Source organism: Exiguobacterium sp. ZWU0009, assembly GCF_000798935.2.
Lineage (GTDB): Bacteria > Bacillota > Bacilli > Exiguobacteriales > Exiguobacteriaceae > Exiguobacterium_A > Exiguobacterium_A acetylicum.
In genome coordinates this window covers 2504374-2735059 of sequence record NZ_CP018057.1, presented here as the reverse complement: position 1 = coordinate 2735059, position 230686 = coordinate 2504374, and the positions used below count along the sequence as shown (strand labels likewise).

At 47.9% G+C, this 230686-nt stretch carries 213 protein-coding genes, 1 tRNA gene, 1 other RNA gene, 3 pseudogenes, 2 riboswitches and 1 other annotated feature (1 of these 221 cut by a window edge); of the genes and pseudogenes, 161 read left to right on the top strand and 57 right to left on the bottom strand.

Annotated features, from left to right (window positions below; genetic code table 11):
* Positions 1-1172 carry the 5' portion of an SH3 domain-containing protein gene (locus tag L985_RS14175; RefSeq protein ID WP_047392943.1) on the bottom strand. 82 nt of this gene lie to the left of the window's left edge, so the window shows 1172 of its 1254 coding nt (coding positions 1-1172); its start codon is at positions 1170-1172; the stop codon falls past the left edge of the window.
* Positions 1173-1344: 172 nt separating this feature from the next.
* Here L985_RS14175 and L985_RS14170 point away from each other — a divergent pair, with 172 nt between their 5' ends.
* Positions 1345-2256: a Gfo/Idh/MocA family protein gene (locus L985_RS14170; RefSeq protein ID WP_047392946.1), complete on the top strand. Its 912-nt coding sequence runs from the start codon at positions 1345-1347 to the stop codon at positions 2254-2256.
* Positions 2257-2323: 67 nt separating this feature from the next.
* On the opposite strand, the gene L985_RS14165 is transcribed toward L985_RS14170, so the two are convergent.
* Positions 2324-2944, bottom strand: coding sequence for a hypothetical protein (locus L985_RS14165; protein ID WP_047392949.1), 621 nt, complete (start codon positions 2942-2944; stop codon positions 2324-2326).
* Positions 2941-3630: a hypothetical protein gene (locus L985_RS14160; protein ID WP_047392952.1), complete on the bottom strand. Its 690-nt coding sequence runs from the start codon at positions 3628-3630 to the stop codon at positions 2941-2943. Before L985_RS14160 ends, L985_RS14165 begins: the two co-directional genes overlap by 4 nt.
* A 131-nt stretch (positions 3631-3761) precedes the next feature.
* On the opposite strand from L985_RS14160, the gene L985_RS14155 reads away from it, so the two are divergent.
* Entirely contained in the window at positions 3762-4835 is a 1074-nt protein-coding gene (locus tag L985_RS14155) for a glycerate kinase (protein ID WP_047392955.1), read from the top strand.
* Between the two features lie 63 nt (positions 4836-4898).
* Positions 4899-5468, top strand: a complete 570-nt coding sequence (locus tag L985_RS14150) for a hypothetical protein (protein ID WP_047392959.1) — start codon at positions 4899-4901, stop codon at positions 5466-5468.
* 47 nt (positions 5469-5515) lie between these two features.
* Here the strand turns inward: L985_RS14150 and L985_RS14145 are convergent, their stop codons facing one another.
* Positions 5516-5995 (bottom strand): glutathione peroxidase, encoded by a 480-nt coding sequence (locus tag L985_RS14145; protein WP_047392963.1) that lies wholly within the window; start codon positions 5993-5995, stop codon positions 5516-5518.
* 170 nt (positions 5996-6165) lie between these two features.
* On the opposite strand from L985_RS14145, the gene L985_RS14140 reads away from it, so the two are divergent.
* The 5 genes from L985_RS14140 (at position 6166) to L985_RS14115 (ending at position 12425) form a co-directional block, all read left to right on the top strand.
* On the top strand, positions 6166-6360 hold the full coding sequence (locus L985_RS14140) for a hypothetical protein (RefSeq protein ID WP_029342614.1): 195 nt from the start codon (positions 6166-6168) through the stop codon (positions 6358-6360).
* A 241-nt stretch (positions 6361-6601) separates the two neighbouring features.
* Positions 6602-6755: riboswitch (cyclic di-AMP (ydaO/yuaA leader) on the top strand.
* 324 nt (positions 6756-7079) lie between these two features.
* Positions 7080-8720 carry a potassium-transporting ATPase subunit KdpA gene (kdpA, locus tag L985_RS14130; RefSeq protein WP_047392968.1) on the top strand — a complete coding sequence of 547 codons (1641 nt, stop codon included), beginning with the start codon at positions 7080-7082 and terminating at the stop codon, positions 8718-8720.
* A 14-nt stretch (positions 8721-8734) separates the two neighbouring features.
* Positions 8735-10804, top strand: a complete 2070-nt coding sequence (kdpB, locus tag L985_RS14125) for a potassium-transporting ATPase subunit KdpB (protein WP_047392972.1) — start codon at positions 8735-8737, stop codon at positions 10802-10804.
* A 14-nt stretch (positions 10805-10818) separates the two neighbouring features.
* Positions 10819-11340: a K(+)-transporting ATPase subunit C gene (gene kdpC, locus L985_RS14120; RefSeq protein ID WP_047392976.1), complete on the top strand. Its 522-nt coding sequence runs from the start codon at positions 10819-10821 to the stop codon at positions 11338-11340.
* The gene (locus tag L985_RS14115) at positions 11337-12425 is read left to right on the top strand and encodes a universal stress protein (RefSeq protein ID WP_029342610.1); all 1089 of its coding nucleotides are present in this window, start codon (positions 11337-11339) and stop codon (positions 12423-12425) included. The genes kdpC and L985_RS14115 overlap by 4 nt, the downstream gene beginning before the upstream one ends.
* A gap of 425 nt (positions 12426-12850) precedes the next feature.
* Here the strand turns inward: L985_RS14115 and L985_RS14110 are convergent, their stop codons facing one another.
* Positions 12851-16435: an SH3 domain-containing protein gene (locus L985_RS14110; protein WP_047392979.1), complete on the bottom strand. Its 3585-nt coding sequence runs from the start codon at positions 16433-16435 to the stop codon at positions 12851-12853.
* Between the two features lie 201 nt (positions 16436-16636).
* On the bottom strand, positions 16637-18667 hold the full coding sequence (locus L985_RS14105; RefSeq protein ID WP_047392982.1) for a thioredoxin domain-containing protein: 2031 nt from the start codon (positions 18665-18667) through the stop codon (positions 16637-16639).
* A gap of 600 nt (positions 18668-19267) precedes the next feature.
* On the opposite strand from L985_RS14105, the gene L985_RS14100 reads away from it, so the two are divergent.
* Both L985_RS14100 and L985_RS14095 read left to right on the top strand, forming a co-directional pair.
* On the top strand, positions 19268-19447 hold the full coding sequence (locus L985_RS14100; protein ID WP_029342607.1) for a DUF2188 domain-containing protein: 180 nt from the start codon (positions 19268-19270) through the stop codon (positions 19445-19447).
* A 129-nt stretch (positions 19448-19576) separates the two neighbouring features.
* Positions 19577-22324 carry a chitobiase/beta-hexosaminidase C-terminal domain-containing protein gene (locus L985_RS14095; protein ID WP_047392987.1) on the top strand — a complete coding sequence of 916 codons (2748 nt, stop codon included), beginning with the start codon at positions 19577-19579 and terminating at the stop codon, positions 22322-22324.
* A 15-nt stretch (positions 22325-22339) separates the two neighbouring features.
* Here the strand turns inward: L985_RS14095 and L985_RS14090 are convergent, their stop codons facing one another.
* Positions 22340-22696 carry a hypothetical protein gene (locus tag L985_RS14090; protein WP_029342605.1) on the bottom strand — a complete coding sequence of 119 codons (357 nt, stop codon included), beginning with the start codon at positions 22694-22696 and terminating at the stop codon, positions 22340-22342.
* 348 nt (positions 22697-23044) lie between these two features.
* Here L985_RS14090 and L985_RS14080 point away from each other — a divergent pair, with 348 nt between their 5' ends.
* Both L985_RS14080 and L985_RS14075 read left to right on the top strand, forming a co-directional pair.
* Positions 23045-23923 (top strand): CAP domain-containing protein, encoded by an 879-nt coding sequence (locus L985_RS14080; RefSeq protein WP_047392992.1) that lies wholly within the window; start codon positions 23045-23047, stop codon positions 23921-23923.
* Positions 23924-24009: 86 nt separating this feature from the next.
* Positions 24010-24510, top strand: coding sequence for a GNAT family N-acetyltransferase (locus tag L985_RS14075; protein ID WP_047392995.1), 501 nt, complete (start codon positions 24010-24012; stop codon positions 24508-24510).
* A 59-nt stretch (positions 24511-24569) separates the two neighbouring features.
* Here the strand turns inward: L985_RS14075 and L985_RS14070 are convergent, their stop codons facing one another.
* From L985_RS14070 to L985_RS14055, 4 genes are all read right to left on the bottom strand, one after another.
* Positions 24570-25385 (bottom strand): MetQ/NlpA family ABC transporter substrate-binding protein, encoded by an 816-nt coding sequence (locus tag L985_RS14070; protein WP_029342601.1) that lies wholly within the window; start codon positions 25383-25385, stop codon positions 24570-24572.
* A gap of 27 nt (positions 25386-25412) precedes the next feature.
* Positions 25413-26078: a methionine ABC transporter permease gene (locus L985_RS14065; RefSeq protein ID WP_023469366.1), complete on the bottom strand. Its 666-nt coding sequence runs from the start codon at positions 26076-26078 to the stop codon at positions 25413-25415.
* Positions 26068-27081, bottom strand: coding sequence for a methionine ABC transporter ATP-binding protein (locus L985_RS14060; RefSeq protein ID WP_029342600.1), 1014 nt, complete (start codon positions 27079-27081; stop codon positions 26068-26070). The genes L985_RS14065 and L985_RS14060 overlap by 11 nt, the downstream gene beginning before the upstream one ends.
* Before the next feature lie 84 nt (positions 27082-27165).
* A riboswitch (SAM riboswitch) is annotated at positions 27166-27271 on the bottom strand.
* 62 nt (positions 27272-27333) lie between these two features.
* Positions 27334-28521, bottom strand: a complete 1188-nt coding sequence (locus L985_RS14055) for an aminotransferase class I/II-fold pyridoxal phosphate-dependent enzyme (protein WP_047392999.1) — start codon at positions 28519-28521, stop codon at positions 27334-27336.
* A gap of 148 nt (positions 28522-28669) precedes the next feature.
* Here L985_RS14055 and L985_RS14050 point away from each other — a divergent pair, with 148 nt between their 5' ends.
* Positions 28670-30280, top strand: coding sequence for an alpha-glucosidase (locus tag L985_RS14050; protein ID WP_047393002.1), 1611 nt, complete (start codon positions 28670-28672; stop codon positions 30278-30280).
* A gap of 72 nt (positions 30281-30352) precedes the next feature.
* Here the strand turns inward: L985_RS14050 and L985_RS14045 are convergent, their stop codons facing one another.
* The 3 genes from L985_RS14045 to L985_RS14035 all read right to left on the bottom strand — a co-directional run bounded on the left by L985_RS14045 (position 30353) and on the right by L985_RS14035 (position 32446).
* Entirely contained in the window at positions 30353-31081 is a 729-nt protein-coding gene (locus L985_RS14045) for an MBL fold metallo-hydrolase (RefSeq protein ID WP_029342598.1), read from the bottom strand.
* Positions 31082-31207: 126 nt separating this feature from the next.
* Positions 31208-32014: an SMP-30/gluconolactonase/LRE family protein gene (locus L985_RS14040; protein ID WP_029342597.1), complete on the bottom strand. Its 807-nt coding sequence runs from the start codon at positions 32012-32014 to the stop codon at positions 31208-31210.
* A 168-nt stretch (positions 32015-32182) separates the two neighbouring features.
* Positions 32183-32446: a metal-sensitive transcriptional regulator gene (locus L985_RS14035; protein WP_023469359.1), complete on the bottom strand. Its 264-nt coding sequence runs from the start codon at positions 32444-32446 to the stop codon at positions 32183-32185.
* Positions 32447-32672: 226 nt separating this feature from the next.
* On the opposite strand from L985_RS14035, the gene L985_RS14030 reads away from it, so the two are divergent.
* The 3 genes from L985_RS14030 (at position 32673) to L985_RS14020 (ending at position 36181) form a co-directional block, all read left to right on the top strand.
* Positions 32673-33236 (top strand): RNA polymerase sigma factor, encoded by a 564-nt coding sequence (locus tag L985_RS14030; RefSeq protein ID WP_029342596.1) that lies wholly within the window; start codon positions 32673-32675, stop codon positions 33234-33236.
* Positions 33217-33954, top strand: coding sequence for an anti-sigma factor (locus L985_RS14025; protein ID WP_029342595.1), 738 nt, complete (start codon positions 33217-33219; stop codon positions 33952-33954). The genes L985_RS14030 and L985_RS14025 overlap by 20 nt, the downstream gene beginning before the upstream one ends.
* A gap of 184 nt (positions 33955-34138) precedes the next feature.
* Entirely contained in the window at positions 34139-36181 is a 2043-nt protein-coding gene (locus tag L985_RS14020; RefSeq protein ID WP_047393006.1) for a bifunctional diguanylate cyclase/phosphodiesterase, read from the top strand.
* A 229-nt stretch (positions 36182-36410) separates the two neighbouring features.
* On the opposite strand, the gene L985_RS14015 is transcribed toward L985_RS14020, so the two are convergent.
* From L985_RS14015 to L985_RS14005, 3 genes are read right to left on the bottom strand one after another with little or no spacing between them, the layout of a single operon-like run.
* Positions 36411-36758 carry an iron-sulfur cluster biosynthesis family protein gene (locus L985_RS14015; protein WP_047393010.1) on the bottom strand — a complete coding sequence of 116 codons (348 nt, stop codon included), beginning with the start codon at positions 36756-36758 and terminating at the stop codon, positions 36411-36413.
* Between the two features lie 51 nt (positions 36759-36809).
* Positions 36810-37541 carry a hypothetical protein gene (locus tag L985_RS14010; RefSeq protein WP_029342592.1) on the bottom strand — a complete coding sequence of 244 codons (732 nt, stop codon included), beginning with the start codon at positions 37539-37541 and terminating at the stop codon, positions 36810-36812.
* Between the two features lie 59 nt (positions 37542-37600).
* A complete protein-coding gene (locus L985_RS14005; protein WP_047393014.1) occupies positions 37601-38446 on the bottom strand; it encodes a DegV family protein in 846 nt (281 codons plus the stop codon).
* Between the two features lie 187 nt (positions 38447-38633).
* Between L985_RS14005 and L985_RS14000 the strand changes: the two genes are divergently transcribed.
* From L985_RS14000 to L985_RS13975, 6 genes are all read left to right on the top strand, one after another.
* Positions 38634-39179, top strand: coding sequence for a helix-turn-helix domain-containing protein (locus L985_RS14000; protein WP_083254825.1), 546 nt, complete (start codon positions 38634-38636; stop codon positions 39177-39179).
* A gap of 13 nt (positions 39180-39192) precedes the next feature.
* The gene (locus L985_RS13995) at positions 39193-40287 is read left to right on the top strand and encodes an ABC transporter ATP-binding protein (protein ID WP_047393023.1); all 1095 of its coding nucleotides are present in this window, start codon (positions 39193-39195) and stop codon (positions 40285-40287) included.
* Positions 40284-41093, top strand: coding sequence for an ABC transporter permease (locus L985_RS13990; RefSeq protein ID WP_047393027.1), 810 nt, complete (start codon positions 40284-40286; stop codon positions 41091-41093). The genes L985_RS13995 and L985_RS13990 overlap by 4 nt, the downstream gene beginning before the upstream one ends.
* On the top strand, positions 41093-41893 hold the full coding sequence (locus L985_RS13985) for an ABC transporter permease (protein ID WP_029342587.1): 801 nt from the start codon (positions 41093-41095) through the stop codon (positions 41891-41893). Before L985_RS13990 ends, L985_RS13985 begins: the two co-directional genes overlap by 1 nt.
* A 3-nt stretch (positions 41894-41896) precedes the next feature.
* Positions 41897-42970 (top strand): ABC transporter substrate-binding protein, encoded by a 1074-nt coding sequence (locus L985_RS13980; RefSeq protein ID WP_047393031.1) that lies wholly within the window; start codon positions 41897-41899, stop codon positions 42968-42970.
* A gap of 161 nt (positions 42971-43131) precedes the next feature.
* A complete protein-coding gene (locus tag L985_RS13975; RefSeq protein ID WP_047393034.1) occupies positions 43132-43641 on the top strand; it encodes a hypothetical protein in 510 nt (169 codons plus the stop codon).
* 32 nt (positions 43642-43673) lie between these two features.
* Here L985_RS13975 and L985_RS13970 read toward each other — a convergent pair whose 3' ends face one another.
* Entirely contained in the window at positions 43674-44282 is a 609-nt protein-coding gene (locus tag L985_RS13970) for a YktB family protein (RefSeq protein WP_047393037.1), read from the bottom strand.
* Between the two features lie 132 nt (positions 44283-44414).
* Between L985_RS13970 and L985_RS13965 the strand changes: the two genes are divergently transcribed.
* A complete protein-coding gene (locus tag L985_RS13965) occupies positions 44415-46112 on the top strand; it encodes a GGDEF domain-containing protein (protein WP_047393041.1) in 1698 nt (565 codons plus the stop codon).
* Positions 46113-46208: 96 nt separating this feature from the next.
* On the opposite strand, the gene L985_RS13960 is transcribed toward L985_RS13965, so the two are convergent.
* The 4 genes from L985_RS13960 to L985_RS13945 form a co-directional block, all read right to left on the bottom strand.
* A complete protein-coding gene (locus tag L985_RS13960; RefSeq protein WP_047393045.1) occupies positions 46209-46859 on the bottom strand; it encodes a homing endonuclease associated repeat-containing protein in 651 nt (216 codons plus the stop codon).
* Between the two features lie 269 nt (positions 46860-47128).
* On the bottom strand, positions 47129-48778 hold the full coding sequence (locus L985_RS13955; protein ID WP_047393049.1) for a peptide ABC transporter substrate-binding protein: 1650 nt from the start codon (positions 48776-48778) through the stop codon (positions 47129-47131).
* Positions 48779-49109: 331 nt separating this feature from the next.
* Positions 49110-49559: a thioredoxin-dependent thiol peroxidase gene (bcp, locus tag L985_RS13950; RefSeq protein ID WP_047393053.1), complete on the bottom strand. Its 450-nt coding sequence runs from the start codon at positions 49557-49559 to the stop codon at positions 49110-49112.
* A 13-nt stretch (positions 49560-49572) separates the two neighbouring features.
* Positions 49573-50412: a hypothetical protein gene (locus L985_RS13945; RefSeq protein WP_047393056.1), complete on the bottom strand. Its 840-nt coding sequence runs from the start codon at positions 50410-50412 to the stop codon at positions 49573-49575.
* 122 nt (positions 50413-50534) lie between these two features.
* On the opposite strand from L985_RS13945, the gene L985_RS13940 reads away from it, so the two are divergent.
* From L985_RS13940 to avs4, 15 genes and pseudogenes are all read left to right on the top strand, one after another.
* Positions 50535-50822: a HesB/YadR/YfhF family protein gene (locus tag L985_RS13940; RefSeq protein ID WP_023469340.1), complete on the top strand. Its 288-nt coding sequence runs from the start codon at positions 50535-50537 to the stop codon at positions 50820-50822.
* 130 nt (positions 50823-50952) lie between these two features.
* Positions 50953-52497: an L-glutamate gamma-semialdehyde dehydrogenase gene (gene pruA / locus L985_RS13935; protein ID WP_029342578.1), complete on the top strand. Its 1545-nt coding sequence runs from the start codon at positions 50953-50955 to the stop codon at positions 52495-52497.
* Positions 52498-52575: 78 nt separating this feature from the next.
* The gene (gene putP / locus L985_RS13930; protein WP_047393061.1) at positions 52576-54087 is read left to right on the top strand and encodes a sodium/proline symporter PutP; all 1512 of its coding nucleotides are present in this window, start codon (positions 52576-52578) and stop codon (positions 54085-54087) included.
* 190 nt (positions 54088-54277) lie between these two features.
* Positions 54278-55756 carry a TIGR02677 family protein gene (locus L985_RS13925; RefSeq protein WP_335583353.1) on the top strand — a complete coding sequence of 493 codons (1479 nt, stop codon included), beginning with the start codon at positions 54278-54280 and terminating at the stop codon, positions 55754-55756.
* On the top strand, positions 55743-56852 hold the full coding sequence (locus L985_RS13920; RefSeq protein ID WP_052169442.1) for a TIGR02678 family protein: 1110 nt from the start codon (positions 55743-55745) through the stop codon (positions 56850-56852). Before L985_RS13925 ends, L985_RS13920 begins: the two co-directional genes overlap by 14 nt.
* Before the next feature lie 14 nt (positions 56853-56866).
* Positions 56867-60949: a TIGR02680 family protein gene (locus L985_RS13915; RefSeq protein ID WP_047393069.1), complete on the top strand. Its 4083-nt coding sequence runs from the start codon at positions 56867-56869 to the stop codon at positions 60947-60949.
* Entirely contained in the window at positions 60942-62210 is a 1269-nt protein-coding gene (locus L985_RS13910; RefSeq protein ID WP_047393072.1) for a TIGR02679 domain-containing protein, read from the top strand. The genes L985_RS13915 and L985_RS13910 overlap by 8 nt, the downstream gene beginning before the upstream one ends.
* A gap of 231 nt (positions 62211-62441) precedes the next feature.
* Positions 62442-63659: an Nramp family divalent metal transporter gene (locus L985_RS13905; RefSeq protein WP_047393076.1), complete on the top strand. Its 1218-nt coding sequence runs from the start codon at positions 62442-62444 to the stop codon at positions 63657-63659.
* Positions 63660-63859: 200 nt separating this feature from the next.
* Positions 63860-64150 (top strand): Asp-tRNA(Asn)/Glu-tRNA(Gln) amidotransferase subunit GatC, encoded by a 291-nt coding sequence (gene gatC, locus L985_RS13900; RefSeq protein WP_047393080.1) that lies wholly within the window; start codon positions 63860-63862, stop codon positions 64148-64150.
* Positions 64151-64165: 15 nt separating this feature from the next.
* Complete coding sequence (gatA, locus tag L985_RS13895; RefSeq protein ID WP_029342575.1) at positions 64166-65608, top strand: Asp-tRNA(Asn)/Glu-tRNA(Gln) amidotransferase subunit GatA; 1443 nt, start codon at positions 64166-64168, stop codon at positions 65606-65608.
* A 14-nt stretch (positions 65609-65622) separates the two neighbouring features.
* On the top strand, positions 65623-67056 hold the full coding sequence (gene gatB, locus L985_RS13890) for an Asp-tRNA(Asn)/Glu-tRNA(Gln) amidotransferase subunit GatB (protein WP_047393083.1): 1434 nt from the start codon (positions 65623-65625) through the stop codon (positions 67054-67056).
* Positions 67057-67203: 147 nt separating this feature from the next.
* Positions 67204-68166: a diacylglycerol kinase gene (locus tag L985_RS13885; protein WP_029342573.1), complete on the top strand. Its 963-nt coding sequence runs from the start codon at positions 67204-67206 to the stop codon at positions 68164-68166.
* A 25-nt stretch (positions 68167-68191) separates the two neighbouring features.
* Entirely contained in the window at positions 68192-69559 is a 1368-nt protein-coding gene (gene rlmD / locus L985_RS13880) for a 23S rRNA (uracil(1939)-C(5))-methyltransferase RlmD (RefSeq protein ID WP_047393087.1), read from the top strand.
* Between the two features lie 743 nt (positions 69560-70302).
* Positions 70303-70500: pseudogene (locus L985_RS17285) on the top strand (transposase); the annotation flags it as partial.
* Positions 70501-71279: 779 nt separating this feature from the next.
* Complete coding sequence (gene avs4 / locus L985_RS13865) at positions 71280-75986, top strand: AVAST type 4 anti-phage nuclease Avs4 (RefSeq protein ID WP_052169443.1); 4707 nt, start codon at positions 71280-71282, stop codon at positions 75984-75986.
* 218 nt (positions 75987-76204) lie between these two features.
* Here avs4 and L985_RS16810 read toward each other — a convergent pair whose 3' ends face one another.
* Positions 76205-78346 carry a bifunctional glycosyltransferase/CDP-glycerol:glycerophosphate glycerophosphotransferase gene (locus L985_RS16810; RefSeq protein WP_083254822.1) on the bottom strand — a complete coding sequence of 714 codons (2142 nt, stop codon included), beginning with the start codon at positions 78344-78346 and terminating at the stop codon, positions 76205-76207.
* Positions 78347-78447: 101 nt separating this feature from the next.
* Complete coding sequence (locus tag L985_RS13850; RefSeq protein WP_047393095.1) at positions 78448-79605, bottom strand: helix-turn-helix domain-containing protein; 1158 nt, start codon at positions 79603-79605, stop codon at positions 78448-78450.
* Positions 79606-80050: 445 nt separating this feature from the next.
* Here L985_RS13850 and L985_RS13845 point away from each other — a divergent pair, with 445 nt between their 5' ends.
* Together L985_RS13845 and L985_RS13840 are read left to right on the top strand one after the other, a co-directional pair.
* A complete protein-coding gene (locus L985_RS13845) occupies positions 80051-80473 on the top strand; it encodes a CBS domain-containing protein (RefSeq protein ID WP_029342568.1) in 423 nt (140 codons plus the stop codon).
* A gap of 138 nt (positions 80474-80611) precedes the next feature.
* Positions 80612-83398, top strand: a complete 2787-nt coding sequence (locus L985_RS13840; RefSeq protein WP_047393098.1) for a putative bifunctional diguanylate cyclase/phosphodiesterase — start codon at positions 80612-80614, stop codon at positions 83396-83398.
* A 296-nt stretch (positions 83399-83694) separates the two neighbouring features.
* Here L985_RS13840 and L985_RS13835 read toward each other — a convergent pair whose 3' ends face one another.
* Positions 83695-85401, bottom strand: coding sequence for a M3 family oligoendopeptidase (locus L985_RS13835; protein WP_047393102.1), 1707 nt, complete (start codon positions 85399-85401; stop codon positions 83695-83697).
* 175 nt (positions 85402-85576) lie between these two features.
* On the opposite strand from L985_RS13835, the gene L985_RS13830 reads away from it, so the two are divergent.
* The 8 genes from L985_RS13830 to L985_RS13795 all read left to right on the top strand — a co-directional run bounded on the left by L985_RS13830 (position 85577) and on the right by L985_RS13795 (position 93989).
* Positions 85577-86080, top strand: coding sequence for a PTS sugar transporter subunit IIA (locus L985_RS13830; protein WP_035396161.1), 504 nt, complete (start codon positions 85577-85579; stop codon positions 86078-86080).
* 157 nt (positions 86081-86237) lie between these two features.
* On the top strand, positions 86238-86999 hold the full coding sequence (locus L985_RS13825; protein WP_047393111.1) for an ABC transporter ATP-binding protein: 762 nt from the start codon (positions 86238-86240) through the stop codon (positions 86997-86999).
* Positions 86986-88902 carry an ABC transporter permease gene (locus L985_RS13820; RefSeq protein ID WP_047393114.1) on the top strand — a complete coding sequence of 639 codons (1917 nt, stop codon included), beginning with the start codon at positions 86986-86988 and terminating at the stop codon, positions 88900-88902. Before L985_RS13825 ends, L985_RS13820 begins: the two co-directional genes overlap by 14 nt.
* A gap of 97 nt (positions 88903-88999) precedes the next feature.
* Entirely contained in the window at positions 89000-89686 is a 687-nt protein-coding gene (locus tag L985_RS13815; protein ID WP_047393119.1) for a response regulator transcription factor, read from the top strand.
* Positions 89683-90675, top strand: a complete 993-nt coding sequence (locus L985_RS13810) for a sensor histidine kinase (RefSeq protein WP_029342561.1) — start codon at positions 89683-89685, stop codon at positions 90673-90675. The genes L985_RS13815 and L985_RS13810 overlap by 4 nt, the downstream gene beginning before the upstream one ends.
* Positions 90668-91432 (top strand): ABC transporter ATP-binding protein, encoded by a 765-nt coding sequence (locus L985_RS13805; RefSeq protein ID WP_029342560.1) that lies wholly within the window; start codon positions 90668-90670, stop codon positions 91430-91432. Before L985_RS13810 ends, L985_RS13805 begins: the two co-directional genes overlap by 8 nt.
* The gene (locus L985_RS13800; RefSeq protein WP_084642246.1) at positions 91398-93329 is read left to right on the top strand and encodes an ABC transporter permease; all 1932 of its coding nucleotides are present in this window, start codon (positions 91398-91400) and stop codon (positions 93327-93329) included. Before L985_RS13805 ends, L985_RS13800 begins: the two co-directional genes overlap by 35 nt.
* Positions 93330-93359: 30 nt before the next feature.
* Entirely contained in the window at positions 93360-93989 is a 630-nt protein-coding gene (locus L985_RS13795) for a helix-turn-helix domain-containing protein (protein ID WP_029342558.1), read from the top strand.
* A gap of 48 nt (positions 93990-94037) precedes the next feature.
* Here L985_RS13795 and L985_RS13790 read toward each other — a convergent pair whose 3' ends face one another.
* The 3 genes from L985_RS13790 to L985_RS13780 all read right to left on the bottom strand — a co-directional run bounded on the left by L985_RS13790 (position 94038) and on the right by L985_RS13780 (position 96615).
* Positions 94038-94466, bottom strand: coding sequence for a hypothetical protein (locus L985_RS13790; protein ID WP_029342557.1), 429 nt, complete (start codon positions 94464-94466; stop codon positions 94038-94040).
* 66 nt (positions 94467-94532) lie between these two features.
* On the bottom strand, positions 94533-95732 hold the full coding sequence (locus L985_RS13785; RefSeq protein ID WP_047393124.1) for an ABC transporter permease: 1200 nt from the start codon (positions 95730-95732) through the stop codon (positions 94533-94535).
* Complete coding sequence (locus L985_RS13780) at positions 95722-96615, bottom strand: ABC transporter ATP-binding protein (RefSeq protein ID WP_047393127.1); 894 nt, start codon at positions 96613-96615, stop codon at positions 95722-95724. The genes L985_RS13785 and L985_RS13780 overlap by 11 nt, the downstream gene beginning before the upstream one ends.
* A gap of 178 nt (positions 96616-96793) precedes the next feature.
* On the opposite strand from L985_RS13780, the gene L985_RS13775 reads away from it, so the two are divergent.
* Both L985_RS13775 and L985_RS13770 read left to right on the top strand, forming a co-directional pair.
* The gene (locus L985_RS13775) at positions 96794-97732 is read left to right on the top strand and encodes a VOC family protein (protein WP_047393131.1); all 939 of its coding nucleotides are present in this window, start codon (positions 96794-96796) and stop codon (positions 97730-97732) included.
* Positions 97729-98325 carry an alpha/beta hydrolase gene (locus tag L985_RS13770; RefSeq protein WP_047393135.1) on the top strand — a complete coding sequence of 199 codons (597 nt, stop codon included), beginning with the start codon at positions 97729-97731 and terminating at the stop codon, positions 98323-98325. Before L985_RS13775 ends, L985_RS13770 begins: the two co-directional genes overlap by 4 nt.
* Positions 98326-98384: 59 nt before the next feature.
* Here the strand turns inward: L985_RS13770 and L985_RS13765 are convergent, their stop codons facing one another.
* Positions 98385-98852, bottom strand: a complete 468-nt coding sequence (locus L985_RS13765) for a hypothetical protein (protein ID WP_047393138.1) — start codon at positions 98850-98852, stop codon at positions 98385-98387.
* 333 nt (positions 98853-99185) lie between these two features.
* Positions 99186-99926 carry an SGNH/GDSL hydrolase family protein gene (locus tag L985_RS13760; RefSeq protein WP_047393140.1) on the bottom strand — a complete coding sequence of 247 codons (741 nt, stop codon included), beginning with the start codon at positions 99924-99926 and terminating at the stop codon, positions 99186-99188.
* Positions 99927-99968: 42 nt separating this feature from the next.
* Between L985_RS13760 and L985_RS13755 the strand changes: the two genes are divergently transcribed.
* Together L985_RS13755 and L985_RS13750 are read left to right on the top strand one after the other, a co-directional pair.
* Positions 99969-101030 carry an acyltransferase family protein gene (locus L985_RS13755; RefSeq protein WP_047393145.1) on the top strand — a complete coding sequence of 354 codons (1062 nt, stop codon included), beginning with the start codon at positions 99969-99971 and terminating at the stop codon, positions 101028-101030.
* Between the two features lie 57 nt (positions 101031-101087).
* Entirely contained in the window at positions 101088-101420 is a 333-nt protein-coding gene (locus L985_RS13750) for an Asp23/Gls24 family envelope stress response protein (protein ID WP_029342549.1), read from the top strand.
* A gap of 38 nt (positions 101421-101458) precedes the next feature.
* On the opposite strand, the gene L985_RS13745 is transcribed toward L985_RS13750, so the two are convergent.
* Both L985_RS13745 and secA2 read right to left on the bottom strand, forming a co-directional pair.
* Positions 101459-102220 carry an SLAP domain-containing protein gene (locus L985_RS13745; RefSeq protein WP_047393149.1) on the bottom strand — a complete coding sequence of 254 codons (762 nt, stop codon included), beginning with the start codon at positions 102218-102220 and terminating at the stop codon, positions 101459-101461.
* On the bottom strand, positions 102204-104567 hold the full coding sequence (secA2, locus tag L985_RS13740; RefSeq protein ID WP_071908829.1) for an accessory Sec system translocase SecA2: 2364 nt from the start codon (positions 104565-104567) through the stop codon (positions 102204-102206). Before secA2 ends, L985_RS13745 begins: the two co-directional genes overlap by 17 nt.
* A gap of 279 nt (positions 104568-104846) precedes the next feature.
* On the opposite strand from secA2, the gene pgmB reads away from it, so the two are divergent.
* Positions 104847-105518: a beta-phosphoglucomutase gene (pgmB, locus tag L985_RS13735; RefSeq protein WP_029342546.1), complete on the top strand. Its 672-nt coding sequence runs from the start codon at positions 104847-104849 to the stop codon at positions 105516-105518.
* 93 nt (positions 105519-105611) lie between these two features.
* Here pgmB and L985_RS13730 read toward each other — a convergent pair whose 3' ends face one another.
* Complete coding sequence (locus L985_RS13730; RefSeq protein ID WP_029342545.1) at positions 105612-107096, bottom strand: N-acetylmuramoyl-L-alanine amidase family protein; 1485 nt, start codon at positions 107094-107096, stop codon at positions 105612-105614.
* Positions 107097-107389: 293 nt separating this feature from the next.
* On the opposite strand from L985_RS13730, the gene L985_RS13725 reads away from it, so the two are divergent.
* The 4 genes from L985_RS13725 (at position 107390) to chrA (ending at position 111264) form a co-directional block, all read left to right on the top strand.
* The gene (locus L985_RS13725; protein ID WP_029342544.1) at positions 107390-107791 is read left to right on the top strand and encodes a Rok-like winged helix domain-containing protein; all 402 of its coding nucleotides are present in this window, start codon (positions 107390-107392) and stop codon (positions 107789-107791) included.
* A gap of 59 nt (positions 107792-107850) precedes the next feature.
* Positions 107851-108894 carry a glycosyltransferase family 4 protein gene (locus L985_RS13720; protein ID WP_029342543.1) on the top strand — a complete coding sequence of 348 codons (1044 nt, stop codon included), beginning with the start codon at positions 107851-107853 and terminating at the stop codon, positions 108892-108894.
* 62 nt (positions 108895-108956) lie between these two features.
* Complete coding sequence (locus L985_RS13715) at positions 108957-110060, top strand: DUF418 domain-containing protein (protein WP_047393160.1); 1104 nt, start codon at positions 108957-108959, stop codon at positions 110058-110060.
* 52 nt (positions 110061-110112) lie between these two features.
* The gene (chrA, locus tag L985_RS13710) at positions 110113-111264 is read left to right on the top strand and encodes a chromate efflux transporter (protein ID WP_047393163.1); all 1152 of its coding nucleotides are present in this window, start codon (positions 110113-110115) and stop codon (positions 111262-111264) included.
* A 56-nt stretch (positions 111265-111320) separates the two neighbouring features.
* Here the strand turns inward: chrA and L985_RS13705 are convergent, their stop codons facing one another.
* From L985_RS13705 to L985_RS13695, 3 genes are all read right to left on the bottom strand, one after another.
* Positions 111321-111737 (bottom strand): GNAT family N-acetyltransferase, encoded by a 417-nt coding sequence (locus tag L985_RS13705; protein ID WP_047393166.1) that lies wholly within the window; start codon positions 111735-111737, stop codon positions 111321-111323.
* The gene (locus L985_RS13700; RefSeq protein ID WP_235609837.1) at positions 111712-112677 is read right to left on the bottom strand and encodes an LCP family protein; all 966 of its coding nucleotides are present in this window, start codon (positions 112675-112677) and stop codon (positions 111712-111714) included. The genes L985_RS13705 and L985_RS13700 overlap by 26 nt, the downstream gene beginning before the upstream one ends.
* Positions 112678-112812: 135 nt before the next feature.
* Positions 112813-113454 carry a YigZ family protein gene (locus L985_RS13695; protein WP_047393173.1) on the bottom strand — a complete coding sequence of 214 codons (642 nt, stop codon included), beginning with the start codon at positions 113452-113454 and terminating at the stop codon, positions 112813-112815.
* Between the two features lie 99 nt (positions 113455-113553).
* Here L985_RS13695 and L985_RS13690 point away from each other — a divergent pair, with 99 nt between their 5' ends.
* The 14 genes from L985_RS13690 (at position 113554) to L985_RS13625 (ending at position 124452) form a co-directional block, all read left to right on the top strand.
* A complete protein-coding gene (locus L985_RS13690; RefSeq protein WP_029342538.1) occupies positions 113554-114726 on the top strand; it encodes a sensor histidine kinase in 1173 nt (390 codons plus the stop codon).
* On the top strand, positions 114723-115415 hold the full coding sequence (locus L985_RS13685) for a response regulator (RefSeq protein ID WP_029342537.1): 693 nt from the start codon (positions 114723-114725) through the stop codon (positions 115413-115415). The genes L985_RS13690 and L985_RS13685 overlap by 4 nt, the downstream gene beginning before the upstream one ends.
* Positions 115416-115549: 134 nt before the next feature.
* Positions 115550-116398 (top strand): DegV family protein, encoded by an 849-nt coding sequence (locus L985_RS13680; protein ID WP_047393177.1) that lies wholly within the window; start codon positions 115550-115552, stop codon positions 116396-116398.
* A gap of 230 nt (positions 116399-116628) precedes the next feature.
* A complete protein-coding gene (locus L985_RS13675; RefSeq protein WP_052169444.1) occupies positions 116629-117837 on the top strand; it encodes a helicase-related protein in 1209 nt (402 codons plus the stop codon).
* Between the two features lie 140 nt (positions 117838-117977).
* Positions 117978-118475 (top strand): ComF family protein, encoded by a 498-nt coding sequence (locus L985_RS13670; protein ID WP_235609836.1) that lies wholly within the window; start codon positions 117978-117980, stop codon positions 118473-118475.
* A gap of 42 nt (positions 118476-118517) precedes the next feature.
* Positions 118518-118898, top strand: a complete 381-nt coding sequence (locus tag L985_RS13665) for a hypothetical protein (RefSeq protein ID WP_029342533.1) — start codon at positions 118518-118520, stop codon at positions 118896-118898.
* A 36-nt stretch (positions 118899-118934) separates the two neighbouring features.
* Positions 118935-119183 carry a flagellar biosynthesis anti-sigma factor FlgM gene (gene flgM, locus L985_RS13660; protein ID WP_047393186.1) on the top strand — a complete coding sequence of 83 codons (249 nt, stop codon included), beginning with the start codon at positions 118935-118937 and terminating at the stop codon, positions 119181-119183.
* A 96-nt stretch (positions 119184-119279) separates the two neighbouring features.
* Positions 119280-119687 (top strand): flagellar protein FlgN, encoded by a 408-nt coding sequence (locus L985_RS13655; RefSeq protein ID WP_047393189.1) that lies wholly within the window; start codon positions 119280-119282, stop codon positions 119685-119687.
* 12 nt (positions 119688-119699) lie between these two features.
* Entirely contained in the window at positions 119700-121226 is a 1527-nt protein-coding gene (flgK, locus tag L985_RS13650) for a flagellar hook-associated protein FlgK (RefSeq protein WP_047393192.1), read from the top strand.
* A gap of 7 nt (positions 121227-121233) precedes the next feature.
* Positions 121234-122172, top strand: a complete 939-nt coding sequence (gene flgL, locus L985_RS13645) for a flagellar hook-associated protein FlgL (RefSeq protein ID WP_029342530.1) — start codon at positions 121234-121236, stop codon at positions 122170-122172.
* A 13-nt stretch (positions 122173-122185) separates the two neighbouring features.
* Positions 122186-122764, top strand: a complete 579-nt coding sequence (locus L985_RS13640; RefSeq protein ID WP_047393197.1) for a DUF6470 family protein — start codon at positions 122186-122188, stop codon at positions 122762-122764.
* 4 nt (positions 122765-122768) lie between these two features.
* Positions 122769-123209, top strand: coding sequence for a flagellar assembly protein FliW (gene fliW / locus L985_RS13635; protein ID WP_029342528.1), 441 nt, complete (start codon positions 122769-122771; stop codon positions 123207-123209).
* Positions 123209-123433, top strand: a complete 225-nt coding sequence (csrA, locus tag L985_RS13630; protein WP_029342527.1) for a carbon storage regulator CsrA — start codon at positions 123209-123211, stop codon at positions 123431-123433. The genes fliW and csrA overlap by 1 nt, the downstream gene beginning before the upstream one ends.
* A gap of 194 nt (positions 123434-123627) precedes the next feature.
* On the top strand, positions 123628-124452 hold the full coding sequence (locus L985_RS13625; RefSeq protein WP_029342526.1) for a squalene/phytoene synthase family protein: 825 nt from the start codon (positions 123628-123630) through the stop codon (positions 124450-124452).
* 50 nt (positions 124453-124502) lie between these two features.
* On the opposite strand, the gene L985_RS16990 is transcribed toward L985_RS13625, so the two are convergent.
* The 5 genes from L985_RS16990 to L985_RS13605 form a co-directional block, all read right to left on the bottom strand.
* Positions 124503-124670: a hypothetical protein gene (locus tag L985_RS16990; RefSeq protein ID WP_156772520.1), complete on the bottom strand. Its 168-nt coding sequence runs from the start codon at positions 124668-124670 to the stop codon at positions 124503-124505.
* Between the two features lie 15 nt (positions 124671-124685).
* The gene (locus L985_RS13620; protein WP_034786099.1) at positions 124686-125582 is read right to left on the bottom strand and encodes an alpha/beta hydrolase; all 897 of its coding nucleotides are present in this window, start codon (positions 125580-125582) and stop codon (positions 124686-124688) included.
* Positions 125583-125605: 23 nt separating this feature from the next.
* Complete coding sequence (locus tag L985_RS13615; RefSeq protein WP_029342524.1) at positions 125606-126487, bottom strand: YitT family protein; 882 nt, start codon at positions 126485-126487, stop codon at positions 125606-125608.
* An 86-nt stretch (positions 126488-126573) separates the two neighbouring features.
* Positions 126574-129399: a sensor domain-containing protein gene (locus tag L985_RS13610; protein WP_047393201.1), complete on the bottom strand. Its 2826-nt coding sequence runs from the start codon at positions 129397-129399 to the stop codon at positions 126574-126576.
* A 198-nt stretch (positions 129400-129597) separates the two neighbouring features.
* On the bottom strand, positions 129598-130749 hold the full coding sequence (locus tag L985_RS13605; RefSeq protein WP_047393205.1) for a hypothetical protein: 1152 nt from the start codon (positions 130747-130749) through the stop codon (positions 129598-129600).
* A 130-nt stretch (positions 130750-130879) separates the two neighbouring features.
* On the opposite strand from L985_RS13605, the gene L985_RS13600 reads away from it, so the two are divergent.
* The 3 genes from L985_RS13600 (at position 130880) to L985_RS13590 (ending at position 133697) form a co-directional block, all read left to right on the top strand.
* Positions 130880-131536, top strand: coding sequence for a response regulator transcription factor (locus L985_RS13600; protein ID WP_047393208.1), 657 nt, complete (start codon positions 130880-130882; stop codon positions 131534-131536).
* A complete protein-coding gene (locus tag L985_RS13595) occupies positions 131533-132798 on the top strand; it encodes a HAMP domain-containing sensor histidine kinase (RefSeq protein ID WP_047393210.1) in 1266 nt (421 codons plus the stop codon). The genes L985_RS13600 and L985_RS13595 overlap by 4 nt, the downstream gene beginning before the upstream one ends.
* A gap of 218 nt (positions 132799-133016) precedes the next feature.
* A complete protein-coding gene (locus L985_RS13590; RefSeq protein ID WP_047393213.1) occupies positions 133017-133697 on the top strand; it encodes a toll/interleukin-1 receptor domain-containing protein in 681 nt (226 codons plus the stop codon).
* 93 nt (positions 133698-133790) lie between these two features.
* On the opposite strand, the gene L985_RS13585 is transcribed toward L985_RS13590, so the two are convergent.
* Positions 133791-134294 (bottom strand): hypothetical protein, encoded by a 504-nt coding sequence (locus L985_RS13585; RefSeq protein WP_047393218.1) that lies wholly within the window; start codon positions 134292-134294, stop codon positions 133791-133793.
* Positions 134295-134430: 136 nt separating this feature from the next.
* Here L985_RS13585 and L985_RS13580 point away from each other — a divergent pair, with 136 nt between their 5' ends.
* The 11 genes from L985_RS13580 (at position 134431) to L985_RS17055 (ending at position 143923) form a co-directional block, all read left to right on the top strand.
* Positions 134431-134913 (top strand): hypothetical protein, encoded by a 483-nt coding sequence (locus L985_RS13580; RefSeq protein WP_047393221.1) that lies wholly within the window; start codon positions 134431-134433, stop codon positions 134911-134913.
* A 63-nt stretch (positions 134914-134976) separates the two neighbouring features.
* Positions 134977-135807: a GNAT family N-acetyltransferase gene (locus L985_RS13575; RefSeq protein ID WP_035396223.1), complete on the top strand. Its 831-nt coding sequence runs from the start codon at positions 134977-134979 to the stop codon at positions 135805-135807.
* A 280-nt stretch (positions 135808-136087) separates the two neighbouring features.
* On the top strand, positions 136088-136480 hold the full coding sequence (locus tag L985_RS13570) for a hypothetical protein (protein ID WP_047393224.1): 393 nt from the start codon (positions 136088-136090) through the stop codon (positions 136478-136480).
* A 62-nt stretch (positions 136481-136542) separates the two neighbouring features.
* Positions 136543-136780 (top strand) — a binding site (T-box leader).
* A gap of 98 nt (positions 136781-136878) precedes the next feature.
* Entirely contained in the window at positions 136879-138387 is a 1509-nt protein-coding gene (locus L985_RS13565; RefSeq protein ID WP_047393228.1) for a peptide ABC transporter substrate-binding protein, read from the top strand.
* Between the two features lie 164 nt (positions 138388-138551).
* Complete coding sequence (locus L985_RS13560; RefSeq protein WP_047393232.1) at positions 138552-139835, top strand: methyl-accepting chemotaxis protein; 1284 nt, start codon at positions 138552-138554, stop codon at positions 139833-139835.
* A 213-nt stretch (positions 139836-140048) separates the two neighbouring features.
* The gene (gene hag, locus L985_RS13555; protein WP_047393236.1) at positions 140049-140906 is read left to right on the top strand and encodes a flagellin Hag; all 858 of its coding nucleotides are present in this window, start codon (positions 140049-140051) and stop codon (positions 140904-140906) included.
* A 136-nt stretch (positions 140907-141042) separates the two neighbouring features.
* Positions 141043-141399 carry a flagellar protein FlaG gene (locus L985_RS13550; protein ID WP_047393240.1) on the top strand — a complete coding sequence of 119 codons (357 nt, stop codon included), beginning with the start codon at positions 141043-141045 and terminating at the stop codon, positions 141397-141399.
* 17 nt (positions 141400-141416) lie between these two features.
* A complete protein-coding gene (gene fliD / locus L985_RS13545) occupies positions 141417-142985 on the top strand; it encodes a flagellar filament capping protein FliD (protein WP_047393245.1) in 1569 nt (522 codons plus the stop codon).
* A 15-nt stretch (positions 142986-143000) separates the two neighbouring features.
* Positions 143001-143369 carry a flagellar export chaperone FliS gene (gene fliS / locus L985_RS13540; protein ID WP_047393249.1) on the top strand — a complete coding sequence of 123 codons (369 nt, stop codon included), beginning with the start codon at positions 143001-143003 and terminating at the stop codon, positions 143367-143369.
* On the top strand, positions 143366-143719 hold the full coding sequence (locus tag L985_RS13535; RefSeq protein ID WP_047393253.1) for a hypothetical protein: 354 nt from the start codon (positions 143366-143368) through the stop codon (positions 143717-143719). The genes fliS and L985_RS13535 overlap by 4 nt, the downstream gene beginning before the upstream one ends.
* Before the next feature lie 27 nt (positions 143720-143746).
* Complete coding sequence (locus L985_RS17055) at positions 143747-143923, top strand: hypothetical protein (protein ID WP_169738097.1); 177 nt, start codon at positions 143747-143749, stop codon at positions 143921-143923.
* Between the two features lie 49 nt (positions 143924-143972).
* Here L985_RS17055 and L985_RS13530 read toward each other — a convergent pair whose 3' ends face one another.
* The 8 genes from L985_RS13530 to L985_RS13495 all read right to left on the bottom strand — a co-directional run bounded on the left by L985_RS13530 (position 143973) and on the right by L985_RS13495 (position 150990).
* On the bottom strand, positions 143973-145712 hold the full coding sequence (locus L985_RS13530; RefSeq protein ID WP_047393257.1) for a sensor domain-containing diguanylate cyclase: 1740 nt from the start codon (positions 145710-145712) through the stop codon (positions 143973-143975).
* A gap of 86 nt (positions 145713-145798) precedes the next feature.
* On the bottom strand, positions 145799-146461 hold the full coding sequence (locus tag L985_RS13525) for a DUF2225 domain-containing protein (protein WP_047393261.1): 663 nt from the start codon (positions 146459-146461) through the stop codon (positions 145799-145801).
* A 24-nt stretch (positions 146462-146485) separates the two neighbouring features.
* Positions 146486-146926, bottom strand: a complete 441-nt coding sequence (locus L985_RS13520; RefSeq protein WP_047393264.1) for a YaaR family protein — start codon at positions 146924-146926, stop codon at positions 146486-146488.
* 13 nt (positions 146927-146939) lie between these two features.
* On the bottom strand, positions 146940-147830 hold the full coding sequence (locus L985_RS13515; protein ID WP_047393266.1) for a flagellin N-terminal helical domain-containing protein: 891 nt from the start codon (positions 147828-147830) through the stop codon (positions 146940-146942).
* A complete protein-coding gene (locus L985_RS13510) occupies positions 147827-148219 on the bottom strand; it encodes a flagellar export chaperone FliS (RefSeq protein WP_047393269.1) in 393 nt (130 codons plus the stop codon). The genes L985_RS13515 and L985_RS13510 overlap by 4 nt, the downstream gene beginning before the upstream one ends.
* The gene (locus tag L985_RS13505; protein ID WP_029342503.1) at positions 148216-148506 is read right to left on the bottom strand and encodes an EscU/YscU/HrcU family type III secretion system export apparatus switch protein; all 291 of its coding nucleotides are present in this window, start codon (positions 148504-148506) and stop codon (positions 148216-148218) included. Before L985_RS13505 ends, L985_RS13510 begins: the two co-directional genes overlap by 4 nt.
* A gap of 15 nt (positions 148507-148521) precedes the next feature.
* Positions 148522-150375, bottom strand: a complete 1854-nt coding sequence (locus L985_RS13500; RefSeq protein WP_047393273.1) for a hypothetical protein — start codon at positions 150373-150375, stop codon at positions 148522-148524.
* A 108-nt stretch (positions 150376-150483) separates the two neighbouring features.
* Positions 150484-150990: a competence protein ComK gene (locus L985_RS13495; protein WP_029342501.1), complete on the bottom strand. Its 507-nt coding sequence runs from the start codon at positions 150988-150990 to the stop codon at positions 150484-150486.
* A gap of 251 nt (positions 150991-151241) precedes the next feature.
* Between L985_RS13495 and L985_RS13490 the strand changes: the two genes are divergently transcribed.
* The 16 genes from L985_RS13490 (at position 151242) to L985_RS13415 (ending at position 171123) form a co-directional block, all read left to right on the top strand.
* On the top strand, positions 151242-151442 hold the full coding sequence (locus L985_RS13490; protein WP_023469248.1) for a cold shock domain-containing protein: 201 nt from the start codon (positions 151242-151244) through the stop codon (positions 151440-151442).
* A gap of 280 nt (positions 151443-151722) precedes the next feature.
* A complete protein-coding gene (hpf, locus tag L985_RS13485) occupies positions 151723-152286 on the top strand; it encodes a ribosome hibernation-promoting factor, HPF/YfiA family (RefSeq protein ID WP_023469247.1) in 564 nt (187 codons plus the stop codon).
* A gap of 216 nt (positions 152287-152502) precedes the next feature.
* Entirely contained in the window at positions 152503-155022 is a 2520-nt protein-coding gene (gene secA, locus L985_RS13480; protein ID WP_029342500.1) for a preprotein translocase subunit SecA, read from the top strand.
* Positions 155023-155090: 68 nt separating this feature from the next.
* Entirely contained in the window at positions 155091-156191 is a 1101-nt protein-coding gene (gene prfB, locus L985_RS13475; protein WP_023469245.1) for a peptide chain release factor 2, read from the top strand.
* Positions 156192-156251: 60 nt separating this feature from the next.
* Positions 156252-157019 carry a class I SAM-dependent methyltransferase gene (locus tag L985_RS13470; protein ID WP_047393281.1) on the top strand — a complete coding sequence of 256 codons (768 nt, stop codon included), beginning with the start codon at positions 156252-156254 and terminating at the stop codon, positions 157017-157019.
* Positions 157019-157522 carry a GNAT family N-acetyltransferase gene (locus tag L985_RS13465; RefSeq protein ID WP_047393284.1) on the top strand — a complete coding sequence of 168 codons (504 nt, stop codon included), beginning with the start codon at positions 157019-157021 and terminating at the stop codon, positions 157520-157522. The genes L985_RS13470 and L985_RS13465 overlap by 1 nt, the downstream gene beginning before the upstream one ends.
* 97 nt (positions 157523-157619) lie before the next feature.
* Positions 157620-158489, top strand: a complete 870-nt coding sequence (locus L985_RS13460) for a YitT family protein (protein ID WP_047393288.1) — start codon at positions 157620-157622, stop codon at positions 158487-158489.
* 114 nt (positions 158490-158603) lie between these two features.
* Positions 158604-158975 carry a cytochrome c551 gene (cccB, locus tag L985_RS13455; protein ID WP_201247400.1) on the top strand — a complete coding sequence of 124 codons (372 nt, stop codon included), beginning with the start codon at positions 158604-158606 and terminating at the stop codon, positions 158973-158975.
* 194 nt (positions 158976-159169) lie between these two features.
* Positions 159170-159856: a cell division ATP-binding protein FtsE gene (gene ftsE / locus L985_RS13450; protein WP_035410018.1), complete on the top strand. Its 687-nt coding sequence runs from the start codon at positions 159170-159172 to the stop codon at positions 159854-159856.
* Complete coding sequence (gene ftsX / locus L985_RS13445; protein ID WP_029342494.1) at positions 159846-160745, top strand: permease-like cell division protein FtsX; 900 nt, start codon at positions 159846-159848, stop codon at positions 160743-160745. The genes ftsE and ftsX overlap by 11 nt, the downstream gene beginning before the upstream one ends.
* A gap of 40 nt (positions 160746-160785) precedes the next feature.
* On the top strand, positions 160786-162177 hold the full coding sequence (locus L985_RS13440; RefSeq protein ID WP_047393295.1) for a M23 family metallopeptidase: 1392 nt from the start codon (positions 160786-160788) through the stop codon (positions 162175-162177).
* A 94-nt stretch (positions 162178-162271) separates the two neighbouring features.
* Positions 162272-163696 carry a S41 family peptidase gene (locus L985_RS13435; RefSeq protein ID WP_047393298.1) on the top strand — a complete coding sequence of 475 codons (1425 nt, stop codon included), beginning with the start codon at positions 162272-162274 and terminating at the stop codon, positions 163694-163696.
* A 22-nt stretch (positions 163697-163718) separates the two neighbouring features.
* Positions 163719-164882, top strand: a complete 1164-nt coding sequence (locus L985_RS13430) for a PDZ domain-containing protein (protein ID WP_047393302.1) — start codon at positions 163719-163721, stop codon at positions 164880-164882.
* Positions 164883-165088: 206 nt separating this feature from the next.
* Entirely contained in the window at positions 165089-167056 is a 1968-nt protein-coding gene (uvrB, locus tag L985_RS13425) for an excinuclease ABC subunit UvrB (protein WP_029342490.1), read from the top strand.
* A 1-nt stretch (position 167057) separates the two neighbouring features.
* On the top strand, positions 167058-169913 hold the full coding sequence (gene uvrA / locus L985_RS13420) for an excinuclease ABC subunit UvrA (RefSeq protein WP_047393306.1): 2856 nt from the start codon (positions 167058-167060) through the stop codon (positions 169911-169913).
* A gap of 100 nt (positions 169914-170013) precedes the next feature.
* The gene (locus L985_RS13415) at positions 170014-171123 is read left to right on the top strand and encodes a DUF4097 family beta strand repeat-containing protein (RefSeq protein WP_047393308.1); all 1110 of its coding nucleotides are present in this window, start codon (positions 170014-170016) and stop codon (positions 171121-171123) included.
* Positions 171124-171386: 263 nt separating this feature from the next.
* Here the strand turns inward: L985_RS13415 and L985_RS13410 are convergent, their stop codons facing one another.
* Positions 171387-171770, bottom strand: coding sequence for a hypothetical protein (locus tag L985_RS13410; protein WP_023469232.1), 384 nt, complete (start codon positions 171768-171770; stop codon positions 171387-171389).
* Between the two features lie 126 nt (positions 171771-171896).
* Between L985_RS13410 and hprK the strand changes: the two genes are divergently transcribed.
* The 11 genes from hprK to L985_RS13355 all read left to right on the top strand — a co-directional run bounded on the left by hprK (position 171897) and on the right by L985_RS13355 (position 181058).
* A complete protein-coding gene (gene hprK / locus L985_RS13405) occupies positions 171897-172832 on the top strand; it encodes an HPr(Ser) kinase/phosphatase (protein ID WP_035396292.1) in 936 nt (311 codons plus the stop codon).
* Entirely contained in the window at positions 172832-173665 is an 834-nt protein-coding gene (gene lgt, locus L985_RS13400; protein WP_029342487.1) for a prolipoprotein diacylglyceryl transferase, read from the top strand. Before hprK ends, lgt begins: the two co-directional genes overlap by 1 nt.
* Positions 173666-173668: 3 nt before the next feature.
* The gene (gene ppaX, locus L985_RS13395; RefSeq protein ID WP_029342486.1) at positions 173669-174325 is read left to right on the top strand and encodes a pyrophosphatase PpaX; all 657 of its coding nucleotides are present in this window, start codon (positions 173669-173671) and stop codon (positions 174323-174325) included.
* Complete coding sequence (locus L985_RS13390) at positions 174309-174791, top strand: acyltransferase (protein WP_029342485.1); 483 nt, start codon at positions 174309-174311, stop codon at positions 174789-174791. The genes ppaX and L985_RS13390 overlap by 17 nt, the downstream gene beginning before the upstream one ends.
* 30 nt (positions 174792-174821) lie before the next feature.
* Complete coding sequence (gene kapB, locus L985_RS13385) at positions 174822-175202, top strand: sporulation phosphorelay system protein KapB (protein ID WP_023469227.1); 381 nt, start codon at positions 174822-174824, stop codon at positions 175200-175202.
* Positions 175203-175298: 96 nt separating this feature from the next.
* A complete protein-coding gene (locus tag L985_RS13380; protein ID WP_047393317.1) occupies positions 175299-176783 on the top strand; it encodes a tetratricopeptide repeat protein in 1485 nt (494 codons plus the stop codon).
* Positions 176784-176844: 61 nt separating this feature from the next.
* Positions 176845-177807, top strand: a complete 963-nt coding sequence (gene trxB, locus L985_RS13375; protein WP_023469225.1) for a thioredoxin-disulfide reductase — start codon at positions 176845-176847, stop codon at positions 177805-177807.
* Between the two features lie 111 nt (positions 177808-177918).
* On the top strand, positions 177919-178788 hold the full coding sequence (gene rapZ / locus L985_RS13370) for an RNase adapter RapZ (RefSeq protein ID WP_029342483.1): 870 nt from the start codon (positions 177919-177921) through the stop codon (positions 178786-178788).
* On the top strand, positions 178788-179786 hold the full coding sequence (locus tag L985_RS13365; protein ID WP_029342482.1) for a gluconeogenesis factor YvcK family protein: 999 nt from the start codon (positions 178788-178790) through the stop codon (positions 179784-179786). The genes rapZ and L985_RS13365 overlap by 1 nt, the downstream gene beginning before the upstream one ends.
* A complete protein-coding gene (gene whiA, locus L985_RS13360) occupies positions 179783-180739 on the top strand; it encodes a DNA-binding protein WhiA (protein ID WP_023469222.1) in 957 nt (318 codons plus the stop codon). Before L985_RS13365 ends, whiA begins: the two co-directional genes overlap by 4 nt.
* 82 nt (positions 180740-180821) lie before the next feature.
* On the top strand, positions 180822-181058 hold the full coding sequence (locus tag L985_RS13355) for a hypothetical protein (protein ID WP_023469221.1): 237 nt from the start codon (positions 180822-180824) through the stop codon (positions 181056-181058).
* A gap of 120 nt (positions 181059-181178) precedes the next feature.
* Here L985_RS13355 and clpP read toward each other — a convergent pair.
* Both clpP and L985_RS13345 read right to left on the bottom strand, forming a co-directional pair.
* A pseudogene (gene clpP / locus L985_RS13350) lies at positions 181179-181763 on the bottom strand (ATP-dependent Clp endopeptidase proteolytic subunit ClpP); the annotation flags it as partial.
* A 182-nt stretch (positions 181764-181945) separates the two neighbouring features.
* Positions 181946-182021 (bottom strand) — tRNA-Arg (locus L985_RS13345).
* 154 nt (positions 182022-182175) lie between these two features.
* On the opposite strand from L985_RS13345, the gene L985_RS13340 reads away from it, so the two are divergent.
* From L985_RS13340 to L985_RS13295, 10 genes are all read left to right on the top strand, one after another.
* Positions 182176-183318, top strand: a complete 1143-nt coding sequence (locus L985_RS13340) for an RNA polymerase factor sigma-54 (RefSeq protein WP_047393326.1) — start codon at positions 182176-182178, stop codon at positions 183316-183318.
* Entirely contained in the window at positions 183309-183569 is a 261-nt protein-coding gene (locus L985_RS13335) for a glutaredoxin family protein (protein ID WP_029342480.1), read from the top strand. Before L985_RS13340 ends, L985_RS13335 begins: the two co-directional genes overlap by 10 nt.
* 118 nt (positions 183570-183687) lie before the next feature.
* Positions 183688-184713, top strand: coding sequence for a sugar-binding transcriptional regulator (locus L985_RS13330; protein ID WP_029342479.1), 1026 nt, complete (start codon positions 183688-183690; stop codon positions 184711-184713).
* Between the two features lie 53 nt (positions 184714-184766).
* Positions 184767-185774, top strand: coding sequence for a type I glyceraldehyde-3-phosphate dehydrogenase (gap, locus tag L985_RS13325; protein ID WP_023469217.1), 1008 nt, complete (start codon positions 184767-184769; stop codon positions 185772-185774).
* Positions 185775-185895: 121 nt separating this feature from the next.
* Positions 185896-187080: a phosphoglycerate kinase gene (locus tag L985_RS13320; protein ID WP_029342478.1), complete on the top strand. Its 1185-nt coding sequence runs from the start codon at positions 185896-185898 to the stop codon at positions 187078-187080.
* 27 nt (positions 187081-187107) lie between these two features.
* A complete protein-coding gene (gene tpiA / locus L985_RS13315; RefSeq protein ID WP_023469215.1) occupies positions 187108-187860 on the top strand; it encodes a triose-phosphate isomerase in 753 nt (250 codons plus the stop codon).
* Positions 187861-189408, top strand: a complete 1548-nt coding sequence (gene gpmI / locus L985_RS13310) for a 2,3-bisphosphoglycerate-independent phosphoglycerate mutase (protein WP_029342477.1) — start codon at positions 187861-187863, stop codon at positions 189406-189408. It begins immediately after the preceding gene.
* A gap of 59 nt (positions 189409-189467) precedes the next feature.
* The gene (gene eno, locus L985_RS13305; protein WP_023469213.1) at positions 189468-190760 is read left to right on the top strand and encodes a phosphopyruvate hydratase; all 1293 of its coding nucleotides are present in this window, start codon (positions 189468-189470) and stop codon (positions 190758-190760) included.
* A 269-nt stretch (positions 190761-191029) separates the two neighbouring features.
* Positions 191030-191941, top strand: coding sequence for an acyl-ACP desaturase (locus L985_RS13300; RefSeq protein WP_029342476.1), 912 nt, complete (start codon positions 191030-191032; stop codon positions 191939-191941).
* Between the two features lie 13 nt (positions 191942-191954).
* A complete protein-coding gene (locus L985_RS13295; protein ID WP_231925650.1) occupies positions 191955-192203 on the top strand; it encodes a hypothetical protein in 249 nt (82 codons plus the stop codon).
* A 136-nt stretch (positions 192204-192339) separates the two neighbouring features.
* Here the strand turns inward: L985_RS13295 and L985_RS13290 are convergent, their stop codons facing one another.
* The gene (locus L985_RS13290; RefSeq protein ID WP_235609834.1) at positions 192340-192642 is read right to left on the bottom strand and encodes a hypothetical protein; all 303 of its coding nucleotides are present in this window, start codon (positions 192640-192642) and stop codon (positions 192340-192342) included.
* 153 nt (positions 192643-192795) lie between these two features.
* On the opposite strand from L985_RS13290, the gene L985_RS13285 reads away from it, so the two are divergent.
* The 16 genes from L985_RS13285 to L985_RS13210 all read left to right on the top strand — a co-directional run bounded on the left by L985_RS13285 (position 192796) and on the right by L985_RS13210 (position 206631).
* Positions 192796-193140, top strand: a complete 345-nt coding sequence (locus L985_RS13285; protein ID WP_029342473.1) for a hypothetical protein — start codon at positions 192796-192798, stop codon at positions 193138-193140.
* 362 nt (positions 193141-193502) lie between these two features.
* Positions 193503-193742, top strand: coding sequence for a hypothetical protein (locus L985_RS13280; RefSeq protein WP_029342472.1), 240 nt, complete (start codon positions 193503-193505; stop codon positions 193740-193742).
* A gap of 187 nt (positions 193743-193929) precedes the next feature.
* Positions 193930-194910, top strand: coding sequence for a LacI family DNA-binding transcriptional regulator (locus L985_RS13275; RefSeq protein WP_029342471.1), 981 nt, complete (start codon positions 193930-193932; stop codon positions 194908-194910).
* Complete coding sequence (gene rbsK / locus L985_RS13270) at positions 194907-195785, top strand: ribokinase (RefSeq protein ID WP_047393332.1); 879 nt, start codon at positions 194907-194909, stop codon at positions 195783-195785. The genes L985_RS13275 and rbsK overlap by 4 nt, the downstream gene beginning before the upstream one ends.
* Positions 195782-196171 carry a D-ribose pyranase gene (gene rbsD, locus L985_RS13265; protein ID WP_029342469.1) on the top strand — a complete coding sequence of 130 codons (390 nt, stop codon included), beginning with the start codon at positions 195782-195784 and terminating at the stop codon, positions 196169-196171. The genes rbsK and rbsD overlap by 4 nt, the downstream gene beginning before the upstream one ends.
* Positions 196172-196183: 12 nt before the next feature.
* On the top strand, positions 196184-197662 hold the full coding sequence (locus tag L985_RS13260; RefSeq protein ID WP_029342468.1) for a sugar ABC transporter ATP-binding protein: 1479 nt from the start codon (positions 196184-196186) through the stop codon (positions 197660-197662).
* 1 nt (position 197663) lies between these two features.
* Positions 197664-198632, top strand: a complete 969-nt coding sequence (gene rbsC, locus L985_RS13255) for a ribose ABC transporter permease (RefSeq protein ID WP_050678685.1) — start codon at positions 197664-197666, stop codon at positions 198630-198632.
* A gap of 27 nt (positions 198633-198659) precedes the next feature.
* Positions 198660-199577, top strand: coding sequence for a ribose ABC transporter substrate-binding protein RbsB (gene rbsB, locus L985_RS13250; RefSeq protein ID WP_029342466.1), 918 nt, complete (start codon positions 198660-198662; stop codon positions 199575-199577).
* A gap of 146 nt (positions 199578-199723) precedes the next feature.
* Positions 199724-199957 (top strand): preprotein translocase subunit SecG, encoded by a 234-nt coding sequence (gene secG / locus L985_RS13245; protein ID WP_023469201.1) that lies wholly within the window; start codon positions 199724-199726, stop codon positions 199955-199957.
* Positions 199958-200058: 101 nt separating this feature from the next.
* Positions 200059-200799 carry an alpha/beta hydrolase gene (locus L985_RS13240; protein ID WP_023469200.1) on the top strand — a complete coding sequence of 247 codons (741 nt, stop codon included), beginning with the start codon at positions 200059-200061 and terminating at the stop codon, positions 200797-200799.
* A gap of 14 nt (positions 200800-200813) precedes the next feature.
* Positions 200814-203174, top strand: a complete 2361-nt coding sequence (rnr, locus tag L985_RS13235) for a ribonuclease R (protein ID WP_047393336.1) — start codon at positions 200814-200816, stop codon at positions 203172-203174.
* 32 nt (positions 203175-203206) lie between these two features.
* A complete protein-coding gene (smpB, locus tag L985_RS13230) occupies positions 203207-203677 on the top strand; it encodes an SsrA-binding protein SmpB (protein ID WP_029342464.1) in 471 nt (156 codons plus the stop codon).
* A 58-nt stretch (positions 203678-203735) separates the two neighbouring features.
* Positions 203736-204094: a transfer-messenger RNA gene (ssrA, locus tag L985_RS13225) on the top strand.
* Positions 204095-204611: 517 nt separating this feature from the next.
* Positions 204612-205091, top strand: coding sequence for a hypothetical protein (locus L985_RS13220; RefSeq protein ID WP_052169445.1), 480 nt, complete (start codon positions 204612-204614; stop codon positions 205089-205091).
* A gap of 3 nt (positions 205092-205094) precedes the next feature.
* Positions 205095-206072, top strand: coding sequence for a reverse transcriptase domain-containing protein (locus L985_RS13215; RefSeq protein ID WP_335583435.1), 978 nt, complete (start codon positions 205095-205097; stop codon positions 206070-206072).
* A gap of 49 nt (positions 206073-206121) precedes the next feature.
* Positions 206122-206631, top strand: a complete 510-nt coding sequence (locus tag L985_RS13210) for a GNAT family N-acetyltransferase (RefSeq protein ID WP_047393340.1) — start codon at positions 206122-206124, stop codon at positions 206629-206631.
* A gap of 55 nt (positions 206632-206686) precedes the next feature.
* Here the strand turns inward: L985_RS13210 and L985_RS13205 are convergent, their stop codons facing one another.
* Positions 206687-207052: a transcriptional activator HxlR gene (locus L985_RS13205; RefSeq protein ID WP_047393344.1), complete on the bottom strand. Its 366-nt coding sequence runs from the start codon at positions 207050-207052 to the stop codon at positions 206687-206689.
* Between the two features lie 204 nt (positions 207053-207256).
* On the opposite strand from L985_RS13205, the gene hxlA reads away from it, so the two are divergent.
* From hxlA to L985_RS13190, 3 genes are all read left to right on the top strand, one after another.
* Positions 207257-207892 carry a 3-hexulose-6-phosphate synthase gene (gene hxlA, locus L985_RS13200; protein ID WP_047393348.1) on the top strand — a complete coding sequence of 212 codons (636 nt, stop codon included), beginning with the start codon at positions 207257-207259 and terminating at the stop codon, positions 207890-207892.
* Positions 207893-208441 carry a 6-phospho-3-hexuloisomerase gene (gene hxlB, locus L985_RS13195; RefSeq protein WP_047393350.1) on the top strand — a complete coding sequence of 183 codons (549 nt, stop codon included), beginning with the start codon at positions 207893-207895 and terminating at the stop codon, positions 208439-208441.
* 156 nt (positions 208442-208597) lie between these two features.
* The gene (locus L985_RS13190; RefSeq protein ID WP_052169447.1) at positions 208598-210439 is read left to right on the top strand and encodes a nuclease-related domain-containing DEAD/DEAH box helicase; all 1842 of its coding nucleotides are present in this window, start codon (positions 208598-208600) and stop codon (positions 210437-210439) included.
* A 76-nt stretch (positions 210440-210515) separates the two neighbouring features.
* Here the strand turns inward: L985_RS13190 and hisJ are convergent, their stop codons facing one another.
* On the bottom strand, positions 210516-211310 hold the full coding sequence (hisJ, locus tag L985_RS13185) for a histidinol-phosphatase HisJ (protein WP_047393353.1): 795 nt from the start codon (positions 211308-211310) through the stop codon (positions 210516-210518).
* A 121-nt stretch (positions 211311-211431) separates the two neighbouring features.
* On the opposite strand from hisJ, the gene L985_RS13180 reads away from it, so the two are divergent.
* The 14 genes and pseudogenes from L985_RS13180 to L985_RS13110 all read left to right on the top strand — a co-directional run bounded on the left by L985_RS13180 (position 211432) and on the right by L985_RS13110 (position 222424).
* The gene (locus L985_RS13180; protein ID WP_047393357.1) at positions 211432-212253 is read left to right on the top strand and encodes an ATP phosphoribosyltransferase regulatory subunit; all 822 of its coding nucleotides are present in this window, start codon (positions 211432-211434) and stop codon (positions 212251-212253) included.
* Entirely contained in the window at positions 212254-212865 is a 612-nt protein-coding gene (hisG, locus tag L985_RS13175; protein ID WP_023469189.1) for an ATP phosphoribosyltransferase, read from the top strand.
* A complete protein-coding gene (gene hisD / locus L985_RS13170; protein WP_035405944.1) occupies positions 212862-214079 on the top strand; it encodes a histidinol dehydrogenase in 1218 nt (405 codons plus the stop codon). The genes hisG and hisD overlap by 4 nt, the downstream gene beginning before the upstream one ends.
* Positions 214079-215050: a pyridoxal phosphate-dependent aminotransferase gene (locus L985_RS13165; protein WP_047393367.1), complete on the top strand. Its 972-nt coding sequence runs from the start codon at positions 214079-214081 to the stop codon at positions 215048-215050. Before hisD ends, L985_RS13165 begins: the two co-directional genes overlap by 1 nt.
* Positions 215023-215604 (top strand): imidazoleglycerol-phosphate dehydratase HisB, encoded by a 582-nt coding sequence (gene hisB, locus L985_RS13160; RefSeq protein ID WP_047393370.1) that lies wholly within the window; start codon positions 215023-215025, stop codon positions 215602-215604. The genes L985_RS13165 and hisB overlap by 28 nt, the downstream gene beginning before the upstream one ends.
* On the top strand, positions 215601-216188 hold the full coding sequence (gene hisH / locus L985_RS13155; protein ID WP_047393374.1) for an imidazole glycerol phosphate synthase subunit HisH: 588 nt from the start codon (positions 215601-215603) through the stop codon (positions 216186-216188). Before hisB ends, hisH begins: the two co-directional genes overlap by 4 nt.
* On the top strand, positions 216161-216865 hold the full coding sequence (gene hisA, locus L985_RS13150; RefSeq protein WP_029342450.1) for a 1-(5-phosphoribosyl)-5-[(5-phosphoribosylamino)methylideneamino]imidazole-4-carboxamide isomerase: 705 nt from the start codon (positions 216161-216163) through the stop codon (positions 216863-216865). The genes hisH and hisA overlap by 28 nt, the downstream gene beginning before the upstream one ends.
* Positions 216859-217608, top strand: coding sequence for an imidazole glycerol phosphate synthase subunit HisF (hisF, locus tag L985_RS13145; RefSeq protein WP_023469183.1), 750 nt, complete (start codon positions 216859-216861; stop codon positions 217606-217608). Before hisA ends, hisF begins: the two co-directional genes overlap by 7 nt.
* Positions 217605-218220 (top strand): annotated as a pseudogene (hisIE, locus tag L985_RS17180) (bifunctional phosphoribosyl-AMP cyclohydrolase/phosphoribosyl-ATP diphosphatase HisIE). Before hisF ends, hisIE begins: the two are co-directional and overlap by 4 nt.
* A 228-nt stretch (positions 218221-218448) precedes the next feature.
* On the top strand, positions 218449-219108 hold the full coding sequence (trhA, locus tag L985_RS13130; protein WP_047393972.1) for a PAQR family membrane homeostasis protein TrhA: 660 nt from the start codon (positions 218449-218451) through the stop codon (positions 219106-219108).
* Positions 219105-219779 carry a TVP38/TMEM64 family protein gene (locus L985_RS13125; RefSeq protein WP_047393377.1) on the top strand — a complete coding sequence of 225 codons (675 nt, stop codon included), beginning with the start codon at positions 219105-219107 and terminating at the stop codon, positions 219777-219779. The genes trhA and L985_RS13125 overlap by 4 nt, the downstream gene beginning before the upstream one ends.
* Positions 219780-219863: 84 nt before the next feature.
* Positions 219864-220781, top strand: coding sequence for a proline dehydrogenase family protein (locus L985_RS13120; protein ID WP_029342446.1), 918 nt, complete (start codon positions 219864-219866; stop codon positions 220779-220781).
* 59 nt (positions 220782-220840) lie between these two features.
* Positions 220841-221656 (top strand): DUF2785 domain-containing protein, encoded by an 816-nt coding sequence (locus L985_RS13115; protein WP_029342445.1) that lies wholly within the window; start codon positions 220841-220843, stop codon positions 221654-221656.
* 87 nt (positions 221657-221743) lie between these two features.
* Entirely contained in the window at positions 221744-222424 is a 681-nt protein-coding gene (locus tag L985_RS13110) for a hypothetical protein (RefSeq protein WP_047393381.1), read from the top strand.
* 623 nt (positions 222425-223047) lie between these two features.
* Here the strand turns inward: L985_RS13110 and L985_RS13100 are convergent.
* Positions 223048-223695, bottom strand: coding sequence for a class I SAM-dependent methyltransferase (locus tag L985_RS13100; RefSeq protein ID WP_029342442.1), 648 nt, complete (start codon positions 223693-223695; stop codon positions 223048-223050).
* 183 nt (positions 223696-223878) lie between these two features.
* Between L985_RS13100 and L985_RS13095 the strand changes: the two genes are divergently transcribed.
* The 6 genes from L985_RS13095 (at position 223879) to gcvH (ending at position 230658) form a co-directional block, all read left to right on the top strand.
* Positions 223879-226296, top strand: a complete 2418-nt coding sequence (locus L985_RS13095) for a 3-hydroxyacyl-CoA dehydrogenase/enoyl-CoA hydratase family protein (RefSeq protein ID WP_047393388.1) — start codon at positions 223879-223881, stop codon at positions 226294-226296.
* A 17-nt stretch (positions 226297-226313) separates the two neighbouring features.
* Positions 226314-227504: an acetyl-CoA C-acetyltransferase gene (locus L985_RS13090; protein ID WP_047393392.1), complete on the top strand. Its 1191-nt coding sequence runs from the start codon at positions 226314-226316 to the stop codon at positions 227502-227504.
* Positions 227501-229285: an acyl-CoA dehydrogenase family protein gene (locus tag L985_RS13085; protein WP_047393397.1), complete on the top strand. Its 1785-nt coding sequence runs from the start codon at positions 227501-227503 to the stop codon at positions 229283-229285. The genes L985_RS13090 and L985_RS13085 overlap by 4 nt, the downstream gene beginning before the upstream one ends.
* A gap of 75 nt (positions 229286-229360) precedes the next feature.
* Positions 229361-229813 carry a DinB family protein gene (locus tag L985_RS13080; RefSeq protein WP_047393402.1) on the top strand — a complete coding sequence of 151 codons (453 nt, stop codon included), beginning with the start codon at positions 229361-229363 and terminating at the stop codon, positions 229811-229813.
* A 34-nt stretch (positions 229814-229847) separates the two neighbouring features.
* On the top strand, positions 229848-230210 hold the full coding sequence (locus L985_RS13075) for an arsenate reductase family protein (RefSeq protein ID WP_029342438.1): 363 nt from the start codon (positions 229848-229850) through the stop codon (positions 230208-230210).
* Between the two features lie 64 nt (positions 230211-230274).
* Positions 230275-230658 carry a glycine cleavage system protein GcvH gene (gene gcvH / locus L985_RS13070; protein WP_029342437.1) on the top strand — a complete coding sequence of 128 codons (384 nt, stop codon included), beginning with the start codon at positions 230275-230277 and terminating at the stop codon, positions 230656-230658.
* Positions 230659-230686: the final 28 nt, after the last annotated feature.

Below are 230686 nucleotides of genomic sequence, written 5' to 3'. Positions count from 1 at the left end.
CCTTTTTTGATGAAGAAGACACGTGTGTAACCAGATTCCGGTGTGTAACCGGTCTTGCTCGCATAAACACGCGTATCACCTGGAAGTGACGTGTTCGTGTGATACCACGTCAATGTCCGTGCGTACGGTCCTTTGACAGTCGTCTGGTATGATTTTCGTCCACTGATCGTCATGAGCGCGCTGTACTTCGCATATGTATTCGCGAGTTTTTGCATATCAGCAGCCGTCGTGTAATGACTTGGATGATAGAAGCCATGTGGGTTCATGAAATGGCTCGCACTCATCCCGATTGAACGGGCGCGACTGTTCATGTACGAGACGAACTTCGATTCAGAACCTGCTGTCCGGACAGCGATCGCTTTTGCTGCATCATTACCAGAGCGGATCAGCATCCCGTTCAACAGTTGACGCATCGTGACTTTATCGCCAGCCCGGAAGCCAGCGACACTGCTACCTGCCGGAACGGATAACATCGAAGACGTCAGAGTGAACGTTTGATCGAGCGTACCTTTACGTGCTGCTTCATCATACGCGACGATTCCCGTCAACAGTTTCGTCGTACTCGCTGGGTAACGACGGACGAAGCTTTCCTTCGTCAATTGATAACTTGACGATCCAAGCTTGAAATACCGCATCGATGCAACCGGATAACTGCCACTCGATGGTTTAGGGCTGCTCGTCGTCACTTTTCGGGCAACTTGGCTAGAGACGTAATAATAATTGACTTTCCCTTTGACCTTATACCAACCGTTCGAGTACGAGACTGCATTGAACTTCGAATTGTAGGATGCGAGTCGTTTGATATTTTTTGATGAGGCCGTGCTTGGTGATGTCCGGACGTTCGCTCCAGCTTTCGAGTAGACGACGATTTTGTACGTCTTCACGGAACTACTCGTTACTTTTTTAGCGACTTGGTTCGATAGATAACGATATGTACCTCCGTCCTTGATCTTATACCAGCCATTCGTATACGAGACGGCTGTGAATTTTGCCTTGTACGCGGCACGTCGGACGATTGTCGCAGACGAGGCTGTACTCGGCTTTGAGCGGATGTTCGCCCCAATCGTCGAAGTGACGACGACTTGGTAACTGGCTGCCTTTGCAGGTATGGCAGGAAGACATAAAGCGAACAATAATAAGAGCGTAAGACTAGTACGGAGCAAGCGCTTCATAAAAACTCATTCCCTCCTTGTTCAAATATGGTTTTATCATAAAACAAAAAAAGGAAATTCACTTCTTTTCAAAAAAAGGAATTCGAATCCTGTAACGAGCTGATTTCCATCTTTTCGTGTCAATTGACGTATCATAGGGAATGTAAGCAACAGAGGAAAAGGAGGAGTTCACATGAAATTAGCAGTCATTGGTCTAGGGGACATCGCACAAAAAGCCTACTTACCCGTCTATGCCGAACGATCCGATATCGAGGTGTATCTGATCTCGCGAGATGAAGAGAAAGCAAAACGATTGCAAGCGGCCTATCGCTTTGCAGGAACATACGCGACGTTTGCTGACGCCGTACAGGAGGGAATCGATGCGGTCATGATTCATTCAGCGACGATCGTCCATGCGGAGCAAGCAAGGCAAGCGCTAGAAGCAGGAATCGCCGTCTACGTTGATAAGCCGGTCTCGATGGAAATCGAAGAGATTCGTGAACTGACACGTCTGTCAGAGGAGAAACAGTTACCGTTCATCACGGGATTCAATCGACGCTTCGCTTCAGCGCATCAGCGCTTGCTTGAGGTGAACGATCCAAATCTCGTCCTCATGCAAAAGAATCGAACGTCGTTCATCGAAGACGCTAAGCCGTTTCTGTTCGACGACTTCATCCATGTCGCAGATACGCTTCGTTTCTTGACAGGATGCGGTGAGATTGAAGACCTACACGTCAAGAGTAAGCAGGACGCAAGCGGTCTACATCACGTGACGATTCAATTCGTCTCAAACGGAATCACGGCAATCGGTGTCATGAACCGCAATAACGGCATCACGGAAGAACGCGTCGAAATGATGGGACCGGAAGAAAAACGAATCGCAACGGACGTGACGACACTCGATCAATTGACGAAACAAGGCACGCTTCGATATCCGCTCGATAACTGGGAAGCGACATTAAAGCGCCGTGGATTCGTCGGTATGCTGGACGCGTTTCTTCGGACGGTCAAAGGGGAACCGTCCGAATCGGTCGTAGCTTCTGACAGCCTCGCGACACATGAATTATGCCAACAGGTGTATGAGCACGTCCAAGCTGCGCGCTGAGTAAGAATCGTAAAAAATGCCGCTTTACTCGAGGGTATTCTCTCAGAGTGAAGCGGCATTTTAGCTATTACTTCTTTGATAGTTGTTTGAGTTGATAGATCCGCTTACCGCCGGGTCCTTCGAACGTCACGCGGAGTGTCGAACGGACGAAACGGTAACTGACTTGTCCTCCGGATAAACTGACACGAGCAGAGAAATCCGGTTCAAAACGAATGATTTCTTCGTCGTTTCGGAGTGCGTCGGGGAGACCGAACTGATCAAAGCGAAGTGTCGCGATCAAGGTATCTTGCTCATCAAAAGAGACATCGATGCGCCCGGTTCCATCGAACGGCTCGTCTTCGAGCGTGCTTCGTTCAACTTCATATGTTCCTTCAAACTGTTTGACTTGTTGCAACGTCTCTCTTGCACTGAGGGCAATGGCTTCTGCTCGTTTTCGGACAGGATGATCGGTTGCGAGTTGAAGACGTTCGATCGCCTCCGCGGTTTTTAAGACATCACGCAGTTGATAGCCAGCAAGCTGTCGCTCAAGCTGAACCATCAGTCGAGCAGCCGGTTCATCGATGTCTTGTTTCGATTGTTCAACGGCGCGGGTGTAGGTTTGCTGTTCGAGCTGTTCTTGAATCTTGGATGTTTCGGGCGAACACGCCATCAGGAGACAAAGGGGCAGACAGAGGAGTACACGTTTCATGAGTTCACCTCCGTCCGGTTGACATCAATGATTTGGAGATGATCCGTATGCACTTTCAAACGATAATGGACACGGTAGGTCACGGGTCTCGACCCTTTTGCCGTCTCGATTTGATACGTTTCCTGTGTACGTAAACGATACGTAGCACCCTTTGACGTGAATTTTTGGAATGTCACGGCAAGAACACTTGGAGCGACAGGGGCATCAACGGCATTCGTCAATCGCTCGAGATGGTCGAACTCGGATTCGAACACCTTCAAGGTCGTAAACTGGATCGCGGAAAATGTCTCGATGGAATCGTGTTTCTTCGAATACATCGCAAGCTCTGGGATCGTTCGTGTGTATTGGCGGACGAAACGAAGAACATCATAGGACGTCGGAGGCCGATCTTTCGAATACGTTTGATTGTAAGCCGTTTGTTCATCGGACCATTCAGAAAGAGCGAGTGCTTCGACGCTAGGCGTCTGACCGGCTTCCGGCGAAACGGGATCTTTTAACGAATACCACAGGAAACCGCCTCCTCCGACGAGAAAGAGCAAAAGACAGGTGCTGATGAACCAAGTCCGTGAAGAGGACGGAGCAGGTGGTTCAGCTGGTCGTTCTTTCTTGATGACAGGATGTTGGCAATGAGAACAAGTCGTATCGTGTTGACGAAGTGGTGTACCACATAACGAACAGCGTTCCATGAAATAAGACCTCCTGTGTATGTAAAATGAAATGTCAGATAAGGTAATGGTAATTTGAAATTAGTATCATCGTAACATTAATTGGAAACGCAATCAAAACTTGATACGAGTTTTTTAGGGGGAATGTACAGATGGGACGTCACTTGATTTTGATGGATGCATTCAAAGGGAGTATTTCTTCGAAAGAGGCAGCAGAAGCTGTCGCCTCCGGGATCCGAGCGTATGATCCGACAGCGATCATCGATTCTTCGCCTGTTGCGGACGGCGGGGAGGGAACGCTCGATGTCTATCTCGCACTCGGATATGACGTGAAGACGGCGATGACGATGGATTTGGCAGGTCGTCCGTGTGAAGTAGAGTACGCTGTCAAGGGTACAGATGCCGTCATCGAAGTCGCGCGTATTTGTGGATTGCCGATGCGGCGAAGCGAGGATGATCCCGTCCGAATGAATACGCGCGGTGTCGGTCGTTTGATTGCTCAGTTACGTGATCAAGGAATCACGCATATCCGACTGGCTTTAGGCGGGACTGGTACGACGGATGGAGGACTTGGTTTGCTCGCAGAAGTCGGCTGTCGGTTACAGGATGCCTTGGGTGACCCGATTTCATTTCAAACGAATCCGTTACTTGAGACGCATACTATTCAATGCCCGGCGTATCCTGTTCAACTGGAAGCGCTCGTCGATGTGACAGCCCTTTATCATGGTCCAGATGGTCCAGCTTATCTGTTCGGTCCCCAAAAAGGACTGCTTTTAGAAAACATCGTAAAGCTTGATCAACAACTTGAACGGATCGGGAGGTTACTTGGACTAGAAAATGTTAAAGGAACTGGAGCAGCCGGTGGACTCGGGGGAGCGATCTATGCGCTTGGTGACACAATCGTTCCAGGAGCCAAGACGATCCTGCAACATCTTCGCGTAGCAGAGCGGATGGAGCAAGCAGATTATGTCTGGACGGGAGAAGGACGTGTCGACCGTCAAAGTCAAATCGGTAAGTTACCGGGTGAGGTCACGCGGATGGCACAAGCAGCTGACGTCCCTTGTCTGATCCTTGCTGGAATCGTCGAAGAAAACATGCCGCACGCACTCGATAGTCGCTCGATCCATGCCGGACAAGCAATCACGCTCGAGCGAGAACAGACAATGGCTCGTATGAGCGAACAAGCACGTAAGTGGCTCGAGGAACTTTCACTGAAACAGGGATGAAGTCGGAAAAGTTTGGGTAAATAACTGTATATTGCCATACTTTTAGAGAAGGTAGGTCATCGTATGATCAATCAATCGATTCAATTATCGTTTCGACAAGTCCGTGCACTGGTCGAACATACCCTGCTATTATTCAAAGAGCTCGATCAACAATTAGCAAACCGTGGATACGAACCGGTCCTCCCGGAAGTCGTCCAAACGGAACATGGTCTGAGCATCCATCAGACGAAGGAGAGTGCGGAGTCACTCGTGCCGCACTTTTTAACACGGACGTATGTCCGGCAACAAGAAAAAACGAACCAACATGGATTGCTGATCTCTGTTCAATACACGCATCCGCTCCATGAACGATTCGATCCGGTCGTGCTCGTCGGTGATGTTGCGTTCAAGCAGGCGAAACATGCGCAAAAAATTTTAAGTGAAAAGCCGTGGCTCCTGAAGTATGCTGCCTTTGAATCAACGATTGCGCAAGAGTTCGTTGCCGATGGTACACGCTACACGACGCAACCGATTGAAGAAATCGAAGAGCTGATTGTCTGGGGACATCCGTTCACGGAAATGCGTGATATCGATGACGTGAAACGATTGGCGGAAGAGATGATCAGTCGTCATCTCGAGCCGGGAACAACATAAAAATAAGCTTCCGTTCCTTCAAGAGAGAAGGAGGGAAGCTTATTTTTTTAGACTTGAACGAGCAATCGTTCGATCGCTGCCGTCAAATCAGTTGGATTCGTTTTTGGAGAGAACCGCGTCACTTCTCCATCACGGGTCACGAGGAATTTCGTGAAATTCCACTCGACATCTGTTGTACCGTCCGTCGTTGGTGCTTGTGCTTTCAGTTCCTCAAATAGCGGATGTGCTTGCTCACCGTTGACATCGATTTTTGAGAAGACGGGGAATGTCACGCCGTAGTTGACTTGGCAGAACGACTGAATCTCCTCGTCCGTTCCCGGATCTTGATTCGCGAACTGATTACATGGGAAACCAAGTACGGTCAATCCTTGCGAACGATAGTCTTGATGCAATTGCTCGAGTCCTTCGAACTGTGGCGTTAAGCCACATTTGCTGGCTGTATTGACGATCAGCCATGCTTGAGCTGGGTAGTCACTTAAGGATGCCGACATTCCGTCGACGCGTTGAAATGAATGATCTTGTAACATATCGATTCCCCCTTTTTAAGTACTTCTCCAGTGTAACAAATCCGTTTTCTCGTCGTCTTCTATCGCTACTTGCGAGATGACAGAAACATCACAATCGGGTGTCAGCGGCGCTTTTTCGACGAATCTTTGTTACGATGAAAAGGAATATGGAAGGAAAGGAGAGATGCCACATGAGAAAAATGTTGAAACAATCGCGGTTCGTCATGATCGCGACGCTTTGTCTCGTCCTGGTCAGTAGTTGTATTACATTGCTGACGCTTGGGTTCGAACGCGATATTGTGATTCTTGTTTCTGGAGTGGTTGCCCTATGGGTGACGATGCTAGCTCCTTTGACGGTCCATGCCAAAATGAATCAGCAATCATAATCATTGTTCGTTCATGAAACCGCGGAACGATTCTCCCTAAAATGGAGCTCCTCCATTTTAGATGAAGGAATCGATTTCTGTGGTTTTTTTTCTTCTATAGCATAGGGCGGAAAAACGCTATTTTTCGAAAGTAAGTCATTAAAAAATCAGACTATTTTTTTTTCAACTTTTCTATTTACAACCTCAAACAATCGGAGTAATATCCATCTCATCAACGAACACTAACATGTTAATGCTTCGATCTCAAAGTACGCCGAATTCATGATTGAAGCGGGGGACCCAACCGTCACGACACGTGACACGGGGTGAATCCTTTCCGAACGGGAAAGGTAGGGCGAATTCCTAGGTATGCCCGAATCCGACAGCTAACCTCGCAGGCGTTTTAGGAGGGAACGACTCTTTTTCAGTATGCCAAAGTATAAAGGCGATGCTGGGGCCGTTTATTGCCTCACATCGTCTTTTTGTCGTGTTTAATTGTAAAAATATTGAATAATATGGGGGTATTTTCATAATGGGAGAGCTGTGGAGTATCGTATTGCTTGCCTTCTTCTTCGGTACGACGTTCGGAATGATTCATCTGATCGAGCGTGTCCAGTGGAGAGCAGGTGACCGCAAATGACGTGGTTTTTACTGGCGACGGGCTGCCTCGTCTTCTTGTATCTCGGTTATTGTCTGATGTATCCAGAAAAATTCTAATCGCATAGGGAGAACAGAAAAACATGTGGACTCAATTCATGATCCAATTTTGGATCCTACTCGTCATCGCACTTTGCGCGGCGGTCTTGCTTGGTCGCTACATCGGGATATACTTCGCACCTGTCGCAGAGCGTCGGGTCGATAAAATCGGTAAGGTCGAACGACGACTCCTGTTGTTACTCGGCGTCGATGAAAAGAAACACGATCAATCGTGGGTCGGCTATTCGAAAAGTTTGTTGCTTGTAAATGTGTTCTTCTTCATCGGTGGTTATTTGCTACTTCGTTTCCAAGGCAGTCTACCGCTCAATCCGAACGGTGCTGTGAATCTCGATTGGTCGACAGCGCTGCATACGACGATCAGTTTCATGACGAACACCGATCAACAACACTATTCAGGCGAGGCACTCTCATATCTCTCGCAAACGTTCGTTCTCGGAACGATGTTGTTCGTCGCTCCGACGATGGCATTCACGGTCTGTATCGCTGTCATTCGTGGTCTTGCGAACAAACCGCTCGGTAACTTCTATGCCGACTTCGTTCGCTTCATCTTTCGGATCCTGATTCCGATTTCACTCGTCTTCGGGATGCTGATGATCGTCTTCGGTGTACCACAGACGTTTGGTGGGGCGGTCAGCGTCACGACGCTCGAAGGAGCGAAGCAGTTGATTTACCGTGGACCGGTTGCTGCATTCGAAGTCATTAAACAGCTCGGGAACAACGGTGGTGGTTTCTTTGGTGTCAATGGTGCCCATCCATTCGAGAACCCGAACCAATTCGTCAACTTCATCCAGATGTTCTTGATGCTACTGATTCCGATGTCACTTCCAATCGCGTACGGCAAAATCATCGGTTCAGCGAAACAAGGACGACTGTTCCTCGGCGTGATGACGCTTCTCTTCATCATGATGACGGTCGGGATGGCAGGGAGCTTACTTGCGAATCCAACGGCACATGGTCAGGAATTACGGTTCGGTCAAATCGGAACGGCGCTCTACAGTTCGATTACGACGGCAGCTGAAACCGGAGCGGTCAATGCGATGCATGACTCACTCCATCCGCTCGCTGGATTGATACAGCTCGGCAACATGATGCTCAACATCGTTTACGGTGGAGCAGGTGCAGGATTCCTGAACGTCTTGCTGTACGCCTTCGTCGCAGTCTTCCTAACAGGTCTCTTGATCGGTCGGACACCGACGTTCCTCGGAAAGAAAATCGAGACGTTCGAAGTGAAGATGATCGCGATCGCGCTACTCGTACCGCCATTCCTAATTCTCGTCGGAACGGCAATCTCGATGTATGTTGCACCAGGCGTTGCCGGCATCTCGAACCCAGGTTATCACGGACTGTCGCAAGTCTTGTACGAGTTCACGTCCGCGACGGCGAATAACGGGTCCGGGTTTGAAGGGCTTGGCGACGCCAATGTCTACTGGAACGTCTCGACATCATTCGCGCTATTCTTCGGACGCTACATCCCATTGATCTTGATGCTTACAATCGTGGGTTCGCTTAAAGCGAAGCCATCGGTTCCGCAAGATGAATTTTCGTTTAAGACAGATACACCACTCTTCGGAACAGTCTTCCTCGGTACGGTCGTACTCGTCGGTGCATTGACATTCTTGCCAGTGCTCGTACTTGGACCGGTCGCGGATTGGCTGACGATGTGAACAGGTAAAAGCATATGATGGAACGAATCATGCATCCGACGCCCGAGGAACACCAACCGAACGGGGAGCCGGAACACCAATCCAAATCAGCAATCAATGGCTCGATCGCGCGTCAAGCGACGATCGATGCCTTTAAAAAATTAAATCCCGTCAACATGATCAAACAACCAATCATGTTCGTCGTTTGGATCGGTTGCTTGCTCGCAATCGGCTATACGATCTTCATTGACGAGATGCGTGGCTTTAACTTAACGGTCAGCATCATCCTCTTTTTGACGGTCTTATTCGCGAACTTCGCGGAGTCGATCGCGGAAGGACGTGGGAAAGCACAAGCGGACTCACTGAAAGCGTCGAAAGCAGACGTCATGGCCCGTAAACGTGTCGGACAACTGATTCAAAGCGTCTCGTCGGCGACACTTCGGAAGGGCGATATTGTCTTCGTCCGAGCAGGGGAGTATGTACCGGGTGACGGTGAAATCATCAAAGGACTTGCTTCGATTGATGAATCAGCGATCACCGGTGAATCCGCACCCGTCATCAAGGAAGCAGGCGGTGATTTCTCATCGGTCATCGGCGGAACACTCGTCGTCAGTGACGAGATCGAAGTCCGGATCACAAGTAATCCAGGTGAGTCATTCCTCGATCAGATGATTGCCCTCGTTGAAGGCGCAAGTCGTCAGAAGACACCGAACGAACTCGCGTTATCAACGCTCTTGACGAGCTTGACATTGATTTTCTTACTTGTCGTCATGACATTACCTGTCTTTACGAACTACCTTGGATTTGATCTGTCAGGTCCAATCTTGATCGCCTTACTCGTCTGTTTGATCCCGACGACGATCGGTGGCTTGCTGTCCGCAATCGGAATCGCCGGGATGGACCGAGTCACCCGCTTCAACGTCATCGCGATGAGCGGGAAGGCGGTCGAAGCAGCAGGCGATATCCAGACGATCATCCTGGACAAAACAGGAACGATCACGTTCGGTAACCGGATGGCGTCGGAGATCACGCCAGTCGGTGAGCGTACTGCTGAGCAGGCGTTCGAGGGGACAATCCTCGCCTCGCTCGCTGATGAGACACCAGAAGGACGTTCCGTTCTTGAACTCGCTGAACTTCGCGCAATGCCGGTGGAACAACACTGGTTAGATGGCGCAGAGATTGTACCGTTTCGAGCAGAGACACGAATGTCCGGACTCGACTTAAGAGATGGACGCCGTGTACGGAAAGGGGCGGGACAAGCGATTCAAGATTGGGTGACAGAACAAGGCGGAACGATTCCGAATGATTTGCAAGAGAAAGTAGATGCGGTCTCTCGTCTCGGTGGCACACCACTTGTCGTCGCGATCGACGCAACGATCCTTGGCGTCATCTATTTAAAAGATACGGTCAAACCGGGCATGCGGGAACGATTCGATCGTTTACGTGAAATGGGCATCAAGACGGTCATGTGTACCGGAGATAACCCGTTGACGGCAGCAACGATCGCCCGCGAAGCAGGCGTCGATGATTTCGTCGCGGAATGTAAGCCGGAAGACAAGATTCGTGTCATCCAGCAGGAACAAGCAGCCGGTCACCTCGTCGCGATGACGGGAGACGGTACGAATGACGCACCAGCACTCGCTCAAGCCGATGTCGGTCTCGCGATGAACAGCGGAACACAAGCGGCGAAAGAAGCAGCGAACATGATTGATCTTGATTCAAACCCGACGAAAATCATCGAAGTCGTCGAAATCGGGAAGCAGCTCTTGATGACACGGGGAGCGTTGACGACGTTCTCGATCGCAAACGATGTCGCGAAATATTTTGCGATCATCCCGGCAATGTTCATGGTCGCCATTCCACAGATGGAAGTACTCAATATCATGCGTCTTGATTCCCCGACGACAGCGATTTTGTCTGCCTTGATCTTCAATGCGATCATCATTCCGATGTTGATTCCGCTTGCGATGCGAGGAGTCACTTACAAACCGATGACGGCGGATCAATTACTCGGTCGTAACTTACTGATCTACGGTCTTGGCGGTGTCGTCGTACCGTTCATCGGGATTAAAATCATCGATGTCTTGCTTGCAAGCATCCTCTAAGGAGAAAACGAATCATGAAACAAGCCATTCGTGTGACGGTCTTCGTCGCAGCGTTATGCGGGATCGTCTTTCCCGCTTTGTTGACCTTATTCGGTCAATTGCTCGTACCAGATAAAGCAGAAGGTTCTTTAGTGCAAGAAAACGGAAAATTCATCGGATCGGAATTGATTGCCCAGCCGTTCACGTCGAAACAGTATTTTCACGGACGTCCATCAGCAGTCGATCAATTAGCGGGAGCGTCTGCTGGGGATAACCTAGCAGCATCGAACCCGGAGCTTGGCACGAAGATGGCGGAATTACAGAAACAGAACCAAGAGGACGGCGCTTCGCTTCCGGACGATGCCCTCGTGACATCCGGTTCTGGCTTCGATCCGCACATCTCAGTCGATTATGCTTTGGTTCAGGCGAAGCGTATCGCAACCGCGCGCGACCTGTCGCGTGAAGAAGTGCGGAAGTTGATCACGAAGGAAGCCGGAACCCATGATTACGTCAACGTCTTGCGTTTGAACTTAGCGCTTGATCGGAGTAAGTCATGACACGAGGAAAGCTGAAGCTGTACATCGGCTCAGCTCCTGGTGTCGGAAAAACGTATAAGATGCTTGCCGATGCACGAACATTGACGCTTGAGGGTAAGGATGTCGTCATCGGTCTGATTGAGACGCATGGTCGAAAAGAGACGGCAGAGATGGTCGGGCAACTCGAACAAGTCCCGCTACTTGAAGTCGTCTATAAGGACAAGACATTCCCCGAGGTGAACGTGGACGCGATCATTGCCCGTCGCCCCGATATCGTACTGATCGATGAACTGGCGCATACGAATGCGCCAGGATCGGTACGAAAGAAACGCTATCAAGATGTCGCAGCATTGCTTGAAGCGGGAATCAATGTCTATTCGGCCGTCAACATCCAGCATTTCGAAAGCTTGCTCTTTAAAGTCAAAGAAGTGACGGGCGTCGAAGTCCGGGAACGTATCCCGGATCCGTTTCTCGGTGAAGCCGATGAGATTCTACTCGTCGATGTCACGCCACAGACGTTACGGGAACGACTCGAGCAAGGAAAGATCTATAAGAAGGAAAAGATTGAACAGAGCTTGAATTCGTTTTTTTCGCTTCAGAATCTTGCGAGCTTACGTGAGTTATCGCTACGTCAGGTCGCGGACGAAGTCGACGATCAAGTCTATCAATCACGCTTGTTGATTGAAAAGGATCCGGCGTCGCTACAAGAACGGATTCTCGTCTGTATCCAGCTCAACGATAATGCGCGGAAGTTGATCTATCGTGGCTTTCGGATGGCGAGTCGGCTAAAAGCAGATTTATATGTACTGACGATTTTACCGACGGTTGAGAATCAATTGAATGCAAAACAAAAAGAAGTTTTAGCGATGGTCCGCGAGAGTGGCTCTTTGTTCGGGGCAGAAGTGCTGATCCGAATCCAAGGGGAGCGCTCGATTGCCCAAGCGATCACGGCAGCTGCCAAGCATCATCGCATCACTCAAATCGTCCTCGGTCAATCTGCACGGACCCGTTGGCAGGAAGTCCGGCGTGGATCGATCATCAATGAAATCATGCGTCATGTCCGCGGGATCGATATTCAAATCGTTGCCGATGACATGGAACGCTAGGGGAGCCCTTCCGCGTAAATGCAGGGGTTCTCTTCGTATCATTCAAAGGTAACAGTGTTTCGTAGTATTATGGAGTACCATTCATATGAAGGCAGAGTGTAGTTTTTCTCTTAGCGAGAAAGATTGCACTTTTTTTGTTCACCTCGCATCGTTTTCCTGGGACAAGCATCGCGCCGCTTCACTTCGTTGCAGGGTCGCTCCTGCTTGTTTTTCCCTAGGAAGCGATTTCGAGTGAACAAATCGCATGGAGTGCGAGATGTCGCGGCTTATCTCCCGCCTGTGGAAAGCGAGGATGTCGGAAACGTCCGCCATAAAAACGAGAGTGACGTCATTTACTTTTCAATTTATAAATATTACGAAAAAGGAGTAGTCTTTCTCTATCAAGAGAAGAACTACTCCTTTGCGTGTATGCTTTTAACTATCCCTCAACGAGCGAAGACTGGAATATCGAAGGTTGCCGTATAGCTATCCATCTGTTGATAGAGTGAATAGATCCGTGATGTCTGTTTGACGGCCCATCCCATGTCTGTTGCGTACTGATGGCTACCAGGGCGCATCGGACTCCAACGCATTTTGTAAAGCGTATTTTGTCCATAGGCATTGTGGATGTACTTCGTGCTGATGAATTCAGCACCACCGACAATCGCGGCTTCCGGAGTGAACCAACCTTGGCTATACGCATAAGCAGCACCGGTGTTGATTGCATCGTAATCATACGCACCAATGCCGTACATGTTGTAGACTTTGCGTCCATTCCATGTCACACCCATTGCGAGTGTCGATTTTCCGTTACCTGTCTCAAGCAAAGCGTGGGAGATCAAGTAAGCTTCGTTGACGCTGTACTTTTGACCAGCATCGATAAACGCTTGACCACAACTACCGTTGCTACACTTGTTGAAGATTCCTTCGCCCTTCGTGACGTTCGCTAACATCTTATCGAGTGTCGCAGGTGTCGCACCTGTTGTTTTCGATAGATCAAGGAACTGATAGAAGTCTGAAGAATTCCGGTCGACCTTCAGTGGATCAGCAGCGTTACGGACGTCTGTTTCGAGTGCATTCAGCCACTGGATCGTCGAGTAATTCGTTGCGTTCGAATAGACACGTGGGTACGTCGTATAGAAGCCGCTGACGGATTGATAGACGCGAATCATCCGACCAGGCTGGAATTGACCATAGACGTGACTTGCTGTCGAAGCGCCTGAACGAATGTTGAGCGGTGTCGTCGCTGTGACAGTCGCAATCGTTCCATTGACTGGATCGAGTGCACCACCGAGACGGACGTAACCCGTGCTGACGTACATCAATTTGTTTTTGTAGATATCCGTTTGCGGAGGTGGATTTAGTTTCATCTGTGCGCTGATGAAACTATCGAACGTATACGGTGTCGCGACGGAGTTATAGACGTTTAATTTAGAAGAAGTCGTCACGAACGCCCCCTTATATGCATATCCACTTTTGCCATCGTAGGAAATCTTATACCAATCACCGATTTGACCAGAGACAGTGACGACGAGATTTTGAGGAATCGTCTTGATGACATTGTATGAGCTACCGACGTAAGAGCGTAAAGCAACGTTTGATGTAGCCCGTACGTACAATTTTTGTTTTGCTTCGTATTTGATTGATGACGTGTTTTGTCCGGTGCGGATATAACCCGTTTTGCCATCAATCGTTACTTTATGCCACGAGGTGTTCGTGTAGGACGTGATCAAAGAAGATGTGTAATAGACATTTCCGAACGAGAGTGTCGTGACAGTTGCTGCTTGATCGTCCGGTGCTTGTTTGACGACAAGTGATTGATTCGCCAAGAAACGTGCACCCGTAATCTTTTTCGTTTCCGTGTACGGTGTCAGTGTTGATTTTAAAACATAGCCGTTTTTACCAGCGTAGCTGATTTTTAACCACTGATCGAGACTACCTGTTACTTGAACGACGGCTGCTTTTGGCAGCTTCGTCACCGTCGCATAAGCTGAACCGGCATCCGACTGGAGTGTCGTATCCGTCGTTGCTTGATAGCGGTGGTTATTGACACTTTCGTATGTGACAGGTGAACCTTGATTGATTTGAATGTAACCGGTTTTCCCGTCAACCGTCAGACGATGCCATTGCTCCGAACGACCAGTCGTGACGACTTGATTTGTCGTGTAGACGTCTCCAGAAGAGAGGCGAACGAGAGTGTCAGCTGTGGCTTGGTGCGACGTTTTTACTTCGACGGTACGTCCAAGGCGATAAGAAGAAGATGGAATCGATTGCGCCATGACTTTTTCCTTAGCGTAACGTGAAGCGATATAACCTGTTTTCCCGTTGTACGTCACACGATACCAATCATTGATCATTCCAGTGACCGTGATGCTCGTACCAGAAGGAATCGTTTTGACGGTCGCGTAAGTGTTTCCAGCATATGAACGGAGGGGAGTCGAAGTCGTCGTCTGCATGACGATCCGGTCCGATTGATAACGAACGCTCTTCCCTTGACCGACAGGAATGTAGCCTGTCTTTCCATCCTTGCTCACACGATGCCATTGCTGACCGTTTGACGTCACGAGTTGTGTCGTGTAGTAGATGTCACCGCTCTGCAGTGTTGTCAGCGTGGATGCTTTTACATCTGGTGAAGATTTGATCGAAACTGCTTTTTCAAGTTCAAAGCGTGCGCCTGCAATTTTCTGCTTCGTTGCAAGCGTCGTAAAGGTGCTGGAAGCAGCATATCCCGTTTTACCGTTATAACTGACCCGGTACCAATTGCCGATCCGTCCAGAAATTTTGATGATCGTATTGCTCGGGATCGTTTGCACTGCAGCATACGATGGACCTGCATACGAGCGGATCGTTGTCGCGGCTGTCGTTTTCAATGAAAGGTTTGATTGTGATTCGTAAGCGATTGGTGTTGCCTGATTCGCTAATACGAAGCCGGTTTTACCTTCCTTCGATACTTGATACCATGTTTCACCGAGTGGATTCGTCACACGTGTCTTCGTGTAGTAGACGTTTCCAGCACTTAGTGTCGCAAGTGTTTTTCCATTGGTTGCAGGTGTCGTCTTGATGGCAAGTGATGCTGTCAACAGGAAGCGTGAAGACGGAAGCTTCGTCTTTTCTGTGTACTCTGCCAATGTAGCGGATAAGACGTAACCCGTTTTACCAGCGTATGTGACTTGATGATACGTTGCCGTCTTAGCGCTTGATGTGACAATCGTGTCTTTCGGAAGACTGGCTAAGCTATTCTTCGCTTCCGCTTGACTGTAAAGGGGTGTCACACTTTTCGTCTGATACCGTGTTTGTGGAATCAATGTCACACTTTGCTTTTCAGAAGAGGCGAACGCATCTTGATGCATGTAGCCTTTTTTCCCATCGTACTGAACGCTGACCCAGTCCTCGATCCGACCGACGATTTTGACGTCTTTTCCAGATGGAATGGTCTGAACTTTTGGATAACCTGTTCCAGCGTATTGGCGCAAGATATAAGCGTCGACCGTTCTTGACGTCGTGTTCGTCACCTTTTTATAGGCAACTGCTTTTGCGCCGGCAGCTACATAGCCCGTCTTCCCGTCATATTTGACGCGGTACCATGTTTCGCCATATGGATTCGTCACACGTTGTGACGTGTAGTACACATCCTCTTCGTTCAACGTACCGATCGTCGTTGCAGTATCCACTGCGGTCTTTTTGATCGGTGTTTTTTTGAGGACGAGGTAGCGCTGTCCAGAAACGGTTTGTTTCTTTTCATACAGCGTGAGGTATTTCGACGCGACATATCCCGTTTTTCCAGCGTATGTCACTCTTCTGAATGCTCCAGAAGCATACGTGGATGAAACGACAGTTCCGGTCTTGATCGTCAACAAGCGTTTCCGAGAAGATGCCGTCTTGTCGTACAGATAACTATCGGTAGACAGACGGTAGGTCGTCGCTTTCGTCGTCGCTGCTTCAGCTACTGGTAAAGATGTTAAAACGATGCTGAAAACGATGAGAAAGCTCGCGAACACCTTCAAGGTCTTCGAGAATGATGTCGTGTTCAAAGTATCTTTCCTCCTAGTAGATATTCGTCCGGATGGACGGAATCGGCTTCTAGGATGTCTAAGTCTAAGTTGTGAAATCTATTGCCTATCCTTACTATCGACAATATCGGATTTTTATGAACAAAATATTGAATTTTTTTGAAAAAAGGGGTCTGGTTTTTTGAAAAACCCTCCTGTTTTTTTAAACAAGAGGGAATATGGTCAGATGTTGAGACGAGCGAGGAGTTCCGTCAGATTCGTCGTTGGTCGTTCACACGAAAAATCATGACAGAGATAAGCAGTAGGTACGTTTGGTTCAGGATAATCTGCGAGCAGTGGTACAAGCGGTAGAAGGTCACGCTTCGTCCCAATCAACAAAGCGACTTCTGGCAAGCGCATCCGTTGCAGTTGATCGATTTCGATTGGAATCTCCGACTCTTCAGGAATCAAGATGATCAATTCCTTCGGTTCCATCTGCCGGTAGGTGAAAGTACTGACAAGTGAGGCAAAGCCTGTTGGTTGTTGCTCGACTTCCTCTACTAATGCCGAAAGAGCCCGTTCAGCACTTTCTTGATAGACGAGACGCCCGGTGAGGCGACTGAGCGTGAAGAAGACATGTAAGGCAACGCTGTTTCCGGCGGGTGTGACCCCATCATACAGATCAAGTGGACGAACGAGTAGTTCGTCGGAGTGTGAAGACGTCAGATAAAAATAACCATCCGCTGTTTGGAACTGTTCTTGTAGCACATCTGCAAGTGCTAAAGCCTCCTTTAGATGAAGTGCCCGTCGTGTTGATTGGAACAGTTCAAGATGTGCGTCGATCAAATACGCATAGTCATCGAGGAATCCGTGTCCGATTGCTTGTCCTTCGCGGTAATGAACGGCAAGTTGATTCTCCGTACGGACGAATCGTTCAAGCGACGTCATCGCACGCGTTGCGACATGAGTATAGTACGGTTCACCGAAGACGCGACCGGCTTTAGCGAATGTCGAGATCATCATCGCATTCCACGATGTCAACCGTTTATCATCACGAAACGGGCGCGGACGTTCATTTCGCGCATTGAGGAGAAGCTGGCGCTCGCGTTCGAGTTGCGCCGCTGTTTCAGCAGGCGACAAGTGAGCAGAACATGCGAATGCCTCAAGTGTTCGTCCTGTTCGATAAAAGACGTTCCGTCCTTCGAAGTTCCCCGATGGTGAAGCATGGTAGAAGCGCGGGAACAGTGCGTCTGGTCCGAGTAAGTCCGTCAGTTCAGCTACCGTGAACGTATAAAAATGTCCTTCGCCTCCTTCACTATCCGCATCTAGTGCAGCGTAGAAGGTGCCGTCCGGTGCAGACAACTCACGCTCTACGAATGTAAGTATTTCTTCTGTGTAGCGACGGAATCGAATTTGTCCGGTCACTTGGTACGTCTCGATGCATAAGGTCGCGAACCAAGCATTGTCGTACAGCATCTTCTCGAAATGAGGAATCTGCCACTCGGCATCGACCGTGTAACGGAACAGACCGTAGCCGACTTGATCCGTCATCCCGCCGTCACGCATCGCGATCAGCGATCGCATGACCATATGGAGCGCCGTCTCGTCTTCCGCGTATTGATAATAATCAAGCAAGAAACGAAGTAGGGCAGGCGACGGAAACTTCGGTGCCTCTCCGAATCCACCGTGTTGACGGTCGAATTGACGCATCGCCTGATCGAAGGTGTCATGAATGATCGATTCATTCCAATTATGGGTAGAAGTCGCAGGCTGCAATACATCGCGAAGCGTCTGCGACATGTTCTGACCGACTTGGGCGATTTTATCTGGTGAACGGCGGAATTGTTCGCTGAGCTGAAGCGTCACCTGACGAAAACTCGGACGATTGAACTGAGGTGTCTTCGGAAAATACGTGCCGATATAAAACGGTTGCTGGTCCGCTGTCATGAAGACGCTCAGTGGCCAGCCGCCTTGTCCGTTCATGACTTGAGCCGCCGTCATGTATACATGGTCGATGTCAGGACGTTCTTCCCGGTCGACCTTGATTGCGATGTAGCGTTCGTTCAAGAGTCGTGCCGTTTCTTCATCCTCAAAGCTCTCATGAGACAGCACATGGCACCAATGGCACGTCGAATAACCAATCGATAAAAAGATCGGCTTGCCGCTTTCTCGAGCGGCAGTGAAGGCGTCTTCGCCCCATGGGTACCAATCGACAGGCTGGTGAGCGTGTTGCAATAGGTAGGGACTCGTTTCATGGATAAGTCGATTCGGCATGATGGATTTCCCTCGTTTCTTCTATAGTAATGATTCCTCTTCACGATACTCGGCTTTTACGGCAGGTGCAACTCCAATTCTGAGACAGGAGAAAACGGTTTTTTAAAAGAAAAATTGACTTTATAAAAGAAAGTGTGATAGATTAATATAAGTCATGAATCGGGGATGATCACTCATGTGAGAATCTTCAATCCATATCATACAATTAAATCGACAGGTCAGGATTTTTAGACCGCTACTGACAAATGAGTCAGACATAAGTCATCGCTTTTATTTTGTCCTTCTTCATACTACGAGGAGAAGTTGACCCAGCAAGATAAACCTTCCAATCGATACTTTTCCGCTCATTCCCGAGCTATTTCTAAAAATCCCAGTATCATGCGTCCGTTGCAGACGCATCACGATTCTTGCTAAAATGCTTGATTCAGCTGGCGCGGCCAAGGAGCCGTAACAACGAAAGAGAGGTAGGGCTTTCGTCGTTTCAGGTGTTTTGATCACCTGTAATCCTCGATTCTCATGACAACCAAAAACAACGACACGCTGATGAGGCGTTTTTTTTGTGCCTTTTTTTGGGTAATGCTGAAAGAAGGGGGTGACGACATGCCATGGAACGAAAAGGATTATCCAGAGTCATTCAAGAATTTTGATCCGCCACTTCGGAAAAAAGCGATTGAGATTGCGAACGCTCTGTTAGAAGAAGGGTATGAAGAAGGACGCGCGATCCCGATTGCGACGTCGCAAGCTGAAAAATGGTACGAAAGTCACAAAGACGAACAATAAAAAGTTGTAAGCGATACCATTCCTTTCATTTACGAAGGATGGTATCTTTTTTTACGAAAAATATACACTATTGAGAATATAATCTGATATTATAAAGAAGTGTCAGAAAATTCAATAGGGGGTCTCATCATGAAATACGGCAGTACGTTTGGAAAGTGGGCATTGGCCGGAGTATTAACAGCAGGAATCCTTCCACAAGCGGGTCTTGTCGGGGCAGAAGGCGAAGGCGTCATCTTGTCTGAATACATAGAAGGAACAAGCAACAACAAGGCAATCGAGCTATACAATGGATCGGGGCAAATCATTGATTTAGCAGACTATACACTCGTTCAGTATACGAATGGTGGACCGTCAGAAGCGAAAATCACACTATCGGGGAAAGTGGATCCAGGGAAGACGTTCGTCATCGCGAACTCGAGTGCGAATGCAGATATCAAAGCAAGGGCACAATTGACGACGGGATCATTGAACTTCAACGGGAATGATCCGATTGCATTGAAAAAGGGTGATGTCGTTCTTGATATCATCGGGCCACTCGGTTCATCGACGGATTTCGCAAAAGATACGACACTTGTCCGGAAATCAGGCGTCACATCGGGTGCTAAAACGTACGAACCATCACAGTGGACGAGCTTCCCGGTTGATACACTGACGAATCTCGGCAGTCATCAGACAGAAGCGGGCGACGTTCTCGCGGCACCTACAGCTTCTCCGGTTGGTGAAGTCGAACGTGGAGATCAAGTAACGTTGTCAGGCGAAGGAACGATCCATTATACGGTTGATGGCACGACACCGACTGTCGACAGTCCAGTGTACACATCACCCATTACGATCAACGATGAAGTGACGATTCAAGCAGTTGCCGTCAAGGACGGTAAAACGTCAGCTGTTTCGACGTTTAAGTATTACATCGCACCACCGATCACGAAAATCAACAGCATCCAAGGTATTGCGCATACATCACCATATGCCGACCAGCTCGTCCGGACGACAGGTGTCGTCACGTATGTCGTTGATGCGAATAACTTCTACATGCAGGATCCGAATCCGGATAACGACAGCCGGACATCAGAAGGGATTCTCGTCTATGCAAAAAACCACGGTGCTGCTGTTGGACAAAAAGTCGCGACGACAGGATATGTCAAAGAGTGGTTGCTTGGCGGCTACAGCGATAAGTTCGATACAGACTTAGCAGTCACGGAAATCAGTACGGTCAATCTTGTGAAGGGTGCACTCAACGAAGGGTTACCAGCGAGTATTGTTCTCGGTGATGAAGGTGTCTTGATTCCGACACAAGTCGTTGATAACGACTCGTTCGCTCAGTTTGACCCAGAAGAAGATGCGATTGATTTGTATGAAAGCTTAGAAGGCATGCGTGTCGCTTTACCGAATGCAATCGTCACAGGTCCGCAAGCAAACCGGACGATTCCAGTTCGGACGCAGACTGCGGATAAGGTCTATACGAAACGCGGAACTCCAATCTTGACGAAGGACAACGTCAACCCGGAACGTCTCTTCGTTGAGATGGGTAGCTCGTCGTTCCGTGCAAAAGCTGGTGATACGTTCGACGGAACAATTGAAGGGGTCATGAGCTACAACTATTCGGCGTATAAAGTACTTTCAAAAGCAGCGGACCTTCCGAAACTCGTTGCGCGTGAAGCAGATCGTCAGCCGACGAACATCGAAACGGGTGAATCACGCCTGACTGTCGCTTCGTACAACGTCGAGAACTTCGCCTCAACAGCAGACGCTGGAAAAGTCGATCGTGTCTCAGAAGGTATTGCGACATTCCTCAAGACACCGGACATCGTCGGTTTGACAGAGATGCAGGATAACGATGGTGCGACGGATAGCGGTACAGTTGATGCTTCGAAATCATTTGAGACATTAATTGCAGCGATCGAAGCGAAAACAGGTGTCCGGTATGCGTACACAGACATCGCACCAGAAGATAAGAAAGACGGTGGACAGCCAGGCGGAAACATCCGTGTCGGATTCCTCTACAATCCAGCACGTGTATCGCTCGCACCAGGTGAAAAAGGTAGCGCGACAGAAGCCGTTGCGGTGGAAGAAGGTAAGTTAACGAAAAACCCAGGTCGTATCCAGCCGACGGATCCGAACTTCGCGAGTTCACGGAAACCACTCGTCGCAGAATTCCTCTTTAACGGTGATTCGTACCATGTCATCGTCAACCACTTCAACTCAAAAGGTGGCGACGAAGCTGACTTCGGTAAAAACCAACCGGTCGTGCGTAAAAGTGAAGTCCAGCGTCATGCGATTGCGAACATCGTTCAGGACTTCGTCTCTGAATTGAAGACGGAAGTCAAAGACTCGAACGTCGTCGTTCTCGGTGACTTGAACGACTTCCAGTTCTCGAAAACACTTGATATCTTAAAAGGTGATAACTTGTGGAACACAGTCGACGATCTGCCGGAATCAGAGCGGTACTCGTATGTCTATAACGGAAACGCTCAAGTGCTCGACCATATCTTGATCTCGAATAACTTGAAATCGTATACGTCGTCGGATATCGTCAACATCAACTCAGAGTATATGGAAGCAGACGGTAGCGCGAGTGATCACGATCCAGCGATCATCTCGATTCAAGGTGCAGAGACGGCCGTACCTGTCAAAGGAAAAGCAGAAGTCGGCATCTGGCGTGCTGTTCAAAAAGGAAAACATATCTTCATTGAACGGAAACTAGGGCGCAACTGGGATAAAGCAAGTGAAACACATGCAGACCAACAAGGTGAGTTGCTTGCACTCCGTGTTTCGCAAGGGCGTCCATACATTCAAGTCAAAACGATCAAAGGAAAAACGGTTTGGCTTGAACTGTCGAACAAGTATAAGTTGAAAGAAACAACAAAATATCAATAAAATTAAAAAGCGGACTTAGCGGTCCGCTTTTTTGCGTGCTGGAATTAAAAGCGAAAGAAGTGAGAGGGTGCTGATAGAGAGCGTCGAAATTAAAGCAATCGGTAGAGGAATGACGCGGAACATATACGTGAAGTGGATCAAGATTAAAAAAAGGATGATAGCAAGACCAGGAATGAATTTCTTAGAGAGAAGCATACCTGATCCGGGTACGAGCAACTCGAAACCGAGCCGTTGATTCAGGCGGACATCTTCGTGTGCATTCGCTAAACTAAACGATACGGTCAAGACGACAAGAATCATCCAGCCGGAAAATAAGTATTGTTGAATCGGTAAAAAAGCAATGGATTCATAAATGAAATACAGTAAAACCATAGGTCAACTCCTTCATATCATCTTGTTATTTGGAAAAGCATTGAAAGTTTGGCTTACGAATTCTAATGATACCGAGTCGATAATCGGAGAGCAATCAAAATTCGCTGAGAATGAAATAAAAGAATGTTCGCACATTTCAACAATAGGGGAAGATAGTTTAGAATGTATATTAAATTCTTTCAAGAATCGTTTAAACAAAAGCTTTTTTGAAATGGGAGCGTTCTCACGAAATATGTCGGATTTGTGGACGAAAGATGTGATTTAGACAAATGAGAGCCGATGACTGTTCGAAGGAATGATTTTCTTTTAAAATAAAGGTAATGAAGTAGAAGGAGGCGAAACGAGGACATGAAAAAATGGTTGATCATCGGAGTAGCAGCAGTAGCCTTTTTCGGCTACGAAAACATTCCAATGGAACAAGCAGAAGCCGATTACCCGAAAAGCGGCGGCAAGCTGATTGATCGATATAGCAGTGAGTACCCGGGATACGACTGGGAAGTCAGACGGACATCAACGGAGGAATTCGTCGCCTTGACGAAAGATGGTAAGGACTACGGGAAGTATCGTTTCAAGAACGGGGTGACGACGCAAGGTGCCGTTCTTAATAAAGATACGGAATCGTCGCTGAAGAAAAAGGGTTGGACCGCAGTGAAGTCCTACCGTAAAGGCAACACAAACTACATGTTGAACCTGGATCATGCCGCGGTCTATGAGAAGAAAGGCAATTACGTGACGTACTTCTTCGATCAGCATGACGGCAATAAGGTCAAAGCGACGCTTGCGATTCCAAAAGACGTCGAAGCGAAGAAAAAAGGCTTCTATGGTACGGCTTCGAATGCGTTACGAACGACAGATGAGAAACTGATGCTTCGGTTGATGAACTGGGAACGGGTTGACTATAAGTTGAATCCGTTAGCACCGTACACGGCACTGAAGCCGGTCACACGCGGTCACAGCGAGAACATGGCGAAGAATAATTTCTTCTCGCATACAGATCCACAAGGTCGCGATCCGTTCGATCGAATGGAACAAGGCGGTATCAAGTTCATGGGAGCCGGTGAGAATCTCTCGATGGGTTATCCGAATGTCTTTGCGGCGCATTGGGGCTTGATGAACTCAAAAGGACACCGCGATAACATCCTTCAAAAGAGCTTCAAGCAGGCGGATGTCGGTGTAGCATTCCGAGATGATTCACCGTACTTCACGATTAATTTCCGAACACCTTAATAGAAGAATGGAGGACGATATCGCTCGATGTCGTCCTCTTTTTTATGAGTTAGTTCATTCTATAATACAGGTAGGAGGTGGAACAGTTGGAAATACGTCAATTGACGGCAGAAGATGCAGTACTGTATAAGGCGTTACGATTAGAGGCGTTGCAGAATCATCCGGAAGCATTCGGTTCTGATTATGAAGCAGAAAAAGATCGACCGGTCGAACAGTACGCAACGCGTCTCAAAAGTGAACAGGTATCGACGTTCGGTGCGTTTCATGAAGGAGAACTCGTCGGTGTCGTCACCATCGTCTGTTTAGAGCCAGTGAAGATGAAACATCGGGCGAATCTATTTGCGATGTACGTCACGCCACGCACTCGAAAGCAACAGGTCGGACGACAACTCGTACAAGAGGCATTACGTCGTACATTAAAGCAGCGTCCTGTGATTGAGCAAGTCCATCTCTCGGTCGTCCGGACGAATGAAGCTGCTAAAGCGTTATATCGCTCACTTGGTTTTGAATCATACGCGATTGAACCACGGGCGCTGAAAATCGATGATATGTATCATGATGAAGAACAGATGTGGTATCGGTTTTAACACAAAACGACCGACATTCAAGGAGAGGTAATCTCATTGAATGTCGGTCGTTTTTTGAATCAATTTGCCCATTCAGGCTTGCTGAAGCCTTTAAATGATTTTTCGATGACTGTATTGAAGGCGTCCGATTCGACGGCTGCTTTTAAGTCTTTTGCGACTTGTTTGTCCGCATCTTTCGTTTGGACAGCGACGAGGTTACGGTATTGTTCGTCCATCGTCTCAAGCGCTAACGCATCGAGTAAGTCGAATTTCGCAGCAAGCGCGAAGTTCCCTGGAACAGCTGAGATATCGACACTTTCGACAGCACGTGGCAATTGAGCCGCTTCGAGTGGTTTGATGACGAGTTTCTTCGGATTCTTGACGATATCTTTCTCGGAAACGGTCAGTGGATCGACATCCGGCTTAAGTTCAATCCAGCCTTGTTCTGCCAAGAGGTTCAGTGCTCGTGCTTGGTTCGTCGGATCATTCGGCGTCGCGACTTCAGCACCGGTCTTGACGTCGTCGAGTGTCTTCGCTGTCTTGCTGTATAGTCCCATCGGTGCTGTCGGGACCGTGATGAGTCCTTTTAAATCGAGGTTCTTTTCTTTAGAAAACGTCTTGAGATAGATCGAGTGTTGGAACAAGTTGGCGTCGATGTTTCCGCTACCGAGGGCGATGTTCGGTTGGATGTAATCGCTGAACTCGACGATTTCGACTTTATAGCCTTTCTTTTCGAGTTGTGGCTGGATCGCTTGTTTGACCATGTCGCTATACGGACCACTCGTCGCACCAATCTTGATCGTCTTGTCTTTTTCATCAGCACTGCTGTCTCCACATCCCGCGAGGACTCCTGCACCGAGTAAGGCTGTTGCTAAAAAGGCATATCGTTTTTTCATGATTCCACTCTCCCTTTGTATGTATGATTAGCGTTTATCTGTTTTTCGCGCCAGTTGATTGCCAAGTGCTTGAATACTTTGAACGATAACGATGAGCACGACGATCGTCACGATCATGATGAGATTATCGTAGCGATAGTAACCGAAACGGATCGCGAGGTCACCAACACCACCGCCGCCGACGATACCAGCCATCGCCGAGAAGCCGATCAGACTGATCGTCGTTAATGTGATGCCTTGAATGATGCCGGGAAGTGCTTCCGGTAAAAGGACGCTGACGATGATTCGTAATGGTTTTGCCCCGCACGCTTCCGCTGCTTCAATCAAACCGGGCGGAATCTCACGTAGTGATGTTTCGACGAGTCGCGCGAGAAACGGAATCGCTGCGACACTGAGGCTGACGGATGCTGCCGTCGGACCAATCGTATTGTCGAGCAAGAACTTCGTTAACGGAATGAGGGCAACTAGCAAGATGATGAACGGTAGCGACCGGACGATGTTGACGACGAAATCAAGAACACGTCGGACGGCAAGGTTTTGAAAAAATAATCCGCGGTCGGTGACGAACAAGAGAATCCCGAGCGGAATCCCGACGACCAATGCGAAGGCGAGTGAAATTCCGACCATCCATGCTGTCTCGCCGAGTGCCTTCAAGAGCTCAGGTAACATCGTTTGAATACGATCAAGCCACATCCTGAATCACCTCGAGTGCGTGAAGTTCCGTCGCGAGCCAGTCGAGGGCAGGAGCGATTTGGTCGGATGATCCCGTCAAGCTGACAATCAGGACACCGAAGGCGACGTCTTGAATGTAGTCGACCTTGCCGTGCAAGATGCTGACTGAGATATCGTAACGGCGGATTGCTTCTGATAACGTACTCTCGCCGGTCTTCTCGCCTGTGAACTGCAAGCGGATGATTTTTCCCGGTGTCGCTTGTAAGATGCGTTCCGGTAGCTCGATTTGTAACGCCGTGTCGACATAATGTTGCGTCACCGGATGTTTGGCTTGGCTGAACAAGTCATAGGTAGAGGCGACTTCGACGACTTCCCCTTGCGACATGACGGCGACACGATGACAAATCTGTTTGACGACATCGATTTCATGCGTGATGAGGACGATCGTCAATCCGAGTCGTTCATTCAAATCTTTTAACAAATCAAGAATCTGAAGCGTCGTGACCGGGTCAAGAGCTGATGTCGCTTCATCACATAACAAAACGGTCGGATTGTTTGCGAGTGCCCGGGCAATCCCAACGCGCTGTTTCTGCCCACCGCTTAATTGACTCGGGAAGTTCGTCTCAAATCCTTCAAGTCCGACGAGCGAGACGAGTTCGCGAATGCGCTCCGGGAAATCTGCTCGTTTGACGCCAGCAGCCTTGAGTGCAAAAGCGATGTTATCCGCGACGTTGCGCGACTGGATCAATTGGAAATGTTGAAAAATCATCCCTGTCCGCAAACGAAGTTGACGTAAGTCCGCTTTTGACATCCCGCCGAGCGAGACACCGTCGACCTTGACGGTTCCTTGTGTCGGGTGCTCGAGCCCGTTGATCAGGCGAAGCAATGTACTTTTACCGGCACCGGATTCACCGATGATCCCGAAGATTTCTCCTTTTTGAATCGTCAAATCAACATCTCGTAATGCGAAAATCGGAGTCCGGTCTCGGACGAACCGTTTTGTAATCTGTTTGAATTCAATCATCCGCTCATCTCCTTGTACAAAAAAAGTCGCTTTTTCCTAGTAGCAGAGCAACCAGAAAAAAGCGACGAAAGTGTAAGATTTCGTAACTTATCTCTCAGAATGAAATCCATTCTGTAGGATGTGGCACCGTTCCTGATAGGTGGTTGCCGGACGTCGTTGGGCCTAATCCCTCGGTCGCTCTCGATAAGTAGTTATGCTGTTGGGATTTACTTTAACGGAAATGATTCCCATCTGTCAAATATTTTTTTTGAATTATTCCGCAACAGGTGTCCGGAATAGGTTGAGCGTTCCGATTCGGTCGACGGCCTCTTCCAATCGTTCGACATCAGCAATCAGACTGATCCGGACGTAGCCTTCACCGTATTCGCCGAAGAATGATCCAGGCGTCACGGCGACATGTGCTTCGTCAAGCAGATGATCGGTGAAGCTCTGGGACGTGTAACCTTCAGGAACAGGCAGCCAGACGAAGAAGGAACCGCCCGGACGTGGTCCACTCCAACCGATCGCATCAAGTTTTGCGAACAATGCATCACGTCGTGTTTCATACAAGCTACTTAACTCACGGACACATGTCTGGTCACTCGTCAGAGCGACGGTCGCAGCATGTTGAATCGGTGTGAAGGCACTGACGTAAAGATGTTCCTGATACGTCTCGATGCTTGAGATGACGGACGGATTTCCGATTGCGAAGGCAATCCGGAAGCCTGACATGTTGAAGCGTTTTGAGAGTGAGAATAGCTCGATCCCGACGTCTTTTGCACCTTCCGTTTGCAGGAAACTTCGCGTCGGACCATCGAAACTGATGCCGCCGTATGCTAAGTCATGGACGACACAGATATCATGGGCATCGGCGAAAGCGACTGTCTGTTCGAAGGCTTCTGCCGTCGCCGTAGCGCCTGTCGGATTACTCGGGTAGTTGAGGAACAACATCCGGGCACGCTCGACATCCGTCGTATCAAGTAAGTCGTAATCGGGTAAGAAACCGTTTTTCTCGAGCAACGGAAGCGTAATCGGGAATGCGCCAGCAAGTGCGGCGCCAGACAGGTAATCCGGGTATCCTGGATCGGGGACGATGACACCTTCTCCAGGGTTGACGATCGTCTGCGGTAAGGCGACGATTCCGGCTTTACTGCCGAGGAGAATCGCGACTTCCGTTGCCGGATCGATCGTGACGCCGAATTCAGTCGCATAAAAGCTGGCGACGGCTTGTTTTAGAAAATCATGGCCACGAAACGGTGGATATTGAAGGTTCGTTGGCTCGTCGATGGCTTGTTTTAACGCATCGAGAATATGTACGGGCGTCGTTTGATCGGGTGTTCCTTGACCAAGTGTGATGACATCGTGTCCGGCAGCTTTTACAGCACCGATTCGGTTTGCGAGCTCAGCGAAAACGGGAGCAGGAAGCCGATCAATGGCGATGGATGGAGCGAAATGTTTCATGGATGAATGCCTCCTTCGTGGTATTGTCGTCAAGGATAACGAATATTCAGTCAAAAGAAAAGAACTTTTTCGAAATTCAAAAAAATTGTCGGATAAACAGGTACAGATAAGTGGAGCGGGAATAAAGAGTAGGGAGAGGAGTGAGGAGATGAAGCGAGCTAACTGGAAAGAGGCGGTCGTCTATCAAGTCTACTGGCGTAGCTTTAAAGATTCGAACGGGGATGGGATCGGTGATTTGCGAGGTGTCATCGACAAGCTTGATTACATCGCTTCACTAGGTGTCGATGTCGTCTGGTTGAATCCATGTTATCGTTCACCGGACGTCGATAACGGTTATGATATTGCCGATTATTACGGGATCATGGAAAAAGCCGGAACGATGGGAGATCTACAGGAGTTGATCACGACCGCTCATGCCCGTGGATTGAAGGTCATTCTCGATTTAGTCGTGAACCATACAAGTGACCAGCATGACTGGTTCCGTCAGTCGCGGGAGCGGATCAACGATAAGGAAGACTGGTATATCTGGCAGGATGGCACGAAAGATACGCCTCCAAACAATTGGCGCTCCTACTTTGCGCCAAGCCCGTGGACGTGGAGTGAAGAGCGCGGGCAGTATTATTTTCATTCCTTCGCAAAAGAACAGCCAGACTTAAACTGGGAGCACCCAGCTGTGAGGCAAGCGATCTACGATATGATGAACTGGTGGATCGCTCAAGGGATTGACGGCTTCCGGATGGATGTCATCAACTTGATCAAAAAACGGTCGTTCGAGGATGTCGCCAATCCGTTTGATCTATCGTACCTTGGAAATCAGCCAGGCGTGCATGACTTCCTGCAGGAGATGCATGCGAACGTCCTTGCGGGAAAAGATTTATTCACAGTCGGTGAGATTCCGTTCGTTGGTCCGGAAGACGGTCTGTTATATGTCAGTGAAGAACGAGAAGAACTTCGGACGCTGTTTCACTTCGAAATCGCGGACGACATGGAGGCAATGGATCTCTTACGATTCAAGGAAATTCAGAAACGCTGGTACGACGTCTTATACCCACTAGGTGTCAATTCACAGTTCCTCAACAACCATGATCATACGCGACAAGTGACGCGATTCGGCAGTGAACGGTACCGGGTCGAGAGTGCGAAATTACTCGGTTTGATGTTGCATACGTTACCTGGCATTCCGTACGTGTACCAAGGAGAAGAAATCGGCATGACGGGGATTCGTTTCTCAGATCCATCGCTCTATCAAGACGTCGCCTTTCGCAATCGATACGAAGAACGCGTTGCTGGTGGAGAGGACCCGGAGGTCGTACTCTCATCGATGCAGTTACTCGCCCGCGATAACTCCCGCACGCCGATGCAGTGGAACGACACGCATGAAGCCGGTTTTACGAGTGGGAAACCATGGTTAGCGGTCAATCCGAATTATACAGACATCAATGTCGCGCAGGCAGAAGCCGATCCATCGTCCGTGCTTGCTTTTTACCGATCGTTGATTCAGATGCGAAAGGATCATCCGATTATGGTCTACGGTACGTACCGAGACTTAGCACTCCATGATCCATATCTCTATATCTATGAGCGGGAACTAGAGGGAGAGGTCTGGCGGATCGTCCTCAACGTGCATGATGAACCGATGCAGACTGCCCTCGTTTTACCACATGAAAAATTGCTCGTATCAAACTATCCGGATAGCCCGGATATCTTGCGTCCCTATGAAGCACGCGTCTACCGTTATACTGTTACAGAACAGAAGTGAGTCGTCTGTTGAACGAAAAAACATCCGCGACATATCAGGAACACGTTCGCGGATGTTTTTCATATGCGTATATTATTTGAAAGGTGATGATTTTTTCGTCTGTAAGACCTGAGTGAATCGATCGACGGCTTGTCGCATCTCGTAACTCGGTCCGAGAATGAGGGGACCGTGTCCGACGGCAAGAATATCTGGAGACAGTTCCGTCAGTTGATCAGCTGAGCGAAGGGCAACGTCCGGATCCCATGTCGCGAGTGCGGGGAACGGGAATTGCCAACGGACATCACCGGAGACGGCAAGTCCACCTTGCGTCTGAAAAGCATCTCCAGCGATCAAGGTCCGGCTTCCTTCATGCCAAAGCGAGATTGAGCCAGGTGTATGGCCGGGTGAGGCGATGACACTGAGACTACCGACTTGTTGACCACTCTCGAGTAATCGATCCGGTCGCGTTTTGATGTTTTTCGGAATGCCCCCTTTTAAGGGTGTCGTTTCACCTTCTCGTAGCGTCTCATCCCCGCTGAGCAATGCAGCATCTCGGTAACTGATACAGACTTCAGCGAGTGGGAAGGCGTTCGCCAGGAAATCAAGTGAGCCGACATGATCGGCGTGCGCATGAGTCAGGATGATTGCACCGAGTGGTTTCTCTTGCTGTCGAATGTAGTGATAGAGCGCCTTTGCGTTGATTCCGAGTCCGGCATCAATCAATGTTAAACTGTCTACTTCTTCAAACAGGTAGCAGTTGACCGGGAAAAAGGATGGGGTCGTCTGCAATTGGTGTAAACGTTCGATTGTCGTGACACGCATCGGCTTCACTCCTTCAAAAAATGAATAGTCTTCTTCTTTAGTATCGTCTGTTTTTTTAGATGCGTCTAGACGAATTGTGTGGAAAAAGAGGCATCACCTCTAAAAAGATGATCCCTCCTCTACGAATTATTCAAATGTTACGGCGAAGACGGCACCAGCGTGTGGTGCATCATCTCCATTAGCAGCGGTCGTGACGAGCAATCGATCTTCATAGAAAATCGGACACGTCGGATTTGCGACTGGGAAGTCGACATGATCCAATTTTTCGCCTGTCGCAAGATCCCACCGGGTGATGCATGATCCAGCATAATGTGCGATCCAAGCGTGACCTTCCGCGTCCTTCGTCATACCATCCGGGAACCCTTCTTCCTCTTCAAGGTCAACGGCGACACGCTTATTCGAAAGTGGTGCGTCTGGAGCGTAGTCAAAGGCATAGACTTTTTTCGTCGGTGTATCGATGTGATAGAGCGTCTTGCCATCTTCTGACCAGACGAGTCCATTCGAGTTCGTTAAGTCTTCGTGCAAGACATCGATGGAACCATCGTGACGCAGACGGAACAATCCAGCGGTCTTGCCGTCTTCTTCATTAATGCTACCGGCAACATATTGTCCGGTCGGATCAAGCTTTCCGTCGTTCATTCGGTCGGAATCGGGTAACGACAGTTGATGCTCAAGAGACAAGTGTCCTTCTTTGAGATCAAACGTTCCGAATCCGTGTTCAGCCGTGACACGTAATAAATCCGGTGCATCGGTCAAGGCAATCGATGTGATGGCGCTTGGTAACGTATACGGTTTGAGCGCTTCTGTGACGAGGTCATATGAAAAAAGAAGTTGATTCGGAATATCAACGAAATAAAAGCGCTTTGTTTTTGCGTCGTAAACAGGAGATTCGCCTGTCTTACATGCGACATCAATGAATAGGGAAACGGTCATAAGTACTCTTCCTCCTAAGTGGACACCTTTTACGAGCAGTCCAGATAATAACAATTTAGTATACCTGTTTTGACGCGCAATCAAACCTGGATCAAACAGCTGGTATACTAAATAAACGTCTAAAAAAAATAGCCTGCTATCAAAGCAGACTATCCTACGAGCGTTATATCAGCGGCTCTTAACGAGCAAGTTGACCGCTTCCTTGACGAGTTCCTCGGTTTGTCCATCGCCATTTTGTTCGGCGTCCTTGACGCACTCAATTAGATTCGAACTGACGACGACGCCGATCGTCCGGTCAATCGCGGAACGGGCAGCGGAAAGCTGGGTGATGACATCGCGGCAATCTTGCCCTTCTTCCATCATCCGTAAAATGCCTCGTAGCTGTCCTTCGATCCGACTAACACGGTTCTTCATCTTCCGATCATAATCCATTATTATTCCTCCGATTCCCGTTGACCTGACGTCATGTAGTATCTTTATGCTATGCCCATTACGGTATCGCTGTCAATTCAACAGAATTTTAAGCTATATTTTTGATAGAATGAGGGAATATGGATGTGGTGAAGTTTTTTACTTAGAAATTTGATAAAATCGAAAACGATTTGGTGTCAGCTTGCGTATACTATATGATAAGGCTGACATCAGAAGGAGGAGAAGGATGCACACTCAATCCGATGAATCGCTTTATCATCTGATGCGTAGCGGTGATGAGCAAGCTCTCGAGACATTGTACGATAAGTACGAGAGGCTGTTGTTCTCATTCGCCCATCGCTTTACGAATAATGACCGGTTGTCCGAAGAAGTCATACAAGAAGTATGGATGAAGATTTGGAATGGTCGTGTTGATTTTGATACACAAAAAGGAAAGTTTTCATCGTGGATTTTAACGATTACACGTAACGCGGCACTTGATTGTCTCCGTCGCGAAAAACGACAACCGACAATCGAAGTCGAGGAGCGCGATGGTGGATATGACGAGCCGGTCGAGCGGACGGTCATGCAGCGGGAAACGGCTGCTGAAGTGCGCGGGGCGGTTAGTGAACTGAAACCCGAACAGCAAGAGCTGATTGAACTCGTTTACTTCCAGGGTATGACGCAGCAACAGATTTCAGAGCAGCTCGATTTACCTCTTGGAACGGTCAAGACGCGAATCAGGAGCGCGATTCAAGCATTACGAAAACGAATGGATGGGAGGGAACGAGATGGAAGAACGTTGTCATGACTTAATCGATTATTTCAATGGAACATTATCCGCAGCAGATCGCGACGCGTTCGAAGCGCATCTTGCGACGTGCGAAGAATGTCGTGAAGCGCTTTTAGAAATGGAAGAACTCATGCTTCCCATCGCTGAATCGCTTCCGGAGCGACCCGTTCCTGCAGGTATGAAAGCACGGATTCTTGGAGAAGTCCTTGGTTCAGCAGAGACAGCATCTCCGAAGGAAGCACCGATGACTACTCCGGTAGACATCAAACAAGCACGTCAGCAACAAACGAAGAAAAAGAGTGTCCCACTCGGCTGGTTGATGAGTATCGCCGCCGCCTTGATTCTCTCACTTGGTGCGAATGCCTACTTCCTCTCACAGGAAGAAAGTACGGATACACCTGAGACGTTAGCGATGGATGAAATCAAAGGGATGGGGAACTTCGAAAGCACAGAGTCCATCAAAGGATCGAGCATGATTTTCACACAAAACGATAAATCGTACATGCTGGTTCAGTTAAAAGATTTACCACCCCTTCAAGAAGGGCAACTTTATCAGTTATGGACGATCGAAGGCGAAACACCTACTGCGAACGGTGTCATCGAAAAAGATGGAGAAGCAGCAGCTGTCTTCCCACTTAAAGGAGACGGCAAAGTGGACGCGGTCGCCATTACGGTTGAACCCGAACCGGATTTAGAAAAACCGACAGGCGAAATCGTCGCATCGGTTGCGTTATAAGAATGAAGTTTAGCGGATCCGTCTCGTACGGATTCGCTTTTTTTTGTGCAAGGTGCTGAATGGAATAAGTAAATACGCGTTGAAATGATAAGAAATCGAATGAATTTCTAATTTTTACTGAAGAAATGAGACCGAGCAGACGATAGTTAGGAGAATGACAATCCACAAAGAGAGGCCTCATACAATGAATGAATGGATTATCTTAACGAAACATTACGAAGTGACATTGGTCGTGTTGTCGGTGCTTGTTGCCATCATTGGATCATACGGCTCACTAGAGTTAAATCGGCGTCTGGCGAAGGCCACTGCCTTAAAGAAGCGTGCTTTGTTTCTATCGTCGTTAACGATGGGATTATCGATCTGGGGAATGCATTTCGTCGGGATGGGCGCGTTCGCGCTGTCGGTTACGGTTCGCTATGATTGGTTTTTAATGTTCTTGTCCGTCATTCCCGCCATTTTGGCTGCTTTCATTGCCTTCCATCTGTTGTATTCGTCGGTGATTACACGCAAGAAAGTCATTTTAGCGGGAGGACTGATGGGGGGCGGAATCGCCATGATGCATTATCTCGGGATGATGGCAATGGAGTTCGGCGGAACCGTCCGGTATGAGACAAGCTTATTTCTCTTATCGGTCTTGATTGCTGTCACGGTCGCCTATATCGCCTTGCTACTGCTTCATCGTTTGCGACATGTCGATAAGAAACGCATTCTGATTCCCATCGCGATCGTGATGGGGTTTGCCATCTCGTCGATGCATTATGTCGGGATGCTTGGCACCTCGTTTTGTATTCCATCTACTAATGCCGGAATCATCGGGGATACTCCGATCACGTCGAATATCTTGAGCGAAGTCGCGATTCCCGTCTTCTTGATCGTCATCTTGATTGCAGGTCTTTATATTCATCTTGAACGTCGAGCACTGCAAATGATGGCGTATACCGATCATTTGACGGGGCTGCATAATCGCCGGTGGCTCGATCATCATATGGCGAAGGTCGATACCCATTATGGTCGATCGAAACAGGAAATGGCGATGGCATTACTTGATCTGGATGGATACAAATGGGTCAATGATACATTCGGTTTTGATAAGGGTGATGCCGTCATCCGCCAGTTCGCGGAGCGGATGCTACGGACGCTAAAGGAAGATGAAGCATGTATCCGTTACAATGGTACGCAGTTCTTCCTGATCAAACGTGTCTCGCAGGAAGATATGACAGAGGTATTCGAACAGATTTTAGAGGACGTGCGTCAACCGATCGACCTCGAAGATCAGGCAGTCCATCTGACAGCGACGATGGGCGTCATCTTACCAAATACGAAGGAATCGCTTGAGATGCGGATTGGTCAGATGGAGAGTGCGTTACGTGCTGGAAAAAACGAGGGGCGCGACCGCTTCATCGTGTATGATGAAACGCTACACTCGGATCGCAGAGAGCAATTGATCGTCGGTTCGTTACGCCGAGCGATGACGGACTTCAAGGAGTTCGCCCTCGTTTACCAACCGAAAATCGCACTCGCTACAGGAAAGGTCGATCAAGCAGAAGTCTTGATTCGCTGGAATCATCCGAAGTTCGGTTTCATCTCACCGGCAGAGTTCATCCCGCTGGCTGAGAAATATAGTCTGATTCATCGTTTAACGGAGTGGGTACTAAAAGAGACCGTCGCACAGATGGAAATTTGGAAGAAGGAAGATTATTTCATTCGCCAAGTCTCTGTCAACTTATCCGCGATGCACTTCCGGTCCGAGTCGCACAACGTAATGATCAAAGAAATCGTTCACCATTCCTTAAAGAATGGAAGTGAATTGCAACTACAGCTCGAAATCACGGAAACGTCCGTCATGGAGAACCTCGACCGAGCGATGACGATGCTTGGTGAATTGAAACAACTTAGTTTGACGATTGCACTTGACGACTTTGGAACCGGTCTATCGTCGCTAACGCACCTGAAGCATCTTCCGATTGATATCCTGAAGATCGACAAGTCGTTCATCGATGAAGTACCGCATGATGAACGAGGAACGGCGATTACGGAAATGATCATCCAACTCGCGAAAAGTCTTGGGATCGAAGTCGTCGCGGAAGGTGTCGAGACACTTGAGCAGCATCTTTTCTTGAAACGCCTCGGTTGCGATTATGGTCAAGGCTACTATTACAGTAGACCGATGCACGTCAAGGATCTAAACCAGCGGACGATTGAAGAAACGGTTCTAAATGTCGGATGAGGCAATCCAAACACGACTTTCGTTCGTATACTAGATAAGCATGCGAGGACGATGCATGCGACGTCTGGGGGGACGCAAAGCGCTGGGTTTCACCAGCTCGTGCACGATGCAGACAGACATCCAGTACATTTAACTATACTCAGGCAATCCAGCTTTCAACGCAGCAACTGTCTGTTCGAACACAAACAAAGGCAACTTCCACGACGGAAGTTGCCTTTTTCATCTGTGCTTATGAACGAACCGTCAGCACACAGCCTGTCTGATCCGTCACGAGCACATTCGTATTGAAGTATTGTCCATCACTTTTTAAGATGAGGGATTTTTTCTCTGCGTTGTAATCGAGTTTCATTTCTTGATCGAGGAAATGGCTCGACCACCGTTTGACGAGAACGGGACCAACGTTCGAGTCGATCGTCATGTCTTCCGGTGTCGCTTCATCGACGATACGAATACTGAAAATACCAGAGTTTCCGCAACCGCAACCCTCTGTATCGTAATAGAGGTGCAGTTGACCGGATACTTCACCGCGTAATTGGCGGATCCGCTCCTGAGCAGATGGTGTAAATGTGATGTTCATGGTCATTCACTCCTTTACCTTAGTATACGCCGTTTGTAGCGGAAAAGAACGTCACTTGCTCACGCTGACCTGGCGGCGCATCCGGACGAGAAGGAAGATGTAACCGGCTAATAATAAGACGACACTACCGAGAACCGTCGTATCGACGAGACCGTTATCGGACTCGAAATTGATCGCGATGTATGCCCAGACGAAGACGAGCGGATAAATCGGATCACGGTTAGCGAACATGAAGAGAAGCGCGATGATGACTCCGACGACAAGTATGATCATCGTCCAACCCGCATCTCCGATTCCGAGCCAAGATGTCACACCTTCTGCGTTAATCGTCAGGAAGATATCAGCAATCGTTGCGACCGATACCCAGCCGAGATACAGCGAGAAGGGTAACTTGAAGCGTAACCCTTTCGTCTCACGATCAATTTTTGAGTAGATGACGATCAATGATAGCAATAGACCGACGATGACGACGACCGAGACAACGAACAGTTCAAACGTGAACGAGACGATCCAACCCGCGTTGAACAGACAGCTGATTAAGAACCATGGTCCGATTTTTTTCGCGAGTTCGTGTTCCTTGAATTTCGGAATCGATTGTAAAATCAACCAGATGAGTAATACCGCATAAATCAATCCCCAAATCGAGAATGCATATCCAGCAGGTTTGAACAATGTGATGATCGAGTCGGAAATCCGTCCCGTCTTTCCTCCATCGAGAGCGTTCACGGCAATCGTGAAGATGAAGCCGACCCAGTTGAGCCAAATCCATTTATTATTTTTCAAACAAAAAACCTCCTTTATTCTCTAAAGAAGGTTTACCCAAAAATCATTTTCATTAGTCATCAAGGTCGGCGCGTCGGGTTCAAAAAGGACATACCAATAGCTGGATTCCCCGTATGCGAACCGAGAACCGGTGTTAAGTCATCAATGCGGACACGCACATCGTACTTCGATTCGAGGCGTTGTTTCCATTCGAGTGCCAGTTCATACGCTGTCGCATGGAATAAAGAAATATCGGTCACTTGCCCCTGTTCAATAATCGCGACGAGATGATCAAAAATTTTCGAATGGGCTTTCTTGAATGTCCGGACGGTTTGATAAGGAACGATCTTTCCTTCTTCAAAGTGGAATAACGGGCGAAGCTGCAACAAGTTACCGACGAATGCCTTCGTCGAAGAAATGCGTCCACCTGCTTGTAATTGATCGAGGTTCGCAACCGTGAATTCAATGTGGTGATCGAAACGACGCTCGAGAATGATCTGTTCGACGGATTCGATCGAGTGCCCCGCTTCGACGAGTTCAATTGCTTCTGTCAGAAGTTGACCGGCTGGGTAAATGCCACAGCGGGAATCGATTGCAATCAGACGAAAACCAGCAATCTCTGCCCCTTGAACGGAAGCGCTGTACGTTCCGCTCAGTTCACTCGATAAGTGAACAGCAAAACCGACATCATATTCTTCTTTCAACCGTTCATAATGCTCGGTGAAACTTCCGATCGAAGGTTGGCTCGTTGTTACCTTATGTTTTGCATCAATCCAGCTGTAGACAGTCTCCGCATCAACATCGACACCATCGATGAAACTTTCTCCATCCTTCATGACGAGTAAAGGGACAACCGAAAGATCATCGCGCCGAGCAATCGTATCCGGTAAAATCGTTGTACTATCAGTGATCCAAGCGATCCGCATAACAAGTTCCTCCTTAAATTAGTACCTGATATTAATTGTAGGTGTAAGCGTTCTCGCTGTCAAATGAACATTAAAAAATATTGAACGTTTTAGTTGATTAAATAATGAAATACGCTATAATCGGTACGTGATTAGTAAACTTTTAGTCATCTTATACTAAACTAAGCCGATGAGAGGAGGACGTCGATTGTACTCAATCGGACAAAAAATCAAGAACCTCCGTCTTCAAAAGGGATTGACGCAAGAGGAACTAGGGGAAAGAACAGACCTGAGTAAAGGATATATCTCGCAACTCGAACGGGAAATCAGTTCCCCGTCGATCGAGACGTTGTTTCATCTCCTTGAGGTCCTTGGCATCTCCCCGAAGGATTTCTTTGATGAGGACACACTCAATCAAAAAGTCGTCTATGGGGAAGAGGATGTCACGACGTATGCCGATGAGGAGCAAGGGTATCATGTCACATGGCTCATTCCAGAATCGAACGAAAAAGAGATGGAACCGGTCTTGCTGACACTCGCACCAGATGGAGCATTTAAGACATATGAACCGTCGGGTGCTGAAACATTCGTCTACGTGTTGGCAGGAAGCGTCACGCTGACGCTTGGTCATCAGTCTTTTGTAGCGAATCAAGGGGAGACACTTTACTATAAGGCTTCAGAAATTCATCAATTACGCAATGAGTCGACACAAGAGGCGAAGGTCCTCGTGACTGCGACTGACTCATACTTATAAAGGAGGAACTAGATTGGCAGATACTACGATCATTCAATTCAAGGACGTTACGAAACGATACGACGATCAGACCGTCCTCGACCAAGTTAGCTTTGAAATCGAACGCGGGAAGTTCTATACGTTACTCGGACCATCGGGTTGTGGGAAAACGACGATCTTACGACTGATTGCTGGCTTTTCGGAAGCGACAGAAGGAGACATCATCTTCAATGGAAAACGGATCAACGATGTACCGGCGAACAAACGTCAAGTCAACACTGTTTTCCAAGACTATGCACTCTTCCCGCACTTGAACGTTTTCGAGAACATCGCCTTTGGTCTTCGGATCAAGAAGGTGAAAGAAGCAGAAATCGCTAAACGTGTGACGGATGCATTGAAGTTCGTCAACTTGTCTGGTTATGAGAAACGAGAAATCACCGAGATGTCAGGTGGACAGCGGCAACGTGTCGCGATTGCCCGGGCGATCGTCAATGAGCCGGAAGTCATCCTGCTTGATGAACCACTCTCAGCACTCGATTTAAAACTACGGACGGAGATGCAGTATGAGCTCCGCGACTTACAACGTCGCCTAGGGATCACGTTCATCTTCGTCACGCACGACCAGGAAGAAGCACTCGCGATGTCGGATGAGATTTTCGTCCTCAACCACGGTGTCATCCAACAATCGGGTACGCCGACAGATATCTATGACGAACCGATCAACCGCTTCGTCGCTGATTTCATCGGTGAGTCGAACATCATTCCAGGCCGAATGGTGGAAGATTGCCGAGTCTGGTTCGCAGAAAAGGAATTCGAATGTGTCGACCGTGGTCTTGAACTAAACGAACCGGTCGAGATCGTCATCCGTCCGGAGGATCTTGAAATCACGAACGTGACACAAGGGAAACTACAAGTCACCGTCGATTCGCAACTCTTCCGTGGCGTGCACTATGAGATCGCTTGTATGGATGAAGTCGGTAACGAATGGCTCGTCCACAGTACGAAAAAAGCGACGGTGGGTGAGCAAATCGGACTGACATTTGATCCAGAAGCGATTCACGTCATGCGACTGAATGAGACAGAGGAAGAATTTGATAAGCGTCTGGAATCTTACGACGGGGTGTTATGATGCAAAAAACACGTAACTGGTATCTCATTCCGTATCTATTCTGGATTGCCTTGTTTGTCATTGCACCAATCGTACTCGTCGTCTACTATTCGTTCCTTGATTTGGATGGCAACTTCTCATTTGAGAACTACCAGAACTTCTTTACGTCGACATATTTGACGATGACACTCAGCTCGTTCTGGTATGCGTTTTTGATCACGGTGTTTTCGCTCTTGATCGGTTATCCAACCGCTTACTTGTTGACGAAAACGAAGCATAAACAGCTGTGGCTATTGCTGATCATCTTGCCGACGTGGATCAACTTGTTGCTGAAAGCTTATGCCTTCATCGGATTGTTCAGTACGTATGGTCTCGCGAACCAAACGCTTGAAGCGATTGGGATCGGGCGACAACAGATTCTCTTTACCGACTTCAGTTTTGTTTTCGTATCGGTCTATATCTTCATTCCGTTCATGATCCTACCGATCTTCAACGCGATCGAAAAATTGAGTCCGTCACTCGTCTTCGCTGCACGTGACCTTGGGGCATCGAACTTCACGACGTTCCGCCGTGTCGTCTTCCCGTTGACGCTTGATGGTGTGAAATCGGGCTGTCAGCTCGTCTTCATTCCGGCATTATCGCTGTTCATGATTACGCGTCTGATTGCCGGGAACCGCGTCATCACGCTCGGTACAGCGATTGAACAGCAGTTCCTCGTAACGCAAAACTGGGGTATGGGAGCGACGATTGCCGTCTTCCTCATCATCGCGATGGCAATCATCCTTGCGTTAACGAGCACGAAACGGAAGAAAGGAGCGACGACTTGATGAAACGTCTGAAACTAGCAAATCTTTATTTAATCGGTGTCTTCATCATTTTGTATGCTCCGATTTTCTACTTGGCATTCTATTCGTTTAATAGTGCTGATAACATGACGAACTTCGATTCGTTCACGTGGGATTGGTACAAGGAAGTCTTCCAAGACTCACGCTTGTTGATCATCGTCTTGAACACACTCGTCATCGCCTTGTTATCCGCAGCGATCTCGACGATTCTTGGCGTGTTCGGAGCGATCGGAATTCAAGCCGTGCGCAAGAAGCGAGTCGAGACGTCATTACTAACACTGAACAGCATCTTGATCGTCAGTCCGGATGTCATCATCGGGGCATCGTTCTTGATTTTCTTCACGCTACTTGGCATCCAGCTCGGGTTTACGTCGGTCTTACTGTCACACATCGCATTTTCGGTACCGATCGTCGTCATTCTCGTCCTGCCGAAGTTGCAGGAGATGAGTCCGACGCTCGTTGATGCAGCGCGTGACTTAGGTGCAAGCCGTTGGGACGTTCTGACGAAAGTCATCCTGCCGTACATTACACCAGGTATCTTTGCCGGCTTCTTCACGGCATTGACGTACTCACTTGATGATTTTGCGGTGACGTTCTTTGTGACAGGAAATGGCTTTACGACATTATCTGTAGAAATCTACTCTCTTGCCCGTCAAGGAATTTCGATGAAGATCAACGCCTTGTCGACTGTCATCTTCTTGTTTACGTTCTTACTCGTCATCGGCTACTACTTCTTGAACCAACGAGCTGCTACGAAGCTTTCGCGACCGGAGGTGAAATGACCGTTGAAAAAATTGATTCAATTGTTCGCCGCGATTTTCTTGATTTCAGGTGTCATCCTATTCACCTTGAATCAGTTGAACGAGACACAAGGGTATTCGGGTAAAAATGTCCTGAACATCTACAACTGGGGCGATTACATCGACCCAGCATTGATCAAACAGTTTGAAAAAGAGAGCGGCATCAAGGTCGTCTATCAAACATTCGATTCAAACGAAGCAATGCTGACGAAGATCGAACAAGGCGGAACGACATACGATATCGCCGTTCCGTCCGACTATGCGATTGCGAAGATGATCGATGAGAAGCTCGTCGTTCCAATCGATCATCAAAAGATTCCGAATCTCAAAAACATCGATTCACGCTTTCTAGATTTATCGTTCGATCCGAACAACAAGTACTCGATTCCGTATTTCTGGGGAACGGTCGGTATCGTTTATAATAAAGACTTAATTGGTGGGAAAAAACCGACGAGCTGGAAGGACCTTTGGGATCCGAAGCTAAAGAATCAGATTCTACTCGCTGACGGTGCCCGTGAAGTCATGGGGATGAGCCTGAATAGTCTAGGTTATTCGTTGAATGAAACGGATGAGTCGAAACTACAGGAAGCCAAAGCGAACTTGATGCGCCTGACACCAAACGTCAAGGCAATCGTCGGGGACGAGATCAAGTTATTGCTCGCGAATGAAGAAGCAGGACTTGGTGTCGTCTGGTCTGGTGACGCAAACGAGATCATGAGTGAAAACGAGAATCTCGACTATGTCATTCCAAAAGAAGGATCAAACGTCTGGTTCGACAACATCGTCATTCCGAAGACAGCGAAAAACGTCGAGGGGGCACATGAGTTCATCAACTTCATGTTGCGTCCTGATATTTCAGCGAAGAACGCAGACTACGTCGGCTATTCGACACCAAACAAAGAAGGCTTGAAACTGCTCGATAAATCGGTTCGGACCGATGAGCGATTCTATCCTGATAAACAAGTTACTGATACGCTTGAAGTCTATGAGAACCTCGGAAAGAAAATGCTCGCGCATTACAATGAGTTGTTCTTGGAGTTTAAGATGCATAAGAAATGAGGCAGAACCTAGTGTCATGCGACACTAGGTTCTTTTTTATTTCTCATCAAAAAAATAAATATAAGTTCCCAGAAAAAAACTATAAAAACTGAATAATTTTTTGAAATAGGGGAATCAGTTTATTATCAACGCCTTTCATAGGCGCCGAGGAGGACATCATCATGAAACAAGTCTTAGGAATCATCTTAACTGCCGCTCTCACTGTCAGCATCGTGTCAGGCACTTCATATAACCAACCGGTCGAAGCAACAAAACAGATAGACGTCAAATGGTTGCAAGAAATTCAAACACAAGCGAAACAAGCGCGTTCACTCGATGGAAAAGTCGTACTTGAAAAAACGACACTTGCACAAGTACATAAAGCGTACAAGGGGGAAAAGAACTCGAATTGGTGTCAAAGCGGAAATGGTCTCGCCTCAGCGGATCGTGCCCTCCATTACTGTTCTACGTATGGTGTGAAAGATTCAAAAGCGAAAGTCAGTGCTATCGTCTATGATCCGAAGCAGGTTAAACGGACTATGACGGTCAAGGAAGTTAAAAAAGCGTATCCGACAGCGAAACTCGATAAAACATTCAACGTCATGACGGTTTCCTCAAAACAGGTCAACATTTATCTAAATTTGAATTCCGACCGTACACAAGTCATGTCAATTCTAGTAAAATATAACTAATGTAAAAAGGATGACCGATTCGGCCATCCTTTTTATTTAATCGTTTTGTAGAGTGGTACGAGATACGAATAGGTATTTCGAATCATTTCCAGTAATTCTTCGCGTGATAATTGATGCACTTGTTCTGCCGAAATATGGCGGCCGACAAGGAATTCTGCCTTTTTGACGTCGTGGAAACGTTGTAATCCTTTTTCAATATCCGTCTCATGAACGGAAACAGCGTCTTTTTTCATGTGGTCGTATGAGACGACGAAATCATCAGGAAGGGATGTCAGCAGTTCGGTATGCTGCAACAGTTTTGACGCATATTGTTGTTTGTTCGGCAACTCATAGATATAAGCGAGCCAAATGAACAGATGATCATCAAACAGACCGACTTGGAAATGGGGATGCTTTTTGTATCCACGTTTATCGGGGGAGAATGCCATCCAAGTATCTTTTGGAGGATTGACCTTCCGGCGAGCGTGTTGCGCGATATGGACATGGACATCTTCTGCTGTTGCGACCGTTAAGTCAGGTGCGACTTCCTGACCGATGTCCCGAAAGACCGGCTGGATGCGTTCGCGAATCGCTTCCATCCGTGGTTCTAATCCATCAATTTGAAATGTATCAAATGCGTGTTGCGTGAATGTTTTTGTCATGAAAAATCACCTCGCGTCAATTGTATCAAAGGATACCAACGAAGTTCGACTTTTTGCTTGAAAAGTAGAATAATGGACATATCGATTTCCAGTAATATACAACTACATAATTTAAAGGAAGGGGAATGTTTTGTGCGTCGTTTTCAACAATATCTCCTTCGAAGCTGGGTTGTTTTTTTCGTAATCGTCATTGGCATCGATCTTTTTGCGAAGTCGAAGGATTATAATCTCAGCATCGATTTGTTTACATTCTTATTGATTGCCGCCTTATCGACGATTTTTGTCGTCGATCCTGTACGCCGTCGCCATATGAGTTTTACTTTCCATTTTGGATTCGTTCTCTTCACATTCTTAACGTATGGATTGTTATCAGCGATTTTTGTCGGGCAATTGACGATGCTTATCTATCAGTTGCGAACGATTCATACACCAATCGGACGTCGACGGATGTTACATAACTATCCGTTCAACGTTTCCCTCGAATTGTTTTTGATCGTTCCAGCAGGTCTTGCTTATAATGCACTCGGTGGAACGCATGGCAAAGCGTTCGTATTGACAGAAAACGTCGTGCCGTTACTGGCGATGGTCGCGATTCTTTGGATCGTCCTCTTATTGCAATATCAGTTATCTCGATTTCTTCTTGGAGAAAACATTCCAAGTGACGTCATGTTCCAGCTGCTACGTTTTGAAGCGGTCGTCATCACGGCAGAATTGTTATACGGGATTTTCAGTACGCTCGTCGTTCAAGGAAACGGAAATAGTGGACTTGTCATGGCGGCGTTTGCCTTATTCATCATCAAACGCGCACTGGGGAGTTCGGTCGAAGCGACGGATCGGATCGAACATTGGGAACAGATTGAGCGTTTGAAAGAGGCTGCTTGGAAGGACGGCGATGCCCAGTTCATCATTGAACGATATCTACGACAGCTTAATCAATTCGTCAAACCGGATATCGCTTGGATTAAGTTTGATTTCAAAGAAGGAAAGCAAAGCGTGTACTATTCGTTGAAGGATGGACGAAAGTTAAAAGCCGATCATGTCGAAGGGCGAATCATTGAAGACATCATCGAAAAAGAAGAAGTTCTTCTTTACGGGATGCAACAGGAGTGGGATATCCGTCTTTACGATAGTTTGCCGGAAGAGACACAGTCCGTCCTCTTCATTCAACCGGAAGCGACAGAGACGATCAACTGCTCGTTGCTCCTTGCCTCGAACGCAAGTGGTGAATTCACACAGGATTTCGGATATGAGCTATACCGCGCTTTACGTGTTCTGTCGTGGGCAGTGGAACGAGCACACGAACGAGAGCGCTTGTTGACAGACAGTCGGACGGATGCGATGACAAAACTACCGAACTATCGTGCCTTGCAAGAGTGGGGCGATCGTCGTATTAAACAACGCGATCTTTATCCGTTTTCAGCCTTAATGATCGATCTAGATCATTTTAAACAAATTAATGATACGTACGGGCATGAAGTCGGAGACGTCGTCCTATTTGAAGTTGCGAAGTTATTGATGCAGGCAACACGTATCACGGATCTTGTCGCGCGTTACGGGGGAGAGGAATTCGTCATTTTACTACCGAATACGGATCTTGATTCTGCCCAAATCGTCGCAGAACGAATTCGCGAGACGTTGCATGCAAATCCAATCTTAGTCGAAGGACATACGCTCCGGATTACGGCTAGTATCGGAATCGATACATTAAAGGAACTTGGTGATCTTGCGAGTTTGATTCGAAATGCCGACCGCGCGATGTACGTCGGAGCGAAGTTCCAAGGACGCGACCGTGTCGCATCGTATCAGGAGTGGAAAGAGAAGGTTATTTAAATCAAGTAGAAGAAGGTGGCAGAGACGCTATCTTCTTTTTTGATATAAAAAATCCTCCCAGTTCAGATGAACGAGAAGGATCGAAAAAGAATAAGTTCATTGTGCTTGTTGTTTGCTGAGACGAATCTCGTTTTCAATCGCATGGATTGCAGCTGACCAAGAACCATAACGATGAAGTAAAGCTTTCGTCGACGGTTTGTTGTTCCGTTTTGCCCATTCCCGATACGCTTCAAAAGAGAGGGCAAAGCCGACTTCCTCGATTGCTTGACGCAGAGAAGCAGCAAGTTCAGCTTTCGAATAAGTGACGCTCGCTTCAAGTCCTGCAGCGGTACACGCATCGTGCCACGAACCGAACATCTTGACGATGTGATAGTGACTCGGTGCATGATGGACGGATTTACGCCACATCTGGTACTTCTTGAGTGTGATCGTAGAGCCGACGTCTTGTGCGTACCGTTCGAACGACTTTAAGATTTCGTCTTTCGTATATTTTGGTGCCCGCTCGAGCTCCTCCGGCTGTTGATCGACATTCCACTCGTATCCAGCAGCAGACAAAGCTTCCGGCCACGATCCGAATTGACGAATGATATTTTCCGGCTGAGGCCAGTCATTAACTAAAGCATAACGGCGATAGACAGTACGGCGTGGACGGTCCTGGATGAGTTCACCGACCGCACGGATGGCTTCAATCATCTCAAGTTGCTCTTCTGTATAACTCTGTTGACTCGTAAGTACACGTTGCTTCATGAGTGAGTCCTCCTTCCTAGTTCGATGTAGTATTGAGGCAAAAGTCCTCTGTATTAGATATATCGGTACATTTCCATTAATTATGAATAATTCCCGCAAAATATTGTAAATAAAGTGAATCGGATTCTTTGCTTAGTATAAATGGAAGTCATGGAAATGAAAACAGAATGACACGAAATTTTAATTCTATTCAGAAAAATAGGACAAACGACTCAGATGGAAAAAAAGACCAGACACGCTCGTCAGCGAATCTGGTCTTTTGATATAACTTATTTTCCTTCGATGTAAGCCCATTTGTACGAAGTATCGGCACCGACTTTGTGGTTGACGATTCCTTTGACGTACGGTTTACGAAGAAGCGAAACACCTTTTTGGTACATAACTGAGATCGCTTGATCCTCTTCAAGGAGTGTTTTCTCAGCATCCTTGAGAGCCTGCCAGCGTTTCTCAGCATCTACTTCTTTTTGAGCTGACTTGATGAGTGAATCATACTTATCGCTTGTGTACTTACCACGGTTGTATGGTCCACCAGTTACCCACATATCGAGGAATGTCATCGGATCCTGATAGTCAGGTCCCCATCCTGCGAACGATAGCTCGAACTCACCTTTAGACTCGAGATCCAACTTGTTCTTGAATGGTTGTTGTTTGATCGTGACTTCAAGACCTGGAAGGTTTTTCTCCCACTCGCCTTTGAGGTACTCCGAGATTTTTTTCGAGTTGTCATCATCGTATGAAAGAAGTTCGAGTTTGAGAGACTTCTTGCCGACGGCTTTCAGTCCTTTTTCGAATGATGCTTTTGCAGATGATGCGTCATATGAACCGAAACCTTCGTTGCCATCACGGAAATCTTTACCGTCTGGACCTTTCGCGAAGTCTTTTGGTACGTAGTAGTAAGCAGGGATCGAACCGTTGTTCAAGAGAACATCAGCCATCTGCTTCTTATCGTATCCTGAGTCGATCGCTTTACGGATATCCTTGTTTTTCAAGAGGTCATTCTTGAAGTTCATTTGGATATAGTACATTGCTGCATCAAGACGTGTATCAAAGTCTTCTTTGTCTTTGTATTGATCAACGAACTCACTCGTTAAACCAGCTAGATCGATGTCACCTTTTTCGTACAAGTTGACGCCTGTAGAGACTTCTTTAACGATTTTCGTGTTGATTTCTTCAAGTTTGACATTATCTTTATCCCAGTACTGATCGTTTTTCTTATAGCTCCAGCCAACATCCGTTTTCCAATCTGAGAGGACGAATGGTCCGTTGTAAAGGAATGTGTCCGGCTTCGAAGCAAAGTTTTTACCTTGTTTCTCAACGAATTCTTGTTTTAGTGGCATGAATGAACCGAAACCAGTCAACGATTTGAAGTATTCAGCTGGTTGAGTCAACTTGACTTCAAGTGTTTTGTCATCAACCGCTTTGACCGCGACATCGTCTGCTTTTCCTTTACTTGTGTTGTAAGCTTCTGCACCATCGATGATATACATGATGTATGCATACTGCGAACCACTCTTCGGATCAAGGACGCGTTTCCATGCGTATTCGAAGTCTTTTGCTGTGACATCGCTGCCATCCGACCATTTCGAATCACGAAGTTTGAACGTGTATGTAAGTCCATCTTCAGAAACATCAACACTCTCCGCAACACCTGGTGTTGCTTCTTGATTCTCGTCTAGACGGAACAGACCTTCTTGAACGTTGTTCAAGACTGTGAAGGATACAGAGTCTGTTGCGACTGTCGGGCTAAGTGCTGGAATATCCGAACCGCTGATGATATTCAAGACTTGTTTGTCTGAAGATTTTTCTCCCGATGTCGAACCGCCTTCTTTTTTACCTTCATCTGTCGTCGAACATGCCGCAAGACTTGATCCAGCGATTGTCAGTGCTCCGACGAGTGCAAGTGCCTTTTTCTTTTCCATAAAGTAAATCCCTCCCAAAAGAAATAGATATATCTGGTGAAACGATAAGAACCGAATAGGATAGCGATCCGGTGTCCGACTAAAAATAAGAGGGGTCATCGCCTTTTATTCTTAAGCTGTGGAAAGCACCGGATCAACTTGTTATCAATAATAAATACAATATTCAGAAAAATCAATAGAATATTTTCAGATTATTTCAAAATTATTAAATTTATGTGTGATACCAACGTTTTTTCACGAAAAATTATTTTTATGTAAGGATAAAATTAGGAGTATTTAAAAGGATTTAATACAAAAAGAACCAGTTGTATAAAACAACTGGTTCTTGAGCTTATTTCTGCTCTTGGACGTACTGGAGTGCTTCTGCGACGTGATCCTTTACTTTTACGCTGCGCCATTCCTTGACGATTTCACCGGACTCATCAATCAGGAAAGTCGAACGAACAATTCCAAAATATTCCTTCCCGTAATTCTTTTTCAGTTGCCAGACGCCATATTGCTCACACACTTCGTGCTCGACATCTGATAACAATTGGAACGGTAATTCGTATTTTGCAATAAAGTTTTGATGCCGTTTCTGACTATCAGCAGAAACACCGAGAATGACGGTGTTATTTTCTTCGAACGCTTGCGACGCATCACGGAAATCACACGCCTCGGTCGTACAACCAGGCGTTGAATCCTTCGGATAGAAATAGAGTACGACTTTTTTTCCACGATAATCCTCGAGGGAAATCGGTTCTCCTTGTGCGTTCGGAAGGGTAAATGTAGGTGCTTGCATGAAAAACTCCTCCTTATCCTAATTCCATGTTTAATTGATCCGCATATTTCTCAAGCTTCTTTTGAAGACTTTCTTTTAAAGGATCGAGGGCAATCAAGTACTTCTCATAATCCGTTCCGGCTTTCGCCGTCTTCATGAGGAGTGGTTGTTCTTCTTCATACCAGTCTGCATAGTCTTGATAGTAATCAACGAGCGTCTCAGGATTTCCTTCGTTCTTCAATGCCTCACCGTAAATCATCAGGATATTACTGTTCATCTCGAGTGCCATATAATCCGTTTGGGCATTGACGCGAGAGAAGACAGCATCCTGCTCTTTTTCATCCGTTTTTCCGATCTCGTCGGCCGCCTTCGCATTGACACCATACTCGTCAGCGTTAAATCCAGTGAACATGTCGCCAAGCGTCGAGAAGACGGACGGATCGAATGTCGTCGGTGTCAGGACGATCTTCCATTCATCGTCTTTCTTCAATAACAGCTTCGATCCTCGGTTCGGGAGAATCGATCCTTTCGCATCCTTGAATTCGTGGATGATGTAGGCGACATCGCCTTTTTGGAACGACTTGACGACCTTACCGGGAACGACATTCAAGTTCTTCGCACCGACGGCGAGCGGCTCAAGTAGTTTTTCGTCACCCGTATATTCAATCGATGCAAGGTCTTTTGCATCTGCTCGTCCTGATTGACCGAGCGTTTTTTCGTATGTTTGATAGACGTCAATAACGGCTTGTTCAGCCTTCTGTTGTTTCGTTTCCGTCGTCTTCGGGGATTTGGTATCTGTAGAAGACGAGGAGTCGTTTCCGCAACCGACGAGTACGAGACTGGTCGCAAGCAGCACTACGAGCGATCGTTTCATTCGAATTCCTCCTAAGATGAATGTTTCATGGTGATTCCTTAGCTAATCTTGTCTCTACCATACAGGAAATTCGCTTTTTTGAGTAGGATATCGGTACACTAAACGAAAGGGGAGTGATAGATATGAAAATTCATATTACAGATGAGGCATTACAATACTTTAAAGATGAGATGGAAGCAAAATCAGGAGATACGATTCGCTTCTTTGCAAAATATGGTGGCTCAACGGATTTAACACAAGGTTTCTCGGTTGGTGTTCATATGGAAGAAGTCGAACGGGCAGCGGTCGAAGAAGTTGTCGACGGCATCCACTTCGTCGTCTCGGATCAAGATGACTGGTTATTCCAAGGACAAGACGTCAAAGTTTCAATTGAACATGAAGAGATCGTCTTCTCACAAGCAAAGGAATAATCGAGAACTGAGGAGAGACCAAATCGGTCTCTCCTCTATTTTTTTGACTAGAATAATTGTAAGCGGACTCATGCTTCTGTACAATGGAGAATGTAAGCGATTTAAAGTAGAGATTAAAGGGGGAATAGAGATGATTCCGTACAAACACGAACCATTCACGGACTTCTCACAAGAAGCAAACAAGAAAGCGTTCGAAGAGGCACTTGCACTCGTCACGCAAGAACTCGGCAAAGATTATCCGCTCGTCATCGGTGGAAAACATGTGACGACGGAAGATAAAATCGTCTCCGTCAATCCGGCTAACAAAGAAGAGATCGTCGGACGTGTCTCGAAAGCGACACAGGAACATGCAGAAGAAGCGATGCAAGCAGCAGTCACAGCTTTCGAAACATGGAAATTCGTCAATCCGTCTGTACGTGCGGACGTCCTATTCAAAGCAGCGAACATCATCCGTAAGCGGAAGCATGAGTTCTCTGCCTACCTCGTAAAAGAAGCAGGGAAACCTTGGAACGAAGCTGATGCCGATACAGCAGAAGCGATCGACTTCCTCGAGTACTACGCACGTCAGATGCTCGTCTTAAAAGACGGCAAAAAAGTCGAGAGTCGTCCAGGCGAATACAACCGTTATGATTACATTCCACTCGGTGTTGGTGTCATCATCTCACCATGGAACTTCCCACTCGCGATCATGGCTGGAACAGCTGTCGCAGCAATCGTGGCAGGGAACCCGATCCTCTTGAAACCCGCATCGACGACACCGGTCGTCGCAGCGAAATTCGTCGAAGTGATGGAGCAGGCTGGTCTTCCGGCTGGCGTCTTGAACTTCGTACCCGGTTCAGGAGCAGAAGTCGGTGACTACCTCGTCGATCACCCGAAAACACGTTTCATCAGCTTCACGGGATCACGCGATGTCGGTCTTCGCATCAACGAGCGGGCATCGAAACTAAACGAAGGTCAAATCTGGCTCAAACGCGTCATCGCGGAAATGGGCGGAAAAGATACGATGGTCATCGATGAGTCGGCTGACCTCGATTACGCAGCGGACATGATCACGAAAGCAGCATTTGGATTCTCGGGTCAAAAATGTTCAGCTTGTTCACGTGTCGTCGCACTCGACTCTGTCTATGACGAGTTGCTCGAAAAAGTCGTCGCGAACACGAACAAACTTAGCATCGGTAACCCGACGGATGTCTCAAATAATGTCGGACCAGTCATCGACGCAGCAGCATTCAAGAAAATCACGTCATACTTCGACGTCGCAAAAGAAGAAGGACGTATCGTCGCAGGTGGTACGGCAGATGATTCAACAGGATTCTTCGTCTCACCGACAGTCGTCGCGGACGTTCAACCAACGGATCGTTTGATGCAAGAAGAGATCTTCGGACCAGTCGTCGCCTTCACGAAAGCGAAAGATTTCAAAGAAGCGATCGACATCGCGAACAACACGGAATACGGTTTGACAGGTGCTGTCATCACACAAGACCGGACGAACCAAGAGTACGCGCGTGCGAACTTCCACGTCGGTAACCTCTACTTCAACCGTGGATGCACAGGAGCAATCGTTGGCTACCAACCATTCGGTGGATTCAACATGTCAGGTACGGATTCAAAAGCAGGCGGACCGGATTACTTGACTTTACATCTTCAAGCAAAAACAACTTCAGAAATGTTCTGAAATGGTGTTTAATAGATGAAACGGGTGTGCGACCTGCATGCCCGTTTTTCTTATATCACGGAAAAAGGGGGAGCAAGGATGAACGGAATGTGGTTTGCGATTTTGTTGTATCTCGGACTGATGGTCGCACTTGGCGTCATTGCGTATTATCGGACAAAGAACATGAATGACTACATGCTTGGGGGACGTACGATCGGTCCCGTCGTCACGGCGCTCTCTGCAGGAGCAAGTGACATGAGTGGCTGGCTGTTGATGGGATTGCCGGGTGCGATGTATGCAACTGGTCTGTCCAGTGGATGGATCGTCATCGGATTATTGCTTGGCGCTTATGCCAACTGGTTACTCGTCGCGCCGCGTCTGCGTGCGTATACGGCACATGCAGGGGATGCGATCACGATTCCCGATTACTTTGAAAAACGATTCCACGATAAAAGTGGTGTATTGCGTACGGTTTCAGCTGGAGTTATCTTAATATTCTTTATAATGTACGCATCAAGTGGTTTTGTCGCAGGTGGTCGTTTGTTCGAAGCCGTCTTTGGTCTCGAGTACACGACAGGTCTTTGGATTCTAGCAGGTGTCGTCATTGCGTATGTCTTCCTCGGTGGTTTCCTTGCCGTCAGTTGGACGGACGTCGTGCAAGGGATGATCATGGTCATCGCGTTGCTGATCGTACCAGCTGTCGCGCTGACTTTAAGTGGCGGGATCAATGAGACGCTCGAGACGATCCGGTCGACGGACGGCTCGAAACTGGAGCTCTTCAAAGGGACGACGACGATCGGTATCGTCTCGCTCCTGGCGTGGGGACTCGGGTATTTCGGTCAACCGCATATCATCGTTCGTTTCATGGCGATCCGTAACTTACATGAGATGAAGTCAGCACGTCGCGTCGGAATGATCTGGATGACGTTCTCGATCGTTGGTGCGATGGTGACAGGTTTAATCGGTTATGCCTATTTCACACAACAAAGTGCTGGACTAAAAAATCCAGAGAATGTCTTCATTCAGTTATCACGAGATCTCTTCCCTGGGTTCATTACGGGACTGTTGTTAGCAGCATTACTTGCTGCGATCATGTCGACGATCTCGACACAGCTACTCGTCTCTTCGAGTGCGGCAACAAATGATTTCTATCACCGTTTCTTTAAACGCAGTGCTTCAGACCGTGAACTGATGATCATGGGTCGCGTCATGGTTCTAGTCGTAGCGGTTCTTGCGATTCTCTTATCGTTTGGCGCGCAGAAGTCGATCCTGACGCTCGTCGGATACGCATGGGCTGGCTTTGGTTCAGCGTTCGGACCAGTCGTTCTGTTCAGCCTGCTTTGGCGCCGGATGAACAAGACGGGAGCACTTGCTTCAATGATTACGGGATCCGTCGTCGTCATCGCTTGGATTCTCATTAACCAAAATGTTGATGGATTACCATCCTACATTTCGGAAATGTATGAGATGATTCCAGCTTTCATCGCTTCGACGATCGCGCTCGTCATCGGTAGTCTCGTGACGAAGGAACCAAGTCAAGCGATTTATGATGAATTCGATCAAGTACAAGCACAACTAAAAGGTGCGGAACCTGAGCGGAAGATTGTTTAATTCAAACGAAAAACGATACGAACTAATGATAGCGGTTGTTCTCGATGAGGAGCAGCCGCTATTTTTTGTCGAATAATTTTAGAAGAGACGCAAATCATTGATATCTGATTTATTTTTTCATGGAAAATATATTAATTATATTGGGATAAAGTTACAATTAAAGAGAAGGGAGGCGGAATAGTTGGATCCAGTGATCAAAAGAAAAATCAAGGAAGCGACATACTTAACAGCAGAGAAGGCTTGGATTTATCGTCCAATCCTACGTTATTTCTACATACAGCATGAACGGATGCGGGAGTTCTTATTCCCGGAAGAAATCTTCGATTATTTGAAACAGTATGAGGAGTTCGAAGATTATACGCTTGAAATGGTGCAACAGGATTTAGAATCACTTACGAAGTGGGGAAACCTCATCGCGAGTCAGGATCATAGGAAAGCGAAAACGATTGATGAGTATAAAAAGAAAAATGCACGGTATCAATGCACACCGTATACGGTTGAATTCGAACGGATGATGGTTCAGCTAGAACAGATGGGTGATACGTTCGGGGGCTCACTCGAGAAGACACAGTTCGAGCGCCTGTATCAGGTTCTCTTGAAAATCGAGAAGTCAAATCATCAATCAGCTGAGGAATCTGCTCAATTATGGGCTGATGCCATGACGTACTTCCGGCAAATCACGCGGAATACATCAGACTATATCGCCTATATTCATAGTGAAAAAGTCGCGGAAAAAATGAAGACGGAAGCCTTTCTCGTCTATAAGGATCGTTTTACGATCTATTTACGTGATTTCATCGTTGGTCTGCAACGAACATCCAATCAAATTCAGGAATTACTGACGGAGTTTTCGGACGAATCGTTGCGATTGTTTTTCGAAAAGGTCGTCTTGCATCAACAACAGACTTTTCGAATTGAAGAAGAGCAGCGAGATACCTTAACAGAGCAGCTTGAAAAGTGGAAAAGTCTCAAAGAATGGTTTTTAGGATCAGCTTACGGCGAAAGTGAATTCGAACGCCTTCAGGAGCGGACGAACGAGGCAATCCGGCGCATTACGCGTGTCGTGCAACGAATGAGTGAGCGTCATCAACAATTCAGAAGTCGGCGGCGCGATTACGAACATTTAGCGAAATGGTTCGAACGATTGGACTCGATCGAAGAAGCGCATGAATTATCGTCCGTCGTATTCGGGATTTTTCATACGAAACACTTCGTTGGTGACGCGAGGCCAACCGATGATCTCTATACGGATATTTGGGAAGAGCAACCGATTGAACACGTCGTGAATGAGCGAGCGGAACCGACACGGAATGCGAATAAGACAATAGCCATCATCGATCGAAAAGCAGAAATTGAAGCCGTTCAACGCGAGTATCTGTCACGACTTAATCAGCAACGACAGATCATCGAACAGTACATGGATGAGCGCTGGTTGCGTATCAAGCAGTTACCGGTCATTGAGCCTTTCGTTCGAAAGTTATTGTTGAACTGGGTCGGAAAAGCGATGTTACATGAAGATCAATTAGTACAGACGGAATTTGGAACGACGGTTCGCGTGACGATTCAACAAGAACGTGTCATCCTGCGTTCGACTGATGGGGATTTGGAAATGCCGGATGTGCATTATGAGTTTTTAGAGAAAAGAGGTGAAGCGGATGCAACAAGATGAACGGATGGAGGAAGCGCTCGGAATTTTATTTGAACAGTTTTGGGTGTTGCGTGCCGATGAACCACTTGTCTATCACCGTTTACGCGAACAAGAGCACCAGCTGAAGCGATATGTGTCGGAAAAATTCGGCTTCGATTTGATCGTGCATCAGCACTTCATCAAACTGGAGAAGATTCCTGTCGATCCTAAAGCCTGGATGGGCATCCAATCATTCGTTGAACCAATGGATTACGCGATCTTTTGTTGTGCGTTAGCCTTCACGGAAGGAAAATCAACAGATGAACAATTTCTACTAACACATCTGACAGAAGAGATCGAAGAAATGTATCCTGGTGAACTTCCAATCGATTGGACGAATTATCAGCATCGAAAATCGCTCGTCCGAGCATTGAAGCAGCTGGATGCGTTAAAGCTGATTCGAACAGTGGATGGCGAAATCGATGCATTTGCGATGAACGATACGGAGGAAGTGTTGTATGAAGTCAGTGTGCACGCCCGTTACTTCATGCGTTCGTATCCAGAAGATTTGTTTCAGTATGATTCGATCGAATCGGTTCTATCAAGTGAATGGTCACGACAAAAAGACGATGAACGGCGAAAACGTGTATACCGGAAGTTGATGTTATCACCGATCGTCTATCGTGAATCGAAGGACGACTTGGACTTCGCGTATATCCGCAATTTCCGTAATCGTCTCGTCGATGAGTTCGAACGGTATACACCGTTTCGATTAGAAGTGTTTAAGAATGCGGCACTTCTCGTTTTACCTGAAGCGAAACAACGCTTTACCTTGTTCCCGGATAAGAAAGGAATTTCGACGGTCGCGCTGCACGTCGCGACGAAGCTGCGGCAAGAAGCACCTGTGCCGGATGAGATGGGAGGGATCCGGATGACGTTATTCGAATTTCATGCTTTGATTGAACAAACAAAACAGACGTATGAAGCGAAATGGTCTAAACAGTACCGGGAGAGTACAGCGCGTGTGATCGCGAAGGAGTTAATTCCGTTACTGCGAAACTGGGAGCTTATAGAAGTCGAAGAAGAGTCAGAAATGATTGTTCTGCATTCGGGATTTGGTCGGATGATCGGAACATGAAGGAGAGAACAGAGATGAGAGCGACGAACCGCTGGCAAATGAACCGAGCTGGATTGTTGAATTTTTGGTACTACACTGAACAGATTTTTGACTTGTCGGACGGAAAGATGCTACTTCGCGGAAGTAATGGATCAGGAAAGTCGGTCACGATGCAAAGCTTCCTCCCAATCTTACTAGACGGAAAAAAATCACCAGATCGTCTCGATCCATTCGGGTCACGTGCGCGGAAGATGGAAGACTACCTATTAGGTGAAAAGGAAATCTCGAATCGAGAAGAACGGACCGGTTATCTATTCCTTGAGTACAAGCGAACGGATTCGGAACAATACGTCACGACAGGAATCGGCTTACAGGCAAAACGGGGAAAACCGATGAAATTCTGGGGTTTCGTCATCACGGATCATCGCCGGATTGGCAAAGATATCACACTGTACAAGAAGAGTCGTCAAGGCGAGACGGAACAAAAAATTCCATATTCGAGAATCGAACTCGAACGGATGATCGGAGATGGCGGTCGAGTCGTTCAGACACAAGGGGAATATATGCAACTCGTCAACAAACACGTATTTGGTTTTGAGACGATGGAAGCGTATGAGGAATTGATCAAGCTATTGATTCAATTGAGAAGTCCGAAGCTATCAAAGGACTTTCGTCCGACGGTCATCTACGAGATTCTAGAGGCGTCCTTACCAGCGTTATCGGATGAGGATTTACGTCATTTATCGGATACGATCGAACATATGGACCAGACGAAACAGCAGCTCGAACAGCTCAGTCGTGAAAAAGAGGCGCTCGCACGATTAAGTAAGGGCTATGACGCTTATTCTGAACGACAGCTGGCAGATATGGCTCAAGAATACGAATTGGTGGCTACGAAGGCACAGGAAGAGATGGAAAAACAGACTCATCTTCTTGCACGAATCGCACAGCATGAACAGCAGGTCGCGCAAGCGTCTGCTGAAAAAAATCGATTCCATCTTAAAAAAGAGACGCTAGAGCGTCAGCAACAACGCTTGCAAGCACACAAGGTATGGAGTCTCGAAGATGAGAAAAAACGAGAACAGGATAAGAAACTGAAACTCGAACGGAAAATCGAGTCTCAAGAGCAAAAACAGGACCGTACGCGTGATAAGATGCGGACGTTCAAAAGTCGAATCGATGAACAACAGATCATGCTTCGTCAGACGGCAAGTGATATTGAGGACGGTTTGTCTCAATTAGAAGAAGAGGCAGAAATGGCTTCATTTCAGCGACATGCAATAAATGTGGCGGATTTCGAGCGTCAAAGAGAAACGTTCGATTTTACCGTTTGGCACACTGAAGTGGCGGCGCATCTTACGCGATTAAACAATGATGTAGAACAGGTCCGTCATTTTGAAGAAACGAAAGAACGATTGCAACTTCAACAAAAAGAGTTGGCGCATGAAGAACAATTGTTTGATCAAACGAAGCGGGAGCATGATGATTGGCAAAAAACATTTGATCAAGAACTAGAGACGTACATAGCAGATATTCATATGTGGTTACAACGTCATCAGGAATTTTCCGTTGATGAGAAAAGCGTCCAGTTTACGGAACGGATATTACGAAACGAATATGGCATCGACACGATGGAGAGCATCCGTCGTCAGATTCGACCATCGATCTCGCGTTTTCAAGATCATATTCGCGAGGATATTGCACTTCATAAATCAAGACAAGAAACACTGGTTCAGCAACTGACCGTAAAAGAACAGGAGCTTCAAAGCTGGAAGCAACAAATCGATCCGGAGCCACCGTTACATCCCGAAACAAGACATGCGCGGGAGATGATGCAGGAAGAAGGCGTTCCCGTCGTACCGTTTTATTCCGTGATTGATTTCCAGTCGGGAGTACCTGAAGAAGTGAAGTGTCGGATCGAGGCCGCCCTAAGCGATAGCGGCATGTTGAACGCGTTGATCACGGATTTACCGGTCATACACGACCGTACTTTGATAGCTGATCCGCATGAAATGACGCACACGTTAGCAGATTATCTGCAACCGACTGAAAACGAGCATGTCACGGTCGAACGAATTGACGAACTCCTTCGAAGTGTTCAAATTGATGCTGGCGAGACGAGAATCATGGAGGACGGAACATACCGAATCGGTCTCTTAGCAGGTCATGCCGTTGAAGTAGAATATGTTCGTTATATCGGACGTGAGGCGCGAAAGAACTATCGGGAGAAATTGATTGATGCATTACGCGGCGAAATCGATGAACTATCGACTATGCGATCTTTCGCCGGACAAGAGATTGAACGTTTACTGCAACGCCTTCAGGATGCAGAGGAAGCATGGAACGCATTTCCGCTCGATCGTGAGTTGCGAACGATCCAGGAATCCATCTGGGAGAAGAAAAAAGAGATGGAAGGACTGAGACGCCAAGCAGAACGGATGAACGCGACCCTTAGAGTATTGAACGAACGTTTCAGTCAGCTACGACATACCGTTTCAGAAGAAGCGCGATTCTTTGGAATCGATACGACCGCTCAAGCGTTCCGATACGCACTCGAGCATGCGTATACGTATAAAGACGATCTGCGTGAAATCGAACAACTTCAACGACACCTGCTACAGGTAAAGCGCACGTCGCAACAACTTCAACTCGATATCAGCGAGATCGAGCACGATCTTGATGAACAGTCGGGGGAGTTGTATCAACTCGAGTCGGAGCGCGAACAAATCGAGGAATTGATTCAACACATCGAACAGCAACTGCAACAAGAAAAGGCAGAGGATATTCGTCAGCAAATTCAAGACATCCAAGAACAGTTACGAGTCGTGGAAAAAGAGTTGGAGACGATCACGATTCTAGCGACGACACATGCGACACAACTCGAGGTCGACCAAAAAGAACGATTGCGCCAAGAACCGATCCAAGCCTTTTATCAACAGTTGCAGCAAATATGGGAAGACGTATTGCGTGAACGTTTTCAACAAACGGAGACGGAAAGTGAACCAGCTGAGATGCCATTCGCGGAATGGGTAAGAAATCAATCGACACACTATGCGCATCGATTGAACATGACGCGATCAAAAGCAGATGAACTCTTATCGAAGACATTTTATGAGTTACAGAGTGATTTGATGGAATACCGTATGCGTGACTACACGGAAGAGCGGTCTCTACCAGAATGGATGCAGGAAAACGAAGAGCATTTCCGGCATGAAGTGGAGACGTTCCAACAAAAGACGACGCAACGGATGATCACGCTCGATTTGAGAGGACAGCAGGTCAATCCACGTCTCGTCAAACAGACGGTCGAAGAAGAATATGCACGACAGCAACAGATTCTAAACGAGGATGACCGGGAACTCTACGAGGAAATTCTCTTCAAGTCTGTCGGATCTAAGTTACGTAGTCGGATTCGTCGGGCTGAGAAGTGGACGACACAAATGAATCAAATCATGGAAAACCGAAATATCTCATCTGGCATCACCTTCTCGATCAAGTGGAAGCCACGGACTGCTGATGTAGAGGATGAACTGGATACGAAAGACCTCGTCGCGATTCTGAAACAAGACGTTCGATTGATGAAGGATGAGGACTATGAACGCATCACGAATCACTTCCGCTCCCGGATCGATCGTGCGCAACGTTTGATGAAAGAAGAAGGAGCAGGACAAACGCTGTTACAAGTATTGAAAGAGGTCCTCGATTACCGGAAATGGTTCTCATTCATCTTGTATCATGAGCGGACGAATGAGCCGAAGACGGAACTGACGAATAATAAATTTGATAAGTTCAGTGGTGGTGAAAAAGCACTCGCCATGTATATTCCATTGTTCACGGCTTGTTATTCGCGCTATCAAGAGGCGACTGATACGGCACCTTATATCATTTCGCTAGATGAGGCATTCGCGGGTGTCGATGAAAATAACATTCGTGAAATGTTCGATGTCGTCAAACAACTCGATTTCGATTTCATCATGAATTCGCAAATTCTTTGGGGTGACTATGACACGATTGATCATTTATCGGTGTACGAATTGCTCCGTCCGCAAAACGCCGATTACGTCGGCGTGTTGAAATACTACTGGAACGGAAAGCAGCGAGTCTTAGTCTATGAGTGAGCAGGTTCTCGAAGAAGCATTATGTTACTTTCGCGAGGGGAAGCGTTTCGAACAGCTTTTTCAACAATTTCGTAAAAAGTATGCATCGTACGGTCGCGTCGGGGGAAGTGTGTCGATTCGAACCTTTCGACGGGAGGATCAACAAGCGATCGCACTTTTCTTGAGCGAGGACGTCGAGGACTTACGACGACGGGGTACTGTGACATTGATACGTTTTGAACGAAGACTGCGACAGTCACGGTTCGAGAGCATCACGTTGCAGCAATTATTAGAAGCCTATTTCGACTCACCGCTTCAGACGAATCAAGAACGTCGTCTGCTGGTGAAGCAGCAGGAGATTCAGAAATGGGAAAGCTTAAAAGAGACGTTCCCGGGATTACTAGATTGGTTCGACCATCTTGCACAAAAAACACCGGATACGTTGTTCGTTCATCGAACGAGTGAACTGCCTCACTTTGAACACTTGTGTGTGCAACTCGAGAAAATGAATCAATCACTCCCTGTTGAATACGAACGAATCCCACTTTACGCACAACGGATGACAGGAGATCCGCATGCGCTCGACCGCGATACGGAGCTCGGAAAATTGTTCATTCATCTGCTGCACGTAAAAGCACAACGACTAGGTGCACCTTCGATGGATTCCGAAAGTCTCAATGAGTTGTATCTTCGTTTTCATTTGTTACGAGATGACGTGTTGAATTTCGTAACCTGTGTGAACCTCGTGGCTGAGAAGCACGGCATCCTCCATGAAATGTGGAGCGGAGCGTCAAAGCGTAACAGCGTTTTGAATGTTCCGCTTCGCGAATTATTACAGGTCGACCGGATTTATGGTGAAAAACGACCGGTTTGGATCGTTGAAAATTCAGGTGTCTTTTCGGAGATGCTTGATTTCTTACCTGGTATGCAGCTCGTGTGTACGCACGGTCAATTCAAACTAGCAGCGTATCAGTTGCTCGATCAGCTCGTCGTATCGGGTCATCACTTACGATATGCAGGAGATTTAGATCCGGAAGGGCTTCAGATGGCAGCAAGACTTAAAGCGCGATATGCTGATCGTTTGACATACTGGTGTTTAGACGAAGAAGCGTATCTTCAGTCGAAGTCAGATGTCATCTTATCGGACGAACGGCTTGCGAAATTGAACGGTATACAGGACGAGTCACTGCGTCGTGTGATTGAGATCATGCGTCAGGAAAAACGAGCTGGTTATCAAGAAGCGTTGATTCGACGGATGGTTGAAGAATATCAGAATGGATGAATCGAGTGTCTGTTTCCGAGTAACGTATCGGAAACGGACACTCCTTTTTAGTGGAGCAGAACATGAAAATTCAGCATCCCGTCTTCGGAAAGCGAGAGTGACTGAAACGTTCATCGTTGAATTTAGAAGTCATAATTGATTCACTTCATACGTTGTTATTTACCATAAACATATTTGTTGCGCTTGCGCAAAATGAGCGTATAATGAAAAACAAAAAGTGAGGTGAACGAGATGGCGACACAGCCACTTACACAAGATCTACCCAAAAAACGGACATATATCGGACCGGCATTCGTTGCTGCCGTCGCGTATCTCGATCCGGGAAACTTCGCGACGAACATGACGGCAGGTGCTCAGTATGGCTACTTGTTGCTCTGGGTCATCGTTGCCTCGAACTTGATGGCCGTCGTCATTCAGTTCCTGTCAGCCAAACTTGGAATCGTCAGCAATCTCAGTTTAGCGGAGGTGATCCGGGAAGAGTTATCGCCGGTCTATCGCTTCTTCTACTGGGTCCAGGCGGAGCTCGTCGCGATGGCGACCGATCTCGCTGAATTCGTCGGAGCCGCACTTGGATTTCATTTACTGTTTGCGATCGATTTACGAATGGCAGCATTGTTGACGGCAGTCCTATCATTCGTCATCCTCGGATTCGAGCAAAAAGGACTCCGTCATTTCGAAGCTGTCATCGCCGTTCTTGTTTTAATCATCGCAGCGGCTTTTGCGATTGAAGTCTTTGAAGTCCATCCCGTGTTCCGTGATTTATCGACAGGATTGTTACCGGGATTCGAAGGCACGTCGAGTATCGTCCTTGCTGCCGGCATGCTTGGTGCGACCGTCATGCCACACGCCATCTATCTCCATTCCGATTTAACGAAACGACGGATGGGGCACGTTGCGAATAAAGTGTCGATGTTACGGATCCAGCGCTTCGACATCTGGGGAGCGATGTTGATTGCCGGAGCGGTCAACGGAGCGATGCTCGTCATCGCAGCCAGTGTCTTTTATGGTACGAAGTATCAAGCGGGTTCGCTAGAAGAAATCTATGAAGGATTGCACGTCACGCTTGGCGGCATTGCACCGTATCTGTTTGCGATTGCTTTACTCGTTTCAGGTCTTGCTTCATCAAGCGTCGGGACGATGTCAGGTGACGCGATCATGCGTGGATTCCTCCATCTTCAATTACCACTGTTCGTTCGCCGGACCGTGACGATGTTACCGGCTATCTTGTTGCTGTTCTCCGGTTTTGATCCGACACGGGCACTTGTCCTCAGTCAGGTCGCCTTATCGTTCGGGATTCCGTTCGCCTTGATTCCCTTGATTCGGGCAACAGCAAGTGAGCGATACATGGGGGAACACCGGAACAGTCGGTTCATGAACGCGTTGGCCTGGGTGATCGTCTCGATTGTCATCGTCTTCAATGTCTATCTGCTCGTCGATGTCTTAGTATGAATATTCAGTATTTTTGTTTCGTCTGATTTAAAGCGGGTATTTCATAACTAGAAGCTTTCCGCCCGGAAGCTTTGCTACCCCTATAAGGACGATGGTGCGGACCTCCCCCCGATGCACCATCGTCTTTTTTGTCTGGACGAAAAGTGCTATGATTAGAAATAGTGTAAAATATATCGCAAAAGTTCCGGAGGTGGAATGACATGGCAAAGATTAATGAGGAGCAAGTCCGCCACGTGGCGCATTTGGCACGCCTTGCCGTGACAGATGAAGAAGTAGCACAATTCACAGTACAACTCGAGAAAATTCTTGGGTTCGCTGAACAATTAAATGAACTCGATACGACGGGCGTTGAACCAACGACACATGTCCTCGATTTAAAAAACGTCCTACGTAAGGACGAAGTACGTCCATCGCTTCCGCGTACGGAAGTAGAACGACTCGCACCCGATTGGGAAGACGGACAAGTCCGCGTCCCAGCGGTGTTCGAATAAGGAGGAAATGACCCGATGTCACTTTTTGAACATGGTGTCAAAACACTACACACACTCATTCAGGATGGCGAAGTCAAAGTTTCTGAACTCGTCCAAGAATCCTTTGATCAAATCGACCGTGTCGATGGAAAAATCGGTGCGTTTCTTTCATTGAACGAAGAAGCATTCGAGCAAGCAAAACGAATGGATGATGTCGCGAAACACGAAGCGAATCCATTGTTTGGTCTTCCAATCGGCGTCAAGGATAACATCGTCACGAAAGGGATGACGACGACATGTGGTTCGAAATTCCTCGAGAACTTCGTACCGGCACACGATGCGACGGTCGTCGAGCGTCTGCATGAAGCAGGGGCGATCACAATCGGGAAATTGAACATGGATGAGTTCGCGATGGGTTCTTCAAACGAGAACTCAGCGTATAAACCAGTTCGCAACCCATGGAATACAAAACACGTTCCAGGTGGTTCTTCGGGTGGTTCGGCAGCAGCCGTCGCAGCAGGCGAAGTCTTATTCAGCCTTGGTTCGGATACAGGTGGCTCGATTCGTCAACCGGCTGCCTATTGTGGTGTCGTCGGGTTGAAACCGACATACGGTCTCGTCTCACGTTTCGGTCTTGTTGCGTTCGCGTCGTCGCTTGACCAAATCGGTCCGTTGACACGGACAGTCGAAGACAACGCGTATCTGTTGAGCGCGATCGCAGGACACTGTGAGATGGATTCAACATCTGCGAACGTCGCAGCTACGGATTACACACAAGCGTTGACAGGTGATATCAAAGGTCTGAAAATCGCTGTTCCGAAAGAATACTTCGGTGAGGGTGTCAGTGAAGGCGTCAAAGCCAACATCCGGGAAGCAATCCAAAAACTCGAAGCACTCGGTGCGACAGTCGATGAAGTGTCACTTCCGAACTCGAAATATGCGCTTGCGACGTACTACTTACTTGCTTCATCGGAAGCATCATCGAACCTCGCACGCTTTGACGGCATTCGTTACGGAGTCCGTGCCGAAGCGGATGCACTTGAAGATGTCTTCAAGTATTCCCGTTCACAAGGATTCGGAGACGAAGTCAAGCGCCGGATCATGCTCGGAACGTATGCACTCAGCTCAGGTTATTACGATGCTTACTATAAAAAAGCACAACAAGCCCGGACGTTGATCAAAAAAGACTTTGACGATGTTCTCGCGAACTATGACGTCATCATCGGACCAACAGCACCGACACCAGCATTCGAACTCGGTGCACAGCTCGACGATCCGGTCACGATGTATGCGAATGACATCTTGACGATTCCGATCAACTTGGCAGGTGTTCCAGCGATCTCAGTTCCAGCTGGATTCGTCGACGGTCTTCCAGTCGGCTTACAAATCATTGGAAAACATTTCGATGAGGCGACGATCTATCGCGCTGCGCATGCGTTTGAGCTTGCGACAGGCGGATTCGCGCTTCCGAAGTTATAAGGAGCGAATGTATCATGAACTTTGAAACGATCATCGGGATCGAGGTCCACGCCGAACTGAGCACGAACACGAAGATGTTCTGTGGTTGTGCGCGGGAATACGGCGCAGAGACGAACACAAAAACGTGTCCGATTTGTCTTGGACATCCGGGCGTCTTACCGAAAATTAACGAAAAAGCTGTTGAACTCGCTGTTCGTGCAGCAATGGCACTTAACTGTCAAGTGGCCGATCAAACGAAATTCGACCGGAAGAACTACTTCTATCCAGATACGCCAAAAGCGTATCAAATCTCACAGTTCGATCAACCGATCGGCTTCGATGGCTATATTGATGCGGAAGTCGATGGCGAAACGAAACGCTTCCGAATCGAACGTGTCCATTTGGAAGAGGATGCTGGTAAGATGAACCACACGGGTGCGAACCACTCGGTCGTCGACTTCAACCGGACAGGCGCACCACTAATTGAGATCGTTAGTGAAGCGGACATGCGTTCACCGAAAGATGCAGTCGCTTATCTCGAACGTCTTAAGGAAGTCTTGCAATATGCAGGCGTCTCGGACGTCAAGATGGAAGAAGGATCACTTCGTTGTGACTGTAACATCTCGGTCCGTCCATACGGACAAGAGAAGTTCGGTACGAAAACAGAACTCAAGAACTTGAACTCGTTCGGAAACGTCTTAAAAGGACTTGAGTTCGAAGAAGATCGTCACCGCAAGTTGTTGCTTGCGGGTGGAGTGATGCGTCAAGAAACACTTCGTTTCGATGAGACGAAAAAACAAACGGTCCTCATGCGTGTCAAAGAAGGGGCGTCGGATTACCGTTACTTCCCAGAGCCTGACCTCGTCAAGCTCGTGCTTGATCACGATTGGAAAGAAGCGATCCGTGCGGGTATCCCAGAACTTCCGGATGCACGTCGCGTTCGTTACCAAGAAGAACTTGGTCTTTCAGCGTATGATGCGAAACAATTGACGGTCACGCGTGAGATGGCAGAGTATTTCGAGGCGACACTTGCAGCAGGCGCAGAACCAAAAGCGGCAGCCAACTGGACGATCGGTGAAATCCAAGGTCACTTGAATAAGTCGACGGAAACGTTCGAAACAGTCAAGATGACACCGGCTCGTCTGGCGGAGATGATCGACTTGATCGCAAGCGGAACGATTTCTTCGAAAATCGCTAAACAAGTTTTCACGGCCGTCATCGAAGAAGGTGCTGAACCGCGTGCATACGTCGAAGCAAACGGTCTTGCACAAATTTCGGACGAAGGATTGCTACGTGGTCTCATCGTCGAGATGTTCGAAGCAAACCCAGCCGTCGTCGAGGAATTACTCGGTGGACGTGACCGGAAAAAAGGCTTCGTCATCGGTCAAATCATGAAGAAAACAAAAGGAATGGCAAACCCTGCCCTTCTCGATCAACTCTTCTACGAAGAGCTTGAAAAACTAAAATAAATACCTGATCGAACAGCGTCCGTTCCTCCTTTACTTCTGTTAGGAATCGGGCGCTGTCTTTTTTGGCTTTGTAATGTCTCGAGAGTTCATGTAAAATAAAACAGTTATGTATCAAATGAACGGTTGAGTCAAAAAGGAGAAAATCTTATGAGACCTAGAGCGCGCGTGATTTATAACCCGACTTCCGGGAAAGAGATGGTTAAACGAAATTTACCGTATATCCTCGACCGACTCGAAGCAGCGGGTTATGAGACATCTGTCTACTCGACGAAAGCGGTCGGCGATGCGACGTATGAAGCAGCACGAGCATGCGAAGCAGAATTTGATCTCGTCGTCGCAGCAGGCGGCGATGGTACGTTGAACGAAGTGATCAGTGGAATGGCTGCCTACAATAAACGTCCAAAGCTTGGTGTATTACCTGTTGGAACGACGAATGACTTTGGTCGGGCGATGCGTATTCCATTGACGATTGAAGGGGCGATGGATGTCATCTGCACAGGACATACGATGCCGGTCGATATCGGTAAGATCGAAGGATCAGCAGGCGTCCATTACTTCATCAATATCGCTGGTGGGGGCATCATGACAGAACTGTCGTATGAAGTGCCTTCGAAGCTGAAAACGGCACTTGGACAGCTCGCGTACTATGTCAAAGGGATGGAGAAACTTCCGCAAATCCGACCGACATATGTCGAACTGGAGCATGAAAAGGGTATATTCAAAGGAGAAGTCATGCTGTTCTTGACATCCAATACGAACTCCGTCGGCGGATTCGAGAAGTTGTCACCGAACGCGTCACTCAATGACGGTCGATTCGATCTCTTCATTCTTAAGAAATGTAACCTCGTCGAATTGATTCGTGTCATGCGTCTTGCCTTAAAAGGGGATCATTTCTCGGACCCTTGCATCGAGCATGTCACGACCTCATTCGTCCGCATGAAGAATACATCAGAGATGAGTTTGAACATCGATGGTGAGTTTGGCGGCATTTGCGAAGGCGAGATGACGAATCTTCGCTCTCATTTCGAAGTCATGACACCAAAGTTCCGGATCGAAGAGATGGAACAAATCAATACACAATTACAAGAAGCAGAAACGAACCTCGCGTGAAGCGAGGTTTTTAAGGAGGATATTCATGATTCCAGTACAAAAGAACGATGAACACGTCGTCGAAATCGTCGACCTGACACATGAAGGGTCGGGGGTCGCGCGTATCGATGGGTACACGGTCTTCATCCCAGGCGCATTGCCGACGGAGCAGGTCAAGATCAAAATCACGAAAACGACGAAGTCTTACGGATTCGGTCGCATCATCCGTCAAAAGACGAAGAGTGTCGATCGTGTCGAGCCACCTTGTCCGGTTTACAACCAGTGTGGCGGTTGCCAATTGCAACATTTATCATACGACGCAGAACTCAAGTTCAAGCACAACCGTGTCCGTGACGCGTTCGCGCGCCTGGCAGGTCTTGAAATTCCAGTCCATGAGACGATCGGAATGGAAGATCCGTGGGGTTACCGCAACAAAGCACAAGTACCGGTTGCATTCCAATCGAACAAATTGATGGCTGGCTTCTACCAAAAACGGAGTCACCGGATCATCGATATGGACTACTGCTTGATTCAGAACAAAGAAAACGACGAAGCTGTTCAAGCGGTTCGTAAAGTCCTTGCTGATTTAAAAGTACCAGCATACGACGAGAAGAAAAAAGCAGGTGTCATCCGTCATATCATGGCACGTCATGGCTACCATACGAACGAGTTGATGGTCGTTCTCGTCACAAAGGTCAAACAACTTCGCGGTATCGATAAGATTGTCGAAGGGATTTTAAAGGCGTTACCGAACGTCATATCAATCCAGCACAACATCAACCCAGATGATACGAACGTCATTCTTGGGAAAAAGAACGTCGTCTTGTACGGACCGTCTGTCATCCGCGATCAAATTGCTGGTTTGACGTATGAGATCTCACCGCATTCGTTCTTCCAAGTCAACCCGCTTCAAACGGAGAAACTCTACGCGAAAGCGCTCGAGTATGCTCAGTTAACAGGAGATGAGACCGTCGTTGATGCTTACTGTGGCATCGGCTCGATTTCATTGTCACTCGCACAACAAGCGAAGCACGTCTACGGCATCGAAATCGTACCGCAAGCGATCGATGACGCACGTCGTAACGCCCAAGCGAATGGTATCGAGAACGTGACGTTCGAGTACGGTGCAGCCGAGAAGGTCATGCCGGCACTCGTCAAAGCCGGTATTCAACCGGACGTCATCGTCGTCGACCCACCACGTAAAGGGTGTGACGAAGAGTTCTTGCGTGCTGCAGCAGATGTCGCACCGAAGCGGATCGTCTACGTCTCATGTAATGCGTCGACACAAGCGCGTGACGCGAAGTTGTTAACAGAACTCGGTTATACACTCGTTGAAGTGACGCCAGTCGATATGTTCCCACATACGACACACGTCGAGAGCGTTGCCTTGTTTGAAATAGTTAACAAATCCTAAGTTATGCATGTTCTTTTATATTTGCATTACTCAGATTTGCTTTAGAAATAGATAATTTAAAATTTGTTGAAATATAAAAAGCAGACGGTTTAGAAGTGAACTGAACCCCGAGTGATAGACACTTGAAAAAAAGTGTATCATTCGGGGTTTTTCGTGTGGATACGAATCGCTATAATGAACCTATTCATTCAGACGGGAGAAACAACCATAAGTAAAATCATCTTCACTATGACTCAAATCAATCAGCTCGAAGAAAATCCGAACGTCGCTTCCGTATCAGAACGCTCGATCCAGTACATCGCCGAGTTCAAGGTCAAGGCCGTACGTGAGAATATGGAGGGAAGAGACCTCAATAAATCTTCGTGGAGGCCGGATTCGACCTGACGGTGATCGGGAAACGAAAAGCGCAATCCGCGTTAATTCGCTGGCGCCAAACGTTCCGAAAAGACGGAGAGGAGGGTCTCCTGAACGATAAATGTGGAAAGGCTCCGGGGGTGGACTCCCGAAGTGAGACGAGTCGATGGAGAGACGATTGGCGAAGGCAGAGGCACGAATCAAATACCTGACGGCAGAGAACGAGCTCTTAAAAAAGCTAGAGAAGTTAGAAGGGCAGGCGAAACGTACGAACTAACACCAGTAGAGAAGTATCAGGTCTTCAACACCGTCATCCGCATCGCACAGCTTAAGAATCTCGTCCGCCCACTATGTGAGATCGCCGGAGTGAGCCGCAGTGGCTATTACGCTTGGTTGAACCGTGCGAGGCGGATTCCCTTCTGGAAGAGCATGATTACCTAGATGCGACACTCCTCAAGAAAATCCATGATCGTCACAAAGGCAAAGTCGGTTATCGGGGGCTGTACATGAAGGTGTTCGCTACCCTCGGTTTTCGAATCAACCATGAACGGATTCTCCTACTGATGCGCAAATATAACATCGTGACCAAAATCCGAAGGATGAACCCTTATCGAAATTACCCCGAAGGGGTCATCCTTCATTCGGACCAAGGAAGTATCTATACGTCGTACGCCTTTCAAGAATTCGTTACGAGGAATCACCTAATAAGCAGCATGTCTCGTAAATGAAACTGTTGGGACAATGCAGTTATCGAATCGTTCCACTATAACTTAAAGTCTGAGGAGTTTCAGTACGTCAAGGAAAAATTAGGCTACCTGACACTGAAAAAATACGGTGAACTGGCAGCCTAATCAAGGTGTTTTATATATGTCTCATATTGCTAGGTCAGTCTAAAAGGTCGGGTTCTTGTATTAGTAATGAATAAAAGAAACGTATTTAGGAAGGCATAAGTTGATATTTATATCGCAATAAAATTAAAGGTTTTTGCTGTTTGTAATTAAGCAAATTTGATTTCAATACACAGAATAGAAACATTTATTAGTAACCAATATTAGTTGATTAAAAAAAACATATTTTTTATCTATCCCTCTTAAAAAGTTGTGAAGAACAAGTAGATATCCTCATTGAAAGCTAGATTACAACACGGAGAAAACCTTTCTTTTAAAGCATTCGCTTTACTACATGAGGAAGATATTTGTGTTAAGTTAGGAAAAAGAAAGAAGATATTTTGAAGCGGATTCTAAAAGATGACTTATGTAGAGCATGTCCTAGAGCTAAGAGGTGTTTTTTAAAGAAGAAGGGGAAAAGTCGCTACTCCCAATAAATTTTGTAACATAAAGTAAAAAATATAAAAAGAGGTGTGATTATGATTAAACCTGATTGGAAGGTTTTTGAGGCTAAATTTAGTGAAAATCCACAAGGTAATTTTGAATGGCTTTGCTATATTCTATTTTGTTTAGAGTTTAAAAAAGAAACAGGAATTTTCAGATATAAAAATCAATCTGGTATTGAAACAAATCCGATTTCGATAAATGAAGATGTCATAGGCTGGCAATCAAAATTTTATGATACAACTTTATCACCGCATAAGAAAGAATTAATAGATACTTTAGAAAAAAGTAAAAGGGATTATCCAGAAATAAATAAAATTATTTTTTATACTAATCAAGAATGGGGACAAAGCCATACTTCTGATAAACCAGAACAAAATGATCCTCAGGCTAAAATTGACGTTGAAGCTAAAGCTAATGAATTAGAAATTCAGATAGAATGGAGAACTGCTAGCTTTTTTGAATCTCCATTTGTGACTATGGAAAATGAATTAATGGCTAAACACTTTTTTACTTTCGAAACTAGTATTTTCCAAATGTTATTGGAAAAGGAATTACATACTGAGTCGATTTTAGAAGGAATTCAGACATCTATTTCTTTTCAAGATAAGAAAATAGAAATTAATAGAACCAATCTATTGCAAGGTATTTTAGATAAGATGGAAAGTGAACAAGTTTTAGTTGTTTCAGGAATAGGTGGTGTTGGCAAAACAGCCGTTATTAAAAAGTTATATGAAGATATGAAGGTTGATAGTTCTTTTTATATTTTCAAAGCTAGTGAGTTTGAAACTAACCAGATAAATAATCTCTTTAATGGTTGTAGTTTTAATGATTTTATAGAAGTTCATAAAGAAGATGAAAAAAAGGTGATAGTAGTTGATTCTGCTGAAAAGATATTAGACTTAGAAAAAACAGATCCATTTAATGAATTTATCAATACTTTAATTAAGTGTAGATGGAAAATTATTTTTACTGCAAGAAGTAATTATTTGTCTGATTTAGATATGCAGTTTATAGATCATTATAAAGTTAAGCCGTTCAAATTTTATATTGAGTCTTTAACTTCGGAAGAATTAACCGAATACGCTCAAGAATATGATTTTAATTTGCCTAGTGATGAAAAATTGTTAGAAGTGCTTAGAAATCCCTTTTATTTGAATGAGTATTTAAGACTTTATGATAAAGAAGAATTAATTAATTATAAAAATTTTAAAGATAAGCTATGGGATAAGGTAATAAAAAAATCGAAGCCAGCTAGAGAACAATGTTTTATGAAAATTGCTTTTCAAAGAGCAGATGAAGGACAATTTTTCATTTCACCAAATTCTGATGTAATGACAATGTCGTCTTTCGTACAAGATGGTGTATTGGGCTATGAAACAGCAGGTTATTTTATTGCACATGATATATATGAAGAATGGGCATTAGAGAAGAAAATAGACTCTGAATTTGTTAAAAGAGTTAATTTACAAGGTTTTTTCAATCAAATAGGAGAATCCTTGCCTATTCGTCGGAGTTTTAGAAAATGGGTATCTGATAAGCTTTTACAAGAAGATAGTTCAATTGAAAATCTAATTGAAGAGGTTTTTGAAGCCGAAGATATACCTTATTTTTGGAAAGATGAAATTTTAGTATCTATTTTACTTTCACCATACTCTGATAATTTTATCAGCCTATTTGAAAAAGAAATATTTGAAGATAATTGTAAGTTGTTAAAAAGAATCACTTTTTTACTGAGGGTAGCATGCAAAGAAGTTGATGAAGACTATCTTAAATTAATTGGTTTAGATAGATATTCAATATCACATATGAAATATATAGTAACAAAACCAAAAGGGCATGGCTGGAACAGTGTAATTAAGCTGATTTATCAATATAAAGAGTCTTTTGAAATAGAAACAATAAATTATATATTACCTGTAATTTACGAATGGAATAACAAATATAAAAGCGGTGAATCTACAAGATTAGCGGCTTTATTAGCATTGAGATACTATAAGCTAATTAGTGAAAAAGATAATTATGCTTTCAGAGAAAATGAAACTGAAGAAAAAGTAATCCAAACTATTTTATATGGGGCAAGTGAAATTAGTAGTGAACTTACAACGATTTTTTCAGAAGTAATTGATAATAATTGGAGAAAATATAGGGACCCATACTATAGCCTGGTAAATGCTATTTTATCTAAGTTGGGTGACAACCAAGAAGTTTTGAAGGTACTTCCTAGTTATGTATTACAGTTAGCAGAATTATATTGGATTAAACCAGATGAACCACCTCATCCATATTACAGTAGCTCAGATATCTCAGATGAATTTTCAATTTGTAGTAATAAAATGGATTACTCTCCAGCCAGTGCATTTCAAACTCCTGTATATTGGTTATTGAATTACGCTTTTAAAGAAACTATTGATTTTATTATTAGATTAGTAAATCATACTGCTGAAAGTTACGCAAATTCTGATCTAAGTAAAGGAGAAGTAGAAGAGGTAGAAGTAAATATTAACAATAAGGTGATTAAACAATATGTAAGTGATAGACTATGGAATACTTATCGAGGAACACAGGTTTCACCGGAAATACTTGAATCTGTACATATGGCACTAGAAAAATTTTTGTTGGAACAGTCGAAACGGACAGATTCAGAAATATTGGAAAATAATCTATTATATTTGATTGAAAAATCGAAGTCTGCTTCTATAACTGCGATGGTTGCAAGTATAGTAATAGCTAATTATGAAAAAACATTTAATGTAGCAAAGGTATTATTTAAAACTAAAAAATTCTTTTTTTACGATATCACTAGATCGGTTTTAGAACAAACAGCAATAAGTACATTTAGAATGGGTTATGGGATGATCGCTAAACATAAAGTTCATCAGGACGAAAGAATACAAAGTTGTGGCTATGATCATAGAAAAAAAACACTTGAAACAATTGCTCTGATGTATCAGTTCTTTAGAAATGAGGATACAACAGATGATGAAGCAACTGAAAGAATGGAAACTTTATGGGGTATTTTTGATGATTATTATTTGGAACTTGAAAAGACATCCTTTGAAGAAGATAAAACATGGCGACTGTTCTTAGCGCGTATGGATAGAAGAAAAATGAACCCTATTGTTGAGGAAATTGAGCAAGGTATCCAAATTGATTTTAATCCAGAGCTAGAGCCAGAATTAATAGAATACAGTGAATCTGCTCTTCAAAAAAGCTCCGAGGCTACTAAGTATTTACCATTAAGATTATGGTCTGATTATAAATTTAAAAATGACATTAAATTCAGGGAATATAATAAATATGAAGAAGATCCTTTATTAGCTTTGGCAGAAATCAGAGAGATGCATAAAGAAATACAAGATAGACATGTAGAAAATTCTTTTTTTTCCAGAGGTATTCCCTCGTATGTATGTGCAGTTTTAATTCGAGATTATTTTGAGATTCTTTCAGAATCCGACAAAGAATTTTGTAAAGAAGTTATTCTAACTTTCGCTTCATCTTCTTTAAGGGGCAATTACGCATATCAAATTGGAGATGGTGTTGAAGCTGCTATTGCGATCTTACCGATTTTGTTGAGGTATTTCCCAGAAGAAAGTGAACTTGTTAAAGGCATTCTATTAATTACCCTGTTCGATAGTAATCCTATAGGAATAACTACGGACTTTTCAAGTTATTCAACTAAAGCAATCTTAAATGAATTGTGGGATACAAACTTTGAAGATGCACAATCTTTATTATTGGGATACTTATATTTAAAACCTAAGTATGAAGATATGCGAGAAAAATTACGTATAGAGAATTTTAATAAGCATAGAAGTTTGGGTGTTGATGAAGACTTTTTACAAAAGTTCATAGAAGAATATGAAGCCGATATAGACAAATTTATGGGGAATAAAATTATATTTGAAGAAATTGAAAATATTAGCGATATTTCTCCACGTATTTTAAAAACAGCATTTCAATTAATTCCACTCGGAACTAATAATGTCGTTCATAAGTGTTTAATTAAAAGTATAGTAACAGTGTTTGCTGAAAAGCTATTACTGGATGATCGAAGAAATAAAATGGATTACAAAGTCAGTCATGATTTTCTGGTGAAGTTAGCAGAAATTGTATTGTCTGCTTCGAGTAATGATATACAAGAATATTTGAGTCCATTTATAGAAAAATTTAATAATAATGAATCTATGGCTGACCTATTTAAAGAATTTATTTATGTAGAAGATATCCTAAAAAAATATGATGAATTTTGGTTGGTATGGGATTTGTTTTTTGAAAAAGTTGTTGAATTAAACCAAAAACGTAAAAATAGTTACGGTAATTCGCGACTAATTAAAAGCTTTCTTTTTGCCGAAACATTGTGGAACGATAACATCAAAGAATGGCACTCTTTAAATGAACAAAATAAAAGATTCTTAATGAAAGTTACAAGACGATTAGGCGATGCACCGGCAGCTTTATATTCAATTGCTAAGTTATTAAATGGGATTGGACAACATTTCATTAAAGAAGGAATATCGTGGATTTCAAGTATGTTATCTAATAATAGGGATTTATGGAACGATGAACTAGAAGATTATACTATCTATTATTTAGAGAGTGTTACTAAAAAATATATTCACATCAATCGTGAGAATATCCGACGAGAAGCTAGGTTAAAGCGGGAAGTTCTAACTGTACTAGACTTTCTAGTTGAAAAGGGATCGGTAGCCGGATATATGTTAAGAGAAAGTATCTTATAAAATACAGACTAAAGATTCAATTGTTCATGGATATACCATCATTCATTCAGTGTTAAAAGTTTAGTAATAAGGTGATTCGACTACATCTTATTCATTAACTGTCTACTCTCAACACTCACCACACGTCGAGAGCGTTCCCTTGTTCGTCCGTAACTAAATCCAAAAATGCCTCTTTCCTTAAAGGAAGGAGGCATTTTTATACTCATTTGTGCTGATTGTCATTCAGCTTCTGTTGATTCATCCTCATTAGCCGATTGTGCTGTATTCGGGAACAACTCAGCAAGAACACGTTCACTTGCCGTGCCATCATCTAGACTACAGAACCGCTCGAGGAAACGGTCATACTTTTCTTGATAAGCGAGAGATTTCGTATCGATTTGTTCGATATAATCGATGACTTGATCCGTCTCTTTCAAGAGTGGTCCCGGAACGACTGCTTCAAAATCGAAGTAGAATCCACGTAACGTCGACGCATATTTCTCTAAGTCATACGTAAAGAAAATCATTGGACGCTGTAAGTGTGCGTAATCGAAGAAGACAGACGAATAGTCAGTGATCAGTACGTCACTGATCAAGTACAACTCTGCGATATCGCCGTACGAAGAGACGTCATAGGCGAATCCTTCGTGTCCACTAATGTCCATGTTTTGAGCGATCAAGTAATGCATCCGGAGCAAGACGACATAATCGTCACCAAGGCGTGCCTGCATCTCATTCAAGTCGAGCTGGAGATCAAAACGATATTTTCCACGAGCGATGAACTCGTCATCTCGCCATGTCGGTGCATATAAGACGACTTTCTTTTCAGCAGGGATATCCAGGCGTGCTTTGATTTCACTGATTAAACCAGCTTGATCGTCTGCATATAAGAGGTCGTTTCGTGGGTATCCCGCCTCAAGCATCGTGTTTTGGAAACCGAACGCACTCTTGAAAATTTCGCTCGAATAGGCATTCGGAGAAATGAGGTAGTTCCATTCCTGTGCTTGGTTGTAGAAGTTCCGTTTGTAGCGGGTTGCATTCGTTCCTGCCATATGGACTTCTTCCATGTCGAGACCTAGTCGTTTTAATGGTGTACCGTGCCATGTCTGGAGATAGATCGTCTCTTCGCGTTTCGTTAAGCTGAGTGGCTGACGCGTATTGAAGATCCAGTACTTCGCCCGTGCCATTGCTTGGTAGTATGCGAAGCTGTTTTTGAGCACCCAGTTCGGGCAAGCTTCCTTGACGTCATCTGAAGGCTCATTCGCAAAAATCCAGACGAGCTCAAGTTCAGGACGTTGTTCTTTTAATTTCAGATAAAGAGCCTTCGGATTATCGGAGTAGCTTCGTCCGAGGAAACTCTCGAATAAGACAAGGTTCTCTTTGACCGGCATCTTTTGGAACAGACGATAGAGCATGAGACCGTTCTTGATTTTTTTACGTCGTGCCGTCCGTAACGTTTGTTTTGTCTTAACAGCAGTGATATATGAACGGAACATGATATACGAACCCGTTGACCATGCTTGCAGGTACTTACTCTGTGCCTTCGTTCGTCTTAAATCGTAAGCGACATGACGGAAGACGTCTGCCTGCTGACTTTTTGAAGAGCTTCGCTCAAGCAATGCGCGACCACGTTTTGAGATGAAACGTTTGTACCATGTATTCAAGAACTTTTGAACGTCATGATCCTGCGTATGGGCAGATAACATGCCATAAATTCGTGAGATATCGGACAATGTCGTGATATCGCGTGCTTGATAGAGCGATTGTCCTTCGAGTGGCGTACTGCGTGAGTTTCGACCATAGACGACGTAACTGACCGATGTCAGGTTCGTCAATTTCGAGATGATCGTATGGGCGATGATCGTATCGGCGAACCATCTTGTCTCAAGAACCGGCAAATCGTTCAACAAATCCTTTTTGATCATCCAACCATGAATCGTCGTCAGATGACGTGAACTGAACTTTGTACGGGTATAGAAGAAATAACGATCATCATCGATCGGCATGAGCCATTTCTTCTTGTTGTAGACGGGCGAGACTTTACCGATGATGACTTCACCTCGTGATTTCTCATAGGCTTTGATATACGTATAGAGCGCACGTGGTGCGAGGATATCATCGCTATCGAGGAAGGTAACGTAATCACCTGTCGCGACTTCAAGACCGCGTCGACGTGCAGCGTAAGTTCCTTGATGCGCCTGTTCCACGATCGTACATGTCGGATAGAGGGAACGGAGCTCATCGATGTATGTGCTCGGACCATCAAAGACGACGACGATTTCCACCGGGATAGATACCTTCTGGTCGAGAACGGATTGAATGGCTGCCTTCGTTTGTGATTCAGTTTGATAGACAGGAATGATGACACTAATTGAGTTCATGTTGATTCTCCTTTTTGATGAAAGAATCCGTCAAAAACGGATTCACGAAAATAGTTCCTGTTGAATAGGATATCACAAAACGAAAAAAAGGCACGACTCTCTTAAAATTCACTTCGTTGTCGATAATGCGTTGGGGTCTCACCGGTCGTCTGTTTAAAAGCTTGACTAAAATGACTTTGGCTCGAGAAATGCAACTTGTTTGAGATGTCAAGCAGCGAGTCGTCGGAAGAACGTAAGAGGCGCTTCGCTTCCCGGATGCGTTCCCGGATGACGTATCGGGCAAGTGGTAACCCTGTTTCATCTTTAAATAGAACGGACAAATAATTAGACGAGACATGGATGGCTTGACTGATCGATGAGACAGACAATGGTTCATAGAGATGTTGCTGAATATAGCGAATCGCAGCCAGTACATGTGGGGAATGCCGTAGCGCCTGAAGTTCCTTGACGGCTTCTGCAAATGACACCGTAATACGGACGTGACGATTGCGGAGTTCGGCAATACTCGTCGCTGCTTCGATCGTCTCGATCATCCGGTCGCTTAAAGAGAACGCTTCATCGGGTTCGAGTCCTCCGCGAATCGCAGCGCGTGCGCTCAACAGAACAGTTCCAAGCAACAGATTCTTTTCTGCACGTAACGGCTGATGTCGCGCGAGCGTTCCAAATTCACCATAAGCAGGTAAGGAGTAGGTCGTTGCGAGTCGCTCACTTTGACCCGTTGCGATCCAATCGATGATTTGTTGTTCCCGTTGCCATGCTTTACGATACGCGGTCACACCAGTATGCGAGGGAGCATCTGCGACGAGCGGAATTTCAGCTTCCTGAATCTCAGACAGCTGTTCGATTTCTCGCTTCGGCAATGCTTCCCCGTGCAACAAGCGATACATCAGATGGGCACAATCAATCAATCGGTTCTCCGTCGTGCGCGGCAAGACCTTATAAAACTGATGATACGCTTCGTCTTGAATGTGCGCCCGAAAAAGAGCGGATTGCAATAAAACAGGTCCAATCCGGTACATTCCTTGTTCCGGAACGTCTAAAAAGAGGTAAGCTGTTCCATCTTTCAGGGTATAGAGTAGAGGAGTCTTCTTAAGTACTGGCCATTCGTTCTCAATCGGCAAGGTTCCGGGATGAGGTGGAGCTTCTGGACGTAATGCAAGCGGAGTACCATGATGATCTCGGTACGTGACGAAAAAACCGGTCATCCCGTAAAGGTGCTCTGCGATTTGCGTCAAGTCAGATGTCGACAAGCGATTCATGACACGACTCCTTTCGAAATAAAGTGGATTGCTTCTAGTGTATGTCCTCTTTCACGGATAGTCGAGAACGAACCAAGAAAAAACGAAGCCTTCCGAAAAAGGCTTCGTCTGCACATGCAATCGGAAAAGCCGAGGGATCTTTTGAATCTTTCATCGTCCAGTAGTGCGAGAATGGATTCTTTACACAAAAATATTTCTTCTCAACAGGTAATCTCTTAAATGGATTCATCTGTCAAAGTAAGAATCTAGTCGGCAAGGCTTCTTCCGTTGCTTGCATCAACCCGTTGATGTTACCGGTCAGTTCATCTTTCATCTTGGAACATCGAAATAGTATAGCTAAATATGAAGGAATTATGTAGAGATTTTCATCATTTGAGAAATGAATCAACGCGGGGTTCATGATAAAATGAAAAGGGTGTCACAGAGTGGCTAGGGAGGAACAGAAATGAATATTGCTTTTTTCTTATTACCTAAAGATGAGGTGAAATATTTAGATCCTGAGTCAACGGTCAGACAAGCACTAGAAAAGATGAAACATCATCGTTTTACGTCGGTCCCACTCGTTGACAATAAAGGGAAATACGCAGGAACGCTGACAGAAGGCGATATCTTGTGGGCACTCGAAGCAAATCTCGAGCATGCCGATTATGACCACGTCTTGCAGACGCGATTAACCGATATCAAACAACGCGTCCGTTATAAACCAGTTTCAATTACAGCGCAAATGGAAGAGATGATTGAAGTCATTACCGATCAAAATTTCGTCCCCGTCATTGATGACGGAAGACATTTTATCGGGATCATCCGACGACGTGATATCATCGATTATTTTGCTAAAAAAGTAGCACGAGAGAATGTCAGTTATTAAAAATGAATAAAACTAGTAAAAAAAGCACTTATTTTCACAGAAATGTGGGAAGAAGTGCTTTTTATTGCCCCAAAACGACTTCACGAAACGGGAGGAGACGACGATATAGAAGCATAATGACAATTTAGGGAGGACGATGTGTTGCGACGTTTATCACCAGTCTTCATCGTAGAAGCTTTTCGAAGACGCTCCTACTATAAAACGTTCTCATGGATGATTGCGATCATCGGTTTGGTGGCGTTGATCGTCGCGTGTCAGCATTTGACGAAAACGTTGGATGAAGGGTATCGCTTCAAGGAATCGGGTAAAACGATTGCCGAAGTGACACCTTTTAATCGTGCCGAACAAGAAGTGACGCGTTACTATTTTTCATCTTTGAATGACGACACTGATTTGGCGCAAGCTTCAGAACGGGCCAATCGATCGCTCGAACAATTGACGGACCGGCTTCCGAATATGAAAGCGACCGAGTCGACACGCGAAGAAGTCCTGACAGAAATCAAAAAACTACAACGACAAGGATACGAATCGAATCATCGCTTTTTCACGACGATGACGAACTTCAAAAGTGAAATCATCTTCAATCAGCTCGTGCTAAGTAAAGAAACAGGGTCTTATTATAATGTGTTCTCCAATCTGATTTTGATGGAAGAACAACTGGGTAAGTCCGCTGAAATCTTGAAGAATGCCCGACAAAAAGAAGAACCTAGTTCCATAGATCAGTTACGGATTCAACAGATGCGGATCGATTTACCTTTGCGACAGGAGTCGCTCATCAAATCCTTGTACGACGTGATTCCGCTTCAAAATGATGCAGGACGTCAGGATATCGCAATCATGCGGGAACAGATGGATGCCTACACACAAACGCTCGATGACCTATTACGTGCTCCGAAAGATTCAACGTACGTTGCGTTAGCAAATCAAGCCGAACAATATGAATCCAGCATGTATCGTCTATACGATCAAGAACTTAATCAAGTCGCGCAAGAAATGCAAGATCGAGGCAATCAAATCATTCGTAATGCCTGGCTTCTGTTTGGCGCGACCAGTGTCTTGATTCTTGGATTATTGATATTGACCTTATCGTTATTACGCGCGTTTCGCCAAGACCTTTCTTTACTGAAGGGAGAAGCGAATACCTTCGCGGAAGACCGCCGACAATCCGGTTATAACGTACCAGAGCGAAATGATTTCCAGCCCGTCGTCCAAGCCTTTCGGACGATGACGGCCATCATTGCTGGGTTATTAGACCATAGTGATGCGAAGACAAAAGAGATTAAACAAAAGAAAGCGGAAATCGAATCACTCTTTTCCCAAAATACCGATCCAATCTTTGCGATGTCATCGGATTACACGATCGTGAACGGGAATGAACGCTTTCGACAATTAACGGATGCGCCGGCGGGATGGACGATTGAAGAACTGATTCATCCGGCTGATTTGAACCGGATGCGCCGGGCGTTGAGACGATCGCTGGAAGGGCAGAGTCAGACGATTCGTTGTAAGATGCTCTTTAATGAAAAGATTTTGAACATGTTCGTCAATATCATCCACGTCGCAAACAAAGAGGATGACACAGGCGTCGCACTCTACTTATCCTGCCATGATGAGACGGATCAGTTCCGGCGGGAAGAACGAATCACACAACTCGCACTCTTCGATATGTTGACGGGCTTGTTGAACCGGAATGGTTTCGAGCAAAAGATGGCAGATGCCCTAAAAGCACCTCAACCGGGAGAACTCGTCACTATCAGCGTCCGGCAATTCCGACGAATCAATGATATCTACGGACATGGTGCGGGAGATCAGATTCTAAAAGATCTTGCGAATCGCCTCAAGCATCATTTCATCGGAACGGGACAAGCAGCACGGATTGGTGGAGATGAATTCGCCGTGTTGGTCGGACAACAGGATATCGTCGATTACCAGAAATTAAAGCAGGTCATCGAACATGTCTATGAGATTAACGGAGAATACGTCAATGTCAGTATCAGCATGAGCATGGTCCGTTACCCGGATGATGCAGTGGCGGTCACCTCCTTATTATCCTCAGTTGATATCGCGATGCAACATGCGAAACAACAGACAGAGGGTGGACCAATCTGGTTCGAGTCCTGGATGAGTGCGGAGTATCTTGAATCGGTTGCCCTCGAAGGGGAATTACGAGAAGCGATCGAGAAGAACGAGCTACAATTGTTCTATCAACCACAGATTAATCTCGCAACAGGTCAGGTCGATGGCTGTGAAGCACTCTTGCGTTGGTTCCACCCTGAACGGGGAATGATTAGTCCAGCAATCTTCATTCCGATCGCTGAACGATCGATGTTGATTGAAGAGATTGGGATGTGGGTCGTTGCTGAAACGGTTCGACAAGTCGAAGAGTGGAAGGACACGGAGCTCGGAATACTACGTGTCTCAGCGAACTTATCCGTCAAAGAGCTCGTCTCCGGTCGAATCGTCGATTACCTGACCGATGTCCGAGAGATTCATCCGGGGATTGAACAACGGATGGAACTTGAAATCACAGAATCGTTTGGTGTCTTTTCAGACACACGCGTATTTGATGCCTTACAGACATTGCACCAGATGGGATATCGTCTTGCGATTGACGACTTTGGTACGGGGTATTCTTCCTTGTCGTACTTAAGTCGATTACCGATCCAGCGGCTAAAAATTGATCGTTCGTTCATCAGTGGTCCGGATGCGTGTTCAAACGCACCGCTCATCGAGACGATCATCAAGCTTGCTCATACGCTGAAGTATGACGTCGTCGCTGAAGGAATCGAGGAACTTGAACAAGCGGATCATTTACGAGTGCTTGACTGTGAGTATGCGCAAGGATTCTATTATTCAAGACCGATTCCAGCTGACGAGTTTCGGGTCTGGTACGGGAAGTACCATGAAAAGCTTCTATCTGAATGAAATGAGTCCTATCGTCGTTTTACGAACGTTTTTGTCATCCTTGCTTTCCACAGGCGGGAGGTAAGCCGCGGCACCACGCACTCCATTCGGTGTGCCGGGTCTTACCTAACCCTGACGAAAGCGGAAGTCATGCTTTCTTTTCCTCTAGGAGTCAAGGATGAACATATACGTTCTATAATCATGTAGCAAAAAAGAAGAGGCGTTTTCCAGATGATATTCTGGAAAACGCCTCTTCTTTTATTGATGTTGCTCGAGATGTTCTGACTTTTAGCCAGTACGACCTTGCACGCAAAGAATTAAACGCGATCGAGCACGATGTCGTCTGCTTGTTCAAGGTAGGTTTTAACCGGTGCGACGGCTGCCTCGACCGTACCTGGTGCGAACGGAGACTTCAATCCAGCACGTTCGACGAGCGTGAGGAAGCTTTCCGATCCGCCGGCACGACAGAGATCGAGATACGACTTCCAAGCCGCTTCCCGGTCTTGTTCCATCCATGCATAGAACTGGAAGGCACAGACTTGAGCAAGTGTGTAATCGATATAGTAGAACGGACTACCGAAGACGTGTCCTTGTTGATGCCACCATGCACCTGAATCGAGATAATCGTTCGCTTCGTAATCACGATGCGGTAGGTATTTCTTCTCGATCGTCCGCCATGCTTCGCGACGCTCAGCTGGTGTCAATTCCGGTTGGTTGTAGATGACGTGTTGGAACTCGTCAATCGCAACGCCGTACGGAAGGAATGTGACGCTTCCTGCGAGGTGATTGAATTTGTATTTCGCTGTCTCTTCACCGAAGAACTCTTCCATCCACGGATAAGCGAAGAATTCCATCGACATCGAGTGGATCTCACACGCTTCATACGTTGGGAAAGCACTCTCTGGAGCTGTCAGGTGACGGCTCTCATAGACTTGGAAGGCGTGCCCGACTTCGTGAGTCAGGACATCGATGTCGCCTGCCGTTCCATTGAAGTTCGAGAAGATGAACGGGAGTTTTTCGTCTGCGATGTAGGTACAATACCCACCGCCGGCTTTCCCAGGCTTCGCCGTTAAATCGAGTGCTTCCCGGTCGAGCATGTAGTTGAAGAACTCGTTCGTCTCCGGTGACATCTCCGCATACATCTTTTTGCCGCCTTCGATGATGAACGACTCTTCGCCTTTCGGTGTCGCATTCCCAGACTTGAAGGCAAATCCTTCATCGTAGTAATACAACTGATCGACGCCGATCCGTCGTTGCTGGCGCTCTTTGAGTTGTGTCGCGAGTGGAACGATCGTCTCGCGGATTTGTTCGCGGTATTGTTCGACCATTGATTGGTTATAATCGACGCGGAGCATCCGTGCGTATCCGAGCTCGACGAACGATGGGAAACCGAGTGTCTTTGCGATATCTGTCCGGATCCGGACGAGTTTGTCGTAAATCGTATCGATTGCTTCACCATGCTCGTTTAAATAGCCATAGCGTGCTTCAGAAGCTGCTTTACGGACATCACGATCAGGGGATTGAAGATATGGACCGAACTGCGATAAGTTGAGCGTCTTGCCATCGAACTCGATTTGAGCAGAAGACATCAGTTTTGTATATTCACTCGAGAGACGGTTCTCTTCTTGGAGTTTCGGAATGATTTCTTCCGAGAACGTCTTCAGGCTCGCTTCAGCAATTAGGAATAACTGTTTGCCTTGCGTCTGTTCGAGTTCACTACGGAGTGGGTGCGTCGTCAACGCTTGATAATAGCTTGAGACATATCCTTGATAGATTGCACTCGCTTCATCAAAGAATCCTTGCTCCGTTTCGTAAAACGTATCACGTGTATCAATCGTATGACGGATCTCGACGAGCTGGCTTGCCGTTTCAAATTGATTTCTGAGGGTATTAATCTCAGTGATGGCTGCGTTTGCTTCATCTACCTGTGTGGCTTCCGTCAGTCGAGCGATCGCTTGATTCATTGATGTTTCAAGCAAGGCAAGGTCAGGACGGACATATGTAATTTCTGAAAATGGTAACATGTAAGCGCCTCCTTATGATTTCTAACTATTATCACACAAAAATACTTGCAAAACTAGAGGGACAAACGTATGCTTTTTGTGAGAACGTGAGCGAGCTGTCTAACAGCTTACTCCTATAAAAAATCGAAACTTCCATTCGGAAGAAAAACGATCGAGAAAGTAGAGGGATAGTATCATGGGATTCTTAAAAAAATTGTTTGGTGGTAACGACGCAGGAAACGCGAAAATCGCTTCTGCACTTACAGGTAAAATCGTCAACATCGAGAACGTACCCGATCAAGTTTTCTCTCAAAAAATGATGGGCGACGGTGTCGCGATCGAACCAACAGAAGGTAAAGTCGTCTCGCCGATCAACGCGACGGTCGAAACGATCTTCCCGACGAAACACGCAATCGGTCTTAAAGGTGAAGATGGTCTTGAACTCTTGATCCACGTTGGTCTTGATACCGTTAACCTCAAAGGCGAAGGCTTCACGGCTCACGTCCAGTCAGGTGACAAAGTCAAAGCAGGAGACGTCCTCGTCGAGTTCGACCTTGACTACATCCGTGCGAACGCACCATCGACGATCACACCGATCATCGTGACAAACCACGATCAATTCACGCTTTCAGCTGTACCAGCTGAAGGAACTTCTGTTGTCGCAGGTGACACAGAGCTCTTCAAAGCAACTCATAAATAAGATACGATACGCCTCCATCCCTTGCGGATGGGGGCTTTTTTGATGTCTCCTCCCTTGTCTTACCGTTTTGTAAGAGAAGTGAAAGCAAAGTCCATTTTGAGAAAAGCATGGAAGGACTAGACTAAGTGTAATGAATCAAACACAGGAGGCATTACAGATGAAAGCAATCTTACAAGCAGAACAAATCTCAAAAACCTATCAAACGAAAACCGCGCGCCACGAAGCACTGCGTCCGACGACGCTCCGTGTTCACGAAGGAGAGTTCGTCAGTATCATGGGTCCATCCGGTGCCGGGAAATCGACATTACTCAATTTATTATCGACGATCGATCAGCCGACGGACGGCTCGATTTTAATCAACGGAGCAGACGTGACGGCGATGAAGGAAAAACAATTGGCCCGCTTTCGCCGGGAACAACTCGGCTTCATTTTCCAGGATTTTAATCTCCTCGATACGATGACGGTCCGGGAAAACATCGCCTTACCGCTATCACTCGCGAACGTTGATAAAAAGATGATCTTAGAACGTGTCGATCGTGTGGCGCGCCAACTTGGTATCCACGACTTACTCGATAAACGTCCGGTCGAACTATCAGGTGGACAAAAACAACGGACAGCTGCCGCGCGTGCCATCATTCATGATCCGTCGCTCATTTTAGCCGACGAGCCGACCGGTGCGCTCGATTCGAAGTCCGCGACCGGATTGCTCGAAGCGATGCGATCACTGAATGATGAAGGCGCGACGATCTTGATGGTGACACACGATCCGATGACGGCGTCTTACGCGGAACGAATTCTGTTCGTCAAGGACGGAGAGCTGTTCAAGGAAGTCCATCGCTTCGGTTCGCAGAAGGAGTTCTTCGAACAGATCATGGAAGTCCAGCGTGAACTCGGAGGTGCCGTCCGTGAGCTTGTCTAAACTGGCGTTTCAAAATTTGAAGAACATTCGTCAAAACGTGATGTACCTCGGTGCGGTCACATTTGCGATTCTGATTTACTATACGTTCCTCGCGATTCGATCGAATGAAGCGATGCTTCAGGCGAACGAATTGTACGGAAAACTGGGAACAGTCTTTACCGGAGCAAGTGTCATTCTAGCGCTTTTCTCTGCCATCTTCATCTGGTATTCAAGTGACTTCTTTTTGCGCCGCCGTAAGAAGGAAATCGGACTTTATGCATTGCTTGGTTTAGAACGGGGGCAGATTGCTCGCCTGATCTTCCTTGAGACGATGGGGTATGGGGTGATTGGTCTGATCCTCGGGATTGCGATCGGTACCGTCGCTTCGAAATACTTCGTGCAGTTGCTGGCTTCTGTCATGGCGATGCAAGTCGATGCGACCTTTACGATCAGCGGAGCTTCCGTCATACAGACGATCGGTGTCTTCCTGTTGATTTTCTTAATCATCGCTTTACGTTCGGCACGAACGATTTATCGTTTTACATTGATCGAATTGTTCAAGGCAGAACAACAAGCGGAATCCCTTCCGAAAGTTCATCCGATTCTAGCCGTTCTTTCGGTCGTCTTGATCGGTGTCGGTTACTATTTAACGGGACAACCATTGATGGATCACTTTACGATCGTCGCACCGCTTTTGATGCTCTGCGTCATTCTCGGGACGTTCGGAACGATGAGTTATTTCACGATCTTCTTATTGCGCGTCTTAAGTAATCAAGCGCGGCACTTTAAAGGGACGAACTTAATTCTGCACGGGCAATTGTTGTCACGGATCAAATCGAATGCCGTCATGCTGTCGACGATTACGGTCATCACTGCGGTGACATTGACGACGGTCGGTACAGCGACATCGATCTATTACTTCATCGATCAGACGGTCGAGGAGCAAGTCCCGTACAGTCTGTCGATTGCGAGTAAACAAGCGGAAGCGGAAAAGCTGATTGCGAAGTCTGACCAGAAGATCGACAGCCGGACGATGGTCAACGTCAAGAACGTCGACCATGAGATGACCGACCTGCCGAACCCTTTGACGTTTACACGCTACTATGCGACGTACGCATATGAAGACCAGCCGGGACAATTCAGCTACGTCAACTATTCGGACTACGTCAAGCTCGCGAAAGCGAACGGGAAAACGGTCATCAAAGAACCGAAACAAGGCGAAGCGATCGTCCTTGAGACGTTCAAAGGAAACGATTTGTTGAAGATGAAAGTCAAATCGCCGGTCGGTGTTAAAATCAAGGACGTTCATGATTCCTTTCGTATCACCGCTGCGACGAATCTACCAATCGCTCAACTTTATGAGAAACAGCGACTTGCCTTCGTCGTAAACGATGATGCGTTCGCGAAGATCCCGAAAAAAGGCTTCACGCTGACGAATTATCAGTTCTCAGATGAACGTCATGACGATGGATTGATGAAACAGTTGACACAACTATATGGAAAACAAGCGGACACGGAGATGGCGGCTTATTATCCTGTCTACGCGATGACGACGGCAACGACCGGCTTACTCGCGTTTGCTGCCGGCTTCCTCGGACTCGTTTTCTTGCTTGCGACAGGTTCGATCATCTACTTCAAGATGCTCGCGGAAGCAGAAGAATCGAAACAACGGTTTGCCATCATCCAGAAGATTGGTGTCGATGAGAAGGAACAGACAGGCATCATCCGTCGCCTTGTTGGATTCGTCTTCTCTTTACCGTACGTGCTCGGACTCGTTCATAGTTTAGTGGCGATGCAGGTCTTGCAGAAACTGTTGAACTACAACATCGTTCGTCCGACATTACTTGCGATTGTTTGTTATACGATCGTCTATCTGATCTACTATATCGTCACGGTCCGTGCGTATCGCCGCATCGTCACGTGATGAACTAAATAGGGGGACACAGAACTGGAAACGGAATAATCGTTTCCAGTCCTTTTTGAGTTCGTTATGATAAAGGGAGAAGGAGTTGACAGAAACGATGCATACGATTTTATTAGTCGAAGATGATATGAAGATTGCTACACTATTGAAAGAACTACTCGAACGCTATGATTTTAGAGTCGTCGTTGAAGATGGGCGAGGGGATGTCGTCGCGGTCTATGAAGAGACGAATCCGGACGTCATTCTATTAGATGTCAATTTACCGAAGTTTGACGGTTTCTATTGGTGCCGGCAGTTACGGATGAAGACACGGGCACCGATCTTGTTCATCTCGGCACGGGTCGGGGAGATGGATCAAGTCATGGCGCTCGAATACGGAGCGGATGATTACATCGTTAAACCGTTCCAAGGAGCGGTCGTCATCGCGAAGATTAAAAGTCAGATTCGCCGGGCCTATGGCACGCTGTCGAACGAGACGGATGAGCGAACGGTGACGAAAGAAGGTGTCACGTTGTACTTAGATCGTTATATCGTCGAGTACGGGGAACAGTCAATCGAGCTGTCAAAAAAAGAGGGGTTGATCCTTGAGATGCTGCTGACGGCAAGTCCCCGGATCGTCAGTCGGGGCGATCTGCTCGAACGGATTTGGGATGACGAAGCGTTCGTCGATGAGAATACGTTGAACGTCAATATTACGCGTGTTCGCAAACGACTTGCCGAGATTGGTGTCGCTGGACTTGAGACGGTGCGAGGCGTCGGTTATAAACTGGTTCTTGAACCATGAAGCTCTTTTTACGGCACGCGATACCAGGAATCCTCTTCTTTACCGGACAAATGCTGATTTTATATGCCGTCTTATGGCTCTATGATTTGTATCGCCCAGCAGCCTTCTTTTATATCGTACTTTTGAACAGTATCGGTCTCTTGATTTATCTCAGTTATCGTTTCTTCAGCATGCTTCCATTGCTACGACGGATGCAACAGCCGGTTCAATCGGTCGCAGAACCGATTCGCAGTGATAGTGAAGAACCGATTTCCGTTGCCGTCGAACAATTTTTAGAGCGGCAACAGACATTGTTTCGAAACAGTCTGTTTGCTGAGCGACGAAAAGAAAAGGAACGGCATCGGTATGTCGATCAATGGATTCACCAGATGAAGACACCGTTATCCGTCATCGAGTTGATCCTTGAACACCCAGGAGAACACTATCAAGCGGATTTACGTCAAGAGGTCGATCGATTGCGCAGTGGACTCGACCAGATGCTCTATTCGTCACGTTTAGAAGCGATCGAGACAGATTTGAAGGCGGAACGATTGGCACTGAAGCCGCTCGTCACGAGTATCATCAATCAAGAGAAACGATTATTCGTTAAAAATCAGGTCTTTCCGAAACTCGATATCGCTGACGACGTGTACGTATACACGGATGCGAAGTGGTTTCGTTTCCTCGTCCTACAGCTCGTGACGAACGCCATCAAGTACACGACGGGACATGGTCGAGAAGTCGTTCTGACGGCAGAAGTGACAAACGGGCAAGTCGTCCTTTCGGTTCAAGACGACGGTGTAGGGATTCCAAAACGAGACGTCCCACGTGTCTTTAATGCGTTCTTCACTGGCGAAAACGGACGACGTTACGGAGAATCGACCGGGATGGGGTTGTATTTCGTCCAGCAGGTCTGCTTGAAGCTCGGGCACGAGATTGAACTCGAGAGTGAAGAAGGGGTCGGTACGACATGCCGGATTCGATTAGTAGGAGGTCGCGCACATGATTGAGGTTAAACAATTAGGGAAAGTCTATCCCGGAAAGGTGACGGAACAACCGTTGACGGATATCAATTTCCGAGTCGAAGAAGGTGAGATGGTCGCAGTCATGGGACCATCCGGTAGTGGGAAATCGACGCTGATCAACTTGCTTGCAACACTCGACGAACCGAGTTGGGGATCGATTTTGATTGACGGCGTCGATACGGCGACGTTCAAACGAAAAGAGATGACACGTTTCCGGCGCGAGACGCTCGGGATCATCTTTCAGGAATTCAATCTACTCGATTCGTTAACGCTCGGCGAGAACATGCTCGTCCCGTTGATGCTATCGGGGAAAAAGACGAAGCTCGCGCGGGAAGAGATGGAGGAGTTGGCACGTCGTCTACAAATTGATGATCTGCTAGATAAACAGGTCGATGAGGTCAGTGGTGGACAACGACAACGGACCGCGATCGGTCGTGCCTTGATTCATACACCACGTCTGATGCTTGCGGACGAACCGACGGGAGCACTCGACTTCCAAGCGACAAAACACGTCATGGACGTCCTAGCCGAGTTGAACGCGACGGGGATGACGATGGTCATCGTGACACACGATCCACAAGTCGCGTCGTACTGTAACCATGTCTTGTTCCTAAAGGACGGTAGCATTCAGACGGAGTTATTCCGCGATGAACCACGCCGCATCTTTTTCCAACGGGTCATCGAATCACTATCGCTGCTAGGAGGGGATGAGCATCAATTATCTGCAATACGCCCTACGTAATATCCGGCGTTATCAGCGCTTGTATTACGGCTATGCCTTGACGATCATCATCGCGATGACGATCGTGACGAGTTATTGGAACTTGTTGACGAATGGATCATTCCAAAACGTCGCCAAAATCCTTAGTCAATTGAACCAAGTCATCGAGATGACGATCTTCTTCGTCTTCATCGCGGAGCTGATCATCCTATTTTTCAGTGTACTGTTCATCTATTCGACGACCTATACGATGCTTGAGCACCGCAAGAACGATTTACGGACAATGCGGACGCTCGGTAGTGGTCTGTCGCATTTTTTAAAGTATTTTTTGATTGAAGTGTTGATCGTCGGTGGTTTAGCCATCACTGCGGGGATGATTCTAGGTAATGTCTTGACGAAGATGCTGTTGCTGTCCGTCGTCAAAGTCATGTTCTTACCAGCAATCGAATTCGAATTATCCTTTTATGCGATTCTTGCTTTGATCGGTGGCGCCTTCCTTGTGTTGCTGACGGCAACGGTCCTTGCGATCTATCGCTTTCGTCCCGACCGACCGACGCGTTCCCGTTCGCTATTTCGAAAACGAGTCTGGATTCTGACGCAAATCGGAGCGTTACTTCTGTTGATCTATGGTTATGCCTTAGCCTTTGTTCGGACGGAAGGATTTTATATATTTTTCCCACTTGTCATCTTCATCGGCTCCTTCTTCATTTGCCGATATGTCTTACCGTGGTTGACCAAGTTATATCGACCACGTCGTTTGTCGCTGCGGAAGCTGATCGTCTCGGAAATCGCCAATCAACTCAGAACGAATAGTACGCTCATTGCCCTCGGAACGATTCTGACATCGTGTGCGCTAACAGCAGTCGGACTGGTCTTCTTGTTTCAATTGATCGGACTCGACTTATCATCCCAAAATCAATTCGGTCTCGTCTATTACGAAGAATCCGCTCAACCGACGAAGCGATTGAAGGATATCAAGCAGACGATGACGGAGGCATTCCCGGATCGCTACCAGCAGGATATTGAAGTAAAAGCAGATGGCACACGTGTCCTCTTACCGATTTCGTCGTACAACAAGATGATGCGTCAACTGCATCTTAAGGAGCGAACGGCGACGGGGCGACAAAGTTTCTTTGTACCGGCACGTCCGGTACAACTTGAAGAGAATACACCGACGATGAAAAAAGAGAAGCAGGCGATGAAGAACGCTGACTTTGAGTTACTTCCCGCTGCTTCTCACGATTTAGTATTTGGTTACAATTATCAAATCGAGACGATCTTCGTCGTCAGTGATGCCGTTTTTCAAACACTCAAGCAACCCGTCCGGCAAATCGTCGTCTTCGATACGCCAGCCTACCATGATTATGGAACGAAGGACTGGAAACAGTGGATGAAAATCGTCCGCAACATCCAGTCGGCAGCGAAGCTAGATGAGAAGCAACCGGTTCCTTATCAGTTGATCAATGAGACAGAAGATGAAATCGACGGAATCCGAATCGTGCGACTTGTCACGTTCGTCGTCGTTCTCTTGACGATCTGGTTGTTCGTCATCAATGCGAGTTTTCTACATGTATGGATGCAGATGACGGCGGAACAGGAACAAAAGCGGATGAAGACGTTGTTTGCGTTAGGGTTCGGTTCCGGGAACATTCGCAGCTACTTGTTAATGAAGTATGGTGCTGTTCTGCTTATTCCGTATCTAATTTCTGTCTTCCATGCCTTCTTATTGTTCCAAGTCGTCGTGACACAAGCCGGACTACAGCCGGGATCATTTCTTAACTTAGCTGTATTTTGGATCAGTATCGTCACGGTTGGGTACTTCTTGAGTGTCCTACCGATTTGGTTGCGTTACCCGCGGCATCTGTTTCGGAATTCATCCGAAAGTTCGATGTATCCGACACCGGATTCAAGGGTATGATGATACCATAGGAATAAGGGAGGGAATCGTATGCTAGACCATTCACCATATCGGGGTTACGGTGACCGGATTCGTATTTTACGGGAGCGTGCCGGGATTACGATCGAACAGCTGGCTGAACGACTCGGCGTCGCACCGTACTTCATCCGCCGGACGGAGCTCAGCGAAGTCTATCCAACCAAACCCTACATCGAAGCATTGGCGGACGTCTTGAACATCGACGCCAGTTATTTGGCACGGCATATCTGGACGGGAGAGTCATTAAAGTTCATCATGCAACAGAATACACCGCTTGAAGAGATGAAGCTTGCTTATGAACAGACGCTCGGACAAGACGGGACGTGGGTCGAAGAACAGCTCGAAGAACGGATGCGCCTGTTTGATTTAATGTATGACGAGGACGTCAAACGGATCGAGCAGACAATGAGTGCGACCGAGCAACGGATCTTCCATGAGCTCGTCGAAGCCGTGATGGAAGCAGGGGAGTTGCAACGCGATCAAGCAGAAGAGACATATGAGTTGTTCGAGGATAAGTTACCATCGATGATGCAACTGGATGAATACCTCGACCGCATGACGGACGGTGTCTCTTTATCCAGTTCGACCTATTATGCGGATTACAGTGACCGGAAAAGTCGTTCCCGTTATCACCGAAAATAAAAAAAGTCGCTGTCTTCTGATTGACGTTCAGAAGACAGCGACTTTTTATTAACGTTGTGGCATCGGGCGTGGACGACGCGTCTTTTGACGGATCCGACCGATGATAAAACCAATGATCGCATTTGCAATGACGAGTACCCAACCGACATAGCCGAAATTGAGAGTTAAGCTACCAAGCATCGCTTGCCATTTGAAAATCATCATCACATCACCACGCAAGACGAATCGCGCGATACAGACGAGTAAGACAGTCAGTCCGGCGATGAAGACACCGACCCAGCTTCCGTATAAACGGGAAGAGTGGCGGCGCACCGCAACGAAGGACCAGCAAAAGAGGCTAGAGACGAACGCCATGCCTCCATAGGCAAGGACGAGTTCCCATGTCGCACTCGCTTGCGGGAATTTCGTGAACATGACAAGTGACGAGACCATGGCAGCAGCTGTGAAAAGGATCGCTGCCCAAAAACGAGACCGCATAACGTAGTTCCTCCTAAAGGCTTTTTCTCACCTAACGATAGCGGAAACGATTCGTCTTGTAAACTGTTACCGGCGACCGCTTAAGATCCGGCGCAACTGTTTGAGTGGATTCGATCCATAGAACAGAACGCCACCCCGGTAGAATTTGGTTCCGACGAATAAGGCGAGCGAGATGCTGATCAGCATCAAAATGAGCGAAATCGACACTTGCCATAGCGGTACATCGGTCAACATGACGCGCAGGAACATGACCATCGGTGTAAAGAACGGAACGAATGACAGGACGACGACGGCTTGGTTCGTCGGTGCATTCAGACTAAACATCGAAATCATGAAAGCAGCGACGATCAACAAGATGACCGGTAACGTCACTTGCTGCGCATCCTCGACCCGACTGACGAGTGAACCGAGTGCCGCGAGGAGCGTCGCGTACAGGAAGTATCCGAGCAGGAAGAAAACGAACAGATAAATGATCGTTCGGGCACTCAGGGAATCGAGTGATAACTGATCGAATAAACTGCTGCTTTGAGCACTGTAGTAGCCGACACCAACGAGAATCGACAATTGTACGAGACTGACCGTAGCAATCGAAAGAATCTTCGCGAGCATGTGTTGGATCGGACTCGCTGCTGAGATCAGCAGCTCCATGACACGGGATGATTTTTCGTTCGCGATTTCTGTGACGATCATTCCACCGTAGATGGCAATCGTGAAGTACATCAAGAACAGCAACACGTAGACGAGCGCTGAGGCAGCGAATAATTCATCCTCGCTTTTTCCGCCAGTCGACGTCAATTCTTGCTTGATGGGAACGGGTTCAGCGAGCGAAGCAAGAACGTTCGGATCGATTTCAGCATCCGTGATGACGGCTTGGTCACGGACTTGTTTGACGACTGTTGCGACCTGTGTCTGTAATTCAGACTCAGGACTAGCGCTGACGAGTGTCACGTCATACGAATCCTGAACGATTGCCACGGCATCGAATGTACCGCGGTCGATTGCCTTTCGTGCTTGTGCGACCGTATAGTCCTTCGTCGTGATGTCTGAAGTGACACCAGCCTTCTTCAAGGCTGGACGAAGATCGGTCGACAATTCACTGACAAGAGCAACTTTCGGATCGTCACCCGAAAACCAGTCGAGAATCCGTTCGATATTGCCGAAGCCGACGAGGAACAGGACCATCAGGACAGTCGAGATCAAAAAGCTTTTCGCACGCAATTTTTGAAGTAGATTGAAGCGATATAAAGTCAGGAATTTACGGTTCATAACGTTTGCCGACCTCCTCGATGAAGATATCCTGCAGGGATAACTGATCCCAAACGAAACGATCGACATGGTGTCCTTGACTGACGATATGTTGGAGAAGTTGATCAGCCGTTTCTTTCGAAGAGACTTGGACGATATGCCCATTGTTATCTGACTCGACCTGGAGCACACCTGGTAAGCTATCCCATAGGAGTGGCGGAGCATCTGTCGTCAAAAGGACACGTGTTTTTCCGTATCCTGCCTTGATGTCAGGAAGATAACCGGCGACGACGGGTTTCCCATGATCGAGGATCGCGACATGTTCGCAGAGTTCTTCGACGTGGTCCATCCGGTGACTCGAGAAGACGATCGTCGTTCCGTCGACGGTCAACTTTTTGACAGCACGTTTCAACTGTTCGGCGTTGACCGGATCGAGTCCGCTGAACGGCTCATCTAAAATCAGCAGTTCGGGTTTATGTAGGACGGCGGAGATCAACTGGATTTTTTGTTGATTTCCTTTTGAGAGTTGTTCGACGCGCATTTTTTCATACTGCGGAATTTGGAAATACTCTAGCCATTCCGTCAAGGCTCGTTTCGCATCCTTCCGTTTCATATCGCGAAGTTCAGCAAGGAACAAGAGCTGTTCATCGACGCGAACTTTTGGATACAGCCCTCGTTCTTCCGGAAGGTATCCGATTTTTGAAGTCGGGATGCGCTCTCCATTCCAGGTGATCGATCCTTCAGTCGGTTGCAGTAGACCGAGCAGCATCCGGAACGTCGTTGTTTTTCCGGCACCGTTCGCACCAAGCAAACCAAAAATTTGCCCTCGTGGCACCTCGATCGTCAAGGCATCAACGGCCGTGAAATCGCCGAAACGCTTCGTGATGTGTTTGATTTCTAACATAAGAACCTCCTTTAAAGACGTCTGTTGCACGACAAGTGTACCATTGTTACATAGTGTCCTACGGTCGGAAATGGATAAAGGTTCCAAAAAAGAACGAGGGAAGGCTTATCAGTTTACTTTTTGTTCTTTAGTTACTATTATTGTTTTAACAGATACGACTGAAGGAGGAACGCATCATATGAAAACGCAAGGTATCCATCATATCTCAGCGATGGTTGGCGATCCACAAGAAAATCTCGATTTTTACGGAACGATTCTCGGGCTACGATTCGTCAAAAAAACGGTCAACTTCGATGATCCAGGAACGTACCACTTCTACTTCGGTAACGAATCTGGAGCACCGGGAACGATCATCACGTTCTTTCCGTTTGAAGGCATGGCAAAAGGACAGGTCGGTGCCGGACAAGTCGGAACGACAGCTTACGCGATTCCGGTCGGTGCAGCAGATTTTTGGAAAGCGCGACTGACAGAAAAAAACGTCTTGTTTGAAGAAACGGTTCGGTTCGGAGAGCAACAGATCGCCTTCGAAGATCCACACGGTCTTCAGATTGAACTCGTCGAACGCGAGGCGGGACAAGGCAGTCGCTATGAAATCGACGGCATCACACGTGATGTCGCCATCAAAGGATTTGCGGGAGCGACGTTACTGTCAAGAGATCCATCAGACACAGCAAAATTACTGACAGACACATTCGGACTGACACTCAGCAAACGGACGGAAACCGTTGACCGGTACATCGCAGAAGGCGAGCTCGGGAATGTCGTTGACGTCGTTCATGGTCAAATGCCAGTCGGTCGTCCGGGGACTGGAACGGTTCACCATATTGCGTGGCGGGCAACGGATCAAAAGGAACAACTCGACTGGATGAACGCCATCAACACGTTCGGTTTGTTGACGACTGAAGTGAAGGATCGCAACTACTTCACATCGATCTATTTCCATGACCGCGGTCGGATCCTCCATGAAATCGCGACCGATAATCCAGGGTTCGCGATCGATGAAGAGTTCGAGATGCTCGGAGAAGACTTGAAGTTACCGGAACAATTCGAAGCACATCGTACGGCGATCACAAATCATGTAACACCTATTACTGTACCGAAGGGGAGACTCGTATGATTCATTTATACCAAGCACCAAAAACAGCAGACGCACCGATCTTTTTATTCTTACATGGCACAGGCGGAACGGAACAAGATCTCGTTGGACTCGTCTCGTTGCTCGATTCGGAAGCAGGCTACTTGTCCGTCCGTGGGGAAGTCTCGGAAAACGGGATGCCACGCTTCTTCAAACGACTCGCAGAAGGTGTCTTTGATGAAGAAGACCTCGCTTTACGGACAGCACGTTTAATTCAGTTTTTACGTGACCAGGCAGCGGAGCGCGGTTTTGATCTCGATCGTCTGATTCCAGTCGGGTACTCGAACGGTGCGAACATCGCGGCGAATATGTTGTTCGAAGAAGCTTTGTTCAAACAAGCGATTCTGTTGCATCCGATGGTACCACGTCGTGGTGTGACGCTACCTGACTTATCGGACGTGCGCGTCTTCATCGGCGCCGGAAGCAATGACCCGATTTGTCCGGCTCAGGAAACGGAAGAGTTATCAGCACTCTTGAAGCAAGCCGGTGCATCAGTCGACGTCACGTGGTCGAATTACGGTCACCAACTCGTCATGCCAACGATTGAAGCGGCAACGGATTGGTTAAAACACTAAAAAAGGGCTGTCCCATCTGCTTCTTTCATAGAAGATGATGGGGCAGTCCTCTTTTCGTTTCAAGCGGGATGATCACTTTTTGGTCGGGAGTAGACGATCAGAACACCACGCTCGACGAGCTGGAGTGCAAGAATCTGTTTCACTTCTTCCGATGCTTTCGTCTGCGCAAGATGCCGGTAGAGCAAGCGAAGTTCACGGCGCATCGTCTTACGGATCAGCCACATGCTATCAATCGTCGTACACCAACCGGTCACGGTCTCGTGTCCGATATAATACTGCGTCTGACGTTCGAGATAACGAATCCACCACTCGTCACGCGCCATTTTTAGTACGACACCCGTGAGACCAAGTACAAGGATGGCGAGGGGAATGCTTTCATATAAAGGAAGACGACCAAGAACGGTACCAACATTCGTGACGAGGGCAAGCATCACCCATCCTATGCATCCGATGACAAGCCAATATCCAAAGTTGAGAGTACCTCGATGTCGTAACGTCACTTTCGGCGTAAGCAATGAAGTGGCCATCAGAAACACCTCCTTGTTAAATAATCGAATTTTCTGACAATTTGTAGTTGTCCTTCTACTATAGTTACTTTTTCCCGAATCGTCTAGTCATTAGACATGGAAAATGTGTTTCTTTCTTGACGAAATTCGTGTACGCTAAATGAAGAAGCGAGCGTTTACATAAAGGGGGATATAAAGAAATGATGGATCAAGTGATTTGGATTGCTGTCGGAATCGTTGCCGTTGCTGTTTTCTCAGCATCGAGCGTCGCAGCCTACATGGGTGTCAAAAACCAAGAAGATTAATAATCAAAAAACGGCTCATCTCGGAAATCGGGATGAGCCGTTTTTTGATTTAGTTATTTGCTGTCAAATCGGTTTTGAGTGCATAGGGTTTCAGCGCATCACTCCAGCGCAGGTAACCGCCACCGACGAGGTGGAGTCCGTCGTACGTCATCCGATTTTGTAGGTACCCCTGTTTATTCGTCAAGACAGGTCGCAGATCAACGAATGGTACTTCCACGGATTGAGCGAGGTTTTGTAAATTCCGATTCAATGCTTCGACGTCCCGGTTGATTCGGACGGAGTCCGAATATTTCGGTGCGACAGGAACGGTTGACTGAATGACGACGTCGATGTTATTTTTTCGAAGTGTCGTCACGATCGTCGTCATGTTCTCAGTGATTTGCGGAATCGGTGTATAGTGACGAATATCATTGATACCGCCCATCAAGAAAACGCGTTTTGGTTTCATCTCAATGGTCAAGTCGAGGCGAGTCAAAAAGCCTTCTGTCGTATCACCAGGAATCCCGAAATTCACGATCGTCGGATCCTTCATCAAGATACGCCAATCGGCAAAATTCGTCATCGAGTCGCCTAACATGACAGCATTCGCAGATTTTGGGTATTGATAAGTATGGAATAGACTATTCAGACGGACATAGTTTGGATTCTTATCGTATTGGAAGGTCGTGACTGGAGTCGTACTCGTTGCAGGTAAGACGCTTTCGAATAGTTCGAGCGGTTTACGTCCCAGTAACAATGCAAGGAGAACGACGTTCAAGACGACAGATAGAATCAAGAGTGTCTTTTTCATAAACATTCGTTCCTTTCGAGGGAGTATAAGGGGTAGTGTAACATGAATCGGAATCCGTGGTTTGATAATATCAAAGGTTTTCTTGTCATTTTTGTCGTCATCGGTCACATGCTGACGGATTTACGGTTTGATTATGACGGAAAGCTACTCGAGACGGTTTATCTGTTGATTTACTCGTTTCATATGCCATTATTCATTATTTTAAGCGGTTATTTCTTCCGCGAAAACAAGTATTTACGTGTCATCCAACTATTTGCCGTCTACTGCGTCTGGCAAATCTTAATTGGATCGTGGGCGACGATTGGGGAAGGATTGCCACTCTTTTCTGGTGAAAACATCGGTATGCATCTACTACGTCCCTACTGGGCACTTTGGTATCTGTTCGTCATGGTCGTCTGGTACATCGTGACGCCGTATGTCGTTCACTTGCGTGGATACGTCTGGTTTGGTCTTGCCTTCGCCTTGCTGTATGGATTCGAACTCGAAAATACGGGATTCTTGGCACTTCGGAAGCTGATCATGTTCTATCCCTATTTCTTACTCGGGAACTATCTATCGGAACACGAATTCATCCGCATCTTCGAGATGCCGAAGAACTTCAAGCGCCGGATGAACGTCCGCTTGATCGGTGGTGTGACGTTTGCTGCCGTCATGGGCTTCTTATTGTTCGAGGCGTGGCGTGACACACCGCAAGAGATCGTCGATTTCGCGAATGCCTTCAAGCATCGTTTCCCGTACGCTGAACAGTATGACAGCGATACATGGATTGGTGTACTCAAGCATAGCGTCATCTATCTCTTGTCGATCGCGGCCTCGCTCGGTTTCATGATGTTGGTTCCGATGCGTCGCCTCCCGCTCATCACACGCGCTGGGGAACTCAGTCTCTACGTTTATCTACTCCATGTCTTCTTCGTCATGGCGTGGCGTCAATACGTGACGGATGCATTCGTACCGCAACCGTGGCTCGCCTTACTGATCATGATTGGCGTCGCCTTGTTGATCGTTGGTATCATCATACACCCGCTCGTCGTCCGTGTCCTCCGTCCTTTGATTGAGATCGACATTCGTCCGATCGTCGAGAAACGGGTAGACCTTTCAAAATAAGGCGGAATGCATTACACTTTAAGATAGATGGATTACTAGACGAAGGGCGTGGAAGGTATGTCATATAATTTAAATAATGCGGACGGTGTCGTGAACGTCTCGCAACAAGTCATCGAGGTCATCGCAGGGGTAGCCGTTCAAGAAACGGAAGGCATCGCCTTTACAGCAGATGATTCGAAACTGCAGGAAAAACAGATGGTCAAACTCGTGAAAGTCGAAGATGTCGGCGGCGATATCACGGTTAGTCTGTCCGTGCATATTAAATACGGCATGTCGATCATCAAGACAGCTGGAAAAGTCCAAGAACGGATCGCACAAGACATGGAAAACATGCTCGCGTTCCAACCAAAAGCAATCAACGTCCGCGTCATCGGACTCTTAAAAGGATAAGCAAAACGTCTCGGCATCTTGTGTGCCGAGACGTTTTTTTAGGAAGAGGGAGGAAGATAACGGAGACCGAATGCCGGAACATCTGTTGCGGTGCAGGCGAAACGGAGACGAATCGCATGTTGGCTATGAGCGGGTAACGACAGTCCAGGATGGGTGCCGTCTGCGAGTGGCGTCTCGTCATCCATTAATTCAAACGTGAGCGCCTCGAGCGTCAGTGTCTGATCGCTCGCATTACGGACGAGGACAGTCGCCGTCACAGTATCCGGCTCGCGCATAATCGAGACCGGTAATAACGACCAGCCATCTGCTGGAGGTGTCAAGTGCGAATAAGCGACTTGACGGATGATGCGTCGTTCCGATTCCGTGAAGTCATCTTCGAAGAAGAGCTCCGTCAGCGTCTCGCTTGAGAAGACGAGTTGCAACGGCTCCGTCAACTGTTCGAGATCAACGAAACAGTCGTCTTCTTCGAACGTCAACCAAAGCGGTAGCGTCGCCATAGGAAGGATGACCGGGACTTCTTCGATACTGAGTACTTTACGAGCAACGAGTTCGTCGCCGGATAAGGCAAGGACGACAAGATCATTCAGATGAAACGATCGGTCCAACGTGTTTTGGAACAAGGCGATGACGTGAAGCGGGCGACGCGATAAGACTTGAAACAGATGGATTGCCATCTGATTGACTTGTAACTCAGGTAGTTGTTTTGCGACGTGACGAAAGACGTATTCGTCTTCCTTGACGATCGGCATGTCCTCCGTGAAATAGAGCGGGGGACGGAACACTTCATTCGACGTGTGCATGATGCAGTTCTCCTTCGCTATCGTGTGTCTGTTCGGCGCGGCAGATACCAGAAAGGACCTGCTTTTCGAAACTCGCAATGGCATATTCGAAGTAATCCATGCCTTCCCGCTCAAAGATGCGCACTGGTTGCTCTTGTCCGTAACTCCGGAGGTGGATTCCTTCTTTTAAGCTGTTCATGGCTGTTAAGTGGCGCGTCCATTGCTCATCCAGTGCAAGGAGGATGAAGCGTTTGACGGTCTCTTTTTCAGCCGCAACATGGGCAACGAGTAAGGCTTCGGTGTCAGCAATCAGCGGCTCAAGTTGGCGTTTCATCTCGTCGATCGTTTCCAGTCGTTCCAACGTGACCGGTTGATGCAACAGTTGCTCGAGTTCTGTCGTGACGAGAGCCAGCGGCCATTCTTCCGGGACGAGATCGTCAGAAAGTGTTTGGTCGATGATCGACGGCAAGACACGTCCGGCAAACGGTTGGACGATGTCTTCGAGTGACGTCGCATCAACGATTCTGTTGCGGAGATGATAGATTGCTTGCCGTTGTTCACTGATGACTTCTTCGAGCTGGACGAGTTCATCCCGAACACTCCGATTAACGGATTCACACGTCGACTGAGCGAACTGCAATAGATCCCTGACGTCACGTGAAGCAAGTGGACCGGAAGCATCCCGTACTTTTTGTTGCACGCGTGCGAGACGGTCACGTGCGAAACGACGTGGCAGTTCATCTTCGAGTGAGAGATAAAATTGTGTTAATCCGGGATCGCCTTGACGACCTGCCCGACCACGGAGTTGGTTATCAATTCGGATCGATTCATGACGTTCGGTTCCGATGACGAACAAGCCGCCTTGTTGTTGTGCCGTTTCATCGAGTAAAATATCCGTTCCGCGACCTGCCATGTTCGTTGCGATCGTGATTCGGCCAGCTTGTCCAGCGGCGGCGATGATCCGGACTTCCTGATCGACGGTTTTTGCGTTCAGGATCTCGTAGGTGAGTTTGTGTGCATCGAGTGTCTTCGCAACGCGCAAGGACTGTTCAATCGACGAAGTACCGATCAGAACGGGTCGTCCCGTGACGTGTGCCGATTTTGTCGCAAGCGCGATCGCTTCTAATTTTTCGTCACGCGTCGCAAAGATGACGTCCTCCGCATCGATCCGGATTTTCGGACGGTTCGATGGAATCGTCACGACATCCATCCCGTACGTCTTTTGGAACTCTTCTCGTGACGTCGCCGCTGTACCCGTCATTCCTGCTACCTGATGATAGAGACGGAAGTAGTGCTGAATCGTGATTTGTGCTGTCGTCCGGTTCTCTTCCGTGACCGGGACACCTTCTTTTGCCTCAAGTGCCTGATGTAACCCATCGGATAGACTTCGTCCTTCCATCAGACGACCAGTAAAGAGATCGACGAGTGCGATTTTTTGATCCTTAACGATATAGTCGACATCTCGTTTGAGGACGACATGAGCACGTAAGGCTTGAATGACGTAATGGAAAAGGACGGAGTGCTCAGCTGCAAACAGATGATCAATCGCAAACGCCTCCTCGATCGTCTCAATCCCCTGATCAGTCAAGGCGACCGCTTTAATCTCTTCGTCGAACGTATAATCCCGCTCGTCTTCGAACGTCTGGACGACATGACGGACGAGTTGCTGTAACCCTTCGTGGACACTGTCTCGTTCCGCCATGATGAGTGGTGTTTTCGCTTCATCGATTAAAATGCTATCGACTTCGTCGATCAAGGCGAAATGAAGCGGACGTTGTAGACGTTCCGTCGGCTCCATGATCAGATGATCGCGCAGGTAATCGAACCCGAATTCAGTCCCGACACCGTATGTAATGTCTGCTGCGTAGGCGATCCGTTTTTCCTCAAACGTAGCTTCAGCTGAATTGATTCCGACCTGCAACCCTAAAAATCGGTGAATCTGACCGATTTGCTCCGCATCGCGTTGTGCCAGATACTCATTGACGGTAATGACGTGGACACCTTTTCCGTGAAGCGCCTGAGTGAAGCTCGCTAGTGAAGCAACGAGCGTCTTTCCTTCACCGGTCGCCATCTCGGCGATTTGTCCTTCAAGTAACGCCAGACCGCCCATGAGCTGCACATCGTAATGCCGTAAGCCGAGCGTTCGTTTACTCGCTTCTCGGACAAGGGCGAATGCCATTGGTGTGATCGCATCGATTCGTTCCCCAGTTTGTAGCCGCTCACGTAATGAGGCGGTCAATTCACGTAACGCTTGATCGGATGTTTGTTCCATTTCTCGTTCTAGGCTATTGATCGTCGTTACGATTTTTTCATAACGATGAATTCTTCGACTTTGATCATTCAACAACTGTTTAACACGTTGAAACATCTTCGTCACTCCCTCATATGCTATGAGATTCATTATAGCAGTTAAAAAATGTAAAACGAATAGTAAAGAACGAAATAAGTAAAACATTTCCTTAAAATTGAAAGCGTTATCAAAATTAACGTGTTTCGTGCTTAAAAATAGAAAATAAGAAATATTTGATAACGCTTGCAAAGATTCGGAAGAACCAGTAAAATTATTCATAAGGCAAGTGCAATCGTTTGCGCAAAGTCATTCGATTTCTTGCCTTTCATGGACGATGGAAGAAAGGATGGATGTCGGATGGCACCAACGATCGAAGCGGTCATTTTTGATTTAGACGGCGTAATTACCGATACAGCAGAGTATCATTACTTAGCGTGGAAACAACTTGGAGAGGATTTGGATATCCCGTTCGACCGGGAATTCAATGAGACATTAAAAGGTGTCAGCCGGATGGATTCACTCGAGCGTATCCTTGCGCTTGGTGGAAAACAGAACGCTTTTTCGGAGGAAGAGAAGCTAGCACTTGCTGCGAAGAAAAACGAACACTACGTCACATTGATCCAACATATTTCTGAACAGGATCTTCTTCCTGGAATCACTGCATTCCTCGATGAAATCCGAAACGCTGGGCTGAAGATCGGAATGGCGTCCGCCTCTAAAAATGCGCTGATGGTCGTCGAGGCACTAAAGGTCCGACACTATTTCGATGACATCGTAGACGCTGCGACCGTTGCACAATCGAAACCACACCCTGAAGTGTTTCTCCGTGCTGCAGAAGCACTCGACGTCGAACCGAGCCGTTGCATCGGTGTAGAAGATGCGACAGCTGGCATCACTGCCATCCACGCTGCCGGCATGTATGCCGTCGGAGTTGGACCGGAGTCGGCGCTCCATGAGGCAGACTATCGTGTCGATTCGACAGATTTGCTATCCCTTGAGCAAATCCTCGCTAGTCGCTCCCTTGTCTGAACCATTCCCTGATGGTGAAGGACATTCCTTGAAAGTTATGTGTATGCAAAAAGGATCGCTTCCCTGAGCGATCCTTTTTGATATGGCGTTGATTTAAAGTGAGGCGAGAATGCCGTCTGCGATTGCTTGCGCGTAACGTGACTGATACGATGCGTTTGTCAGTTTCGCCCGATCCGCGCTGTTCGAGAGGAAACCGAGTTCCGCTAGAATCGACGGTGCTTTCGTACCACGAATGACAGCGTAGTTTGCATAGTGGACGCTTCGGTCGCGCATGCCCGCGTAGGAGACAAGGCGTTGTTGGACGTTACGAGCAAGGTTGATCGAAGAGGCGCCTTTATAGTAGAAGGTCTCTGCTCCGTATGCTTGCGTACTCGTTGAAGCATTGATGTGGACACTGACGAAAGCAGTCGTTGCATGACTGTTCGCAAGGGCACTCCGCTCTCCAAGAGACGGATAGTAGTCGTTCGTATAGCGTGACATCGTCACATCGACTTTTCCGGCAAGGCGCTCGGCGACTTGTTTCGTGACAGCAAGGACGATGTCACGCTCTGTCACACCGTAACGAACTGCACCTGCGTCGTGTCCGCCGTGACCCGGATCAAGGACGAGAAGTGGACGATTCGATGGTGCCGGTTGGAACAACGTCAGATACGTCGCATCGACATAACCGCTTTGACCACTTGCTGTCCGGACGGCGACGAAGCCTTTTGTTTGATGACGCGAATTCGTGACGACGACAGGAGTACCGCGTCCAAGACGAGCGATTTGACCACTGAGCGTCGACGCACTCGCACGAAGCGCGACACTATTGCCTGACGGGATCAACACATACATCTTTGAACCACTATAATCGACGTTTCCAGTCGTCGAGGCAGGAACGGAAGTCCCTTTCTTCAGGTACGTTCCCATGACATACCCCGTTTTCCCTTGGTACTGGACCGTGTGCCAATTCGATTTAACGGCGAGAGAATTGACGGCAGTTCCACTTGGAATCGTCGTCAGGACTTTTCCGGATGTCGAAGGAGACGAACGGAAATTCAAGCGATCCGTCGTCGTATAGACCGTCGTTTTGGCTGGTGTAGTCACTTTCTTTAAATACGAACCAGAAACATAACCGGTCTTATTTGCATAGGTCACTTTGTACCAATTCCCGCTTTTGAAACTTGATTGTACACCGGCTCCCTTAGGAATCGTCAGTAATCGAGTAGAAGATGTCGTTGCGGCACTACGTAAGGATAGCGCATCCGTCGTCTTATAAGACGTCTTCGAAAAAGAAGTGCCAGTCTCGATTTTTTTCAGATAAGATCCGGTCACATATCCCGTCTTTCCTTTATATGACAACTTATACCAAGAGCCTTTTCGATAGCTCGATGTGACTTTCGTCGTCTTTGGGATCGTCAGCAATTTTTTAGAAGACGTCGAGTTCGAACTGCGTAGATTCAAGGCATCTGTCGTCTGATACGAAGTTTTCGTAAAGGTTGTACCAGAAGCAGCCGATACAGTAGAAGTAGAAGCGAAGCAACCGGATACCAACGAAAGTACTAGAGCGGTACGAAGTGTTTTAGGTAATTTGCCCATTAAATTTCCAGTCTCCTTTTCGGTAAAATAAGAAAGATATATATTGGATTAGTAGAACTTAAGTATTATTAAAATAGTTAAATGTAGAAATTATATGTTCCGTTTTCACTCCTTTCTGTTAATATGAGGTGTAGCCAATTTATCGGTAAGGATATGAAAATATTACAGTATAATTAAATAATTAAAGAAATTATATATTATCAAGGCAAATTATAGTTTAAAATATTTCAAAATACATACAACTGAAACACGATTGAAACATTAATGTATAAAAAAGGAAAGAGGGGCAAGGAATGGGTAACAGTGAACACATCTACCGCGAACTAATGGAAATCGAAGAGGAATACCGTCGCTTACAGCGACGTGCCGAGTATTTAATCTCGGAATTAAGCCGTGGAACGGGGGAACATTCGCAAGAAGTCGCCGTCACGCATGAACGTCCGTTAAAACAACGTCGTGTCAACCAGCGGTATCCACTAGAAGTCTACGTGCACCAAATCAGCGATTTGATGCGCGAGCGTGAATCGATGACAGCACGTGACATCCAAATGGAGCTTGAATTGCGTTACCGTCACCAAATTAGTAACATCTACCAATTGATGGCGAAAGTCGAACAGGCAAACCCTGCCATTAAAAAAGTCGGGCGCGGTATCTATACATATGATCCAGCTGCTGAAGTACCGATCTTCATGTAAGAGCCGCTCGTCGGCTCTTTTTTTTTATGATATAATTCGCGCAGGAGCGTGATGTTACTATGTTATGGACTGCGTCCATCGTCTGTTTTATCGCCGCCTTACTGATCACACCCGTCGTGAAACGCTTTGCGATTGCAGTCGGTGCCGTTGACAGTCCGGACGCGCGAAAAGTACACGTCCGAATCATGCCGCGACTTGGCGGATTAGCGATCTATATCGCTTTTATGATCGGTTATTTTATCTTACAACCTTCGAGTCCGTACGCGACGCATATTTTAGTCGGTGGGTTCGTTATTATTTTGACCGGTGCACTGGATGATCGATTCCAACTCAATGCCCGTTTGAAGCTGATGGGGCAAATCGTTGCTGCCGTCATCGTCCTAAACGGTGGGATTCGGATCGAGTTCATCAATCTACCGTTCGATCAGCAGTTATATCTTGGATGGTGGAGTGTTCCGCTGACGTTCCTTTGGGTCATCGGAATCACGAATGCCGTCAATTTGATTGATGGATTAGACGGGTTAGCAGCGGGTGTCTCGAGCATCGTCTTGTTGACATTGATCAGTCTTGCCGTCATTCAAGGAAACGTCTACGTGACGATCGTCGCGATTCTCTTATTGATGAGTACGTTCGGTTTTCTGTTTCATAACTTCTACCCAGCGAAAATCTTCATGGGTGATACCGGTGCCTTGTTCCTCGGCTATATGCTTGGTGTGTTATCACTTCTTGGATTCAAGAACGTGACACTGTTCTCGCTTGCCGTTCCAGTTATTTTGCTTGGGATCCCGATTTCCGACACGTTGTTTGCGATTGTTCGACGGGTATTGCAAGGAAAACCACCATTTGCGCCGGATAAGGCCCATCTGCATCACCGGTTGCTTGATCTCGGCTTTACGATGCGCCAAGCCGTGCTCGTCATCTACGGACTCTGTGCCATCTTCGGGATGACGGCGATTCTGTTCTCGCAGACGAATTCGATTGGTGCTCTCGTCTCACTCGTCATGCTGTTGCTCGTTCTTGACATTCTTGTCGAGTCACTCGGTTTGCTTGGTGAACGCTATCGACCATTGTTGAATTTGTTGGAACGTTTTACATCGAAATAACGTATATCAAAAAAGACCGCTCATCCGTGTGAGCGGTCTTTTTTCAGAAAGGGAGTGTTGGAATGAATCAATCATTGAATCAACGCATCGTCTATTTGGATGTGTTACGTGGTTTTGCACTATGCGGGATTTTATTCGTCAACATGCCGAGTTTTCTCGGTGATCGACCGAATGCGATGATGGGGGAGATGGATCAATCGATTCGTCTCATTTTCGATCTCTTCATCCAGACGAAATTCTATACCCTGTTTAGTGTTCTATTTGGAGCCGGTTTTTACCTGTTCATCAACCGGTTACGACAACGTGGTCTACCGATGACGATCTTCGCAAGGCGGCTCGGAATTCTGCTCATCATTGGTCTTTTGCACCTGCTTGTCTGGCAGGGCGATATCTTACATACGTATGCGTTGACGGGCTTCATTTTGTTATTGTTCGCTAAAACAAAGCCAATCACGAAGCTCTTGTTTGCGATAGCATTTCAAATCTATGCCATTTTGCTCTATCTACTTATTTTCTTTGGGGCTCGTCAACTCGGCGACGCTCCCGTCGTCGAGCTGGATAAGACACTTCAGTCGTTCGTCGCATCGCGCGATCTCCTCGGATTTTTAGCGCATCATGCGACAGTTCAATTGCCGGAAGCCCTCATGAATTCCGGTGTCATTTGGCCAGAAATTCTATCACTGTTCTTGATCGGAGCCTATTTGATGGAACGCTTCAGTGCAACGCCCCCGACGAATCGTTTCCTGTGGTGGACGCTTGGCATTAGCTTATTACTGACACTTCCATCATTCGCTGGAATCATACAAGCGCATGCTGACGTACCGGACGGATCAATCAATCTATTTTACGTTTGGCTCTCAGGGCGCACGCTTGCGATCACCTATGCTTGTGCCGTAGCGTTACTCGTTCGTGCTGGACGTATGCAATGGTTTGCTGGACTGGGGCGGATGGCATTGACGAATTATTTGATGCATACACTCGTCTTTACCGTATTTGTCTTCTTCAGTGGACAACATGGAACGATACCGTTATGGCAAGGATTGTTACTCGTTTTCCTGCTTTTGATCTTACAAGGGGTTACATCAAACAGATATCTCCAGTCTCATCCACAAGGTCCCATGGAGAAATTGTGGCGAAAAGGGACTTATGGTAAGAAAAACCGTTGAAGTTCACAGGAACTTAACATTTTTTGTGTAGAATGAAGGATGGAGGTGAAGCATGAATCGTCTAATCGAAATCTTTCTTGTATCGTTCAAGCTCGGACTAACGTCGTTCGGAGGTCCGGTCGCCCATCTTGGGTATTTTTATGAAGAATATGTCAAACGGAAAAAATGGATTGATGAGAAAGCGTATGCTGACTTAGTTGCGCTCTGTCAATTCCTCCCGGGTCCCGCTTCGAGTCAGGTCGGAATGGGAATTGGTTTGATCCGTGGAGGAGTAGCAGGGGCAATTATTTCCTTCGTCGGCTTCACGTTACCGTCGAGTATCGTTTTGATTCTATTCGCGATTCTTGCGACACAATTCGATGTCGCGGAAGCCGGATTCATTCATGGCTTGAAACTCGTCGCTGTCGCGATCGTTGCTGACGCCGTCCTTGGCATGGGAATGAAACTTGCGACAGGCGTCAAACGGATGACGTTGATGCTACTAGCGCTAGCAGGGGTACTGTTGATCGCACATCCACTGGCGCAAGTCGGTGTCTTGTTGCTCGCAGGTCTTTTTGCGTTCTTCTGGTTCAAAGAAGAGACGGAGACGGGTGGATCCCTGTCAATTCGCGTACCACGCCTACTTAGTATCACGGCACTCGTCTTATTCTTCGTCTTACTCGCCGTCACACCATTTCTCGCGCAATCTGCGACGGGAACCGTCCAGCTGACGAGTATCATGTACAGTGCAGGTGCTCTCGTCTTTGGTGGTGGACATGTCGTCTTGCCATTCCTTGAGCAAACACTTGTACCTGGATTGATGAATACGGATACGTTCCTTGCCGGTTATGCCGCAGCACAAGCGGTACCGGGTCCACTCTTCACGTTTGCGACGTATCTCGGTACGGTCGTCTCTGGTATTTCTGGAGGGATTCTTGCGACGCTTGCCATCTTCCTACCAGGATTCCTACTCGTCATCGGTGTTTTACCGTACTGGGATCGTATTCGAAAGAATCAATCGGTCGGACGAATATTGATTGGTGTCAATGCCGCTGTCGTCGGTATCCTACTTGCTGCTCTCTACGATCCGATCTTTACATCAAGCATCAAGAGTGGTCTTGATTTCTTGATTGCCTTCGGTTTGTTCTGTTTACTTCGTTTTTATAAACAGTCGCCGTTACGAATTGTGTTAATCGGAGCCGCTCTCGGATTCCTTTTCTTCTAAACGACACAAAGAAGCAGTAGACCCGGTGTCTACTGCTTCTTTGTTGTTCCTAAAAGTCAGGTTCGCATCAAAAAGACAAGTTTGATTCCACTACGCCACTCGCGCCGGACTTCTGAAAAGCCGAAACGATTGTAAAGCGAAAGCGCTGGCAGATTACGTGCACCGGTCATGACGTGTTTGGCGAGACTGTGTTCGAACACGTGTCGTAGCAAAGATTGTGCGATTCCTTGACGGAAGTATGCCGGATCCACGACGAGTCGCGTGATCGTCCCGTCAGCAATCGTGACAGCACCTACAATGTCGTCATCAATGACGTAAACGAAACCGATCGGCGCTTCAACGTCGATCTCATCGATCGTTTCGCATAATGGCGGGAAATCAGTAGCGTCGAGTAATGCGGCTTCTATCTGATAAGCGCGACGTTGTACTTCCAGTAGTGACGCATGATCAGTTGCTTGGAGTGAACGAATCATCTGCAGCCTCCGACGTGATGCTGTCTGTCGTTTCATCGATTGGCAAATTAAGTTGTTCCTTCAATGTCGTCTTCGCGTCAGCCAGTGATGTTGGATCGAGCTGGTAATAATAAGCGCCATTGATTTTCGCATCGGTACCTTTTAAATCAATCCGGTTGATGGAACCGATTTTTTTGATGAACGGTTGCAGTTGGAACGCTTCTGTCAACGACATGTTCGTTTTGAAGTTGTCTCCAGTAGCATCCATTAGTGTGTTTAGTTTGGTGATTGAACCGAACGATGTCGACTGATCAACGATGGCTTCGACAATCTGTTGTTGACGTTTTGTCCGTCCGATATCTCCTTCAGGATCTTGATAACGCATTCGAGCATAAGCGAGTGCTTCTTCGCCGTTCAACGTTTGTTGTCCCGGTTCCAATTTAACGCCATTGCGCTTATCGGACGAGTCGAGTGTATCGATCGGTAACTTAACGTCGACATCGATGCCGCCTAATGCGTCGACGATCGCGACGACACCATTGAAGTTGATCGATGCATAATAATCGATTGGAATATCGAGCAACGTCTCGACCGTTTCAATCGTTGAATCGATGCCACCAAAGGCATAAGAGTGATTGATTTTATCCTCGTAACCGACAGAAGGAATCTCGACGAGTGAATCGCGGGGAATGCTGACCATATCCACAGTTTGATCGTACTTGTTGAATGTCGCGACGATCATCGTATCAGCACGCGATGAGGTGTCACCAGGTCGTTCATCCGTTCCGACGAGCAGAACGGAAAAGTGATCTTTCGTCAAATCAATGGCTGCTTCTCGTTTCTCGGACTTGTCACCGCGCGCTAAATCAACGTTTGAGTCGTTTGCGGTCTGGAACGTTTTATATGCAACGTAAGCGAAGGTTGCACCTCCACCCACAAGCACGACAAGAAAACTGATCACGAACACTTTAAACCACGAACGTTTTTTCTTTATCTTTTTTTTATTACTTCGGGTTCGCTCTTCCACTTTTATTAACTCCTAACATTAACTGAATTTTAAAAAAACTTTAAATTTCTTTACAATCAGTATAGCAGGTCAGGAAATAATGTCACGTTCGAGGTAGCGCGTAGAGCCGCTTGACAAATCAGCTTGACCGTTCGTCATGTTCGTCATCCAGTCGAGAAAATCAGGGACATCGGCTGTCTTGACGAGGACGTCGATCTGGACTTGATCGAGGTAATGAATCTGATCAATCGGATGGACGCTCGCCCGTAGTTCGTTCTCGAGCTTTCCAAGCCATGTGTAGTCGACGTTGACGGAAACAACGGTATGTTCGATCCGTTCGACGACACCGACTGCGTTCAGTGCTTCAGAGACACTCGAACCATACGCGCGAATCAATCCACCACCACCGAGCTTAATACCGCCGAAATATCGTGTCACAACGACGACCGTATCACGCAAGTCGCGCTTCTTCAATACTTCAAGCATCGGGACACCGGCCGTTCCACTTGGTTCACCGTCATCATTCGCTTTTTGGATCTCATTACGCTCACCGATGACATAGGCGGAGCAGTTATGGTTCGCATCGTGATGTTTTTTTTTCAACTCGGAAATGAACGCCTGGGCTTGTTCTTCCGTCGTTGCGCGAGCTAAATAAGTGATGAATCGTGACTTTTGGATAATGATTTCGTGGAAACCGTTTTCTTTTACTGTATAATAATTAGATAATGTCATAATCAAAAATGTCCTCCTCGTTAACTAGTTCTTTCTAGCATAACGACGTTCCAAGAGAGAGACAACCGTAGACGACTGGCAAGGAATGGAGGGAGTACCATGACGAATGAGATGAGGGAGCGGCTATCCTTGAATGATATCGTACAGAACATCATCGGCGTCGTAGAAGAGAGTCGGGAAGAAATCGTCCGGATCACGGAAAGTTCTCGCGAACAATATGCCGAAATTCAGCAAGAACTGCGTGACCTGAAGATTCGGGTACACGACTATATAAAAGAAGCAGAACGACTCGAACGCCATATCAAGGATGCGAAGGCGCGACTCGTCGTCGTCAGTAAGAACTTCGACAGCTACTCGGAACAGGATGTCCGGTCGGCCTATGAGACAGCGAACGCGTTGCAACTCGAATCGTTCATCAATCAACGAGACGAGATGAATTGCCGAAAGCGTCGCGATGAGCTCGAACGCCGACTGATTCAGCTCGATGAGACGATTGAACGAGCAGATCAATTGATTGGACGCGTCTCGGTCGTCTTGAACTTCTTGACGGACGATATGCAGATGATGAATGAAAAATATGAAAAGGCGATGCAAAAACAAGAGATGGGCTTAAAAGTCTTCCAGTCCGCCGAAAATGAAAGGCGCCGGCTATCGCGCGACATGCATGATGGTCCGGCGCAGACGCTCGCCCACGTCTTGATCCGGGCGGATTTGATTGAAAAGATTCACCAGCACAATGGGGCAGAGGCAGCTTTTGAAGAGATTCACCGTTTGCGGACGTTGATTCGGGATGGACTTGCCGATATCCGTCGCATCATATACGATTTACGTCCGATGACGCTTGACGATCTCGGATTTGTTCCGACGCTTGAACGCTATCTTCGTCATATTCAAGAAATTTCGAATATTCCGGTTCACTTCAATTATCTGGGAGGTGGTGAACGGATCGATTCGACGTATGAAGTTGCCGTCTTCCGAATCGTTCAAGAAGCCGTCCAAAATGCAGTAAAGCATTCCAAAGCGAGTGACATTCGTATTATCATAGAACAATATCAACATTCCGTACGAATCCACGTGAAGGATAATGGCGTTGGATTTGATTTCGATTCCATCGTCGCATCATGCGACGAGTCATTCGGACTCGTTGGTATGCGTGAACGGATCGAATTGATCGATGGTGAATTCGATATCGAGACGCAGCCCGGAAAAGGTACGGTCATCAAGGTCAAGATTCCAATCGAGGAATCCGAAGCGAGAGGGGAAACACTGTGAACAACGAGCAAGTGAAAGTAGTCATCGTCGACGATCATCAGTTATTCCGCGAAGGCGTTAAACGAATTCTTGATTTCGAAGAAGAGTTCGTCGTCGTAGCGGAAGGGGAAAGCGGAGCGGAAGTCATCTCGCTCGTCGAAACCCATCAACCGGATATCGTCTTAATGGATATCAACATGCCGCAAGTCAACGGTGTTGAAGCAACAAAACGTCTGATGGAAGTCTATCCGGATGTGCGTGTCATCATCTTATCGATTCATGATGATGAGACGTATGTCATGCACGCCCTTGGTGCCGGTGCAGTCGGTTACCTCTTAAAGGAAATGGCAACGGACGAACTCGTCAATGCGATTCGTTCCGTGTACCGCGAAGGCGGATATGTCCACCCGAAAGTCACACCGAACTTATTGCAGGAATATCGTCGTTTGATGAAGATGAAACAAACGATGGCGTCACAACCTGTTGAAAAACGAGTCGCGGAAGCACCACTCCACGTCTTGACGCGTCGCGAATGTGAAGTCTTGCAATTGTTAGCGGACGGTTTCTCGAACCGTGCGATCAGTGATACGTTATACATCAGTGAAAAGACGGTCAAGAACCACGTTTCATCGATCCTCCGGAAGATGAATGTGCCGGACCGGACCGGTGCTGTCGTCGAATCAATCCGTCGTGGATGGGTCGTCGTTTAATATCTCGAAAGACAGGAGCTCTCGCTTCCGTCTTTCTTTTTTTATCCAGTAAAAAATGCTACACTTAAAAGCGATTGTGGCGTGTCACATTTGGCAGCGTCACGACGGAACTATAAAAGCGAGGAAATTCACGGATGAGCCAGATTGTGATCTTAACGGATAGCACAGCCTATCTGCCAACTACCTATTGTGAAGAACATCAAGTGCACGTCGCACCACTTAGTGTCATCTTCGACGGTGACGCCTACCGGGAAGGGTTTGATATCTCAGTAGCTGAATTTTATGAACGCATCCAGACGGGCAGTCTCCCGACGACCTCACAACCGAACATCGGTGATCTCGTGTCGTCGTTCGAGCAGTTGCCAGAAGGAACAGATATCATCGGTATTACACTATCAAGTGGGATCAGCGGAACGTACCAAGCGTTACATACGATCAACATGATGGTGGATCATGTCAACGTCCATCCAGTCGATTCACGTATTTCCTGTATGCCGCAAGCGTTTCTCGTCCAAGAAGCCGTTCGTTTGCGAGATGCAGGAGCGACGGCAGAGACGATCGTCCAGCGTCTTGAGACATTAAAGGAACAGATTCGTGCGTATTTCGTCGTCGACGATCTCGAACACCTCCAGCGCGGAGGACGTTTGAGTGTCGCGCAGGCATTCGTCGGCTCGTTCCTGAAAATCAAGCCGGTCCTTCATTTCGTTGATGGAAAAATCGTTCCGTTTGAAAAGATTAGAACGTTTAAGCGGGCAGTCAATCGGATTGAGGAAATGATGAAGGAAGATATCCGCGGTGATGGTACAGGTTATGTCATCGGTGTCATCCATGCCGAGGATTCTGCGAAAGCAGAGGCAGAGATTGCTGAACTGAAGGCACTTTTCCCGCAGGCACGCATCGAGATGAGTGTCTTTGGACCCGTCATCGGTACACACCTCGGACCAGGGGCAATCGGTGTCACATGGTATCACGCAGCAGAATAAGATAGGAGCGGAAGCAGTAGGAATTCTCTTCATGAGGATACCTGCTGCTTTTGTTTTGTCAAAATCCTCAAAAATCATGGATGACTATATGGAAACGCCTGTTGAAACCGTACCGTATGGCGTTACCTCGAAATTCTGCGAGTCAAAAGCTCAAGTTGAGTAGTGGAACGCTCACAAGGAGATGACGGACGTCCGCGAGAAAGAGACGAAACAGAAAAGGAGAGATGACGATGGATCTTCGAGGACGACTCGTACCTGTTGAATGGATCGACGCACCACAAGTGACATACCGATTCAGACCAGCCGTGACATGGCGTTGCCAACGATGTGGCGCGCTTCCAGTGCGAGGAGACTGTACATGTGGTAAAGCCTGTTATTATTGTCGGAAATGTCTCGCTTACGGCAAACTACGAAGCTGTGGACGACTCGTGACGGATCAGCGGGCACTTGATCCGGTGACACCGGCACAACATGGACCATTGACGTTGACGCCGGCACAATTACGTGTTGCTCAAGCGATCCAACGAACGGTTCTAACTAACAAACGGCTTCTCGTTCATGCTGTGTGTGGTGCCGGGAAAACGCCGATGCTCTTTCCGGGGATTGCCGATGCGCTCGCAAGCGGGCGCCGTGTACTTGTTGCAGCACCACGGGCAGACGTCGTCCGGGAATTGACGGGACATCTAAAACGAGCGTTTGCGGACGCCGCCATCGTCTCCTTGTACGGTGGTTCGTCTGAACGTCTTGAGCTGGGTGATATCACGGTCAGTACGACACATCAATTGATTCATTACCGGGATTGTTTCGACGTCGTCTTTTTAGATGAGGTCGATGCTTTTCCATACCGGCTCGACCGAACGTTACATCGATACGTCAAGCGAGCGATGACGAAAGATGCCGCGCTGATTTTATTAAGCGCAACGCCTTCGTTTTGGCATCGACGATTCCCGACGGTTCGATTGATGCGACGCTATCATGGCTATCCGTTACCGGTCCCAAAGCTCGTCGTACCGTATAGCGAACAGCTCGTGTTCGATTGGTTGGCGCGTCATAACGCTGTACCACGGCTCGTCTTTGTTTCACGGATCGCAGAGCTCGAGCGATGGCAAAACCGATTCGCGACAGCGGGCTATGACGTCGAGACCGTCCATGCCGCAGATTCGGAACGAGTCGAGAAGGTCCAGCGTTTTCGACAATCGACAGGAATCTTACTGACGACGACGATTCTTGAGCGGGGTGTGACGATTGAAAACGTTCAAGTCGCGATTCTGGATGCTGATCAAGGATTCAGTACGGCAGCCCTGATTCAAATCAGCGGACGAGTCGGACGATCGTCGGCATATCCGGATGGTGACATTTTATTTTGCGCCAATGACCGGAGTGATGCGATGTACGAAGCGATCCATGAGATCAAGAAAGCGAACGCCGTGCAACCATGAACCGATGTCTATTCTGTCAAGAGGTCTATCTACCTAGTTGGGAACTCGGAAATCTCTGGACTAGGCAAGTGACCTGTCCGACTTGTAAAATAAAGTTTGTAAAAAGAGGGGAATGCGTCGATTGTGGAAAGCCGGGTCCAGTGTGCTGTTCAGACTGCGCAGAATGGCGAAGGCAAGGGCTGACGCTCCAAACAGCACCTCTTTATCTATACAATGATGCAGCGAAGGAGTTCATGCATCGCTTCAAGTTTCTCGGTGATAGTGCGTTGCTTGAGATGTTTACCGATGACTTGAAGAAGGTAAAAATCAAACAAGCAGTTCTTGTGCCGATCCCGTTAAGCGCGGAACGTCTCTCAGACCGCCGTTTTAATCAAGCGGAGCTGATCGCACGTCGGATGCGCGGAAAAATTGTTCCGTGTTTAAGTCGTCTCGATGGTCCAGAACAAAGTAAGGCAGGGCGACAAGCGCGACTTGCGCGTAGTAATCCGTTTTGCGTAACGAGTGACGTCAAAGGAAAGAACATCGTACTTGTCGATGATGTCTATACGACAGGTGCGACGCTTCGCCAAGCGATGTTTCGACTCAAGGAAGCGGGAGCGAAAGAAATTTCTGCTGTAACTTTATTTCGAAGTGTTTAAGAAAGCAACATTCCTGCCGATACTCTATGTGAGGTGAAGGAAATGGATGTCATCAATTGTAAATCTTGCGGGAAGTTAGTCGTGCGTCAATCTTCAGAACTGTGTATTGATTGCATACGAAAGGATCATACGGATTTTGAGAAGGTACGCGAATTTCTGCGAGAACGACGAAAAATCCGGACTTCACCTAAAGATGTCGAGATCGGAACGGGTGTTAGTCGAGATACCGTCTTCCGTTACATCAAGGAAGGGCGCTTATTGATCTCCGAGATTTCCCAGATGGAAATCATGTGTGAGAGTTGCGGGAAGCCCTCCCGTGAAGGCACGATTTGTGCCGCATGTCGTGATCGTTTACGACGTGACCTCGCCCAGGCGATGCTTGACTCTTCTGACTCTTCGAAACCAAGGACGTATCGGACTTGAACTAAGAATCTTGTAGTCTAGAAAGCAGGTGTTCACATGCGAATTGATTCTACGAAATGGGTGAACATGCCCAAAACGTACGAAAGAACTCAATCAGTAGAAGGAACAAAAAACCAACGTACGAACCGTCCGGACGAAGTCAGTATCTCTACAGAAGCGCGTGCGCGTTTCAACGAGACACAGTCGTCACGGACTGAAAAGATTGAATCCCTCAAACAGGCGATCCAGGATGGAACCTATAAACCAGATGCGAAAAAAATCGCGGAACGTTTCTTGAACCTGTAAGCGGGACATCGTAGACAATGGAGGCGACTCGGGGCACGGATGCGCGGGTCGTTTTTTATATGAATGGAACCTTTTCAATTCGGAAGGAGAAACCGAATGCAACTCATCAATCAGCTCAACGAGGCGCATGCTCATTTACTTGCGCTCGCAGAAGAAAAGAAGCAAGTCTTGATTGCAAATGACATGCGTCGTTTGTCTGAAATCGTTAAAGAAGAACCGGTACATATCAAACGAATCGAAGCACTAGAACAAGAACGGCTCGCACTGATGGGGAGTGTGACGATGACGGAATGGATCGCGACGCATCCGGAAGATGTCGACTCACTCCGAACGTTGTTGCAGACGATCGGTCAGCTGCGACAGTTGAATACACTAAACGCGGAGTTACTGGAACAGTCTCTGCACTATTTGGACTGGCATCTCCAACTCTTGATTCCAGAAGCGGACGACTTTACATACGGACAGTCCGCACTGAACCAGACACACTTCAATCGAAACGCGTAAGGAGGAATACGGATGGGATCGACTTTCATGGGGCTTGAGACAGGGCGTCGGGCATTAACGACGAACCAGTGGGCTCTGCAATCGACTGGAAATAACATTGCGAACGCCGGCACGGAAGGATTCTCTCGCCAACGTCTCGTCATGGGAACGACGGAACAACTTTCGATTTCACTTGGATCTGGACGAAATGGACAAGTCGGAACCGGAGTCCGCGGAGAAATGCTCGAGCGAATTCGGGACGTCATGCTCGATAAGCAGTACCGGGATGAAGTGACGAAGGTGTCCTACTACGGTACGAAACAAGCGGCATTCGGACGGATGGAAGATATCATCAACGAACCGTCGGAAACGGGTCTTTCGAAAGCGTTCGACGGGTTCTGGGAATCACTCCAGACCTTGTCGACGAATCCGCAAGATTCAGGTGCACGCAGTGTCGTTCGTCAAAAAGCGGAGACTCTCACGCAGACCTTCAATTACATGGCGAAAGCAATCAATCAAGTCAAAGCGGACTTAAAGAGTGAAGTCGAGGTCTCGACGAAAAAAGTCAACGACCTCCTGCAAAAAATCCATAACATCAATACGGAAATCCACGTTGTCGAACCGCTTGGTGCTTTACCAAACGCACTCTACGATGAACGAGATCGTTACTTTGATGAGCTTGCTCAATATGTCGATTTCGAAAAAGTGACAGTAGATGCTCAGGCGATCGAAACAGGACAGATGGGGAATGCGTTGCGCAATGCGGAAGGGCGCATCGACGTCAACATCAAGTTTCCGAACGGGGACAAGCTGCTTGCTGTCGACTCCGATTTACCGAAAGCGGGCACACTGACGTTCACGACGAACGAACAGGGACTGTACACCGGCTTTAAGTCTGAGACACAGACGTATACGTTTGATCAGCTCGGCGGCTTCTCAACAGGACGTTTATCAGGACTAATTGAGATGTACGGGCAAGAGCGAGACGGAAAAGCCGTCGGGGAATACGTCAAGATGGAAAGTCAACTCAATGAGATGGCAAAGACATTCGCGAATGCCTTTAACGCTGCGCATGCGACGAACTTGAAGAAAGATGGTACAGCGGGATCAAATGCCTTCTTCGCATCAACAAGCGGTGACATCACTGCAGCAACGATCTCCGTCGGTTCGGACATCAAGGCGAGTCTTGATAACATCGCGACGTCGACGGACGGTAACATCGGGGATAGTCAAGGGGCATTGAAACTGGCGAAGATGAAGACAGCGAGCATCGAATTCACGGAGTCGAAAACGACGACGACGATCGGCTCGTTCTATCAAAACGTCATCGGCGATATGGCGGTCTCGACCGATCAGGTCGGACGCCTGGGTAAGAGTGCTGCTGTCTTGATGGAAAGTGCGGATCAGCGCCGCATGTCGATGTCTGCCGTCTCGATCGATGAAGAGATGACGATGATGATTCAGTATCAACACGCTTATAATGCAGCAGCACGAAATATTACGACCGTCGATGAGATGCTTGATAAAATCATCAACGGTATGGGACTCGTAGGACGGTGATGAATAGATGAGAGTAACACAAACGATGTTGACGAAAACGAATATCGGGCACTTATCCTCAAGCTATCAGCGCTTGAGCACGCTTCAGGAACAATTGATCAGTGGGAAGAAGATTCAACGTCCGTCTGAGGATCCAGTCGTTGCGATGCAAGGCGTGCGTTACCGGACGGAAGTACGAGAAGTCGAACAGTTCAAGAAAAATGCCAGCGAAGCAACGGGCTGGATGGACTTGACGGATTCTGCCCTTAACGAAGTCACATCAGCGATGAGTCGGATTCGTGAGTTGACGACACAAGCGGCGACGGATACGTATGATGCAACACAACGTAAAGCGATCCAGAGCGAAGTCGGTCAATTGATTGAACACATCGGAACGCTCGCGAATACGAAATACAATGAAAAAGGCATCTTCAACGGAACGAAGACGGATACGGCATTCGTCTCGATGGACGGATTGCGTGATTACTTAGCGAGTACAACTGGTCCTGTTGACGGTGTCTTCACGGATGGGGATCCGACAGGTAAGGAGACGGAATCCATCAATTATGAAGTTTCTTCTGGTATCGAAGTCCAAGTTAACATTTCACCACTCAGCGTCTTTGGACCGGAAACGTTCCAAACGTTGAAAAAAGTCTATGATGCACTCGGTACGAACGCTGATAACAACGGGGCTACCTTATCCGGGATGTTGAAAGATATCGATGAGATGGTCAATGGAACGGTCGAGACACGTGCAGATCTCGGAGCACGGGTCAACCGGATGGATTTGAACACATCACGGCTCGAGGACCAAGAAATCATCGCGAAGACGGTCATGTCGGATAACGAAGACATCGAGGCAGAAAAAGTCATCATGGAGCTGAAGTCATACGAGACGTTACACCGCGCAGCACTCAGCGCCGGGGCACGAATCATTCAGCCGACATTACTCGATTTCCTACGATAAGGGGTGAAGGCAGATGAATCTTCCGCATCTTGAAATACGTCAGACGGCGGCACGAATCGGGATGAACATCACGCGTCCGCAAATCGAGCAGAAGCAGACACCTGCCTCCCTGTCGATCGAACAACCACGTGGGGAACTATCGATTGAAACCGTCGCGGCACGCCTTGAGATCGATTCGACGCAAGCCTGGATCGAGATGGGGCGCGTTCCTGCGCTCGAATCCGTTCGGCAGTATGCTACTTATGGACGACAAAAAGGGCAGGAAGCTGTAGCGAAACGAGCCTCTGAAGGCGATCAACTGATGCGGATCGAGCAGGGCGGTGGAACTGTCGCGCGGATTGCGAAAGCCAATGATACACCACCTGCTGAAGTAACGACTCTCGGATTCATTCCGCGGAGCCTCGATCGAGTCAAGACGACCTATACACCGGCTGAGGTACGATTAAGTTATACCGCGAATCGTCCGAAAATCGATGTCGAAACGCATCGACCGGAACTGACTGTGAAAGAAGGTCAGGTCGACATTTATCTACAAGAACAAAATCAACTGAATATGTGGCCGGTTGGTGGCATATTCGATGGGGAAGGATAACGACATGCAGATCGAAACGGATTTTTTTGGAACCATTACGATTGACGAGACGGAAATCATCACCTTCGCGTCCGAATTACCAGGTTTTCCGGAAGCAAAACGCTTCATCTTGCTCCCGTTCGGAGAAGGCGTTCCGTTCTGGTCGTTTCAATCGATTGATCAGCCGGAGTGTGCCTTCGTCGTGACGAACCCGTTCTGGATTGATCCAGAATACGTCTTCGAGTTGCCGGAAGCAGCAAAAGAGCAACTCGGAATCGAGGATACGGCGCAAGTCGCCGTCTATACGACGGTCACATTACGCGATCCATTCACGACGTCGACGACGAACTTACGAGCACCTTTCGTCATGGAAACGAAACAACGACTCGCAAAACAAATCATCCTAGACGATACATACACGAATCGTCATCTGATCGGTAGTCTGACGGAAGTAGGTGGTCGCTGATGCTCGTACTGAAACGAAAGACGGGAGAAGCGATTCAAATCGGTGACGACATCGAACTGACGATTCTTGCGATCGAAGGTGACCAAATCAAGATTGGTATCAAGGCACCACGGCAAGTCGACATCCATCGTAAGGAAGTCTACTTGTCGATTCAAGAAGAGAACACGGAAGCGTCTCGTAGTACTGGATTGATCGGACAACTCTTGAAACAACAGGAAAAATGATTCCATTTGAATGTCATCGGAACGTATCTTTTTGATGAACGATGCGCTTCAAACGAGGACGAAAAGACTCCCTTTGCCCGAATGTGCTGCAAAGGGAGTCTTTCTTATCATGAAACAAATGCTGAAACGCGTTGAATCGTGTATAGTAATGAAGAGAAAAGAAACCTTTTGAGCCAAAGAGGGAGTTGTCAGGAATGAATGAGACGAAGCAGCTGAAAAAAGACGCGAACCGTGTATTAAAAGCGACGAGTCGCACCTTCTATATCCCGATTAGTCGACTATCGCAAGACTTACAGGAAGCGGTCGGTGCTGCTTATCTATGCATGCGTGCCATCGATGAGATTGAAGACCATGAGGACTTGGCGACGGACGTCAAGACGATGTTACTTCGCGAGACGGCGTTATTGATGCGGGGCACGTTCTCCGCTACGACCTATCTCGAGTTGATTGCGCCCTACACAGCGCATCTACCGGAAGTAACACTCCGTCTACCGGAGTGGATCGCCTATTGTCCGGCCGCGATTCGTCCGAAGGTCCTCGATTCGACGGCGGAGATGGCAGAAGGGATGGCGGTCTGGGCAGAGCGTGACTGGACGGTCGAGACGGAAGCGGATCTTGACGAGTATACGTATTATGTCGCTGGACTCGTCGGTGTCATGTTATCCGACATTTGGTACTGGAAGGCTGGTATCGTCACTGATAAACAGCAAGCGATCGGATTTGGTCGTGGTTTACAAGCCGTCAACATCCTGCGTAACCAACAGGAGGATGCGGAGCGTGGTGTCGGTTACTTCCCACCTGGTTGGACGACGGATACGATGTTTGCTTATGCGCGTGAGAATCTCGCAGAAGCCGATGCCTACCTTGCGTCCATTCCGAAGGAGACGACGATTTATGAATTCTGTCACATTCCACTTGCACTCGCACATGGAACGCTGGATGCCCTTGCAAAAGGGAAAGAAAAACTCAGTCGTCCGGAAGTCTTGAAGATCGTCGGCGCTGCCGTACTAAAACGATAAGCACAAACAACAGCCGCTCGTTTCCGTCAAGGAAGCGGGCGGCTGTTCGTTTAACGTAATAAGTAAAGGGTCAGTCCGATCAGGGCGGAACCCGTCCAAATCAAGGCGATCGTTCGTCCGTACGGTAAACGATAGCCGGCACGGCGGGAGACGAGCAGTCCGATCGTCATGACTGTCAGTGCGACGAAAAAGGTCAGGAACAACGATAACTGTTGCATGTCAATCTCCTTTCATCAATGCAGATCTGACAAGTACGTCATGACTTTCTCTTCATACGCTTTTCGGTCGTGCGCATACGACTGGACGTGTCCACCGTTTTCCGTCACGTAGAGCTCGGAGCGCGGCGCCGCCTTTTGAATCTTCATGCTTTCCGTGACTGGAATCGCATCGTCGTCCTTCCCGTGGATCAACAGGATTGGATACTCAATCCGTCGAACCGCTTCAATCGGTTTCACCCGTTCTGGATTGAGACCCGTCAGAGGTGGCGTGATCTCCAGAATGATCGGGGTGAACGGGAAGTTCGGTAATCCGCTCCAGACAGGCAGGTTCGTTGCGAGATAGTTCTCGAGATCGCTAAACGGGCTGTCGGCGATGACACCGACGACGTCCGCCTTTGGAGCGGTCACGAGTGATGTTGCAGCACCCATCGAGATCCCGTAGAGGACGACTGGTTTTGAAGACCGTGACTTCGCGTAGCGAACGGCCGTCAGCAAATCATCTTGTTCCTTTGCACCGACCGTGACGCGTTTTCCGTCCGATTCACCGGATCCCCGGAAATCAAACGTCAAGACATTATAGCCGGCGTCGTGGAACTTCTTGAATAACGGGAAGACTGGAACATCTTCTTGCTCCCGGTTCTTGCCGTAACCATGGGCGAAGACGACCGTCAGTTTTGCGTCCTCGCTAGGCATCCACCAGCCAGACAAACGTGTCCGGTCTTTATAGGAGCGGAAGGTGACGTCCTCATAGTCGAGTCCTTCCGCTTTTTTCGGTGTCGTCGTCAATGCTTCGCGCTCCGGTTGCGTCAACGATGAGCCGACATAAGCGGAAATCCCGATGACGACGATGACGGCAAGCGTCACGATAACAATCACCCCGCCGATGATTTTCTTACGATGTTTTTTCCACACCCGTGTTCCTTCCTTTCGTTCGGTTAATGGATATCTTTTTTCTTGAAGCGACCGCCGTGGACATCATGGATGTTGCCGATCGCAATGAAGGCTTGCTCATCGAAGTCGCGGACGATGTCTTTGAGTTTCGATTCCTCGAGGCGACTGATGACGCAAAAGATGACTTTTTTGCCGTCGCCGGTGAAGGCACCTTCTCCGTTTAAGTACGTCATGCTTCGACCAAGTCGGTCCATGATTGCAAGACCAATCTCTTCATAATTCTCCGAAATGATCCAGACACTCTTCGACTGATCGAGTCCATCGATGACGACATCAATCGTCTTGAAGGCAACGAAATAGGTGATCAACGAGTACATCGCCCGGTCCCAACCGAAGACGAATCCAGCGGCGCCGAGGATGAAGACGTTGAAGAACATCACGATCTCACCGACTGAAAACGGTGTCGAGCGGCTGAAGGAGACAGCGAGAATCTCGGTTCCGTCGAGTGAACCGCTCGAACGGATGACGATTCCAACGCCGATTCCAAGAATCAAGCCACCGAAGACGGTCGCGAGCAAATCCACGCTCGTCAGCGGACCGATGTGTTCGAGGAGTTTCGTTGCGATCGCCATGACGAAGATTGCGTATAACGTCGATAGGGCGAACGTCTTTCCGATTTGTTTGTAGCCAAAAAAGATGAATGGAATGTTCAAGAAGAACAGCCATAAGGCGAGCGTCGTATCGGTCACTTTTGAGCCGATGATCGAGATTCCGACAATCCCGCCATCGATGATGTTATTTGGAACAAGGAATCCTTTCAGTCCAAGCGCGAAGATGATGGCACCGATCGTCAGCATCAGGAATCGTCGAAAAAGCTGACCTTTCGTAGAACGGCGATGATGTTTCGTAGGTAGTGGTGACTGCATGCCATTCCTCCCTTCTGAAGTAAAACGCTTTACGATTACTATAACAAAAAAGCACGAAGACGTGTGTGAACGTCTTCGTGGAGAGGTCAAGGGCGATAGCGTAACGACTGGAAGAAGCGCATGATCTGTTCCGCTTCTGTCGGATTCGTGTATTCGCCGATATATTGTTCATCTTCCTGTCCGTTGATCGTCACTGTACAAGTGACGAGTTGTAATCCTTCACTCAATCGAATCTCAAACGTCGCATCTGACAACGGCAACGACGTCTTCGTCGAAAAGTAGATCGCACGCGTGCTCGTCCGATGGGCTTCGATATCGGAGAAGGGTAGTTCAAACGACTGGGTGTGATGTGTCAACATGCGAACTTTTCCTGAGACAGAGAAGCGAGGAACCGTATCGCTCGATAAGGAACAGGCTTCGATCGGATACAAGATCTCGCGCAGGAGGAACGATTCCATGACGTCCGCTGACACTGGGTGACTAAACAGGTAACCTTGGATACTCGGACAATTGAGCGTCGGGAACGTATCGAGCTGACGGAGCGTCTCGATGCCTTCTGCGACGACCGTTAGATTGAACTCACCTGCCATGTAGAGAATGCTTTTGACAATCGCTTGGGCTTTGGCGTCATCCGTAATGTGGGTCGCGAACTGTCGATCAATCTTGATGACGTTGATCGGATACCGTTGCAGGTAGACCATCGAGGAGTAGCCTTTTCCGAAGTCGTCAAGTGCGATTCGAACGCCGATCCGACTGACGTATTCGAGCGTCCGACTCGTCATCGGGTCATCCATGATCAAGGCGGCTTCCGTGATTTCGAGTTCGAGTAATTCAGGTGCGAGCTGATACGTCGACAGCATCCGCTCGATATGATGTTCAAAACCAGGAATCAAGAATCGTTTTGGTGAGACGTTGACGGAAATCGGAACGAGCTCTGCCCCTGTCGTCTTCCAGTGCTGCATCGAACGACACGCTGTCTCGACGACCCAGTCGCCGATTGCGACATGTAAGGCACTCTCTTCGGCAAGCGGAATGAAGTCGTTCGGTGGAATCCGTCCCCATTCCGGGTGTTGCCAGCGAATTAACGCCTCGAGACCGACGATTTTTCCGGTCCAGCTATCGACCTTCGGCTGATATTCAAGGAACAGCTGATTACGTTCAATCGCATAATGCAAGTCCTGCTCAAGGCGATAACGACGATAGTAATCGATATCAAGATTCGATGCGTAGTGGTGCATCGTGCTGTGGTTTTCACGACGTGAGCGACGTAAGGCGGTATAGGAATGCTTCAATAATTCGACGGCGTCCGTACTGTCTTCCGGATACCGGCTGACCCCGACCGAGATCCGCGCAAACAAGGCATACGGTTCAATTGAGATCGGTGTTTCCGATAAGTCGAGCAATGACTGCGCACATGTCGTCACGTCTTGTTTATAGCTCGTCGGTACGAGCAAGGCGTACTCATCGCCGCCAAGGTGCCCGAGAAACGTCTCGTCCGGTTTCGTTTGTTGTAATAAAGCTGCCGTTCCTTGTAACCATTGGTCACCGGAACCGTGTCCAAAGGCGTTGTTGATCTCAGCGATTCGGTTGAAGGAGACGGTGAGAACGAAGAACGATTGATTCTTTTCTTGCCACGCGTCGATTGTCTCGATGAGCGCTTGCCGGTTTGGCAGGCGCGTCACGGCGTCACGCAAAGCGAGCTGTCGTAATTGTTCCTCGTACACTTTTTGAAGCGTGATGTCATGCATGATGCTATTCGTATAGGCAATCGTGCCGTCCAGTTGGAAGACAGGGATCTGTTGGTCCTCGATCCATTTGATACGACCATCTGGAAAGTGAAGACGGTACTGAATCGTTCCCGCCTGACCGTCGACTAACCGTCCGATGAACTGTTTCATCGCCGCATGATCGCGAACGTCTAATCGTTCGAATAACCATTCGTGACTAAGGATTAAGTCCTGCGGTAACTCTTCGAAGATGTGCAGGAACCCTTGTGAGTGAAAGAGAATTCGCCCCGAAATTAAGTCAATTTGCGAGATCGCGGCATTGACGGCTTCGTAGATTTCACGCGCCTGCGCCCGTTCCGTGACGAGTTGACGTCGTGCCTCGTCGACTTCCGATAAATCATACAGGACGACCGACAGATGATTCGGATGGTGCGGACGGTGAAAGGCTTTCAAGCGTAACAGCTGATAGGTATCGTCAGCCGTCAGCAGGGAGACTTCCATTTCAAAGCGTTCCTTTTCACCCGCAATCAAACGTTCCATCTCGAACTGAAGCGGATCGAAGTCACGTGGATGAATCCGACTGAACAGTTGTGCTTGATCGAGTGTCGTCGCATCGACATCTGAAAGGCCTAAAAAATGCAGTAAGGCAGGGGAGAATTCGATCGTCTGCTTTTGAACATCAAAATGGAAGACGATGAGTTCCGGAATCTGTTCCGTCAGTTCGAGTTGAGAGCGAATCGACGTGACATCTTCTTCGAGTTGTGTCTCACGTGTGATATCACGCGCGACACCATAGACACCGATGACTTGTCCATCTTGTTCGACTGGCATGTTCGTGATCTTCAATGTGACCCGGTGTTGATCAGCGTGGAGTCCTTGTGCCGTATAATGAACGGTCTCGCCACTTAAGGCACGTGTGAAAAAGGCAGTCACCGCTTCGATTTGATCTGGCGGATTGAACACTGCGAAATGCTCATAGAGCGTCTCAGCGGAATAACCGAGCATGTCTGGTAACTGTTCATTGAAATAGATGATCGTTCCAGAGGCATCGAATAAAAAGATTGCATCTGTCTGTTGCTGAAAGAAGGCTTCCGCCGTTTCCGGACGGGACACTTCAAGTCCACCGATATAGAGTGGGGCTGTGTCGGATTGACGAATCCGATTCATCGCTTCATGAAAAGCCATCCACGTCACCTCCTTACAATACTAGCGTTCTCTTTACTAGTATCGGGTGTAGGAAATGGAAATTGCAACCTTCGTTCAAGAAATAGACTTATTTTTCAAAAAAGTGAACCAGTATATGAAAATCACGATCAAAAGACATCTGTCCTAAATCGAACACAAAAAAGCCGAAGCTCTCATGCAGGAGCTTCGGTCGAAATCTTAAATCGCTAAATCGATGGACGTGTCACTGGCATTTGGATCCGCATCCGTTCCTTGATCCGGTGCGCCCGGCATGTCACCGTCCGGACCATGTCCGTGTCCGCGACCATGACCATCACGTGCAGGTCCTTTCTTGAGATCAGCGTAGCTTGAGGCTTCATCCGCGCGAGACTGGATGTGTTCTTTGATCTGTTTCGCTTGTTTGTCTGTCAGCTTGCCATCTTTGACTTGTTGATCAATCGCAGCAGTTTGTGCTGTCAGGACGGCTTTCTCGAAATCGGCGTAAGCGATCTTGTTCGCTTCCGCGAATTCAGGCAAGGATTGCTTTGCAGCTTCGAATTTCGCTTCATCGAGTCCAAGTGCTTTTAAGATTGCGGATGTCGAGTCACCGAAGACACCACCTGGTCCATGGTCACCACGCTTACTGTGATCACCGCGATCCGGAAGATCGTCGTAGCTCTTCGCGTCCTTATATTCCTCAGTCAGACGAGACTTGATTTCCGTTGCTTGTTTTTTCGTCATCTTTCCATCTTTGACGAGTTGGTTGAGTTCACTTGTCTGTGCCGCAAGCAATGCTTTTTTGTAGTCAGCGAACTTGATTGACTGTGCCTTCGCATAAGCAGCAAGCGATTGATTCGCTGCGTCGAACTTCGACTGGCTCAGTCCGAGTGCCTTCAAGACGTCGGCGATCAATGATTCATTGAAGAAACCTGATCCACCGTGGCGACCCATCGGCATCTTGTCTTTGAGTTCAGCGTAGCTCTTGACGCCACTGAACCGTTCCGTTTGACGCTTCAACATGTCGTCTGCTTGTGATTGTGTTAAGTCGCCTGATTTGACGAGACTTGCCAGTTGTTCCTTCGCTGCTGCGAGTTCTGCCTTCTTGTAATTCGCGAACGAGATTCCTTTTGCTTTTGCGAGATCGGCGATTGATTGCCCTTTCTCCCGGGCAGCATCTGCCTCAGCTTGTGTCAGGTTCAATTTTTTCAAGAGTAACGTCATATCATGTTTTTTCATACCTTCGAAGTGGTGCCCGTGTTTCGCTTGTTTTGTCGTGCTCGAGTCGTCGTTCGTCGCAGCGTATGCTGATGCGCCTCCGACTGTTAATGCGCTAATTGTCAATGCAGTGATCCATTGTTTTTTGAATGTCATGGGATGATCACTCCTTTCACCTTTTATGGTAGAGGGTCACGAAAGAGAAGTTGTGAGGAAGTTGCAAAGAAACTGCGAAGAAAGGCAAATCTGGACAAAAAGGCGCTACACTAGGAGTGGAGGGATGACCATGAACGTACTACTGATTGAAGATGAACAAAAATTAGCGCAGGTGACGGCACGTTTCCTCCGTCATCATGCGTATGACGTAACGATTGCTGGTTCATTGGCGGAGGCGAAACAGTGCTTGACGACAGCGTTTGATGCCGTCTTGATCGACGTTCGCTTACCGGACGGTGACGGTTGGTCACTCGTGCCAGGCATCAAATCACAAGTTCAACCGCCGGTCGTCTTCATGATGACGTCACGCGGGGAGGCCGATGATCGCGTCTTCGGACTTGAACTCGGTGCCGATGACTATCTCGTCAAACCGGTCGTTCTGAAGGAGTTGACGATCCGGCTTGAACGGGCATTAAAAGTCCGTCCGATCGCTCGCCATGCGTTCGGTGACTTGACGATCGATGAGAAGGGACGCCAAGTCAAAACAGGTGAGCGGGCGATCAGTCTCGCAAAGATGGAGTTCGAACTGTTACTCTATTTTATTGAACACCTCGGGGAAGCACTCAGTCGGGATCAGATTCTCGACGACGTCTGGGGCTATGCATTTGGTGGCGATACCCGGACGGTTGATACACACGTTAAACAATTGCGGGATAAGTTACCCGTCATTAAACAACAATTGAAGACGGTCCACCGGGTCGGCTATCGATTGGAGGCGATTGAATGAAACGACGTCCTTTGATGCGGAAGTTTTTATACGCTGTCGTCGGTCCGCTGCTCGTGATGGGGGTTCTTAGTTTCGTCTTGACAGCGTTCCTCGTCAATCGGTTCGCAGAAGGCGAACGGTACGATCAACTCGCCCGGGAAGCGAACATCATTAAACAAGCAATTGAAGCTGACACGCCGATTCCGCGTGACATCCAAGGATTTTTGACGACCGACGGGTTGACGCAACGGATCGGGGCGCGCGGACCAGCGGGGCGGTTGCCGCTTCTTGATAATCTCAAGAAGGAAGATGTCATTGAAGTGCAAGACGAACGGTTATTGACGTACCAGTTGACGGTTGACGGAACGCGCATCACGACGGTCCGGCAAGCACCACTTGCAAGTAGTGCGCTGAGCGGTGTTTATCTCGCGATCGGACTCGCGTTACTCGTGACACTGTTACTCGCATCCTTACTCGCTTACTATATGGGACGGCACCTGACACGACCGATCGTCACGCTCCGGTCCGTCGCCCAAAAGATTGGTGCTGGCGAGACAGACGTCGTCTTACCGGCACGACCGAAGGATGAAGTCGGGGAGTTGATTGACGCGGTCGACGAGATGCAGACACAACTGAAACAGAAGGATCATCTGCAAAAGACGTTCATTGCCGGTATCACTCATGACTTGCGGACACCACTTGCGATCATTCGAAACGAGACCGAGACACTCGCGGCAGGTATCATTCCCGTTGCTGAATTGCCCGACGTGACGACGAGTATCATCGAGGAGACGGATCGACTCGGTCATCTGATCGATGAGACGTTGCTTTATTCGAAGCTTGCCGGTGGACGGATGCCGCTTGAAAAGACGGATGTGGCGCTCGATGAACTCGCGTCGATGACGGTTGAACGCCTACGAGGAACGTTCACACAAGCAGGACTGACACTGGCGACGGAGCTGCAACCGGTTAGGCAGTCCCTTGATCCACGCATGTTCGAACGCGTCTTGATCAACTTCCTGATGAACGCTCGTTTTGCTTCACCAGTCGGCGGGACGGTCACCGTTCGCTTAACGCATGACGAATTGACAGTTGAGGATGAAGGAGCGGGAGTTCAGGCAGAAGACCGGGCGACGATCTGGGACGTCTACGTCAAACAAGAAGGCAGTGCCGGGCATGGACTCGGTCTTGCGATCAGTCAGATGATTCTCGATAGTCATCAGTTCACGTATGGTGTCCGTGACCGGAGTGGTGGCGGAGCGGTGTTTTATATAGTTTTTTAATAATGAGTTATTAATGATTTTAAGAACTATTATTATTCTTAAAATACGATTAATTAAAAAGCTAAAATAAAACTACTTTTTAATAAATGACCTGACCGATTAAAATGGCAGGTCATTTTTTTGTTACGCTTATTTATAAGAACGTATGTTTTTAATTAGGATTTTGAGCTAGAATATTAATAATTCAAAAAAATCACTACAGGAGGTTTACATTATCTATGGCTAAATGTACAGCACCAGTAAGAGGTCATCAATCAGCAAGTGCTCGCGCAAACTGCCCAGCTTGCGGTGGTGGTGGTTACAGCAGAGGTGGTTACGGAGGATATGGTGGAGGTTATAATACTCCGAATTATACGAATAGTAGTGGACAAAGTAATACTACTAGAAAGCCTAGATGGTCTCCTTCTAGCTCAGGAGTAGTCTATACGCCGGAACAAATTAGAACGCTTACTCCAGTAAGAAATAGTATCGAAAGTCTCAATGGAAAAATTGATCGAAGAGATGTTTTTCTTTGTCACGCGTGGGATGACCGAAAAGGCATTGCCAAACAGTTTCATGACTTACTCGAAGCAAGTGGTATTAAAGTTTGGTTTAGCGAAAAAGATGTAGGATTAGGAGTTCCATTACTACGTGCAATTGACAAAGGGTTAGCGAATTCACGAGTCGGACTAGTGCTAGTTACTCCATCTATGTTACAACGACTTCCAGCCGAAGGAATTGCAGATAAAGAACTTTCTGTTCTACTTTCGAGAGATCGTATTATTCCAATTGTTCACGATACTACTTATGATGATCTTCGCGATGTAAGTCCACTTTTAGGTTCGAGAAGTGGTTTAGATACTGCGGAAGAATCGATAGAAGAAATTGTGACTAAGCTTAAAGAACTAATCACTCTCTAAGTGTTAATTGAAACAATAGAAGGTGTGTCTCAACTATTTTGGTAGTTGGGACACACCTTTTATGCTTGACTAATTATTTGATAGCTAATTTAATTACTCATTATCGTTCGCATGAACGAGGCTTGGTTTAACGAGGGTATAGAACTCATCGCTCATCCCGACACGGCTGCCCATCTGGCAAGCGAGTTCGAGTGTTTCCTTATAGAAGTTCGCTACGAGATCATGATTCTTGATGTGCTCATCTTGCATCGCCTTTTTGACCCCAAGGACGACCTTGTCGATTTGCTCATCGGCATCATTACGGACCGGTACGACGTTTTCTGGAAGATCGACTTCCTTATCGTGTCCATTGAAGCGGAACGATGCACCGAATCCGAGGTGCTCGAGGAAGAAGTGCGGTAACAGTTTACTCGCGAAGAACTGATGCCATTCCGTCTCTTTCATCGCTTCCATGTCACGCTTGAATGACGTCGTTGCGAGTGCATAACGATCGTGTGTATCCTTCATGAACTTCTCGAGGATCGGAACCTGCATTGCAAACGCATTCTTGAGCAAGTTATCGAGCTGTTCTTGCGTTAATTGTTCTTGTTCAGTCATCGCTTAACCCCATTTCGTTTCGTTATCCCTATCGTAAGAAATTTAGACAATTCCGTCAAATCTTTTTCGAGAATAGAGTTTACCTATTTCACAAAAGGGAATCCATTACTATCGATCATTTCAAGGAGGAGTCAGCATGAAACGAATCGCAATGACAGGAGTCTTACTCGGAGCATGTCTGACTCCGGTGACGGGTTTTGCTGCAAGTAACGTGACATATAGCAAAGGAGTCGTCGCAAACAAGACGTTCGGCTATACCGTCAAGACAACGGACGCTTTAAAAAAGGCGATCCAACAAGATAAAGTCGAGCTCGTCAAGAACAAGACGGTTAAATCGAAATACGGTGTCGTCACGCGGAGCGGCACGTTCGCATTGTATTATAAAGTCAAAGGAGCGGATCAGCTGCTCGTCAATTTGAACTACGAGCCGAAGAAGCTCTCGAAAAAACAGTTCGACCGTGAAATCGGATATGGTACATATCTCGGGACGAAAGGTAGCAAAACGTACTACTACGTCTTACCGACGGAAGCCGTCAAAGGTGCTGTCGGCAAGAAAGCGATCGAGAACTTGATCGTTAAGGACGTCCCACAGATGATGAAGACATTCAAACTGCAATGAGCACTAGCTTTTGCTAGTGCTTCTTTTGTTCGTTCGGTATAGTTGAAAATGAGGTGAATGAATATGGAATGGAACGTCACAGACGTCAAACAAACAACAGATGTATTACAACTTGAAAAATGTGTCAACGATCACGATGGCATTGAATTAAAAGTCGCAGCCGATTGGGTCGGCGAGAACGATTTCGCAATCTATGATGGTGAGCAATTGATTGGATATTTACAAGCATTCGCGTACTTACCGACGGAGTGGGAATTGAATGTCTTCGTTGATCCGGATTACCGGAAACAAGGCATCTTCACGGCACTCGTTGAAGCAGCACGGGCGCGGGCAACGGAAGCGGGCGTCGAAGCATTTACGTTCGTCATTGACGATGCAAGTGAGTCAGGTCAAGCTGTCCTCGAAGGATTAGGTGCTGAGTACCGGATGACCGAGTACAACATGATTTTGAAAAAGGCGCAGCTGTTCTTAAAAGCCGATCCGGATTTCGAATTACGCGAAGCGACAGCGGACGACCGTCCGTTCATCGTCGAGACGCTTGGTAAATCGTTCGGGAATACGGACGAAGAAGCAGAATCAATCTATCAAGCGATTGAATCCGACGACCGGATTACGTTCATCGGTGTCGCGAGCGGCAAACCAGTCGGCGTCATCCGTGCTTACCTTGCTTCCGATACACAAGCGAGCATCCATGCGTTCGCCGTTCGTCCGGAAGCCCAAGGTAATGGTTACGGGAAGAAGATGCTGAAATTGATGGTTCAAGCGTTGTTCCGGACAGGTCGGACACAACTCGAACTTGACGTCGAGACGGATAACGATCGCGCGCTCGATCTCTACAAAGAGGCAGGGTTCGTCGTCCATCGTGGGTATCAGTTCCACGTGTTGGCGGTTTAAAATAATGAGCGATTGACGGATATTCCAGTGCATGCTGGATGCTCAAGGTGCTCCACTCCTACAGGAAAAAGCGCAGTTGCGCTGTCAGAGACAAACAAGACCCGGCTCTTCGCTTGAAGCGAAAGAGTCGCGGCTTGTGTCTCGCCTGAGGAAAGGGAGCAAGACTTGAGTATAGTCGTCGATCGTTTTTTTGTTATTTTACAAACTAAACAAAAACGTTGGAACCTTTTCTGCAATCCGTCGTATACTAGACATATGGAAAAAAAGAGGAGGCGACGTCATGGAGAGTCGACAGGATTCATTGCGGACGTTGAAGTGGGTATCAGGTGGAATGGAAGCGGTGCTCGGGATTCCGCTCCTAGGTGGTTCAATCGTCATTTTCTCAGGTTACAATGCCCTGTGGTTGATGCTCGCGTTTCACATCGTCGTCGTCGTATTGACGGCACGTGCCGGGAACGTCTCAAAAGGGAACATCGTCGGGATCGTCGCATCAACGGTTGGTGTCATTCCGGTCGTCGGGATGCTCTTACACATGGCAGCAGCGATCACAATTTTACTTGACGCAGCGTTCAGCAACCGAATCGTTACACGAACACATGTCAAACACGACGAACCGATTCGACCACGTCCGGTCCGTCGGGAGCAAGAAAAACAAGAAGACCATCCGTTCTGAGTTTTTTTCGTTGACAGCGAAAAACAAGCCGTGTAAAGTAAACAACAAGTTAAGCCATATCAATTACATCGACGACGCGGAGTAAGTATCGTCAACACTGCCGACCAAGCGAGTCAGGAATGGTGAGAGCCTGACACGGTAAGCTGAACGAGAATGGACCGCTGAGAGCCTGTTGAACCTTCGAGTAGACAGGACGGTTGCCCCCGTTACCGGGCTAGTTGGTTGTTGGACCAGCGACAAGAGGAAACGATTCTTCGTCTCAATCAGAGGTGGCACCGCGCGGATACAGGCGTCCTCTATGCATTAGCTGTTAGCTATGCGTAGAGGGCGCCTTTTGTTGTACGTCAAGGTATGCCGAATCATCCAACGCTCATCATATTTCTCAGGAGGCACTACACATGAAAAAGACATTGATCGCAGCGGCGAGCACGGCATTCCTATTAGCAGGATGTGCAACGACAGAACCAGCAGAAGACAAACAAGCGGACAAGAAGGTCCTGCATACGATGGAGAGTTACGACCTCCTGTCGGTTGACCCGGCAGACGCTATCACATCAAACATCTTCAACCAAATCTACGAAGGACTCTATCGCTTCGATGCGAACAACGAACTTGTTCCGGCGGCAGCGAAATCACATAGCGTCTCAGAAGACGGAAAAGTCTATACGTTCAAGCTCGATCCGAATGCGAAATGGTCTGACGGAAAGCCCGTCACAGCAGAGAACTTCCGTTATGCGTTCGAGCGTGTCATCAAAACGAACTCACCGTTCGCTTACTTGCTCGAGCCAGTCGAAAAAACGACAGCGGTCGACGATGAGACGCTCCGAATCGAACTAAAACGACGGACACCTTACTTCCTTAGCATGACGACGTTCGGCACGTACATGCCGGTCCGGGAAGATATCGTCAAAGCAGAAGGCGACCAGTTCGGAACGGATCCAAAGACGAACGTCTACAACGGACCATTCACGTTCAAGAAATATCAAGCGGAACAAGGCTATACGCTCGCGAAGAACGCTGAGTACGCAGACCGGAAGAACGTCAAGATCGACGAAGTCGACGTTAAAATCATCAAAGATCCGATGCTTGCGATCAACTTGTTTGAGTCAGGTGAACTGGATGTCGCGCCACTCAACTCGGAGAACGTCGTCACGTACAAGGATCAAAAAGAGTACAACACGTTCAGTGATTCGCGGATGTTCTTCATCCGGATGAATGAAAAGACGGATGCTTTAAAGGATAAGAAAACACGTCAAGCAATCGACGCGGCATATGATAAAAAAGCGATGACAGAAACGTTACTCGGGAACGGATCACTTCCTGCTGACTACATCGTACCGCAAGAACTTGATCCGAAATACGATGGTGCGCGTCAAATCGAATCGTCATATGATGTAACAGCGGCAAACAAAGTGCTGGCAAAGCAAAATCTTGAATTGACGATGTTGATTGAAGATGATGACGTCTCGAAAAAAATCGGTGAGTACATCCAAGGAGCGTTGAAGAAACAGAACGTCGACGTCAAACTGTTATTACTACCGAAGAAAGAACGTCTCGCACGTGAAGGACGAGGGGACTACGATCTGTCACTCGCGAGCTGGGCTCCGGATTATCAGGATGCAACGACATACCTGAACTTGTTCACGACGGGTAACCCATTCAACATGATGGATTACTCGAACAAACAGTATGACCGTCTCTTGAAACAGGCAGAAAGTGAGCTCGATCAAGACAAGCGTCTTGCCTTACTCAGTAAAGCGGAAAGCTTGTTGCTCGACGATCAAGCGATCTCACCGGTCTACCAACGAAAGAATGCCTTCTTGCAAAACACGGAAGTCAAAAATCTTGCCCGACACAATGTCGGAACGGATATCTCATATAAATATGTTGAGATTGAGCGGAAATAAGAAAGAGAGAGTGATGGACGATTTGATCCATCACTCTTTTTGAAGTGTTTTTGTCATGCCAATAGGAATCGTTTTTGAAAATCGGGTCAACTGACTTAAAACGGTTACAAAAGAAACCGATAGAGAGGACGGTGAAAGAAGATACAGGAAAGGAAGTTTCGGTTATGCGTAAATTACGAAGCAACTTGAAGGTACGGTTATTCTTTTGGGTCTTGGCCATCTCGGTCATCACGAGTGGTATCTCAGCCCAGCTTGTGCTTTATCTCCACCGTGGACTTGATGTCGCGGATACGAACGCGATTTGGATTGGAGCAGGGATTGGCTTATTGTTATCGTTGATTGGAACGTCGTTGACGCAATTAATCCTACGTCAACCGATCAAAGCGATCGAAAAGGCAACAGAGACGGCACGCGAAGTCGCAAACGGCAACTTCAACGTCGATTTTGAGGAAGCGAAGCGTGGAGATGAAGTCGACCAATTGATGCATGAACTCGAAGTCATGGTTCTACATATTCGCAAACAAGCGACACAGATGGGAAGCTCGAGCGATAAGCTGACAGCGTCCGCGCAAGAGATTGCAGCAGCAGTCCAAGAAGGCAATGCATCAGGTGAGAGTATTCGTTCAGCGATGGCAGATCTATCAGCGAAGATGAACGAAAACGTCGATCAAGCCTACTTATCGATGGATGCCCTCGGTGCCGTCAAACGGACGATGGATGAAGTTGCAAAAGAGATGAACGAAGCCTTGAAATCAGCGACAGTCATGCAGACAGAAGCCCAGAACGGAAAGACACTGGCGACGGATTCTGTTGAAGCGATGCATATGATTTCGAAGAAGATGGAACAGTCAGCGACACTCAATGGTCGTCTGACGGATATGACAGGTGAAATCTCGCGAATCACCGATGTCATCAGTGACATTTCAGCACAGACGAACTTACTCAGTTTGAACGCATCGATTGAAGCGGCACGAGCAGGTGAAGCAGGACGTGGATTTGCTGTCGTTGCAGCAGAAGTTAAGAAACTCGCGGAACAAACAGCAACATCTGCAAAAGAAATCACTGATTTGATTTCTGGTGTTAAACGTCTCGTCAATGATACGGCAAACGCGATGACCGATGTTCAAAGTGAGGTCGCGACAGGCGTCGGACTTGTTGAGCAGGCTGGATCGTCATTTGAAGAAATCCATCATTCGACACAGAATGTCTACTCACGCGTGAAATCGGTCGACAAGCTCGTCGTCAAGTCGGATCAAGAGATTGATCAGGTCGGCTTAACGACTGCGAATATTCTCGCGATGGTCGAGGAAGCTTCGAAACACGCAGAACAAGTCTTACAAGCGTCGAGTCATCAGGCAGCATCGCTTGGTGAAGTCAATGGGGCGATGGAAGAGCTTGTTGCTGTAGCGGAGCAATTACAGGAAGAGACAGGTGCAACACGTCTTTAATTAATGAGAAATCGTATGTCCGATATGGATGTGCGATTTTTTTGTATTTTTTTGAAGAAAGTTGTTAAACATTTCGAGTGGACGACGATATATATAGTGGAAGCAGTCATCGACTTAATCCACCGTGTCACCCTTGGGCCGGCCAGGGGGCACATCTCGGAGAAGACGGATCTTCAAAGAGACAAAAAACTTATCCTATGGAGGGAAATTACAATGATTATCAATCACAACGTAACTGCGCTTAACACGCACAACAAATTGTCTGCAGCTTCTGCAGCACAAAGCAAATCGATGGAGAAACTCGCTTCAGGTCTTCGGATCAATAAAGCTGGAGACGATGCTGCTGGACTTTCGATTTCTGAAAAAATGCGCGGTCAAATTCGCGGCTTAGATCAAGCATCACGTAATGCACAGGACGGCATTTCATTGATTCAAACAGCTGAAGGTGCATTAAATGAAACACACTCAATGCTCCAACGTATGCGCGAACTTGCTGTTCAAGCATCAAACGATACAAATACAACTGAAGATCGTACAGCTGTACAAGAAGAAGCGAACCAACTTGCAAAAGATATCAACCGTATTGCTAGAGATACGCAATTCAACGGTCAAGACTTATTGACAGGCGCTGGTGGTCCTAACGGAGATGGCACGTTTACTTTCCAAGTTGGAGCAAATGAAAGTCAACAAATTACGTTAACTGTCGCTGATATGACTGGTGCAACAGGTTTAGCAATAGCAACAGGTGACGATGAAGCTGCCAACGCTATTGACATCTCTTCAACAGCTACAATTGCGACAGCTGCTATCACAACGATTAATGATGCTATTAAAACTGTTTCTACAGAGCGTTCTAACCTTGGTGCAAATCAAAACCGTTTAGATTATGCGATCAACAATATCAAAACATCTTCTGAAAACCTAACAGCGGCTGAATCACGCGTTCGTGACGTTGATATGGCAAAAGAAATGATGACTCAAACAAAGAACTCGATTCTTGCTCAAGCTGCTCAAGCTATGCTTGCTCAAGCGAATCAGCAACCGCAAGGCGTTCTCCAATTACTCCGTTAATCGTAATTGGCACATCTCGATTGTTCAGGTCACGGACTCGTTCCGTGACCTTTTTTGTTTTGTTCTATTCGAACTCTAACAAATTCAATGAATTGACCGATATACTACATAGAGAACAAATAAGGAGTGACCGACTATGAATTCCATTAATACGGAAATTCGCCTTCATCTGCCTTCGAACGTCCTGCCGTACGAAGCGACACGGAATGTGTTTGTGGAAGCGAATCAGGAAGCGTTAGCAGAAGAAGGGGTCGTTGTCCTACCGACACCGCAACACATCACGAAGCTTGAGACGGCGATGGAGCAGGCGAACGTAAAGCTCGAACTCCAGCGAACGGGTTTGAGGTTCGTCAAACACGAACAATTAAATGAATATTACATTCAAGTCGTCGATACGAATAATAACGTCGTCCAGGAAATTCCGAGTAAAAAAGAACTCGATTTTTTTGCGGCATTCATGGAATTTAATCAATTGATTGATAAACGGGTTTAACGGAAAGGACTGATTGGATGGCAGGCATTCGAATAAGTGGTCTTGCAAGTGGGATTGATACGGAAACGATGATCAAACAGTTGATGCAGGCGGAACGGGCGCCGGTCGACCGGTTATCACAAAAGAAACAGACGTTGACATGGCAACGTGATGCCTATCGGGAGATGAACCGGGCGTTGCTTGATTTTCGGACAGCCGCGAGCGATATGCTCTTATCAAAAAACTATCAATCAAAAACCGTTACCAGTTCCAATACGACGGCATTGACGGTAACGGCAAGTTCCGGTGCATCAACCGGCAGTGTGACGATTGACAGCATTGATCAGCTTGCCAGTTCGGCTTCGGTAACGATGGTCGCAGCAAGCGGGAAGAAAAGTGATGCCACCCTTGAAGAGAGTGGATTGTTCACGAAGGATACGAATGGAAAGATCAATGTCCAAATCAATACATTTGATGCGGCAGGTGTAGCCGTGACGGAGACATTGCAGCTCGATGCAACGCAAAAGATATCGGATTTGACAGCGGCAATCAATGGGAAAGCTAGTCTTGGGATGAACGCCGTCTTTAACGATTTAACAGGAAAACTCGTCTTAACGAAAACGAGTACCGGTAACTTAAATCCTGCAGGTGCCGATATCTCGATTGTTGATGCTTCGAACAACACCGCAAATGTTGATTCAGAGGACGCAACATTCGGTCGTGAAGGACAGAATGCGAAATACACGATTGGTGGACAACAGCTCGAACAGACGACAAATACGTTTGCGCAAAACGGTCTGACAGTCACGTTGAATAACGTCTCAACGACAGCGACGACGATCAATACAGTGCTTGATACACAGAAAAACTTTGACGCGATCAAGAACTTCGTCGATAAATACAACGATGTTATCGATAAGATGAACAAAAAAATCCGGGAAGAGAAGTATCGTGATTTTCAACCATTGACGGATGCTCAGCGGAAGGAGCTCAGTGAGGACGAAGTCAAGAAATGGGAAGAAAAAGCGATGAGTGGTGTTTTGAAAAATGATAGCTACTTACAAGGAGGACTGAATCAGTTCCGAAGTGCGATTTCGTCAAAAATCGATACCGGGTATTCCTACACGTCAGGAACGGATACGATTCAACTCCAGTATATGTCACAAATTGGTATTACCTCAACGAGCGACTTCCGAGACGGCGGAAAATTACAAATCGATGAGACGAAACTGAAGAAGATGCTTGAGGAACAGCCGGAAGGCGTCTATAAATTGTTTACTGCGGATGCGCCGGAGCCGGCGAAGGACGCGCAAGGGAATACGATTTCGAATCCGAATGGACTCGACGGTTTTGTCCGCCAGATCCAAGGTTTTGCGACGACACTGCGTGATAAGATTTCGGGTGTTGCAGGACGTGAAGGAGCGGTTGCGACGACGTATCGACTCGGAACATCACTGGCTGATCTCGATAAGAGCATGCTGTCGTGGGAAGACAAGCTAAAACGAAAAGAAGATAGTTACTATCGCAGATTCGCGGCAATGGAACAGGCGATGAACCAAGCGAACAGTCAATCGGCGACGCTTGCCGGCTATCTCGGACAAGGATAAAAAGGAGGAAACGCGATGAACCCTTATGCGACGTATCAGACGAACTCGGTAACGACAGCGTTACCTCAAGATTTAACGTTGATGTTATATGAAGGTTTGATTAAATTCTCGATGCTCGCAAAACGAGCGATCGAACAGAAGATGATCGAACAAAAAAATACGAACATCCAAAAAGCACAAGCAATCATCAGTGAGTTGCAGTTGACGCTCAATCAATCGATCGCCTTATCAAAAGACTTGAACAGTCTGTACGACTATATGCAAACCCGCTTGATGGATGCTAACGTCAAAAATGATCTTGTTGCAATCGACGAAGTGATCGGTTTTGCGGAAGAGTTTCGCGAGACATGGAAAGAAGCGATGAAACTCGCACGGCAACGATGAGTCCGCTCGATCCGCTTCGCCTGAAGACAAAACGACTGATCGAGCTGCTTGATCAAACGCCGGATGAGGAGACGTACGACGAATGGATCGAGAAGATTCAAGGTCTCTTGAACGAACGGGAAGCGTTCATCGCGGCGCACTCAAACCTGCTGGCTGGTGCCAATCAAGCCATCATCCAGGAGCTCGTCGCCGATAGTCGGAAAATCGACTTGAAATTAGCGGCGGAAACGGCTAAATTAGGGGTACAAATCAGTCAGTTGCGTCAGACGCAAACGAGTCGTAAATCGTACGTCGATCCGTACGAGGAAGTCGATCATAGTTTTTCACCGTATTTTGATTCTCGTCAGTAACTTTCTTGTGTGAGGGAGGGATCTTTCGTGACCAAGCGGGAAGACAAAAAGCGTCCCGTACCGCAACCGTATTTCCAGTCGGATGGCTCGTACGATCAGTTCATTGAACCGGACGTCGAATCGGAATCATGGGAAGAGTTCGAACGCCCTGTCTCCGATGCGCCGGATGCTTATGAAGAAGAAAAATATCGTCGTGAGTCGTAAGCTCATGAAACATGCCCCGTCCGGTTTCCCGGACGGGGCATGTTTCTGGTCACTTAAAGCGGTACGCGTTCTTCTCTGCTTGTTTGACGGTATACATCGCTTCATCCGCCCGGATCAAGAGCAGACTTGTCGTCCGTCCGTCATCCGGATAACGGACAATGCCGATCGACGGGGTGACTTGCATTGCGTGCGCTCCAAAAAAGAAAGGATCGTTCAAGCGAAGGAGGACGTCTTCCGCGTACGTGATCGTTTCTGCCCGACTGCGGGCGAGGAAAACGATGAACTCGTCACCGCCGAGCCGCGCCGCCAAATCGTCCGGCATCAAATCAAGTTGCAGGCGCCGAGCCGTCTCCTGCAGAACGTAATTCCCGGCATCATGCCCGTAATGGTCATTGATTTGCTTAAAGCCATCGAGATCGATGAACAGAAGTGATCCCTCCGTCAGCGTTGAAAGCTTCGCGCCAAGGTGATCCTCGAAATATCGGCGATTCGGGAGTGCCGTCAAGGCATCGTGGTAGCCAAGTTCCTGGAGCCATTTTTCTTGCGATAAGGCTTCCGTCACATCGGATAAAATGACGTAGCGATCGGGGTCGTCAGGAATCGGAATCAATGTTGCTTCGAACGTCTGTCCGTCGACGGGACGCATCACCAGTTGCTTTTCACCTGTCTCCAGTTTTAGGAACGTAGCAAACAGTTGATCGACTAACGCATCAGGGACATAACCATTTGGAAAATAGCGTTCTGCCGCCGGATTCATCGCTTTCTCATGCCCATTGCCGTCGAATCGAACGATTGGTTGCGGGTGAGCGAGGAAAAGACGCCGGTACTCTTCCTTTCGGAGTTCCAGTTGTGCCGTATGACGGTCGATCCGGTGTGTTAAGTCGACTTCGAATGTCTCGAGTTCGGTCAGTAATCGGCGATTCACCCGTTCAGAGAAAAACTGCCGAAACGTAAACAACGAAAACATGACGATCAGTGTCGGGAAGTAGACATCCTGCGCCATCGACAGGAATGTCACTCCTGTCAGTAGAACGATCAGGCTGATATACGGGAGGTACGGTCGTCCGAGCTGGTCGCGCGCCGGCTGTTTCGGGGGGACGTCCTTGAAGTAAAGCGCTAACTCATACAAACTGACCGCATAAAACGGGAAGAAACACGCCGCATAGACCAATTCATTTCGCAGGAAGAACGTATAATATCCAAGATTCGCGACGATGAATACCATCATGGCGACGATCAGCCGTTGATGTGCCGGACCCCAGAGTCCCGTTGCATACAAAATCAGAAAGAAGAACAACTGCGCGATGAAACTGATGGCGTAGCCAAGCATGGCGACGAACTCGATGTCGGAGCGAGCGAATGTCGGTAAATGCCGTAAGATGATCGTGTAGCCGAAGACAAAAACCATTCCGAATAACAGGATGCCATCGATATAAAATAGCCGCGCGTGGCGGATCGATGACCAGTCGATCAACCGGGCAAAGGCGATCGCAGTCAGCGCGAGAAAGACAGTCAGCGTCAGGTTGGCAGCAGAGTCGACTTCAGGTGGATGGGGGATGAAGGTCAGGATGAAGTTGATCCACAGTCCACTGGCGAACAGGAGGATTGCGATGCCAACCGAACGTTCCGGGTGTTGCGGGAAAAACCAGAGCCTGGCTATTATTGCGATATAGGTGACGCCGATTAACGTTGAAAGCACAGCAACGATTGGAACGAAAGGCGTGCCGCTAACGAGCACCATCAAGCCATAACTGATTAGTAGATAAACAATGGGTAACGTCGGTCGCATACCGGACCTCCTTTCCTAAAACAGTATGTTGGCTTTTTTCGACGAGTGGTGAAAAAATCCTTGTTCCGTCTACTGACGAACAAGGATTAGTCCTGCTCTTGCACCCATTCCCAGTGGAGATGTGCGTCTTTTTTGATTTTGTCTGATGCATCTTGGCTTTGAAATAAACGGCTGTACCAAAGCCGGGCCAGCTCTTTCTCTTTTGTCACGGCGTACAGATCAGCGATCCGCAGCAAGAGGATGTCTTCTGGAATCCCGCTTTCCTTGACCGAAGTATAGCTCTCATAAAGCGAAAGATACTTCTCGATCGCTCGGTTCGCCCAGAGCTGTTCTTCTGCTGACTGCTCCGTCAAGCGGTGCAACCAGGACAGCCGGACACCGAGCATCGCTTGAATCGCCGGTTTCTGCTCCGTCACTTGTGCCGTGTAAAGGCAGAGTTTATAGAGCTGAATCGCCTGCTCAATTGTCCGCTCGGTACCAGCGAACGGTAAGACGGGGAGCGCCGGCAGGATGTGGTCTTGCAGTGTCGTTCGAACGCCTGGCGATAACTTTCCAAACGATTCGTGGAAGAAAAACCGGCAATGATTGCACTGAACCGGTTCATAGAGATAGACATTGACGCCTTGATGACGGATAAAGCCATCAAAGTCGGTCGAGGCGACACGGATGTGCCGTGACAGGACACGTTTCGTTTCCGTTATCTTCAAACAGTAGGGGCAGGTGCATTTTTTAAGATATAAGTCTGGCATGTAGGGAACTCCTCTAACTATGAATTACACGAAGACGTTGACGAGCATACCTTTGATTTCGCCGACTTGGTCGAGGATATCGAGGCGGCGCGACTCACCGGAGATGACCGTATCCGTCAACTGGAGAAGCTTTGCATCGACTTGTTCGACGACTTTATAAATCTTCGTCCGACCGCGGCGGTTGAAGCCACGTTTTTCTTCGAGTTGTTGCGATTGGTCGAGGGCATCTTTTAAGAAGTCCTTGATCTTTTCTTTATAGCTTTCGAGGTGTTCAATCGTCTGACTCTCAGCGAGCAATTGCCCGTGTTCTTCGACGAGGGCGAGCTTCTGCTGCAGACGTTCGTACCCTTTATGTTCCCGTTTCTCCTGCATCAGGGCAGAGAAGGTCGTCGACGCCTCGACTTCACGCGGACCACCTTTTAAGGACTGGAGTCGTTGCGTTTCTTGGATGCGGCGGATATCCATCGGGTCTGCCTCCTTAGTTGAGTAATTGTAAGACGCCTTGCGGCAGAGCGTTCGCTTGAGCGATCATTGCCATCCCCGATTGGTTAAGGATGTTGTATTTCGCATATTCCATCATCTCACGCGCCATATCAGTATCGCGAATCCGCGATTCTGACGCTGTTAAGTTCTCGACGCTGACACTGAGGACGGATGATGTTGCTTCGAACCGGTTCTGGATCGCCCCGAGTTGTGCCCGTTGCTGGGAGATTGTATCGATTGCTTTCGTATACCGGCTGATCGCGTCATTCGCGTCCGTTGCCGTCATGACGCTAAGGGCATACTCGGGTGCATCGCTACTCGGGAAATCAAGCGGACGAATCGACGCCTCGGCTTGTGTCGTTGAACTGACGCCGATCGCGAGGGCTTGCATGTCGTCAATCGTGATCGAGATGCCTTCGTTTGCTCCAGCATTCGTTTGGATGAACAGGGCGTTGTCGGCATCGTTGAATTTCCCGCTCAACAGTTCTTTGCCGTTGAACTGTGTCGTCTTCGCGATCCGCGAGACTTCGTTCGTCAACTGGTTGATCTCTTCTTGAATCGCTGTCCGGTCTTCTGTCGCGAGTGTGCTATTACCAGCTTGGACGGCCAGTTCGCGCATCCGTTGCAATAGGTTGTGTGTCTCACTCAAACCGCCTTCAGCCGTTTGAATCATCGAAACACCGTCAAGGACGTTCTGTTCCGCTTTATCGAGCGCCTTCAAGCGATTACGCATCTTCTCCGAGATCGCGAGACCAGCTGCATCATCCGCACCTCGATTAATCTTTTGACCGCTCGATAGTTTATCCATCGTCGTCTTGACGTTCGTCTGGTTGATGCTGAGGTTGCGATAAGCCTTCAAGGCTTGGACGTTATTCGTGATTCTCATTCGTATTCCATCCCTTCGTATCGTTGATGATGTGCGGCACGCACGAGCGGTCGATCGACGGTCTGCGCCGCTTGCCAGGTGACGCGTAAGTCTTCTGCCAGTTCCAGTAGTTCGTCTAAGACATGCGGTGTCGTATAGACTTGTAACGTCTGCTCGGCAAGATAGTGATAGAGCGCGTCGAGTTGTGCGGTGATGATGCCACCGTCGTCATGCAGTCCCGCCTGCAGTTTGTCGAGTAACTGATAAGCCTTTTGTAAGCGTGCGTTCACCTCATCAAAGCGATTTGCGTCACGTGCGAGAATGGCACGGTCATATTGGAGGACGAGTCCCGTCAACATGACTTCCGTCAGCTGTTGCGGGGTCATCGCGTAGAGTTCTTGTTCTGTCATGTCTGCCGTCCTTTCGCGTTGTCGAGTTCTTCGATCAATAAGAGCAGTTCTGCCATCACGTCGTACAGTTGCGGGGGAATCGCCGTCCCGAGATCGAGATCAAGTAAGTGACCGAGCAGGGACGTATCGTGTTCGATCGCGACGCCGTTCGCCCGTGCTTCTTGCAGAATTCGGTCGGCAGCTTGTCCGCTTGCCCGAGCGACGACGACCGGTGCTTGACCGGATGCTTCATCGTAGCGGAGGACGGCAGCGGTCTTGCGTCCGGTTAAATCGATTTTCTGATACATAACGGTCTCTCCTTTTTAGATACGGTAGTCGTAGCCACGTGGCGTCTCGTCTTGTTTGACGGTCTCCGTCACTTGCTCGCGCGTGAACGGACGGAATTGGATCCGGACGTCCTGGTAACCAGTCGCTTGCAAGGCGTCCGTGGTCCGGTCGAGGAACGGGGTCGCCAGTTGTTCAAGAACTGGGGAATCATTTTCAATCGTGATCTGCATCTTCCGGTTGACGGTCTCGACGCGGACACCGATTTCACCGAGGCGCGGCGTATTGAGCTGAACATACAACGTATTGTTTTCCCAGTCGATCACTTCGTCCGGGCGTTTGTTCTGTAAATGGACATGCAGTCCTGCCGTCGCTTCGACGAGTTGGACCGGCAACGCCAGCAGAATCTGGTTCAACTGTTGCTGGCTGTCCGGTTTATTAACTTGCTGTTGTGCTGCGAGGAACGTCTGCAATTTGGCGGCTTCCGGATTCGCTGCCGGCGTACTGAGTTTCAGTTCCGCTGTCTGGAGCTGAAGCGTCTTTTGGACGGTCTCCTGCAAAAGGCGTGGACTGTTCTGTTGCGGCTCATACGGAACAGCTTTTGTTGCCGTTTGTGCCGGTAACGTTGGTGCTTGCGGTGGCAGTCCTTGCATCTCCGGTAAGTAAGTCGGACGGACGTTCGCTGGCGCATAGCGGAAGGCTTCAAAGGCGACTCGGACTTCCTGTAAGACGGCTTTTGCCTCTGTTCCACGTCCGAGTAGCGCCAGTTCCGCACCCCGCTCGAGTTTCGATAAGAAATGAATCAGCTGTTTTTCATCCTTCATCGAGGTATGCAATAAAGCGTCCGTTTGCTGGAAGATTTGTTTTAAGCGTTGCGCCGTACTCTCGATGACGGCGACCATTTGGACAGGACGTGTCTCAACGAGCGGTTCGATTTGCCGGAGTTGTGAGACGATCGTTCGCTGTTGACTCTTGAAATCGTTCGTAATCTCAGCAAGCCGTGGCGTCACTTCGCGGACGAGCGTCAAGGCAGAGCGGACCGGTGTCGTTTGCGCTGCTTGAGCTTCCGGTTGACTTGCCCGTGCCGTCAGACCGATCAGTTGCTCGCGGACGCTCGTCTTCGGCTCGAGTGGCGCTTGCGGGAAGTAAGGCGCGAGCTGTTTGCGAACTGTTTCGACATCGCCTCGTTCGAGCGTAGCGACGAGAGCCGGGCGTTTTTCCGCTGGTAGATGTTCAATGTATTGCCGGATATGCAAGGGCGACGCTGTCTCGATCTCGCGTTGCGTCGGTAGCGTCACGCGAGCGACGTCAAGCGCGACGGCTTTTTCGAACGTCGGCTGCTCCTTTAAGGTGTCGCGTTCCGGCAGGACGTCCGGATAGTCTTCCGTCGTCGCGAGGAGACTCGCGATCAAGACGTCGGCGTCAACGGGCAGTGTCGTGTCCGGTCGCGACACGAGTTCGAGTGCTAAGTTCTTATAGGTTCCTTGCAGTGCCGTCACGAGCTGGGCGACGATTTCCGGTGTCTGCGGCAGTTGACCGCTCGCGAGTAACTTCGCAACAGCTTGCTTTAGTTCAGCTGGCACGCCTCCTAGCAAAGCAGGGTCAACATTTGATGGAACGGACAGGACAGGTGGGGTTTCCGCGTCTGGTGTCGCGGGCGTCAATTGTTCAATCAAGTAACCTTCTGCAGTCTGTCCTTTGACCTTGAACTGAAAATCACCTGTCGGAACGTCGCCCGTGAAGGTCATCTCGATCTTATCCCGACCGACCTGGACGAGAGCCGTATGTGGACCAGTCTGCTCAAGGACCGTACCTTTATAGGTCTTCGTCTCCGAAAGCGGCGTCTGACCAGGGGATTGCGCCGGACGTGCCGGGTTCAATTGGATGTTCATCGAGAAGCCTCCTTGTTTTTTAAAACTATCATCTCATTATATATCGGCAGAAACCAAAAAGGATTGAGCGAATTCATCGCCCAACCCTGATTTTTTTACGGTTAATCTTTAAGATTTGATTGCATTAAAGCGTTCCTCTAATGTCATCGCGTTCAATTGTTGATAACGAGCCATCAGCTCGCCAGTTGCTTTCATTTGGTTGCGGACGATGTAAGGAGAGGCGTTTACGGGAAGGATCATGCCATTACGAGTCTTGAGCTTCGTCTGTCCGTCTTCCTCGATGACTTCGGACATGTGGCTCCAAGCGTACCACTCGCAATCATCACGTTTCGGTGATTTCGTTGGGAAAAACACGAGGCCAAGTGTCGGTTCAATAACGACTGGGACTTTTCCTTTCACAGATGCGACACGTTTTGCTGTCACGATGCGTTCCTCGATGGAACTGTTGTATTGCCTGCAGGAAAGCTGCAGTAGTTGATACGGCCGAAGCGGTGTCATGATGGTCGAGCCATCCTCGAGTACGATGATGGATTGCTTCATCATGTCGTAGCACGGGAGAATCGCCACCGTCCGTTTCGTGATTCGATACTTTTCGTCATTATGGAATGGTCGCATTCGACTACATCCTCCTTAAGATAGGACAATGGATAAAATAGGTAATTACTAACGATATAATACAATAATACAACTGTAATGACAACGTAATTTTTTAAAATATAGACCAATAAGTAGGGAATATTATTCATTTTTCGGGATGAATTCAAATTAATCAGAATTTTTAATTGTCAATAATTCCTTCTTTTGATAGACTAAGCCGTAGAGAGCTTGCTCTCGAACTCTGGTTTGCGAAGGGAACGTGAATTCGAATGGAACAAGGTAAAGTAAAATGGTTTAATGCTGAAAAGGGTTATGGTTTCATCGAGACGTCTGACGCGAAAGACGTATTCGTACACTTCTCAGCGATTCAAGTCGATGGCTACAAATCACTTGAAGAAGGCGAAGAAGTGGAATTTGAAATCGTTGAAGGCGATCGTGGTCCACAAGCTGCGAACGTTTCAAAGATCTAATCCAATAGCAGCCGCCACCGTTTTTAGGCTATTCGCCTAAAAGCGGTTTTTTGTTTTGAGTTTAGATGAAACGGGTATATACGTTAACATCAACATGCTTCAATATTATCGTACGCTAAGAACCGGAGTGAACGTTCATGAGAATGTCATCGTTTTCATGGTCTTCCTTCACTTATCGTGCTATAATAAAAACGAACCAAAGAATTTCGAATATTCAGAAGGAAACGACTGAAGCATCTCGAATTCATAGGTTCAACCGGTTACTTAAGGAGGAGTTTACATGATCTACAACATTCGCGGTGAAAACTTGGACGTCACAGATGCTCTCAAGGATTACGTCGAGAAAAAGCTTGAAAAGTTAACTCGTTATTTTACAACTCCTACGGAAGCGCAAACGGCTTATGTCAATCTCAAAGTCAACAATGAGAAGCAAAAAGTCGAAGTGACGATTCCAATGCCAAACCTCTTGCTCCGTGCAGAGGATATCAATGGCGATATGTATGCAGCAATCGACCTCGTCGTCGATAAGCTCGAACGTCAAATCCGGAAACACAAAACAAAGTTGAACCGGAGAGGACGCGCTAAAGAAGGCGGCATCGGAGAGTACTTCAAAACGCTCGAAGGACCGGAAGCGGAAGCGCCAGTCTATGAAGAGGACGAGGCAGAACTCGAACTCGTTCGGACGAAGCGTTTCACACTCAAACCAATGGACACGGAAGAAGCGATTCTTCAGATGGACATGCTCGGACACGCATTCTTCGTCTTCTCAGACGCAGAAACGGGCAACACGAACGTCGTCTACCGTCGTAAAGATGGTCGTTACGGTTTGATTGAACCAGAATAATGAATGCAACAGGGACTCGCTCTTACGGGCGGGTCCCTTTTTGATATGATGGAAAACTATTTTTAAACAAGGTACGTTTGCTTTATGACAAAAGACCGAGACCGCTGCTTGGTCCGCTTGTTGAAATTTGACGTCGTATTCGGTACACTGAATAAAGGAAAAATCTCGGAATTCTGTTCGTTCAAAGAATCGTTCGAAGTAAGGGGACTGTAAGGCATGGCTAATTTTCTAAAAGAATTATTTGCACCAACGAAACGTGTCCTGAAGAAAGCCGAAAAAGCAGCAGACGCTGTAGAAGCATTCGAGACACAAATCGGTGCGTTATCGGATCAAGAACTTGAAGGAAAAGTCGTTGAATTCCGTGAGCGTCTTGCTAACGGAGAAGACTTAGATGATATTTTACCGGAAGCTTTCGCGGTCTGTCGCGAGGTTTCGACACGCGTTCTCGGCATGCGCCACTACCGCGTTCAGTTGATTGGTGGATATGTCTTGCACAACGGGGACATCGCCGAAATGAAAACCGGGGAAGGTAAGACGCTTGTTGCGACACTCCCTGTTTATTTGAATGCCCTCGCTGGCAACGGCGTTCACGTCGTTACCGTCAACGAATATCTCGCAAAACGTGACCGTGACATCATGGAGCCTCTTTATGCGGCACTTGGTCTCTCAGTCGGCTTGAACCTCTCAAGCATGTCGCGTCAGGAGAAACAAGCAGCCTATAGCTGTGACATCACGTACGGAACGAACAACGAGTTCGGTTTCGACTACTTGCGTGACAACATGGTCCTCTATAAAGAAGACCGTGTACAACGACCGCTCCATTACGCTGTCGTCGATGAAGTTGACTCGATCCTCGTCGATGAAGCACGGACACCACTCATCATCTCAGGGTCTGCCGAGAAATCGACAGCGCTCTATTCGCAAGCGGATGCATTCGCAAAAATCATGAAAGCAGATGAAGACTACACAGTCGACATCAAAACGAAAAGTGTTCTGTTGACGGAGCAAGGGATCGACCGGGCTGAGAAATACTTCGGCATCGATAACCTGTTCGGTCTTGAGCACGTCTCACTCAACCATCACTTGAGCCTCGCACTGCGGGCGAACGCCGTCATGCACCGTGACGTCGACTATATGGTTCGTGAAGACGAAGTCATGATCATCGACCAGTTCACAGGTCGTGTCATGGAAGGGCGTCGTTACTCGGAAGGTCTGCACCAAGCAATCGAAGCGAAGGAAGGCGTCGAGATTCAACGCGAATCGATGACGCTTGCGACGATCACGTACCAAAACTTCTTCCGGATGTATACGAAGCTTGCTGGGATGACCGGTACAGCGAAGACGGAGGAAGAAGAATTCCGTAATATCTACAACATGCACGTCGTACCGGTTCCGACGAACAAACCAGTCGTCCGAAACGATATGCCAGACTTGATCTTCAAAACGATGAACGGGAAGTTCGCTGCTGTCGCAGACGAAATCGAACGTGCCCACCGCGAAGGACAGCCGGTCCTCGTCGGTACGGTTGCCGTCGAGACGTCGGAGTTGCTCAGCAACATCCTCAAGAAACGTGGCATCCGTCACGAAGTCTTGAACGCGAAAAACCACGCACGTGAAGCGGAAATCATCGAGAACGCCGGTCAAGCGAACTCGGTCACGATCGCAACGAACATGGCCGGTCGTGGTACCGACATCAAGCTTGGTGAAGGTGTCTTAGATAAAGGCGGTCTCTTCATCCTCGGGACAGAACGTCACGAATCACGCCGGATTGATAACCAGCTCCGTGGTCGTGCTGGTCGTCAAGGAGATCCAGGGGCATCACAATTCTATCTGTCACTTGAAGATGAATTGATGCGTCGTTTCGGTTCCGATTCGTTACAGTCGATGATGGATCGTCTCGGAATGGATGATTCACAACCGATCGAGAGCCGGATGGTGTCTCGTGCCGTTGAATCGGCTCAAAAACGCGTCGAAGGAAATAACTTTGATGCCCGGAAACAAGTCCTCGGCTACGATAACGTCATGGCGGACCAACGGAAAGTCATGTACGCGGACCGAGCAGCAATTCTCGATGCGGGTTCCGTATCAGATATCGTCCGTCCGATGATCGAGCAGACGATCGAAGCAGGCGTCCATCAGTACACACCGGTCGAGTTCGTCCCGGAAGAGTGGAGCATCGGTGCGCTTGCAGAATGGGCAAACCAGACGCTTGCAATCGAAGAGAAGGTCACGGAAAGCGACCTCTTCGGAAAAGAACGCGAAGAAATCATCGAGTTGCTCAAAGAGCGGACATTCGCACACTACGAGCACAAACGGTCAGAAGTACCAGCCGAAGCATTTGATGAGTTTGAAAAAGTCATCGTTCTTCGTGCCGTTGACCAACACTGGATGAACCATATCGATCAAATGGATCAACTCCGTGAAGGGATTCACCTCCGGGCATACGGTCAAAACGATCCGCTCCGTGAATACCAATCGGAAGGTTCGATGATGTTTGATGCGATGAACGCTGCGATCGCAGAAGAAGTGACGCAATTCGTCCTTCGTGCAGATCTCGATCCGAACCTCAAACGCGAAAAAGTCGTCCAAGACGAAGTCGCCGTTTCGGGTAAGGAAGACAAAGCGGTCAAGAAAAAACCGGTCCGGAAAAATCCAAACGACCAAATCGGACGTAACGATCCGTGCTGGTGTGGGTCCGGTAAGAAATATAAGAACTGTCACGGCCGTCAGGCATAAGTGATGAATCGACTGAAAGAGAGGCAGGAGATTCCTGCCTCTTTTCACGGAAAGAGAAGGTGGAACACATGGAATTAGCAGAAATTCGCAACACCGCCGAGTGGATGGAAAAGAAACTCGACGAATATAAGGCATCACTCGACCTCGAGTCGAAGATTGCCCGGATCGAAGAACTTGAAAACGAGATGACATACCCAGACTTCTGGAACAACCAGGAATCGGCACAAAAAGTCATCGATGAGTCGAACGGCTTAAAAGCGATGGTCGACAAATACAAAGAACTCGAAGCAGGTCACGAGAACGTCGCTTTGACGTACGAATTGATCAAGGAAGAGCCGGATGCGGATCTTCAAGAAGAGCTCGAGTCAGAACTTGGCGATCTCAAGAAGAAGTTTGAAGACTTCGAACTTCAAATCCTCTTGAATGGCGAGTATGACGCAAACAACGCGATCCTCGAGTTACACCCAGGTGCGGGTGGTACCGAGTCGCAAGACTGGGCATCGATGCTACTGCGGATGTACCAACGTTTCTGCGACAAGCAAGGCTGGAAAGTCGAAACGATGGACTACCAACCGGGTGACGAAGCGGGTGTCAAATCGGTCACACTCCGTATTCAAGGGCACAATGCCTATGGATACTTAAAAGCCGAAAAAGGGATCCATCGTTTAGTCCGGATCTCACCGTTTGACTCGTCAGGTCGCCGTCATACATCGTTCGTCTCGTGTGACGTCATGCCGGAATTCAACGATGACATCGACATCGAAGTCCGTACGGAAGATTTACGGATCGATACGTACCGTGCCTCTGGTGCCGGTGGTCAGCACATCAATACGACGGACTCGGCTGTCCGGATCACACACGTTCCAACAGGCGTCGTCGTCTCCTGTCAACAAGAACGGTCGCAGATCAAAAACCGTGAAGCGGCAATGAAGATGTTGAAAGCGAAACTTTATCAACGCGAAATCGAAGAGCAGCAAAAGAAACTCGACGAGATCCGTGGTGAAAAATCGGATATCGCATGGGGTAGCCAAATCCGTTCGTACGTCTTCCACCCATACAGCATGGTCAAGGATCACCGGACGAACTATGAAGTCGGGAACACACAAGGAGCAATGGATGGTGACATCATGGGCTTCATCGATGCGTACCTCCGTCTCATGAATATGTAAGACAACCAACCAGTCGGACGATGTTCGACTGGTTTTTTGACCGTCAAAGGGGGAACAGTGATGCAGGAGCAAAGTCGGGTCAATAAACAAGCGTGGGAGTACCGGGCGTATGAATTTTGGGAGAAACGCGACGGAACGCCAGCAGAATATGCTGCGATCATCAAACAAGATCCAGCCGCAAGCCTGAAGAAACATCGTCGTCATCTCGAAGACGTAGCCGGGAAGACGATCGCGAACATCTGTGGTTCGAACGGACGCAAGACGGTGCCGTTAGCGTTACTCGGGGCAGACGTCACGGTGTTCGATATCTCGGAGGAGAATGCGCGGTACGCGCTAGAACTCGCCCATGCTGCTGGAACAAAGATTGAGTATGTCGTCGGCGATCTCTATGCAATCGACCTTGAGCGATACAGCGAGACATTTGATCTCCTCTACTTAGAAGGTGGGATTTTGCATTATTTTGCTGATCTCGAGCGTTTTCTGCAGATTCTCTTTACAATGTTGAAGCCCGGTGGACAGTTGATCCTGAGTGACTTTCATCCGGTCGGACGCTGGATTGATACGGACTTGACGTATAAACCGTGTTATTTCGATCAAGCGGTACAGGCGGGTGACTTGGCATATAAGACGCACTTTACGGACGAGGAGCAAGTCGATTTTCCGGATGTCTCCGTCCGCTATTTTACACTGAGCGAAATCTTAAACGGTGTCCTGCGAACAGGTTTCACATTAAAGCGATTCGATGAGCATCGGGGCTGGAACGGTGAGAACATTCCGAAGGAATTTACGCTTCTTGCAACAAAACCACTCGAAGGGAGCAATATCTGATGATCATTCGTAAAGAAGGCTTCAAGGATGCAGCGGGAATCCGGCTCGTTCACGAAGCGGCATTCGAACAACCGAACGAGGCAAACCTCGTCGATGCCTTACGTGAGGATGAAGCAGCGCAACCGGTCTTCGGTCGCGTCGCGGTAACTGATAAAGGAGAAATCGTCGGACACGTCCTCTTAAGCCGGATCCATATCGATGACATTCCGTCGCTTGCTTTAGCACCAGTCGGCGTCCTGCCGGTCTGGCAACGAAAAGGCATTGGTTCCGAATTGATTCGCCAAGTGATTGAGGATGCGCGGGATGCTGGTGAATCGCACATCGTTGTACTTGGTCACGACAGCTACTATCCACAGTTTGGTTTCGAACGGACGATCGACTATGATATTCACCCACCGTTCCCCGTTCCGCCAGAGGTCTTTCTCGTCCTTGCGCTTGAACGACATGGGTTGCGCGGTGTTAGCGGCATCGTCCGCTACAGTCCGCCCTTTAGTGCGGTATAAAGGGAACACTGTGAGTTGTTCCGCCTCTCTAGTCGTTGTCTGACTTTTCCGCTAAAATGAAACACGAGAATCAATCGATAAGGGGAAATGGAATGTCATGACATCGACACGTCAGGAAGTCGTGCGCGATTATGCGTATTTGTTAATCGGGTCCTTGTTCGTCGCAAGTGCCTTTAGTTTGTTTTTAGCACCGAATCAACTCGCCTCAGGAGGCGTCAGTGGCTTATCGATCGTCTTGAACGATTTGTTTGGGATCTCGCCCGGGTTATTCCAACTCGTCGCGAACGTCGTCTTGCTGGCGGTCGGTTGGATGATCCTCGGAATGGGGTTTGGCGTCAAATCACTCGTTGGTTCAATCTTTTTACCGGTCGTCATCCTCGTCTACGAGCGGTTCGACGTTCCGGCTGCGACGATGAATCCGATGCTTGCCGCGATCTTCGGCGGTGCCGGTGTCGGGATCGGACTCGGTCTGATTTTCCGGGGACGGGCGTCAACCGGGGGAATGGATTTGATCGCGCAAATTTTGCATCGCTTCACGAAGTTGCCGCTCCATCTCTGTATCGCCTTGCTCGACGGAACGATCGTCATCAGTGCGGCGACGATCTTTTCGCTTGAGATTGGACTGTATGCGCTCGTCGCCTTATTTATCACGATCAAGATGATCGACGTCGTCCAGCTTGGGATTACGAACGACAAGCTCGCCTATATCATCTCCGATCAGCGGGAGGCGTTAGTGAAGGAAATTTTCGAGACGCTCGATCGCGGGGCGACGGAAATCGAAGCAGCAGGTGCGTTCACACGGACACGGAAACCGATGTTGATGGTCGTCGTTCGCCAAGGGGAGATCACGACGCTCAAAGAGATCGTCAAACATATCGATCCGTCGGCGTTTCTCGTCGTCAGTGAAGCCCACGAAGTGCTTGGTCTCGGTTTTACCGACGATAAACGTTACCGGAATGTGCCGTAATTGTTCTTAATGCGTGAAGTTTTTGTGAAATCACGCTTAACTCTTCCGGATAACGGTTATACTCTAACTAGGTCAGAAGCGTTTACTTAGATACTTACAGAGGGGGATATCCGGATGAAGCTGAAAAACTTGTTACTTGCGTTAGGGTTAGGAACGACACTTGCACTCGCAGCATGTGGCGGTAGTGATGATTCAAGCTCTAGCGATTCGTCAAGCACGAAGGAAGAGTCGACGATGAACGATGATTCGTCGAAGACGGAAACAGCCGTCGATGCGGAAAAAATCTTCGCGAACAACTGTGCATCGTGTCACGGGAACAACCTTGAAGGGAACGTCGGACCGAACCTGACGAAGGTCGGCTCGAAGTATTCTTCAGAAGAAATCCAGGAAATCATCAAGAACGGGAAAGGGCAAATGCCTGCCGGACTCTTGAAAGAGGATGAAGAAATCGTTGCCGTTGCTGACTGGCTCGCTGATAAAAAGTAATTATGGGATATGATGGGGTACGAGATGACACACACGACATGTGTTCGTCATTCGTGCCTCTTTTTTATGGTATAATCGCCTGAAATGACATTTGATTGTAATGTGCGTTCAATTTTGTCCCTGTTATAATGGTGGTCGGTAGGTTTTTAGACCTATCCATTCAGCATCAGTAAATAAGTAAGGATGTGAAGTACGTGATCAAGATGCAACGAATCAGTAAGATTTATCCGAACGGCGTCACGGCACTCCGTGAGGTCGATTTGACGATCAATCAAGGCGAATTCGTCTATATCGTCGGTCCGTCGGGTGCGGGTAAATCAACATTCATGAAAATGATGTACCGCGAAGAGAAACCCACGAGCGGTTCATTTTTATTTAAAGGAATCGAAGTCGGTAAGCTGAAAAACCGTCAAATCCCCGAACTTCGTCGCCAAATCGGCGTCATCTTTCAAGATTTTAAATTACTCCCGTCCTTGACGGTTTATGAAAATGTCGCCTTTGCGCTAGAAGTCGTAGGGGAAGACAAAGCACAAATCCGGAAGAAAGTCCTCGAAGTCCTCGATCTCGTCAAACTCAAGCATAAAGAGCGCAACTATCCGGACGAATTATCTGGGGGCGAACAACAACGGATCTCGATCGCGAGAGCCATCGTCAACCGTCCGTCACTCGTCATTGCCGATGAGCCGACTGGGAACCTAGACCCGGATACAGCATGGGAGATCATGGAAGTATTTGAAGAGATTTATCGCCGTGGGACAACGGTCGTAATGGCGACACACAACCGAGACATCGTTAACAAGATGCGTCATCGTGTCTTAGCGATCGACGGAGGAAAAATCGTCCGAGACGAAGAGAAAGGAATGTACGGCTATGAAGTTTAATGGATTCCGTCATTTACGGGAAGGGGCAAAAGGTCTCGTCCGGAACGGCTGGATGACATTCGCTTCTGTCAGTGCTGTTACCGTTACTTTACTTCTCGTAGGAATATTCGCGATGCTCATGTTCAACGTCAACAAGATTTCCGATAACGTCGAAAAAGACGTTGAAATCCAAGTGTTCGTCGAACGGGAAGCAGACCAGTCGAAGATTGATGCAGTGGGTGACTCCCTCAAGCAGATGCCGGGTGTCAACTCTGTTCGTTATAGTTCGAAAGAAGAAGAACTGGACCGCTTCAAGGAGCAACTTGGCGAAGGCTCACAAGCCTATCAGTCGGTTGAAAAGGATAATCCACTTCACGACCGATATATCGTCAAAGCTACCTCACCAAAAGAGACAGAAACACTTGCAAATTCCATCAAAAAAATGGAAAATGTAGATAGTGTCGAATATGGTAAGGACTATGTTAAAAAGATGTTTAACTTCCTTGAAGGAGTTCGGATCGGTGGAATCATCCTGATCGTCGGATTGACATTCATGGCAATGTTCCTCATTTCGAACACGATCAAAGTCACGATCTTCTCCCGTCGCCGGGAAATCGAGATCATGCGCCTCGTCGGAGCGAAAAACGGATTCATCCGTGCGCCGTTCTTCGTCGAAGGATTATTGATGGGCGTATTAGGTGCCATCATCCCGATCGTCGTCGTCTACTTCGGTTACGAAGTCTCATACAACGCGATCCAACCGCAACTTGCTACCGTGAATGCGGGAATCTTCTCGCTGATTCCGCCAGGAGAACTGTCGGCACAAGTCGTCTTGATCCTACTCGGACTCGGTGCATTCATCGGTGTATGGGGATCTACGACATCACTCGGTCGTTTCTTGAAGATTTAAGTGATTCACTCAAAAATAAAATAGAGGAGAGATGCTTCTCATGAAAGTCCGATTCTATTCTGCCGTCCTGAGCTTAGCTTTGATTGGAACTAGTGTGTCCGTTGATGCCACGTCGAAAGAAGATTTGCTGAAGGAACAACAGGAGGTCGAAAGTCGTCTTAAAGAGACGGAACGATCACAGAGTCAGACATCAGAGAAGTTAATCTTGACGAAACAGGAGCGCAAGGAAGCCCGTGCGCAACTGGATGAAGTCAACAGCCGTTTGGATGATTTAGCGCTTAAAATAGCCGATCAACAAGCGGCTGTTGCTGCATCTAAAGAACAATTGCGTCTGACGGAAGAAGCGATTTCCGAGACGTTGAAGGAACTGCATCAGCAAGAAGATTTGCTCGGAAGCCGATTGCGTGCCGTCCAGCAAAAAGGAGACGTCAAATATATCGAGGTCCTGCTCGACGCGAAGGACTTCGGTGATTTGATTTCGCGTTTCAGTACGGTCAGCGAGATCATCAAACAAGATGATAATGTCTTGCAGGCTTATAAGGCGAACGTCAAGCAATTGAACGAACAGCGCTCGGAACAAGCGTTATTACTGGAGAGCATGAAACAGGAACAACGGAAGTTACTCGTACTTCAGACGCGGATCATCGCGGAGTCTGATTTGAAGCGGAAGCTCGTCGTCCAGTTGAACACGAAGGTCAAGGAACTGCAACAAGAGCAGTTCTCGAAAGCCGAAGAGGCGGAAATCCTCGCGGATCAGCGCCGTCTGATCCAAAACGAATTGATCGCCCTGCAAGAAGCGGAACGGAAAGCAAAAGAAGAGGCGAAACGCAAAGCGGAAGAAGCCGCACGGGCAACAGAAGCCAAGCGTCAAGCGGAAGCTGCTGAAGCTGCACGAGAGGCAGCAGCGCAACAGGAACAGAAAGAGGCGCCGAAAGCAGAGGCACCAAAAACAGAGACGTCGGTTCCTGAGACTGAGACGCCAAGTGCAACACCGGATACGAGTGTTGATGTCGACGTCAGTCGACCATTTCACTTACCAGTCAAAGGCTATGTCTCGTCACCATTTGGTCCGCGGAACAATCCATTGACAGGGAAGCCGGAGCTGCATACGGGCATCGATCTCGTCAATGCGAAAGGGACTCCGATTCATGCGGCAGCCGGTGGGATCGTCCTCCGTGCCGGTAGTGCGACCGGGTACGGAAATGTCGTCATGGTGACGCATTTGATCGACAGACAGGTCTATACGACCGTCTATGCGCATCTCGACTCGATCAGTGTGTCTGCAGGTCAAACGGTCATGCCAGGTCAAACGGTCGGGACGCTCGGCTCAACTGGCTGGTCAACAGGACCGCATCTGCATTTCGAATTGCATAAGGGAGAATGGGCGGTCGGACAACCAAATGCAGTGGATCCGGCACCGTACATCTTTTGACATCCCATAGAATACCGAAAAGATAGGGTAACCTATCTTTTTTTGCTATACTGAAAAAAATACTGCGTTTTTTAACGGAAGTGGGGAATCAAGCGTGAAAAAATCTACAACAGCAGTCATCGCGGTCAGTACCTTCGGGCTTGGTTTAGGGGCAGGCGCCGTCGGGATGCTAGCGGCTGGCGGAACGGATTCTGTCTCGACGTCATCGTCGTCTGCGAATGCAACGGGTGATTGGAAAAAAGTGGATCAGGTTCGTCAAATGATCGAACAGAATTATCTAGAGGACGTGACAGATAAAGAACTGCTGGACGGTGCGCTATCCGGTATGGCGGAAGTGCTTGACGATCCGTATTCCGTCTATATGGACGAGTCGGAGACAACATCGTTCAATACGAATCTATCGTCTTCCTTCGAAGGGATTGGTGCGACGCTTGAACAAAAAGGCGAGTCAATCGTCATCGTCTCACCAATCAAGGGATCACCCGCTGAAAAAGCCGGGATCAAACCTGGTGACGTCATTTTAGAAATCGACGGCAAGTCGACGAAAGGGCAAAAGACGGATCAGGCGGTCAAGAAAATCCGTGGTGAAAAAGGAACGAACGTCGTCCTAACGATTCAACGTAGTGGACAAGACGCGATGGACATCACGATCAAACGGGATACGATTCCGATTGAAACGGTCTATACGTCGACGGAAGACGTCAACGGGAAGAAAATTGGTGTCTTGCAAGTGACGCAGTTCTCAGAACCGACGGCTAAAGAGTTCGAGAAGGGGCTTGCGAAACTCGAGAGTCAGAATATCGATGGACTCGTCATCGACGTCCGCGGGAATCCGGGTGGTCTTTTGACGGCTGTCTCAAGTATGATTGCACCATTCATTCCGAAGGACGTTCCGATTTATCAAGTCGAGAACAATAAAGGGGAGCGGCAGCAGGAATTCGGGAAGGCAGACGAGAAGAAACCTTATAACATCGTCGTGCTCGAAGACGGCGGATCAGCGTCAGCATCCGAGATTCTGGCAGCCGGTCTGAAGGAAGGTGCCGGGGCTGAGGTCGTCGGTACAAAATCGTTCGGTAAAGGCATCGTCCAAAGTGCGTATGATTTAAAGGACGGTAGTGATTTGAAGTTGACAACAAACAAATGGCTGACGCCGGACGGTAACTGGATCCATAAAAAAGGGGTCAAGCCAACGATTGAAGTCAAGCAACCAGCGTACTTCAACGTCACGAAGATCCTGACTGACAAAAAGTCGCTTGAAGTCGGCGATTACGGTAAATCGGTCGAAAACGCTCACTTAGTTCTCGAAGCAATCGGTTACGAGCCAAAAGGACAGGATGGGTATTTCGGTGACACGATGAAGCAAGCTGTCGAAGCCTTACAAAAGGATGCGAAGCTCGACATCACTGGAAAAATCGATCAGCAGACAGCGGGTGAGATGGAGACGCGTCTCCTGAAGAAACTCGAGGACGACAAAAATGACGTCCAGCGGAAAAAAGCACTCGAGGTCGCTGCTCAATAATAAGGAATGGAAAGAGGTCTGAATGCGCGTGGAATTACTCGATGAAATTGGTTGGACCGCGATTAGTCTCATCGCCAGTCCGACCTTGTGGTTAGCACTCCTTGTCAGTTGGGTCATCGGCATCCGGCGTGTCAAACGGGAACGTGGACTATTTCGCTCCCGGACACACGGAAAACGAAGCGATGTCCTCGAAACACTTTTACCAGGGTTACTCGTTGGTCTCGTCTTATCCGTCGTCAGTGGCTGGCTCGGATTGACGCTGACGCCGCAATACGCTTTGCTGTTACTCGGATTCTCAAGTGTCCTGCTGTTGATCGGCATCGTTCGCTTGAACGTACCGCTTTGGCCGATCGTCTTGCTTGGACTTGCCGGTTGGTTCCTAATGGATTCACGTCTTGATCCGGTTCGAGCGGTTGAGCCGAAAATGATTTTATTGCTTGCGACGTTAACGCTCGTCGCGGAATGTCTACTCGTCTGGTGGCGCGGGCAACGACGCCTGTCACCGTCACTCGTCGTCTCGAAGCGTGGTCGCTTCATCGGTGGGCTGTCAGCGAATAAACTTTGGCTATTGCCTTTGCTCGTCTTTGTTCCGGGCGACGTGCTTGAAGCCTGGTGGCCACGTTACAGCTTCCCAGAGCTCGTTCCGATCGTTCTCTGGTTACCGATCGGCTTCAGCTTCCTCTTTACGGGTAAGTTGCCGAAAGAATTGATGCGTCCGCTCGTTCAAGGACGTTTGATTACGAGTCTCGTCGCGATTCTCTTGACGGTTCTTGCATACGTCACCGGACAAGCTGAATGGCTGTACGGAATCGTCTTGTTGCTCGTCCTGCACATTGTGTTGCATCAGCGGGTCAAGCGATTGAACCGGGCACAGACCCCATTGTTCCTCAATGGAACGCGTGGTGCCGTCATTCTCGGAACGCTACCTGATAAACCAGCTGCCGAGATGGGCTTGATTCCGGGCGAAGCGATTTATAAGGTCAATGGTGAAAAGGTCGATTCGGAAACATCGTTCTACGAAGCCATCCAAAAACACAAACCGTATCTGCGTCTTGAAGTCATGAACCATAACGGAGACATCCGGTTTGCGCAACGTGCCTTCTATGAACAAGATCATCATGAGCTCGGCATCCTGTTCGTCAATGAGCCGGTCCATGGTCGCACTAAAGTGCGGTCCTTGCATTAACGAGTACATCCCTGTCACGGAACAGCCGTGACGGGGATTTTTTTGTCGGCAGAAAAATCGAGGATCAACACTCGAAGCAAAAAAGAAACTTTTGCATTTTCGAAAAAAAGGGTAACTTCCTAAAAGGAGCACTTCATAATCGAATGTTTGTTCGTAAAGTGGTACAATAAAAATAGATTTTTTACGTGATGAGGGGGAAGCAAACGATGGAATTTGAACTCGTTTCACCATTTGAGCCAGGCGGTGATCAGCCGACGGCAATCGAAAAATTGGTGACTGGGCTAAAACAAGGCGAACGACATCAGACGTTGCTTGGGGCGACTGGTACCGGGAAGACGTTCACGGTCTCGAACGTCATTAAGGAAATCAAGAAACCGACGCTCGTCCTTGCCCACAACAAAACACTAGCGGGACAACTCTACTCGGAGTTCAAGGAATTCTTCCCGAACAATGCGGTCGAATACTTCGTTAGTTTTTATGATTATTATCAGCCGGAAGCGTATGTCCCATCGACGGATACGTTCATTGAGAAGGACTCTTCGATCAACGATGAGATTGATAAACTACGTCACTCGGCGACGTCCGCCCTGTTCGAACGGGAGGACGTCTTGATCGTTGCGTCTGTCTCGTGTATCTATGGTCTCGGTAACCCGGAAGAGTACAACAATCACGTCTTGTCACTACGTGTCGGCAATGAGATGGGGCGTAACGAGATGCTCCGTCGTCTGATCGACATTCAGTATGAGCGTAACGACATCGATTTCCAACGAGGACGGTTCCGTGTCCGAGGAGACGTCGTCGAAATCTTCCCGGCGTCACGCGACGAACAGTGTGTCCGGGTCGAGTTCTTCGGTGATGAGATTGAACGGATTCGTGACATGGATCCGCTGACAGGTGAGATCGTCGCAGACCGCGAGCATATCTCAATCTTCCCGGCGTCCCACTTCGTGACGGGAGATACCCGTCTTCAGAAAGCGATCGCGAACATCGAGAAGGAACTGGAAGTCCAACTCGCGAAATTACGCGAAGACAATCAGCTACTTGAAGCGCAACGCCTTGAGCAACGAACGAACTACGATCTCGAGATGATGCGTGAGATGGGCTATTGTTCCGGAATCGAGAACTACTCGCGTCACTTGAACTTGATGCCGGAAGGTGCAACACCGTATACGTTGCTTGATTACTTCCCGAAAGACTTCTTGCTCGTCGCCGATGAGTCACACGTCACATTGCCGCAAATTCGCGGGATGTACAACGGAGACCAGGCGCGGAAACAAGTCCTCGTCGACCACGGTTTCCGTCTCCCGTCGGCGAAAGATAACCGTCCGTTACGGTTCGAGGAGTTCGAGGAAAAAGTCAGTCAGGCGATCTATATCTCGGCGACACCAGGACCGTATGAACTCGAACATTCGAAAGAGATGGTCGAGCAAATCATCCGTCCGACCGGTCTCGTTGATCCAACGATCGAGATTCATCCGATCACGGGACAAATCGATTACTTGATGGATAACATCCGTGACCGGGTCGCGAAGAACGAACGTGTTCTCGTGACGACACTGACGAAGAAGATGGCAGAAGACTTGACCGACTACTTGAAGGAGAATGGTGTCAAGGTCAACTACATGCACTCGGAGATCAAGACGCTGGAACGGATTGAAATCATCCGTGACTTACGACTCGGGAAATACGATGTCCTCGTCGGGATCAACTTGTTACGAGAAGGACTCGATATTCCAGAAGTCTCACTCGTGACGATTCTCGATGCCGATAAGGAAGGGTTCCTGCGGTCGGATCGTTCGCTGATTCAAACAATTGGTCGAGCGGCGCGGAACTCGGAAGGACACGTCATCTTGTTTGCTGATAAAGTCACCGATTCGATGCAACGCGCGATCGATGAGACGGAACGCCGTCGCGCAATCCAGATGGCGTTCAACGAAGAACATGGCATCACGCCGCAGACGATCAAAAAGGATGTCCGTGGTGTCATCAGTACGACGATCGAGAGCGACGACACCGTCGAAAAACTCGAGAAGTTCAACAAACTCAAAAAACCGGAGCGCGAAACGTTGCTTGAACAGCTCGACCAAGAGATGCGTCAAGCGGCGAAAGACATGCAGTTCGAACGAGCTGCTGAGCTCCGCGACCTCATATTAGAATTGAAAGCAGGTGCCTAAGTTGGGAGAAAAGAAGAATCAGATTATCATCAAAGGCGCTCGCGTCAATAATCTACAAAACATCGATGTCGAAATCCCCCGCGATCAGCTCGTCGTCTTGACGGGCTTGTCCGGGTCAGGGAAATCATCGCTTGCCTTCGATACGATTTACGCTGAAGGACAACGGCGTTATGTCGAAAGTTTATCTGCCTATGCCCGTCAGTTCCTCGGACAGATGGATAAACCGGATGTCGATACGATTGAAGGACTGAGTCCAGCAATTTCAATCGACCAGAAGACGACGAGTAAAAACCCACGTTCGACGGTTGGAACGGTCACAGAGATCTATGACTATTTGCGTCTGTTGTACGCACGGATTGGTAAACCGATCTGTCCGAATCACGGAATCGAGATTTCGAGCCAGACGATCAGTCAGATGGTTGACCAAGTGATGGAGTTGCCGGAGCGGACCCGTCTGCAAATTCTCGCGCCAATCGTTTCCGGACGCAAAGGTACGCACGTCAAGGTGCTCGACGATTTGAAGAAGGAAGGTTTCGTCCGCGTCCGTGTCAACGGAGAGACGATGGATCTCGCCGAAGAGATCACGCTTGAGAAAAACAAGAAACACTCAATTGAAGTCGTCGTCGATCGTGTCGTCGTGCGACCAGACGTCGAAGCCCGTCTTGCGGACTCACTCGAGACTGCCCTTCGCCTCGCGGACGGTCGGGTCATCGTCGATACGATGGACGGCAACGAACTGTTGTTCAGTGAACACCATGCTTGTCCGATCTGTGGCTTCTCGATCGGCGAACTCGAACCACGCATGTTCTCGTTCAACTCACCATTTGGTGCTTGTACGTCGTGTGACGGTCTCGGAACGAAGCTTGAGGTCGATGTTGATCTCGTCGTGCCACATCCCGATAAGTCATTGAACGAAGGGGCAATCGTGGCCTGGGAACCAACGAGCTCGCAGTATTATCCACAATTACTCAAAGCGGTCTGCGACCACTTCAAGATCGATATGGATACACCGTTCGAACAGTTGTCAGAAGAACACCGTGAAACGATCTTGAACGGAAACACGAAGGAAGAGATTCACTTCCGTTATGAGAATGACTTTGGGATGGTCCGAAATACGAACCTCTACTTCGAAGGGGTCCTCAATAACTTACAACGTCGCTTCAAAGAAACGTCGTCTGATTATATCCGGGAACAGATGGAAGGCTACATGGCGAAGAAAGCTTGTCCGACGTGTAAAGGACACCGCTTGAAACGGGAATCACTTGCCGTCAAAGTATCCGATCATCATATCGGTGAAGTGACGAAGATGTCTGTTAAACAAGCGGTCATGTTCTTCGACGAACTACCGGAGAAGTTGAGTGAGAAGGATCAGACGATTTCGCGGATGATCGTCCGTGAGATTCACGAACGGGCGTCGTTCCTCGAGAACGTCGGTCTCGATTACCTGACGATCTCACGCGCAGCCGGTACGTTGTCCGGTGGGGAAGCGCAACGGATTCGTCTTGCGACACAAATTGGTTCGCGTCTGACGGGCGTCCTCTACGTTCTCGATGAACCATCGATCGGTTTACACCAACGTGATAATGATCGTCTGATCAATACGCTGAAGGCGATGCGTGATCTCGGCAACACGTTGATCGTCGTCGAACACGATGAAGACACGATGATGGCAGCCGACTACTTGATCGATATCGGACCAGGTGCGGGCGATCATGGTGGTTTCGTCACGGCAGCCGGGAAACCGGAAGAGTTGATGCAGGATGCGAACTCGTTGACTGGTCAATACTTGTCCGGGAAGAAGTTCATTCCTGTTCCATCGACACGCAAAGAGCCAGACGGTCGGATGCTTCATATTCACAAAGCATCGGAAAACAACCTGAAGAACGTCGATGTCGACATTCCGCTGGGTCTGTTCGTCGCCGTCACCGGTGTCTCGGGCTCCGGGAAATCGACGTTGATCAATGAAATTCTCTATAAGACGATTGCGCACGAGATGAACCGGGCGAAAGAAAAACCGGGTGCCCATAAAGGAATCACCGGTCTGGATCAAATCGATAAGGTCATCGACATCGACCAGTCGCCGATCGGTCGGACACCACGTTCGAACCCAGCAACGTATACCGGTGTCTTCGATGACATCCGTGACGTCTTTGCTTCGACGAACGAAGCGAAACTGCGTGGTTATAAAAAAGGACGCTTCAGTTTCAACATCAAGGGTGGACGCTGTGAAGCTTGTCGTGGCGACGGGATCATCAAGATTGAGATGCACTTCTTACCGGACGTCTATGTTCCATGTGAAGTCTGTCATGGTAAACGCTACAACCGCGAAACACTCGAAGTGAAATATAAAGGCAAGACGATTGCCGACGTGCTTGAGATGACGGTTGAAGATGCCCTTTCCTTCTTCGAGAACATTCCGAAGATCACGCGGAAATTGCAGACGATCGCTGACGTTGGTTTGACATACATGCGTCTCGGTCAACCCGCGACGGAACTATCCGGCGGGGAAGCGCAACGTGTTAAACTCGCGTCCGAGTTGCATAAGCGCTCGACCGGGAAGACGATCTATATTCTCGATGAGCCGACGACGGGACTCCACGTCCACGACATTGCGCGTCTCTTGAAAGTCTTGCAACGTCTCGTCGACAATGGTGATACAGTGCTCGTCATCGAACACAACTTGGATGTCATCAAGACGGCCGACTACTTGATTGATTTAGGACCAGAGGGTGGCGACGGTGGCGGAACGATTGTTGCTGCCGGTACACCGGAACAGATTGCTGAAGTTGAAGCGTCCTATACGGGACGATATCTCGCTCCGGTCCTTGAACGCGATGCGGCACGAATTGAATCGTGAAACTTTTGTGGATGAGGATTCGTAGGAAGGAACTAAGGGAACTTAAACGAAAGTATCATGTAACACACGTTTGAGGTTCAAGAATAGGAGGGAACGGTTCATGAAGCAAGATATGCGTCAATTGATATTGGAGCAAGTCAAAGAAGGAAAGTTAACGATTGATGAGGCACTCGATAAACTCGAGCGGCTCGAAGCGATCGACGAACGTGCAACTTCTGCCAGTGAACATAAGTACGTCGATGAACCAGAACAATATGATCGGGTCGACCAGTATTCCGTCGATTCACTGACGACGAAAGTCATGTCAGCGTTCGATAATCTCGTCAGCCGGATCAAGGACAGTGATCTTTCGCTTAATCAGGCGTCCGGTCCGAACGTCACTTACGTCAAACAATTCCCGTTCAGCGGTGAGACGGTTCACGTCGATCTGTTCAATGCGAACTTGGTCGTCGAACCGAGTGATCTCGAAGAATGCGAATTGACGGTGACAGGACGTCCGCTCCGCCGCCAACAGGTGACGGAAGAACAGGCGCTTGAGCAACTTCAAGCCGCTGTGCAACACGCAGTCTCGGCGAACACACTTTCGATCCGTTTGAAGGATAAGAGTGTCCGTGCGACAGTCCATCTGAAAGTACCACGCCGTCATTACGAATCATTCGTCTTACAGACGTTGAACGGGGAAATTTCGTTGAGGTCACTCGATACGACATTTGCTCAATTGATGACAGCAAACGGTCGAGTCAACGTCCGTGATCTGTTCAGTGAGGATGTCAAAGTATCGACAGCGAACGGTTCGATCGAAATTGAAGAGTCGGAGTTGAAAGTCTTGAAGGCGAAGACAGCCAACGGACAAATCATCACGACAGGTGTCTTCGAACGTTCAGAACTGAAAACGGCGAACGGAAACGTCCGCTGCGAGCTGAAGACCGTGCAAAACGCGAAGGTCAAAGCTTCGTCGCTTGCTGGAAGCATCGCCCTGATGTTGCCGCACGGCGCTGAAGTCTACGGGGAGCTTGAGACAAACTTTGGTGGTCTCAACTGCAACCTCGATGACATGGAATTAATCCGGGATCAAAAAGAGATTGTCAACCGGAAGCTCCATTTCGTATCAGGTCGCGGTCGCTCACCAAAAATCGAGGTTGAAGCGGATACGAAGACAGGTACGATTTCGGTCACGCATGGTGTTCACCTCAGTCCACAAGCGTTATAAGAAATAGATAACAGCTACTTGATTCTTAATCGAATCAGGTAGCTGTTTTTGTGTATCCTGCTTTTTACGCGACTCCTGCAGGAAAAAGCGCGGTGATCCGCGCTGTCAGAGACAAACGAGACCCGGCTACTCGTTCGTTCGAACGATGCAGCCGCGGCTCGTGTCTCGCCTGAGGAAAGCAAGTAGAAGAAAAGGATATATCGCTATGTTTTCCTTTAGATAAACAAACACCCATCCTCATAAGAAGATGGGTGTAGCTTACATCAATAATCGTAGTCCTGATCCATCATCGGCTCGTCGAAGTTCATGTTCTCGATATTATTCATATCGTAACCGAACGAGAGTAAGGCAATGACACCGATGATTGCAAGAACGATCGAAACGAGAATCAGACCGATTCCGAGCCAACTCTTTCCACGTGCGCGATTCCAATAGAAGATGATCGCGAGGACGTAGGAAATGAATGAACCACTGATGAAGATCCCGATAATCGAGATGATGAAGAATAAGAGGGCAGTTTGATCTTGATTACGCGAATACGCTTTCCACATATCAATCAGTGAGATGATGAGATAGACGAAACCAGCAATCGCTAGAACCGCAAATAAGATAATGACTAAAATTAATCCGATACCACCGCCTGACATCACGGCAAAACCTCCTTCAAAATATTAACTCTTTATTCCATTCCCAAGAAATCATGCTTCTAATCCAATTCCATGAATCCAATAAAAATATGGTACAATACTTCAAGTGAAAGGGGCTGACGAAGCGTGCAACCAAAAGTGCGAACAGCTGAAATCGTAAAACAATTCAATCTCCACATCGTCACGGGAGAAGAGGGCTTACATCGTCCGATTCTGACGGCTGATTTGTGCCGACCTGGCCTTGTGCTTGCCGGTTATTATGCCTATTACCCGGCAGAACGTCTCCAGATTCTCGGAAAAACAGAATTGACGTTCTTCAATAATTTAACGTACGAGGAACAACGCGAACGAGCGAATGTCCTCTGTACGGATGAAACACCTGGTATCTTGATCACACGTGGATTTGAAGTACCGGAAGCGATCATCCAAGCTGCAGACGAGACGAACGTGCCACTGTTGACGACAAAAGGGCATACGACATCGGTCGAGTCACAGATCACGAACTTCCTCGAAGCGGAACTCGCACCAACGACAGCGATGCATGGTGTCCTCGTCGATATCTATGGTGTCGGTGTCTTCATCAAAGGGGCAAGTGGTGTCGGTAAATCGGAAACGGCACTCGAACTCGTTAAGCGAGGTCACCGCCTAGTGGCAGATGACTCAGTTGAGATTCGTCAAACTGGTGACGGGATTCTCGTTGGGACAGCACCGAAGTTGATTCAGCATCTGCTTGAGATTCGTGGAATCGGGATCATCGATGTGATGACGTTGTTCGGTGCAGGCGCGGTTCGCTCGCACAAGAAGATCAGCCTCGTCTGTAACCTCGAGATTTGGGATCAATCGAAAGTCTATGACCGCGTCGGCCTGGACCAAGAGACACTCCAAATCATCGATACGGAAATTCCGTTCCTGACGATTCCGGTTCGTCCGGGACGAAACCTTGCTGTCATCATCGAAGTCGCAGCGATGAACTATCGTCTGAAGAACATGGGCATCAACACAGCAGAAGAATTCGCGGGACGTCTCGCGCAAGCAATTGAAGATGGGAATGGTGGTCTTTGATGGGAACTTTAGCCTCTGTACAACCAACGTTTGACCGTGTGGCGATTGAACTCGGTCCTGTACCGATTTACTGGTACGGGATCGTCATCGCACTCGGTGCGGTCGTCGGTCTCCTGATTGCGATCTTCGAGTCGAAGCGGATCGGCTTCAACGAAGAGTATGCGGTTGATGTCGTCATCTGGTCGATTCCGATCAGTATCATCTGTGCCCGGATTTACTACGTCGCGTTTGAGTGGAACTACTATAGTCAACATCTTGACCAAATCATCAACATCCGCCAAGGTGGGATCGCGATCCACGGTGCGATCATCGGTGCGATTTTGACGGTCATCATCTATACGCGTAAGAAAAAGATCTCGTTCTGGCAAATCGCTGATATCTTGGCACCATCGCTCTTGTTCGGTCAAGCGGTCGGACGCTGGGGCAACTTCTTCAACCAAGAAGCACACGGTGGCGAAACGACATGGTCGTACTTACAAGATACGTTGCACTTGCCGAACTGGATCGTTAACCAGATGTACATTGATGGAACATACTATTTACCGACGTTCCTCTATGAAAGCATCTGGAACATCATCGGTGTCATTCTGTTGATCGTCTGGCGGATGAAGTTCAATCCACGTCGTGGGTATATCTTCCTTGGTTATCTCGTGTGGTATTCAATCGGACGCTACTATATCGAAGGTCTCCGGACGGACAGTCTGTTGATGGGAGATGGACTCCGGACGGCGCAAATCGTCTCAATCTGTTTGATCATCTTCGGTGTGATCATGATGGTCGTTCGCCGCAACGCCGTTCGTTACTTGGACGGTTCGAAAAAGGAGGCGAAGTAATCGATGATTCGCACGCTACTGTTTGATTTAGATGGAACGTTGATCGACACGAATCCATTGATCTTAAAAAGCTTCGAGCATACGCTCAGTTACTATTATCCGGACCGGACGTTCACGGAAGCGGAACTGCTTCCGTTCATCGGTCCGACGCTAGAAAAATCGTTCTCGGCGATGAATGCAGAACAGTGGAAAGAGATGGTCGCTTTTTACCGGAGCTACAACATCGCGATGCATGACGCGCTCGTGCTCGAGTATCCAGGTGTGCTTGACGGATTACGTCGTCTGCATGAAGCAGGATACAAGATGGCGGTCGTGACGTCGAAAAGTCGTCGTGTCGCTCTTCGCGGTATCGAGTTGTTCGGATTGACATCACTCTTTGATGCTGTCATTGCAGCCGACGACGTAACGGAAGAAAAACCAGCCGTTGAGCCATTCGAAAAAGCGATGCAGTTGCTTGGAGCAACGGCAGACGAAACGATCATGGTCGGTGACAACGATACGGACATTCTCGGTGGTAAGAACGCGGGACTGAAGACGGTCGCGGTCGGTTGGGCAATCAAAGGTCGTGCGTATTTAGAAGCCCTCGAACCGGATGTCATCATTGATTCGATGGATCATCTTGCTACTTGGCTGGAGGAACAAAATGGCACGGCGAACTGATCGGTTTCAGGTCGGTACGACGAATCCGCTCTGGCACATGTACCAGACCGTGTCGTTCTTTAAAGTGATGTGGTGCTTTACGATCATCACGATCGGTCGGTTCGCTCCGTCGCTTCGTTTCAAGAACGCGCTCTACCGGACATGCCTCCGGATGAAGATCGGCGAGAAGACGGCGCTTGCCTTGATGGTGATGCCGGACACGATGTTCCCAGAGAGGATCACGATTGGTGACAATACGATCATCGGCTTCAATACGACGATTCTCTGTCATGAATATTTGACGACGGAGTACCGTTTAGGTGACGTCGTCATCGGAAGCAACGTCTTGATTGGTGCGAACGTGACGATTCTACCCGGCGTAACGATCGGAGATGGTGCCGTCGTTGGTGCCGGATCTGTCGTTCACCGGGACATTGCACCGAACGAACGGGTCTCGAGTCAGCCGCTTCGCCGGCATGAAATGTGACAAAACTGTGAGAAGGAAGAAGGAAAAAAGATGACGCACATCCGCTTTACGTATAAGACAGGAAAGTATTTCGGAAGATTATTCGCCGAACGTCCACAAGGTCTCGTCGTTGAGGTGTTGGCTGTCGAGAAGCATCCTGTTCAAGGGGATCTTCATCAGCCGAACCAAGTCGATGTCCCGCTCTTCCATATCCGGACCGCCTTGCATAAGCACGAAAAGATCACGGTTTCGCCCGCAGTCGTTTATGCATATGACGGAGAGATTCCGGATTATGCGACGAGCTTACGGCAAGCATATGACAAGGACGTGGCACGTCTTGAAGGACTGAATCCAGAGACGGATGCTTTTGTACGAAAATGCTTAGAGAATTACAAAGAACTGGAATCGATTTATGCAAAACGCTGGGGATGAACTCCGGCGTTTTTTTCTGTTGCATGCCTCCTAGAGATAGGGTATTCTTGTGTCTGCAACTACGAAACCAGTTTACTATTTATGGGGGCTTGAATCATGATGGAATTAACCAAATACAAAGCAGACCCCTTTGCGATAACAGCGCGCCAAGCGGAACTTTTTTATTTCCGCGGACGGAAGGCGCACCGGGAAGGGCGACTGGACGAAGCCGTCTATCATCTAGATGAGGCGACGACACTTCAGCCAGCGGACATCCGTTATTTGCTCCGTTATGCCCGTGTCTTATTCGAGACTGGAGAAATCAATCATGCGAATGATGTCTTGAAACAAGTACGCGCACTCGACGCATCAAATACGGAAGCACTCTTTTATTTAGCGAATAACTACGCACACGTCTCGCTTTACGAAGAAGCGCGACAACATGCGATGGAATATTTAGAGCAAGCACCAAACGGCAAACACGCGGAGGCATCGGCCGCACTCGTGGAACTGATTGATCTTGAACAAGAGATGGAAGACGACGAAGAGGATGAATTGATTCGTCTGCACGGTCAGGCACAACGCCAGATCGATAAAGGAATGCTGTTCGCGGCACAGGAGACGTTGACTGGACTGATTGCCCAGTACCCGACGTTCTGGCCTGCCTACAACAACCTCGCGATCGTCGAGTTCTATTTAGGAGAGAATGATCAAGCATTCGCTTCCCTCGAACGGGTCCTTGAAGGAAACCCGGGCAATTTGCATGCCCTCTGTAACACGCTCGTCTTGCTACACGAGATGGGACAGGACGAAGAGGCACATCGTCTCTCTCGTCAGCTCGAACACGTCCGTTCCGTGCATCTTGAGACACGTTATAAGGTTGCCTCAACTTTAGCGATCATCGGACGGTACGATATCGCCTATGAAGAGTTGAAATTACTCGAGCGTCGCGGTTACCGAGGAGATCCACTCTTCGGTCACTGGTTATCGATCTCTGCCTATAAGACGGGACATGTCGAAGAAGCGGCGGCTTTCTTGAAGTCGGACGAAGCACAAGCGTTAAAGGAAGAAACGGATACGTATGACATCCGCCACAACCTGCAATTCCGTTCAGCACTCATCCAAGCGTTGAAGACAGAAGATGATGTCTCGCGCATCTTCACGGCACTGCTCCTTGGCAAACTGAACGATGCCGAGGCACGACTGGCGTTATCGATGATGCCAGAAGTGACGGACCGGGAAGACGTTCTCTTATTGACAGAACAGATTGTCATTGAGATGGAAGGTCGGACTGATGTCGTGGATGAACGCATTCACCGGGCATTGCAGACGATCCGTCTTGCGGAACGATTCGTTTCAGACGAAGAACGAATGAGTCTTGAAGGTGATTTTTACGAGCGCTTTGCACAACTCGTCTTAAGCGGTGAGTCATTCGATTCGATCGAAGCATCCGCTGCATCGCTGCTTTATCTGTTCCATGATTTACGGGACGGGATGTTGATCGAAGAATGTGCATCGCTCGTCGATTGTTCGTTCGATCATGTCGCATCAATGATCCGGACACATGAACGGATGCTGGCACCGCTGCAAGCAAAGTGTTAGACGTTTAGGCGATTCTCACCTATACTCAAACTACAACGATTATGATAAATGGGGTGGAATCATGGCGGAAACAGAACAAAAAATTTATGACGTCATCATCATCGGGGCAGGTCCTGCTGGGATGACAGCTGCACTTTATGCATCACGTGCGAACCTTTCGACATTGATGATCGAACGCGGGATTCCGGGCGGTCAAATGGCGAACACAGAAGATATCGAGAACTACCCAGGATACGATAGCATCCTCGGACCAGATCTCTCGCAAAAAATGTTCGACCACTCGAAAGCATTCGGCGCAGAATATGCGTACGGAGACGTTCGAAGCATCGAAGACGGTAAAGCATACAAAACGATTCATGCACACAACAAAGATTACTACGCACGGGCGATCATCATCGCGTCCGGTGCACAATATAAGAAGATCGGCGTACCGGGTGAAGAAGAGCTCGGCGGTCGCGGTGTCTCATACTGTGCCGTCTGTGATGGCGCGTTCTTCAAAGAAAAAGAACTCTTCGTCATCGGTGGAGGCGACTCTGCGGTTGAAGAAGGTGTCTACTTGACACGCTTCGCGAAAAAAGTCACGATCGTACACCGTCGTGATGAGCTCCGTGCTCAAAAAATTCTTCAAAAACGTGCGTTCGACAACCCGAAAATCGACTTCATCTGGAACCATACGGTCAAACAGATCAACGAACAAGACGGGAAAGTCGGCGGTATCGAGTTGATCAACACAAAAACAGCTGACGTGACGACGCATCCGATCGATGGAGTCTTCATCTACATCGGGATGAACCCAATCACTGGTTACGTCCAAGATCTCGGGATCTTAAACGACCAAGGCTACGTCGTGACGAACGAAGCGATGGAAACGAACATCAAAGGTATCTTTGCTGCCGGTGATGTTCGTGAGAAAACATTGCGCCAAGTTGTTACAGCAACAAATGATGGTTCGATCGCAGCGCAAAATGCACAGCATTTCATTGAAGCGTTGCTTGAAGAATTACAAGAATCCTCACACGCATAATATCGAACCAGTTTCATTGAAGGAGACTTCAGTGAAGCTGGCTCTTTTTTTATGATATACTGAGAAAGAAGTGAAAAATACACACGGAACTGTTGTCTGGAGGGCGAAAAGATGGAACAGAATCAACCGCAACTTGTCATCATCACGGGTATGAGTGGGGCTGGGAAGACTGTCGCAATGAACAGCTTTGAGGACTTAGGCTATTTTTGTGTCGACAATCTACCCCCGACGTTACTGCCGCATCTCATCGAAGTCATTGGACAAGTGCGTCCTAAAATCGCCGTTGCCATCGATACCCGCGCGCGTGATTTCATCGACAGCTTTTTTGTCGTCTATGAGGATTTAAAGAAAACGGACTTACAAATCCGGATGTTGTATCTTGATGCACGAAACGATGTCCTCGTACGTCGTTACAAAGAATCGCGCCGTTCGCATCCGCTCGCACCGACGGATTCCCCATTGATTGGAATCGAACGTGAGCGGACGTTGCTCGAAGGATTCCGTGATAAGGCACAGATGCTGATTGATACGAGTGACATCAAGCCGCTTGCACTGAAAGAACGTCTCTTGAAGGAGTTCACGGAAGGGACACGGATTCCGTTCACAGTCAACGTCATGTCGTTCGGGTTCAAACACGGCTTACCGCTTGATGCCGATCTCGTCTTTGACCTGCGCTTCTTACCGAATCCGTTCTACATTCCAGAGCTGCGTCCAAAGACGGGACTCGACGAGGAAGTCGCGTCCTACGTCATGCAGTGGCCGGAAGCGAAGCTGTTCTATAAAAAACTCGTCGATTTGCTCGAGTTCCTGATTCCACAATACGAGCGGGAAGGGAAGTCACAACTCGTCATCGCTCTCGGTTGTACAGGCGGGAAACATCGCTCGATCACATTCGCGGAAGCGATCAGTAAAGAATTCGCGACGCAGTATCACATCGAGACCAATCACCGGGATTATGTGTATGCGAAGGAGGAGAAGTGATGAAATGGGAACGTAAAGTCGTCGCCATCGGTGGCGGGACAGGACTCTCGACGCTTCTTCGTGGACTGAAACATTACCCGCTCGACATCACAGCCATCGTCACGGTCGCCGATGACGGGGGCAGTTCTGGTCGTCTGCGGACGGAATTCAACATGTTACCGCCAGGCGATATCCGAAACGTCATCGTCTCCTTATCGAAGTCGGAGACGTTGATGGACCGAATCATGCAATACCGGTTCGAGACCGGGGAAGGATTACACGGGCATTCGCTCGGAAACCTGATGCTGACAGCAGCGACTCAGCTTTGTAACGGTTCGTTCGTCGAAGCGATTGGCGTCATGGGACAACTGTTGAACGCAGAAGGAAAGGTCTATCCGGCGACGGAACGGACGATCACGTTATGTGCCGAGTTCGAGGACGGAACGATCGTCAAAGGCGAGTCGTTGATCCCGAAGGTTGGCAAGAAGATCGAACGGATCTTCCTCGAAGAACAAGATGTCCGACCGGTTCCGGAAGCGATTCAGGCAATTCTTGATGCCGATGTCATCGTCCTTGGTCCGGGTAGTCTCTATACGAGTATCATCCCAAATGTCCTGATCGATGAGATCCGGGAAGCAATCCAACAATCGTTAGCTCCGGTCGTCTATATCTGTAACGTCATGACGCAACCCGGCGAGACGACGGCGTTCACAGCCAATGAGCATTTAGCGGCACTCGAACGCTTCCTCGGACAAGGCGTCGTTGATACGATCATCGTCAACAACGAATCGATCGATGCGAGTTACCTGAAGAAATACCAGAAGGATCACGCTGACATCGTCACCTATAATGAAAAACAATTCGAGCTTGCTGGCGTTGAAGTGCTGGCAGACGATATCGTCGACTACAATCATCATTTCATCCGTCATGACTCAGATGCCGTCGCAAGCCTCGTCATGCGAAAGGTGTTGTCGATTCGACGGATGCGTCAACTCGAAGGAAAGGAGGAGCTGACATGAGCTTTGCCTCAGAAGTCAAAAAAGAATTAACGCAGATTCCGATCACCGATCACGAGATGAAGGCGGAACTCGCGGCGCTCGCCCGGATGAACGGTGCAATCTCGTTCGGTCTCGGACGTGGTCTGACACTCGATATCTCGACCGAGAATGCCTCGATTGCTCGTCGGATCTACTCATTGCTGAAAAAAGCATACGGGGTCCATCTCGATCTGCTCGTGCGGAAGAAAATGCGTCTGAAAAAGAATAATGTCTATATCGTCCGCGTCAAACAACAAGCGGACAAGATTTTACAAGACCTCGGGATTTTAGGGGAAGGGTTCACGATGATTCGTTCCATCAGTGACACGATCCTCAACGACGAACGCAAAGCGCGCGCGTATTTACGAGGAGCGTTTCTCGCCGGGGGTTCGCTCAACAATCCGGCGACGTCGTCGTATCACTTGGAGATTTTCAGCTTATATGAGGAGCACAATGCGGCGCTCCGTGGTTTATCAAACGTCTTTGATTTGAACGCGAAGGCGATCGAACGGAAAAAGGGACACATCCTCTACATCAAGGAGAGCGAAAAGATTTCCGATTTCCTCAAGCTCGTTGATGCGACACAATCGATGCTACGGTTCGAGGACGTCCGGATCTTAAAAGATATGCGTAACTCGGTCAACCGTCTCGTCAACTGTGAGACGGCAAACCTCAACAAAACGGTCGGTGCGGCATTACGCCAAGTCGAGAACATCAAGTTCCTTGAGCGGACGGTCGGGCTCGATGTCTTACCGGATAAGCTGAAGGAGATCGCGATCTTGCGTGTGACACATCAAGACGTGACGTTACAAGAACTCGGAGAGATGGTCGAAAGCGGCTCCATCTCAAAATCAGGGATCAATCACCGGTTGCGGAAGATTGATCAAATCGCTGAAAAAGTACGAAATGGAGAGTCGATGACAGGGGCCTTATAAGAGGGTCGCTTGCGGGATGAACCATAGTCTACTATAATATATAGTCGATGCAACTAAATGTTCGAATTAAGGAGTTTTTGAAATGGCTAACGAAAAGAAACGTATTTCGCTGACAGTCGATGCGAAGTTTGATGAAGTGTTAACAAAAAAAGCAAAATCAATCGGTGTACCGAAAAGCACACTCGTTGCGTTCGCAACATCTTTATTCCTGAAACAATTACAAGCAGAGGAAGAGCTTTCGCCACATGCGAACGCGATCTACTCGCTGATTCGTGAAAACCACGATATCGTTTCAGACATCACAGACTTGATCGACTGATCATCGACCTCTCGTTCTATAAGGAACGGGAGGTTTTTTTGTATGCAACGATAACCGACAAGGCTTCGCTTTCCTATGGATACAAAAAAAGTGCCTCCCGAAGGAGACACTCTGGATGACTTATGCACGTTCCATGACGCGGTCGATGAGACCGTAGTCAGCAGCAGCTTGTGCTGACATGAAGTTGTCACGCTCTGTATCGCGTTCGATGACTTCAAGTGGTTGTCCTGTGTTTTCAGCCATGATTTTATTGAGGTGCTCACGCATTTTGATGATACGCTCCGCATGGATTTTGATATCCGATGCTTGACCTTGTGTACCACCGAGCGGTTGGTGGATCATGATTTCAGCGTTTGGTAACGCGAAACGTTTTCCTTTTGCGCCCGCTTGGAGCAAGAACGCACCCATCGATGCTGCCATACCGATACAAATTGTTGAAACTTGTGGTTTGATGAAGTTCATTGTATCGTAAATCGCCATACCGGCAGTGATTGAACCACCTGGGCTGTTGATGTAAAGCGAGATTTCTTTATCTGGATCTTCTGCTGCTAAGAACAGAAGTTGGGCAACGACTGAGTTGGCGACGTTGTCGTCAATCGCGCTCCCGAGAAGAATGATGCGGTCTTTTAGCAAACGTGAGTAGATATCGTAAGCACGTTCCCCGCGGTTTGTTTGTTCGATGACTGTTGGAATTAACATAGTCTTTGCCTCCTTATAGTTGGTATGTAGCTTCCTATTCGACTTATCCTTATCATAATCCTTTGGTCAATATTGGTCAAAAGATACGATGCGACTTTTAGGTATTTTTCCATTACAAGGGCAAATGAAACATATCAGTATAGAAAAAAGGCAACGCCATTGCTGGCATTGCCTTGTAGTTGAATAAATGGTACACCCGGAGAGATTCGAACTCCCGACACCTGGTACCGGAAACCAGTGCTCTATCCCCTGAGCTACGGGTGCATCTGATGTACTGAACAATTAATAGTATAGCGACATTTTTTCAGAAAAGCAATAGGGAAGCATGACTTTTCTTTTCTCTAGCGACTCAAAAGGGGTTCAGAGCACGTTTTTTAAAACGTTTCTTCTATAATAAGAAGTGGGGGGAGGGGAATCGATGGATCAACGCCAGGAACAGACGCAACAGATGACGTTATCGGCGTCACAACAGTATCAGTTACATGTGCTTGAACAACCAGCGTCAGAGCTCGAGGAGGAATGGCGACGGTTGAAACGACGGTTGCATCGCCATTACCCGAATCAGGTTTCGCTAGAATTCGAGCAGATGGCGGGTAATTTAGCGTCCTATGAAGACGAGCTTCTTGCACAAATACGTTTAGAATCAGTCAGACAGGAAATAGGATATATGGCGGAACAACTCATCGTGTATTTAGAAGCGGACGGTTTAATGCGGACATCGGACGAGCAGCTTGCTGCATCCTTCTCGACCGATGTCGCTACGATTACAGAGGCACGGACACTCTTACAACAATGTGAACCAGTCGGCATCGCTGCCCGTTCGGAACGCGAGTGCCAATGGTTACAGGCGATCGAGCTAGACGACGCGGAATTGATCGGACTGACGAATCGGTTGCGACATGAATCCGCAAGTCAGGTGTTCGCTCAGTTCAGTGAACAGGACCGGACACGATTGCGAAAACAATTGACGCGGTTGAGCCGGACACCGGATCTTCCAAAAGAAGAACGACCGGTGACAGCAGAAGCGCGGATTCACCTGTTAGATGGAGAACTTCAAATCAACTGGATGACACTCGACACGGATCAGACGTGGCTCGAATTAAAAGAGGCAACGCCTTTTTTGCGCGCGTACGAACGACGCCGTGTCACGATGCATGCCATCCTCTCGGTCTTGCTTGAGCGGCAAGAACGCTGGTTCAAGGGAGAACTGCATCTTGAGCCATTGACGAAAAAACAAGTCGCTGAGGCGACGGGGCATCATCCGTCAACGATTGGTCGAGCGATTGCTGCGAAGTATGTCGAGACGGTCCACGGTCTCGTTGCCCTAGAAGACTTGTTCGTCTCACGGACGACAACCGGAGATTCGAGTTTTTTGATTAAACGGCGGATCGCCGAATACATTCAACATAGCGATCGTCCGTTAAGTGATCAGCAATTGACAGATCGCTTGCAAGCAGACGGTCTGACAGTCGCGCGACGGACGGTCGCGAAATATCGGACAGCGCTTGGTTTAACGAAAAAAACGATGCAGCAAAGGAAGGCGCAATCAGAATGGGATTAAAACGACACAGACACTTAACACTCTATTCACGTCCGGGATGTACGCTATGTGAAGAGGCCGCCATCTTACTCGACTTCGTACTCGATGAGTTTCCGGAATGGACGTTCGAGGAAGTCAACATTGATCAGGATGAAGCGCTCAGTCTACGGTTCTTATACGAGATTCCCGTTGTCATGCATGACGAGGAAATCTGGAGTTATGGCAAATTCGAGACAGAAACAGTAAGAAAACGCTTACTTCAAAAAACTTGAGAAACGAGACTTGCAAGGCGAGAAATGGACTGTTATGATAACGGTGTACCAAGTGGGACACGTTATGACATGCGGGACAAAAAGCGTCCAGCTACTTGAGAGGAGAGGGAAATACATGATTCGGCAGTTAGTCCAGATCCAAAAACGAATCGTGCCTGATCTGATCGAAGAAATGCAGACACGCTACGACATCCTTCATTATGTGCGACTGATGCAACCGATCGGACGACGTACACTTGCGACAAGCCTTGGCTTGACGGAACGCGTCTTACGGCGGGAAGTCGACTTCTTGAAGCAGCAAGACCTCCTAGAGGTCGCAACGCAAGGGATGTCCTTAACGGATGAAGGACGAAACGTTCTTCGCAGCATGCACAGCATCATGGGAGAACTCGCAGGGATCTCAGACATGGCGAAAGCCTTGAAAGAGAGACTCGGGGTACGGGACGTCGTCATCGTACCGGGTGATTCCGATGAGACATTCTGGGTACAACGAGACATGGGACGGGCGACCGTCGCACGACTCAAGCGAGAGCTTTCTTCAAACCATCACAATACGATCGCTGTCACAGGCGGTACGACGATGGCTTCGGTCGCGGCGATGATGTCGCCAGACAAGGAACACCGTCCAATGACGTTCGTTCCGGCACGCGGAGGACTGGGAGAAACGCTCGAACTACAAGCGAACACAGTATGCTCACGGATGGCATCACGCGCTCAAAGTGATTATCATCTGCTTCACATCCCAGACATGGTCAGCACAGAGACTTTCGTCAAGATGATCGAAGAGCCGAGCATAAAAAATGTGCTTCAAATGATTAAAGGTGCTTCAATCGTGGTACATGGAATTGGTGAGGCGAAAACGATGGCAAAACGTCGTCGTGCGTCTGAGGATCTCCTGACCCGACTGGAACATGACCAGGCAGTAGCGGAAGCATTCGGATATTACTTCGACCGAGACGGGAACATCGTGCACCGGGTCAAGACAGTTGGTCTCCAACTGGCTGACTTGAAGCAAGTCGAACACGTCATCGTCGTCGCAGGTGGTCATTCGAAGGCAGAAGCGATCAATGCCTATGTCAAACAGTCGCCAGACATCATCCTGATCACGGATGAAGGCGCAGCAGCTTCGATTTTGAAAGGGTAACCCCCTTTTGAATAATAGATAACTCGCTTTACATTAAAAGGAGGAAAATTATCATGGCAGTAAAAGTTGGTATTAACGGATTTGGACGTATCGGACGTTTGGCACTTCGTCAAATTCTTCAATTCGATGGAATCGAAGTAGTCGCGATCAACGACCTTACAGACACTAAAATGCTTGCACACCTTCTCAAATATGATACGACTCAAGGTCGTTTCGACGGCGAAGTTGAAGTACACGACGGTTACTTCCTCGTCAACGGTAAAGAAATCAAAACACTTGCTAACCGCAACCCAGAAGAACTCCCATGGGGCGAGCTCGGTGTTGACATCGTTCTCGAATGTACTGGTTTCTTCACAGACAAAGAAAAAGCTGAGCTTCACTTGAAAGCTGGCGCTAAAAAAGTCGTTATCTCTGCACCTGCAACTGGCGACATGAAAACAGTCGTCTTCAACACGAACCACGAAATCCTTGACGGAACTGAAACAGTTATCTCTGGTGCTTCTTGTACTACTAACTGTCTCGCGCCAATGGCTAAAGTTCTCCAAGATCAGTTCGGAATCGTTGAAGGTCTCATGACTACGATCCACGCTTACACTGGTGACCAAAACACACTCGACGCTCCACACCCTAAAGGTGACTTCCGTCGTGCACGTGCGGCAGCAGCAAACATCGTTCCAAACTCAACTGGTGCTGCAAAAGCAATCGGTCTCGTTCTTCCAGAACTTCAAGGTAAACTTGACGGATCTGCACAACGTGTACCAGTCGCTACAGGTTCACTCACTGAGCTCGTAACTGTACTCGACAAAAAAGTTTCTGTAGAAGAAGTCAACGCAGCAATGAAAGCAGCTGCTAACGAGTCTTACGGTTACACTGAAGACGAAATCGTTTCTTCTGACATCGTTGGTATCTCTTACGGATCACTCTTCGATGCAACACAAACGAAAGTCATGACAGTCGGCGACAAACAACTCGTTAAAACAGTTGCTTGGTATGACAACGAAATGTCTTACACTAGCCAACTCGTTCGTACACTCAAACACTTCGCAGAAATCGCTAAGTAATTCGAGCAATTAAATAGCAATTGAATAAGAGCGGAAACGATATCAGTCTCCGCTCTTATTGCGGAAAAAAGCGGGAGGGGCATTCGCCCCTCACTATACGTAAGAGACGGAGGACGAATGTATGAATAAGAAATCGATTCGCGACATCGATGTACAAGGAAAACGCGTATTTACACGCGTGGATTTCAACGTACCGTTGGAAGACGGTAAAATCACGGATGACACACGGATCCGTGCTGCACTCCCAACGATCAAACACTTGATCGAAGGCGGAGCAAAAGTCATTCTCGCTAGCCACATGGGTCGTCCAAAAGGCGAAAAAAACCCTGAGTTCTCACTTGCACCAGTCGTAGCACGCCTCAGCGAATTGCTTGGTAAAGACATCAAGCTCGTTGAAGAAGCATACGGTCCAGTTGCAGAAGAAGCAGTCAGCAAACTCGAAAACGGCGATGTCGTCGTCTTAGAGAACGTCCGCTTCTATTCTGGCGAAACGAAAAATGACGAAGAGCTCGCTAAAGGATTCGCGAAACTCGCTGACGTCTTCGTCAACGACGCGTTCGGCGCAGCACACCGTGCACACGCATCGACAGAAGGTATCGCACACCATGTCGACACAGCAGTTGCCGGTCTTCTCATCGAAAAAGAACTTCAAGTTCTCGGTAAAGCTCTTTCTAACCCAGATCGCCCGTTCACGGCAATCATCGGTGGTTCGAAAGTTGCGGATAAAATCGGTGTCATCGATCACTTACTCGACATCGTCGATACGTTGATCATCGGTGGCGGCTTATCGTACACGTTCCTCACAGCTCGTGGTATCGAAGTCGGTACTTCACTTCTTGAGGTCGACAAAATCGACCAAGCGAAGGAATTCATGAAAAAAGCAGAAGAAAAAGGCGTTAAGTTCCTCATGCCTGTCGACTGTGTCATCACGAAGGAATTCGGAGAAGAAACATATGTCGGACCACGTGACATCACAGAGATCCCAGCGGATCACATGTCACTTGATATCGGTCCAAAAACGGTTGAACTCTATGCAGAGGCAATCAAGAACTCGAAACTCGTCGTCTGGAACGGACCGATGGGCGTATTCGAACTCGATAAATACGCAAACGGTACAAAAGGTGTCGCGCAAGCTCTTGCGGACAGCGATGCGTACTCAATCATCGGCGGTGGCGACTCAGCTGCTGCGGCAGAGAAATTCGGTCTTGCTGACAAAATGAGCCACATCTCTACAGGTGGTGGAGCAAGTCTCGAATTCATGGAAGGGAAAGCTCTTCCTGGTGTCGAAGCGCTAAACGACAAGTAATCTAAGTTCACAAGGGAGTGTTTCTCAATGCGTAAACCAATTATCGCAGGTAACTGGAAGATGAATCTGACGCTCAAGGATGCAGTCGCATTCGTTGAGGAAGTCAAAGGAGCTGTACCTGCTTCGACGACAGTCGACGCAGCCGTCTGTGCGCCAGCAGTATTCTTGGCACACTTGACAGAAGCAGCAGCTGGTACGGATCTTAAGATCGGTGCTCAAAACATGTACGACAAAGAGAGCGGTGCGTTCACTGGTGAAATCAGCCCGCTCATGCTCAAAGAACTCGACGTGACATACGTCATCCTCGGTCACTCTGAGCGTCGTGAGTACTTCGGCGAAACAGATGCGTTCATCAACAGCAAAGCGAAAAAAGCGTTCGAGCACGGTCTCGTTCCAATCGTTTGTGTAGGTGAAACACTGGAAGAGCGTGAAGGCGGCAAGTTCGAAGACGTCATCCGCGAACAGACAGCAAACAGCCTCAAAGGTCTTACTGTCGACCAAGTGAAAAATCTCGTCGTCGCTTACGAGCCTGTCTGGGCAATCGGAACAGGTAAATCAGCGACAGAACAAGATGCACAAGATTCTTGTAAATTCGTCCGTGACGTCGTTGCAGCTGAATTTGGTGCTGAAGCAGCAGAAGCTGTCCGAATCCAATACGGTGGTAGCGTCAAACCGGAAAACATCAAAGAATATATGGCTCAACCAGACATCGACGGCGCGCTCGTCGGCGGTGCAAGTCTTGAGACAGGATCGTTCCTCAAACTGTTGGAGGCGATTTAAATGAAAAAACGTCCAGTCGCACTAATCATCCTTGATGGTTTTGGTATGCGTGACGAGGAGTTTGGAAATGCCGTTACGGCGGCAAATAAACCGAACTTCGACCGTTACTGGGGTCAATACCCGCATACGTTGTTGAATGCGAAAGGCGAATACGTCGGTTTGCCTGAAGGTCAAATGGGGAACTCAGAAGTGGGTCACCTCAACATCGGTGCAGGTCGCGTCGTCTATCAATCGCTATCCCGAATCAACAACGCGGTCAAGGATCGCTCGTTCTTCTCGCGTCAAGCGATGAACGATGCGGCAGGTCACGTGAAGAAATACGGTTCAGCGCTTCATATCTTCGGTTTGGTCTCTGACGGTGGAATCCACAGTCACATCAACCACTTATATGCGGTGCTCGAATTCGCGAAACTTCACGAAATCGAAAAAGTCTACCTCCATGCTTTCACGGACGGTCGTGACTGCGACCCACAATCGGGCGCTGGTTTCCTCCGTGACGCGCAAGCGAAGATGGATGAATTGAATGTTGGACAATTCGCGAGTATCTCTGGTCGCTACTATGCGATGGATCGCGATAACCGTTGGGAGCGCGTCAAGAAAGTCTATGACGTCATCACGTTCGGTGAAGGTCCAACGACGAAGGATCCAATCGGCATGGTCGAAGCTTCGTACAAACAAGACGTAACGGATGAGTTCATCGAACCAACTGTTGTCGTGCAGGAAGACGGTACGCCAGTCGCACCGATCCACGATAACGATGCGATCGTGTTCTTCAACTATCGTCCTGACCGTGCGATTCAGCTTTCGAAAGTCTACAAAGAAAAAGGTGGCTTCGACGGATTCGAGCTTCCGGACAATGCACCGAAGAACCTGCTACTCGTCTCGATGACGAAGTACTCGGATGCGATTGATACGGACATCGTCTTCCCGCCTGAAGACATCAAGAACACGCTTGGTGAGACATTGTCAAAACAAGGTCTCAAACAGCTACGCATCGCGGAAACGGAAAAGTATCCGCACGTCACGTTCTTCTTCAACGGACAACGTGAAGAACCATACGAAGGGGAAGATCGGATCTTGATCCCTTCACCAAAAGTCGCGACATACGACTTGAAACCGGAGATGAGCGTCTATGAAGTCACAGATGCGCTCGTCGACGCGATCAACTCGGACAAACACGACGCGATCATCCTCAACTTCGCTAACCCGGATATGGTCGGTCACTCGGGTATGCTCGAGCCGACGAAAAAGGCGATCGAAGCTGTCGATGAGTGTCTTGGGAAAGTCGTTGACTTGATTCTCAGCAAAGGCGGCGCGGCAGTCATCACGGCTGACCACGGGAACGCGGATAAAGTCCTTAATGCGGACGGCAGTAAGATGACGGCGCATACGACAGAACCCGTTCCATGTATCGTGACGGTCGAGGACGTTGAACTCCTTGAACCACTCACAGGTGCACTCGCTGACCTCGCACCAACGGTCCTTGATCTCCTCGGAGCGGACCAACCAGCAGAGATGACTGGTAAATCGATCGTATTGAAAAAATAATCCCGTCGATCGAAATGACTACACCACACATTCTTTATACACAAAAGGAGCGAATTTAAATGTCAATGATTACAGAGATTTACGCACGCGAGATTCTTGATTCACGCGGTAACCCAACAGTAGAAGTAGAAGTTTATACAGAAGATGGCGGTTTCGGTCGCGCACTCGTACCATCAGGTGCATCAACTGGTGAGCACGAAGCAGTCGAACTCCGTGATGGCGACAAAGCACGTTACCTCGGAAAAGGTGTTTTGAAAGCTGTTGATAACGTCAACGAAAAAATCGCACCAGAAATCATCGGTTACGATGTCTTCGACCAAGCTGGAATCGACAAAAAGATGATCGATCTCGACGGTACGAAAAACAAAGGTAACTTCGGCGCTAACGCAATCCTTGGTGTTTCTATGGCTGCTGCACGTGCTGCTGCTGATGAGCTTGGTCTTCCACTTTACACATACCTCGGTGGATTCAACGCGAAAACATTACCAACACCAATGATGAACATCATCAACGGTGGATCACACGCAGACAACAACGTGGACTTCCAAGAGTTCATGATCATGCCTGTCGGTGCTCCAACATTCAAAGAAGCACTTCGTATGGGTGCTGAAATCTTCCACGCGTTGAAATCAGTTCTTAGCGGAATGGGTCTTAACACAGCAGTTGGTGACGAGGGTGGATTCGCTCCAAACTTGAAATCAAACGAAGAAGCAATCACAGTTATCCTTGAAGCAATCGAAAAAGCTGGCTACAAAGCAGGCGAAGATGTTTACCTTGCAATGGACGTCGCTTCTTCTGAGTTCTACGATAAAGCAGCTGGAACATACAACCTCGCTGGCGAAGGCAAAGTCCTCTCAACAGAAGAGCTTGTTGAATTCTACGCACAACTCGTTGACAAATACCCAATCATCTCAATCGAAGATGGCTGTGACGAAAACGACTGGGATGGTCACAAACTTCTTACAGATCGTATCGGACACAAAGTCCAACTCGTTGGGGATGACCTGTTCGTAACGAACACTGAGAAACTTGCTGAAGGTATCGAAAAAGGCATCGCTAACTCGATCCTCATCAAAGTTAACCAAATCGGTACGTTGACTGAAACATTCGACGCAATCGAAATGGCTAAAAAAGCTGGTTACACAGCTGTCGTTTCTCACCGTTCTGGTGAAACTGAAGATTCAACGATCGCTGACATCGCTGTTGCGACAAACGCTGGTCAAATCAAAACGGGTTCACTTTCACGTACAGACCGTATCGCGAAATACAACCAACTTCTCCGCATCGAAGACATGCTTTCAGACGTTGCTGTCTACGACGGAATCAAATCATTCTACAACCTCAAGAAGTAATTTCAGGTTGATCGTTTGAATAAGCTATAAGGAAAACCTCCTATTCGTGTGATACGTACACACGGATAGGAGGTTTTTTACATATCAAGCGATGTCAAACGCGAAAATCCCTTTTGTCATCAAAACTAAAATGAACTGTCAAAAAATTGATTTATCTCATTAGACGGCTAAAATGTTATACTCATAAATAAGTGCAAATTAAATAGTTATAGCGATTAATTACACCTTAATCAATGAAGGTGAAAAATACGTTTAAAGGAGATACGATCATGTTAAATTCAGATTTAGATATCCGTTTAGAACCACGTATTCAAGAGTTATATCGACTGCATAAGGAACGTTCAGCTAATATTGACTGGAGCTACCACGAGTTCATTCCATGGGATAAGGCGATGTCGTTTAAACGCGTTCCTTGGGATGAGAGCCAAGTCACGCTTCCGGAAGGTGTCATCGTAGCAATCGAGACGGCATTACTGACAGAAGTCAACTTACCATGGTATACGTCACACTTAGACTATACATTCAAGAACTCGATGGAAGTCATCAATGATTTCGTCCGGACGTGGACAGCGGAAGAAGATCAGCACTCGAACTTACTCGAGACATATCTACTCGTCACGCGAAACGTCAATCCGACACGACTCCATCAACTGAGAAAACGTGTTGTTGAGAACGGCTGGTTCCCGGACTTCACGAACCCGTTAGCGACGATGGCATATACGTCACTGCAAGAGTTAGCGACACTTGTCTTTTATAACAACGTCGCGAAAATCGCAGGGGCACATGACAAGGACTTAGCAACGCTACTCCGTCGTCTAGCGAAGGACGAAGCACTGCATTATGCGTTCTATCGTGACACGGTCAAAGCACACCTAGAGCTTGACCCGAACTTCATCGTCTTCTTCGAAGATGTCATCATCAACTTCTCGATGCCAGGTGCTGTCATGCCGGACTTCACGGAACGCATGAAGACGATTGCCGTCGATACGAACTATGGACCACTCCAATACTTCGACCAAGTATTAGACGTCGTCGTCAAATACTGGGGCATCGCCGATTTGGAACCGACAAGCGAAGAAGCGAAGCAATCTCAAGCGAACATCATGAAGTATCACGGACGTTTGAAGCGCATCAAGGAGCGTCAGGAACGCCAACTCGAAAAAGCGAAGCTCGACGTCTAAGGAGGCAATGAACATGAAGTGTGAAATCTGTGGAACCGAAACGAACAACCAAGTCAGTTACTTGGAACTCGATACGTGGGAATTCAACTCATTGAACAAAGAAGCAAAAGACTTTTATCCGATTTGTTTTGATTGTTTTGATAAACATACGAACCATTTCATCGATCAGGAAATGGATCTGGAGTTACGAAAAAAACGTTCACAAATGGTCAACAAAGAAGTAGAAGCCGAAATCGAAGCGATTCTTGAGGTCGAGAATTAAGGAATCTTCTTCATAGAAGTATAACCGGTAGTGCTTCGGCTCTACCGGTTTTTTACGTCTATAAAAAAGCAGCTATTTCTTCTTTCACGCAAACACGTGCACGTGATGGAAGAAATAGCTACTTTTTAATATGAAATCAATCTTCAATAAACGTAACGAGATAATGATGAGGGGAATGAAGGGGTGCACGGGTCACGAAAAAATCTGGGAGATCTACATCGATTCCAAGTTCACGTAGTGTATCCGGCTCCAGACATTCTTGAACGAGACGCTTAATATCCTGTAATAATTCATCATGCAGGTTCGCTTCCTTTGGAAAGGCGCGCTTCGCATCGTCGCGTAATAATAATACGATCGGCGGTAGCCCCCGCAATAGGTCGACTTGAAGAGGCTGCTGATGACGTTCGAAATAATCATTCAGACAACTGACGACCCTCATCGAGTGTTCTTCTTTCATCCGATCCCAACTCTCTGTATGTGACTGTAACTCTCTAGCTATTCCCTAATTGAAGCGAGGATATGCAGGGAAACTGGAAATGAAGCATTACGAGGACACTGTTCGGGGTACAACTAGAGGGAAGGGGGAATCGACATGCTATTTCGTTTTTTGTTTTTAGGGCTTGATACGTCGATTGGTGACATCCCGTTGCGCCTCATCTATTTTACGGAACTCATACTATTCATCGGTTTGTATCAAATCACGAGCCGATTTTCACGTCAGAGTCTGATTTTGGGAACGGTACTCGGAATTGGCGGACTGATTGCCATCTTACCCGGTGCGCTCTATATCATCCGTTATAATCCGGAGGATGCCGTCATCGATGTCACGTTCCTATTGATTTATTTATTTGAGCCGCTAGCAATTGTTGCGTTCTTTGTTGCTTTGATTCGACGTTTGTTCGTGGAGCGAAAAAGAGCCGGGAAAGCAAAGAGATGAAAGTCTTGTCAGCTAGACTCCGATTGTTCGTTGATTTCCGTCCAAGACGTCGCTTTCCGCGGACGGAAGGCAAGTCTTCTCGTCGCGTGCGCTCCTGCAGGTTCTTGTCTATTCCGCTCTTCCCGCAGGAGTTTCCGTCTTTTTCGGAAATCAACAATCTAACCTAACGTGCTACTGAGAGGACAAGAAATACACCGTAAGATGGCGTGACGCTGTCTTGCAGTGTATTTGCGTATGCATCCAAATACTTTCTTTCAATAGTGTAAGGGAGAGTAACTGGAAGAATATTCTATAATAGAGGGAGAGCGAAATCAGATATTAGTTGGTTTCGTAAGATCCTGATGATTATAGGAGTGAGTTTCGTGCATAAAGTGTTGTTTGGTTTATCTGTCTTAAATAGTCTCTATATTACGAATAACTTATTTACGTATTCCGATAGTTTTTTAAATGCGCCTCTGGGCATCACGACCGTCATTGCCGTGACATTGATGTTTCTGAATGACAGCGTTAAAAAAGATAAACCGTCACTATACACGAAAGCGACGGATGGGTTAGGATTCATTAATATTTTGATTGGTCTCTCATTGATCGTCTTTATTTAAGACATGATTCGTGCATGATCATATGGAATGATCGTAAGTCTGATGCGGTGTCAGGCTTCTTTTTTATGGTCCAATCCAAGGGCTCGAAAAAAATAAAATATATTTTATATAAAAAAGATTGATGTGTAACCGGTTACACAATATGATGATTCTTGTAAGCGTTATCAAAAGAAAGAGGTGGCGAAACATGTCGACCATCCGGGAAGTAGCGAAAGCGGCACATGTCTCCGTCGCGACGGTCTCACGCGTCATGAACGAAAAGGGTTATGTCAGTGAGAAATCGCGTAAGGCGGTGCTTCAGGCAATCAAACAATTGGATTATCGACCGAACCGGGTCGCGCGATCGTTGTTCCAAAAACGATCCGGATTGATCGGTTTGATCGTTCCAGACATCACGAACCCATTCTTCCCACAACTCGCACGGGCTGTGGAAGATATGGCACATCAACATGGTTTTCAAGTCATTTTGTGTAACACAGACGAACAGTTTCAGAAAGAACGCGAATATATCAAGTCACTCGAGGCGATGCATGTCGACGGATTAATCATCACGACGAACTACTCGAACAATCCGAACTATGAAGAACTCGAAGTGCCGGTCGTAGCGTTAGACCGTGTGTTACAAGGAGCGATTCCGACGGTGACCTCAAACGGATACGAAGGTGGGAAGAAGGCGGCATCATTTTTACTTGCATCTGGTGCGACGGAACTGGCCGTCATCAGCGGTCCATCGAAACTCCCGACGATCAAGAAACGACGGGATGGCTTCGAAGAGATTGCCGGAACGCATCTCGTTGCAAGCATCGAGTCACCGTTCCACTTTCAAGGGTCGCTCGATGCCGCGAATTATCTGTTTGATCACTATCATTGCAACGGGATCTTTGCCGCGAGTGATGTCATTGCCGCAGCAACGGTGCAGGTCGCTGCGGAACGCGGGATCACGATTCCAGACGAGCTACAAGTGATCGGCTATGACGGGATCGAACTCGGACAAATGATTTCACCACCGTTGACAACGATTGCGCAGCCGATCTATCAAATGGGGGAACTAGCCGCGAAACTCCTGATTCAGCGGATTGAAGGCACACCAATTGCCGCCGTCCATCATGAGTTGACGGTTGAGATCATCGAACGGGAAACGACGAAACGGAAGGATGAGGAAGCATGAAACAAATCAGTGTCATCGGCAGTATCTCGATGGATCTCGTCGTTGAAAGTAAACGCCGCCCAGGCGCAGGCGAAACGGTCATCGGGGATGCCTTTCATACCGTACCGGGTGGAAAAGGTGCAAACCAAGCGGTGGCAGTCGCGCGTCTCGGCAGTACCGTCGAAATGATCGGTTGCGTCGGCAGTGATGCGAACGGTGAAGCCATCCGCGAAAACTTCAAGACGCAAGGGGTACAGACGACGCACTTGCAAACGATTGAAGGCGAACGGACGGGCACGGCACACATCACGCTCGCTGAAGGCGACAACTCGATCGTCGTCGTTCAATCTGCCAACCAACATGTGCGATTTGCGGATGATGCACTCGCACCGATTCTCGCAGACAGTGAAATCATCTTACTCCAGCTCGAGATTCCGATCGAAACGGTCGAGACCGTTTCTCGCGAAGCACATGCAGCCGGCATACCAGTCGTCTTGAATCCAGCACCGGCGAGGTCACTCAGTCCGGAATTGATTGAACACGTCACATACTTAACGCCAAACGAACATGAATGTGGCTTGATCTTCGGACAAGACCAGCCGATCGAACATTGGCTGATGGAATACCCGAATAAACTGATCGTGACCGAAGGTAGTCGCGGGGCACGCTTCTATGACGGAGAGTCGATCGTGACAATTCCTGCGATCGAGACGACCGTCGTCGATACAACGGGAGCAGGGGATACGTTCAATGGCGCCTTAGCCGTTGCGTTAACGGAAGGACAACCGCTCGTCGAGGCAATTCGTTTCGCGAACCGGGCAGCCGGCTTATCCATCCGCGCACTCGGCGCACAAGGCGGGATGCCGACACGGGATCAGATGGAGGGAGACGCATGAAGAAACACGGTATCTTAAACAGTCATATCAGTAAGGTCCTGACCGATCTTGGTCATACCGATACGATCGTCATCGCTGATTGCGGCTTACCGATTCCAGAAAGGGTCGCACGAATCGATTTAGCACTGGAACTCGGCACACCATCATTTCTCGACGTCGTCCGTGTCGTCGCCGGTGACATGGCGATCGAACAGCTGACTCTGGCAACGGAGATTAAGGAAGCGAATCCAGACGTCCTCGAGCAACTGGAAGCCATGCAGATCGAGACGACGTTCGTTTCGCACGAGGAATTCAAGAAACAGACACAGCAGGCGAAGGTCATCATCCGGACCGGAGAAGCGACACCGTACGCAAATGTCATCTTCCATTCCGGCGTAATCTTTTAAGGGGGTCATGCGATGCGTATCGAGATGACAGGTATCAAAAAAGCATTCGGTCCCGTCCCTGTCCTGAAAGGGGTCGACTTCGAACTCGCTGCGGGTGAGATCCACGCCTTGATGGGAGAGAACGGTGCCGGGAAATCGACGCTGATGAAGATTTTGACCGGTGTTCATAAAGCGGACGCAGGCACGATCCGCGTCGATGGACAGGACGTCGAGTATAAGAATCCGAAGCTTGCCGAAGAGGCGGGGATTGCCTTCATCCATCAGGAACTAAACATCCTCCCGGATTTGACGGTGACGGAGAACTTGTTCCTCGGACGGGAGTTGAAGTCACGCTTTGGGATTCTCAAGCAAGGGGAGATGAAGCGGCAGGCGGAACGTGAACTCGCGGAATTGAACGTCTTCATGGACGTCGACCAGCTTGCTCGGACGTTATCAGTCGGTCAACAACAGATGATTGAAATCGCAAAAGCTCTGATGACGGATGCGAAGGTCATCATCATGGATGAACCGACAGCCGCACTAACGGAGCGGGAAATTCGTGCCTTGTTCAGCGTCGCGACGGCACTGCGCAACCAAGGTGTCTCGATCGTCTATATCTCACACCGGATGGAGGAAATCTTTGAGCTTTGCGACCGGATCACGGTCTTACGGGATGGAATTTCCGTCTCGACACACGCGATTCCCGAGACATCGTTTGAACAGATCGTCCGGGAGATGGTCGGTCGTGAGATGGGGGAACGGTATCCGGATCGTGATGTGTCGATCGGTGCGACTGTTCTTGAGGTCAAACAGGCGAGCGGAAAACGGTTCGACGATGTCTCGTTCTCCGTCAAAGCAGGCGAAATCATCGGCTTCTCTGGTTTGATGGGTGCCGGTCGGACGGAAGTCATGCGCGGATTGTTCGGGGTCGATCGCCTGAAAGACGGGACAATCGAACTGAACGGACAATCGCTGAAAATCAAGACACCGTACGACGCGATCCGCCAAGGCATCGGCTTTTTGACCGAGGATCGCAAAGGCGAAGGATTGTTCCTCGACTTTTCACTGCGCGAGAACATCTCACTGCCAACGATTCGTTCGTTATCAAGATCCGGTGTCATCAAGGATCAGGCAGAACGTGATTTCGCAGAAGGATACTTGAAGTCACTCTCGGTCCGGCATAGCTCGATGGACCAGCCGGCGAAGTCCCTATCCGGGGGGAACCAACAGAAGGTCGTCCTTGCGAAGTGGCTCGGAACACAACCGAAAGTCTTGATCCTCGACGAACCGACACGTGGTGTCGACGTCGGGGCGAAGAAAGAGATTTACCTCATCATGAACGAACTCGCTGCGGCGGGGGTCGCGATCATCATGGTCAGCTCGGACCTTCCGGAAATTCTCGGGATGAGCGACCGCGTCTACGTCATGCGCGAAGGCAAGATGAGCGGCATGTTGACACGACAGGAAGCGACGCAAGAAAGCATCATGACACTTGCGACAGGAGGACAATGATATGGAATTGATGCAAGGCAAGGTAACGGAAGCAAAACCGAGACGTCTTGGGATCGGACAAAAGCTTGGACCACTCGCAGGATTGTTCGCGATCGTCCTCGTCGTCTCGATCATGGAACCGGACTTTTTAACATTGAATAATTTATTTAACATCTTACGTCAAGTCTCGATCAATGCCTTGATTGCCTTCGGGATGACGTTCGTTATTCTGACGGGTGGGATTGATTTATCAGTCGGCTCGATTCTTGCGCTATCGTCCGCCTTCGTCGCGGGTCTGATGACGGATGGAACGTCAGCGTTGATCGCTGTTCTCGCCGGATTGATCGTCGGAGCTGTCATGGGTGCCTTGAACGGGATGGTCATTTCACTCGGGAAAGTCGCACCATTCATCGCGACCCTCGCGACGATGACGATCTTCCGCGGCTTGACGCTCGTCTATACGGACGGGAAACCGATCACTGGTCTAAGCCAAGGCGGCTGGTTCGAACTGTTCGGACGCGGTTACTTCTGGATCTTCCCAGTACCTGTTCTGACGATGTTGATCGCCTTTGCGGTTCTCTACTTCATCTTGAAGAAGACGACGTTCGGTCGTTATACGTATGCGATCGGCGGTAACGAAGAAGCAGCGAAATTGATGGGGATTCAAGTCAATAAAGTCAAAATCATGATTTACTCACTCTCAGGTTTGATGGCAGCACTCGCCGGCATCATCCTGACGTCCCGTCTGAACTCGGCACAGCCGACGGCGGGGACATCGTACGAACTCGATGCCATCGCAGCGGTCGTCCTTGGTGGGACGAGCCTGTCAGGTGGTCGTGGCTGGATTGTCGGTACCTTGATCGGTGCCTTGATCATCGGAACACTGAACAATGGTCTTAACTTGCTTGGTGTTTCCTCGTTCTTCCAACTCGTCGTCAAAGGTTTAGTCATTTTGTTCGCGGTACTCGCGGACCGGAAACAAGCAGCGTAACCCATATTCCAAAAGGAGGATCTACAGATGAAAAAACTACTTGCAGTCGTCATGATGGCACTAATGGTCTTTGCAGCCGCTTGTTCGACGGAACAGCCAGGCAGCAACAACGGTGATACGAAAAAGAAGACGAAGGACTTCAAGATTGGTCTTTCGATTTCAACCCTCAACAACCCATTCTTCGTCTCGTTAAAAGAAGGGGCAGAACAAGAAGCAAAAGCACAAGGCGCAACACTTCAAGTCGCGGATGCGCAAGATGACGCGGCAAAACAAGCAAGCGACATCGAAGACATGGTTCAAAAGAAAGTCGATCTCATCTTGATCAACCCAACGGATTCAGCAGCAGTTGGTGCAGCCGTCCAAACAGCGAACGATGCGAACATCCCTGTCATCACAGTTGACCGCAACGCAGAAGCAGGCGACGTCGTCGCACACATCGCGTCAGATAACGTCGCAGGTGGGAAACAAGCAGGTGAGTTCATGATCGAACTCGTCGGCGATAAAGCAAAAGTCGTGGAGCTCGAAGGGATTCCAGGAGCATCCGCAACACGCGACCGTGGTAAAGGATTCCATGAAGCAGTCGACGGTAAACTTGACGTCGTCGCAAAACAAGCAGCAAACTTCGACCGGGCAAAAGGTTTGTCGGTCATGGAGAACATCCTCCAGAACAACAAAGACATCAAAGCCGTCTTCGCACACAATGATGAGATGGCACTCGGTGCGGTTGAAGCATTAAAAGCAGCGGGTCTGAACGATGTTAAAGTCATCGGCTTCGATGCGACAGATGATGCCGTCAAAGCTGTCAAAGACGGAAAAATGGCAGGAACGATCGCTCAAAAACCGACTGAGATCGGGAAAATGGGTGTCGAGACAGCGATCAAGCACTTAAAAGGTGAAACAGTCGAGAAGAACATACCAGTCGACCTCGAATTGATCAAACAATAAGAAGACAGGACACCTGAGTCGACGATTCAGGTGTCTCTTTTCGTCGGGCAGAGCAGGCAGGAAAAAGTTCCTAAATCTATTCCTTGTTCCCGTACTTGTTTTTCTCTATAATGAAAGAAGCGTATATTACTGAAGGAGGATCATCGATGATCATTCATAACGTGGCTCTTGTCGGCCTCATCGTCGTTTCCGTTCTTCTCATCATCGTCGTTCTATTGATGTCGGGTCGTACGACTGGACTCGGAGCATTGACGGGTGGAGCAGAACAATTATTTGGTCGCCAAAAAGCTCGTGGCTTGGATGCGGTCCTAAATCGTGTGGCGTCTATCTTAGGAGCATTACTCTTCATCTTGGCGTTACTCGTCGCTTTTTATAAGTGAGCACTGAAACGACAGCCGTATGATCGCGCTGTCGTTTTTTGTATTTCTCGATATTCATTTTTTCCGGATATGGGGTATAGAGTTAGAGGGGGAATCATTTTATGAAAATCACTTTACCGAAACCATTCTTTTTCGAAGCCGGCCCACGTGCCGTTTTACTATTACACGGATTCACGGGATCGAGCGCGGATGTCCGCATCCTCGGTCGCTATTTACAGAAGCAGGGCTATACGTCCCTCGCACCACAATATAAAGGGCACGCTGCCCCACCCGAAGAGCTGACGAAGACCGGGCCAGCCGACTGGTGGCAGGATGTCCTTGCCGGATATCAAGAACTCGTCGATAAAGGTTATGACGAAATCGCCGTTTGCGGACTGTCGCTTGGTGGCGTCATGTCGCTGAAGTTATCGATGAACCGTCCGGTCAAAGCGGTCATCCCGATGTGTGCACCCGCCTACATCAAAAGTGAAGAAGTCATGTATGCAGGAGTCACCGAGTACGCACGAGAATTCAAGAAGCGAGAAGGCAAATCGCAAGAAGAGATCGACCACGAGATGGCGTCCTTCGAACCGATGCCGACCTTGAAGGACTTACAGGAACTGCTGCGCGAGACACGCGATTCGCTTGAGGATGTCTACGCACCGACGCTCGTCGTCCAAGCGCGCAACGATCACATGATCAACACCGACTCCGCGAACATCATCCATGATGGAGTCAGTGCCTTCCAAAAAGAGTTGATCTGGTATGAGAACTCAGGTCACGTCATTACGCTCGACAAAGAAAAAGACCAGCTCCACTCTGACATCTTGGACTTCCTGGAGTCATTGAACTGGAGCAAGTAACTGGAGGTGTCACGTTGGAATTACGTGAACGAATACTAACGGTCATCACGACGGAAGAACGTCCGTTGTCGATTGATCAATTAACGAAAAAACTAGAACTAGCGGATACGGACGCATTCAAGGAATTGATCCGGACGCTGAACGCGATGGAAGACGAAGCGTTGATCGCCCGGACACGCTCGAACAAGTACGGAACGCTCGCGCAAATCGGTCAAGTCGCAGGGAAGATTTCCGTCCACCAACGCGGATTCGGTTTCGTCTCACCGGAAGACGGCTCAGAAGGTGACATCTTCTTGCCAGCACCGGAACTGAAGAACGTCTATAACGGCGACCGTGTCCTCGTCAAAGTGTTTGCCGAGTCAAACGGCGGCGACCGTCGTGAAGGGAAACTGCTCAAGATTCTCTCACGCGGACCAGCCGATTTCGTCGGGACGTTCGTCAGTCCAAAAGGACGGATCGAATCGATCGCTTATATCGAACCGGATGATACGAAATTAACGTTCTTACCGGTCGTTGCGAACGACGATACGCTCGGTGCTGTCGATGGACATAAAGTTCTTGCCCGAATCACGAAGTATCCGGATGGACGTTACGCTGGAACGGCGAAAGTTTTGAAAATCATCGGTCACAAGAATGATCCAGGCGTCGACATCTTATCGATCGTCCATAAGCACGGGATCAACGTCGACTTCTCACCGGAAGCGATCGCTGAGGCGAATGCTGTACCGGATCAAATCGATGAGAAGGATTTAGTCGGACGCGTTGATCTACGGAACGAATTGACGGTGACGATTGACGGAGCGGACGCAAAAGACCTCGATGATGCGGTTCACGTCAAGAAGTTAGCGAACGGCAACTTTGAGCTTGGTGTCCACATCGCTGACGTCTCGCATTACGTTAAAGAAGATTCAGCACTCGACGAAGAAGCGCGTGAGCGCGGAACAAGTGTCTATCTCGTTGACCGTGTCATTCCGATGATCCCGCACCGTCTATCGAACGGGATCTGTTCGCTCAACCCGCACGTCGATCGGCTGACGCTCAGCTGTATCATGGAAATCGATGCGAACGGTGCTGTCGTCAACCATGAGATCTTCCAGAGTGTCATCAAGACGACAGAACGGATGACGTACACGGATGTCCGGAAAATCATCGAACGCGAAGACGAAGAAGTGATCGCGAAGTACCAAGATCTCGTCGAGTACTTCGACAAGATGGCGGAACTCGCAGCAATCCTCCGTGAACGTCGCTCTCGTCGTGGGGCGATCAACTTTGACTTCCCAGAAGCGAAGGTCCTCGTCAACGAAGAAGGCAAGACGAGTGAAATCATCCTCCGCGAACGGTCGGTCGCTGAGAAGCTGATTGAAGAGTTCATGCTCGCAGCGAACGAAACGGTCGCCGAGCACATCCAGCGTCAAAAACTGCCGTTCATGTACCGGATCCACGATGAGCCAAAAGCAGAACGTCTCGATACGTTCTTCAAGTTCATCGGCAACTTCGGGATCAACGTCGAACGTAAGGGTGAGTCAGTCGCACCGAAAACGTTGCAATCAATCCTCAATGCCGTTGAAGGTGAGCCGGAAGAAGCGGTCGTCAGTACGGTCATGCTCCGTTCGCTCCAACAAGCGAAATACGACATCGAACCGATCGGTCACTTCGGTCTGTCGACGGACTACTACACGCACTTCACGTCACCGATTCGTCGGTACCCAGACTTAATGGTTCACCGTCTGTTGCGTGAATATGTCATCTACAACGACAAGTCACAGAAGACGCAAGACCGTTACTCGGAGATCCTACCGGAAATCGCTGATCATTCGTCAAAACGCGAACGTCGTGCGGTAGATGCGGAGCGGGAAACGAACGCCTTGAAGAAAGCCGAGTATATGGAGCAACACATCGGCGAGACGTTTGAAGGCGTCGTCAGTGGCGTGACGAACTTTGGAATGTTCGTCGAATTGCCGAACACGATTGAAGGACTCGTCCACATTCAAGCGATGACGGATGACTTCTATCGCTACGATGAAGCGAACTATCAGTTAATCGGTGAGCGGACGAAGCAACAGTTCCGGATCGGTGATGTCGTTGAGATCAAGGTCACGAACGTCAACATCGATGAACGGACGATCGACTTCAGTGTCGTCGGGATGCCAGAACGGCAGCCGAAGAAACGGTTCGAGTCGAAGACAATCCGCTCAAGCGGTGGACGTCCGGGACAAAAACGCGATGATAAGAAGAAAGACGACCGTCGCGGTAAGTCAAAACGTCCGGGTAAGTCGAAGGACCAGTCGAAAGGCAAAGGCTTCGCGCTGAAAGACAAAAAGGATAAACCGCCATTCCATAAGGCGGTCTCGAATAAGAAACGGAAGCGCAAATAAGCGCTTCCGCATCGGAAATGTGGTGAATGAACATGCCAAAGGGAACAGATTCGAAAGTCTTAGCGAACAACAAACGGGCCTCGTTCGATTACGCGATCGAGGATACGATTGAAGCCGGTCTCGTCTTGACGGGAACGGAGATCAAATCGGTCCGTAAAGGAAAAATCAGTATCGGGGACGCGTTCGTCCGGTTCGACGGGGGAGAAGCGATTCTTTGGAACTCGAACATCGCCCACTTCGAACAGGGGAACCGGTACAACCATGAGCAGCTCCGCCCACGGAAGCTGTTGCTGCACAAGAAACAGATCGCGAACTTGATCGGTGCGGTTTCACGGGACGGCTATACGATCGTACCACTGAAGGTCTACATCAAGAATGGATACGCGAAATGCTTGATTGGACTCGGACGCGGGAAGAAGAAATTCGATAAACGTGACGATCTGAAGAAGAAGGATGCGAAGCGTGATATCGACCGAGCACTGCGTGATAAGCAAAAGTATTGAACCCGTAACACTTTTCTGCTAGAATATTAGTATTCGGAAAGCCCCAATTTATTATCTTGGGGACGTTACGGATTCGACGGGGGTAGTTCGGTCTTCTGTGGCGTGTCGAGGGGTCGGCCTCGTTAAAACGCACCAGCCATAACTGGCAAAACTAACACACAACTCGCAGCAGCTTAATTGCCGCTACGGATCCTAGCAGCCGTCGCCTGGTCGGCTGATTTCTAGGGTCTCACTTTAAACAGGCTACGCTTGGACCCTTCCGTCTGGAGGGAAAGAGAAGAGATGGAATCAGACTGGTCGGACGGACGCCTGTCAATTGGCAGCCTGACGACGAGATCCCAATAAATTGACTACACACGTAGAAGCTTAAGTATACGATGCCTTCGGACGTGGGTTCGACTCCCACCGTCTCCATACGACGAAATCAGTGGATTTCAAAAAAAGTGTCACACCAATTGAGGTGTGGCACTTTTTTACTTAAAAATTAAAGTATATTTAGATTTATCATAAAAATCCACTTCATTAATATATATGATTAAATACAAATACATTTATTAAATTAGGTACTAAAATTAAAACTACAAAATCTTTATTCACAGTTTGTGATTTTTATGGATATAAAGTAAAATAATAGTGTTGCGTATTGATTAGAATCGCAAAGGAATTGTTTCAACTTGTCAACCAGATAATCTCCTGAGGCGTCAAGAAGCACTGCGGCGACCCAGTAGAAGATTCTGTTCGTCATTTCTGAATCATCTCCTATATTCATCACAAGTACTACATGATGACTGTACAATAATTGTTTATTTGGGTCCGATTGCTGTTTTCATCCTAATGATTAGAATAGTGATTGATTTTTATTTATGCTGAGAAGGCGATTTTTAATAGACCCGGTTAATGTCTTCTTAGCTCTAAATTAAAGGAGCCTGTAATCATGGAAACTTTAGAAAGATTTAAAAATTATCATCCAAAAAATTATTTACATATTGATAGAAAAATTTTTATTGGAAACATGTACACTCCGACTCATAATAAAACAATAAGAAGGCGTGCTTTTGAACTGGTTCAAGATAAAGAATATGTTCAAAAGCATGCTTTTTTACCATTTATACATTACAGTATAGATTTGAAAAAATATACATTTATAGAAGGTCATGATAATAAAACTTTAAAAATACTTAAAACAAGAAGTAATGAATTTAATCAAGGACAATATAAATATGTAAAGCCCAAAAAAAGAGAGATTTATTATGCATCACATTTTGATAGTTACATATATAAATACTATGGTGAACTTTTAAATATGTATTATAACGATTTTGCTATAAAACATAGTATTGATGAATGCTCGATTGCTTATAGGGATAATAAAAAAGGGAAAAACAATATACATTTCTCTAAAGAAGTTTTTTAGTTTATTTTAAAACAAAAAAATGCATTAATTATTGCTTTAGATTTTTCTTCTTTTTTCGACAATATATCTCATCACGAATTAAAAAGTTCTTTAAAACAATTGTTGAACGTCGGAGAATTGCCTGCAGATATCTATAATGTATTTAAATCAATTACAAAATTTAGGTATTTAGAAAAAGAAGACCTTGATAGATATTTGATATCTGTAAAAAATGAAAAAGACATAAATATAGATAGGTTAATACAAGAGGAACAAATAAAAAACTATATGAGTATGCATACTTTTAGAAATTTAATTAAATCTAATAAACTAAAAGTTTATCCTGAAACCCCAAAAACATTTGGTATTCCTCAGGGTTCTGGAGTAAGTTCTGTTTGTTCTAATATTAGACTGATGAAATTTGATATAGAAATGAATGAATGGACTAATAAATTAAATGGCTTGTATAGAAGATATTGTGACGACTTAATTTGGATAATTCCTGATGTCGACGAACAACAGATGGATCAAATAAAAAATGAAATTTATGAAAAAATTTCTGGATATAAAGACTTAAAATTACAAAAAGAAAAAACTATATTGCTTAATTACTCTGATAGAAAAATGACTACTCTTGAGGGTCAATCATCTAAGTTAGATTACTTAGGATTTGTATTCGATGGTAATTCAATAAAGATTAGGGAGAAAAGCTTGTTCAAATATTATAATCGTGCCTATAGAAAAACTAGGATTTTAGCTAAAAAACACTATGTTTACAACAGAAATGCTTATATGAAAAGTCTTTATGGTCTATATACTCATTTAGGAATGAACTATAAAGGCTATGGAAATTTTATTTCATATTCTTATAAAGCAGAAAAAATAATGAAGGAACTTCCTGTTGATGTTCAAATTAGGCAGCAAGTAAAAAGACATTGGTATAAAGTAAATAAAAGGCTTAAAGATAACAAAGAAATGTATAGACAAAATTTAAAAAATTAGTCGTATATTTTAATATTAATTATAATTTTAGATTGATGAGGTGTAAAACATGATACGACGTGCTACGTTGATGGACGGAAAGGCCTTATCGGACTTATTGCGACGAATTGATCGGGAAACGAAATATATGTTGTATGAGCCGGAGGAACGTGTCCTGTCAACGGAACAGGCGGAAGCGTTTATCGAGAAGTTCGGTCAGGCTGCGAACTCAGACATCTTCGTCGTGGACGTCGATGAGCAACTCGTCGGGTATGTGCTCGTCGTTGGTGGTGAACCGAGTCGGATTCGTCACCGGGCGAATCTCGTCATCGGCTTACTTGACGCCTATACGGGTCGTGGGCTCGGTGCAGGATTACTTGAAGCGGTTGATGCCTTTGCGATTGAAGCAGGACTCGTCCGACTCGAGTTGACGGTTCGCAAAGATAACTTGCGGGCAATCGAGCTCTATCATAAGTTTGGCTTCAACATCGAAGGAACACGCATCGCGTCGCTCTTCATCGATGGCGAATACGTCGATGAACTGGCGATGTCGAAGGTTTATACAGTGGAAGAATCCTAAAAAAGATGCTCAGTGGACTTATCTCTAAAAAGAGACGAGACCGTGAGCATCTTTTTCATTGCGATATTTTATGTTGTTCGAAATCAATCTCCAGGACGTTTTTCGCATAATCCTTACCCCAGTCATACATCGCATCTAAAATAGGCATTAAGCTATGACCGTGCGGCGTCAACGAGTATTCGACCTTCGGTGGTACGACCGGATAGACTTCCCGGTGAATGATGTGGTGGTCTTCGAGTTCCCGTAGTTGATTGACGAGCATCCGTTGCGTGATGCCGGGCATCAGACTTTTCAGTTCCCCGAATCGTTTCGTCCCTTCCTTGCCTAAGTGCCAAAGAATGAGCATCTTCCATTTGCCCCCGATGATCGAGAGGGTCAATTCCTTCTCACAGTTAAACTGACGGTCTTCAAAATGTGGCATCGTTCCACCTCCTGTTCCAGTATAGTCTTTCTTCCAGTTGACAGTATACTTTTCCGCACTATGTATGAAAAACCGCACTATGTAAATTAAAAGTGCGTACTTCTCAAGAATGCTCCTGCGGATTATATTTAGTCCTGTTCCTTCATGAACGTTTGAAGGAAGTGTCAGGTACGACAATACAGAGAAGAATGGGAGAGATACAAAATGAAATTACAACTCGCAATTGATTTAGTCGATACAGCAGGTGCGATCGCTTTAGTCAAAGAAATTGGAGAAGACAATTTAGATATCGTTGAGATCGGCACACCGGTCGTCATCAACGAAGGGCTCCGCGCTGTCAAAGAAATGAAAGAAGCATTCCCGAACTTAACGGTCCTCGCTGATTTGAAAATCATGGATGCTGCTGGCTACGAAGTCAGCCAAGCTGTCGCACATGGTGCCGACATCGTGACGATCCTTGGTGCAGCGGAAGACATGTCGATCAAAGGGGCAGTCGAAGAAGCGAAAAAATCAGGCAAACAGATTCTCGTCGACATGATTGCTGTGAAAGATATCGCAACACGGGCGAAAGAACTTGATGCGTTGGGCGTCGACTACATCTGTGTCCACACAGGTTACGATTTGCAAGCAGTCGGTCAAAACTCATTTGAGGATCTTGCGACAATCAAGTCAGTTGTGACAAATGCAAAAACAGCTGTTGCGGGTGGCATCAAGATGGAGACGTTACCGGAAGTCATCGCTGCACGTCCTGATTTGATCATCGTCGGTGGCGGAATCACAGGACAAGATGATAAACAAGAGACAGCGTCAACGATGCACCGGATGCTACAAGAGGCGTAAATGACACACATTCAAACGATTATCGAAGAGCTGACTTCGACGGTCGAAGCAATCGATGCGACCGAGACAAAAGAACTGGCAGATGCTGTGCTGCAAGCGAACCGGATTTTTCTCGCAGGAGCCGGCCGCTCCGGCTTAATGGGAAAAGCGTTCGTCATGCGGCTGATGCACATGGGACTCGATGCTTATGTCGTCGGCGAAACGGTCACGGCGAACTTACGTGAGGGTGACGTGTTAATCGTCGGTTCCGGATCGGGTGAGACGAAAACGTTGGTACCAATCGTCGAGAAAGCACAGCAACTCGGTGGAACGATTGCCGTTGTCACGATCAGTCCGACGTCGACGTTAGCACTACTTGCAGACTTAGTCGTCAAACTGCCCGGAGTTCCGAAAGAACGAACGGCATCAGCGGACGAGACGGTGCAACCAATGGGCTCATTGTTCGAACAGACGATGTTGTTGTTCTATGATGCCTTGATTCTGCAGATCATGGAAGACAAACAGCTCGATTCGCAAACGATGTACGGGAAACACGCCAATTTAGAGTGAAACTAGCATATAGATGAAAAAGATGAGTTCTCTTCTTTATAGAAAGAGATTTCATCTTTTTTGTTATAAATAAACAATTAATTACATAAAAGTAAGTTCAATTATTTTGCGTGGTATAATTAGGTTTCTCATTATTCCTGTAAAGAGGTGGTAAGATTGCAAGATCAAATTAACGTAAATTTTATTGAAAACAGTAATCCAAGAGATACTGAAACTGAGGGTGAAAAATACCTAAAACATAAAATTTTAAATGCTACTATTTTTAATGGTTGGACATTATACGAACAGCCTGTCATAAATTCCATGCATCCAGACTTTATTTTGCTTCATCCTAATAAAGGGATAATCATTATAGAAGTGAAGGATTGGCATTTGTGTTCGCCACAGTATAAAGAAAATGGTCAGGTGTTGGACAATAATAACAACTATATAAATAGTAATCCGATTGATCAGGTCGCTTCTTATAAAGAGTTAATATTAAAGTATGAGTTAAATTTTTTCGTTGAGGCTAATGAAAATTATGATAAAAATGAAGCATTTTCTACTATTAGTTCGGTAGTATATTTCCACAAAGCTAGTAGAGAGAAATCAGTAAAGTTTTGTGGTGAAGAAAAATCAAAAAAAGCATTTATTTGGAGTCGAGATAATTTGGACTATCTTTGCTCGGAAATGCCTAAAAAAAATAAAATTTTTCCATCTTGTTTGTTTTATAACAGTTCTAATTTTGCAAGAGATTCATTTAGAACAATGCAAAATCTGGTTGAAAATTTAGAGATGATTTTAAGACCTAGCGATTATGCTAGAGAGCGGAAATTTCCATTGACTCTCACGAGAGAACAGAAAGAATTAGCAACATTAAAATCTGGAAGCATACGAAGATGGGGAGGTGTAGCGGGATCTGGAAAGACGTTAATCATTGCTTCGAAAGCTGCTGAAGCTCTGAAACAAAATAAACGAGTTTTGATTTTAACATTTAATATCACTTTAAGACATTATATAAGAGATTTAAGTAGTCAACAGTTTGGTGATGGGGATAGAAAATCATTGAAAAGCCATTTAACAATCGCTCATTTCCATGGATTTTTAAGCATACTCAAAGCGGAACTTAACATAAGTGTAGAAACAAAAAAGAAATCAGTTGAAGAGTACACTGAATGGTTGATGAATAAAATAGTAGAGCGGATTAATTCTACTCATCCTAATAATTTGAACTATGACTATATATTAATAGACGAAGGGCAGGACTTTAACGGTGACTGGATTAGATTCTTAAAAGAATTTTTTACTTATAACGGTGAACTCCTAGTAGTGTACGATCGGGCACAAAGTATTTACGAAACTCAAGGAGAATGGATTACAACCCCTTCTGAAATTCAAGGAATTGGTTTTAGAGGACAAGTAGGTCATCTTTCAGTCACTCATCGATTGCCTGAAAGTATTATTTATCAAGTTCAACGCTTAAATCCTTTCTTTGAGAATGAGAACGAGCTAACTGGTACAAATACGCAAGAGGATTTATTCACTAAAATAGAGTGGAAAAATATTAGTAATCCTGATAATCAAATTGATTATATTGAAAAGAGAATAAACAGCATTATGAACGAACGTATTAGTACAATCGAAGATATTGTTATCATCACTATGCATGAAAAAACTGGGATTAATATAGTCAATAGATTTAAAGAGAAGAATTATAAGGTGTCACATGTCTATGATTTAAGTGGTAAAAAAGATATGGAGGAAAGAAGAAATGAGAAATGGAGATTTCAACCGGGAACAGGTCGAATAAAAGTGTGTAGCTATCAAAGTTATAAAGGTTGGGAGAGTTCACATGTAATCTTACTTTTAGAGAAGATAAATGGTAATGCCGATCATCTGTCTGATGTTAAAAAAGCACTGTTTATTGCTTTGACCAGAGTGAATGCTTTTTCTGATTCAAGAAGTTTTACGTGCATTAACAAAGAACTGGAATATGAATCAATCGGTAAATTTTTCTGATTTGATGTAAGTAATGAAGAGTAACAAGTAATTAAAAATGCCGACGTCCTCAAAAGACGCCGGCATTTTTAATTCATCACCATTTGAAATCGAAATCAGCTCCGACATCTTTTGCAAGGTGGGCATCTGATCCATAGACGAGCGGAATCGATAACGACTGCGTGACTTGCAGGAGTTCCGGGTAAGGATAGGAAAGACCACATAACGGCTTTCGGAGTCCTGCCGTGTTGACGTCGAGTGTGAAGTTCGCCTGACGGATCTTCCGTAACGTGTCGTCGAGGTTCGCTGGGTTCGATTCGAGCGGATAGGCTTGGATGAACTTCGTCGGTAACGTCAAGTGACCGAGTCGCTTCGGTTGGTGTGCACCGAGGTCCGTCATGACGAGGGCTTGGATGCCTTCATAATACCGTTCGTGGACGGCGGTAACGCTTCCGAGTTTCGTGACGATCTCACCGAAACTTTCCTTGCTGAAGTCGACGCCGTAATACTGATCATCGATGTATAAGTAATGCAATGAGAGAATCCCGTCGGTCAAAACGTCAGCGTAGCGAGCGATGATGTCACGCGTACCGTCGACATGTCCTTCCCAGTAGTCGAATTCCATCCCGATTCGGATGTCGATCTGATTCTTGTATGTCTCGCGGAGTTGCGTCAATTCCTTCAGGTAGGCATCGGCTGTCGCGAACGACATCCCGGAATCATTATCTGGCGCAGGATCCGTCACACCTTCAGGTAAAGGGGCATGTTCCGTGAAGCTGATCCGTTCTAAGCCTTGCTCTAAGGCACGCTCGATGTAGGCTTCAAGTGGATCCTTCGTACCGTGTGGACAATATGGACTGTGGACGTGACCGTCCCATTTCAATAATTGCATGATAAACCCTCCGATTTTTAGAATTGGCAAGCAAAGCGATTGACAATGTGCCCGAAACGCGGTATCTTATCGTTAAATAATTTAGCGTGGTACAGTGATAATAAGATAAAGGAGTGGGAGTATGCAATCATTTTCTACGATTCGACTCAAGGATGGAGCGACGGATTACGTCGGTGCCTCAGCAACGCGGCTTCAACGGGTCATCCGTCAGCTCGAAGATGGACTCGAACAATCTAACTATACCCGATTAATCACCCCCTTAATTGAGGAAATCGGTGGACGGGAACAGATTCGGATGGATTTTACGACTAGTGTCGCGCGTGCCCTCAGCGAACGTGGTCGCGAACAATATAAACGTGTCTTCTACAGCGGCTCGGTCTTTCAACCGGAAGAGAAGTTCCAAGTCGGGTTCGAAGAACGGGGACAAATCGCAGAAGTCGAAGCAATTCAACTCGCGGTCCGACTCGTCGAAGAACTGACAGGAAAAGAAGTCACACTCTCAATCGGCGATGCCGGTCTAATCGAGCATTTGATTGAGACGCGTGTCGGTGATCACCACTTACGCGACCAAGTGACGCAGATGCTCCGTTTACGTAACGTCATCGAACTGAAGCGAATCGCGGGTCAACTCGATGATGCCTTACTTGCGAAACTTCCTTTATTATTCGGACGTGAAGGGGCAGAAACGATCTTACCGTACGTCGACGAAACACGACTCAATGCCGTGCTTGATCTCGCGGAAGCCGTTAATGCCGATCTCGACTTCGGTCAAATGGGCTTACAGACGTACTACGACGGGATCACGATTCATGGTTTCATCGAAGGTGTGACGGAACCCGTCCTCGTCGGTGGACGCTACGACCGGCTCTATGAACAATTCGGACAAGAACAACAGGCGTTCGGCATCGGATTCTCGGTCGAACGGTTGGCGGAGGTGCTCTAAATGCGAATCGGAATTACGAAAGGACGGCTGTCGAAAGCGACAGAACGTTATTTAAAAGAAGCTGGCGTCGAGACATGGGGAGCCATCGAACGCGAACTAATCGTCAAACGGGGCGAGCACGAATTCGTCTTTATGAAAGGATCGGACTTGATCCCGTACGTCGCTCAAGGAGTTCTCGATGTTGCAATCACCGGCAGTGACATCTTACTCGAATCGGATCAAGAACTATCGGAACTCGCAGAATTACCGTTCGGAGTCTGCCGGATGTCCGTCTGTGCGAAGGAGCCTTTGCAATTCGAAGGCGGACGCCGCGTCCGGATTGCGACGAAGTATCCGGTCATCGCAAAACGCTACTTCAGCGAACTCGGTGTCGACGTCGACATCGTACCGTTGAACGGTTCGGTCGAGTTGGCACCGTTACTCGGACTTGCTGACGCAATCGTCGATATCGTCGAGACGGGTGAGACGTTACGGGCGAACGGACTAAACGAATACGAAAAAATCATCGATATTAGCGCTCGGTTCTTTACGAGCGAATGGACGTTAAAACGGAAGCGGGTTGAAGTCATCCGCTTGCTCGAGCAATTGACAGAAGGAGTGACACGATCATGACACCGACAAAACCTTTCAGCATCGATCGCGACACGGAACTCGCGGTCCGTGCGATTCTCGAACGCGTCGCAACAGACGGTGACGCTGCTGTCCGCGATTACACGAACCAATTCGATCAGGTCGATCTCGAAGATTTCCGTCTCAGTGAAACACGGATCACGCAAGCGTTCGAACAGGCAGACGCCAACTTGATCGACTCGTTGAAGTTGATGGCGACACGGCTCGTCGAGTGGCATGAACAAGAACTGCCGTCTGACATCGAACTCGTCGAAGCAGACGTGACACGACGTCAACGCTTCGTTCCTGTTGATTCGGTTGGGATCTATGTACCAGGTGGTGCGGCAAGTTATCCATCGACGGTCTTGATGAACGCGATTCCAGCGAAAGTTGCCGGAGTCGAACGCGTCGTCATGGTAACGCCGATGACGAACTTAAGTGACGAGGTTCTTGTTGCGGCACGCATCGCTGGTGTGACAGAAATTTATACGATTGGTGGAGCGCAAGCTGTCGCCGCGCTGACATTCGGAACAGAAAGTATCCAAGCCGTCGATTTGATCGTCGGACCAGGGAACCGCTTCGTCGCTGAAGCCAAACGCCAAGTCTACGGGATCGTTGGCATCGACTCAGTTGCTGGTCCATCGGAAGTTGTCGTCATCGCGGACGAAACAGCGCATCCGGACCGGATCGCAGCCGATTTACTTGCCCAAGCCGAACACGACCGTGACGCTGTCGCGATCGCCTTCGTGCCAACGGAAGAAATGAAACAAGCTGTGGATGCAGAGATCGAGCGACGCTTACAGCAATTGCCGCGTCAAGAGATTGCCCGTCGTGCGATGGAAAACGGTGGCGTCTTCGTTGCTCCACTCGAGACAGCAATCGAAGAAGCGAATCGCCTCGCAGCGGAGCACTTGGAACTTGCCGTTGCCAATCCACAAGAAGTCGTCAAATCGATCCGTCACGCCGGGATGATCTTCCTCGGTCACGAGACACCGGAAACGCTCGGCGATTATGTCGCCGGAACGAACCACGTCTTGCCGACATCCGGCACAGCCCGTTTTGCGTCTGGATTATCAGCGCGGACGTTCCTGCGTCACCAGACGATGCTCGAAGCCACACGCGCAGGCGTACAACGTCTCGCGAACGCAGCGAAGACCGTTGCCCGAGTCGAAGGACTCGAAGCACACGCACAAGCCATCGAAGTGAGGGAAGACTAATGCGATTACACCAAAACGAACGATTCACGACCCACAGTCCAGTCGGGATTGAAGCGATCCAGGAATTGATCGCAACGTTCCCTTTAAATGAATATCCTGTCGAGATCATCGACCAAGTCAAGGCATCGTACGCGACGTACGCCGGTGTCCGTCCGACGCAACTCGTCGCCGGAAACGGCTCGGATGAGCTGATCGGCTACTTATGTGCCCGCTACGGCGGACCTGGGATGCCGGTCATCGCCTCGGAACCTGACTTCGTCATGTATCAGTTCTATGCTGATCGGGCACGGGCACCGTTTGAACGCGTGCCGTTACTGGACGAGATGGCGCTTGACGTTGAGGGATTGATCGCAGCACCGGGTGAAATCATCTTCTTGAGTCACCCGCACAATCCGTCCGGAGTCCTTCGCAAGGAAGCAGACATCCGTCGTTTGCTCGACAGTGGCAAATACGTCGTCATCGATGAGGCGTATATCGACTTTGCGCTCGAGCAGTCGATGCTTCATCTATTAGAAGAGTATCCGAAAGCGATCATCTTACGGACACTCTCAAAAGCGTTCGGACTCGCATCGCTTCGACTTGGTTTTGTCATCGCGAGTGAACAGATCATCGAAGAAATCGAACAGATTAAATCACCGTATAACGTCTCTGGTCTATCAGCAGCTGTCGGCATCACCATCATGGCAGAACCGGAACTCGATCGGGTCTTAGACGAAACGTATGCGAGCCGTGAAGCAATCGAACGAATTCTCGCGCCAATTGGCAAGACATATCCCAGTGCGGCGAATTTCGTCTACGTCGAGTATCCGGAAGCCGAACGCTTTACGCAGCGTTGTGCTGACGCCGGATTACGGATCCGTCTGTTTAACCAGGCATTCCGTGTCAGTTGTGGATCACCAGAAGCAATGCAAGTATTAGAAACGTGTGTAGAGGAGGAATTACGATGCGGCGTGGCGCAAGCGAACGAGTAAGTGCAGAGTCAGACATCAAGGTTGAGGTCGATCTCGCAGGAGGTCCGGTTGAGATTAAGACGGGTGTCGGTTTCTTTGATCATATGTTGACGTTATTCGCCTTCCAGGCCCGGATTGGTCTGAAGGTAACAGCCAAAGGTGATACGTGGATCGATGCCCATCACACGGTCGAAGATACAGCGATCGTCCTCGGGGCAGCATTGACGGAAGCGCTCGGCGATAAAGCCGGGATTGAACGCTACGGTGAATCGCGTGTACCGATGGACGAGGCACTCGCGTCGGTCGTGCTCGACTTCAGCGGTCGTCCGTTCACAGTCTTCCGTGCTAGTTTCAAGAATCCGAAGCTCGGTGACTTTGATACGGAACTCGCAGAAGAGTTCTTCCAAGGCTTATCCCGGAGTGCCCGGATGACGATTCATGCCGAAGTCTTATATGGTTCAAACACACACCACATGATCGAAGGGTTGTTCAAAGCACTCGGTCGGGCCGTCCGTCAGGCAGTTGCCGTGACGAGCGAAGGCGTACCGTCTACGAAAGGGTTGATTGATCAATGATAGCAATCGTCGATTATGGCGTCGGAAATATCGCGAACGTCGAGCGGGCGTTAAAGGAGCTCGGCGAAGCAGTCATCGTTACGAGTGACACGGAGTTGCTCGACCAAGCGGAAGCACTTGTCTTACCGGGTGTCGGTGCTTATGCACCGGCAATGGAGCGCTTGAAAGAAACGGGACTGGTCGACTTCTTAAAAGAACAAGCCGAAAAGAAGCCGTTCCTCGGGATTTGCCTCGGGATGCAACTGCTCTTTGAATCGAGTGACGAAGATGGACTGACGGAAGGTCTCGGCATCTTACCGGGAACGATTGAAAAATTACCGAGCGACGTCCGCTTGCCGCACATGGGTTGGCACCAGCTGACGAACCATGGCGAAGCCGTCTATTTCGTCCACTCGTACGGTGCCGTCTGTGATGCAGAATGGATCGTCGATTCGGTCGAATACGGACGCCTCGTCCCAGCGATCGTCCAAAAAGGACAAGTCACGGGGATGCAGTTCCACCCGGAAAAGAGTGGCGAAGTCGGATTGAAACTACTGAAGGAATGGAGAGAGACGACATGCAACTCTACCCAGCAATCGATTTAATGAGCGGACAGGCGGTGCGCCTGAAGCAAGGAGATTTTGACCAACAGACATTCTTCGGTGATGCACTGACGATCGCGAAGCGCTTCAAAGAAGATGGGGCAACAGCGATCCACTTGATCGATCTTGACGGCGCGAAAGCCGGTGAACCGTTGCACTTGAATTTGATTGCCGACATCAAAAAAGAAACCGGGTTGTTCGTGGAAGCCGGTGGTGGTGTCCGTAACATCGAGACCGTCGAAGCGTACGTCGGTGCCGGAATCGACCGGATTCTCGTCGGCACGGTCGCTCTTGAAGACGAAGCGTTACTTGAGCAGATGATTGCCCTCGCTGGTGATAAACTGGCTGTAGCCTTGGATGCAAAAGAAGGCATCGTCCAGACACGCGGCTGGCTCGAAGCGAGCGGTTGGACGCTCGAAGAGGCAATGACGCACTTGATTGGTAAAGGCATCAAGACGTTCCTGTATACGGATATTTCGCGTGACGGAATGATGATGGGACCAGACGTTGATGGACTCGATCGGTTGAAACGGGAAGGGGTCGAATTGATCGCTTCCGGTGGTGTGACGACAGTTGACGACGTCGCGCGTCTGAAAGAAATCGGGATGGACGGAGCCGTCGTCGGTCGGGCGTTACTTGACGGATCACTCGCCTTAAAAGAGGTGTTACGCGTATGTTGATGAAACGGATCATTCCCTGTCTTGACGTCAAGGAAGGTCGTGTCGTCAAAGGGGTCAAATTCCAGAACTTACGCGATCTCGGTGACCCGGTCGCCGTCGCAAAGTACTATTACGAGCAAGGAGCAGATGAACTCGTCCTGCTCGATATCTCAGCAACGCAAGAAGGGCGCGAGACGATGCTTGATATCGTCGAACGCGTTGCGGAAGTCATTTACATGCCGTTTACGGTTGGTGGCGGAATCAAGACGATCGAAGACGCAAAACGGTTGATTCGTGCCGGGGCTGATAAAGTCTCGCTCAACTCGTCGGCGCTTCAAAATCCGCAACTGATTCAAGAAGTCAGCCGCCTGTTCGGTGTCCAAGCGACGGTCGTCGCGATCGATGCCAAGCAGACCGGCGACTCATGGGGAGTCTTCTCACACGGTGGCACACAACCGGTCGGACGTGACGCAATCGAATGGGCACAGGAAGCCGTTGCGCTTGGTGCCGGCGAGTTACTCGTCACGTCAATGGATGCTGACGGCACGAAGGACGGGTATGATCTCGCCTTGATCCGTCGTCTACGTGAAGTCGTCAATGTGCCGATCATCGCTTCCGGTGGGGTCGGAACGCTCGATCACTTAGCAGAAGGGTTGGAAGCAGGCGCTGACGCGGCTCTTGCTGCTTCAATCTTCCATGAAGCGACATACACGATGCCGGAAACGAAAGCCTACCTCAAAGAACGGGGAGTCGAAGTCCGATGACGACATTGAATTTTTCAAAAGGACTCGTCGCTGCCGTTGTCGTCGACGAGCAGACGAACGATGTCTTGATGGTCGGCTTCATGGACCAAGCCGCTTATGATAAGACGCTTGCGACCGGTCTTGTCACCTTCTTCTCACGGACGAAGAATCGTCTCTGGACAAAGGGGGAGACGAGCGGGAATACGCTTGAGCTCAAACGGATGTGGATCGATTGTGATCAGGATAGTCTCTTGATCGCAGTCAAAGCGAACGGTCCGACATGCCATACCGGAAATCGCAGTTGTTTCTATACGGAAGTGGAGGTGCCAAATGTTATACGAACTGGAACAGACCGTCAAAGCGAAGATTGAGGCAAAGGAAGCAGAATCCTATACGAACTATTTGATTGCTTCCGGATACGAGAAGATCGCGAAGAAGTTCGGTGAAGAGGCGTTTGAAGTTGTCCTCGCCGGTAACGATACGTTAGCAGAAGAGACAGCAGACTTGTTGTACCACCTAACGGTCTTGCTTGCTGACCGCGGTGTCTCCTTCAAAGAAGTCGAAGCCGTCCTCAATGAGCGTCACGGAACAAAATCGACGTTCAAGGATCGCCCGGATATTGAACAGTGGTAAACAGAATCCATATCGCATACGCGATGTGGATTTTTTTGATAGAGAAATGGGAAAAGACAAACAGATGACGGTTGTCATCAAATCGACAGAATCTTTCAATAGGCATGCTGTCTCGTAAGGGCGTATAATCAAACACATAGTCGTATGTTTTTCAATCAGAAAGTAGGTGTTCGATTGGTTACAAAAAAAGAACTTAAGCAAACGATCAAGCAACAATCGAAAGAAACGATCGAAGAGCTGCTCGCAAAAGGTGATTCCTTGAAAGAGGAAATCGCCAGTGCCATTACACACGGATTGGGTGTCATTTTCAGTATCGTCGCGCTGGTCCTATTGATTTTGCAGGCGACGAAATCAGGTAGCGCTTGGAACGTCACCGCTGTCAGTATCTTCGGGGCAACGATGATTCTCCTTTATCTGTTCTCGACCTTGATGCATTCGCTGATGCATACGAAAGCAAATAAGGTTCTACAAATTTTAGATCATGCTGGTATCTATCTGTTGATTGCCGGTAGTTATACACCGTTCGCCTTGATCACGCTCCGTGGTCCGCTCGGCTGGACATTACTTGGGATCGTTTGGGGTGTCGGGACACTCGGTATCATCTGGAAGCTCTATTCGACCGGTAAATACGTTTGGATCTCGAATGCGTCTTACCTGATTCTCGGCTGGTGTTGTCTGTTTGCGATCAAGCCGATCTATGAAGCGCTCGGGTTACAAGGATTCTTATTGCTCCTCGGTGGTGGACTTGCTTACTCACTCGGCGTCATCTTCTACGTCTGGGCACGCTTGCCGTATAACCACGCGATTTGGCATCTGTTCGTCCTCGCTGGCAGTATCTTGATCTTCCTATCGATTTTCTATTACGTTGCTCCGGCGACGATGTCATGAAGAAACTACGGCTCCGGGACTGGCTCCCGCTCACGCTGTATTTTATGTTTGGACTTGGATTGCTCCTGTACTTCCGGATGTCTGGAATGCTGGAGCAATTCGACATTCAAGCATTATCGGATTGGGTACGGGATCAAGGTCTGACAGGGATGTTGCTTTACGTGCTCGCCTACACTGTCCGACCACTCGTCTTTTTCCCGGCGAGCTTGCTGACGTTATTTGGTGGGTATACGTACGGACCGTGGCTCGGAACGTTACTTGATGTTATTGGTGCTGGTACCGGCGGTTTGCTCAGCTTTTGGATCGCTCGATTGCTCGGTCGCCGTGGCGTCGAGAAGTTGATTGGAAAAGGGAAGCTGAACGTACTCGACGAACGGATTGCGACGAACGGTTTCCTCGTTGTGCTCGTCGTTCGGTTGATTCCACTATTTCCGTTTGACGCGATCAGCTACGCGTCTGGATTATCGAAAATCCGCTTTAAACAGTTCGCTATCGCCAACTATCTCGGGATCATTCCCGGTGCGTTCGTTTACAACAATATCGGCTCAAGCCTTCGTGATCCGTTCTCCTGGCAATTTTTCGTTGCGATCGGACTATATGTCCTATTCTTTGCCGTAGGACTTGTTGCTCAACGGATTCTCAAAAATAAACGAAATAAAGAGCGTATGTAAGCGCTTTATGGCATAATATGAGTGCAGAGATGTGAACCGATACGGTAAAACAGCCTAGCATTTATTTAGGGGGAATCATGAGTGATGGAAAAAGTACTACGGGATGGTTTTATCTTCTTATCGCAAAACAAGACATTGAACGGTCTCGCCAAGCGATACGGGCTTAAATTCGGAGCAAGTCGCTTCGTGGCAGGGGATTCATTGGAAGCATCAAAACGGGCGATCCAGGAATTGAACGCAAAAGGGTTATGCGTCACGATGGACCATTTAGGGGAGTTCATCTCGACGGTGGCTGAAGCAGAGATGATGACACAGGAATGTATTCGTGCGGTAGAGATGATTGCGGAAGAAAAATTAGACTCGCAACTCTCGTTGAAACTGACATCACTCGGACTCGATATTTCGGACGACTTGATCCGCTCGAACATGGAACGGATCTTAACACGAGCGAAAGAACTTGGTGTCTTCGTCACAATCGACATGGAAGATGAGCCACGTTGTGAAAAGACGATTCAATTGTTTGAAGAATTGCGCCAATCTTTCGATAACATCGGAACGGTCATCCAGTCGTATCTCTACCGGTCGGAAGATGATATCAAACGTGTCGGACGTTTCGAAACGAATCTCCGAATCGTCAAAGGAGCATACAAAGAGCCGGCAACGGTGGCGTTCCCAGAAAAAGAAGACGTCGATCACAACTACATCAAGCTCGTGAAATTACAATTATCACTCGGAAACTATGCTGCCGTCGCAACGCATGACGATGCGATGATCGAGCAAGTTATCCGTTACGCTAAAGAAAACGGGATTGAAAAAGACCAGTTCGAATTCCAGATGTTATTCGGTATCCGTGTCGAGCGTCAACTCGAACTCGTCAAACAAGGCTATAAAGTCCGCGTCTACGTCCCTTATGGACGTGACTGGTACGGTTACTTCATGCGCCGCTTAGCAGAACGACCGGCAAACGTTGCCTTCGTTCTTAAAGGGATGGTTAAAGGATAAGAAAAGAAGGCGATGCAACGTTGCATCGTCTTTTTTTGATTTAGAGAGGAGATGACAGAATGGCACGCACAGAACAAGAGTTAAAGGAACTGTTGCAACAAAACGCGAATACAACGCCTGCATTACTCGATGAGTTACTTCTACATATTGGTTCGACGGATTCTGAGTTGCGGGATGGATTGATCTATCCGCAGTTAGCGACCTACATCGCATCAGAGTCCTTTACGATAGAAGACACCAATCGAATTTTCGATTTCATTTTAAGCGGGCATGGATTGATGTACCGGATGGGAACAGCGGACACAACAGCTGTTCTGACACGATCATTTTCAGCATTAGCACTTGCTGAACTGTTAGTGATGGATAAAACAAGACACTTATTGACGCAAAGTCAGCTGAATCGGCTGTCGACTTACTTAAAAACCTATTTGGAGCAAGAGAAGGATGTCCGTGGATTCATTGATGGAATGGGGTGGGCACACAGCATGGCACATATCGCCGATGTCTATGCGGTTTGGTTTACGCATACAGCGAGTCGTCCGCAGGAGGAACTCGGAGCGATTGATGCGATGATTCGTCAGTTGACACGGTCCGATTATCTCTATATCGATGAAGAAGCGGACCGGATGGTGACGGCATGGTTGCAAGCTTGTCGCCATGGACTGTCGGAAGGCCTCCTATTACAACGAATCGAACGTAATATTAAGGAGTGGCTTGAGAGTGACGTGACATGGGGGGATGCGGAGTGGACGACGTATCGTAACGTCAAACAGATGTTGCAGACACTCTATTTCCGATTGAAATGGGAAGGACAATCGAGTCTTGTCTTGATTGAAGAGTGTTTGCGACAGATACATCAGCGAACGCATGGATGATAAAGACATAGAGTATATTGGACGTCTTCGAATTCTTCGCTGTCCTCAGGTAGGAAGTATGCTCATAAATGAAAGGACGATTTTATTATGCATTTGGAAGTTAAGAGTTTCATTAAAATTCCTCCTGAAAAAAAAGAACTAGATATTAATCAAGAATACCCAGGGTTCATAAAGATGACCGATTTAAAAGACAACGATGTATTTAATTATGCATTTGGTCGAACTGACGGGTATCCTTCTGGAAAAGTTGTTTTTTGTATAGATGGTGAACCACTTCCCTTTGACGCACATGTAAGTGAGCTATACATGTTTTGGCACGCTTTAATAAAAAGTGTATCGACAAGTGAACTATATGACATTGAAAAATCAAACTGGTCTTTACAATATGAGAGCGAGGAAATTTCTTCTAACTTTATCATTCGATTTTTCTATCAAAAAAAAGTAGTAGAGTTTTATTATAAAAATAAAATCTTGGCTACTTTTCCACTAGATATGTATAAGAAGGCAGTCCTACAAGGATTTTTAGATTTTATGTGGCATACGAATTTAGAGTTTGAAACGATTGTGTATGATTCGCTAGGTGAAGAAATTGATTATGCTTCGATGAGAGAAGACACTGGAGACGATTTATATACGTGTTGCTACATTTTCTTGCAATTCATGAAAGAGATGTATCAGCAAAAGAAATACGATTTAAATACTCTTATTGATTTCAATTTTAAGGTAAGTCGTTCATTTTCTGGTTTGAAATATGACTTAGAAGATTGAATCTGTAAAAAGTACTTCTTAAAATACTAAACGAATTTTAGTAAGTAGACGATCTTGATTCACACTTATCATTACCGTTACCGGTGTGATGAAGACAATGTAATTTGCAGTCTCAAATTGAATGAAATCAACTAAAAACGGTCTCTTAACTTCTAGTGAGAGACCGTTTACTATATCTAAGCTACCTCACATGTCTTCACCCGACTCCTACAGGAAAAAGCGCGACGTTTTATCGCGCTGTCAGAGACAAACAAGACCCGGATTAGTCATCCGAGGGATGAGGAAGACTGGCTTGTGTCTCGCCTGGGGAAAGCGGGTGAGAAGACAGTGAGGTGAATAGTGCGTTACATCGATCATTTCGCATCATGGCCAAATGATATTACCTAGAAACACCATCCCAGCAAATAAACCAATCATTAAGAAGACAGTAGTTTGTGGTTGGAAACGTTTCTCCCGATAACGTCGAAATAAACGGTCCCCCAATGCCTGTATACAGAATAAGAGACCAATAAAGAGTAGGAAGAATTGCCATCTTTCTAGAACATCGAGAGCATCAATGTAAAATAATAAAACAATACATAAAGCTATTAATATAGACGTATAAAAGGTACTGTGTGACATATTTATCTCTCCCTTACAGCCGTCGTCTGAAAAGCAAATAAACATGAGAAGGCATGGGCTTGATCAAGTAACCGGTGTCCTGTCATGACGGCGCCTTCCTTTTGGATGACTGCTTCATCAAGTAACGTCCAACCCCGTTCTTTCGCTAATTGCAGCAATTCCCACGGCATCATCGTATTCCCCATCGCGACTTCTTCGCCATACAGACGACGATAAGCAAGTTGCCGTGGTGCGGCTGTCGGACCGAGTAGACTGATGACGACAAGTGGGGCGACGCGTTCGATTTCTTGTAACACCTGGACGGGACGTGTCGACCATTCGAGTGAGTTGACGGCAAGAACGACGTCAAATGCATAATCGCCGAACGGCAATGCTTCGCCCGTTCCAACGATGAACGTCTGCTCGGGTGACTTCTCACGGGCGATTCGAATCATCTCGTCAGAGACATCGAGCCCAACTGTCTGAAAGTCCGGTGTCAGTAAGCGACAGGCGGCACCATCGCCACAACCGAGATCAAGCAACCGACCACCGGTGATCATTTTTCGTAAGAACGGCAAAACGGTTTTGCGGCTACCATTCGTCCACATATCATCAGCGCGCTCCGCCCAGTCAGCGGCTTTTTGATTCCATACGTGCTCAGTTTGACTCATTTTCAACCACTCCTTTTTATTAGTCTAACAGGAAAATTTGTCCATTGACTGATTTTTTATTGCTACTGAATCATTATTCATTTATGATGAAGATGTAGAAGAAGCAAACGAAAACCGATTGGCTTCTTTTTTTGTCAGTATAATGAATGGTTGTTCATTCAATTTAAACTCAGGGGGTATATCATGGCGAGTCAAATCGGTCAGCCGACCACAATCCAGTTGACGAAACACATCCAATTCGCCGTCATCATCGGTTCAGGGGTGATGGGTGCAGGCATCGCGGCACATCTTGCGAATGCTGGCATACGGACATTGATGCTTGATATCGTACCAAAAGAACTTACGGCACAAGAAGAGAAGCAGGGTTTGACGCTGAGTGATCCGCGCGTCCGCTCCCGCATCGCGCGCGATAACCGCGAAAAACTCTTGAAACAAAATCCAGCACCACTCGCGTCAAAGAAATTGATCGACTTCATCGAGGTCGGAAACTTAGAAGACGATTTAGAGCGTCTGAAGGAAGCGGACTGGATCGTTGAAGTCGTCGTCGAACGACTCGATGTCAAACAGCAATTGTTTAAAACAATCGAACCGTTCATTCGGGAAGATGCGATCGTCAGCTCGAACACATCAGGCATCTCGATCGAAGCGATGCGCGAAGGACGCTCGGAATCGTTTAATCGTCGTTTCCTCGGGACACACTTCTTTAACCCACCACGTTATCTGAAGTTACTCGAGTTGATTCCGACGTCAGACACGGATCCACGTGTCGTTGACTTCATGAAACAATTCGCAGAGGAACGACTCGGGAAAGGTGTCGTCATCGCGAAGGACACACCGAACTTCATCGGCAACCGGATCGGGACATACGGTCTCCTCGTAACGATGGATGAGATGAAAAAAGGTGGCTATTCGATCGGGGAAGTCGATTCCGTCACAGGTCCACTCCTTGGTCGCCCAGGGTCAGCGACGTTCCGGACACTCGACGTCGTCGGCATCGACACGTTCGTTCATGTCGCAAACAACGTCTATGACTTGTTGCCTGAAGGCGAAGAGAAGGAGACGTTCGCGGTTCCGGCTGAAATGCGTCGCCTTGTCGAACAAGGAGCGCTCGGTGCGAAGACCGGTCAAGGCTTCTATAAGAAAGTCGGAAAACAGATCCTTGAACTTGATCTCGAGACATTCGAGTACGTTGAAAAGAAAGCGCTTACTGAACCGTCAATCGGACAAGCCAAAGCACTTCCGGGCGCTAAAAACAAACTGAAAGCCGTCGTCTTCGCGCAAGATCGTGTCGGCGCCTTACTCTGGCCGATCCACGCGAAAACATTGCTCTACTCGGCTCAGCTGACGGGAGAGATCGCAGACGACATCAAAGCGATTGATGAAGCGATGAAATGGGGCTTCGGCTGGAAGATGGGACCGTTCGAGACATGGGACGCACTCGGCGTCGAGAAAACGGTCGCGAAGATGAAACAAGACGGTTACGCGGTACCGGCCTGGGTCGATGAGATGCTTGCGGCAGGGAAGACGAGTTTCTATGATGCGTCCGGTCGTCATTATGACTTAGCGACACAAGACTACGTCGGAGCAACGGTCAATCCGAAGGAAATCCGTCTCCGCGACGTTCGGAAGTCAAACGGTGTTCTCCTTGAGAACAACGGAGCGCGCCTGCTTGATATTGGAGACGATGTCGCGGTCCTCGAGTTCACTTCGAAGAGTAATGCGATCGGTGTTGACATCATGCAGATGATCGAACAGTCGGTTGATCTCGTCGAGAAAAACCACCGTGGTCTCGTCATCGCGAACGATGGTAAGAACTTCTGTGTCGGTGCGAACCTAGCGATGATGCTGATGGAAGCAGAAGATGAGAACTGGTTCGAACTCGATTGGATCATCAATAAGTTCCAACAATCGATTCAAAAGATTCGCTATGCATCGCGTCCAATCGTCGTTGCACCGCAAGGAATGACGCTTGGTGGCGGTACGGAGATCTCGCTTCCGGCAGCTCGTCTGCAAGCTGGTCTTGAAACGTACATGGGTCTCGTCGAAGTCGGTGTCGGTCTGATTCCAGGAGGCGGCGGAAACGTCAACACGTACCGTCGACTGTTAGAGAACACACCGGAAGGACTCGTCAACATCGAGAAAGCAGCGCAAAAGACGTTCGAGAACGTCGCGATGGCAAAAGTCTCAAAATCAGCCTTTGAAGCACGCGAACTCGGATATGTCCGCTCCGTTGATCAGATCTCGATGAATCGGGATCACTTGACGTATGATGCGAAACAACTTGTCCTTGAACTGGACCGGACTGGTTACACGGCACCAGCGAAAGCGAAGATTCCAGTCGTCGGTCGTGCGGGGAAAGCGACGCTTGAACTCGCAACACGCGAAATGTTCTACGGTGGTTATATCTCGGAACACGATTTGAAAATCGCAAGTAAACTCGCACACGTCATCGCCGGCGGAAACGTCGCCTTCGGTAGCCACGTCGATGAACAATATATGCTCGACATCGAACGGGAAGCATTCTTGAGCCTGATCGGTGAGTTGAAGACACAACAACGGATGCAGCACATGCTCGTAAAAGGCAAGCCGCTTCGTAACTGAGGACTGGGGGGATTCGGATGAAGGAAGCAGTAATCGTCGCCGGTGCACGGACACCGGTCGGAAAAGCAAAAAAAGGCGCATTCAAGTCGATGCGCTCGGATGAATTAGCAGGCATCGCCATCCAGGAAACGTTGAAACGGTCCGGTTATACGGGAGCGGTTGATGACGTCATCCTCGGATGTGCCTTACCGGAAGCAGAGCAAGGGATGAACATCGCCCGCTACGCTTCAGTCCTCGGTGGATTATCACATGAGGTACCGGCGATCACGATCAACCGGTATTGCTCAAGTGGACTACAATCGATCGCTGATGCGGCGATGAAGATCATGACGGGGCAAGCAACTGCTGTCGTTGCTGGTGGACTCGAATCGATGAGTCAAGTTCCGATGCCAGGTCACGTCGTCCGACCTAATCCGTCGATCGTCGACACGGCACCGGAATACTATATGAGCATGGGGCATACAGCGGAGCAAGTCGCTGCGACCTACAATGTCTCACGGGAAGATCAAGATGCCTTTGCCTTGAAGAGTCACCAAAAGGCGGCGGCAGCAATCGCAGCTGGCAAGTTTGCTGACGAAATCGTCCCGGTAACGGTGACGGAACAATTCGTCAATGATGAACTGAAAATCGAAGAGAAGACATTCGTCGTCGAGCACGATGAAGGCGTTCGTCCGGATTCGTCACCTGAAGGTCTTGCAAAACTTCGCCCAGCGTTCCGCCTCGGCGGTAGCGTCACGGCAGGGAACTCTTCGCAGACGTCAGACGGTGCCGCTGCTGTCCTCGTCATGGAACGGGAAGAAGCAGAACGCCAAGGCTTACCGATTCTCGGCAAGTTCAAGTCGTTTGCTGTCGGTGGTGTCCGTCCGGAAGTCATGGGCATCGGACCGGTCGTCGCGATTCCGAAAGCACTTGAACTCGCAGGCATCACGCTTGAGGACGTCGGATTGATCGAGTTGAACGAAGCGTTCGCATCGCAGTCACTCGGTGTCATCCGCGAGCTTGGATTAAACGAAGACATCGTCAACGTCAACGGTGGAGCGATCGCCCTCGGTCACCCACTCGGTTGTACAGGAACAAAACTCACATTGACGCTCTTGCATGAAATGAAACGTCGGAATGTCCAGTATGGTGTCGTCTCGATGTGTATCGGTGGCGGAATGGGCGCAGCAGGCGTATTCGAACTAGTTGAAGGAGGAACAGGACAATGAGCCAAACGACAAACGAATTAATCAAAGGTGGCAGTTTCGTATTAGATGAGTTAGCACCAGAACGTCTCTTCACACCAGAGGATTTCTCGGAGGAACACAAAATGGTCGGTGATATGACAGCGAAGTTCGTTGAAGATCGTGTCGTTCCTGTCCTTGACCGAATCGAAAAACACGAGTTCGAACTGTCGGTCGGTCTCCTCCGCGAAGCAGGCGAATTAGGTCTACTCGGCGCAGACGTTCCAGAAGCATACGGCGGCTATCAGATGGATAAGATCTCGTCTTCGATCATCACGGAGAAGTTCGCGCGTGGACGTTCATTCGCCCTCAGCTACGGCGCACACGTCGGAATCGGTTCGTTGCCGATCGTCTTCTTCGGTAACGAAGAGCAAAAGCAGAAATACTTGCCGAAACTCGCTTCAGGGGAGTGGATTGCTTCGTATGCATTGACGGAGCCAGGCTCTGGTTCGGATGCTCTTGGTGCTAAAACGACGGCTGTCTTGAATGAAGCCGGCACGCACTACATCTTGAACGGTGAAAAACAATGGATCACGAACGCTGGTTTCGCAAGCTTGTTCGTCGTCTACGCGAAGATCGACGGTGACAAGTTCACAGCCTTCCTCGTCGAAGGATCATATCCAGGTGTCTCGACAGGTGTCGAGGAGCAGAAGATGGGGATCAAAGGATCATCGACACGGACGTTGATCTTACAAGATGCAGAAGTACCAGTCGATAACGTCCTTGGTGAGATTGGACGCGGTCACGTCATCGCCTTCAACATCTTGAACGTCGGTCGTTATAAACTGGCTGTCGGTGCTGTCGGTTCGTCAAAACGAGCGATTGATCTTGCAGTCCAGTACTCGAATGAACGTAAACAGTTCAAGACACCGATCAGCTCGTTCCCATTGATTCAAGAAAAACTCGCGACGATGGCAGCACAGACGTATGCGATGGAAAGTTCAGTCTACCGGACGGGTGGTCTGTTCCAAGATAGTCTTGATCAGTTGTCAGAAGAAGAGAGCAAGGACGGTAAGAAAATCGCCGATGCAATCGCGGAGTACGCAATCGAATGTTCAATGAACAAAGTCTTTGCTTCGGAAACATTTGATTATGTCATCGATGAAGCGGTTCAGATTCACGGTGGTTATGGCTTCATGGCAGAATATGAAGTCGAGAACATGTACCGTGATTCACGGATCAACCGAATCTTCGAAGGAACGAACGAGATCAACCGTCTTCTCGTCCCAGGAACATTACTGAAGAAAGCGATGAAAGGCGAGTTGCCGTTGCTTGCGGAAGCGCAACGTCTGCAACAAGAAGTGATGAGCTTCATGCCGACAGAAATCGGAACAGCACCACTTGATCGCGAACGCCACTTACTGGCGATGATGAAGAAAATCTTCTTGTTGACTGCCGGAACAGCGGTCCAGAAATACCAGGACAAACTCCAAGGCGAGCAAGAGATCTTAGCGAACACAGCCGACATCATGAGTGCGATCTATGCGCTCGAGTCAGCGATCGTCCGGACGGACAAAGCGATTACCGACAAAGGAATCGAGAAGAGCGAACTGAAAGTCCGTTACACGGAAGTCTTCGCACAACAAGCGTTCGAAGCTGTCGAGCGTGACGCGAAAGAGACGCTCTACGCGGCAGCAAGCGGCGACGAACTCCGGATGTTGCTCTCGGCGCTGAAAAAATTCAGCCGTTACCAGCCAATCAACGTCATCGGTACGAAACGCGACATCGCAAAACGTCTCATCGAGTCAAACAAATATACGGTCTAAGTCAGGTTTACCGCTTCGCCTTTGCAGGGAAAATCTCTGTAAAGGCGAAGTTTTTGGTTGGAGGAGGAAAACGAGATGCGCCAAGAATTGGTTGAACTGCAATTTGCGATTGCCTACTATCAATCCCTTGAACGTTTGACGCCGGAAGAATGGGATCTGCCGCTCGCCCTTAACAAGTGGACCGTCCTTGAGTGCGTCAGTCATCTGTATTTATGGGACCGGTTTTATTACGATCATGCTATTTCGAAATTACCGGACGAACCGTTGACGCTTGTTGAGACAGATTTTGATCAGTTCAATCGACTGGCGGTCGAATATGCGCATCATATCGATCCGCTTGCTTTGTTGAAAAAAGCGATCAGTGTCCGGCGTGACATCGTCAATCACCTCGATCGTTTGTCTGACGAGCAGTTTGAAGCAACCTATGAGGATTTCCGACCACTTACATTCGTCGAGTCGTTCGTTGCCCATGACGCGCATCACCAAGATCAGATTGACGGGGCGCTCGCACGCTTGAAGCAGAAGTGATTCATCTGCTACTCTTGAAGGTGAGGTGATGAACATGACAAAAACAGTCACGATGTACGGCTATCCGAAATGTAGTACGTGTGTCAAAGCGAAAAAAGCACTCGAACAGCACGGTGTCGAAGTGGACTACAAACATATCGTCGAGGAGACACCATCTGCAACGACGATCCATGAACTTCATCAAAAGAGTGGAGAGCCGTTGAAGAAATTCTTCAACACGAGCGGTCAATCATACCGTTCGCAAGGGATCAAGGACAAACTTCCTGAGTTATCGGAAGACGAGCAATACAAGTTGCTCGCAAGTGACGGTATGTTATTGAAGCGTCCGATCGTTACAGACGGGAGAGACGTCACGATCGGCTTCAAGGAAGAAATGTATCGAGGAAAATGGTATTAAGTTCAGAGTCGATTTTGGTATACTGAACACGTTAGTCCAAATTAGTCCACAGGGGGAATCGGAAATGAGTCAAGTAAAAGACAACTTACGCTATTCGGAAGAACATGAATGGGTCGAAGTATCAGGAAACAAGGCGCGTATCGGAATCACGGATTTTGCGCAACACGAACTCGGGGATATCGTCTTCGTTGAATTGCCTGAAGTCGGGGATACGATCTCAGCAAACGAGCCATTCGGTTCAGTCGAGTCGGTCAAGACGGTCTCGGAACTATATGCACCGATTTCTGGTAAAGTCGTTGCCATCAACGAAAACCTTTCAGATTCCCCAGAACTCGTCAACGAGTCACCATTCGAAGGTGCTTGGATGGTCGACATCGAAATCGAAGATGCTTCACAAGTTGAGGCATTGATGGATGCTGCAGCATACAAATCGATGATCAACGAGTAATACTTAACGAAAAGAGAGTGAACGAGGC

Excerpts from the sequence above, each read along its gene's own strand:
- L985_RS14170 (WP_047392946.1), top strand. The coding sequence starts at position 1,345 with ATGAAATTAGCAGTCATTGGTCTAGGGGACATCGCACAAAAAGCCTAC.
- L985_RS14165 (WP_047392949.1), bottom strand. The coding sequence starts at position 2,944 with ATGAAACGTGTACTCCTCTGTCTGCCCCTTTGTCTCCTGATGGCGTGT.
- L985_RS14160 (WP_047392952.1), bottom strand. The coding sequence starts at position 3,630 with ATGGAACGCTGTTCGTTATGTGGTACACCACTTCGTCAACACGATACG.
- L985_RS14155 (WP_047392955.1), top strand. The coding sequence starts at position 3,762 with ATGGGACGTCACTTGATTTTGATGGATGCATTCAAAGGGAGTATTTCT.
- L985_RS14150 (WP_047392959.1), top strand. The coding sequence starts at position 4,899 with ATGATCAATCAATCGATTCAATTATCGTTTCGACAAGTCCGTGCACTG.
- L985_RS14145 (WP_047392963.1), bottom strand. The coding sequence starts at position 5,995 with ATGTTACAAGATCATTCATTTCAACGCGTCGACGGAATGTCGGCATCC.
- L985_RS14140 (WP_029342614.1), top strand. The coding sequence starts at position 6,166 with ATGAGAAAAATGTTGAAACAATCGCGGTTCGTCATGATCGCGACGCTT.
- kdpA (WP_047392968.1), top strand. The coding sequence starts at position 7,080 with ATGTGGACTCAATTCATGATCCAATTTTGGATCCTACTCGTCATCGCA.
- kdpB (WP_047392972.1), top strand. The coding sequence starts at position 8,735 with ATGATGGAACGAATCATGCATCCGACGCCCGAGGAACACCAACCGAAC.
- kdpC (WP_047392976.1), top strand. The coding sequence starts at position 10,819 with ATGAAACAAGCCATTCGTGTGACGGTCTTCGTCGCAGCGTTATGCGGG.
- L985_RS14115 (WP_029342610.1), top strand. The coding sequence starts at position 11,337 with ATGACACGAGGAAAGCTGAAGCTGTACATCGGCTCAGCTCCTGGTGTC.
- L985_RS14105 (WP_047392982.1), bottom strand. The coding sequence starts at position 18,667 with ATGCCGAATCGACTTATCCATGAAACGAGTCCCTACCTATTGCAACAC.
- L985_RS14100 (WP_029342607.1), top strand. The coding sequence starts at position 19,268 with ATGCCATGGAACGAAAAGGATTATCCAGAGTCATTCAAGAATTTTGAT.
- L985_RS14095 (WP_047392987.1), top strand. The coding sequence starts at position 19,577 with ATGAAATACGGCAGTACGTTTGGAAAGTGGGCATTGGCCGGAGTATTA.
- L985_RS14090 (WP_029342605.1), bottom strand. The coding sequence starts at position 22,696 with ATGGTTTTACTGTATTTCATTTATGAATCCATTGCTTTTTTACCGATT.
- L985_RS14080 (WP_047392992.1), top strand. The coding sequence starts at position 23,045 with ATGAAAAAATGGTTGATCATCGGAGTAGCAGCAGTAGCCTTTTTCGGC.
- L985_RS14070 (WP_029342601.1), bottom strand. The coding sequence starts at position 25,385 with ATGAAAAAACGATATGCCTTTTTAGCAACAGCCTTACTCGGTGCAGGA.
- L985_RS14065 (WP_023469366.1), bottom strand. The coding sequence starts at position 26,078 with ATGTGGCTTGATCGTATTCAAACGATGTTACCTGAGCTCTTGAAGGCA.
- L985_RS14060 (WP_029342600.1), bottom strand. The coding sequence starts at position 27,081 with ATGATTGAATTCAAACAGATTACAAAACGGTTCGTCCGAGACCGGACT.
- L985_RS14055 (WP_047392999.1), bottom strand. The coding sequence starts at position 28,521 with ATGAAACATTTCGCTCCATCCATCGCCATTGATCGGCTTCCTGCTCCC.
- L985_RS14050 (WP_047393002.1), top strand. The coding sequence starts at position 28,670 with ATGAAGCGAGCTAACTGGAAAGAGGCGGTCGTCTATCAAGTCTACTGG.
- L985_RS14045 (WP_029342598.1), bottom strand. The coding sequence starts at position 31,081 with ATGCGTGTCACGACAATCGAACGTTTACACCAATTGCAGACGACCCCA.
- L985_RS14040 (WP_029342597.1), bottom strand. The coding sequence starts at position 32,014 with ATGACCGTTTCCCTATTCATTGATGTCGCATGTAAGACAGGCGAATCT.
- L985_RS14035 (WP_023469359.1), bottom strand. The coding sequence starts at position 32,446 with ATGGATTATGATCGGAAGATGAAGAACCGTGTTAGTCGGATCGAAGGA.
- L985_RS14030 (WP_029342596.1), top strand. The coding sequence starts at position 32,673 with ATGCACACTCAATCCGATGAATCGCTTTATCATCTGATGCGTAGCGGT.
- L985_RS14025 (WP_029342595.1), top strand. The coding sequence starts at position 33,217 with ATGGAAGAACGTTGTCATGACTTAATCGATTATTTCAATGGAACATTA.
- L985_RS14020 (WP_047393006.1), top strand. The coding sequence starts at position 34,139 with ATGAATGAATGGATTATCTTAACGAAACATTACGAAGTGACATTGGTC.
- L985_RS14015 (WP_047393010.1), bottom strand. The coding sequence starts at position 36,758 with ATGAACATCACATTTACACCATCTGCTCAGGAGCGGATCCGCCAATTA.
- L985_RS14005 (WP_047393014.1), bottom strand. The coding sequence starts at position 38,446 with ATGCGGATCGCTTGGATCACTGATAGTACAACGATTTTACCGGATACG.
- L985_RS13990 (WP_047393027.1), top strand. The coding sequence starts at position 40,284 with ATGATGCAAAAAACACGTAACTGGTATCTCATTCCGTATCTATTCTGG.
- L985_RS13985 (WP_029342587.1), top strand. The coding sequence starts at position 41,093 with ATGAAACGTCTGAAACTAGCAAATCTTTATTTAATCGGTGTCTTCATC.
- L985_RS13975 (WP_047393034.1), top strand. The coding sequence starts at position 43,132 with ATGAAACAAGTCTTAGGAATCATCTTAACTGCCGCTCTCACTGTCAGC.
- L985_RS13970 (WP_047393037.1), bottom strand. The coding sequence starts at position 44,282 with ATGACAAAAACATTCACGCAACACGCATTTGATACATTTCAAATTGAT.
- L985_RS13960 (WP_047393045.1), bottom strand. The coding sequence starts at position 46,859 with ATGAAGCAACGTGTACTTACGAGTCAACAGAGTTATACAGAAGAGCAA.
- L985_RS13955 (WP_047393049.1), bottom strand. The coding sequence starts at position 48,778 with ATGGAAAAGAAAAAGGCACTTGCACTCGTCGGAGCACTGACAATCGCT.
- bcp (WP_047393053.1), bottom strand. The coding sequence starts at position 49,559 with ATGCAAGCACCTACATTTACCCTTCCGAACGCACAAGGAGAACCGATT.
- L985_RS13945 (WP_047393056.1), bottom strand. The coding sequence starts at position 50,412 with ATGAAACGATCGCTCGTAGTGCTGCTTGCGACCAGTCTCGTACTCGTC.
- L985_RS13940 (WP_023469340.1), top strand. The coding sequence starts at position 50,535 with ATGAAAATTCATATTACAGATGAGGCATTACAATACTTTAAAGATGAG.
- pruA (WP_029342578.1), top strand. The coding sequence starts at position 50,953 with ATGATTCCGTACAAACACGAACCATTCACGGACTTCTCACAAGAAGCA.
- putP (WP_047393061.1), top strand. The coding sequence starts at position 52,576 with ATGAACGGAATGTGGTTTGCGATTTTGTTGTATCTCGGACTGATGGTC.
- L985_RS13920 (WP_052169442.1), top strand. The coding sequence starts at position 55,743 with ATGCAACAAGATGAACGGATGGAGGAAGCGCTCGGAATTTTATTTGAA.
- L985_RS13915 (WP_047393069.1), top strand. The coding sequence starts at position 56,867 with ATGAGAGCGACGAACCGCTGGCAAATGAACCGAGCTGGATTGTTGAAT.
- L985_RS13910 (WP_047393072.1), top strand. The coding sequence starts at position 60,942 with ATGAGTGAGCAGGTTCTCGAAGAAGCATTATGTTACTTTCGCGAGGGG.
- L985_RS13905 (WP_047393076.1), top strand. The coding sequence starts at position 62,442 with ATGGCGACACAGCCACTTACACAAGATCTACCCAAAAAACGGACATAT.
- gatC (WP_047393080.1), top strand. The coding sequence starts at position 63,860 with ATGGCAAAGATTAATGAGGAGCAAGTCCGCCACGTGGCGCATTTGGCA.
- gatA (WP_029342575.1), top strand. The coding sequence starts at position 64,166 with ATGTCACTTTTTGAACATGGTGTCAAAACACTACACACACTCATTCAG.
- gatB (WP_047393083.1), top strand. The coding sequence starts at position 65,623 with ATGAACTTTGAAACGATCATCGGGATCGAGGTCCACGCCGAACTGAGC.
- L985_RS13885 (WP_029342573.1), top strand. The coding sequence starts at position 67,204 with ATGAGACCTAGAGCGCGCGTGATTTATAACCCGACTTCCGGGAAAGAG.
- rlmD (WP_047393087.1), top strand. The coding sequence starts at position 68,192 with ATGATTCCAGTACAAAAGAACGATGAACACGTCGTCGAAATCGTCGAC.
- avs4 (WP_052169443.1), top strand. The coding sequence starts at position 71,280 with ATGATTAAACCTGATTGGAAGGTTTTTGAGGCTAAATTTAGTGAAAAT.
- L985_RS16810 (WP_083254822.1), bottom strand. The coding sequence starts at position 78,346 with ATGAACTCAATTAGTGTCATCATTCCTGTCTATCAAACTGAATCACAA.
- L985_RS13850 (WP_047393095.1), bottom strand. The coding sequence starts at position 79,605 with ATGAATCGCTTGTCGACATCTGACTTGACGCAAATCGCAGAGCACCTT.
- L985_RS13845 (WP_029342568.1), top strand. The coding sequence starts at position 80,051 with ATGAATATTGCTTTTTTCTTATTACCTAAAGATGAGGTGAAATATTTA.
- L985_RS13835 (WP_047393102.1), bottom strand. The coding sequence starts at position 85,401 with ATGTTACCATTTTCAGAAATTACATATGTCCGTCCTGACCTTGCCTTG.
- L985_RS13830 (WP_035396161.1), top strand. The coding sequence starts at position 85,577 with ATGGGATTCTTAAAAAAATTGTTTGGTGGTAACGACGCAGGAAACGCG.
- L985_RS13825 (WP_047393111.1), top strand. The coding sequence starts at position 86,238 with ATGAAAGCAATCTTACAAGCAGAACAAATCTCAAAAACCTATCAAACG.
- L985_RS13815 (WP_047393119.1), top strand. The coding sequence starts at position 89,000 with ATGCATACGATTTTATTAGTCGAAGATGATATGAAGATTGCTACACTA.
- L985_RS13810 (WP_029342561.1), top strand. The coding sequence starts at position 89,683 with ATGAAGCTCTTTTTACGGCACGCGATACCAGGAATCCTCTTCTTTACC.
- L985_RS13805 (WP_029342560.1), top strand. The coding sequence starts at position 90,668 with ATGATTGAGGTTAAACAATTAGGGAAAGTCTATCCCGGAAAGGTGACG.
- L985_RS13800 (WP_084642246.1), top strand. The coding sequence starts at position 91,398 with ATGAGCATCAATTATCTGCAATACGCCCTACGTAATATCCGGCGTTAT.
- L985_RS13795 (WP_029342558.1), top strand. The coding sequence starts at position 93,360 with ATGCTAGACCATTCACCATATCGGGGTTACGGTGACCGGATTCGTATT.
- L985_RS13790 (WP_029342557.1), bottom strand. The coding sequence starts at position 94,466 with ATGCGGTCTCGTTTTTGGGCAGCGATCCTTTTCACAGCTGCTGCCATG.
- L985_RS13785 (WP_047393124.1), bottom strand. The coding sequence starts at position 95,732 with ATGAACCGTAAATTCCTGACTTTATATCGCTTCAATCTACTTCAAAAA.
- L985_RS13780 (WP_047393127.1), bottom strand. The coding sequence starts at position 96,615 with ATGTTAGAAATCAAACACATCACGAAGCGTTTCGGCGATTTCACGGCC.
- L985_RS13775 (WP_047393131.1), top strand. The coding sequence starts at position 96,794 with ATGAAAACGCAAGGTATCCATCATATCTCAGCGATGGTTGGCGATCCA.
- L985_RS13770 (WP_047393135.1), top strand. The coding sequence starts at position 97,729 with ATGATTCATTTATACCAAGCACCAAAAACAGCAGACGCACCGATCTTT.
- L985_RS13765 (WP_047393138.1), bottom strand. The coding sequence starts at position 98,852 with ATGGCCACTTCATTGCTTACGCCGAAAGTGACGTTACGACATCGAGGT.
- L985_RS13760 (WP_047393140.1), bottom strand. The coding sequence starts at position 99,926 with ATGAAAAAGACACTCTTGATTCTATCTGTCGTCTTGAACGTCGTTCTC.
- L985_RS13755 (WP_047393145.1), top strand. The coding sequence starts at position 99,969 with ATGAATCGGAATCCGTGGTTTGATAATATCAAAGGTTTTCTTGTCATT.
- L985_RS13750 (WP_029342549.1), top strand. The coding sequence starts at position 101,088 with ATGTCATATAATTTAAATAATGCGGACGGTGTCGTGAACGTCTCGCAA.
- L985_RS13745 (WP_047393149.1), bottom strand. The coding sequence starts at position 102,220 with ATGCACACGTCGAATGAAGTGTTCCGTCCCCCGCTCTATTTCACGGAG.
- secA2 (WP_071908829.1), bottom strand. The coding sequence starts at position 104,567 with ATGTTTCAACGTGTTAAACAGTTGTTGAATGATCAAAGTCGAAGAATT.
- pgmB (WP_029342546.1), top strand. The coding sequence starts at position 104,847 with ATGGCACCAACGATCGAAGCGGTCATTTTTGATTTAGACGGCGTAATT.
- L985_RS13730 (WP_029342545.1), bottom strand. The coding sequence starts at position 107,096 with ATGGGCAAATTACCTAAAACACTTCGTACCGCTCTAGTACTTTCGTTG.
- L985_RS13725 (WP_029342544.1), top strand. The coding sequence starts at position 107,390 with ATGGGTAACAGTGAACACATCTACCGCGAACTAATGGAAATCGAAGAG.
- L985_RS13720 (WP_029342543.1), top strand. The coding sequence starts at position 107,851 with ATGTTATGGACTGCGTCCATCGTCTGTTTTATCGCCGCCTTACTGATC.
- L985_RS13715 (WP_047393160.1), top strand. The coding sequence starts at position 108,957 with ATGAATCAATCATTGAATCAACGCATCGTCTATTTGGATGTGTTACGT.
- chrA (WP_047393163.1), top strand. The coding sequence starts at position 110,113 with ATGAATCGTCTAATCGAAATCTTTCTTGTATCGTTCAAGCTCGGACTA.
- L985_RS13705 (WP_047393166.1), bottom strand. The coding sequence starts at position 111,737 with ATGATTCGTTCACTCCAAGCAACTGATCATGCGTCACTACTGGAAGTA.
- L985_RS13695 (WP_047393173.1), bottom strand. The coding sequence starts at position 113,454 with ATGACATTATCTAATTATTATACAGTAAAAGAAAACGGTTTCCACGAA.
- L985_RS13690 (WP_029342538.1), top strand. The coding sequence starts at position 113,554 with ATGACGAATGAGATGAGGGAGCGGCTATCCTTGAATGATATCGTACAG.
- L985_RS13680 (WP_047393177.1), top strand. The coding sequence starts at position 115,550 with ATGAGCCAGATTGTGATCTTAACGGATAGCACAGCCTATCTGCCAACT.
- L985_RS13675 (WP_052169444.1), top strand. The coding sequence starts at position 116,629 with ATGGATCTTCGAGGACGACTCGTACCTGTTGAATGGATCGACGCACCA.
- L985_RS13665 (WP_029342533.1), top strand. The coding sequence starts at position 118,518 with ATGGATGTCATCAATTGTAAATCTTGCGGGAAGTTAGTCGTGCGTCAA.
- flgM (WP_047393186.1), top strand. The coding sequence starts at position 118,935 with ATGCGAATTGATTCTACGAAATGGGTGAACATGCCCAAAACGTACGAA.
- L985_RS13655 (WP_047393189.1), top strand. The coding sequence starts at position 119,280 with ATGCAACTCATCAATCAGCTCAACGAGGCGCATGCTCATTTACTTGCG.
- flgK (WP_047393192.1), top strand. The coding sequence starts at position 119,700 with ATGGGATCGACTTTCATGGGGCTTGAGACAGGGCGTCGGGCATTAACG.
- flgL (WP_029342530.1), top strand. The coding sequence starts at position 121,234 with ATGAGAGTAACACAAACGATGTTGACGAAAACGAATATCGGGCACTTA.
- L985_RS13640 (WP_047393197.1), top strand. The coding sequence starts at position 122,186 with ATGAATCTTCCGCATCTTGAAATACGTCAGACGGCGGCACGAATCGGG.
- fliW (WP_029342528.1), top strand. The coding sequence starts at position 122,769 with ATGCAGATCGAAACGGATTTTTTTGGAACCATTACGATTGACGAGACG.
- csrA (WP_029342527.1), top strand. The coding sequence starts at position 123,209 with ATGCTCGTACTGAAACGAAAGACGGGAGAAGCGATTCAAATCGGTGAC.
- L985_RS13625 (WP_029342526.1), top strand. The coding sequence starts at position 123,628 with ATGAATGAGACGAAGCAGCTGAAAAAAGACGCGAACCGTGTATTAAAA.
- L985_RS16990 (WP_156772520.1), bottom strand. The coding sequence starts at position 124,670 with ATGCAACAGTTATCGTTGTTCCTGACCTTTTTCGTCGCACTGACAGTC.
- L985_RS13615 (WP_029342524.1), bottom strand. The coding sequence starts at position 126,487 with ATGCAGTCACCACTACCTACGAAACATCATCGCCGTTCTACGAAAGGT.
- L985_RS13610 (WP_047393201.1), bottom strand. The coding sequence starts at position 129,399 with ATGGCTTTTCATGAAGCGATGAATCGGATTCGTCAATCCGACACAGCC.
- L985_RS13605 (WP_047393205.1), bottom strand. The coding sequence starts at position 130,749 with ATGACATTCAAAAAACAATGGATCACTGCATTGACAATTAGCGCATTA.
- L985_RS13600 (WP_047393208.1), top strand. The coding sequence starts at position 130,880 with ATGAACGTACTACTGATTGAAGATGAACAAAAATTAGCGCAGGTGACG.
- L985_RS13595 (WP_047393210.1), top strand. The coding sequence starts at position 131,533 with ATGAAACGACGTCCTTTGATGCGGAAGTTTTTATACGCTGTCGTCGGT.
- L985_RS13590 (WP_047393213.1), top strand. The coding sequence starts at position 133,017 with ATGGCTAAATGTACAGCACCAGTAAGAGGTCATCAATCAGCAAGTGCT.
- L985_RS13585 (WP_047393218.1), bottom strand. The coding sequence starts at position 134,294 with ATGACTGAACAAGAACAATTAACGCAAGAACAGCTCGATAACTTGCTC.
- L985_RS13580 (WP_047393221.1), top strand. The coding sequence starts at position 134,431 with ATGAAACGAATCGCAATGACAGGAGTCTTACTCGGAGCATGTCTGACT.
- L985_RS13575 (WP_035396223.1), top strand. The coding sequence starts at position 134,977 with ATGGAATGGAACGTCACAGACGTCAAACAAACAACAGATGTATTACAA.
- L985_RS13570 (WP_047393224.1), top strand. The coding sequence starts at position 136,088 with ATGGAGAGTCGACAGGATTCATTGCGGACGTTGAAGTGGGTATCAGGT.
- L985_RS13565 (WP_047393228.1), top strand. The coding sequence starts at position 136,879 with ATGAAAAAGACATTGATCGCAGCGGCGAGCACGGCATTCCTATTAGCA.
- L985_RS13560 (WP_047393232.1), top strand. The coding sequence starts at position 138,552 with ATGCGTAAATTACGAAGCAACTTGAAGGTACGGTTATTCTTTTGGGTC.
- hag (WP_047393236.1), top strand. The coding sequence starts at position 140,049 with ATGATTATCAATCACAACGTAACTGCGCTTAACACGCACAACAAATTG.
- L985_RS13550 (WP_047393240.1), top strand. The coding sequence starts at position 141,043 with ATGAATTCCATTAATACGGAAATTCGCCTTCATCTGCCTTCGAACGTC.
- fliD (WP_047393245.1), top strand. The coding sequence starts at position 141,417 with ATGGCAGGCATTCGAATAAGTGGTCTTGCAAGTGGGATTGATACGGAA.
- fliS (WP_047393249.1), top strand. The coding sequence starts at position 143,001 with ATGAACCCTTATGCGACGTATCAGACGAACTCGGTAACGACAGCGTTA.
- L985_RS13535 (WP_047393253.1), top strand. The coding sequence starts at position 143,366 with ATGAGTCCGCTCGATCCGCTTCGCCTGAAGACAAAACGACTGATCGAG.
- L985_RS13530 (WP_047393257.1), bottom strand. The coding sequence starts at position 145,712 with ATGCGACCGACGTTACCCATTGTTTATCTACTAATCAGTTATGGCTTG.
- L985_RS13525 (WP_047393261.1), bottom strand. The coding sequence starts at position 146,461 with ATGCCAGACTTATATCTTAAAAAATGCACCTGCCCCTACTGTTTGAAG.
- L985_RS13520 (WP_047393264.1), bottom strand. The coding sequence starts at position 146,926 with ATGGATATCCGCCGCATCCAAGAAACGCAACGACTCCAGTCCTTAAAA.
- L985_RS13515 (WP_047393266.1), bottom strand. The coding sequence starts at position 147,830 with ATGAGAATCACGAATAACGTCCAAGCCTTGAAGGCTTATCGCAACCTC.
- L985_RS13510 (WP_047393269.1), bottom strand. The coding sequence starts at position 148,219 with ATGACAGAACAAGAACTCTACGCGATGACCCCGCAACAGCTGACGGAA.
- L985_RS13505 (WP_029342503.1), bottom strand. The coding sequence starts at position 148,506 with ATGTATCAGAAAATCGATTTAACCGGACGCAAGACCGCTGCCGTCCTC.
- L985_RS13500 (WP_047393273.1), bottom strand. The coding sequence starts at position 150,375 with ATGAACATCCAATTGAACCCGGCACGTCCGGCGCAATCCCCTGGTCAG.
- L985_RS13495 (WP_029342501.1), bottom strand. The coding sequence starts at position 150,990 with ATGCGACCATTCCATAATGACGAAAAGTATCGAATCACGAAACGGACG.
- L985_RS13490 (WP_023469248.1), top strand. The coding sequence starts at position 151,242 with ATGGAACAAGGTAAAGTAAAATGGTTTAATGCTGAAAAGGGTTATGGT.
- hpf (WP_023469247.1), top strand. The coding sequence starts at position 151,723 with ATGATCTACAACATTCGCGGTGAAAACTTGGACGTCACAGATGCTCTC.
- secA (WP_029342500.1), top strand. The coding sequence starts at position 152,503 with ATGGCTAATTTTCTAAAAGAATTATTTGCACCAACGAAACGTGTCCTG.
- prfB (WP_023469245.1), top strand. The coding sequence starts at position 155,091 with ATGGAATTAGCAGAAATTCGCAACACCGCCGAGTGGATGGAAAAGAAA.
- L985_RS13470 (WP_047393281.1), top strand. The coding sequence starts at position 156,252 with ATGCAGGAGCAAAGTCGGGTCAATAAACAAGCGTGGGAGTACCGGGCG.
- L985_RS13465 (WP_047393284.1), top strand. The coding sequence starts at position 157,019 with ATGATCATTCGTAAAGAAGGCTTCAAGGATGCAGCGGGAATCCGGCTC.
- L985_RS13460 (WP_047393288.1), top strand. The coding sequence starts at position 157,620 with ATGACATCGACACGTCAGGAAGTCGTGCGCGATTATGCGTATTTGTTA.
- cccB (WP_201247400.1), top strand. The coding sequence starts at position 158,604 with ATGAAGCTGAAAAACTTGTTACTTGCGTTAGGGTTAGGAACGACACTT.
- ftsX (WP_029342494.1), top strand. The coding sequence starts at position 159,846 with ATGAAGTTTAATGGATTCCGTCATTTACGGGAAGGGGCAAAAGGTCTC.
- L985_RS13440 (WP_047393295.1), top strand. The coding sequence starts at position 160,786 with ATGAAAGTCCGATTCTATTCTGCCGTCCTGAGCTTAGCTTTGATTGGA.
- L985_RS13430 (WP_047393302.1), top strand. The coding sequence starts at position 163,719 with ATGCGCGTGGAATTACTCGATGAAATTGGTTGGACCGCGATTAGTCTC.
- uvrB (WP_029342490.1), top strand. The coding sequence starts at position 165,089 with ATGGAATTTGAACTCGTTTCACCATTTGAGCCAGGCGGTGATCAGCCG.
- L985_RS13415 (WP_047393308.1), top strand. The coding sequence starts at position 170,014 with ATGAAGCAAGATATGCGTCAATTGATATTGGAGCAAGTCAAAGAAGGA.
- L985_RS13410 (WP_023469232.1), bottom strand. The coding sequence starts at position 171,770 with ATGTCAGGCGGTGGTATCGGATTAATTTTAGTCATTATCTTATTTGCG.
- lgt (WP_029342487.1), top strand. The coding sequence starts at position 172,832 with ATGGGAACTTTAGCCTCTGTACAACCAACGTTTGACCGTGTGGCGATT.
- ppaX (WP_029342486.1), top strand. The coding sequence starts at position 173,669 with ATGATTCGCACGCTACTGTTTGATTTAGATGGAACGTTGATCGACACG.
- L985_RS13390 (WP_029342485.1), top strand. The coding sequence starts at position 174,309 with ATGGCACGGCGAACTGATCGGTTTCAGGTCGGTACGACGAATCCGCTC.
- kapB (WP_023469227.1), top strand. The coding sequence starts at position 174,822 with ATGACGCACATCCGCTTTACGTATAAGACAGGAAAGTATTTCGGAAGA.
- L985_RS13380 (WP_047393317.1), top strand. The coding sequence starts at position 175,299 with ATGATGGAATTAACCAAATACAAAGCAGACCCCTTTGCGATAACAGCG.
- trxB (WP_023469225.1), top strand. The coding sequence starts at position 176,845 with ATGGCGGAAACAGAACAAAAAATTTATGACGTCATCATCATCGGGGCA.
- rapZ (WP_029342483.1), top strand. The coding sequence starts at position 177,919 with ATGGAACAGAATCAACCGCAACTTGTCATCATCACGGGTATGAGTGGG.
- L985_RS13365 (WP_029342482.1), top strand. The coding sequence starts at position 178,788 with ATGAAATGGGAACGTAAAGTCGTCGCCATCGGTGGCGGGACAGGACTC.
- whiA (WP_023469222.1), top strand. The coding sequence starts at position 179,783 with ATGAGCTTTGCCTCAGAAGTCAAAAAAGAATTAACGCAGATTCCGATC.
- L985_RS13355 (WP_023469221.1), top strand. The coding sequence starts at position 180,822 with ATGGCTAACGAAAAGAAACGTATTTCGCTGACAGTCGATGCGAAGTTT.
- L985_RS13340 (WP_047393326.1), top strand. The coding sequence starts at position 182,176 with ATGGATCAACGCCAGGAACAGACGCAACAGATGACGTTATCGGCGTCA.
- L985_RS13335 (WP_029342480.1), top strand. The coding sequence starts at position 183,309 with ATGGGATTAAAACGACACAGACACTTAACACTCTATTCACGTCCGGGA.
- gap (WP_023469217.1), top strand. The coding sequence starts at position 184,767 with ATGGCAGTAAAAGTTGGTATTAACGGATTTGGACGTATCGGACGTTTG.
- L985_RS13320 (WP_029342478.1), top strand. The coding sequence starts at position 185,896 with ATGAATAAGAAATCGATTCGCGACATCGATGTACAAGGAAAACGCGTA.
- tpiA (WP_023469215.1), top strand. The coding sequence starts at position 187,108 with ATGCGTAAACCAATTATCGCAGGTAACTGGAAGATGAATCTGACGCTC.
- gpmI (WP_029342477.1), top strand. The coding sequence starts at position 187,861 with ATGAAAAAACGTCCAGTCGCACTAATCATCCTTGATGGTTTTGGTATG.
- eno (WP_023469213.1), top strand. The coding sequence starts at position 189,468 with ATGTCAATGATTACAGAGATTTACGCACGCGAGATTCTTGATTCACGC.
- L985_RS13300 (WP_029342476.1), top strand. The coding sequence starts at position 191,030 with ATGTTAAATTCAGATTTAGATATCCGTTTAGAACCACGTATTCAAGAG.
- L985_RS13295 (WP_231925650.1), top strand. The coding sequence starts at position 191,955 with ATGAAGTGTGAAATCTGTGGAACCGAAACGAACAACCAAGTCAGTTAC.
- L985_RS13290 (WP_235609834.1), bottom strand. The coding sequence starts at position 192,642 with ATGAGGGTCGTCAGTTGTCTGAATGATTATTTCGAACGTCATCAGCAG.
- L985_RS13285 (WP_029342473.1), top strand. The coding sequence starts at position 192,796 with ATGCTATTTCGTTTTTTGTTTTTAGGGCTTGATACGTCGATTGGTGAC.
- L985_RS13275 (WP_029342471.1), top strand. The coding sequence starts at position 193,930 with ATGTCGACCATCCGGGAAGTAGCGAAAGCGGCACATGTCTCCGTCGCG.
- rbsK (WP_047393332.1), top strand. The coding sequence starts at position 194,907 with ATGAAACAAATCAGTGTCATCGGCAGTATCTCGATGGATCTCGTCGTT.
- rbsD (WP_029342469.1), top strand. The coding sequence starts at position 195,782 with ATGAAGAAACACGGTATCTTAAACAGTCATATCAGTAAGGTCCTGACC.
- L985_RS13260 (WP_029342468.1), top strand. The coding sequence starts at position 196,184 with ATGCGTATCGAGATGACAGGTATCAAAAAAGCATTCGGTCCCGTCCCT.
- rbsC (WP_050678685.1), top strand. The coding sequence starts at position 197,664 with ATGGAATTGATGCAAGGCAAGGTAACGGAAGCAAAACCGAGACGTCTT.
- rbsB (WP_029342466.1), top strand. The coding sequence starts at position 198,660 with ATGAAAAAACTACTTGCAGTCGTCATGATGGCACTAATGGTCTTTGCA.
- secG (WP_023469201.1), top strand. The coding sequence starts at position 199,724 with ATGATCATTCATAACGTGGCTCTTGTCGGCCTCATCGTCGTTTCCGTT.
- L985_RS13240 (WP_023469200.1), top strand. The coding sequence starts at position 200,059 with ATGAAAATCACTTTACCGAAACCATTCTTTTTCGAAGCCGGCCCACGT.
- smpB (WP_029342464.1), top strand. The coding sequence starts at position 203,207 with ATGCCAAAGGGAACAGATTCGAAAGTCTTAGCGAACAACAAACGGGCC.
- L985_RS13220 (WP_052169445.1), top strand. The coding sequence starts at position 204,612 with ATGGAAACTTTAGAAAGATTTAAAAATTATCATCCAAAAAATTATTTA.
- L985_RS13210 (WP_047393340.1), top strand. The coding sequence starts at position 206,122 with ATGATACGACGTGCTACGTTGATGGACGGAAAGGCCTTATCGGACTTA.
- L985_RS13205 (WP_047393344.1), bottom strand. The coding sequence starts at position 207,052 with ATGCCACATTTTGAAGACCGTCAGTTTAACTGTGAGAAGGAATTGACC.
- hxlA (WP_047393348.1), top strand. The coding sequence starts at position 207,257 with ATGAAATTACAACTCGCAATTGATTTAGTCGATACAGCAGGTGCGATC.
- hxlB (WP_047393350.1), top strand. The coding sequence starts at position 207,893 with ATGACACACATTCAAACGATTATCGAAGAGCTGACTTCGACGGTCGAA.
- hisJ (WP_047393353.1), bottom strand. The coding sequence starts at position 211,310 with ATGCAATTATTGAAATGGGACGGTCACGTCCACAGTCCATATTGTCCA.
- L985_RS13180 (WP_047393357.1), top strand. The coding sequence starts at position 211,432 with ATGCAATCATTTTCTACGATTCGACTCAAGGATGGAGCGACGGATTAC.
- hisG (WP_023469189.1), top strand. The coding sequence starts at position 212,254 with ATGCGAATCGGAATTACGAAAGGACGGCTGTCGAAAGCGACAGAACGT.
- hisD (WP_035405944.1), top strand. The coding sequence starts at position 212,862 with ATGACACCGACAAAACCTTTCAGCATCGATCGCGACACGGAACTCGCG.
- L985_RS13165 (WP_047393367.1), top strand. The coding sequence starts at position 214,079 with ATGCGATTACACCAAAACGAACGATTCACGACCCACAGTCCAGTCGGG.
- hisB (WP_047393370.1), top strand. The coding sequence starts at position 215,023 with ATGCGGCGTGGCGCAAGCGAACGAGTAAGTGCAGAGTCAGACATCAAG.
- hisH (WP_047393374.1), top strand. The coding sequence starts at position 215,601 with ATGATAGCAATCGTCGATTATGGCGTCGGAAATATCGCGAACGTCGAG.
- hisA (WP_029342450.1), top strand. The coding sequence starts at position 216,161 with ATGCAACTCTACCCAGCAATCGATTTAATGAGCGGACAGGCGGTGCGC.
- hisF (WP_023469183.1), top strand. The coding sequence starts at position 216,859 with ATGTTGATGAAACGGATCATTCCCTGTCTTGACGTCAAGGAAGGTCGT.
- L985_RS13125 (WP_047393377.1), top strand. The coding sequence starts at position 219,105 with ATGAAGAAACTACGGCTCCGGGACTGGCTCCCGCTCACGCTGTATTTT.
- L985_RS13120 (WP_029342446.1), top strand. The coding sequence starts at position 219,864 with ATGGAAAAAGTACTACGGGATGGTTTTATCTTCTTATCGCAAAACAAG.
- L985_RS13115 (WP_029342445.1), top strand. The coding sequence starts at position 220,841 with ATGGCACGCACAGAACAAGAGTTAAAGGAACTGTTGCAACAAAACGCG.
- L985_RS13110 (WP_047393381.1), top strand. The coding sequence starts at position 221,744 with ATGCATTTGGAAGTTAAGAGTTTCATTAAAATTCCTCCTGAAAAAAAA.
- L985_RS13100 (WP_029342442.1), bottom strand. The coding sequence starts at position 223,695 with ATGAGTCAAACTGAGCACGTATGGAATCAAAAAGCCGCTGACTGGGCG.
- L985_RS13095 (WP_047393388.1), top strand. The coding sequence starts at position 223,879 with ATGGCGAGTCAAATCGGTCAGCCGACCACAATCCAGTTGACGAAACAC.
- L985_RS13090 (WP_047393392.1), top strand. The coding sequence starts at position 226,314 with ATGAAGGAAGCAGTAATCGTCGCCGGTGCACGGACACCGGTCGGAAAA.
- L985_RS13085 (WP_047393397.1), top strand. The coding sequence starts at position 227,501 with ATGAGCCAAACGACAAACGAATTAATCAAAGGTGGCAGTTTCGTATTA.
- L985_RS13080 (WP_047393402.1), top strand. The coding sequence starts at position 229,361 with ATGCGCCAAGAATTGGTTGAACTGCAATTTGCGATTGCCTACTATCAA.
- L985_RS13075 (WP_029342438.1), top strand. The coding sequence starts at position 229,848 with ATGACAAAAACAGTCACGATGTACGGCTATCCGAAATGTAGTACGTGT.
- gcvH (WP_029342437.1), top strand. The coding sequence starts at position 230,275 with ATGAGTCAAGTAAAAGACAACTTACGCTATTCGGAAGAACATGAATGG.